The organism is Paractinoplanes ovalisporus, from assembly GCF_016834655.1.
In the GTDB taxonomy this organism is placed as follows: Bacteria; Actinomycetota; Actinomycetes; order Mycobacteriales; family Micromonosporaceae; genus Actinoplanes; species Actinoplanes ovalisporus.
In genome coordinates this window covers 1-225630 of the sequence record NZ_JAENHP010000001.1, presented here as the reverse complement: position 1 = coordinate 225630, position 225630 = coordinate 1, and the positions used below count along the sequence as shown (strand labels likewise).

Here is a 225630-nt window from a genome sequence, read left to right as displayed (position 1 = left end):
GCCACCAGGACATTCGCCACGACGATCATGGCGGGAGCGTACACGGGGGTTGACAGTGGCCCCGGTCACAGCGGATAACTAACGTACCAGTTCGTACATTGAAGGGAATTGAACAATCTCGAAGAAGTCGAACGAGCTTGAAGAGGTTGAAGGAGCTGAACGAGGTTGGGGGAGCGGGCATGCGCTGTGGGCTGATCGGCGCCGGCATCGGGGCCTCGCTGTCCCCGGTGCTGCATGAGGCCGAAGGGCGCAGTCAGGGGCTCGACCTCAGGTACGAGTTGTTCGACACCGGTGACGCCGACGCGATGAAGACGCTGCTCGACGACGCCGAGAGTGCCGGGTTCGCCGGGCTCAACATCACCCACCCCTTCAAGCAGCAAGTGATCGCGCTGCTCGACGACCTGTCCCCACGGGCCGAAGCGATCGGCGCGGTCAACACGGTGGTCTTCCGTGACGGCCGCCGGCACGGGCACAACACCGACGCGTACGGCTTCGCCCGGGCGTACGGAAGCGAGCTCTCCGGCGAAATCGTCCAGCTGGGTGCGGGTGGCGCCGGCGCGGCGACCGCGTACGCGCTCAACGGGCTCGACCGGGTGAAGCACGTGACGGTCATCGACCCGGACGAGGACAAGCTGGCCAAGTTGATCACCAGCGCCAAGGTCACCGGCGCCAAGGTCACCGGCGCCAAGGTCACCGCTGCGGGGCCGGGTGCGCTCGAAGAGAAGATCAGAACTGCCGACGGCCTGGTCAACGCCACCCCGATCGGCATGAAGGAACACCCCGGAATGCCGCTGCCCGCCGAGCTGCTCCACCGTGGCCTGCGGGTCGTCGACATCGTCTACATGCCCGTCGAGACGATGCTGCTGCGCGCGGCCCGTGACCGGGGCCTGTGGGCGGTCGGCGGCACGGCGATGTGCGCCTACCAGGCCGCCGCCGCCTTCGAGCTGCTCACCGGGCACGCCCCCGACACCGCGCGAATGCTGCGCCACCTGGATGCCGTCCTGGCCTGAGAGGGAGCCCCCATGCATCCGTCCCCGCTCACCGAGAAGACCGCCGAACTCCCGGAGCCCCTGTCCCTGCGCCGCATGATCGGCCCCGGCGTCGTCGCCGTGGGCATCGGCATGGCCGCCGGCGAGATCATCCTGTGGCCCTACCTGACCGCGATCGGCGGTCTCGGCCTGCTCTGGCTGGCCTTCTGCACCCTGGCCGTCCAGTTCGTCATCAACATGGAGATCGAGCGCTACACCCTGGCCACCGGCCAGACCGTGGTGGCCGGCTTCTCCCGCTGGTGGAAGGGCTGGGGCATCCTGATCTGCCTGGCCGGCGCCTTCCAGTACGTCTGGCCGGGCTGGGCCACCAGCGGCTCGACCGTGCTCACCTACCTGTTCGGCGGCGGTGACCCGGTCTGGATCACGGTCATCGGCCTGGTGCTGGTCGGCGCGCTGCTCTCGATCTCCAAAGTGGTCTACACGACCGTCGAACGGGTCGAGTGGGTCAAGGTCGGGCTGACCATCTTCTTCCTGGCTGTCGTGGTCGTCTTCGTCATCTCGCTCAGCACGTGGGGCGACGCCGCCAAGGCCACCGTCGCCGAGTTCGGGCAGATCCCGGACGGCATCACGTTCACGCTCATCCTCAGCGCGATCGGGGCGGCCGGGGCCGGGGGCGTACACAATCTGGTCCTCAGCAACTGGATCCGGGACAAGCGCTACGGCATGGGCGCCCACGTGCCCCGCCTGATCTCCCCGATCACCGGGCAGGAGGAGGCGGCCGGCACCGACCGCTACACGTTCGCCACCGACGAGGCGAACATGGCCCGCTGGCGGGTCTGGTGGAAGCGGGCCAACCTCGAGCACCTGGTCACGTTCGTGGCGGTCTGCTTCGTGACCATCAGCATCATGTGCCTGCTCGCGTACGAGACGCTGTTCGGTCGCGACGACCTCAAGAGCGACACCTCGTTCCTGCGCATCGAGGCCGGCATCCTCGGTGATCAGGTCGGCGACTGGCTCAAGCTGCTGTTTCTGGCCGTCGCCGCGGTGTCGCTGTGGGCGGCCGCGATGGGCCTGCTCGACATCATCGGCCGCGTCGCCGCCGACTTCCTGCGCCGCAACTATCTGCAGACCTCGGCCCGCTGGACCGAGCCCCGCCTCTATCTGACCGTGGTCTGGGCCGAGATCGTGCTGGGCTCGATCATCCTGCTGGCCGGCTTCACCCAGCCGCTGGGTCTGCTGATCGTGTCGACGTGTGCGGCCTCGGTGGTCACGCTGCTCTATTCGACCCTGCTGGTGCGGCTCAACACCAGAGACCTTCCTTCCCCCGTACGCATGAGGGGGTGGCGCCTCGGCGGCATGCTGGTGGCGATCGGCTTCTACGGCTTCTTCGCGGTAGCCATGGTGATCACGCAGCTGCAAAGGCTGTGACGGCGGCCGCCGCGCGGTGGGGGAGGCTGTAGCGGGGCCGTAGGTCAGGCCGCCGCCACGGTCTCCGCGGTGACCAGCGACTCCAGGGCGGCCGCGCTCATCGGCCGCCCGAAGAGGTAGCCCTGCGCGAACCGGTACCCCACGTCGTGCAGCCGCGCCGCCTGCTCCGGCGTCTCCACGCCCTCGGCGACGGCCTCGATGCCGAGATCCTCGGTGAAGCCGATCAGGTTGCGGACGATCACCGCCCCGGCCCGCCCGGCCGTGGCGCCGCTGACGAACGACTTGTCCACCTTGAGCACGTCGACCGGGCAGTCCATGAGCAGGCTCAGCGAGGAGTGGCCGGTGCCGAAGTCGTCCAGCGCGATCCGCAGCCCCAGGGCTTTCAACCGGTGCAGCTGCTCGACGGCGGTGTCGGCGGCCAGCACGGCGGTCTCGGTCACCTCGAGCATCAGGGTCTCGGGCGGCAGCCCGGAGTCGCGCAACATGGTCGCCACGAAGTCGACGAAGTGCGGGTCGGTGAGCTGGCGGGCCGAGACGTTGACGCTGATCCGGCGGGGCGCCCGGTCGCCGAGACGGGTCCGCCAGTCCACCGCCTGGCGGACGGCCTCGCGCAGCACCCAGCGTCCGACCGCGACGATCAGTCCGTTGCTCTCGGCGAGCGGGATGAACTGGTCGGGGCCGAGCAGTCCGCGCTCCGGGTGCTGCCAGCGCAGCAGCACCTCGGCCCCGGTCGCCACACCGGACGGCAGGGCCACGATCGGCTGATAGAGGGCGACGAGCTGGTTTTCCGTCACGGCGTCCCGAAGTTCGGCCGACAGGCGGGCGGCATCGTCGGCGGCCCGGTCCATGGCCGGGTCGAACCAGTGCCAGCGGTCGCCGCCGGCGCTCTTGGCCGCGTACATCGCCACGTCGGCGCGCCGCATCAGCTCGGCCGGGTCGTCGCCGGGCCGGCTGGTGGTGACGCCGACACTGGCCGCGGTGAGCACGGTGTGACCGGCCAGCTCGTACGGGGAACCGATCTTGCCGGTCAGCTGCCGCAGCAACTCGTCGATGTCGGCCGTCTCGGGGATGACCAGGGTGAACTCGTCGCCGCCGAGCCGCGCGACGAACCCCTGGTCGCCGACCACCTCGGTCAGCCGGCTGCTGGTGGCGGTGATGAGCAGGTCGCCGACGTGGTGCCCGAGGCGGTCGTTGACGACCTTGAAGTCGTCCAGATCGATCATGGCGACGTGGAAGCTGCCGCCGGCGTTCAGGCGCTGTTCGAGCAGGGTGCGGTTGGCCAGCCCGGTCAGGCTGTCGTGGGTCGCCTGGTGGGTGAGCTTGTCCTGGTAGTGGCGCAGTTCGTCGAGCAGCCGCTGGTTGTCGCGCAGGGCCAGGATCTGCCGCACGACCACCAGGGCGGTCAGCGTCACGGCGACGATCTGCATCATCGTCGTCTCGCTCGCGTCATCGGTGCCGGTCGCGAGCAGCAGCGCGTCGGTGACGGCCACCGCGGCGTACGGGAGCCAGCTGATCCGCCGGGCCGGGCGCCGTGCCGTCAGAACGCGGTCGCCGTGACGCCACTGGCTCGACGCGGCCAGGATGATCGTCAGCGCGGCCACCGGCACTGAGAGCATGCTGGTCGTCAGGTAGGGCCGGTCGACCAGGAACGGCGACGCCGAACCCATTCCCGCCGCGATGCCGCAGCCGCTCGCCAGGATCTGAATGGCGCGCCGGTCGAGGCGCCCGGCGCCGGCGAAGCCGACCTTGATGAACGTCGCCGCGCCCAGGGCGGCCGAGAGCGTGATGGCCAGCATCGGCCCGGCCGCGCCGGCCTGACTCGTCCACTCGTCGTGGTCGCGCAGCAGCAGATGCCACGTCAGGGCCGCGACCGTGACCAGCACCATGCAGGAGTCGAGCCCGAACCGGACCCAGTCGGCCCGGCTGCGCTGCCACGACGGCAGTCGCAGCAGACCCCAGATCACCAGGCCGAGGACCGACAGATAGAGCGAGAGGGTGACGTTGCCGATGCCCTGCGTCGGTTCGGGGCCGCCGACCGCGTCGATCGTGTTGCCGATCGTGCCGGCGGTGAAGAAGACGCCGGCGAGCGTGAAGGTCCGCCAGAAGCGCCGGGTCGCCGGGTCGAGGCGGGAGTCTCGCGCCGTACGGGCGGAGGCCGCGGCTCCCAGCGCGGCGCCCACCGGCAACGGCAGCCAGCCGACGACCGGATGCGACCACTCGTGCGAGAGCCCGATCAGCACCCAGCCGACGCTGAGCGCGGCCAGTGCCGCACCCGTCAGTTCCAGTCCGTGCGCTCGGTACCAACGAGGCATTTCGTCCCTACTCCATTCGTCTCTGATGTCCTTCTTCGGCGAACATCCGTGCGAGTTGAGAAACGTCTGCTTATTGAGGAGCGCTCAGGATCGTGATGCGAGCGCTCAGGACCGGGCGCGGCCTTAGCCCGTACGGGAAACCTGGTTGTGGCCTGTCGAGCGGGGCCGCGCGGCGTCCGGCGGGCACGCGCCGCTAAAGTCGGACCATGGAGCGGGTACGGGATGCCGAGCGCACCCGAGCCGAGATCATCGAGGTGGCGACACACGAGTTCGCCGATCAGGGATACGCGGGCGCCCGCGTCGACGAGATCGCGGCCAAGACGCGCACCACCAAGCGGATGATCTACTACTACTTCGGCGGCAAAGAGGGCCTCTACCTCGCCGTCCTCGAACAGGCCTACCAGCACATCCGCGCGCTGGAGCAGAAGCTCGACGTGGAACACCTGGAACCGGTCGAGGCGCTGCGCAAGCTGGCCGAGCTCACCTTCGACCACCACGAGCAACACCAGGATTTCGTCCGCCTGGTCGCGATCGAGAACATCCACTACGCCCAGCATCTGATGAAGTCGAGCGCCCGCGACGGCCTGGCCGCGCCCGCCCTCGACGTGCTGAGCCGGATCATGAAGCGCGGCGTCGCGGCCGGCCTGTTCCGCGACGACGTCGACGCCCTTGACGTCCACATGATCATCAGCTCGTTCTGCATCTTCCGCGGCGCCAACCGCTACACGTTCCGGGCCATCTTCGACCGCGACCTGCTCGACCCGTCCTCCCGCTCCCACCAGCGCCAGATGATCGGCGACCTGGTCGTGGCGCACGTGACCGCGGGTGCCCGGGCGGCTGACGACGAATAACGGCCGCGGCGACTGATCACGGTCGCGGCATGTCACCTGGCGCTCACCATGATCTGCGATACTTCCGCGCTATGTCTGCGTTCGATGATCTCTTCGGCCGGCACGTGCTCACGGCCATGGCACGGCAAATGGCGCTCGCCGACGTGATCGGCGAGCGGGACTGGGCGGTCGACATGACCGCGGGCGGGGCGACCTTCGGGCCGGACCTGAAGTTCCCGATCCAGCTGCTCGGCAGTGAGAGCCACCTCGACGGCACCTGGCTGTGGGCCTGGGCCAACCACGCGAGCAACCTGCCACCTGCGCTCACGCACCTCTGCGGCTGGATGCGCGGCTACGGGCAGAACGCGGGCATCGCCGAATTGACCGACGCGTCGTTCCCCCTGGACCGCGCCGACGGCCACCGGCTGGCGTTGCTGGCCTCGGGACTCACCGGGCGGCCGTACTACCGGGGCCCGTACGACGGAGGGGCGCTCTTCTTCCACCTCGAGGGCGTGCCGCCGCACGAGATCACGCCGGAGCGGGCCATCACGGTGATCAGCCAGACCATCTCGGCGTTCGCGTTCGACCACCGTACGGGCGTGGCCGCGTTCTTCGAGCACCAGCGCTGGCCGTACGAGGCGGGGATCGCCCACCACCCGTCCGGCGCCACGATCCACGTCGCGTTCGACGACCAGGGCCGGATCGCCCAGCTCAACGGATCGATCCCGCCGCGCGGGTGAGGCCGCCATTCGGATGAGGCCGCGCGGATGAGGCCGCCACGTGGATGAAGTCGTCGCGCGGATGAAGTCGCCACGCAGACAAAGTCGCCACGCAGACAAAGTCGCCACGCAGATAAGTCGCGTGGATGAGGCCGCCGCGCGGATGAAGGATGAGGTCGCCGGCGAGCGGGGGGCCGGCCGGTGTGTTAGGGCGCGATGGCCCGCTGGACCGTCTCGCGCAGCAGTGTGCGGCGCCGGTCGTGGTCGGCGGCGGGCTCGTCGGGGGAGGCGGCGTAGGCGCGGCTCGTGGCCGACCAGGCGTCGGCCATGGCGACGATCAGGGTCAGCAGGTCGGCCGGATCGCCCGCGCGCAACCGGCCCGCCGCCTGCTCGCGGGCGACGGCCGCGAACTTGTCGGCGAGGTCGACGTCGTCGAACAGCAGTCCCACGCGGCGCTGCTCGAGACGCATCCACCCCATCAGGCGGGCGAACAGCGGCCGGCGCAGGCTCTCGTCGTACATCGCGACGGCCCAGCCCGGCAGATCTCCGGCGTCGAACGTGACCGCGTGGGCGCCCTGGGTGCGCAGATCGTCCACGACCGCGTCGAGCAGGCCTTCCTTGCTGCCGAAATACCCGTACAACTGGGCCTTGTTGGTGCGCGCGGCGGCCGTGATCCGGTCGATCCGGGCGCCGGCGATGCCGAACTCGGCGAACTCCTCGGCGGCCGCGTCGAGGATGCGGCGGCTGGTGGCGGCACCCCTGGTCGTGGTCGGTAGCTCGGGCACGGTCCCACTATACAAACAGACGAGTTAGTTTGCTTTTCGCGGAGGGCGCTCCTATCGTGGGTCGCAGACCGAATAGTTTGTCTGCCTTCGGGAGGGCCCCATGACCACCACATTTGCTTGGCAGAGCACCGGAAACTCGACCGCGCTGTCCAAGGTCACGATCGAGCGCCGCGACCTGCGTGACGACGACATCGCCGTCCAGGTCGACTTCTGCGGCGTCTGCCACAGCGACCTGCACGCTCTCCACGGCCTCACCGGCAAGCCCACGAACGGCCTGGTTCCCGGCCACGAGTTCACCGGCACGGTCACCGCCACCGGTCCGGCCGTGACCGGCTTCGCGGTCGGCGACAAGGTCGCGGTCGGCACGGTTGTCGACTCCTGCGGCGAGTGCGCGATGTGCCGCATCGGCCAGGAGAACTTCTGCTACCAGGGTCCGATCACCACGTACGGCGGCACCGACCGCATCGACGGCACGACGACGCTGGGCGCGTACAGCCGCTCGTACGTGGTCCGCTCGAAGTTCGCCTACCCCCTGCCCGCCGGCCTGGATCCAGCCGCCGCGGCCCCGCTGATGTGCGCCGGCATCACCATGTGGGAGCCCATGCGCGCCGCCGGTGTCGGTCCCGGCAGCCGCGTCGCGGTGGCCGGCCTGGGCGGCCTGGGGCACCTCGGCGTCAAGCTGGCCGTCGCCCTCGGCGCCGAAGTGACGGTCCTCAGCCGCACCGCCGACAAGGCCGCCAACGCCCGCGAGCTGGGTGCCGCCGGCCTGGTGCTGACCACCGACGAGTCGCAGATGAAGCAGGGGTTCGGCCGTTTCGACCTGATCCTCGACACGATCGCCGCCCAGCACGACTTCTCCCCGTTGCTGCGCCTGCTGACGCTGCAGGGCACGTTGAGCATCCTCGGCGCGCCGCTGGAGACCTCGGTGCGCATCATGGACCTGACGTTCGGCCGCAAGAACCTGACCTCGTCCGGCACGGGCGGCACCCGGCACACGGCGGAGCTGCTCGCCTTCGCCGCCGAGCACGCCATCACGGCCGACATCGAGCTGCTGCCGTCCGCCCGTGTCGAGGAGGCCCTGACCCGGCTGGAGAAGGGTGACGTCCGCTACCGCTTCGTCCTCGACATGTCCGACCTGGACCCTCGGTAGCGCGGTAGGACGCATTCGGTATGTCCGGAAAGCATCGACGATCATCGCTTGGTAGCTAGGGTCGGGGCCAGGAAATCCCCCCGAATCCCCCGCAGGAGGGCATCGATGCTTCTTCGACGGTTGGCGGCCGCGCTCATCGCGGTCGTCGCTCTGGCCGGCGTGCAGGTGGCCGGCGCATCACCGGCGCAGGCCGCGCCACGCGTGCTGTACTACGACGCCAGCCAGGCGCAGGAGTTCATCGCCGTGGTCAACCAGGGCGCGCAGATCTGGAACAGCCGGGCCACCAACGTGCGGCTCGAGCCGGTCCCGGCCGGGCGGACCCCGAACATCCGGGTGTACGCCGACAACGGCTGGCCCCGCGCGCAGACCACCTCGCTCGGCAACGGCCGGGTGTGGATGGGCCGCCAGGCGGTCGACCAGGGCTACTACCCGCCGCGCATCGCGGCGCACGAGCTCGGGCACATCCTCGGCCTGCCCGACCGGCGGACCGGCCTGTGTGCCGACCTGATGTCGGGCAGCAGCGCGCCCGTCTCGTGCACCAACTCCTACCCGAACGCGCGTGAGCTGGCCACGGTCGAGGCCAACTTCCGCTCGTCGGCCGCCGTGGCCCCGCAGACGTACGTCTGGCAGCCCGCCCTGGCCGGAGCCGCCGGCTAGAAAGGCGGGTCCCGGAGCCACCGGCTGGAAGGGCCGCGACCTCGCAGGAGGGGAAGTCATGCCGGCGGGCCTCGGATGCCCGTCGGCGTGGCGCCCCGCCGTGCGGTTCAGGAGGCTCGCACCAGGTGGGGCTCGAACAGGTGCGACGTGGCGTGGCCGGCGTGAGTCAGCTGACGGAACAGGGTCTCGGCGGCCGTGCGGGCCATCTCGGCCACCGGGATCTCGACGTGGTCGAGCGGAGACTCCAGCTGGCGCGCGATGGCCGACGGGCAGATCGGCACCACAGTGACGTCGTCCCGGTGGTGGCGGCGCAAGAGGCCCAGCAGCGGGGGCAGGGCGGCCTCGTGCTGCACGACCACACCGGTCAACCGGTCGAGATCGTGGGAGACCGAGCTCAGCCAGGCCTCCACCCCGGGCCAGGTGGGCTCGCAGACCCGCACCGTGCGGGGCGGACCGGGGGCGGCGGTGAAACCCGAGACCGCGTGGCGGGCGTACCCCTTGCCGGGCGGGCCGACCAGCTCGGGCGGTGACATGAGGGCCACGCCGGCGCTGCCCTGGGCGGCCAGGTGGCTCACGGCCAGCGCGGCGGCCGCGGCGAAATCGAGGTCGACGCACGGAAGGTCGGTGCCCTCCGGTGTGCCCAGCACCACGGCCGGCACGCCGGACTCCTCCAGGGTCGCGGCGCGCTGGTCGGTCTCGTCGGTGTCCATCAGGATGACGCCGTCGACCAGGTGGGAGTCGATCACCCGGCGCAGGGCGGCGGAACCGGCGGCCGGGTCGATCAGCAGGACGTCGTGGTCGCGGCCGCGCGCCACTTCCATGATGGTGTGGACGAACTGCTGGATGATCGCGGCGGTCAGGTCTTCGCAGTGGGGCGCGACCAGGCCGATCGTGCGGGTGCGGCCGGCGGCCAGGGCGCCCGCGGCCGCGTTGGGGGTGTAACCCAGATCGCGCACCGCCTGGAGCACCCGCTCGCGGGTCTCGGCGGAGATGCGGCGGCGGCCGGACAGCACGTAGGAGACGGTGCTCGCGGAGACCCCCGCGGCCCGCGCGACGTCAGCGATGCGCGCCATGAACGGATGCTAACTGTCCCGGCCGACAGTTACGCACCCTGGAGGGACAGATAGATCTTGATGTGATCGACGTCGATGCCGCACGGTGAGCCGGCGGAAAGGACCGACGAGAGGAAGCACAGTGCGGAAGACCTTCAAGCGGATGGCCGCGGCGGCCGTGGTGGGCATCGCGGCCTCGGTGGCGATCGCCGCGCCGGCCTGGGCCGTGCGGCCGGGCTGGTTCGATCTGGGCGACCCCAAGGGCATCTACGTGGTGAACGACGCCCGCACGATCACGATCGGCGAGGTCACCCTGACCTACCTCAGCGACACCCAGCAGCAGATCAAGGTGTGTGACTACAACAGCGACGGTTACTACGTGATCGGGCAGGTCAAGTCGGCCGGCGGCAGCCTGATCAGCTACCAGAGCCTCGGCGTGGGCACGGCGAACTGCTTCACCCGCACCCTCGGCTACGGGATCGCCGACTTCCGGTTCATCTGGAAGGACTACACCTCGCCCTGGTTCTCGCAGCTGCGCAACAGCTAGCCGCTCAGCGCACGCCGGATGCTGCCGATGGGGGAGTATGCGCGGCCTCCGGGAATGGTGGCGTCCGGCAGCGATGCCCCTCGTGGTGTGGCTGCTGCTGGTCATCGTGGGCACCGGCGTGCTCCTGTGGCAGCAGGACGGCAGCCGCGAGGACGTCGGCGAGCGTTTCGACGCCGGCGTGAGCACCCTGGGCGACTTCATGACGGGTGTCGCCACCGAGGCGCTCACCCGGGAACGCGTGCAGGCCGAGGCCTCTCTCGCCGACCCGGTCGTCTCGACCCGTGACTTCGAGCGCGCGGTCGCCGGATTCGGCTATCCGGCGGCCGTGCTCATCGACTCCGACGGTCGCGTGTTGCACTCGACCCCGGAGGACCCCGAAGTCATCGGCACCATCATCGGCGGCCGCTACCAGCATCTGCGGGAAGCCCTGCGCGGACGTCCCGCGGTCTCCGGCGTGGTCGACTCGGCGGCCGAGAAGATCCCGGTCGTCGCGTTCGCCGTGCCGTTCGACACCAGCGCGGGCCGCCGCGTGTTCTCCGGGGCCGTGCCGGTGCGGGCGAGCCCCCTGGCCTCGTACTTCACCAGCGCCCTGTCCCTGACCGGCGCCCGCGTGCAGCTGGTCGACACGGCCGGCAACATCGTCGCCGGAACCGAGGAGTTCACCACCAGCGCCCCCACCCTGGCCGACGAGGACGGCCCGCTCGCCGAGGCGCTGACCCGGGACGCGGACGGCCGCTATCAGGCCGACGGCCAGTGGTGGCGGTTCTCCTCGGTCGCCGTGAAGGGCACCCCGTGGCGGCTGTCCGCGACCGTGCCCGAGGACGAGCTCTTCGGCTCGCTGCGCAACACCGAGATCGCCGGCCGGGCCGCGCTGGCCGGTGCCGCCCTGGTCGGGTTCGCCGTGGTGGTGGCGGCCGGGCGGGCCCGGCGCAGCCGCCGGGACCTGCTGCTCAGCGAGCGCCGCTTCCGCAAGGTCTTCGACGGTTCCCGGATCGGCATGGTGGTGGCCGACACCGACGCCCGCTGCCTCCGGGTCAACCCGGCGGCCTGTCAGATCTTCGGCCTGCCCGAGGAGGACCTGATCGGCCGGCGGCTGTCCGACTACACCCACCCCGACGATGCCGGGCTCACCGAGGGGCCGATGCGGGACTGCCTGGCCGGCCGGATCGACGGCTTCGACCTGGACAAACGCTATCTTCGGGCGGACGGCGAGGTGATCGAAGCCAAGATCACGGCGGCGGTTCTGCGGGACGACGACAACCGGCCGCTGTACTTCGCCACCCAGATCATCGACGTCACCGAGCGCAACGCTCTCGAGCGGGACCGCGAGCGCGACCAGGCCGAACTGGCCCACCGGGCCGAGGAGCTGCAGGACGCCAACACCCACCTGGCCGACGTGATGGCGATGCTCAGCCACGACGTCCGGCAGCCCCTGGCGAAGATCGTCGGGCTGGGCGGGCTGGTCGTCGAGGAGTGGGGCGGCCTCCCCGAACACACCAAGGTCAACTATGTGCAGCGGATGACGGCGGCCGGTCACCGGGCCAACGATCTGGTCACCGACATCCTCATGCTGGCCCAGTTCGACGCCGGGGCGATGATGGCCCGGCCCGTACGCCTCGACATCTCCCACGCCGTCCGGGAGGCGGTCTCGGCCCACCACGTCGCTTCGGGCACCCCGGTCACGGTCATCGCCCCCGACGAGACGACCGGGCTGGCCGACCCCGGGCAGCTGCAGCTCATCCTGGGCAACCTGATGACCAACGCCACCAAGTACGGCCGTCCGCCGATCGAGGTGACCGTGGCCAACGCGGGGGAACAGGTCACGATCCGGGTCGCCGACCGCGGTGAGGGCGTGCCGGCCAAGTTCGTGCCGCACCTGTTCGACCGGTTCGCCCGCGCCGACTCCGGGGTGGCGACGACCACGGCGGGCACGGGTCTGGGTCTCTATCTGGTGCGTCAGCTGGCCCAGGCCGGTGGGCTCGACGTCTCGTACGAGCCCAACCAGCCCCAGGGCGCGGTCTTCACCGTGACCGTTCCGCGCATCCTGCCCGCACCCCGCATCTGGGACCCCGAGACCCAGATGGCCCGCTGATCAGAGGTTGGTCAGCCGCTCCAGCTGTTCCGGATAGCGTGCACCCTGAATGTCGATCTTCGCCGCGGCCGTGTCGAGCTCGTGCAAGTCGTCCGCGGTCAGCGTGACCTCGGCCGCTCCGATGTTCTCCTCGAGGCGCTCGATCCGGCGGGTTCCGGGGATCGGCACGATGTACGGCCGCTGGGCGAGCAGCCAGGCCAGGGCGATCTGAGCGATGGTGGCCCCCCGGTCCGCGGCGGTGCGCTGCAGCAGGTCGACCACGGCCTGGTTGGCCTCCCGCGCGTCGGCCGCGAAACGGGGGATGGTCGTCCGGATGTCACCCTCGGTGAACTGGGTGTCGGCGCTGATCGTGCCGGTCAGGAAACCCTTGCCGAGCGGGCTGTACGGCACCAGGCCGATCCCCAGCTCGTCGCACATCGGCAGGATCTCCGCCTCGGGCCGGTGCCACCACAGCGAGTACTCGTTCTGCAGCGCGGTCACCGGTTGCACGGCGTGTGCCCGGCGTACGGTCGTGGCCGCCGCCTCCGACATCCCGAAGTGGCGCACCTTGCCCGCCTCGATGAGCTCCTTGACCGCGCCCGCCACGTCTTCGATCGGCACCTCGGGGTCGACCCGGTGCTGGTAGAACAGGTCGAGCCGGTCGGTGCGCAGCCGCCGGAGCGACGCCTCGGCGACCTGCTTGATGTGTTCGGGCCGGCTGTTCAGCCCCGCCTGCCTGCCGTCGGCGTCGATCGCGAACCCGAACTTGGTGGCGATGACGACCCGGTCACGCAGCGGTTCCAGGGCCTCGCCGACCAGTTCCTCGTTCACGAACGGCCCGTACACCTCGGCGGTGTCGAAGAACGTGACGCCGAGCTCGACCGCCTGCCGCAGCAGCGCGATGTTGGCCGCGCGGTCGGGGCCGGGCCCGTAGCTCTGGCTCATGCCCATCGCCCCGAACCCCAGGGCCGAGACCTCGAGACCGTTGCCCAGAGTGCGCATCCGCATGATTCAGGTTCCTCTCAGATCCGGTTTCCCGTACGACGCTAGGCCGTTCCCGGAGCAGATGAGAGGGCCTGTCATAACCCCTAAGCGGTCGCGGCCGCCGACTGGCCGCCGCGACCACTGACGGGTCAGAGCTGGGCGAACTCCTCGTCGCTCAGCTCGATTACTGGTTGTCGGCCGCGACCACTGACGGTCAGAGCTGGGCGAACTCCTCGTCGCTCAGCTCGATTACTGATTGTCGGCCGCGACCACTGACGGTCAGAGCTGGGCGAACTCCTCGTCGCTGAGCTCGATGGCGGCGGCCGCCAGGTTCTCTTCGAGGTGGGCTGTCGAGGAGGTGCCCGGGATGGGCAGCATCACCGGGGAGCGACGCAGCAGCCAGGCCAGGGCGAGCTGGTTGAGCGACACCCCATGACGGGCGGCGGTGGCGGCGAACGCGCCGTCGGGGTCGGCCATCCCCGTGCCGGCCAGCGGATACCAGGGCAGGAAGGCGATCTTCTCCTGTTCCGCGTAGTCGACCACGTCGCCCGCCGTGCGGTTGGTGAGGTTGTAGAGGTTCTGCACCGAGGCGATCGGGGTCACGGCCTGGGCGGCCCGGATCTGGTCGACGGTGACCTCGGACAGCCCGATGTGCCGCACCTTGCCCTCGCGACGCAGCTCGGCCAGGGTGCCGACCGACTCCTCGATCGGCACCTGCGGGTCGACGCGGTGCAGCTGGAGCAGGTCGATGCGCTCCAGCCCGAGGGTGCGCAGGCTCAGTTCGGTCTGCTGGCGCAGATATTCGGGGCGGCCCACCGGGGCCCACTCGCCGGGCCGGGGACGGGTGACGCCGACCTTGGTGGCGATCACCACGTTCTCGGGGTAGGGGTGCAGGGCGCGGCGGATGAGGTCGTCGGTGACGAGCGGCCCGTACGCGTCGGCGGTGTCGATCAGCGTGACGCCCAGCTCGACCGCGCGGCGCAGCACCGCGATCGCGTTGTCCTGGTCGGCCGGCCAGCCGAAGTAGCCGGGACCGGTGAGCTGCATGACGCCGTAGCCGAGACGGCCGACGGTGAGGTCGCCGCCGATGGAGAAGGTGTTTGACATGCGTCCCACCCTGCGGCCGGGACCGGCGGCCGCCCAGACCCGGTGTTTGGTACCCCTGGCAGGGTCAGGAAACCGGCCCGGCCGCGACGCATACTTGGCCCATGACGACGCCGAAGATCGCCGGCACGCTCGGCGAGTTCCTGCAGTGGCACCGCGCCCGGGTCACCCCCGAGAAGGCCGGTCTGAGCCTCTACGGGGACCGGCGTCGCGTCGACGGCCTGCGTCGCGAGGAGCTGGCGATGCTGGCCGGGGTCAGTTCGTCGTACTACACCCGTCTCGAACAGGGGCAGTCCCGCAACGCCTCCCCGCAGGTGCTCGACGCCCTGGCCGCGGCCCTGCGGCTCGACGAGACCAGCCGTCTGCACCTGCACGCGCTCGGCGCCGACGGCACCGGCCCCCGGCGCATCCGGCGGCCCGCGGTCGAGAAGCCCGAACCGGGCCTGCTCGAGCTGCTGAACGCGCTGGGCACGGTGCCCGCGATCATCGTCGGCGCCCGCAAGGACGTGCTGGCCTGGAACCCGCTCGGCCACGCGCTGTTCGCCGGTCACCTGCCCGCCGAGGCGCCGGCCACCCCGGCCACCCGCCCCAACATCGCCAAGCTGGTCTTCCTCGACCCCGAGGTGCGGGCGCTGTTCGCCGACTGGGAGACGAAGGCCCGCGCCGACGTCGGCTGCCTGCGCCTGTTCGCGGGCCGATATCCGGACGACCCCGCCCTGGCCGAGCTGGTCGGTTCCCTGGCCGTGGCCAGCTCGGAGTTCGCCGCGATGTGGGCCGACCACCGCGTGACGGCCTGCGCGTCGTCGAGTCACGAGATGCGCCACCCGCTGGTCGGCCGGATCACGGTCACCGAGCAGGCCCTGAGCACCTCCGACACGATCGGCCAGCGCCTGGTCACGTACACGGCTCCGGCCGGTTCCCCGTCGGCCGAGGCCCTCGCCCTGCTGGCCCAGCTGGTGGGCGAGACTAAGGCGCCTGCAACCCCGGCCGTCCGTCGGGGATGACGAACGACCGGATCGTACGGATCGGGACATCGCGCCGCGTGACGGCGTCGAGGCCACGGAAGTCGGCGCGGATCCGGTCGCGGCCGATGGTCGTACGGACGTAACCCCGCCGGTCGGAATAGAACTTCAGATGCGGGTTCGTGGCACCGTTGGGGATCGCGGTCGTCGCCGTGCCGTCGGCCCGTGACGTGATCGACGTGCAGACCAGTTCGGTGCCGATCGTGCGCGACCGCGGGTTGTCGTAGTCGGCCTTCAGGTCGTTGGCCCACGCCGAATGGATGTCGCCGGTCAGCACCACCGGGTTGCGCACCTTCCGGTCGGCCCAGCCCTTCTGCAGCCGTTCCCGCGAGGCGGTATAGCCGTCCCAGTAGTCCATGGCGCCCGCGCCGCGTTTGTCCTGCCGCTGGGCGAAGAACACCTGCTGGCCGATCACGTCCCAGGTGCCCTCGTGCTTCGCCAGCCCGTCGAGCAGCCACTTCTCCTGCGCCGAGCCGGTGATGCTGCGCCCGGGCCGGTCGGCGCCGGGGCAGGCCTTCCAGACGCCGCCGCACACCTGCGGGTCGCGGAACTGCCGGGTGTCGAGCATGTGGAACGTGGCCAGCCGCCCCCACCGGATCCGCCGGTAGATCGGCAGGCTGGTGCCGGTCGGCGCCGCGCTCGGCCGCAGCGGCAGGTGCTCGTAGTAGGCGCGGTAGGCGGCGGCGTGCCGGGCGGTCCACTGGGCCGGGCTCAGCGGGGGAACGTTGTCGAGCCGGTGCGTGCCGGCGTAGTCGTTCTCGACGTCGTGGTCGTCCGGCACGACCAGCCAGGGCGCGACGGCGTGGGCGGCCTGCAGCTCGGCCTCCAGCTTGTACTGCCCGTAACGGCGCCGGTAGTCGGCCAGCGTCAGGACCTCGGGTCCCAGATGCTGCCGCGGCCGGTCGGGGCTGGGCGCGCCCTCATAGATGTAGTCGCCCAGGTGCAGGATGAGTCCCGGGTTCTCCTCGGCCATCCGCCGATAGGCCGTGAAGAAGCCGTGCTCGAAGTTCGCGCACGAGGCGAACAGCATGCTCAGGTCGGGCCCGAAGGACGTGAAGGCGGGCGCGGTGCGGGTGCGGCCGACCGGGGAGGTGTGACCCTGCGTGCGGAACCGGTAGAAGTATTCGGCGCCGGGGGCCAGCCCACCCGCGACGACGTGCACCGAGTGCGCGTCGGCCTGACGAGCGACCACATTCCCGTACGCGATGGGCCTGGCGAACGATTCTGACGTGCTGACCTGCCAGTCGACGGTGACATCGGCGCGTGACATGCCGCCCTGGCCGTCCTCGTCGAGCGGCTTCGGGGCGAGCCGGGTCCACAGCACCACGCTGTCGGGGGCCGGCTCACCCGAGGCGACACCGAGCGTGAACGGGTAGGCGGGGGCGGGCCTGGGCGCGACGACGGCGCCGAGACTGCCCAGGACGAACGTGCGGCGGCTCAGCCTCATGCCCCGAATGTGCTACGGCTCGCCCTCGACCGGGACCGGGATGCGGGCCTCTACCTCGAACGAGGCACGGTCGGCGCGGTAGACGTCGCGCGCGAACTCGATGCAGCGCCCCGCATCGTCGTACGTGTAGCGGGTCAGCAGGATGCCGGCCGAGGCGCTGCGCACCCGCAGGCGCGCGCAGGACGCGTCGTCGATGACGATCGACTGGATGGTCGCGTTCGCGCTGACCGGCACGATCCGGTATCGCAGGCGCAGCAGCTCCCAGAGCGACCCGGTCAGCGGCTGGTCGAGCAGCCCGGGCGTGAGGGCGACCGGGAAGTACGTGGTCTCCAGGGCGATCGGCTCGTCGTCGGCGAACCGCAGCCGGTGCAGCGCGTGCACCTTCTCGCCCTCGGCCAGGTCGAACGCGGCCTTGGCCGAGGTGGTGGGATCGCGGAGTTCGGCCCAGAGCAGCTGCGCGGCCGGGCGGCGACCGGCCCGGATGATCTCGTCGGAGAAGCTGCCGATGTGGAACGGCACCCGCGGCTCGGCCACGAACGTGCCCCGCGGGGGCTTGCGATAGACGTATCCCTCGCTCTCGAGCAGGGACAACGCGTGCCGGGCGGTCATGCGACTGACCCCGTACGTCTCGCTCAGCTCGCGCTCGGACGGCATCAGCGTGTGCGGCGCCAGCTTCTCACCCGTGATGCGGTCACGCAGCTCACCGGCGATCGCCACGTATCTCGGGGATGTTGCGCCACGGGAAATTTCAGTCGCCACCGTTGACAGGCTACCTCGTACGGACGATACCGTGTGGCCTCGACCACATGGTCTATACCATGCAGATAAGAGGGGAGGCGCGCATGACCGGGAGTTCTGACCGCGACGAGCTGGCGAAGTTCGGCTATCAGCCGTCGTTCGAGCGGCGGACCAGCAAGTTCGCGTCGTTCGCGGTGGCGTTCGCGTTCGTGTCGATCGCGACCGGCATCTTCACCACCTACGGCTCCGTGCTCAACTCGTCCGGCCCGCTGGGCATCTGGACGTGGCCCATCGCGGTGGTCGGTCAGCTGGCCGTGGCCTTCGTGATCGGCTCCCTGGCGTCGCGCATCCCGGTCACCGGGTACGCCTACCAGTGGACCTCCCGCCTGGCCAACCCGGTGCTGGGCTGGATCATCGGGTGGATCTCGTTCATGTTCCTGGCCGTCGTGGTGGTCGCCGTCGACTACACGGTCGCCTCCACCGTCCTGCCGGTGCTGCTCAGCTACGAGGCCACCACCGGCATCACCTGGGCCATCACCGCCGTCATCCTGATCGGCCAGGCGCTGTTGATCGGCATCTCGCAGCGCTGGACCGAGAAGGTCAACAACACCGCCGTCACCGCCGAGCTGGTCGGCATGGTGCTGCTGACCGTGCTGCTGCTGGTCGTGGCCGCGTTCCGCAGCCAGATGGACTTCGGCAACCTGTGGAGCCGGGGCGCGATCCCGGCCGAGGGCTACTGGAGCTTCGGCGACTGGACCAGCGCCGGCCCCTGGATGCTGGGCTTCCTGCTCGGCGCGTTCACCATCGTCGGCTTCGAGTCGGCGGCCAACCTGGCCGAGGAGACCAACGACCCCGAACGTGTCGTGCCGCGCGCCATGTGGCAGGCGGTCCTCGCCTCGGGCGTGCTCGGCTTCCTCTTCCTCATCGCGGTCACCCTGGCCGCCGGCGATCCGATCGCCCTGGCCGAGTCGGGCACCCCGATCGCCGACGTCATCGAGAACACCCTGGGCTCGGTCGTCAGCACCCTGCTGCTCCTGCTGGTGGTGCTGGCCATCTTCGCCTGCGGCCTGGTCATCATGCTGACCGGCACCCGCCTGACCTGGGCCATGTCCCGCGACGAGCGGTTCCCCGGCTGGAAGCAGCTCAAGCAGGTCTCGCCCCGCTACGGCACCCCGCTCAAGGCGACCATCATGTACGTGGTCCTGGCCGAGGTCATCCTGGGCCTGTTCTCCCTGTTCAGCGAGGACGCGCTGTTCACCCTGTTCGGCGCCGCGACCCTGCTGCCGGCCGTCATCTACGCGGCCACGGTCGCGCTCTATCTCGCCAAGCGCAGATCGCTGCCCGCGAACGGCAAGTTCGAGCTCGGCAAGTGGGAGGCCCCGACCCTGGTCGTGGCCGTGATCTGGCTCGTCTTCGAGCTGGCCCTGTTCCGCGACACCAGCTTCCGGGACGCCTGGCTCTACGTGCTGGCCCTGCTCGTGATCGGCGCGGTCTATCTGGTCGGGTTGCTCGCCACCCGCGGCCGTTCCGCCCTGGACATGCCCGACATGCACTCGATCGACGCCGAGCTCGACCACAAGTCTCCGACCCCCACCGACTCTTCGGCCCCCACCAACCAGAAGGCGCAGGCCTAGGAATGCACATCCTCGCTATCGACCAGGGCACGTCCGGGACCAAGGCCGTCGTCACCGACGAGACCGGCCGTGTGCTGGCGACGGCCGAGGAACCGCTGCACCCGGAATACCTCGACGGCGGCGGGGTCGAGCAGGACCCCCGGGAACTGCTCGGCTCGGTGCTCACCGCCGGTCGCCGGGCCGCCGCCGAGGCTGGGGTGCCGCTGGCCGGGGTCGCCCTGGCCAACCAGGGCGAGACCGTGCTGGCTTGGGACCGCCGGACCGGGGAACCGCTCGGGCCGGCGATCGTCTGGCAGGACCGCCGGGCGGAATCCGTCACCGCGGCCCGGTCCGGGTCGTCCGCCCGCGTTGCCGAGCTGACCGGGCTCGTCCTCGACCCGTACTTCTCGGCCCCGAAGATGCGCTGGCTGCGCGACCACCGCACCACCGGGGGCGTCGTCACCACGACCGACACCTGGCTCGTCCACCAGCTCTGCGGCGCGTTCGTCACCGACGCGTCCACCGCGAGCCGGTCCCTGCTGCTCGACCTCGACGCGGTCAGCTGGAACGCCGAACTGCTCGACCTGTTCGGGCTGGGCGGGGAGGAACTGCCCGAGATCGTCGCCAGCGACGCGGTCGTCGGGACGACCACCGCGTTCAGCGGGGAACTGCCGGTCACCGGGCTGATCGTCGACCAGCAGGCCGCCCTGCTCGCCGAGAACTGCCTCGATGCCGGGACGGCCAAATGCACGTACGGGACCGGGGCTTTTCTCCTCGCCCAGCTCGGGGATGTCGCCGCCCGCTCGAAGACCGGGCTGGCCACCTCGGTCGCGTGGCGGCTGCGCGGCGAGACCCGCTACTGCGTGGACGGTCAGGTCTACACAGCGGCCTCGGCCGTGCGCTGGCTGTGCGACCTCGGCCTGATCACCGGCGCCGACCAGCTCGACACCGTGGCCGCCGCCGACCCGGGCGGGGTGCTGTGCGTGCCCGCGCTGGCCGGCCTGGCCGCACCCTGGTGGGACGCGTCGGCCGCGGCCAGCCTGACCGGGATGACGCTGAGCACCGGCCGCGGCCACCTCGTGCGGGCCGTCCTCGACGGGATCGCGGCCCAGGTCGCGGCCCTGATCACGGTGACCGGGGACGACCTCGGCACCCCGCTGACCCGGCTGCGGGCCGACGGCGGCCTTACCCGTTCCCGGGTGCTGATGCAGGCCCAGGCCGACCTCGCGCAGCTGCCGGTCGACGTCTACCCCTCCCCGCACGCGACCGCGCTCGGCGCCGCCGCGTGCGCCCGTCTGGCCCTCGACCCCACCGTGTCGATCGCCGACGTCGTGGGTGGCTGGTCACCCGCCGCCACCTACGAGCCGGTCTGGTCGGCTGACCGGGCCGCCGAACACCTCGGACGGTGGCACACCGCCGCCCGGGCCACCCTCACCAAGGAGTCCGTGTGAACCCGCCCCCCACCTACGACGTCGCCGTGATCGGCGGCGGCATCGTCGGTGCTGCCATCGCCCGCCTGCTCGGCGGCACCTCGCTGTCCACCGTCCTCATCGAGGGCCGCGACGACGTGGGCGACGGCACCAGCAAGGCCAACACCGCCATCCTGCACACCGGATTCGACGCCACCCCGGGGACCCTCGAATCCGAGCTGGTCGCCCGGGGCTACCGGTTGCTCGGCGACTACGCGGCCGCGACCGGCATTCCGGTCGAGCGCACCGGAGCGCTGCTCGTGGCCTGGGACGACGAACAGCTGGCGGCGCTGCCGGGGTTGCGGGCCAAGGCCGAGAAGAACGGTTACCGCGAGTGCGAGCTGGTCGGGGCGGACGAGGTCTACCGCCGGGTGCCGGATCTGGGGGAGGGGGCCCTGGGCGGGCTCACCGTGCCCGGCGAGTCGATCATCTGCACGTGGACCACCAACCTCGCGCTGGCCACCGACGCGGTCACCCGCGGGGTCACGCTGCTGCGGGGGCACAGGCTTTCCGCCGTACGGGAAACCGGGTCTTTGACTCTGTTGTCTTTTGAGAACGGCGCCGAGGTCGGTGCGCGGTGGGTGGTGAATGCGGCCGGGCTTGGGGCCGACACCATCGACAAGCTTTACGGGTACGACCGGTTCACCGTCACGCCCCGGCGCGGCGAGCTGCTGGTGTTCGACAAGCTGGCCCGGCCCATGGTGCCGCTGATCGTGCTGCCGGTGCCGTCCAAGGTGGGCAAAGGGGTGCTGGTCAGCCCCACCATCTATGGCAACGTGATGCTCGGGCCCACCGCCGAGGACCTGCGTGACCGGACGGCCACCGGCACCTCGGCCGAGGGATTCGCCTTCCTGCGGTCCAAGGGTGAGGCGTTGATGCCGGCCCTGCTCCAGGAGGAGGTGACCGCGTCCTACGCCGGGTTGCGGGCCGCCATCGACCGCAACGACTACCTGATCGATCTCGACGTGCACCGCCGCTATCTGCTCGTGGGCGGGATCCGTTCGACCGGGCTGACCGCCGGGATGGCGATCGCCGAACACGTCGCCGAGCTGCTGAAAGAGGTGCTGGACCTGTCGGCCCGGCCCGACCTGCCTCCGCCGCCGCGCATGCCCAACCTGGGGGAGGCGTTCACCCGGCCCTATCAGGACGCGGCCGCCATCGAGGCCGACCCCGCGTACGGGCAGATCGTGTGCTTCTGCGAGCGGGTCACCCGGGGCGAGATCCGGGACGCGCTCGCCTCGCCGATCCCGCCGGTCGACGTCGACGGGCTGCGCCGCCGCACCCGGGCCATGAACGGCCGCTGCCAGGGCTTCTATTGCGGCGCCGAGGTGTGCGCCCTGCTCGAGAACGGTGTCGCCTGATGAATGAGCACGTCCAGGTTCTGGTCATCGGCGGCGGTCCGGCCGGGCTGTCCGCGGCGGCCGCGCTGGCGCCCCACGCCGAGGTGCTCGTGCTCGACCGGGAACGCGCGATGGGTGGCATCCCGAGGCACAGCGACCACCCCGGATACGGGATGCGCGACCTGCACCGGTTCCTGTCCGGGCCCGCGTACGCCCGTCGCCTCACCGGCCTCGCGGCGACCGCCGGTGCCCGGCTGGAGACCGAGGCGATGGTCACCGGATGGGCCGGCGACCGGGCCGCCGAAGTGACGTCGCCGCGCGGCCGCCGCACGATCACGGCCGACGCGGTGGTGCTGGCCACCGGTGCTCGCGAACGCCCCCGTCCCGCGCGGCTGATCCCCGGCGACCGTCCCGACGGCGTCTATACGACCGGCCAGCTGCAGAACCTGGTGCACCTGCACCACAAGCCGGTCGGCAAGCGCGCGGTCGTGATCGGGTCGGAGCTGGTGAGCTGGTCGGCGGTGCTGACACTGCGGGAGGCGGGCTGCCGGACGGTGCTGATGACCAGCTCGTACGACCGGCCGGAGGCGTACGCGGCGTTCCACGGGCCGGGTCGGGTGGCGTTGCGGGTGCCGGTGCGTACGGGAACCCGGGTCGTCGCGATCCACGGCAAGGGACGGGTCACCGGGGTCGACATCGAGGACATGGCCACGGGCCGCCGTCGCCGCGTCGCCTGCGACACCGTGATCACAACCGGGGACTGGATTCCCGACCATGAGCTGGCGCGGTTGGCCGGCCTGACCATCGACCCCGGAACCCTGGGCCCCCGGGTCGATGCCGCGCTCCGGACCAGCCACCCGGGTGTGTTCGCGGCCGGGAACCTGCTGCACCCGGTCGACACGGCCGACGTGGCCGCCCTCGACGGCCGGCACGTGACCCGGGCCGTGCTGGACCATCTCGCCGGGTCGACTGACGCCCGGTTGCCGGGCGTGACAGTGGTGGCCGATGCGCCACTGAGCTGGGTCGCGCCGCAGGTGGTCGCGCCGGGTGGCGCCGGCCCTTCACGGGGCCGCTTCCTGGCGTGGAGCTCGGCCTATCAGCGGTTGCCCACCGTCATCGCGGTGCAGGACGGTCGCATGGTCGGCTCGGTGCGGGTCGCGTGGCCGGCCGCACCCGGGCGGGTGTTCCGCATCCCCTTCACCGTGGTGCGAGGCGCCGACCCGGCGGGCGGCCCGGTGCACCTGCGTCTGGCCGGTGCCGAGAAGTCATCGCCCGGCCTCCGATAGCCCGGCCAGGTTCCGGCGGGCAGTCGCGGTCTCCGGGTGCTCGGGACCGAGCACCCGCAACATGTCGGGGAGAAGCTGTTCATAAGCGGCGACGGCACCGGTCACGTCGCCGCCGCGTCCTGTCCAGTAGGCCAGGGTGCTGCGGGTCGCAAGGGTGTGGGGGTGGTCCGGGCCAAGGATCCGGAGCTGGTCGGGCAGCAGCTGCCGGAACCTCGCCACGGCCGCCGTCGCATCACCGATCACGCCCCGCGATCGCGCGACCTCGTGCCGGACCGCGAGCGTCTCCGGATGGTCGGGGCCGAGGACCCGCAGGAAGTCGGGCAGCAGCGCGTCGAACGTGGCTGCCGACCGCGCCGGCTCGCCCACACGGCCCTGCCAGTAGGCCAGGTTGCTGCGGGTCGCAAGCGTGTGGGGATGGTCGGGGCCGAGTACGCGGAGCTGGTCGGGAAGCAGTTGCTCGAACCCCCGGGCGGCGGCGTACGGATCGCCGGTCGCACCTCGCCATCGGGCCAGCTCGTGCCGAGCGGCCAGAGTCTCCGGGTAGTCGGGACCGAGGACCCGTTCGAGATCGGGGAGCAGCTGGTCGAAGGCGCTGACCGCCTTGCCGAACTGACCGGCTTTGCCGTGCCAGTAGGCCAGGTTGCTGCGGGTCGCAAGTGTCTGCGGATGGTCGGGGCCGAGCACCCGCAGCTGGTCGGGCAGTAGCCGTTCGAACTCGGCGGTGGCTCCGGCCGGGTCGCCCATCGCCCCGCGCCAGCGGGCGATCTCGTGCCGGGCCGTCAGCGTCTCGGGGTGGTCGGTGCCGAGTATCCGCAGGAGGTCCGGCATGAGCTCGGTGAACAGTTCCGCGGCCAGTGCGGGGTCGCCGGCCTGCCCGCGCCATCTAGCCAGGTTGCTCCGCGTTCCCAGGGTATGCGGGTGGTCGGGGCCGAGCACCCGCAGCCGGTCGGCGAGCAGTTCGTGGAACGCCGCCGCGGCCGAACCGGGGTCGCCGGCTTCCCCACGCCAGTAGGCGAAGTTGCCGCGTGTCGCGAGCGTGTGCGGATGGTCGGGCCCCAGCACGCGTAACTGGTCGGCCAGCAGCTGGGCGAACCCGGCCGCCGCACCGCTCGGATCGCCCGCGGTGCCCCGCCAGCGGGCGATCTCGTGGCGGGCGGCAAGGGTCTCCGGGTGGTCGGCGCCCAGCACGCGTACCAGGTCGGGGAGGAGAGTTTCGAACGCCGCAACGGCCCCGCGGTAGGCGCCGGCCTTGCCCTGCCAGTAGGCAAGATTGCTGCGGGTGGTGAGAGTGTCGGGGTGGTCCGGGCCTTGGATGCGGCTACGGTCGCCGAGCAGCCGCTGGAAAGCCGCGGCAGCTCCGTTGGGGTTGCCGGCGGCACCCTGCCATCGAGCGACGTTGTGCTTCGCGGCGAGAGTCTCCGGATGGTCGGCGCCGAGCACCCGGAGGAAGTCGGGCACAAGGTGTTCGAATGCGGCGGCGGCGCCTCCGGGGTCGCCGGCGTGCCCGCTCCAGCGGGCCAGATTGCTGCGGGCGGAAAGGGTGGCGGGGTCGTCGGGTCCGAGAATCCGGAGGCGGTCACGGAGCAGTTGCTCGAAGGCCAGAGCGGCGCCCCGCGGATCTCCGGCCTTGCCTTGCCAGAAGGCCAGATGGTGCCGCACGGCCAGGGTGTCAGGATGATCAGCGCCCAGCTGTGCCGTCGACGCGGTGACGAGTTGGGCGAAGTGCCGCCGGGCGGTGATGACGAGTCCCAGCTCACCGAGGCTGGCTCCGGCCCGGAACAGCACGCGGTGAGCCTGGCTCCGCCCGTCGGGTGCCCGCCACAGAGCTGGACCGGCGACGGTGTTCAGGACAGCGGTGTTCGCCCGCAGCAGCTGGCCCAGACGCGCCTTGTCCGGGGAGCTCTCGATGGCGGGCCACAACTCGACCAGAGCGTCGGCCGCGGTGATCGCGGCGGTCTGCCGGTGCTGTTCGGGGGTGCTCTCCCGGATGGTCCTCTGCACGAGGGCATGCACCCGCAGCAGCCCGTCGTCAGCGTCGGCGAGGCCGAGACGGTGGAGGGTCCGGACGGCATCGTGCACGTCGTCGGTGTCGGTGCTCCGGTGCCGGTGCGGCCGGTAGAGCGCGAATGCCGCGCGGGTGGTGAACAGACCGGCCGGAATGCCGTTCGGGTCGAGCACGGCGGCTATCTGCAACAGCCGGTCGGCCAGGCCGTCCGTATCGGCGTTCGCGAGTTCGACCGACACCGTCCACGTGGCCGTGACCGGACGCCGCTGTCCGTCCGGCCGCACCCGGGGGCTCATCTCCAGGAGCCGGCGCCGGGCCAGGCGGGTGCGATAGTCCGCGCAGGTGAGATCCTGATCGCGGATGTACGTCGCCGCCTGGGCCAGCGCGAGCGGCAGATAGCCGAGATCGGCCGCCAACTGCCCGGCTTCCTCGACCCGGTGCGGAGAGGCGCCGAGCTGCCGGTTCAGATAGGAGACGGCCTCCTCGGCGGCGAACACGCCCACGTCCACGAGAGACCGGCCGGACAGCAGGGCGGCGTCGCGGCGGCGGGTGGTCACGACCGTACGGCCGTACGGGGTGTCGGGTGGCCACAGCTCGGACAGGTCCATGGGATCGGTGACGTCATCCAGGACGATCAGCCATGGTCGATCGGTGCCGGCCAACCATGCCAGCAGACGACCTGCGGCCAATCCGAGGTCGGGGTCTTCCACGCCGGTGATGTCGGCGCCGGTGCGGGCGAACGTGGTCAGGATTCCGGCGCGGGTGCCCGCTGTCACCCACATGAGCAGGTCGATCCGCCGGGCCAGCCACATCTGCTCGGCCAGGTGGGCCGCGAGCTGTGTCTTCCCGACGCCACCCAGCCCCGCCAGCACCTGACACACCACGGCCGTGCCGCCGGCGTCGACCGCCTCGGCCAGCTCGTCGTCGACCGGGCGCGGCTGGCGGCCGGCCGCCAGCCTGGGCACCACGCCGACGCGGTAGGGCCAGCGGACGGGACTGCGGCCGCCGATCGTGACCGGAGCGTAGAAAGTCCCGACCGCGCCGGACACTTCCTGGACGGTCAGGGCGGGCGTGGGTGAACGACCGCCGGCAGTCGTCGCCTCTACTCGGCTGCCGGTGCTGTCGGGGGGAGTTGGGTGCGCTGATCAAAGGTTATGGGCCCGCTGAACTCGCCGACGGCGCCGTGATTGGTGTCGACGTTGATGGTCGTCCGGGATGCCCGGGAGGCTCGGGCCGCCGTGAGCAGCTCCTGCGCCGTGGTGAGCACCTGGCTGTCGGCGGCAGCACCGGACTCGTTGAGGTCGTCGCCGATGCGGGCCCGCCAGACGCCGGGTTCGGTCTCTTCGGCGTCGAGTTCGCGGCGGGCCGCATCGCGCCCGGTGAACCGGCGTCGCAGAAGGGCCTTGAGCAGATCGTAGGCATCCTTCACGGCGTCGGACGCCGTACCCGAGACACCGGCGGCGGCGCCGGCCGCGAGTGCGGTCACGATCGTGGTGATCTCGTCCACCGGCGGGCTACCTCCAGCGACCAGGTTGCCCGGATCCCACGGGCCTCCGCTCCACATTAGGGCCACATCGGTGACGCCGGAGCTGCGGACCGTGCCGAGTTCGGATTCACCCGAGAGGGTGGGTCAGCGGGACAGCGGGGTCTCGGTCCCGATGCGGGAGAGCTTGTCCGGGTTGCGGACGTAGTACAGGGCAACGATCCGGCCGCCCTCGACGCGGGCGGTCATGACGCCGTCGAGGGCGCCGTCCAGGTACGTCGTCATGGCGAAGCCGCCGTTGATCGTGGCCGGCTCCATTGTCATGCGGTCGGCGACACGGGAGAAGCCGCCCTGCATGAGCCGGGCTACCTTGTCCGCGCCGGCGATCGGGCGCTGGACGGCCTGTTTCACGCCGCCGCCGTCGGCTATCAGCACCACGTCGGGGGCCAGCACGTCGAGCATGCCCTGGAGGTCGCCGGTTTCGAGCGCGCGCCGGAACGACTCCAGGGCGGCGCGCGTCTCGGCGACGGTGACGGCCTCGCGCGGCCGCCGGGCGTCGACGTGTTTGCGGGCGCGGTGCGCGATCTGCCGTACGGCGGCCGGGGTCTTGCCGACCGCAGCGGCGATCTCGTCGTAGCCGAACGCGAACGCCTCCCGCAGCACGAACACCGCACGTTCGGTCGGCGACAGCGTCTCCAGCACCAGCATGAGGGCGATCGACACGCTCTCGGCGAGCTCCGCGTCCTCGGCCACGTCGGGCGCGGTGAGCAACGGCTCGGGGAGCCACGAACCGACGTACGACTCCTTGCGCCGCCGCATCGTGCGCAGCCGGTTCAGCGCCTGGCGGGTGGTCACCCGGACCAGGAACGCGCGGGGATCCCGTACGGACGGGAACTCGATTTTGATCCACTGCAGCCACGTCTCCTGGAGCACGTCCTCGGCGTCGGCGGCCGAGCCCAGCATCTCGTAGGCCACCGTGAAGAGCAGGTTCCGGTGCGCGACGAAGGCTTCGGTGTGCTGCTCGCTCATGCCGGCAGCCGTCCCCAGGCGACGAACGCGGCGATCGTCAGATAGATCACGTTGAGCAGGACGAACCGGTCGAGGCCACCGCGTCGGTAGTGGGTGATCATGGCGCCGATCATCAGCAGCACCCAGCAGCCGGCCGTCACCGCGACCATCCCGGGCGCGATGCCGGTGAGCGCGGGCAGGATCAGGCCGGCCGCGGCCAGGAGTTCGAGCACACCCAGAGTCTTCACGAAACCGGGGCTCACGTCCGCGGTCCATTCCCCGCCGTGCTGCGCGGCCAGGCGTTCCCGGCGTACGAACGTCTTCGTCACACCGCCGGTCAGCGCCACCGCCGCCAGCAGTCCCGCGGCGATCCACAGCGCGACATTCATCGAGATCCTCCTCCGTTTGTACGGGGTACGACCTCAAGTCACCGCGCGGGCCGGAATTGTGACGGGGGCGGTCAGGAGGGCATCAGGGCGTCCACGATGGCCCGCAGGGGACCGGTCAGATCGTCGGCGGTGGCCTCGCTCAGGGGTTCGACGCCGACCGCGGAGCGCAGCACGGCCACGCCGACGCCGAGGGCGACCAGCAGCTCGGCGCGCAGCAGGGCGTCCGGGGCCGGGCCGAGGGCGTCGACGATGCGCTGGGCGGCGCCCTCCAGGGCCTCGCGCCGCCGGGCCGTCACCGATTCGTCGCCGGAGGCCCGCAGCAGCATGAGGACGGGATGTTCGCCGAACTCGGGCCACGTGTCGGCCGACAGTTGCCGGCTCAGGGCCTCGGCGAACGCGGCCCGGTCGGACGGGACGTCGGTGAGCAGGCGCGGCGAGGCGGCCAGCGCGGCCTTGAACAGGCCCTCCTTCGAGCCGAAGTAGCGCTTGATCAGGGCCAGGTTGACGCCCGCGTCGGCGGCCACGTCGCGCAGGGTGGTGCCCTCGTAGCCGGCCCGGGTGAACCTGTCCCGGGCGGCTTCGAGCAGGGCCTGGCGGGTGGCGGCGGCGTTCCGGGGGCGCATGCGGGCAGTCTAAGTCATCAGCTGTTGACACGCCCCGGGGCATAAGTAATCATGTGATGACTCTTGATGCTGCAGGTGCGGCCGGCTCGGGCTTCGTGGCACGTGCGGCCGGCTCGGGCTTCGCGGCGCGCGTGGTTGGCTTCAGGGAGGTGGGCGATGACGAGGGCCCTGCTGGTGATGGATGTGCAGGAAGCGGTGGTGGCCCGCTATCCGGACCCGGAGTATCTGCCGCGGCTGGCCGAGGCGATCGCGGCGGCGCGGGCCGGGGGCGTTCCGGTGGTCTACGTGACGGTCGGCTTCCGCGACGGGGCGCCCGAGGTCAGCGGAGACAACCGGATGTTCGGGCGGCTGCGTGGCATGCCGGCCCGCCCGAACCCGATCCACCCCGACGTGGCACCGCTCGACGGGGATGTCGTGGTCGTCAAGCGGCGGGTCAGCGCGTTCACCGGGAGCGATCTCGAGGTGGTGTTGCGGGCTCAGGGCGTACGGGAGCTGGTGTTGACCGGAATCGCGACCAGCGGCGTCGTCCTGTCGACCCTGCGCGAGGCCGCCGACCGCGATTTTGTCGTGACCGTCCTGGCCGACGGCTGCCTGGACAACGACCCCGAGGTGCACCGGGTGCTCACCGAGAAGGTCTTCCCGGCCCAGGCCACCGTCACGACCGTCGCCGCCTGGGCCGCCTCGCTCACTTCCGCCGAGGGCAGTCCGCTTACTTGAGGAACCCCGTCACGACGCCGATGACCAGCATCGCCAGCGCCACCAGGGCGTACACGATCAGGAGCCTCCGGCCCTGTTCCTTGTCCTTGATGCGGTCCCGCCCGTGATCCCAGTTGTCCATTCCGGCCCCCGTCTCTCAGATCGAAGCCAGTGGATTGTAGGGCGGGCCGCGTCGGGGCCGTCGAGGGGCCAAGGCTGCGGACGGCTCAGACCCCACTCCGGCGGAGGCCCGGTTCCAACACGCGCCGGTCGACGCGGATGTGCCCGGCCCTGTGCATGGTGGCGCCGGGCGAGCCGGACCTCCGCAGCAGCTATAAGAACGGCCTCAGGGCGTGACGACCCGGCCGCCGAGTGAGACGACCAGCTTGCCGTCGCTCGCGAACGACCAAGTGAGCGAACCGCTCATGGTCGAGCAGCGCGAACCGTTCGTTCCGCTCCAGAACTGGTTCGAACTGTCGCTGTTGCCGACAATCTTGTCGTTCGAACCGCTCGCGAAACGACACGACGTGTTGCTGCGGAACACCGACGTGCCGCCGTCGAACGAGAAGTTGCGCTCGGTGTTGTCGATGCTCACGTTGTTCGAAACGCTCATCGTGCCCAGGTTCCGGTTGTACGTGAACCCGTGCTTGCCGTTCTTGTACGCGATGTTGCGCCGGATCGTGTGGTTGACGCCGATGTCCTCGCCGCCCAGCTTGTAGCCGTTGCGGTCGCCCGCGCCGGCCTGGCCGCCGTTCGACAGGGTCCCGTTGTTGTAGGCGAGCGAGTCCTCGATGGTGACCGGTCCGATCGGGCCGGTGTCCGTCTTGGTGTAGAGGTCCCACCCGTCGTCGATGTTGTTGTGAGACACCGCGTACCGGAATGTGTTGCCGCTGCCGACCGTCAGCTTGGCCGCGAACCCGTCCGCGTCCTCACCGTCCGAGTCGGCGTTGTCGTGCGATTCCGCGCTCAGCACGAGGTTGTTCGCCGGCCACTGGCTGTTCGGCGTGTCCGAGGCGATGCGCGAGATCTGCAACCCGCTGTCCCGGTTGAAACGCGTGACCGTACGCTCGAAGATGTTGTTGCTGCCGCCCACGAAGATGCCGTTGTCGCCGGCGCGTTCGACCACGATCCCGTACACGTGCCAATAGTTGCCGTTCACCGCGAGCCCACGGTTGGCCGGGTCTTCGGCCTGGGCCGCGAAATTCAGGATCGGCACTTCCCCCGCGTACGCGGTGAGCTTCTTCCGCGCGCTCGACGTGCCGTTGTTTCCGGCCGCGATCGTGACCGTCTGCGCGAACGAATAGGTGCCGCCGCGCAGATAGATGGTCCCGCCGGCCGCGACCCGCGTGATCGCACTGGCCAGGGTGGTCGGGTTGGACAGCGAGCCGTCGGCCGAGGCGCTGCCGTTGGGCGCCACGTAGAGGGCGCCGCTGGTGGGCGGAGGAGTGGTCGTGGGTGGCGTCGTGGGTGGTGTGGTCGGCGGCGTCGTGGGTGGCGTGGTCGGGGGAGTCGTCGGGGTGGTGGTGCCCCCGTCGTCCACGACCACGTCGTCGAAGCGCCCGGCGGCCGACTCGGTGAGCAGGCCGATCCGTCCGGCCGCGATCGACGTGTCGGTGGCCGAGCCCACGCTGGTCCCGTTCACCGTGCCGCTGATCGTGCTGCCGCTGACGGTGAGCCGCAGCGTGTACCAGGTGCTGGTCGAGATGGTCTGGCTGAGGCCGCCCAGCACGGCGATCGCGCTGCCGTTCATGGCCTCCAGCTGGACCCGGTTGGCCCCGGTCAGCGACAGCCGGTACATCTTGGTGGCCCCCGCGGCCCGGGCCGTCAACGCGACCACGCCGGCGGTGGAACCGAACGCGGTCGCCTTGACCCGGGCCTGCACGGAATAGTTGGTCCAGCCGGTGTCGCCGGCGAACTGGCGGGCCCGTTCACTGCCGGTGTCCGACTGTTGCAAGGCCTGCGACCCGTCGGAGACGACCGACCAGGTGCCGCCCGACTTGGACCAGCCGCTCGACCCGGACTCGAAATCGGCGGAGAACACGGTGGCCGCCTCGGCGGTGGCGACCGAGACGATCAGCCCGGCCGTGACCAGGCCGGCGACACCGCCGGCGAGCAGCCCACGGCGGGCGTGCGGGGAGGGTGACATGGACAATTCTCCTTGACGCAAATGGACGACCGGCGCCGCGCGAGGAGAATGACCTCTGCAAATATTGACGGCGAATTTGCAGTCGTCCGGGACGGTGATACCGAACTGCAGAATTGCACCGTGAATATACGGCGGTCAATAAATTCCATTTGCAGGTTTGTTGCAGCGCCGCCCGCGAGCAGACCGGTGTCCGCTTGCGCGTTTCGACGCGCGAGCAGGCCGGTGTCCGTTCGTGCATGCCGGTGCTTCGGCGAGCGAGCAGGCTGGTGTTCGTTGCGTGCAAGGTGGCGCTTCAGTGCGCGAGGGCCCGGGCGGGTTGGTGTTCGTTGCGTGCAAACCGGCGCTTCGGCGCGCGAGAGCCGGGCGGGCTGGTGTTCGTTGCGTGCAAAGCCGCGCTTCGGTGCGCGAGAGTGGGGCGTGCCGGTGTTCGTTGCGCTCAGAGCGGCGCTCGGCACGCGCGCGAACGGGGGCGGTGTTCGTTGCGCGCAAACCGACGCTGGCTTCGGTGGACGTGCGGGCCTAGTCTCGGCCCGTGCAGGTAGCGGTCCTGGGCCCCACCCGCGTCACGCGCGCGGGTGAACTGGTCACGCTCGGAGCACCCAAACATCGCGCACTTCTGGCCGCCCTCGCGCTGCACGGTCAGCGGGAAGCGCGCGCCGAAACGCTCATCGGCCTGCTCTGGGGTGACAACGCCCCGCCCGCCGCCGCGGCCGCGCTGCAGACCTACGTCGCTCACCTGCGCCGCGCCCTGGAACCCGGGCGCCCGGCCCGCGCCCCGGCCACCGTCCTGCTCACCACCGGTCAGGGCTACCGCTTGACCATCCCGGGCGACGCCGAGCAGTTCACCCGCCTGATCGAACAGTCACATCGCTCACTCGGCACCGCCGAACCGCCCGACGAACGCGCGACGACCGAACTGCGGCAGATGCGCGAAATGCTCGACCGTGCGCTCGCGTTGTGGGCCGGAACCCCGTACGCGGACCTGCCCGACAGCGACCCGGTCACCGCCGAGCGGGCCCGCCTGAGCGAACTGCGCGTCGTCGCCGTCGAGGACCGCGCACTCGTCCGTCTGGCGCTCGGCGAACATTCCGCCGTCGCCGCCGAACTGGCCGCGCTCGCCGCCGAACATCCGCTGCGTGAGTCGATCTGCGCGCTACGCGTCCGGGCCCACACCCGCGCCGGTCATCAGGGCCGCGCGCTCGAGTTGCTGCGCGAGATGCGCCGCCGTCTCGACGACGAGCTGGGCATCGAACCCGGCCCGGCCCTGCAGGCCCTGGAGACGGCCGTCCTGAGGCAACAGGCTTTCCCCGTACGCCCGAAGCCCGCCCCCACCCGCGAAACGCCCCTGATCGGTCGCGAGGCCGAACTGTCCGAACTGGACCAGATCCTCGCGCACGCCGCCACCGGCGCCCTGTCCGCCGCCCTGCTCACCGGCGAACCCGGCATCGGCAAGACCCGTCTGGCCCGGGCCGTCACCGACCACGCCACCACCCGCGGATTCGCCGTCGGGGTCGGCCGATGCTCCCAGGACGAGGGCGCCCCGCCGCTCTGGCCGTGGGCCGCGATCCTCCGCGACCTCGACGAGCCGGGCCTGTCCGCGCAACTGCTCACCGGCACCTGGGACAACCAGTTCGCGCTCTGGCACAAGGTGACCGAGACCCTGATCGAGGCCGCCACCCGGCGCCCGTTGCTGATCGTCCTCGACGACCTGCACTGGGCCGACCCGTCGAGCCTCAAACTGCTCCGCCACCTGATCGCCGGCGCCGCGGGCCGCATGGCCGTCCTCGGCACCCGCCGCTCCCGCCCCGAACCGGCCGGCGCCCTGGCCGACGTGCTCGAAGCCCTGGCCCGCCACGGCACCACCCGCATCGACCTCGCGGGCCTGGCCGAGCCCGAGGTCCGCGCCCTCGTCCGGGCCGTCGCCGGCCGGGAGACGCGCGACGGCGAGGCCGCGGCCCTGCGCGACCGCACCGGCGGCAACGCCTTCCTGCTCACCGAACTGGCCCGGCTGGACACCGCCGGAGCCGTGCCGGCCGCGGTCACCGACGTCGTCGCCGCCCGCTCGGCCCAGCTGCCCGACCCCACCCGCGAGCTGCTGCGTCTCGCCTCGGTGATCGGCCGCGACTTCGACCTGGCCCTGCTGGCCGCGGTCACCGGCGAGCATCCCGAAGACGTCCTCGACCAGCTCGACCCCGCCCTCGCCGAGGGGTTGGTGGCCGAGACCGCCCCCGAGGAGTTCCGCTTCTCCCACGCCCTGGTCCGCGACGCCGTGCACGACGGCATTCCGCTCACCCGGCGGGCCCGCCGGCACGCGGCGGTGGCGGCGAAAGTCACCGACCCGGCCCGGGCCGCCCGGCACTGGCTCGAAGCGGGACCCCGGCACGCCCGCGACGCCTGGCTGGCCTGCGCGGCGGCGGCCCGCCGGGCCACGGCCGTGCACGCCTGGGAGGAGGCGGCCGGGCTGCTCGCGGCCGCGATCGCCGTCCAGGCCGACGATCCCGCGGTGACCGGCCCGGAGCGGTACGCCGTCCTGATGGACCGGGCCACCGCCTGCGGGCAGGGCGGCGACCTCGATGGCCTCGACGCCGCTCAGGTGGCCGCGGTGGCCGTGGCCGCCGGACTGGGCGACGTCAACGCCGAGGCCCGGGCCGCGATCGCCGCCGTCGGGGCCGCGGTCTGGCTGCCCCGGCCGCATCTCACCGTGCACCCGACCATGCCGGCCGCGCTGCGCGGGGTGCTGCGCCGCCTGCCCGCGGCCGACACCGAGCTGCGCTGCCAGGTGATGCTCGCGCTCGCCGTCGAGCTGTATTTCGCCGACGCCCCCGAGGAGCGCCGGGCCCTCGTCGAGCAGGGCCTCGCACTGGCCCGGCGCCTCGGCGACCCGGCGTTGCTCGACTGGGCGTGCACGGTGGCGTGGCAGGCGATCTGGCGACCGTCCACTGCGGAGCAACGATGGGCGCTCGCGCAGGAGGCCCTGGACGCGGCCACCCGCAGCGGCGACCGGATGCGCGAGGTGACCGTTCGCACGCTGGTCGCGATCAGCGCGCAGGAGACCGGGCGCATCGACGAGATGGACGAGGCGATCACCCGCGCCCGGGCCGATGCCGAGCGCTACCGGCTCGCCGCCCCGCTGGTCGCGCTCGGGTGGCTGGAGATGCCGTGGCTGGCTCTGCGCGGACGGTTCGCCGAGGCCGAGAAGCTGTTCGCCGAGACCGACGACCTGATGTCGCGCACCTCGATGCCCCAGGCCCGGGAGAGCGCGGCCGGTTCGGCCCTGCTGCTGCGGATGCTCCGCGGCGAGGGCGGAGCCGAGATGGCCGGGCAGTTGCAGGCCCTGGCCCCGCACAGTCGCCTGCCCCTGGACTCGAGCATCGTGATGCTGTTGCTGCGGGCGGGGCAGGTGGACGAGGCCCGGGCCTGGCGAGCCGACCACGGGCTCGGGCTCGACCACCCGGAGGACTGGTACACGCTGGTCAACCTGTGCCAGGCGGCGGAGGCGACGGCCGGGTTGGGTGATCCGGCGCTGGCGGCCGAGGTCTATCAGAGGCTTTCCCCGTACGCCGGGAGACCGTGCTCGGCGGGCGGCGCGGTCGGGCAGCCGCCCGTCGACGCGTACCTGGCCATGGCGGCCGCCGCGGCGGGGGAACGTGAGGTGGCGGCCCGGCATGCGCGCGACGCCCTCGAGTTGTGTGAGCGGTGGCGCATCCCGCTGGTGGCCGAGTGGATCCGGCGTACGGGAATGCAGTCTTCTTCTGCTTGAGGAGCCGCTGCGGTCATGCGTACGGGAATGCAGTCTTCTCCTGCCTGGGGGAGCCGCTGCGGTCATGCGTACGGGAATGCAGTCTTCTCCCGCCTGAGGAAGCCGCCGCGGGTCAGGCGCCACAGCACGGCCAGCACCGGACCGGCCAGAGTGAGCAGCCGCTTCTGTGCGTCGGCGGGCAACTCGTGCATCACCCACGGCACCGCGGTCATCGATTCGCGGAACGTGTACTCGCCCTTCGCGCTCTTCTTCTCGACGACCTCCCACTCGGCCGTCGTCAGATGCTGCTGCACCAGCACGAGCGCCTCGGTCTCCTCGTGCGCGAGATGCCGGCTGAGCCGTTCCGCCGCCGCCACGACGCGGATCTCGAGCGACCGCCGTACGTCCTCGTCCGGTCCCGCCGCCAGCTTCGCGAACCCGGCGCCGCACGCCTCGAGCAGCGGGTCGATCTCGCCGTGCTCGGCCTCCATCGCCTCCAGGGTCGCGCGGCCGGCGGCGTCCACCCGGTCGAGCAGAACCGGCCAGATCGAGGCGTCCTCAATGGTGTGATGGTGGTGCAGGAACGTGCCGAACAGTTTCCACCGTTCATCGAGTGCGCGCCAGGTGTTCGTTTCGTGCGCGGGTGTGTTCGCCACCGCCGCCGCGAACGCGCGCAGATCCCGGCGGAACGCGTGGTGGATGAGGAACATGCCGGTGAGGTCATTGGGCCCGTCCGGCGCCGCGGCCTGACCGGGAAGCATCAACTGCTGTGTCATCGTCATGTCCCGCAGCGTGCGCGCGCCCGCTTGAGAGCCACTGAAGACCGGCCTTCAGCCGTTTGCAAGCGCCCCGGCCGACCCTGCGAGCATGGATTCACTCATCGACGCGTACCGCACCTGCGAACTGCTGACCGTCAGCCGCGACGGCACACCCATCGCCTGGCCCACGATCGGCATCCGCCGCCCCGACGGCACCTTCCTCATCAGCACTTCGATCGGCTTGCCGCAGAAGGCTTTCAACGTACGGCGGGACGGGCGCGTCGCCGTGCTCTTCTCCGACCCCACGGCCAGCGGCCTCGACGCGCCGGAGCAGGTGCTCATGCAGGGCACCGCCACCTGCCCCGACGAACTCGTCACGACACCGGGCCCGTGGGCCGACCTGTGGCTGCGCATCCGCCGTCTCCAGCCGTCGTCGACCTATCACCGGGTGCCCGGCCTGCGCCGGTTCATGGACTGGTACTACATGCGCCTGCTCATCACGGTCACCCCGGCGCGGACCGCGCTTCTACCGCCCTACCGGCCTTCCCGGGCGCCCGAGCCGATCGGCGACACGGCCTTTCCCGCCGTACAGCGGATGTCCGGCTTCGGCGGCGCGGTGCTGAGCGCGTACGACGCGGACGGGTTGCCGACCATGCGGCGCGTGCACCCGGCGGCCGTGGACGGCATGTTCGTCTTCGAGGCCGGCGAGGAGACGGCTCCGGGCCGGGCGAGCCTGCTCTGGCACAGCCATGACGACAAGGTCGACTCGTTGAAGGCCTTCGTGGTCGCCGGCGATCTGACCAGGTCGGGCTCGACGTGGAAGCTGACCCCGTCCCGGTACGTGTCCACCGCCGACCGGATGGGCCCGGTCACCATGGTCCGCACGATCCGGGGCCTGCGCCGGACCGCGGCCCGCTATCTGACCCGGCGCGACCTGACCCGGCCGGCGATCGCGTGGGACGCCTTCATCAGGACCGAGCGGGCCGCGGCGGAACGGGGCGATCGCGTGCCTCGATGAGGTCAGCTTCGTGGTCTTCGCGTCGGTCGTGGTCTTCACGGAACTCGAAGCGCCGGCGCTGCCGCCCCGCGTCGCGCGCAGTGCGGCCCGATTAGCCCTGGCTCGACCCGATCAGCCCGGGCTCGACCCGATCAGCCCGGCTCGACCCGATCAGCCCGGGCTCGACCCGATCAGCCCTGGCGGCGTCGAAGCGACCCAGAAAGTCCAGATCCGATTCCCGTACGGCCGGTGCGGTCGACCGCGACCGCAACCACCGCCGCGCCCCGCTTGTTGAACGTCACCGGCATGCGCCGTACGTCTTGTCGCCGGTCCTATGGTGACGGGATGAGGTTCGATCAGCACACGCTGGTTCTGCTGGTGCGCCCGCCGGACGCGCCCGACCTGAGCGACGCCGAGGCCGACGCGCTGCAGGACGCGCACCTCGCGTTCCGGGCCGGCCTGCGCGACCAGGGTTACCTGCTCGGCGGGGGACCGCTCACCGACCAGGACGACGAACGCCTGCGCGGCATCTCGGTGATGGCCACCGACCCCGCCACGGCGCGCGAGCTGTGCAGTGCCGACCCCGCGGTGCGGGCGGGTCGCCTGGCCGTACAGGTGATGACCTGGATGGTGCCGGCCGGCAACCTCCGCTTCGAGAACGTGCCCGCGCCCCGCTCGATGGCCGAGGCCCAGGCCGACGATTAGCGCCGGTCGCGCAGCCCCGGCCTGGCCGCGCCGCATTGTCGGGCGGTTGCTCGTTGCTGGAGCCGGCCGACGCCGATTCGCGGGTGACGGCCGTAAACCGCGCTTCAGCATCGGGAGCCGGGCCTCCACGCGCCCGTTGCTCGGTTTGTGCAGCTGCCAGGACAGGTGGCGTCGAGCCCGGTGCTCGCGACTGCGTGTGTGTCCTCCACGGCCCCGCCGCGCTCCCACCCCCGGCTACCAGTCTTTGCAGCTGCCGGGACAGGTGGCGTCGGGCCCGGGGTTCGCGACCGCGTGTGTGTCGTTGGCCGGGTGAGGTCCGCTAGGAGTTGTGGTGGCGGGGGCGGTCGGAGAGACGGTGTTCGGCCATGTGGAGCGCCTCGGTGACCAGACGCTGGACGTGCTCGTCGGGCAGCGCGTAGACAGCCCGGCGGCCGTCGCGGCGCATCGCCACCAGGCCGGCCAGGCGGAGCTTGGCGAGGTGTTGCGAAACGGCCGGGCGGGCCGCACCCACGGCGGAGGTGAGCGTCGTGACGTCGTGCTCGCCATCGAGCAGAACCGCCGCCAGCCGGAGCCGGGTCGGGTCGCCGAGCAACGACAGGGCCGTGGCAGCTGCCTCGATCACGTTGTCGCGTAGCGCGCGTTTCTGCAGGTCATTGGCATCTGCAACGTTGTCGCGTGCGTACATGAGCACATAATATGGCCGGTGATCGGAATCCGACCACCCTGAGGAACGCTCCGATGACCGAGCACCACCACACCGCCCATCACAGCCACGCCCACACCCACGACCGCAGCCCCGAGCACGATCAAGGCCACGAACACGATCACGGGCGCGGGCTGTGGCATCGGGTGGGGCATCTGGTTCGGCCGCACTCCCATGACAGCGCGGACAAGGTGGACTCCGCGCTCGAGGCGTCCCGGGAAGGGCTGCGCGCGCTCTGGATCTCGCTGGCCGGGCTGGGCGTGACCGCGCTGCTGCAGGCGTTCATCGTGGTCTTCTCGGGCTCGGTCGCGCTGCTCGGCGACACGCTGCACAACGTGGCGGACGCGCTGACGGCCGTTCCGCTGGGCATCGCTTTCCTGCTCGGGCGGCGAGCGGCAACCCGGGCCTACACGTACGGGTTCGGGCGGGCCGAGGATCTGGCCGGTGTCATCATCGTGCTGGTCATCGCCGGGTCGGCGGTCGCGGCCGGCTGGTTCGCGGTCGACCGTCTGGTGAACCCCCGGGCCATGACCCACCTGCCCTGGGTGTTCGCGGCCGGGGTCGTCGGGTTCATCGGCAACGAGATCGTCGCCCGCTACCGGATCACCGTGGGCCGGCGGATCGGCTCGGCTGCCCTGGTCGCCGACGGCCTGCACGCGCGGACCGACGGCTTCACCTCTCTGGCCGTCGTGCTGGCGGCGGGCGGCGCCGGGCTCGGCTGGGGCTGGGCCGACCCGGTCGTCGGCCTGGCCATCACGGTGGCGATCGCCTTCGTCCTCAAGGACGCGGCCCGCGAGGTCTACCACCGCCTGATGGACCGAGTCGACCCCGACCTGGTCGACCGGGCCGAGGAGGCGCTGCGCGGCGTGACCGGCGTACGCGACGTCTCGAACCTGAAGCTCCGCTGGATCGGCCACCGCATGCACGCCGAGGCCGCCATCACCGTCGCCGCCGACCTGACCCTGCTGGCCGCCCACGAAATCGCCGCCGACGCCGAGCATCAGCTGACCCACCAGGTGCCCAAGCTGGCCGGCGCCACCGTGCACGTCGACCCCGAGAGCCATCCGGGCGACCACTGCCACTCCGAGCTCTCCCACGAACGCCGCGACCGCTTGGCCGCCGCCACGCCCTGACGGGCTGCCCGCAAAGTTCGGCTGTTCGTGGTTGTTCGCAGTGCCCAGCCGTACCTGGTGTTCGGTTGCTCGTCGCGCTCAGCTGTTTCTGGTGTTCGGTTGTTCGCGGCGCTCAGTTGTTCGCAGCGGCCGGTTTGTTCGCGGTGTTCGGTTGTTCGCGCCGCTCAGTTGTTCGCGGTGCTCGGTTGCGCGCGGTGTTCGGTTGTTCGTGCCGCTCAGTTGTTCGCGGTGCTCGGTTGCGCGCGGTGTTCGGTTGTTCGTGCCGCTCAGTTGTTCGCGGTGCTCGGTTGCGCGCGGTGTTCGGTTGTTCGCGGCGCTCAGTCGTTCGCAGCGGCCGGTTTGTTCGCGGTGTTCGGTTGTTCGCGGCGCTCAGTTGATCGCGCAGGCTGATTGTTCGCGGTGTTCGGTTGCGCGCGGCGCTCGTCTGTGCGCGGCGGGCGGTCGTTTGTGGCGCTCGCTTGATCGCGGCGGGCGGTCGCATCGCGCCGACGACGAGCATGATCCGGGCCGGTCGGGGCTGGGCCGCGCTGTCTGTTGCGCGCGAGCGACGACGCCGGCGTGGCGGATTCGGTGGCCAAGGGTGGGGGCCACCGCACGCCGGCGTCGTCGCGGCGTGGAAATGCCGGCCGGCGCCCGGCGGGGACGACCCCGGCAAGCCGGGCCTTTCCGGGGGCCCGGACCAACGGATTTTCAGGCCCGTCGATGGCCTCCATACTGTGTCGAGCACCGTCCGATGTCAACAACTTCCGGAAAGTTAGCGGTAGTTGGATGGTCGCGCTGCGTACAGATTCGCAGCTCGAAGACGTTGCTTGCCATGTGCGTCCGAGTTGCGGCCGGACCACCGTACGAGGGAATTCGGAAGTTTCGGAGTTTGGTCGGACGTTTGGAGGTGGCCGTCTGATCTTGCCGAAGCCCCGATAGGATCGCGTCACCATGTTCGGAATGCCGCTGCTGGAACAGCATGTTCGTCCCGACTTCCGCAAGACGGTGGTGTTCGGGCTGATCGCGCTTGTCGCGCTGATCGTCGGAAGCCAGATCGGGAACGTCAATTCGATCGAACTGCGCGATCGTCTGGTGGCGTACGGATGCGCGTTGGTGGTCGCGGTGGGCGGCGTGCTCGCCAGTCGCACCGCCGCGCGCGAAGTGCACCGGGTCACGCAGGCGCGGGCCGGAGATGCCGCCGCGACTCCGCTACGCCTGGTGGTGCTGCTCGGCGGCTATCTGATCGCCGTGTTCGCGGTGTGCGACCTGCTGGGCGTCGGCCTCGAACATCTGCTCGTGGGCGGCGCGGTCACCGGCGTCATCCTTGGTCTGGCCGCGCAGCCGGTGCTGAGCAATCTGTTCGCGGGCCTGGTGCTCATGTTCGCCCGGCCGTACATCCCGGGTCAGCAGGTGCGCGTCCTGTCCGGCGCGATCGGCGGCCCGCACTACGGAACGATCATCTCGGCCGGGCTGCTCTACACGGTGCTCGAGACGTCCGAGGGGCCGCTGAACATCCCCAACTCGGCGCTGCTGGCCTCGGCGGTCGGCCCGTCCGACGGCGAACCCGACGACCGTCCGGCCGACCCGGGCGACCCGGTCACGCCCGACCACGACGCGGCCGCCCTGGCCGCCGCCACCGCGATCGCCGAGACCGCTGACGACGCCAACCGCAAACAGAACGACGACGCCTGACAACAGAACGACGACGCCTGACAACAAAGCGACGACGCCTGAGAACAGAACGACGACGCCGGACACTGGCGCGCACCAGGCATGCTTGATCTGTGCGACTGATCCTGAACATCCTCTGGTTCATCTTCGGCAGCGGCTTCGTGCTCGCGATCGGCTACGGGTTGGCCGCCCTCATCTGCTTCGTGCTGATCGTGACGATCCCGTTCGGCATCGCCTCGTTGCGGCTCGCCGTGTATTCGTTGTGGCCGTTCGGGCGCACCGTGGTCAGCCGCCCCGGCGTCGGCGTGGCGTCCGGCATCGGCAACATCATCTGGGTCGTCGTGGCCGGCTGGTGGCTGGCCCTGACGCACATCCTGGCCGGTATCGCCCTGTGCGTGACCATCATCGGCATCCCGTTCGGCATCGCGAACTTCAAGCTGGTCCCGGTGGCCTTCTGGCCCCTCGGCCGAGAAATCGTCGAACTCGACGATTAGTTCCCGGCCACGGGCCGGTCTGACCGGCATGCGCAACGTTGTGCTCTACACCCTCATGTCCCTGGACGGCGTGGCCGAAAGCCCCGACAACTTCGTGTCCGAGTTCGACGAGGAAATGCACGCCAACCTCGGCGAGGTCATCGGATCGCAGGACGCCGTGCTGCTCGGCCGCGCCCAGTACGACGAATGGGCGCCCTACTGGCCGACATCGGATATGCAGCCGTTCGCCGATTTCATCAACAGCGTTCCCAAATACGTCTTCACGTCGTCACCGCTCACCGGAGCGTGGGCGGAATCGGCCGTGCTGACGTCGCTCGACGCCGTACGGGAGCTCAAAGCGCAGCCCGGCGGCGACATCGGCGTCCACGGAAGCATCACCCTCGCCCGGGCGATGCTGGCGGCCGGGCTGATCGACCGGATCAGCCTGGTCGTCTACCCGGTGGTCGCCGGCCGCGGACGCAAGTTGTTCGATGAGGACGGTCGAACGCGCAAACTTGGCCTGATTCGCTCACAGTCGACCTCCTCGGGCGGGCTCCTGCTCGACTACGAGGTGACCCGGTAACGGGCGTCACGCGTGACCCCGGACACCGGAACGCGGCGCTCGCGCCCCGGCCGGGGCCCTGTTCATCGCCGGGTTCGGCGCCGCCGGTTACGCGACGCGCCGCGACCTGTCCGTTCTTGCGCGTTACGCGTTCTGGGCGCTCGTTGCGCTCATCGGCTTCAACATCGTGCTCATTTTCGTGAACATCCCGGACGGCGCGCTCATCTACGCGATCCTCGGCCTGGTCATCTTCGCGGTGCTGACCATGGTCGACTTCCAACGCCTGCGCCGCAACACCGACGTGACCTCGGCGCCGCTGCTGGCCGCGTCCATCTTCCTCGACATCCTGAACGTCTTCCTGTCCGTCTTCAGCGGCCGCTCCGACAACCGCTGACGTGTCCGCGGGGGTCGGCAGCTGCCTCTCAGCCGGCCCGGCCCAAGGTCACAGTACGGGATCCGGGCGCGAAGTCACGGAAGGACTGGTGCCAGGACTCGCCGGGCCAGTAGTACGTCACACGGCCCTCGATGGGCTGGTAGCGGGCGGTGTAGAGCGTTCTTGACCCCTGCTCGTCGACGGATCGGTAAAGCGGCGGCTTCAGCATCGCCGCCACATCATCGGCGCCCGCGGCGCGGATGGCTCGCAGCCGCTCCTGCGTCCGCATGGCCCGTTCCTGTTCGTCGGTCACCGGCAGGTGCTGGTGATTGGCGGCGCAGTCGTCCGGTGCCACCGTCGGCGAGATGTCCGGCCCCACGAACACCGTCATCGCCTTGGTGGGATCGACCAGGGTGAGGTTCTGGGGGACGGCGACCGGCAGGGACCGCAGCCGGTCGACCGCCTCATCGACGGTGTCGCACGTCTCCAGCAGGTAGCGCACGAGGATGAGAATGGCGAAGCCGCGTCCGTAGACGGAACGTCCGCCCCAGGTGAGCGAGACCGCGAGACCGGCGTCGTTCATCCCGTCCAGCAGCCCCCACAGCATGTCCTGCATCCCGATCACGGGCCGCAGGAAGCAGGAGGAGGCGATGGTCCCTTCGCACTGGTCGGGCCGTAGGTCGTAGTTGCGCAGCAGAGTGCCGTTCCGGCCGATCTGGGTGCAGCCCGCCGAGAACGGCCGCAGTGCCGCGTGGGTGAGGAAGGTTTCCGCCTCGGACCGGTCGAGTTGGGCGGCCAGGCGGTCCAGAACCGGGACCAGTTCCGGCATGTGCGCACGGAACAGCGCCCCAACCCGATCTGCGCCCTCCGGAGTCCGGCCCTCCTCGGTCAGCAGGCCCTCCATCTCGTGCCAGAGGCCCCGGGCGTAGGCGGCCCACCGCCCGTCGAGGCCGTCGCCGACCTCGATCGCCCGGAAGGTCTTGCGCGGTTGCCGCACGACTGCCACTCCCTGCGAGGATCGGATGGGGTAACCGCAACCTAGCCAATGGGGCAGGGATTCACCAGGCGGCCTCCGTCGGCGACGCCGGATGGCCAGGATCAAAACGTTCCCGTGTACGGCGTTGTCGGGTCACCGGGCAGCCGACGCGTTGAGCGGGGTCGTGCGCGTGCGACGTGGCGCACCGGTTGGCGGCGGTCTGTGCGTGTTGTGCGCGTGTGTTGTCGTGTCGCCGGGCGGCTGTCGGTCTGAAAAGGCGGCCCGCTACTGCGGTTGCAAGGCGGGCGACGGGGTGTGGCCGGGAGCGATCGATGCCTGCACGACCAGGGCCGCCGCGCCGATGGCGGCTGCGTCTCGGGGCTGGGCCGAGAGCTCGACGACGATCTCGTGACGGTGCCGGGCGTGGGCCCGCGCGGACAGGTGCTCGCGGAGGCGGCGGGCGTAGATGGAACCGGCCACGGCCATTCCGGGGCCGGTCAGCACCAGGCGGCCCAGGTCGAGCAGGTTCACCATCGACGTCACGGCCACGGCCAGGTGGGCGGCGGCCTGGTCGACCAGCTCGAACGCCTCGGGATCACCGTTCACGGCGGCGCGCGCCACCGCGTCGTACGCGCTGGACAGGGAACCCGCCAAGCGCAAGCGGGACGACAGCGCGGGATGCTCGCGCGCGGCCGCGACGGTGGCGGCCATGGAGGCGTACCGCTCGACACAGCCGACGTTGCCGCAGGGGCACGGCCTACCGTCGTACGCGATGGAAAGGTGTCCCAGCTCCCCGGCGTCGAAGCTGGCGCCGCGGAACAGCGCGCCCCCGAAGACCAGGCCGGCGCCTATGCCGGTGGACAGGTAGACGCTGCCGAACGACTGGTCGCGGGAGACCCGGCGGCTCCAGAACTCGCCCAGCGCCGCGGCGGCCGCGTCGTTCTCGACCAGGACGGGGATGCCCAGCCGTTCGGCCAGCACCGCGCCCAGGTCGGGGGCGACCCGGTCGGCCGGGGCGACGACGGCCAGCCCCTCGATGCGGCCGCGGGGAAGGTCCAGCCCGGACGTGAAGTCTTCGAAACGCGACTGCAGCCGGTCGTCCCCGCGCGGAACGACCTCGCGGCCCACCACCCCGCCGGTGAGGTCGATCGCCACGCACGTCACGGATTCGGCGCCGATCTGGAAACCGATGCCGAACCGGTTGGCCGGGTTGATGGACAGCAGTTTGCGCGGGGCGCCCCGCACCGAGTCGGCCGAACCGGTCTCGTGGATGACCCCGTCGGCGATCAGGTCGCGCACGATGCCGGAGATGGACGGCTGGGTGAGCCCCGTCAGTTCGGCCAGTTCGACCCGGCTGATCGCAGTGGCCGACCGGACCACGTCGACGACGAGGGCGCGGCTGCCCGGCCCGGCCGCGGGCGCTTCACGTCGTGCCATGGAGTGTCGTCCTTGTCTTGTCCGGCTGCTCAGGCGCTACCGTACCTGGGTGACACAGCCTCAGCGGCGGGTCGGCCTGGTTCTCGCGCGTGCGTCGCGGGTGCTGGGCGAGGAGCCGTACTACCACGAGTTTCTCGAAGGTCTCGAACGTGTGCTCACCCCGGCCGGCGTGTCGGTGCTGGTGCAGGTGGTGACCGACCGCGAGGCCGAGAGCGCCGTCTATGAACGCTGGGCCGCCGAGGGCCGCGTCGACGGGGTCGTGCTGGTCGACCTGGCCCCCGACGACGAACGGGTCGCCCTGGTCGGCCGGCTCGAGCTGCCCGCGGTGGTGCTGGGCGCGCCGTCGACCGCGTCCGGGTTGCCGACGGTGTGGACGGACGACGCCGGATTCGCGCAGGAGGCCGTCCGTTTCCTGGCCGACCGCGGTCACGTGGTGATCGGGCACATCAGCGGCCCGCTCACCTTCGCTCACACCCAGTTGCGTCAGATGGGTGCGGAGACCGAGGCCGACGTACGCGGGGTGACCCTGCTGCGCGCCGAGGGCGATTACTCGTACGAGTCGGGCCGCGCCGCCCTCGCGGGACTGCTGCCGCAGCATCCCACCGCCATCATGTGCGACAACGACCTGATGGCGCTCGCTGTGCTGGACGAGCTGCGCGACCGTGGCATGGCGGTCCCCGGTGACGTATCGGTGGTCGCCTGGGACGACTCGGCTCTGTGCCAGCTGGCGACACCCCCGCTGTCGGCGATGAGTCACGACGTGGGCCGGATCGGCGAGCTGGCCGGGGGAGCGCTGCTCGACGCCATGGCCGGAAAGCCGCCCGAGGTGTACGAGGCCCCGGCCGCTCACATCGTGGCCCGAGCCAGCACGAACTGACCGGCCCGCACCGGCCGGCAGGGGGCCGGGGCCAACCCTGCCGACCGCATCCCAGTTGGGTGTGGGCGTATCACGGTTGGGTGAGCGTGTGGCGGGTCGGCTGAGCGTTCTGGCGGTTGGGTGAGCGTGTGGCGGGTCGGCTGAGCGCTCTGGCGGCGGGGCGGGCGTGTGGCGGGTTGGCTGAGCGTTCTGGCGGTTGGGTGAGCGTTCGGCGGGTCGGCTGAGCGCTCTGACGGTTGGGCGAGCGTGCGGCGGGTCGGCCGGCGGTCCGACGACCGAGCGGGCGAGGGTGGCTCTCGAAGGGGCGCGCGTCGTCGTCGAGGCCGCGGCGATCATGGATCTGAACTGGGCTTTTGACCCCGGGGGCGCCCCCCGATTCCAGTCTGGCAGGGAGAGGCGATCTCTGCTGTCCTGGCTGTGGACAGAGCGGAACTGTGGATATCGCTGACCTCCGATGCGCGGCTCAGATGGCCACGGCGCGCGATTCCGACGAGACGTATCGCGGATCCGATGACCACTTAAATTATTAATCTAAGCTTGACATGGCCGCAACGACGCACGCATGCTGGGCGCTCGACGGGCGAGGAAGCATCCGCCCGCCTCGATACCAAACTGAGCGAACGGACAGCGACATGGTCGATAGACGGCACTTCCTGGGGCTGGGCCTGGCCACGGCGCTCGCCCTCACGGCCGGGTGCACGGGCGGCGCGGGCAGCGACGACGCCGGCGCGGGTGGCGAGATCACCGGCGAGATCACGGTGCTGACCAACCGCACCGACCTGGCCGAGACGGCCCTCCCCGCGTACGGGAAGGAATTTGAATCGAAGTATCCGGGGACGAAGGTCAGCTTCGAGGCCGTCACCAACTACGAGGGCGACGTCACCACCCAGCTCAGCTCGGGTGACTACGGCGATGTGCTGCTCATTCCCAACACCGTCGCCGTCGATCAACTGGGGCAGTTCTTCGAGCCGCTGGGCGGGGTCGAGCAGCTCAAGTCGAAGTACCGGTTCGTCGACGAGAAGGCGTACGACGGGCAGGTCTACGGTCTGTCGATCGGTGGCGTGGCCAACGGGCTCGTCGTCAACAAGCGGATCTGGCAGCAGGCCGGCGTGACCGTCCCACCCAAGACGCCCGACGAGTTCCTGGCCGGGCTGGCCGCCGTGAAGAAGACCGGGGCGGTGCCGTTCTACACGAACTACAAGGACGGCTGGCCGCTCAGTTTCTTCAACAGCCAGCGCGCGATTCTGGCCGATCCGGCCGTCAACGACAAGTTCCCGACCGATCCCGCACCCTGGCAGCCCGGCAAGCTCGAGTACGTCACCGACGGTCTCCTGTTCGACATCGTGCACGGCGGTCTGAACGAGAAGGACCCGCTCACGACGAACTGGGAAGGCTCCAAGCCGATGATTGCCACCGGCAAGGTCGCCACCATGCTGCTCGGTTCGTGGGCGGTGCCGCAGATGAAGGACGCGGCCAGGGCGGCCGGCGCGAACCCGGACGACATCGCGTTCTGGCCGTTCCCCTACCAGACCGGCGGCAAGTTCCATTCGCGCATCGAGGGCGACTACAAAGCGGCGGTTTCGCGCAGTTCGAACAACAAAGCGACAGCCCGCGCATGGCTGGACTGGTTCGTGAACGAGTCCGGGTTCGCGAACGATCAGGAGGCCATCCCGCCCGCGATCGGTCAGCCGCTGCCCGCGTCGCTCAAGGCCTTCCAGGACACCGGGGTCGAGCTCGTCGAACTGCCCGCGGCCACCACGTACGCGGGTAAGGAGGACGAGATCATCAAGGAGTCCGAGATCGACCTGACCGGCAACATCTACCGGCAGAAGCTGGTCGACATCGCGCGCGGGGCGGCCAAGGGCAGCAAGGAGTCGTACTTCGCCGAGCTGAACAAGCGCTGGGGTGAGGCGCAGTCCCGGGTCATGGGATGACGGCGCTGCTCGACCGGCGTCCCACGACGGTCAAAGGCCCGGTTCCCGTACGACGTACGCGCCGCATACCGAAACACTGGCTGTATCTGGCGCCCGCGCTCATTCTGCTCATCACGTTCACGTACGTGCCGGTCGGCAACATGGTCTGGTACAGCTTCCACAAGTGGGACGGCCTCGACCCGGTGATGGACCCGGTCGGCTGGGACAACTACGTACGCGTGTTCACCGACGAACGGTACTGGCACGTCTTCCTGATCAGCCTGTACTACTTCGTCGCGTCGTTCGCGCAGATCGCGATCGCCCTGTACTTCGCGGTCGTCCTGTCGTTCAGCACCCGGTTCCGCAACCTGTTCAAGGGCATCCTGTTCTTCCCGTACCTGCTCAACGGTGTCGCCGTCGGGTTCGTCTTCCTCTACCTGTTCCAGCCCGGCGGCACCCTCGACAGCGTGCTGAGCGCGGTCGGCCTGGGTGATCAGGCCCGGTTGTGGCTGGGCGACCCGGACATCGCGAACATCTCGCTGGCCGGCACGTCGGTGTGGCGTTTCACCGGCTTGAGTTTCGTGCTGTTCCTCGGTGCGATCCAGTCGATCCCGAACGAGATCTACGAGGCGGCCGACCTGGACGGCGCCAACCGCTGGCACCAGTTCCGTTACATCATCGCCCCCGGCATCCGCCGCATCATCAGCCTGAGCTTCATCCTGGCCATCTCGGGCAGCCTGGCCGTCTTCGAGATCCCGTTCATCATGACCGGCGGCGCGAACGGCACCCGCACGTTCGTGATCCAGGCCTACGAGACGGCGTTCCAGTTCCGCCAGATCGGCCTGGCCTCCGCCATGGCCGTGGTGCTGCTGCTGATCGTCCTGCTGATCACGTGGATCCAGCGCCGACTGATCCCCGACGACGAGGTGAGCCTGTCATGACCGTGGAAGCCGGCAGACCCGACGACGAGGTGAGCCTGTCGTGACCGTACGAGCCGGCAAACCCAGCCCTGTCGTAGCCCGCCGACTTGGCGCGGCCGGAAAGTACGCGAGTCTGATCGTCGCGTCGGCGATAGTGCTCGTACCGCTCATCGTCGTGTTGTTCGCCGCGTTCAAAACGCGCACCGAATACAGCACGACCGGACCGCTCACCCCACCGCGCGACTGGTTCAACCTCGACAACTTCGCGACCGCCTGGTCCAAGGGGCACATGCTCCGCGGCTTCTGGAACACCACCGTCATCCTGGTGATCTCCCTGACCGGCACGGTGTTCGTCGGCACGCTTGCGGCGTACGCGATCAGCCGCTTCTCGTTCGCTCTCAAGCGCGTGGTGCTCGGCCTGTTCCTGGTCGCCGCGCTCGTGCCCGGCGTGACCACCCAGGTCGCGACCTACCAGATCGTCAAGTCGATGGACCTGGTCAACACCCCGTGGGCCGCGATCGTGCTGTTCCTCGGCACGGACATCGTCTCGATCTACATCTTCATCCAGTTCATGGCGTCCATCCCGCGCAGCCTGGACGAGGCCGCCGTGATCGACGGCGCCGGCCGGTTCACCGTCTACCGCCGGATCATCCTGCCGCTGATGCGCCCCGCGATCGCCACCGTCGTGATCATCAAGGGCATCGCGATCTACAACGAGTTCTACATCCCGTTCCTCTATCTGCGCTCGCCCGACCTCAACGTCATCTCGACCGCGCTGTTCCGCTTCAAGGGCCCGTACGGCGCGCAGTGGGAGACGATCGCCGCCTGCACGATGATCGTCATCCTCCCCACGGTCGTCGTCTTCCTGCTGCTGCAGCGCTTCATCTACAACGGCGTGACCGCCGGAGCCACGAAATGAGCACTCACACCGACCGCGCTCCCGCTGGAGCCTCGAAATGAGCATTCGCACTGACCGCGCTCCCGCTGGAGCCTCGAGCGGAATGAGCAATCGCATGAGCAGAATCGAGCAGTCGCTGGCCGGCCCGTGGACACTCGGCGGGCCACCGGGGGAGATCCCGGCGACCGTGCCCGGATGTGTGCACACCGACCTGCTCGCGGCCGGCAAGATCGTCGACCCGTTCCTGGGCGAGAACGAGAAGGCGGTCGACTGGGTCGGCCGCGCGAACTGGGTCTACTCGCGCGACATCAGCTGGGACGGGCCGCGCGCCGACCGCCTCGAGCTGGTCTTCGACGGCCTCGACACGGTGGCCGACATCGAACTCGACGGGGTGGTGCTCGGCTCGACCCGCAACATGCACCGCGGCTACCGGTTCGACGTGACCGGGCTGCTGAGCGACGGGCCCAAACCCTTGCGCGTACGGTTCACCTCCGCCTACACCGAGGCTGAGCGACTGCAGGCGCAACTCGGGGCACGGCCGAACGCGTATCCGGAGCCGTTCAACTTCGTGCGCAAGATGGCGTGCAGCTTCGGCTGGGACTGGGGACCGACCCTGGTCACGGCGGGCATCTGGCGCGGTGTGCGTCTGGAGGGCTGGAGCACAGCGCGGCTCAGCGAGGTCAAAACCCTTCCCACGTACGCCGGAGGGCGCGGCCACCTCGACCTGAACGTCTCGATCGAACGCGCACAAACGCGCGAGGAGTGTGCACAAACGCGCGAGGAGGCGGGTGCGCAAACACGCGAACTGCGGATGCGGGTTCTGCTCGACGGGCGGCCGCTCTACGACGGCCCGTACGCGGAAACGCTCGGTCTCGACGCCGGAAACGTGCAGCCGTGGAACCCGCGGGGCTATGGAAACGCTCACCTGTACGCGTTGACCGTTCTGCTGCTCGACGGCGACACCGAACTGGACCGCTGGGAACGTCGCACCGGGTTCCGCGGCGTGCGCATCGACCAGACCGACGGACAGTTCGTCTTCCATGTGAACGGCGAACCGGTGCTCGTGAAGGGCGTCAACTGGATCCCCGACGACATCTTCCCGTCCCGGATGACGCGCGAACGGTACGCGCTGCGGCTGGGCCAGGCCGCGGCCGCCGGCGTCAACCTGGTGCGCGTCTGGGGTGGCGGCATCTATGAGAACCGCGACTTCTACGAGGTGTGCGACGAGCTCGGCCTGATGGTGTGGCAGGACTTCCTGTTCGCCTGCGCGTGCTATCCCGAGGAGGAACCGCTGCACTCCGAGGTGGTGGCCGAGGCGCGCGAGAACGTCGTCCGGCTGTCCCCGCACCCGAGCCTGGTCGCCTGGAACGGCAACAACGAGAACCTCTGGCTGCACGGCGCTGACAACTGGGCCGAGCGACCGGGCGGCGACCTGAGCTGGGGCGAGACGTACTACCTGAAGACGCTGCCCGACATCGTGGCCACGCTCGACCCGACCCGGCCCTACATGGCCGGCAGCCCCTGGTCGGGCTCGTGGGAGATCGAACCCAACTCGGCCGAGGCCGGCACGTTCCACTCGTGGGACGTCTGGAACCGTGAGGACTACACGCACTACCGCGATTCCACGCCGCGGTTCGTGGCCGAGTTCGGCTGGCAGGCGCCGCCGGCCTGGCGCACTCTGCGCGAGGCGGTCACCGACGAACCGCTGCGGCCCGACTCGCCGGGTGTTCTGCACCACCAGAAGGCCATCGACGGCAACGACAAACTCGCGCGCGGCCTGGACGCTCACTTTCCCGCACCGACGAGCACCGAGGCGTGGCACTTCCTGACGCAGCTCAATCAGGTTCGCGCGGTACGGACCGGGATCGCGCACTGGCGGTCGTACTGGCCGCACACCGCCGGGACCATTCTGTGGCAGCTCAACGATCTGTGGCCGGTCATCTCGTGGGCGGCGATCGACGGCGCCGGCCGGTACAAGCCGCTCTGGTTCGAAACGCGCAACCTGTACGCGGAACGCGCACTGACCGTGCAGCCCCGGGACGGCGGACTGGTCGTTGTGCTCCTGAACGACCACGCAAAACCGTGGACGGAAACTGTTCGGATTGCGCGAATGGACAACCGCGGCGTGGAACTGGCCGTGTTCGAAACGGTCGTCGAGGTGGCGGCGCGGTCGAATGCGCTCATCCCGGTCCCGGACGACCTGACGACGGACGGCGCGAACACCTCGGATGTGCTTGTCGCGCGGGCTTCCGCCGTACGGGACCTGTGGTTCTTCACTGATTTTGATCTGGACGATCCGGGGCTGGACGTGACCGTCGACGTGGTGGCGGACGGCCTCGATGTGCACGTGCGGGTGGGCGGCCTGGCCCGGGACGTGCTGCTGCAACCCGACCGCCTGCATCCCGGCGCCACCGTCGACCAGGGGTTCGTCACGTTGCTTCCGGGTGAGACAACCACTTTCCGCGTACGTGGTGTGGCCGCGCTCGACCCTGATCTGATCCGCGCGCCGTGGGTCCTCACCGACCTCGCCACGGTCCTGCGGAGATAGGCCCTGATCCGTCCGCGTGGCGGTTCCTCACCGGCCTCGCCACGGTCCTGCGGAGATAGGCCCTGATCCGTCCGCGCGGCGGTTCCTCACCGACCTTGCCACGGTCCTGCGGACATAGACCCCGATCCGTCCGCGCGGCGGTTCCTCACCGGCCTCGCGACAGTTCTGCAGACGTAAACCCCGATCCGTCCGCGCGGCGGTTCCTCACCGGCCTCGCGACAGTCCTGCGGAGATAGACCCCCGATCCGTCCGCGCGGCGGCTCCTCACGAGTCCCGCGGATGCAGACCCCCCGTCCCCCAACGGAAGGAACATCCCCATGAAGATCCCCCGACCGGCTCTCGCCGTCGGCGCCGTCACGGTGCTGCTCGGCGTGGGCATGGTCCACCAGGCCACGGACGCCTCGGCGTTCGCGGCCACCCCGAAGAGCACGGTCATCAACTATCTGCGGACGATCAGCGGCACCTCGATCGTCTCCGGCCAGCACAACAAGGAACCAGCCAGCGCGCCCGGCGCCTACACCCAGCAGGTGCACGACGTGACCGGGCAGTGGCCGGGTCTGTGGGGCGGCGACATGATGTTCCGCTCCGACGATGTGAACAACCGGCAGCGCGTGATCGATCAGGCCAAGACGGAATGGCGCAACGGATCGCTCGTCGCGCTCACCTGGCATGCGTGTTCGCCCACGGTCGGACGCACATGTGAGTTCGAAGGCGGCGTCAAGACGCGCATCTCGGACAGCCAGTTCCAGCAGGTGGTCACCGGCGGCACCGCGCTCAACCAGACGTGGCGCAGCCGGATGGCCGAGGTCGTGCCCTACCTGCGGCAGCTCAAGGACGCGGGCGTGCCGGTGCTGTGGCGCCCGTTCCACGAGATGAACGAGACCTGGAACTGGTGGGGCGGCCGCCCCGGCGCCAACGGCGGTTCGAAGATCTTCCAGCAGATGAAGGACTACTTCGACAGCCAGGGCCTGGACAACCTGATCTGGGTCTGGAACGTGCAGGACAACCCGGCCGGCGGCTGGTCGCAGTACTACCCGGGCAGCAACTACGTCGACGTGGTGTCGCTCGACGTCTGGTACAAGGGGCTGCCGTCCACGTCGGACTATCAACAGATCCAGTCGATCGCGGCCGGCAAGCCGATCGCCATCGCCGAGATGGGCAAGATGCCGACCGGCGCGCTGCTCACCTCGCAGACGCGCTGGGCGTACTTCATGCTCTGGTCCGAACAGCTGCGCGGCCAGAACTCGAACGCCGAGATCCAGGCCGCCTACTTCCACCCGAGGGTCCTGAACCAGGGCGAGGTCCGTTTCTGACCTCCTGACCGTGCGTGGGCGCGCCCGATATTGGGGAGCGCCCACGCACACGGGATCGTTACGGTCGGCGGATGTTCGAGCAGATGGTGGCGGAAGCCGTAGAGGTGCCTTTGACGGGCTGGGATTTCCGATGGCTCGAGGGGCGTGCGTCGGGGTCGGCTCCGAGCTGGTCCTATCCCGAGCTGGCGGCCGAGCTGGTGGGTGACTGCGCGAGTCTGATCGATGTCGACACCGGCGGTGGCGAGTTGTTGTCGTCACTGGCGCCCCTGCCCGCGCGGACGGTGGCCGTCGAGGGCTGGGCGCCGAACGTACCGGTTGCGCGGGAACGTCTGGCGCCGTTGCGCGTTGATGTGCGTTTCCGGGAAAACACGCACCTGCCCGTCGACGACGGGTCGGCCGATCTGATGCTCAACCGGCACGGACACCTGGAACCGGCCGAGGCCGCCCGGGTCCTCGCGGCGGGCGGCGTGCTGCTGACCCAGCAGGTCGGCAGCGACGACTGCTCCGAGATCAACGAGGCCCTCGGGGCGCCACCGGCCTACGACGAGGCGTGGAACGCCGACGTGGCGGTGCGGAGGCTGACCGCCGCCGGCCTGACGATCCTGGACGTGCGGGAGGAACGGCCGGCGTTCACGTTCTACGACATCGGCGCCCTCGTCTTCCAGCTGCGGGCGGTGCCGTGGCAGGTTCGCGACTTCACGGTTGCCCGTTACGAACAGGCGCTGCGCCGGATCGACTCGCGGATCCGTGCTGACGGCGAGTTCCGCGTGCATTCACACCGCTTTCTCGTGCGGGCGCGCAAACGGTGAACGGCCTTTCATGCGCGCGCAGTCGATGAACGACCTTTCAGGCGCGGGCGCGCAAGCGGTGAACGGCCTTTCACGCGCGCGCAGGCGACGAACGACCTTTCAGGCGCGGGCGCGCAAGCGGTGAACGGCCTTCCACGCGCGCGCAGGCGACGAACGGCCTTTCAGGTGCGGGTGCGCAGGCGGTGAACGGCCTTTCCGGTGCAGGTGCGCAGGTCGGGAACGATAGGCTCGGCCGATGTTCTCGGCTCACGGTCCCTCCCTGCGCGAACTGACCGTTCAGGCGCTGTCCTCGGTCGAGCGCGGCTACGACCTGCTGGCGCCCAAGTTCGACCACACCCCGTTCCGTACGCCGGAAGGGATCCTCGAAGCCACGGCCGAGGCGCTGGACGAATACGGGCCGTTCGGGGACGGGCTCGACGTCTGCTGCGGCACCGGAGCGGGACTGTTGGTGGCCCGGGCCATGTGCACCGGGTCGATCACGGGGGTCGATTTCAGCAGCGGGATGATCGGGCAAGCCCGGCGCGCGTATCCGGACGCCAATTTCGTGCGGGCCGACGTACGGGCGATGCCGTTCCGGGAAGGGTTCGACCTCGCGGTGTCGTTCGGCGCCTTCGGGCACTTCCTGCCGGAGGAACGGCCGGCGCTGTTCGAGGGGGTCTATCGCGCGCTGCGGCCCGGTGGGCTGTTCGCGTTCGCGATCAGTGACCCACCGCCGGTCACCACGCTCGCGCACTGGGTCCTGCTCGGCTTCGACGGGGTCATGCGGGTGCGTAACGCCGTGTGGAAGCCGCCGTTCGTCATGTACTACCGCACCACCCCGATCGCCGCCATGACCAAGGACCTGCAGGCGGCCGGCTTCACCGTGACGACCGAACCCCTCGATGCCATGGGACACCGCCGCGACGGCACCCCGCACTTCTGGCTGGCCCTGGCCCGCAAATAGCAGCTCCGAAAGATCGCGGGCAGGGCTCAGGCTGCGCGCGCGGCGGGTGGGGGCTCAGGCTGCCAGCTTGCCCGCGGCGTGACGGGCCGCCGCGTACCCGAAACTCAGGCCCTGACCGATGGTGGCGCCGGGACCGGGATAGACGCGGCCGAAGGCGTTGCCGGCCGCGTTCCCGGTGGCGTAGAGGCCCTCGATGACGCTGCCGTCGGACCGCAACGCCCGCGCGAAACCGTCGGCCCGGATGCCGCCGCACGTCCCCAGGTCGCCTGGGACCACCTTCACGGCATAGAACGGGCCCTGGTCGAGTGGGCCCAGACACGGGTTCGGGGTGATGGTCGGGTCGCCGTAGTAGCGGTCGTACACGCTGTCGCCGCGGTGGAAGTCGTCGTCGCGGCCGGCGCCGGCCTGCACGTTGAAGCGTGCGACCGTGGCCGCCAACTCGGTCAGGCCCACCTGCTTGGCCAGATCGTCCAGCGAGCCGGCCTTGACCGCGATCCCGGCGTCGTACCAAGCCGCGGGCAACGGCTGACGCGGGAAGACGCTGCCGGCGAAGACGTAGCGGTTGCGGTAGCGCTGGTCGAACACCATCCACACCGGCAACTGCTGCTTGATCAGGATCTGGCCGGCCGTCATGTAGTTGACGGCCTCGTTCATGAAGCGGCGGCCCTGCTGATCGACGATGATCTGACCGGGCAGGCTGCGCTCGGCCAGCAGCGGGCCGGGCATGGGACCGGGCACCGGCACGGCCGGGAACCACCAGGCCTCGTTCATGAACGCGAGATCGGCCCCGGCCGCGCGGGCGATCGGCAGGACGTCACCGGTGTTGTCGGGGTTGCCGAGACACCAGTCGGTGTCGAGCTGGTCGGACTGGTGTTCGTGGCGCAGGGCGGCGTTCCGGTCGAAGCCACCGGCCGAAAGCAGCACACCGCGCTCCGCCCGTACGGGAACGTCTTTGCCGTCTCTTGTCACCACGACACCGGTGACCCGGCCGTCCTCGATCACCAGATCCTTGAGTGACGTGTCGAACCAGACCGGGATGTTCGCCGCGCGCACTCCCGCGAACAATCCGGCGGCCAGAGCGCCACCACCGGCGACATATTCGCGCTTGATGGCCAGGCCGCCCAGACCCAGACCGAGCAGGCGGGCTCCGGTGACGATGCCGCGCGGGTGGCGGGCGACCAGATTCAGCCACTTGTACGTTAGTCCCGACACCGGCATGGGGAAGGGTGCGGCCAGAGCGGGCGGGCGCAGACGTTCCCGGTCGGGGCCCAGACGCCGTACGTCGAAAGGTTTGGGCTCCATCGCGCGGCCGGCCGCCGAACCGCCGGGCAGCTCGGGGAAGTAGTCGGCGTAACCGGTCATCCACTGGAACTTCAGCGGGGTGCGGCGGCGCAGCACGTCGACCGCGGCCGGACCGTGCGCGAGGTGGGTGCGCCAGCGGTCCTCGGGGGTCTCGCCGGCGGTGACATGGCTCAAATATTCGTTCGCGCGCTCGGGGGAGTCGGAGACGCCGGCCTCGCGCAGCAGGCTGTTGCCCGGCATCCAGAAACCGCCACCGGACAGCGCGGTCGAACCGCCGAAGTAGCGCGACTTCTCGACGATCAGAACGGACAGGCCGGCCTCGGCGGCGGTGAGCGCCGCGAGCATTCCGGTGCCCGAACCGATCACGACGAAGTCGAAGTTGTGCTCGCTCATGTGCGCACCCGCTCTCGTCGGCCCGGATCTCACGCTAAGCCCGCCTACCGGGCGAAGGCAACAGTGTGTTGCCATTAGGGGATGAGCGGTACGACGGCACGCCGGACCCGGGGGCTTCAAACCGGGCCCCGCAGCACCCAGGTGATCGAGAACGTGCGCGCGGCGACGCTGGCCGAACTGGCCCGGGCCGGGTTCGGGGGCCTGACCATCGAGGGGGTCGCCCGGGCGGCCGGTGTCAACCGCACGACCATCTATCGGCGCTGGCCGACCAAGGCGGCGTTGCTGGCGGCGGTGGTCGAGCCGTTGCTCGAGCAGTACGACCACGATCCCCGTACGGGCTCGGTCCGCGGCGACGTGCTCGCGATCATGTTAATGATCCGGGACAACGCTGCCCGGCCCGAGGGACGAGCGCTCGTGGAGGCGGTACGGGCCGGTGGTACGGGGGAGTTGGGTGATCTGCTGGCGGTGGTGACCTCGCGGGCGATGGCCCCGTTCCGGCGGGCCGGGGTGTCCGACCTGATCGCGCACCTGGCGTTCGCCGGCGTTGTCATGTGGGACCAGACCCATGACGGGCCGCCCGGTGACTCCGACTGCGCCGGGATGCTCGACGCGTTGATGCCCGTTTCGGGTGGCGTTTAGCGTTCGTTTCGTGTGGCGCGCGTTCGTGATGCGCGTTGGCTGTCCGCGTTCGTGTTGCGCGTTGGCTGTTCGGGTTCGTGTTGCGCGTTGGCTGTTCGGGTTCGTGTTGCGCGTTTGCTGTCCGGGTTCGTGTTGCGCGTTTGCTGTCCGCGTCCGTGTTGCGCGTTTGCTGTTCGCGTGGTGGCGGTTTAGGGCTGTTTCTGCGCGGCTGGGAACAGGCGCTCGACCGCGGCGACGATGGCGGCCCGCCGGTCGGTCAGTTCGCCTCGCGCCTCGGGGACCTTGGCCGGCTGGGCCGCCCACGACATGGCGATCTGGTTGACGAAGACGAGGATGTCGAGCGGATCCCAGGCCGGGTCGAGGGTGCCGTCCTTCTGGGCCTGGCGCAGCTTGTCGACCTTGTAGGTGGTGGCCTCGCGGATCGGGTCGTCGTCCGGGACGGCGTCCATCTGGCCCCACATCATCAGGCGGTAGCGCCCGGGATGAGTCGTGAAGTAGTCGTGGATGCGTCCCGCGTATTCCGGGAGGTCGGTCGGGTCCATCCGCGTCGCCTCGGCCACCGCGGTCAGTTCCTGGCGCAGCACGTGCCGGTAGAGGGCTTCCTTGCTGCGGAAATAGGCGTAGACGCGTTCCTTGCTGGTGCGCGCGGACCGGGCGATGCGGTCGATGCGCGCGCCGGCCACGCCGTGTTCGGAGAACTCGGCGGTCGCGGCCGCGACGATCCGGTCACCGGTCGAGTCCATGTCAGCGAGATTACCTTTCGTGGCGCCGCCTCCGTCCGCGCGGTACGGTCGAACCGAACCGTTTGGTTTGACGACCGCTAGGGAGATTGTCGTGCAGCAGAGGACACTTGGACAGCAGGGCCTGACCGCCTCCGCACTCGGGTACGGCGCGATGGGCCTGCACCTGGCCTACGGGCCCAGCGACGAGCAGCAGGGCATCGCCGCCATCCAGCGCGCCCACGAGCTCGGCGTCACGTTCTTCGACACCGCCGAGCTGTACGGCTGGGGCGAGAACGAGAAGGCCGTCGGCCGGGCCGTCGCCGGTTTCCGCGACGAGATCGTCATCGCCACGAAGTTCGGCTTCACCCGCGACTTCGGCTTCGACAGCCGCCCCTCGCACATCCGCGAGGTCGTCGACAACAGCCTGCGCTACCTCGGCGTCGACACCATCGACGTGCTCTACCAGCACCGCGTCGACCCCACCGTCCCGATCGAGGACGTGGCCGGCACGGTCAAGGAGTTCATCGACGCCGGCAAGGTCAAGTATTTCGGCCTGAGCGAGGCCGGCCCCGCGACCATCCGGGCCGCCCACGCCGTGCAGCCGGTCTCGGTGCTGCAGACCGAGTACTCACTGTTCGAGCGCGACGTCGAGCAGCTGTTCCCCACGCTCGACGAGCTCGGCATCGGCTTCGTCGCCTACTCACCGCTGGGCCGGGGCTTCCTGACCGGCGCCGCCCAGCCCGCCGACCAGTACGACGAGACCGACATGCGGCGCACCGACCCGCGCTGGCAGCCCGGCAACTACGAGAAGAACGTTGACGCCGTACGCCGTCTGACCGAACTTGCCACCACGAAGGGCGCGACGGTCTCCCAGTTGGCCCTGGCGTGGCTGCTCACCCGCGGCGACCACATCGTGCCGATCCCCGGCACCCGCAGCATCGCCCGTGTCGACGAGAACTTCGCCGCCGCCGACCTCGAGCTCAGCAAGGAGGACCTGGCCGCCATCGACGAGATCCTGCCCGACGGCGGTTTCGGCGAGCGTTACGCCGGCGGCCGCACGCCCACCTGGATCTGAGCCCGCTCGAGCGCGGCCGGGCTCGTCCCCAGCCGCGCCCGGGCTGGGCCGCGCGGCGTTGCCGTCCCGTCGCTCTCTTCGTGGCGGCCCGGGCGAACGGTTCGCAAGTGCGTACGGCTTCCGGGCCCGGCCAGGCGTCAGCATGGACGACTCCGCCGGAGTCCCAGGAGGCCGACCCGTCATGCCCCAGCCCTCGCGAGCCGTGCTCGTCATCCCCCGCGACGGCAAGCTCCACGCCGACGCCCGCCTGACCCGCGCCCTCGACCACATTGCCCGTACGGGCTGGGAGCTGGTCGCCGTCATCGACCCGCAGAACCACGTGGACGCCCTGCGCATGGTCCTGGACGGCCTCGCCGACATCGTCGTCGTCACCCGCTCGGAGCACTTCCCGCTCGTCTGCCACGCCAGCGCCTGACTCCCGTCACGCCCTCGTACTCTGCGACTCACCGATCGTCGCCGGTGCGCGCCCAGGAGCCGGCCCAGCTATGCCTGGTCGAGCAGGTGCCGCGAGGGGGAGTAGTCGATTTTGGTCTCGGCGTAGACCCCCAGCGCACCGTCCTTCAGGCAACGCAACCCCACGCTGACCCAGCGCACCTCCCCGTCGTCGAAGAGGGCAAACCCGACCGCGACGGCGAACTCCTCGCCACCACACGGGCACGCACACGAGTCGGCCGACTCCTCGTCCCAGTAGTCGGCGCTGTCACCGATGAAGGCCGCCGCGCCACATCCCAGACAGACCCGCCGGCAGTTCTCGTCCTCATCGACCTCAACCCGAAAGCCCACCCCGTCACAGGCCCCACAGCGCGACTCGGCCACGGTATCGACGCGGTAGCCACCGGCCTCGAACGCGCGAACCAGCTCGGCCAGGTCGTCAAACGTCTCCCCGCGCCACAGCGGCCCGGACTTGTCGATCGCCACGACAGCATCCTTCCACTCCACCCAGGCAGGGGAGAGCGTTTGCACCGGCGCGCTAGCGGGCTCACCACTCCCAGCGGTCTGGGCCACTCGTTCGGCTCCGGGCAGGGTATGCGCGGCCCCGGGGCGAGCCCCCAGGTTGACACAGTCGCGATAGCGTCGAAGGTGGCGGCCGGTTCTTGCGGACCGGTCCGCCACCCTGACCGCAAGCAGGGATGTGCCGATGACGAACTCCCCGTCGCCGTTCGCCGACGAACTGCGCCGACTGCGCGCTGCGCGTGGCCTGTCTTACCGGGTGCTCGCCGAACTCGCCCACCACGGCAAGAGCTATGTCGAGGACCTCGAGAAGGGCCGCAAACCACCCAACCCGGTGGTGGCCGCGCGCCTCGACAACGTCCTGCCGGCCGGTGGCAGGCTCGCCGCGACGCTGCGGCAACCAGCCGCTGACGGCGGTGCCGACGTTGAGCTCGAGGCGATCGAGCTGGCACGCCGGGTCACCGCGTCGGATGTCAGCGCCGAAACCCTCGAACGGCTGGAACATGCGGCGGACACGATGGCCATGGCGTACGCGACCACCCCGCCCGAGCAACTGCTGCCCCGGGTTCGCCGCCACCTCGACTACGTCGGCACGCTCGTCGACGCGCGCAAAACCCTCGCCCAGCACCAGCGGCTCCTGGTCATCGGAGGCTGGTTCTCGCTGTTGCGCGCCACCCTGCATATAGATCTGCAGCAGGGCGCCGCCTCCGACGCCTACCTCGCCACCGCCGCCGCGCTGGCCGAGCAGACCGGGCACGCCGAAATCGCCGCGTGGTGCCTCGAAACCCGCGCGTGGGACAGGCTGACCGCCGGAGACTTCCGGCAGGCGCTTGAGCTGTCGCAGCGTGCCCAGGGCAATCGGACCCGCGGACGAGTCGGCCGTCGTGCAGGCGACCGCCCAGGAAGGGTGGGCGTGGGCTCGTCTCGGCGACCGCCGGCAGACCGGCCGTGCTCTCGATCGTGTCGAGCGGCTAGCCGGGCGGCGCACACCGCCGGAGCAGCCAGAGCACCACTACCGGTACGACCCGGGTAAGGCGCAATCGTATGCCGCCACGACGCTGGCGTGGGCCCGAGATCCGGCGGCCGAGGTAGTGGCGCGGGAGGTGATTGCCGAGCTGCAGGCCGAGGGGGCGTGGCCGCGTCGGGTCGCTTCGGCCCACCTTGACCTTGGCTTGGCGCTGCTGGCTGCGGGAAAGTCTGACGAGGCGGCCGACGCGTTCGGACTCGCGATCGCCTCTGGCCGGATCGTTGCGTCGAACTGGTGGCGGGCGGCCGAGGTTGTCGCCGGCGTGCACAGCTCGGGGATTGTCGAGGCGCGCGACCTGCGCGAGATCGCCGAGCTTCACCGTCCCGCTCTGTCCGCGTGGCTGTCCGCTGATCGGCGGACAGGCGGACAGCGTCAGCGGACGTCAACCTGCTCCACACCGGGCGATCGGGCAGCGCACGATCAGGGCTGGTGACGGCGGGTGCCGGTTCCCCAGAACGACGCCCGTCGCCACCCATAGCCGCGGCGGCGGCCACCTGCCGGGCAGGCGAGGCGGTGGCCGCCGCCACTCGACCCGGAGGCGGACATGGTGGACCGGGAGAAATGGCCCCTCACGCGCGAGGCGATCGGTCCGCTGGCCGACGACCTGCGGATGCCGGCCCGGGGTGACCAGATCAAGGTCGAGTGGCCGAACGGCCCGCGCGACTACGACATGGAGTTCCTGTAAGTGGAGAAGGATACGAAGCCGTACATCGACGGCTGGTTCTTCCTGCGCGGGATCATCGGCGAGCGGCCCGGCCTACTCGGCCCGGCCCCCGACGTCCGCACGGTCTACGCCCGCTGCGTCGGCCCGGGCCACTACGAGATGCTGCGAAGCAGGTATGACCACGGCGCCGTTATGGGGCGGGCCGAGATTCCGGCGATCCACAGCACCTGTGGCCTGATGACGAGGACCGTTCTCGCGAGGCCGTCGGCGCGGTCCTGTTGCCCACCCTGCGCCCGAGGCCGGAGGCGTGAGCGATGGACGGCCAGGCCGACGGGCTCGCGAGAGGGCGCCGGCTATTTGCGGTTGTAGAGGCGCATGGTCAGCGTGCCGAAGACGGCCACCAAGGCGGCGCTGGCGATGAGGGTCCACATGATCTCGGGCATGTCGGGGGTGCCGGCCATGATGGAGCGGATGGCTGAGACCAAGTGGGTCACCGGGTTCACCTCGACGAACGCCTGCAACCAACCGGGCATGGTGGAGGGCTCGACGAAGACGTTGCTCAGGAATGTCAGCGGGAACAGCACCAGCATGCTCACGCCCATCACGGACTTCTCGGAGCGCAGGAACAGGCCGAACATGGTCCAGATCCAGGAGAACGCGAACGAGAAGACCACAAGCAGGGCCACGCCGCCGATCACGCCCAGGACGCCGCCGGCCGGGCGGAAACCCAGGGCCAGGCCGATCACCATGATGGTGGTGGCGGCCAGGATGTAGCGGAGCACGTCGCCGAAGATCATGCCGACCAGGGCGGCCGGGCGCCACACCGGCAGCGTGCGGAAGCGGTCGAACACGCCCTTCTCGATGTCGGTGTTCAGGCCCACGCCGGTGTACATGGTGATCATCACGACGCTGGTGACCATGATGCCGGGCAGGAAGAACTGCAGGTATTCGCCGGTGGAGCCGGCCAGCGCGCCGCCGAACAGGTACGTGAACATCAGCGTCATGATGATCGGGAACGCGGTCACGTCGAACAGCTGCTCGGGCACGTGCTTGATCTTCAGCACGGCCCGCCAGCCGAACGTCAGCGACGCCGACAGGGCGCTCGGACGCTTCGGCCGGTCGGCCCGCGCCAGCACGGCCCCCAGCGTCTCGCTCGACGGCGCGTATGCGGTGACGGCCTCGGCCGGCTCGGTCGTCGTGCTCATGCGACAGCCCCCTCGGCGGCGGCGACCGACGGCTTGGCGCCGGCCGGACGGTCGGTCAGGGCCAGGAAAACCTCGTCGAGGCTGGGCTGCCCCAGCGAGAAGTTGTCCACGGCGATGTCGGCCTCGGTGAGCCGGGCCAGTGCCCGTGCGGCCGGCTCGGCCTCGGCCCGGGCGGTCAGCGCCACCGGATCGGACTCCTGCTGCACGGCCGAACCCAGCACCTCGGCCAGGATCCGTTCCGCCGCCGGCCGTTGCGCCGCGTCGCGCAGCCGGACGTGAACCGTGCCGGCCCCGATCGACGACTTGAGCTGGCCCGGCGTCCCCTCGGCGATCACCTTGCCGTGATCGATCACCGCGATCCGCCCGGCGAGCTGGTCTGCCTCGTCGAGATATTGCGTGGTCAGCAGCACCGTCGTGCCGTTGGCGACCACGATCCGGACGATGTCCCACACCTGGTTGCGGCTGCGCGGGTCGAGCCCCGTGGTCGGCTCGTCGAGAAACAGCAGATCGGGCGTGTTGAGAATGCTGGCGCCGATGTCGATGCGCCGCCGCATGCCGCCGGAGTATTTCTTCACCTGCCGGTCGGCCGCCTCGGTGAGCCCGAACGCGGCCAGCAACTGCGCCGCCCGCTCGCGCGCCTGCGCCTTGGAATGACCCAGCAGTCGCGCCAGCAGCACCAGATTTTCGGCGCCCGTCAGGTCTTCGTCGACCGACGCGTATTGCCCGGTCAGGCTGACCCGGCTGCGGACGGCGTCGGCCTCGCGCACCACGTCACGCCCGAACACCCGGGCCTGGCCGCCGTCGGGCCGCAACAGCGTGGCCAGCATGCGGACGACGGTGGTCTTGCCCGCGCCGTTGGGGCCGAGCAGGCCGTAGACCGTTCCCGGCGGAACCGTCAGGTCCACCCCGTCGACGGCCCGGTTGTCTCCGAACGTCTTGATCAGCCCGGCTGTCTCGATGGCCGGTGCGTCCATGGGAAATCCCTCCGTTGGGCTTCGACGAACATCCTGGTGGAGGGGTATGACAGTTTTCTGTGAGCCGCTAAATTGCGACCATGTGTGTCGACAGAGTCACCCGCCGTTCACTGATCTTCGGCGCGGCGGCCACGGCCGCCGCGGTTGCCACGCCGGCTCCCGCCCAGGCGACACCACGCCGGTCCGGCCTCCAGGACCTCACCCACGTCGTCAGCCCGTCGTTCCCCGCCTTCGAGCCGGGCGAGGAGCCATCGCGCCGCACGGCCACGACGGTGGCCGAAGACGGGTATTACATGCAGGAATGGACGATCCTCGAGCACTTCGGCACCCATGTGGACGCGCCTGCCCACTTCACGGCCGGGGGACGTACGTCGGAGGAACTGGCTCTCGAGGAACTCATCACGCCGGCCGTGGTCATCGACATCGCGCGCCGGGCGGCCCGGGAGCCGGACACCACGGTCACCGTGGCCGATCTGGTGGCGTACGAGCGAAGGTACGACCGGATTCCGCGCAACGCCTCCGTTCTGCTCTTCAGTGGCTGGGCCGCCAAGGCCGGTGACGTCGCGGCCTATCGGGGAACCGACAGTGCGGGCACCCTGCACTTCCCGGGGTTCAGTGTGGACGCCTGTGAGTGGCTGCTCGCCAAGCGGCACATCCGCTGCCTCGGGGTCGACACGCTCAGCATCGACCCGGGTGTCTCGACCGGTTTCGAGACGCATCTGGCCCTGACCGGCGCCGACCGGTACGGCGTGGAGAACCTGGCCGGCCTCGACCGGGTTCCGCCGCGGGGCGCCACCCTGACCGTCGGGCTGATTCCTTATCTGGATGGCTCGGGTGGGCAGGCCCGAGTGTTCGCCAAGTGGTAGGGGAGCGCCGGTTGAAAACGCGTCCCGAGGGGAAGACATTGGTGCCGCCGGGAACTTTCGTGAAGATCTTTCGAACCCGGGGACAGCTCTTCGACGTACAGTGCGATCGGAAGCACAGTGCTCGACTAGGAGGTCGATCCGGATGAGCACCGAGGACAAGCGCAGGGAGTTCGACGACATCGTCGCCCGGCTGACCACGGACTATCCCACGCTGAGCCGCGCCCCCTGGCCCCGCTGGCCCCGGCCGGTGCTCGTGACCGTGTTGGTGACAGCGGGGATCGTCTGGGGTTTCCTCTCGGTGGCGATGGTCGCCTGGGGGATGCGCGGCGTGCTGCTGACCTGCGCGGTCGTCACGGTCGCGGCGGTGGCCGCGATCCTCGACGCCCGAAAATCCTAGCGGAACGGCCCGGTCACGCAGTAGGTGATGCCTCCGGAGGACGCTCCGGAGGTGCCGCGCTGTGACGAGAAGTAGAGCCGGTTCCCGGCCGGGGTGAAGGCCGGGCCGGTGATCTCTGATGCGCTCTGCCCAATGATCCGCAGGAACACCGACACGGTGGCGGCCGACGGGGTGATCAGGCAGATCTCCATGGTGCCGCCGTCCTCGGCCACGTAGAGGTCGCCCGACGGTGTTCCGGTCACGTTGTCGACCCCGGTCAGCGGCGCCGTGCCCGAGGTGACCAGGTTGTCGTCGTACGCGAGCTCGTACGTGCCGGCGGCCAGGTCGACCTGCCACACCCGGTTGTCGCCCTTGGTGGTGAACCAGACCTTGTTGTCGGCGTAGTGGCAGCCCTCGCCGCCGTTGAACGACTTGGCGCCCGACACCTGGTAGCGGGTCTGGGTGGGGGAGCCGTCCGGGTCGGGGACGTCGGCCCACGTGAACGTGCCCGAGGTGCCGCTGCCGGCCCGGAACACCTGCAGCGTGCCGGCGGTGAGGTTGCCCCAGGCGGCCGGGATGTACCGGTAGAACTTGCCGTCGGTCTCGTCCTCGGTCAGGTAGATGACCTGCCGTACGGGATCGGCGGCTGCGGCCTCGTGCTTGAACCGGCCCATGGCGGGCCGCACCACCGCCGAGCCGCCGAGCGGGTAGGTCTCCCACACCCGGCCGAGGCTGATCTCCTCGCATGAGAGCCAGGTGTTCCAGGGCGTCTTGCCGCCGGCGCAGTTCTGGTTGGTGCCGCTGAGGATCCGCGACGCCCCGGTGACCTGCCCGGCCGAGTTGAACACGAGGCGGGACGCGCCGCCGCCGGCCGAGGACGACACCTCCGAGTTCGAGACGTAGACCCACCCGCTCCCGTTCGGGATCACCGCGCCACCGTCGGGGGCGTCGTGCCAGACGTACGAGGTGCCGGGCACCGTCTGCCGGGAGCGGGCCACGACCTGGCTGGTGAACCCGGCCGGGAGCCGGATGCCGTTGGCGTCGGCGGCCTGCAGGGGCCCGTACGGCCCGGTGGCGTTCTGTGCGGGCGCCGCGTACGCCGCCGGCCAGGCGGTGAAGGGCAGCGCGAGCCCTCCGGCTCCGGCGACGGTGGCGCGCAGCAGGGTGCGACGGTCCATGGATGGGTCCTCCTCGTGGGGGTGGTCCCGTCAGGCTGCTGGCCGTCGCTGGCCGCCGGGTGAACACCGCGCGGCCATCTATCGACGGATGTCGAAGTCCTGGAGTCGCGCGACGGGCTCAGTCGTCGTCCCCGCCGTGGTTGGCGTGCTCGACGGCGTGCGGCTCCCCGCCCGAGCAGGTGATCTTCAGCTCGACGTGCCGGTCGGCGCCCTCGAAGCGGACCTCGACCTCGTCGTCCGGGCCCTCGTCGACGTCGCGTACCTCGTAGCCGGGATTGGGTGACCAGCCCCGCAGGAACGCCTGGCCGCCGGCGCAGCCCGCGATCGCCGACCCGCCCGAACTGGGGAAACGGGTCAGGGCGGGGGGACGCGACGTGGGGGCGGACGACGGCGCGGCGGAGGAGGGCGCGGCGGAAGAGGGCGTGGGGGACGGCGTCGCGGCGGCCAGGGCCCGCGACACGTCCTCCTCGCTGAGCACGCCTCCCGCCGTACCGGTCAGGCTCTCGCCGACCAGACGGATGCCGCCCAGGCCGGCCACGGTCGCGACCAGGGCGGTGGCCAGCCAGCCGGCGCCGGCCACGAGGGAACGAGGAGGCTGCATGAACAGCAACTATGCCCGACTGATCACTAAGACTGTCCCCGGCCCGCGCTAAGGGACGGTTAAGAGCGCAGGTCAGCGCGGCGGGGCCGACTACCCTCGGGCCAATGGCCCGGCTGCTGCTGATCGAGGATGACGCGACCATCCGTACGCCCCTGATGCGTGCCCTCAAGGAGCGCGGTCACGCCGTCGCCTCCGTCGCGACCGCCATGGAGGGCGTGCAGGCCGCCCTCACCGACCGGCCTGATCTGGTCGTGCTCGACCTCGGGCTGCCCGACCTCGACGGCCGCGAGGTGCTGCGCATGCTGCGCGCGGTCAGCCAGGTGCCGGTGATCGTGGCGACCGCCCGCGACGACGAGACCGAGATCGTGCGGGTGCTCGACGCCGGCGCCGACGACTACGTGGTCAAGCCGTTCACCGCCGCCCAGATGGAGTCGCGGATCCGGGCCGTGCTGCGGCGCGGCGCCACCCCGCACGCCGACCCCACGATCACCGTCGGCGAGCTGGTCATCGACCCGGCCGGCCGGCAGGTTCGTCTGGCCGGCGAGAACGTCGAGCTGACCCCGCGCGAGTTCGACCTGCTGCACCACCTGGCCACGCGCGCCGGGCAGGTGGTGACCAAGCGTGAGCTGCTGACCGAGGTGTGGCAGATCCCCTACGGCGGCGCCGACAAGACGGTCGACGTGCACCTGTCGTGGCTGCGCCGCAAGCTGGGCGAGAGCGCGACGGCGCCGCGTTACCTGCACACCGTACGGGGGGTCGGGGTCCGCCTGGGAACGTCGGAGCCGCAGCCGTGAGGAATCAGCTCCGGCTGCTCGTGCTCGCCACGACCAGCCTCATGATGATCGCGTTCCTGGTTCCGCTGGCCTTCCTCGTACGTCAGGTCGCGCAGGACCGGGCCACCGTACGCGCGACGGCCGACATCCAGGGCATCGTGAGCGACGTCGGCACGAAGAGCCCCGAGGAGATCCGGCTGACCGTCGAGCAGCTGGCCGTCACGTCCGGCCGCCCCGTCACCGTCTATCTGGGCGGGCAGGTGCTGGGCACACAGCAGGCCGCCACCCCGGCCGTGCAGCTGGCGATGCGGGGGCGCAGCCTCACCGTCGAGTCGGGTGGCGGCCGTGAGATCGTCGTCGCGGTCACCGGACGGGACGGCACGGCGGTCATCCGTACGGTGGTCTCCCCGGCCGAGGGCAGCGCCGGCGTCACCCGTTCCTGGATCGTGCTGTTCGGCCTGGGGGCGCTGCTCGTCGCGCTCGGGGTGCTCGTGGCCGACCGTCTCGCCCGTACGATCACCCGCCCGATCACCGACCTCTCGGACGTCTCGCACCGACTGGCCAACGCCGAGCTGACCGCCCGCGCCGCACCCGAGGGCCCGGCCGAGGTGCGGGAGGTGGCCGGCGCCCTCAACCACCTGGCCGGCCGCATCCAGGAGCTGCTACGGGCCGAACGTGAGCAGGTCGCCGACCTGTCCCACCGCCTGCGCACCCCGCTGACCGCGCTGCGCCTGGAGGCCGAGGGCCTGCGGGACGAGGAGGAGAGCGCCCGCCTGAGCGCCGCCGCCGACGCCCTGGAACGCGCGGTGAGCGGCCTGATCCAGCAGGCCCGCCGCCGCACCGACCCCGAGACGGCCGAGCCCGCCCGGTGCGACGCGGCCGAGGTGGTGGCCGACCGGGCGGCGTTCTGGGCGGTGCTGGCCGAGGACACCGGCCGCGAGATGTCGGTCGACCTCGTCGGAGGCCCGCAACCGGCCGCGGTCTCGGCCGACGAGCTGGCCGCGGCGGTCGACGCCCTGCTGGGCAACGTCTTCGCGCATACGCCGGACGAGACCCCGTTTTCCGTACGGCTGGAAGCCGTCCCCACCGGCGTCCTGCTCACGATCGCCGACCGTGGCCCCGGCATGCCGGCCGGTGTGGCCCGTCGCGGGGTCAGCGGCGGCGACTCGACCGGGCTGGGCCTCGACATCGCCCGCCGGGCCGCTCAGGCCGCCGGCGGGCAGTTCGAGATCAAGGGTGACGAGGGCGGGTCGGTGGTCACGATGCTCTTAACCCGCCCTTAGCGATCATGCAGCGCGCCGCTATCCAAGTTCGCGGCAATCTTCCTCCTGTCAGCACCGAACAACCGGGAGGAAACATCATGAAACGCTCGTACGCCATCGCCGCCGCCGTCGGTGCGGCCGCCGTCCTCGGGGTGACCGGTACGGCCCTGGCCGCCGGCGGGGACGACGCCGGCCCGTCGGCGTCGCCGTCCTCTTCACCCTCTTCGCCGTCCTCTTCGCCCTCGGAGACGTTCCGCGGCGACGGCAGCCTCGACGACAACAGTTCGCCGTCGCCGTCGGCCTCCACCGACCCGGCGCCGTTCGAGACGGTCGAACCCGGCACGGTCACCCCGGCCCCGCGCAGCAGTAGCAGCAGCCCGTCGGCCACGTCGGGCCTGGGCAGCGCGGTGACTTCCATCTCGATCGCCCAGGCCAAGGCGAAGGCGCTGTCGGTCGTCGGCGGCGGCCGGGTGACCAAGGTGGAGGCCGAGACCGAGCACGGGCGGGCCGTATGGGAGGTCGAGGTCTACCACAACGGGGTCGAGCACGACCTGGACATCGACCGCAGGACCGGCGCCGTCACCGACCACGACCGTGACCGCGACGACGACCGTGGCGGAGACGACCGGGACGACAAGGGCCGTCACGGTGGCGACGACGACCACGACGACCGGGGTGGCCGCCACGGTGGCGACGACCGTGACGACGACTGACCGCAACTGATCCAGCCGGTCCGGTCGGAGGGGGTCGGATCGGCTGACGGGAGGACGACCACGGCGTCGACGCCGGTGGGGGTGGCCGGGTCCAGGCGGACCCGGCCACCGCTTTTCTCGGCCAGCGTGCTGCCCTCCGAAAAAGAACCGTTCGTGATCTTGCAATTGGTCATGGGATTAGGTGAGGCTAACCGAACCGGGCCGTGCTCGGCGCGGGGCTGCTCCATGTTCAGGCTTGTCCGTCGCCGTCGTATCCGAAAGGTTGTGTCGTCATGACCGAGTTCGCCGCCCGGATCCGCCGAGCCACCATGGCCGAGCACCGCGAGGCCGAGACCCGCAGTTTCATCTCGCGGCTGATGGCGGGGGAGGTTCCCTACGACGGGTACGCGGCCCTGACCGCGCAATACCTGTACATCTACCGTGAGCTCGAGTCGGCCGCCGCGCGGATGCGCACCGACGAGGTCGCCGCCGGTTTCGCCGATCCGCTGCTCGACCGGGTGCCCTCGCTCGAGGCCGACGTCGAGTTCCTGGACGCGGCCGGCGTACGCCCCCTGGACGCCACCCGCCGCTACGTCGAGCGGCTGCGCGAGCAGTGCCACCACTCGGCCGTCCACTTCATCGCCCACCACTACGTCCGCTACCTGGGCGACCTCAGCGGTGGCCTGATGGTCGGCCGCAAGGTGGCCCAGACCTACGGGCTCGGGCCGGGCGGGATCGCGTTCTATTCGTTCCTCGACATCCCCGACGCCAAGGCCTACAAGAGCGCTTACCGTACGCGGCTCGACGCCCTGCCCAGCGTCTTCGCCCCGGCCGAGCTCGACGTTCTCGTGGCCGAGTCGCAGCTGGCGTTCAAGCTCAACGCCGCGCTGTTCGTCGAGATGGGGACGCACCATTCCTCGCCGGCCGCCGCCTAGGACAGATCAGGAATGGCCGTGAACATCGCCTCCGGGTCGTAGCGCCGCTTCAACGTCAGCAGGCGACCGAGATTTTCCCCGTACGAATCCCGGGCGCGCGGCCCGTCGTCGGGTCCGAGCAGGTTGGGGTAGCCGCCGGGCGGTGCGACCGGGTCGAGGGCCGCGACCACGGAGTCGGCCCAGGCCCGGTGCCGTTCCGGGGAGTCGTCCGGCGCCCACGAGGCGATCACCTCGACCGGGTGGTGCGGCGTGCGCTGCGCGAAGGCCGTCGCCGCCGGGTCGACCCGGGCCGCCGTGCCGTGGAAGTGGTTCAGGATCAGGGCCGAGTACGGCGAGGTCAGGCGGGCCGCGGCGTCGACCAGCGCCTCGGCCGCGGGCGGAGTGACGGCGGCCAGGGAACGGCTGCGCAGCAGGTAGTGGTTGCCCTCGACGATGCTCGCGTCGAACATGCGCAGCGCCGCCGCGTACGGCATGGGCATGATCTGGTCGACCACCGGGTTGCCAAGCGTGCGCATCCGGGCGATCACCCGAGCCCCGGCGCCCTGGTCGGGGCCGCTCCAGAACGGGCAGAGGAACGCCAGCGGCCCCTGTGGCCCCGGCAGGAACCCGGTCATCACGGTCAGGTCGTCGGGCCCGTCGGCGACGATCTCGGCGTACCCGTCGAGCACGGCCGCCCCCTGGTCGAGCGGGAACATCAGGATGCCGGCCAGCACGGTCCGCATCTCGTGCACCCGGAACCGCAGCGAGGTCACCACGCCGAAGTTGCCGCCACCCCCGCGCAGCGCCCACCACAGGTCCTCGTCACCCTCCGGGCCCGCGACCACGAGGGATCCGTCGGCCAGCACGACGTCGGCGCCGATCAGATTGTCGGCGGACAGACCGTGGCGCCCGATGAGAGCGCCGTAGCCACCCACCGTGCTCAGCCCCACCAGCCCGACTCCGCCCACCACACCGGTCGGGGCGACCATCCCGTACGGCTCCAGCGCCGTCACCAGATCGACCGTGAGCGCGCCACCCCGCACCGCCGCCGTGCGCCCGGCCGCGTCCACGGTGACATCCCGCATCCCGGTCAGATCGAGGACAACACCGCCCTCACGCAGCGCCCGCCCTGCCCAGTCGTGCCCGCCGGCCCGTACGGACAAAGCCACCCCGCAGTCCCCGGCGATGCGGACGACCTCGCTCACCTCGCCGACGTCCCGGCACTTCGCGATCATGGCCGGTTGCCTGGTCACGGCCGCGTTCCAGACCCGCCGGGCGTCTTCGAACTCACCCTGGCCGGCCGCCACGAGACGGTCGTCGAGCCGGGCGCGGAGCGCCTTCTCGGCACTTTCCACACTCATCGGAGCCTCCCGGCTGTCGCAGTGACGGGGTGCCCCGGACCCTAGCCACCGTTCACCCGGAGCGCCGTCACGAACACGACTGGTGCCGACCCGGAGGAATCAAACTAGCCTCCTAGGATGCCTTAGGCGTTGTGCCGGGCGTGCCGACTCGCGCGTGCGGCACAGGGCGTTGTGCCGGGCGTGCCGACTCGCGCGTGCTGTGAACGGTCAAGCGCCGGCGGCGTGGGAGCGGGCCGGTGCGGGGAAAGCAGGCGCAGACCCGCATCCTGGCCCGGACCCTGTACCGCCGGCCAGCAGGGCGAGGCCGTCGGCGGAGGGTGTGCCGGGCTCGGCGTGATACATGACCAGCTGCAAGGTCTCGGCGCCGACGATGGCGAGCTTCTCGCGCCGGAGGTGCAGGGGGCCGGCCTCGGGGTGGTGGATCACGGCGGTGTTGCTGCCGCCGCGGCTGATGTCGTGTCGGGACCACAACGCGCGGAACTCCGGGCTCCGGGCCGACAGGTCGGCGATCAGGGACTGGAAGCGCGGGTCGTCGGTGTCGGGCCCTACCTCGGCTCGGAGCTGGGCCACCACCGCGGCGGCGTTCTCCGCCAGGTCAGGGTGGTAGGCGGCGGCCACCGGATCGGTGAAGGCGGCCACCAGACGGTTCACGCCGGGGGCCATCAGCGGCGACAGAGCCACCGCGAGCGGGTTGGCGGCCAGGACGTCGCGGTAGCGGTTCACCACGAAGGCGGGGACGTTCAGAGTGGTCAGGAGCATCGTGATGCCGGCCGGGACCGGCTCGTCGAGACGTGACGGCCGGGCCGGCGCGGGGCGGGAAAGGGCCATCAGGTGGGCCTCGGCCTCGGGCTGGAGGCGCAGCACCCGGGCCAGCGCCGTGACGACCTGGGCCGACGGGGTGCGGTCGCGGCCCTGCTCGAGGCGAAGGTAGTACTCGGCGCTGATGCCGGCCAGCATCGCCACCTCTTCGCGGCGCAGGCCGCGGACCCGGCGGCGGGTGCTGGGCGGCAGGCCGACCTCGGCGGGCTGGACCAGCTCACGCCGCGCCCGCAGGAAGTCGCCCAGTTCGCTCCGCACGGTTCCCACGGTAGGCCCTGCCGCGCGCCCCAACCTGGTCCTGGCTCTACCAGGATGAATCGGGACTCCCCGGGCCGTCGCCGGTGGGCGCACAGTCGCTGGGTGACTTCGAGGAGGACAACGATGGCGACGTGGTTCATCACCGGCGTGAACAGCGGTCTGGGGCGTGCGATGACCGAGCGGCTGCTCGAGCGGGGCGACCGGGTGGCGGGCACCGTGCGGCGGGAGGGGTCGGTCGACGACCTGCGCGCGAAGTACGGCGACCAGTTCTGGGTCGCTCATCTCGACGTGCGCGACCTTCCCCGCGTACGGGAAGTGGTTGATCTCGCCTGGGACGAGCTGGGCCGGCTGGACGTGGTGGTGAACAACGCCGGCTACGGATTGTTCGGCGCCGCCGAGGAGCTGACCGACGCGCAGGTGGTCGATCAGATCGGCACGAATCTGCTCGGCTCGATCGCGGTGGTCCGCGCGGCCCTGCCCCACCTGCGAGTTCAGGGCGGTGGTCGATTGATGCAGATTTCCACGTACGGGGGACTGGCCACCAACCCGGGCGCCTCGCTTTACCACGCCGGCAAGTGGGGGATCGAGGGCTTCATGGAGAGCGTCGCCAAGGAGGTGGCTCCGTTCGGCATCGGTGTGACGATCGTCGAGCCGGGTGGCGCGCGCACCGAGTTCCGGTTCGGCAGCCTGCAGCTCGCGACACCGATGACCGCGTACGACGACACGCCGGCGGCCATGGTGCGTGGTGCCCAGGACCGTAGCCGTCCCTCGCTCGGTGACCCGGTGAAGATGGCCGAGCGGATCGTCGCCGCCGCCGACGAGGAGCCGGCCCCGCTTCGGCTCGTGCTGGGCAGCGACGCGTACCGGTTCATCACCACCGCCCTGCGGGAGCGGCTGGCGCAGGTGGAACCGCAGGAGCGGACGGCCGCTGCCACCGACTGGGTGGGTCCGCAGTAGCGTGAGCTGGTGACATCGCCCTACCGTTCTGAGATCCGGCTCCGCCTTGACGACCCCGCCGCGCAGCGTGACGTGATCGCGCTCGGCTACCGGCGTGAGGGGATAGCTCGCGGCGCCGGTCCCGACCGGGAAGACATGGTCGTCTGGGCGCGGCTGGAGGACGACCCCGAGGGGCCCTCGCCGCGGGTGCTGCCCGACCTGCCGGGCGGGGAACTCACCGACGGGGTGATCCGGATCCGGGCGCTGCACCCGGACGACCTCGACGGCTGGTACGAGCTGCGCAGCCTGCCCGAGTCGGTCGCGGCCTCGGTGCCGCCGGTGGTGCCGCCCCGCGAGGAGGTCGAGCGGTTCTTCTCGTACGCGGAGGGTCGCTGGCTGGCCGGCGAGGTGGCGGCGATGACCATCCTCGACGCGCGCAGCGGCAAGTTCGCCGGGCAGATCGCGCTCTACTACTTCCAGCCGCACCACCGCGAGGGCATGCTCGGTTACGGCGTGCTGCCCGCGTTCCGGGGGCGCGGTTATGCGCGGCGGGCCGTCCAGCTGGTCACGAAGTGGGCGTTCAACGAGGCCCGGCTGCAGCGCGTGGTGGCCGGCACCGCGGTCGACAACATCGCCTCGCAGAAGACGCTGCAGGCGGCCGGGTTCGAGATCGAGGCCAAGCAGGTCGGCATCCTGCCCGCCCCGAACGGCGGCCGCCTCGACGCGGTCCTTTATGTCAGACGCCGCCTCTAGTGTTGGGCCATGATTGCTCACCCGGGTGTCCGCTTCACTGACCACGCTGTCTCCGTGCCGCTCGACCACCGGGATCCGGGTGGCGAGACGATCGAGGTGTTCGCGCGCGAGGTGGTGGCGTCCGACCGGGTGGGTGACGACCTGCCCTGGCTGGTGTTCCTGCAGGGTGGGCCGGGTGGCAAGTCGCCGCGTCCGGCGCGGGCCGAGAGCTGGGTCGGCAAGGCCGTGCGCACCCACCGGGTGCTGCTGCTCGACCAGCGGGGCACGGGGCGCAGCACCCCGTTGAACGCGAACACCGTCGGCGGGCGCCCCGCCAAGGAGCTGGCCGACTATCTCAAGCTGTTCCGCGCCGACAGCATCGTGGCCGACGCCGAGATCCTGCGGGAGCGGGTGGCGGGCGGCGCGAAGTGGGACACGCTCGGGCAGAGCTACGGCGGGTTCGTCACCATGGCCTATCTGTCGGCCGCGCCGCAGGGGCTGCGCACCTGCTACGTCACGGGCGGGCTGCCGGGGCTGACCGCGACGGCCGACGACGTCTATGCGCGGACCTACCCGCGGGTGGCCGCGAAGAACGCCGAGTTCTACCGCGACTTCCCGCAGGACCGGGCCGCCGTGCGCCGCATCGCCGACCACCTGCGCGACCACGACGTGCGGCTGCCCGACGGTGACCGGCTCACCGCCGAGCGGTTCCGCCTGATGGGGGACAGCTTCGGGATGAGCTACGGCTACGCGCACATCCACTGGCTTCTCGACGAGGCCTGGCACGGCGATCAGCTGTCGGCGACCTTCCTCTACGAGGTGATGGCCCACACCGGTTACATCGACAAGCCGCTGTTCGCGTTGCAGGAATACTGCTACGGCCAGGGCAACGGCCCGACCGGCTGGGCCGCCGCCCGTGCGCTGGAGCAGCGGCCCGAGTTCGCCGCCGGCGCCGACCCGTTGCTGTTCACCGGCGAGATGATGTTCCCCTGGATGTTCGAGCAGATCGCGGCGCTGCGCCCGTTCGCCGGGGCGGCCGACATCCTGGCCGAGACGGACGACTGGACCGCCCTCTACGACCTGGACCGTCTGGCCGCCAACGACGTTCCGGTGGTGGCCGCCGTCTACGCCGACGACATGTACGTCGACATGGGCCTGTCGCTGGAGACCGCGGCCGCCGTCGGCAACGTGCGCACCTGGGTCACCAACGAGCACGAGCACGACGGCCTGCGGACGTCGGGTGACGCCGTGCTCGGCCACCTGATGGAGATGGCGTCGGGCGTGCGCTGAGACCCGGGCGGCGTCGGGCGTGCGCTGAAACCCGGGCGGCGTCGGGCGTGCGCTGAAACCCGGGCGGCGTCGGGCCTGCGCTGTAAGGCGGGCGACGTCAGGTCTGGGCTGAGGGCATGACGGCCAGGCCGGAGCGGGCCACGATCTCCTGCAGCGCGGCGACGTGGCCCGCGAACGCCTGCTGCCCGTGCGCGCTCAGCCGCACCGAGGTGCGCGGCCGTTTGCCGATGAACGACTTGCGGATCTCCACGTAGCCCGCCTCCTCGAGGGTGGTGAGCTGCTTGGACAGGGCCGAGTCGGTGAGGCCGACCTGGTCGCGCAGGAACTTGAACTCGGCCCACTCGGTGGCGGTCAGCAGGCTCACGATCGACAGCCGGGTCGGTGCGTGGATCAGCTCGTCGAACCGCGCCTCGACCGTCACCGGGAGCCCGCCAGGGGGCGCGACATCATGACCCGGCGCAGGTACGCCATGAGGGCCGGACCGCCGAACGCGAGCCCGGCGGCGACCGGGGCGCAGGCGATCGTCGCCGGGGCCGGAACCGCGAGCGCCTCGAGGGTGAGGCCGAGCCCGACCCCGATGCCGGCCAGCACCACCGCGAACGCGGCGATCGCAAGTCCGCCGCGGAGCCCGATGAGCTCGTTGCGGACCTGCACGCGGGTGTGGCGCACCACGGCGACGATCAGTGTGGCCAGGCCGATCGCGTAGAAGACGCTGCCGGTGGCGACCGCCCACGGCCGTCCGCTCTCGACGGCGGCCACGAACATCAGCATGAGCACCCCGACCGACGGCCAGAACCAGCGCGGGACCAGGTTGGCATCGACGACCTCGGCGCGGCGGGCCCGCACCTCGGCCAGGGCGAGTTCGGCGTCGATCGCGGGTATGTGCGGTGTCTCCATCACTTCCCCCTCGGGCATGTACTTGCCTGCCAGGAAAGTATGCAGGTCACTTTCCTGGCAGGCAAGTATTTTCCTCAGTGGGGGCTCGTCTTGATTTCGGCGTCGGCCCAGGCCGCCTCGCGCAGTGTGGCCAGGATGCGTTCCTGTCCGGCCTGGTCCTGCCGGTCGATGAACAGCACGCCGTCGAGATGGTCGGTCTCGTGCTGCACACACCGCGCGAGCAGTCCGGCCCCGACGATCTGCACCGGGTCGCCGTGCTTGGTCAGGCCGGTGGCCACGACGTTCATGCGGCGCTTGGTGTCCAGATAGATGCCCGGGATCGACAGGCAGCCCTCGGGGCCGTCCTGCTCCTCGTCGTTGGGGAACTCGAGGCCCGGATTGATCAGGTGGTCGAGGCGGGCCTCGTTGCCCGGCAGGTCGGGGTTGATGGCGAACAACCGCAGGCTGACCCCGATCTGCGGGGCGGCCAGGCCGGCGCCGCGCGACTTCTCGAGGGTCTGATTGAGGTCGTCGACCAGCTTGTGGAGCTCGGCGTCGAAGACGGTCACCGGCTCGGCGACGAGGCGCAGAACGGGGTCGCCGACCTTCCGGATGTCCAGCACAGTCATGGTGACGACGGTACTCAGTCCAGCCAGTGAGATCCGGCTCCGTGGCGGGCCTGTTTCCGATGAAATGGCGCCCGGTCCTACCCGCGGATGACAGGTGCCCGTATGCAGCCCCGCAACACCCACGGTTGGTCGCACCGATCCGGCCGCCGGGCGATCGCCGGTGGGCGCTGCCCGGTCACGCTCCGCCGCCGCCACGGCACCTCGCTGGCCGCCCGTCGCTCCCCGAAGTGCCGGGACGCCGCCCTGAGACTGTTCCCCCGCGCGGTCTAGTGGGCAACTGTATGCGATTCGCATACAGTTGCGTCATGGAAGCAGCGATCAACGAGTGGCACGCGAGTGTGAACGCCGGTGACACCGGCCGGGCCGCCCGCGCGGTCGGCGACCCGATCGTGGTGCTGGGGCCCAGGGGCGCCGGGCCGATCACGCCCGCGCAGTTCGGGGAGTGGGTCGAGCGGTCGGGCATCCGGCTGGTCCCGCGTTCGTGGCATCCGGTCAGCGACCGGCTGATGGTGGTGGAGGAGGACGCCACCTGGCCCGGCGGCGCGGCCCCGACCCGGGTCGCGACCGTGTTCCGGGTGGCCGGCGACAAGGTGACGGCGGCGCTGCGGCTGCCCGACCTGAAGGCCGCGCTGGAACTCGCCTACCTGTGCCGCGAGATGGCGGCCACCGAGTGAGCGGGCCGGGGCAGGTGCTGTTCGGGTTCGTCCGCCACTGGTCACGCAAGTCCGACCGGGGTCGCGAAGTTCTGGTCGTCGAGGCCGTGCACGCGCTGGAGCAGCGCGGTGTCGCGGCCACGGTCAACGCGGTGGCCGACGAGATCGGCATCGACCAGAGCGGCGCGTCCCGCCTGATCAAGGGTGCGGCCGAGGCCGGTCACCTCGTGGTCGGTGGCGCGGCCGGGGACGGGCGTCGACGGGCGGCGAGCGTCACCGAGGCCGGGCACGTGATGCTGGGCCACGCCCACGAGTGGCAGGAGCAGGTGTTCGACCGGCTCACCGAGGGCTGGAGCGACCAGCGGCGGCGCGACTTCCAGCAGGCGATGACGGAGCTGATGGACCGGTCGTTTCAAGCGCCTGTTTCGTAGCTGGGCCGCGCCGCAGCCCCGCCCCAGCTACGAAACAGGCGCTGGATCACTGAGGAAGGTCTCCATGCACCACGACCGGCGGCCGCGGCACGGACCCGGTGTTCCGGCCGGCTCGCGAGGAACCCACGGGCCGGCCGTGGTGTGGTTGTGCGAGGCGTGGTCCCGTACGGGAAAAGGGTCTCAAAGCCCGATCGCTGTCGTGGCGCGGTCGTAACGCCACGCCCAGTCGTCGACGACGTCGGTCGCCATCCGGAACAGCAGGGCGCGCGCCACCGCGGGAACGCTCACCCCGGTCTCGGCGGCCAGCGAGCCGGGCGCGTCGTGCCAGGTCAGGGCGTCGGCGATGACCACCCCGTCGGCGTACGCGGGAGGCCGCCAGTAGGGCGACACGTCGATCACGGCGGGCGGCTGACCGGGCGCCACGAGCACGTTCTGGGTCAGGTCACAGTGGACGATCTGCGCGGGACCGAGCGGTTGCAGCGCCGAGTCGAGCCGGCGCGCGATGTCGGCGAACCCGGGCCGCCAGGCGGCTTCCCGCTCACCCCACGCGATCCGGTCGGCCACCGCCCACCGGTCGTCGCGGTCGTCGAGCCCGGCCGGCCGCCCGAGATGCGCGACGGCCCGGTGGAAGGCCCGGCCGGCAGCGATGACGGTGCGGAAGTCCCAGGCCTCGACGCCGTCGACCCAGTGCGTGGCCGACCAGCCGTCGTGACTCCAGGCGCCGTCGCGGGTGCGGGCGGGCCGGGCGAGCCGGAACCCGTCCTCGGCGACGTCGGCCAGCCACTCGTGAGCCGCACCCACCTCGGGCTTGAGCACCAGGTGACCGGCCCGCCACGACGTGCCCTGCCCTCCGGCCAGCAGAGTGGCCGGCCCGGCCACCCCGAACGCGTCCAGAACTTGGGCGGGTGGCATCGGCACGCCGCGATGATCGCAGGAGTTTCGGGCGGGGTCTCCCCATTTTTTGCGCCTGCCCCGCACAATCGTGGTCATGGACAAGGACGAGGAGAAGCGGGCGCGCCAGGAGCGGTTCGGCCGGCTCCCCGCGCGCGTGTTGCCGCAGGAGTCCGTCGACGTGCGCACCGTGCCGGAACGCCCGGCGAGCGCCATGAGCGCGGCGCAGACCGAGGCCCTGCTGGGTGGCGGATGACGCTCTGGCACAACCGGTTCGAAGGGGCGGGCGGCCCGGGTCGCGGCAAGCTGAGTGGCAAATGTGTCGGCTATTCCAAGGCGTCGCGGCCTGACACGGTCGCCAACCTGGTCGACAGCACGGTCAGCACCCGGGCGCTGTTCGGCAACTACAAGCACCGCCCGCCGTTCCCCGCCCTGCGGCCGTTCACCCCGTCGCCCGGCGCCGAACTCGACCCGGCCGTGCACGGCGCCGACCACCTCACCACGTGCAGCGTCTGCGACGGCCCGTTCACCGACGGCCTGCACCAGGTCTGGCTCACCCGCGGCGTCGGCACCGACGCGCTCCCGCTGCTGGTCAACGCCTGTTCGCAGGCCTGCGTCGAGGCCCTGCCGCCGGGCCGCCAGAACTATGTCGCCACCCCGCACCACGGCGGGCCGGAAGTGGTGCAGCCCGCAACTGGGCGGTGACGGTGTCGGCCGCGGCCCGATGGGACGATCATTGGGGGCATGCAGAGTTTCGACGTGGTGGTGGTGGGAGCCGGGCCCGGTGGCGAGGTCGCGGCGGGCCGGCTGGCCGAGGCGGGCCTGAGCGTGGCGATCGTGGAGGGGGACCATGTCGGCGGGGAGTGCTCGTTCTATGCGTGCATCCCGTCGAAGGCCCTGCTGCGGCCCGGTGAACTGCTCGAGGAGGCGCGGCACGTGCCCGGCGCGGCCGAGGCGGTCAGCGGCCGGCTCGACGTGGCCGCGGTGCTGCGCCGGCGCGACGAGCTGATCAACAACGAGGACGACAGCTCGCAGGTGCCGTGGCTGACCGACCGGGGTGTCACCCTGGTGCGCGGCTGGGGACGGCTGGCGGGGGAGAAGCGGGTCGCGGTCGGCGACGAGATCCTGGAAGTGCGGCAGGCCGTCATCCTGGCCGGCGGCACCCGGGCCACCATCCCCGCGATCGACGGCCTGGCCGAGGCCGACCCGTGGACCAACCGCGAGGCGACCACGGCCAAGGAGATCCCGGCGTCGCTGGTCATCGTGGGGGCGGGCGTGGTCGGCTCCGAGATGGCCCAGGCCTACGCCTCGCTCGGCGCGCGGGTCACGCTGGTGGCCGGGCGCGGGCTGCTGACCCGCGAGGAGGACTTCGCCGGCGAGCAGGTGGCCGCGCGGCTCGCCGAGCAGGGCGTCGACGTACGCCAGGGCCAGCGCCCGACGGCCGTGCGGCGTGACACCGACGGGGTCACGGTGACGCTGGCCGACGGCAGCGCCGTGAACGCCGAGGAGATCCTGGTCGCCACCGGCCGTACGCCGCAATCGGTTGATCTCGGTCTGGACTCCGTGGGGGTCAAGGCGGACGGCTATGTCGAGGTCGACGAGCACATGCGGGTGCCCGGGCAGGAGTGGCTCTATGTGATCGGCGACCTCAACGGGCGGGCGCTGTTCACGCACATGGCCAAATACCAGGCCGCGATCGCCTCGGGCGAGATCCTGGGCAAGCCGATGGCCGCACAGCACCTGGCCGACGGTCCGGGCGCGCCGCGGGTCATCTTCACGTCGCCGCAGGTCGCCGCGGTCGGGCACACCACCGCGACGGCGCGGGCGGCCGGCCTGAACGTGCGGGTGGTCGACGTGCCCACCGACGGCAACGCGGGCGGTTCCTATTCGGGCGGCGTGGTCGGCACGACCCGGTTCCTGGTCGACGAGGACCGCGGGGTGCTGGTCGGCGTCACGATCACCGGCACCCAGGTGGCCGACTTCCTGCAGGCCGCGACCATCGCGATCGTGGGCGAGGTGCCGGTGACCCGCCTGCGCCACGCCATCCCGTCGTTCCCCACCCGAAGCGAGGTATGGCTCTACTTCTTCAACGAGTACGGGCTTTAACTTCACAGGATTTCGTACGGGAATACGACTCCCACCAACACACCACGGCCGGCACCCGCCGTTCCTCGCGAGCCGGGCGGAACACCGGGCACGTAACGCGGGCGCCGGCCGTGGTGGGTGGAGACGTTTCTCAGTAATGCCCGGACGGCCCGCGATACAGGTCGCCGTCCGGGTAGGGCCAGGCGTTCTTCTTACAACCGTGCAGGCCGAGCGTCTGCTGGAGCATGACCGGCGCGAGCTCGCCCTTGCCGGGGCACAGCTCGTGGCCGTTGCCCAGGCGGTGGCCGACCTCGTGGTTCACCATGTACTGCCGGTAGATCTTGAGGTCGCCCTTGTATCCGGGCACCCCACCGACCCAGCGGGCCACGTTGAGGACCACTTTGGCGCCGTTGCGGCACGACGTGTAGTCGTCGGAGGCATCGCCGCACAGCTTGCCGCGGGTGGCCGGCGTGGCCAGGTAGAGCGTGAAGTCGTACCTCTGACCCGGCCCGACCCGCCGGAAACGCCACTGCCCGCCACCGGTCCAGCCGCGGGGGTCTTCCAGCGTCGCGCCCGCGGCGGCGGCGAAACCGGCGGGCGACACGCCTTTGATGCCGCCCTCGACCACCACCCGGTAGCGCATCAGCCGCCCCCCGGTGCCCGCCGTCTCACTCGCGGCCGGCGCGACGATCCAGCGCCCGGTGCCCTCGCGCGGATACGTGATCTTGACAGGGGCACGGGCCGGCCTGGTGGTGGTCCTCGGCGCCGTGGCCTGGGTGACCGGTGGGTCCTCCGGCGGCGGCGGGGACGGGGACGCGGCCGTGCTGCAACCGGTCACGAGACCGGCCGCCAGCAACGCCGCGGCCCATCGGCTCATTCGCATCGTCATGCCATCCCTCCGATCGACATGACGTTTCCAGCGGTTAGTCCGCGTTGCGCTTTGACGACTTCGTCACATCCGCAACCGGGGCCACCCGTCGAGATCGTCCAGCATCTGCCGGTCGTGGGTGGCGATGATCACCGCCGCCGGGGCCGTCGCCAGGGCCGCCGTCAGCTCGTCCACCAGCGTTGCCGACAGGTGGTTGGTCGGCTCGTCGAGCAACAGCACGTCGGGCCGCCCGGCCAGGATCTCCTCCAGGTGGCGCCGCCGGTGCTGACCCGGCGACATCCGGGCCGCCGCCGTGAACACCTCCTGCGCCACATAACCGACGGTCGCCCCCGACAGCCGGCGCACATCACCGGTCGACGGTTCGAGCACGCCCGCCAGCACGGCCAGCAATGTGGACTTGCCGGCGCCGTTCGGGCCGGTCACGAGCAGCCGGTCGCCGCCGCTGAGACGCAGACCTACCGCCGTACGGAGGCGGCCGTTGACTGTCAGGTTCTCGGCGTCGAGCAGCGGAACACCGGCCCGGGTCGCGCCCGGCGGCCACCGCAGCGGCTTGGGCGGCGACGGCAGCGTGATCCGATGCGCCTCCAGGGTCTCCTGCCGCCGTCTGATCGTCTGCACGATGCCCGGCGCCCGGCTCTGCCGCTTGTGCCGGCCGGTGCCCTTGTCGGGCCGCCAGCCCGTGCTCAGCCGCCCCCGGGCCTCCTCGACAGCGCCGGCCAGCCGCTGATGCTCGGCGACCTGGGCGTCGTACTCCTGCTGCCAGCTCTCCCGCTCGCGCCGGCGCCCCTCCTGCCAGGCTGCGTAGCCGCCCGCATAGAGCCGCGGACGGCCGTCCGGTGTCGGGTCGAGGTCGAGAAACTCCGAAGCCACGTCGCGCAGCAACGCCCGGTCGTGGGTGACGACCAGGACGCCGCCCGGATGCTGCCGCAGCCGCTCGGTGAGGAACGCCAGCCCGCCCGCGTCGAGGTGGTTGGTCGGCTCGTCCAGCATCAGCAGGTCGTGGTGCGCGCCGAGCACGCAGGCCAGCCGCACCCGATAGCGTTGCCCCACCGAGAGCGTGTCGAGCCGGCGTTCCCGGTCGGTGCACGCTTCGAGGGCTTCCAGGGCCACGTCGACGCGTCGCTCGGCGTCCCAGGCGTCCAGCCGGACGGCGCTTTCCAGGGCTTTCCCGTACGCGTCGGGGTCGTCCTCGACGGTCAGCAGCGCGGCGTCCAGCGCGGCCAGGGCGTTCCGGGCCGGGCGGATCGCTTCGTCGACCAGGGATCCGACGGTGTCGGCGTCGAGGGCCTGCTCGACGACACCGATCGTGCCCGACCGGTGCACGCTGCCCTGATCGGGTTCGGTCAGCCCGGCCAGCACATGGAGCAGGGTCGTCTTGCCGCTGCCGTTCTGCCCGACGACCGCGAGGCGGGAGCGGGTGGAGACGGTGACGTCGACGCCGTCGAGGACAACACGGTCACTCCGCACGAGTCGGAGGGCTTCCGCCCGTACGTGGGAATGGGTCTTTTCTACGATGTTCAAGGTTCTGCTCTCGGCTCGTCTGGGAGCCGGGCAGCGCTGAGGCACCGCCCGGACAGGAACGCCAGGACGGCGGTGCAGAGGGGTTCTCGTCTCCAGCCGCCGTCAGCGGCCGGTACGCAACCTCATGAAGGCGACACCTTTGAACATGCGGGCCAGGTTAGCCGACGTTCTCCGGTGCCGCCCCCGATTATTCGTCAGCGCAGATCGAACCAGATCTGGCGCCCATCGTTCTGGAGCGTGTACGGCCGGCCGTCCGCCATCCGGATCCGGACCTGGACGTCGCCGCAGGTGCTCTTCTGGACGCCGATCGCCTTGGTCACGGTGAGGGCGCCGGGCGACGTGACAAGCGGACCGGCCGCGCGTACGCCTCCGGGTTCTCCCGGCTCAGGCGGCGCCAGCGCAGAGTCCCGACACTGGCCCGGAGACGATACGGTCCGGCCGTGGAACTGGCCCGGCGGTGGTTGCCGCCCCTGCTCGCGCTGCTCGCCGTCGTCACCGGGGGAGTTCTGCTGGCCCGTGTGGACGACGGCATCGTGACCGATCACGTGGTGGTCGACGGCGTGCCGCTCGACGTGATGCGGCCGGCCTCCGCCGCCCGCGCTCCCGGCGTGGTGGTGGCACACGGCTACGCCGGCTCGGCCCGGCTGATGGCCCAGTTCGGCGACACCCTGGTGGCGCGCGGCTACACCGTGGTGCTGCCCGACCTCGACGGCCACGGCGCCAGCACCCGCAAGCCGGTCGACCTGCAGCACGACCTCGACGTGGCGGTGGCCCACCTGCGCCGCCTGCCCACGGTCGACCCCGCGCGGATCGCGCTGGTCGGGCACTCGATGGGAGCCGGGGCGGTCACCCGTTACGCGGCCACCCACCCCGACATCACGGCCACCGTGGCGATCTCACTGCCCGGCGCCGACGACGTCACCCCCAACCGGCCCGCCCATCTGCTGTTGCTGGTCGGCCAGTTGGAGTTCGCCAGTTTCCACGAGACGGCCACCGCGGTGGGCGGCGCCGAAGAGGTCCCCGGGGTGGAGCACATTTCCATCCTGTACGCCTCCCGGACGCACCGCCTGACCGCCGACTGGATCGATGACGCGTTCGCCCGCACACCTGTCGACACCACGCTCCCGTCCCCGGTGCGGCGTCTCGTTCCCGCCGGAATTCTGCTGCTGGGACTGCTCCTCGGGTTCGTCCCGCTCGTCCGTCTCACCGTGGGTGCCGGCGGACGTCCGGCCCCGCCGTCCGCCCAGCTCGTCCGGGTCGTCGTGGTGACAGCCGGCGCGGCTGCCCTGGCCGTGGTCGTGGTCCCGTTCCTGCCGACCACGCGTTGGGAGCTCGGCGGCTACACGGCCGGGTTCACCGCAGTGGCGGGCGTCGCGATCCTCGCCTACCTGCGCGCGTTCTCGTCACCCCTCGGCGGTCCGCGTCCCCTCCTGGCGGCGCTGTTGCTCATCCCGTACGCGGCGGCCGCAATCGCCGTACCCCTGCACCTGGGATTCACCCATGCCGTGCCGGTCGGCCCGCGCTGGTGGCTGCTGCTCGCGGTGTGGGCCGGCCTGGCCGTGCTCGCCTACGCCGCCGGACGCCTGGCCGGGGGCACCTTCCGCGGCGACCTGATCGTGTCGGCGATCGTGGTGGTCGCCCTCACCGCCGCGGCCGTCGTCGGCTTGGCGTCCGGTTTCCTGCTGCTGGTCGTGCCCCTGCTGGCTGTCCTCATGCTGATCCAGGCCGCCCTGGCCGTCGTGCTGCGAGCCGCCAACGCGCCGCCGTGGTTGACTGCCCTGACCGGCGCGATCCTGGTCGCCTGGCCGATCGCCACCACCCTGCCGATTGTGTCTCCCTAGACCGATGAGTTCAGGTGGCCCGGAGAGTCTGACCTCTGAGTGACCCTGAACCGAAGGAGATGTCGATCATGGCAATGCCGCCCGTCGTCGACCAGGCCACCTGGCGCAAGGAACTGGACGCGCTGCGCGCCCGCGAGAAGGCCGCCACCCGTGAACTCGACGCGATCGCCGCTCAGCGGCGCCGCCTGCCCATGGTGCGCATGCCCGACTACACCCTGGTCGGCGCCGAGGGCCCGGTGCGCCTGGCCGACATCTTCGACGGCCGCTCCCAGCTGATCGTCTACAACCACATGTGGAACCCCGGCGCCGAGTGGCAGTGTGGCGGCTGCACCAGCTTCACCTCGGTCTTCACCCGGCTGGGCTTCCTCGCCAACTACGACGCCCGCTTTGTGATCGTCACCCAGGGCCCGATCAAGGAGGCCATCGCCTACGCCGACCGGGTCGGCAACAAGATGGACTGGTACTCCACCGCCGACAGCCCCTTCGGCGCCGATGTCGACGCCGGCCCCAACGGCGGTTTCGCCCTGAACGTCTTCCTCCGCGACGGCGACACGGTCTACCGCACATGGCACACCTCCGGCCGCGGCGTCGAACAGCTGACACACACGTTCGCCCTGGTCGACACCCTGCCGTACGGCCGCCAGGAGGACTGGCAGGATTCCCCAGCAGGGTGGCCGCAGTCCCCGGCCTACAGCGGTTGGCTGGATTCCCCCGATGTGGCCCGCCTCTACGGCCCTGATGCCTGACTCGCGTTGTGGAGTAGCGGTTGATGCGACTGGTCGACACCCGACCGCAGCGGCTGGTGACGGTTCCGTACCGCGCGGCTGGGCCCGGTGGCGTACCGCAGAATGTGCTGCTCGGGGTTGAGCGGCTGCGGGTCGACCGGCTACCGGCCGGCTGTGACGCGGTGCTGGCCGCTGGGGATCTTCAGGGGGTGGCGCCGTCGCCGCTTGGTGGGGAAGCGGGGCTGCTCGGGGTGGCGCTCGCCGACTACCTGGGTGTCTGGGCTGATAGTGGACTGCTCCCGCCGCCCGAGCGGGTCGGGGTCCTGCTCACCGGCGACCTGTATTCGGCTCCCGGCGCCGACCGCCGTGGGGCTTCAGGGGCCGTGCTCGACGTGTGGCTGGCTTTCGCCGCCGCGGGCTGCCCGATGGTGTTCGGTGTGGCCGGCAACCACGACGAGGTGACCGCCGCGCAGGTGGCCGAGCTCGGCCCCGGCGTCGCACTGCTGGACGGCGACCGCCGCGGGTTCGGTGGCCTGACGGTCGCTGGGATCTCCGGCATCGTGGGTGATCCGGCGCGCGCCCTCCGGCGTACGGAAAAGGAATTTCTGCATCTGGCCGAGAAGCTGACGACGCCGCCCCCGGACGTGCTGCTCCTGCATGAGGGGCCGGACGGGGTCGGGGCCGGTCAGCTCGGGCGATCCACGATGCGCGGCATGCTGGAGGCACGGCCGCCGGCGCTGACCCTGTGCGGACACGTCCACTGGGAGGCGCCGGTGGCCACTCTCGGCGACGGCCACATCGTCAACGTCGATTCCCGGGCCGTCATCTTCGGAACGTGAGTCTGAGGGCACGGGCGGTGGGCGGTCGGTCCCGCCGCGAACCGTTGTGTTTCCGGCGGCACGCAGCGGGAAGCCAATACATGTAACTCCCCGTGAGAAGGAGCATGTGATGGGCTTCATGGACAAGGCCAAGGACTTCGCCGACCAGCACGACGAGCAGGTCGACCAGGGCATCGAGAAGGCCGGTGACCAGGTGGACCAGCGCACCGGTGACAAGTACACGTCGCAGGTGGACCGGGCCCAGGACGAGGCTCAGAAGCGCACCGGCGAGGGCGACAGCCAGCAGTGACGGAACGGCCGCGGTGGGGGTTAGCCCCCACCGCGGGTTCCGGGTAGCACCACTGCTGAGCTGGGCAAACGCGGTGACGGGGAAGTGTGAGGAGCGGCGCGAACGGGTTCGGTGGCGGGGGAGTGCGGGCAATCGGGTCGGCGTCCGCAAGTCTCGTCCTTGACGCGAAAGAAGAACCCTGATGCCGTACATCACCACCCCCGACGGAGTCGAGATCTACTACACCGAGCAGGGCCAGGGGCAGCCGATTGTGCTCAGCCACGGCTGGCCGCTCAGCTCGGACGCCTGGCAGGTCGAGTTGAAGAGGTTCGCCGACGCCGGCTACCGGACGATCGCGCACGACCGTCGCGGCCACGGGCGGTCGCAGAAGACCTACTACGGCAACGACATGGACACGTACGCGAAGGATCTGGCCGCCGTCATCGAGGCGCTCGACCTGCGTGATGTCGTCCTGGTCGGCCACTCGACGGGTGGCGGGGAAGTCGTCCGGTACGCCGCCCAGCACGGACAGGCGCAGGGCCGGGTCGCGAAGGTCGTCACCGCCGGGGCCGTGCCGCCCGTGATGGTCAGGTCGGAGAGCAACCCGGACGGCCTGCCGATCGAGGTGTTCGACGACATCCGGGCCAACGTGCTCAAGGACCGGTCGCAGTTCTGGAAAGACCTGTCCGAGAGCTTCTTCGGCGCCAACCACGGCCGGGCCGTCTCGCAGGGCGACAAGGACGACTTCTGGCGGCAGGGCATGCTGGTGAACCTGGCCGCCGCGTACGACTGCGTGAAGGCGTTCTCCGAGACCGACTTCACCGAGGACCTGAAGGCGCTGACCGTGCCGATCCTGATCGCGCAGGGCGACGACGACCAGATCGTGCCGATCGGCGACGCCGCGCTCAAATCCATCAAGCTGGTCAAGGACGGCACGCTCAAGGTCTACGAGGGCGCCCCGCACGGCATTCAGGGCGACTACCAGGACAAGCTCGACGCCGACATCCTGGCCTGGCTGAAGGCCTGACCCGGCGCATCTCCCGCCCCCGGTCCAGGGGGCGGGAGCGCCGTCGAACGGCCGGTCGGAAATCGGTGACTGTCCCGTCCTCGACAGCGCGCGCTCACCGGCACGACGCAGCGTGGGTCGGGTCGGAATGCCCCATGTGGTGCGGAGCGTGCCTTGAATCTGTTCCTGAAGCTGCCCGACCCGGCCGGGATCACCTGCCTCGACGAGCTGTCCGAGATGTTGCGCCGGTTGAAGGTGTGGGCCGGTGACCCGTCGTACGAGACGATCCGGCGCCGGGTGAACGCGACTTGGAGTGCGCGGGGACGGCCGCCCGGCGAGCTGACCGTCCGGCCCACCGTGGCGAACTGCTTCCGGCCGGGGCGGCGCCGGGTGAACAACGACCTGGTGCTGGCGATCGTCGAGGTGCTCCATCCGGACGGCGGCTATGTGACGCAGTGGCGGCAGGCCCTCCGGATCCTCGGTGGGGAGGCCGAGGCGGTGTCGCAGGTCCGGGTCCAGGCCGCGCTGCCACCTGATCCGGCCGGGTTCGCCGGGCGCACCGGGGAACTGGCCCGGCTCCGCGCCGCGGTCCGGAGTGGTTCACCGGTGCTGGTCGAGGGAATGGCCGGGGTCGGCAAGACCCACCTCGTGGTCCACGTCGGTCACGACCTGGCCCGGGACGACGCGTACGACCAGGTGTTGTTCGTCAACCTGCGCGGCTTCCACCCCGACCCGGCCCAGCCGCCGGCCGACCCCGGAGCCGTTCTCGACGGATTCCTCCGCCTGCTCGGAGTGCCCGGCCACCGGATCCCGCACGACGTCACCGCGTGCGTCGCCGCCTATCGTTCCCGGCTGGCCGGCCGCCGGGTTCTGGTCGTGCTGGACGACGCGGCCACCGTGGACCAGATCCGCCCGCTCCTGCCGCGGACGCCGGGCTGCGTCACCCTGATCACCAGTCGGCGACACCTGGCCGGTCTGCGCCGGGTCACCCGTGTGCCCGTCGGGGTCTTCACGCCGGCCGAGGCCACGGCCTATGTGACGAGCGCCGTCCCCGGCATGCCGGTCGGCTCCGATCCGCTGGCTGCGGACCATGTCGCCCAGCGCTGCGGATACCTGCCGCTGGCCCTGAGCCTCGTCGTGGGGCACATGCGTGGGGCGGCGGGCTGGACGCTGACCGACCACGCCGAACGCCTCGACGACCGGCACCGCGACCGGCGGCTCGACTCGGCCGTCGAGAACGCGCTCGCCATGTCCTACCACCATCTCGCGGCCGGGACGCGCCGGCTGCTGCGCCTGTCGGCCCTGCATCCGGGTCAGGACTTCGATGCGTACGCCGCCGCCGCCCTCGCCGGCTCGGAACTCGCCACCGCCGTGGCCGCACTCGACCTTCTGCACCGCGACAGCCTGGTTCAGCGGATCGCCGCGGACCGGTACGCCTTCCACGACCTGATCCGCGCCTACGCCGCCGGCCGCGCCCACGACGAGGACCCGCCGGCCGTACGCCGGGACGCCCTCACCCGGCTCTTCGACCAGTACCTGGCCACCTCGGTGTCGGCGATGGCCGTGCTGCACCCGGCCGAGGCGTGTCGCCGGCCCGCCGGCTCCGTCGCCGGGCGGACCGGGCCCGAGCTGACGGATGCCGCCGCGGCCATGCGGTGGCTGGACGCCGAGCGGACCAACCTGGTCGCGGCCGCCATCCACACCGCACACCACGGCTGGCCCGACCACACCACGCGCCTGGCCCACGTTCTCTACCGCTACTTCCAGGGCGGGCACCACACCGACGCGCTGATCCTGCACGAGCAGGCCCTGCAAGCCGCGCGCCGCAACGACGACCTGGCCGGCCAGGCCCATGCGCTGATCGACCTCGGCGTCGCCCACACCCGGCAGGCCCGCCGCGCCCGGGCCACCGGCCATCTGCGGCATGCCCTGAAGCTGTTCCGGCTGGCCCGTGACCGGAAAGGCGAGGCCCGGGCGTTGAACCACCTCGGGTTCATCGCCGAACAGACCGGCCGGCTGCCCGAGGCCACCCGCTACTACCGCAAAGCTCTCGACCTGGCCCGGCGGGCCGGTCACCAGGGAGCCGAGGCCTTCGCGCGGAACGGCCTCGGAGTGGTGGACACCCGCCAGGGTGCCTACGCGGGCGCCGCCGAGAACCTGCACCGGGCGCTCACCCTCTGCCGGCAGCGGGGAAACCGGGTCGGTGAGGCCGCCGCGCTGGACAGTCTCGGGCTTCTCCACTCCCGCACCGGGCGGGCCGGTCCCGCCATCAGCCTGCATGAGCAGGCTCTCGTCATCACCCGGGAGATCGGCGACCAGGACGCCGAGACCTACGTGCTGAACGGCCTCGGCGAGGCCGCCCTGGTCGCGGGCCGGCCGGTCGAATCCGCCGGCCACCACGCCGCCGCCCGCGCACTGGCCACCAGGATCGGCGCGCCGACCCAGCGGGCGCGGGCCTACGCCGGCCTCGGGCGGGCCTACCAGGCACTGGGCCGCATCGAGCTGGCGCGGGACCACTACCGGCACGCCGTTGCCGTCCACGCCGAGCTGGGCACCCCGGAGGCGGGGGAGACCCGCGCCCGCCTGGCCGAACTCGACGGCCCGCGACCGGCCCCGCCTACGAGGCGCGGGGCATGGTCGAGTCGGTGCGGGCGGTGAAGCCGAGCCGCTCGAAGAACGGCGCCGTGGTGTCGCCGGCGTGCAGGTAGGCCGTGTGGGCCCCGGCCAGTGCGCCCCGCCGCAGGATCGTCTCGGTCAGCACCCGCGCGTAGCCCTGGCGGCGGAACGCGGGCACCGTCCCGACGTTGGCGATTCCCAAGTGCCCGTCCTGCACGATGCCGACCCCGGCCGCGACCGGGGTGCCGTTCCCCGTCTCGGCGACGTACGCACCGATCAGCGGGTTGGCCAGCACCTCGGCCGTGTAGACGCGTGCCACCTCTTCGGCCGGCACGTCGAAGGCGCGCCCGATGACGTCGGCGAACGTCTCGTACTCGTCGCTGGCCAGGCGGCGGACCAGGGCCAGGCCGTCGGGGACGGACCCGGTCGACCGGCGGCCCTGGTTCGCGGCGACCATGAAGATCTGCGCCTCGCCGAGCCCGAGCGCGGGGGCGGCCGCCGGGCGCTGCCGGGGGCGGCTGCGCAGGTGGGAGCGCCGGCGGGACGAGGCGAGCAGGTCGAGGGCGGCCCGGAACGCGCGTAGGGATGATGCGGTTGATGTGTCGTGCATGGTGACCTTCTGGTGTTTCGTCCGGCGAGGGCGTGCGGTCAGCCGCCGTCCTACATGCCGGGAAGGCTATCTCGCGCCGGAGATTCTGTACGGCCCGTGTTACCGCGAGACACCCGGCGGCCGTGATCATCACCACGTCGAACTCTACCCTCACGTGAGGGTAGAGTACCCCTGTTGCCGGGAAGTGGCGCGATTCGCCCCTCGGCGGCGGCACGCTCAGAGGGTTGCCGCCGGAAGAACGTTCTGCGCAAACCGAATGGAAACACATGCCTTCATCAGCCGAAGTGCCCGCACCCGCGCGTCTGCGCAAGCCCGCATGGCTGGCCTCCCCGCGTGTCCTGCGCACCGAGGTGCTCGCCGGTCTGGTCGTGGCGCTCGCGCTCATCCCCGAGGCCATCTCCTTCTCGATCCTGGCCGGCGTCGACCCCAAGATCGGTCTGTTCGCGTCGTTCACCATGGCCGTCACGATCGCCTTCACCGGCGGTCGCCCGGCCATGATCTCGGCCGCGACCGGCGCGATCGCCCTGGTCGTGGCGCCGCTCGCCCAGGATCACGGGCTCGGCTATCTGGTCGCCGCGGTCGTGCTCGGCGGCATCTTCCAGGTCGTGCTGGCCGTGGCCGGCGTCGCCAAGCTCATGCGTTTCATCCCGCGCAGCGTCATGGTCGGCTTCGTCAACGCGCTCGCCATCCTCATCTTCACCGCGCAACTTCCGCACCTGATCGGTGTGCCATGGCTGGTCTATCCGCTCGTCGCCGTCGCGCTGGCCATCATCTGGTTCCTGCCCCGGGTCACCACCGCCGTCCCGGCCCCGCTGGTCGCGATCGTGCTGCTCACCGCGTTCACCGCGATCGCCCACGTCACGGTGCCCACGGTCGGTGACGAGGGCACGCTGCCGAGCAGTCTGCCCGTGCCCGGACTGCCCGACGTGCCGTTCACGCTCGACACTCTGACGGTCATTGCGCCGTACGCGCTGGGAATCGCTCTGGTCGGCCTGATGGAATCGCTCATGACGGCCAAGCTCGTCGACGACATCACCGACACCCGCTCGGACAAGACGCGCGAGTCGTGGGGCCAGGGCGTCGCCAACATCGTCACCGGGTTCTTCGGCGGCATGGGCGGCTGCGCGATGATCGGTCAAACGATGATCAACGTGAAGGCGTCCGGAGCCCGTACGCGGCTCTCCACGTTCCTGGCCGGAGTGTTCCTGCTCATCCTGGTCGTGGCCCTGGGCGACGTGGTCGCGACGATCCCGATGGCCGCGCTGGTGGCCGTGATGGTGATCGTGTCGGTGAGCACGTTCGACTGGCACAGCATCGCGCCGTCCACGCTCAGGCGGATGCCCGCCGGCGAGATCATCGTGATGGTCGTGACCGTCGCCGGAACGCTCGTCACGCACAACCTGGCCGTCGGCGTCGTGCTCGGAGTGCTCACCGCGATGGTCGTTTTCGCGCGCCGGGTCGCACACTTCGCCGAAGTGACAAGTTCGCTCACGCCCGACGGCGAAACGCGCATCTACCGCGTGCACGGCGAGTTGTTCTTCGCGTCCAGCAACGACATCGTCCACCAGTTCGACTACGCGCACGACCCGGCGCAGGTGGTCATCGACATGAGCGCCGCGCACATCTGGGATGCGTCCTCGGTCGCCGCGCTCGACGCGATCACGACCAAGTACGAGGCGCGCGGCAAACACGTCGAGATCACCGGCCTGAACGAGGCGAGCGCCCGTTTCCACGAGAACCTGGCGGGCCGTCTGGGCGCCGGACACTGATCAGGCAGACTGGTCCGATGACGGCAGGGCTCATGCAGATCGGCGAGGCGGCCGAACGCGTCGGACTGAGCATCCGCACCATCCGCCACTACGAGGAGGCCGGCCTGGTCGTCCCCTCGGCCCGCAGCGAGGGCGGCTTCCGCCTCTACACCGAGCCCGACCTCGACCGTCTGCGCGTCATCAAGCGGATGAAACCGCTCGGCTTCACCCTCGAGGAGATGCGCGACCTGTTGCAGATCCTCGACGCGCTGGCCACCGCCACCGGGCCTGAGCGCGTCCGGCTGCAGGACAGGCTCGCCATGTTCCACACCGCCGCGCAGAACCGCGTCCAGGCCCTGCGCGAACAACTCGACATGGCCGAAGGATTCGCCAGCCAGATCCAGGACCACATCAACCACCATCGCTGACCGCGGCCGAGTCGTCAGTAGCCGCAGAAGACCAAGATCAAGAGCCGGATGTCCCAGCTGGGTGGTGGGTGACGGACCGTCGCTCCCGCGGGGACCGCGGCGGGTTCCGCTGGCCGCTGACGCGTCCAGAACGCGGAACCCACCACGGCGACGTGAGTGAGTGGTTGCGCCCGAAAACCCGAGCGGGTCAGGCCGGCTGGTAGCCGGCGGCCTGGATGCGGAACAGGCCCGCGTAACGGCCGTCGGCCGCCATCAGGTCGGCGTGGTTGCCGCGTTCGACCAGCACCCCCTCGTGCAGCACGAAGATCTGGTCGGCGTGGATGACGTTGGCCAGGCGATGGGTGATCAGGATGGTGGTGCGGTGGCCCTGACGGCCGCGGATGGCCTGGAACAGCGCGTCCTCGGCGCGCGGGTCCAGGGCCGACGACGGCTCGTCCATGATGAGCAGGTCGGCGTCGCGATAGAAGCCGCGCGCGGCGGTGATGCGCTGCCACTGGCCGCCGGACAGGTCGTGGCCCTCCTTGAACGTACGGTCCAGCAGGGTGCGGTAGCCGCGCGGCAGCGCCAGGATCGTCTCGTGCGCGGCCGCCTTCACCGCCGCCGACTCGATGCGTTCCTGGTCGGCGTCGGTGTCCAGGTCGCCCATGGCGATGTTCGTGGCCGCGGTGTAGGGCCAGTTGTGATGCTCCTGCAGCACCACCGCGATACGCGATCGCAGCGCGGAACGGTCCCATTCGGACAGGGGCCGCCCGTTCCACTCGATCGCACCCTCGCTGGGTGACCGCAGCGCGGCGATCATCGCGGCCAGCGTCGACTTCCCCGAACCGTTCTCGCCCACGAACGCCACCGTCTGCCCGGCCTCGATGCTGATCGAGACGTCGTCGACGGCCGGCGTGTCCCGGTCGGGGTAGCGCAGGCTCACATTGCGGATGGCCAGGCGCCGCAACGGGTCGGGCTCGGGCTGATCGGACGTGGAGTCGGGCGGCATGTACTGTCCGGCGCGCTCGAGAAAACCCACGTACTCCTTGAAGAACTGCCCGTCGGTGAACATGTGGTCGAGTTGCATGGTGACCGTGGTGAGCGCTCGTTGCGCGGCCTGCACGGCGACGACACACGTCACGGCGGCCGACAGCGGGATGTGCCCACCGGCCAGCAACAGTCCGAGCAGCACCCACACCCCGCCGAGCCCGACCCCGCTGATCACCGCCCCGACGCTCATGGTCGTGGTGACGCGCCGGGCCAGCGTCAACTCCTCCCGGGTCTGCGCGCCCATGACCATGTCGTACTGACCGAGCAGAAACCGCCGGAGCCCGTACGAACGCAGCTCCGGCGCCGATTCCCGTTCGGCCATCTGCCGTCCGAGCACGAACAGCCGGCGCCGGCGTACGGAACCGGCCAGGAAGTTCGCGTAGCGCAGATGCCCCGCGCGCAGGGCCGCGTACCCGTTGGGCAGGGTGGCGACGAGCAGGGCGAGCAGCAGCAGCGGGTTGATGACGACGACGGCCACCGCGACGGCGGCCAAACCTACCGCGCCGGCGAGCAGGTTGGTGGTGTCGGAGACGAGACCGTTCGCCGCGTCGCTGCCGCGTGTCGCCCGCTCCATGTCATCGGAGAAGGCGTCGGCGTCGAAGGCGTCCAGCCGTACGGCGGTAGTGGTCTCGAAAAGCCGGCGCTCGGCCGCCTGGTTGACCCGCGGTGTGAGGCCGTTCTGCGCGTAGCCGACCGCGATGCCCAGCGCGCCGCGCGCGGCCGTGACCGCGGCCAGGACGGCGAGCGCGGGCAGGGCCGCCTCCACCCGTTCCGGCGTGGGACCGGCGCCGAACAGCTCGACCAGCACCCGCTGGGTCGACAGCAGACCGAACGTGGCCATCGTGCCCGCCGCGATCGTGGCCAGGCCGACCAGCGCCGTACGCACCTTGTCGGCCTGCCAGGCGACGGCCACCGCCTGCCGCACGAACTGAGGCAACTCCGCGAACACCCCGAACACGCCCGTCTCGGCTCGCCGCCGCACCCCGTGCTCCCACCAGGCGTTGCGCAGTTCGGGCAGGACGGTCTCCTCCGTGACGCTCACAGCCACCTCACTCCACGTAGCCACCGGGTCACCCTCCACACTCCCGGCTGGGCGGCGTTCTGTCGCCTACCCGAAGGAGTTAGGCACGTCGATCCGGCCGCCACCGCGGTCGCCGACACACAAGGCGTCCGACCGGCCTCACGCTGGCCGGAACCTGCCCTGCCCGGAGGCGGCCGGCGCCATCGACGAGGCCGGTGAGTGAGCGAGAGTGATTGGTTCGTCCGTGGCGAACGCTCCGCCCGCCCACAAGGCGAGCACAATCAGAACGCCGGAAACGAACACGCCCGCGCATCGGCGACGACGAAGCGCGCGCCGGCCACGTTCGAGGTCGGCGAGCACCACAGTTGCAAGTTCAGTCACGCCCCGATGACGGATCGCACACGGCCGGCGGTTGCGCGCCCCGAGCGGTTGCGCGCCCCGAGCGGTTGCGCGTTCCGAGCGATTGCGCGTTCCGGGCGGTTACGCGCCCCGGGCGATTGCGCGCCCCGAGCGATTGCGCGTTCCGAGCGATTGCGCGCCCCGGGCGATGCGCGTTCTGAGCGATTGCGCGTTCCGAGCGATTGCGCGTTCTGAGCGATTGCGCGTTCCGAGCGATTGCGCGCCCCGGGCGATGCGCGTTCTGGGCGTTTGCGCGTTCCGGGCGATGCGCGTTCTGAGCGAATGCGCGTTCCGGGCCGTCGCGCGTCACGGGAGGTTGCGTGCCCAACCGCTGGCGGTTGCGCGTTTCGAGTGGTGATCGCATACCGGGGGCCGATCGTCAGTCCCACCTGAAGGACCAGATCGGCGCGTCGATCAGCCGCTCGGCGTAGCCCGCCAGGTCCGACGGGGAGCCGCCCTGCCAGACGTTGTCCGGGCAGAACGCGAAATGCTCAGCGGCGACGTAGAGCGCCTCTTCCAGCGTGCCGGGCGGCGCCGCGACGCTGACGTAGAGATCGGCGAATCCGGCCCCGATGACGGCCGCCCCGAAACGGCTCTTCCAGGAGCGCAGAACGGCCGACAGTTCGGCGGTGTCATTGGTGTAGTTGACCGCGCCCTGCCAACCGGCGACCGTGATCGCGTCGCTGGGCCGGTCGGCGGCGACCAGGCCCAACCGCAGCGACGGCTTGTCCGCCAGCAGGGCCGTCGCACACCGATCCGCATGCGCGCCCTGATCCTGAGTGACCGGAACGGCGTCCGCCAGTCCGGGCCACGGATCGTCGCCGTCGGCGTAGGCGTCCCACCAGTCGGCCAGCAACTCCTCGGGGTCGAACTCCGAGGGCCGTCCCATGGAGGCCGGCCACAGCTCACCGTCGTCCCACGGACGCCGAGTCTCGCCGCGCAACGTGTCCAGCAGCAGCGGCCAGAGCCCGGAGAACCGGTGGGCCTGCCGAAGAGCGGCCCACACCTCGGCGCTGACCGGGCTCTCGCTGACCCACATCGCGGGCTGCTCGTCGGAGCCCTCGTCCCCGTGAACCAGCCGCCCCCGGGGAAGCTCAACCGGCAAGGTCGACAGTGCGGCCAGGCCCCGGACACCCTCTGAAGATCCACCCACGCGACGCAGCATAGAGCCAGGGCCCGCACGCCGGTCCGAACGATCCGCTGGGACACCGGAACGGCCGTACTCCGTTTCGGAGGCCGTCCGCTTGGGTCTGGTCAGGCCAGGTCAGTCGGCGTCCAGAGAGGTCGCAGGGTGGGGTACCCCGCAAAGTCGGGTCCGCTTTGGGCCGTCCGGGTCGATTGGTACCCCTCACTGGCTGAGCCATTGACCAAAACGGTGATGGCGCCGACACGTGGAGTAGCTAACGTCAGATCAACAAGCATGATCGTCTTGGCTTGTCGCTCAGGAGGCAGCGTGTCGATCGACCAGCTCAGGTCCTATTTCCGAGAGCAGTCAGGGCTGGCCGGCGCCTGGTTCGACCGGCTCGGTGCCTATGTCGATCGAGATCCCGCGCATGCGCAACACGTCGACAAGTCCCGGCTGGCCGAGATCCGGGCGATGTTGTCCCGGGCCCGCAGCGGCGCGGAGTCCAGCCTGTTGAACGTCGCCTTTCTTGGAGAGTTCTCGTCCGGCAAGAGCTTCCTGATCAGCGGGTTGTACGGCCGCCTGTCAGCGACGGAGGACACCTCGGGGCGACGTACGACGTTCTCGTACGAGGGGTTGCTTCCGTCCGGTCCCGAGGCCGTGAGCGCGTGCCCGGTGCGGGTGGTCTCCGTGCCGGAACCGGGTGAGGATCAGGGCGGTCGAGGTCGCCACCAGCGCCGCGAGTCGCGAGACAAGCCGGCGCCGCGGCTGCGGGTGAGGTTCGCCGGAGAGACCGAGTGGACGGACATCGGTCCCGTGCAGTCGCTGGATCAGGTCGACAGCTACGTGACCGTCGGCAGCGAACATCTCCATCTGCGGGAACATCGTGACCGCCCGGTGAGCGAAGCCGAGGTGGCTGTCCAGGGAGCGCCCTTTCCTGCCGTTCTCTGGGATCTGCCCGGGCACAGCAGTCCCGTCCCGGACCACGCCGACATCATCAACCGGGAGCTGGCCGAGGCGGACTGCTACGTGTATGTCACCCGGGCCGTGCGGGCTCTCGGGCAAGCGGATGCGGACATGATCCGGCGCCTCTTCCGGGAGCATTCGGCTCACCGCCGGAAGGTCATATGGGTGCTGACAGCCATCGACGAGGGCGAAGCTCCGGATCGGCGTAGCGGCCTGCTCAACTGGCAGAAGATCCAGCAGGTCAACAACGAGTATCTGCGCGAGAAGTTCGGCGGGGCCGGCAAGCTGGGCGAGTCGTTCATAGGTGACGGATTCATCCCCGTCTCGCCCGCGTGGGAGGCCGAGGCCGAGCTACGCCCGCCCCGGGAATCTCTCTCGTTGCGCCTCGACAGCCGGATGAACGGGCTGCGCGGCGCGCTGAACGCGATGATCGAGTCCGCGACCGGCGCGTCGTATCTGAAGGACTATGCGGACGACCTGTCGGACGCCATGTTCGAAGCATTGCGTGGGCTGGAAGGGGCAGCCCACGCCCGTAAGCAGTCAGACGCCGAACGGGGTCACCGGCTCAGGGCCGTCGATACGGAACTGGAGTTGCTGGAGACCGGCACCGAGAGCCTCCTGCGGTCGTTGCAGAGCGCCGGATCGGCCACCGTACGAAGTCTGGTGTCTCAGAACCTGACCGGGCAGTTGGCCAACCGCCTGCATGCGCGGCTCGACAAACGGATCGCCGGCGCCGACCTGCTCAAACCCGACGCGTTCGACCGTCTCGAGACCGAACAGGCGGGTGTGATCGCGGATTGGCTGGAGGAACCGGATGGCCCGGCCGAGCGTTGGGATCGAAGCTATTCCGAATTGACGGACATCGTGAACAAGGCCATGGGTGATCTCGTCACCCGGATGAGCGCCACCGACAGCCGGCGTATAAAGATTCCGTCGGCGTGGATCGACGTTCAGGAACTCGCCCGTAAGGCGGATCGGGAGCAGCCGGCCACGGAACGGCCGCCTCTTTTGGAGCGGGCCGCCGGAATCCTGAAGAACCTGCCCGGTGTGGGTGCCGCGACGGCGGTGATCGCCACCGGCGCGGCTCAGGCCGCCGCGGCGGTCGGTCTTCCCGCGGCGGCCGTTGCCGTCCTGACCCCGGTCGGCGCCGGTCTGGTGCTGGCGTCGGCGGGCTACGTCGCCTGGCGCGCCACCAAGGGCCGCCTCGCGCTCAGGGAGAAGCGGGACGACTTCAAGCGGACGCTCGACAAGACCGCGGCCGAGGTCATTCAGGGCTTCGAGCTGCAGATGAACAGTCAGGTGCAGGAGCTGGTGAGCGGCGTCGATCTGTTCCGGATCAGACTCCGGACGGATCTCCATGGTGAGCGGCGGACGGTTTCGCGGGCGCTGGAAACAGGTGAGGTTGTGTCGGAAAGCGAGTCTCGGGAGCTCACCTCGATGCTGGAGGACGGCCAACGCATCCGGTCCGCCCTGCAGCAGATCGTGGCCGAGTGCGACGCCGTCATCCGCTAGCGCGAGCACCGCGTCCGATACGAGCTCAGGGTGCGATGCCTATGCCCGGGATGCGGCTCCACGCCCTTTCCTGGGCGGCGGTCATGGCCGGCCAGGTCTGGCCGCCCGGGCGTGGGTTGATGCGTGTGGCGAAGGGCGCCGGCCGGAAGGACGGGTCGTAGAAGCAGTTGCCGGTGCATGAGCGGGCTATGGAACGGGGTGTCGGTTTGTGGCCGGTGCGCGCCCAGCGGTCCAAGGCGTTGATCGAAGCCGCGTACTCGTCCTTGCTCAGGCCGTCGTGGTCGGATTCGCGCGTGAACGTCTGCACGAGGTTGCTCGTTCGGAGCGTCGCGCGGTAGGCCGACTCGTGTTCGACGAACACCGACGGGTCGTCGATGGCGTGCAAAGTGAGCACGGGGACGGACACCCGGCCGGTGAGGTCGCTGTCGTAGGACAGGTTCCGCCGTGCGGTCGGGTCGGCCTGGAAACGTGCGACGCCGGCGTTGAGGGCTTTGTCGTCGTGGGAGCCGGAGTAATGCACGCCGCGGTTGCTGAACGGGTTCCGGCCGCCCAGGCGGTTGGCGACGATGTCCTGGAACAGGAACGTCGCGTACTGCAGGTGGGTCTCGAGGGAACGTTCCGGGATGCGCGTCACGGCCAGAATGTCGTCGAGGTTGCGTTGCTGTTGTTCGGTGCGCGCGGTGGACGTTCCTGTGCATTCGTGCAGCCGTTCGCTCACGTCGTCGGGGGTGAGCGGGGAATCGGCCGGCAGGCCCTGCCACAGCGGGTACTGCGGTTCGGACGGGCGCGGCAGGTTCCGGCAGTAGTACTGATAGACCACGCGCAGATCCACGCGATGGTCGTAGCCGCGCGAGCCGCCCGCAAGCAGGCCGCTCGTCAGCAGGACCCCGTCGTAGCCGTCGTAGGTCTCGGCGACCTTGGCGGCCACGTTGCCGCCGAAAGACTGGCCGTGCAGGTATGTGCGTCGGGGCGGGCCGAAACGCGCAATGAACAAGCGGCGCGCGTTGTCGGTGTCGGCGGCGGCCATGCGTACGCCGTAGCCGCCGCGACGGTACGACGAGGCGACCCACGCGTAGCCCTGTTCGACCATCACCGCCCATTCGGCCAGGTCCTCGTCGGTGCTCGACTGGTCGTACGAACGGGCCGGACCGCCGTGGGCGTGCACCACGAGCGAACCGTTCCAATGGTCGGGCACGGCCATCGTGTAGTACGCGCCGTTGGCGTCGCGCCCGGTCACACACGTGGCCGCCGGCAAGCACGACGACCCAGCCTTGGGTCGCGCGGGCAGGGAGCCAGCCGCGGGCCGTGCGGACAACGCTCCAGCCGAGGGCCGCGCGGTCAAGGAGCCAGCCGCGGGCGCGGCGAGCAGGGCGGCAGTGGTGGCGGCGACCAGGGAAGCCGCGACCAGGCGGGCGGCGACGAGGGGAACAGCGCCCGGCGCTTTCATCCGGCGGCCGGGGCCGAAGCGGGCAGGGGATAGAGGGCCAGCGGCACGTGGTGCTGACCCGCGTGGATGTCCCGATCGCGCAGGCTGCCCTGGGAGACCGGGCGCGGGAACGAGATCTTGACGACGTTCAGGGCGGGCAGCCGGAAGATCTGGATCGTGTCGGCGGGCACGCCGTAGAGGCGCGCGACCATCGAGGCGTCCAGGTAGGCGGGGTCGGCCACCAGCGCGTAGCCCGCGGCGTCACGCATGAACAACTCCATCGTCACCCAGAACGGGCCCGCGTTCTTGGAGCGGACCTCCACGGCCAGGTCGGCGATCGTACGGGCGTCAGTCATCCTGGGCCTCCGGCAAGGTGATGCGGAACAGGCTGGTGGGGGAGTCCACGTCGACGACGTGGTTCAGCGCGAACTCGTAGACCGCCCCGCGCTCGGTCTCGGCCGGGGAGGTCGCGAAGGCCAGGCTGGGCAGGTAGCTCATGTCCGGCGTGGGCAGGTGCAGCATCAGCGGGTTGGCGACCTTGGCCACGGCGGTGGCGGTCGCCTGGTCGGCCGCGTGGACGAGCAGCATCGCGCCCACCTCGCGGGGCGGACTGCGGTCAGGTTCGATCTCGTCGAGGATCGCGTTGTAGCCGTAGAGCCGCAGGTCGATCTCGTAGTCGCCGTCGCCCAGCCCCAGCGTGCGGCTGACCCACTCGCCGATCATCTTGCGCATCAGGGCGGCCCAGGTGTCGATCTGGCCGAGGATGTGCGGGTCGCGGATCGCGGTGAACGACATCGTCTCGTAGCCGGTGATGCGCGAACCCTCCAGCTTGATCGTGTGCTGCGCGGCCGGTTCGAAACGGGAACCCTCCACCCGTACGCGCCGGTCGTCCAGCGCCTGGTAGGTCGCGTCGGACACCACGATCGTCCCGGCCGGTTCGCGCATCGAGAACGGGTTGACCGTCTCGTACAGCATGTGCGCGGCCACGGACGTCGGCGTGCAGGAGTTGTCCGGGTCGAGCGGTTCGATCGTGAAGCCGTACGCGTCGATCGTCGCCAGCACCCCGCCCGCGCGCGGATTGGTCGTGCACTGCCCGCCGCACTCGACAATCTTCGCCGCGTGCCAGACCGGGCCGGCCGGCATCCCCTTCATGAGCGGGTAGGCCGCCGCGACCGCCGTGTCGGTGGCCCGCCCGGCCAGCACCACGTCGGCGCCGGCTTCCAGGGCGGCCACGATCGGCTCGTGTCCCATCATGCCGACGATGTGCGTGCAGCTCTCCAGCGTCGCCGGGTCGATCTCGCCGGCGGGCGGCAACGGGTGGATCCGGTCCAGGGATTCCACCAGGTCGGCGGCCCGCTGTTCGCTGTAGACGGTGGCGACGCGCAGGTTCAGCCCCTCGGATTCCAGGATCTCGCGGGCGATCCCGGCGACCCAGTCGACGCCGGAGTCGGTGCCGCTGGTGCCGCACGACCCGATGATCAGCGGAATGCCCGCCGAGGCGGCCGCCCGCAGCAGCAGCCGCAGGTCCTGGGCGACGGCCCCGGCGGCGGTCTTGGCCGTGCCCGTGCCCAGGTAGTACGGGCCGGAGTCGGTCGATCCACCGTCCACGGCGATGACGTCGGCGCCCAGTTCGAGGCCGCGCGTGACCGTCTCGGGCGGGAACCCGGCACCGAGCATCCCGACCGGCGTGAGAACGCGTACAGAGTCAGTCATGGTGTCCTTTCGAAAAGTGCGCAGGAAACGCCGAAACGCTCAGAAGCGCGCAGGCAACGCCGAACGCTGAGAAGTGCGCAGGCAACGCCGAACGCTCAGAAGTGCGCAGGCAACGCCCGACGCTCAAGAGCGCGCCGACGCCGATGCGACAACGGAGGCTCACGAGACGGCGGACGCGGCGGCGCGCCCGGCTTGGCGGCCGGAGAACAGGCACCCGCCGAGGAAGGTGCCTTCCAAAGCCCGATAACCGTGCATGCCACCGCCACCGAACCCGGCGGCCTCGCCCGCGGCGTACAGCCCGGGGACGGGATCACCGGAAGCGTTCAGTACGCGAGCGTCCAGATCGGTGTGCAGACCACCGAGCGATTTGCGCGTCAGAACGTGCAAACGAACAGCGATGAGCGGTCCGGCTGAGCGATCGAGCAGCCGGTGTGGGGGAGCGGTACGCATCAGGCGGTCACCCCGGTAGTTGCGGAACCCTCGGATGGCGGCGATCTGCATGTCCTTGCCGAAGTTGTTCATCAGCTCCCGGTCGCGCGATTCGACCGTGCGCCGCACGCCGGCCGCGTCCAGCAACGGCGTGTCGGTGAGCGCGTTCATGCCTTTGACGAGTTCCTCCAGACCGTCCGCGACCACGAAGTCGACGCCCTTGTTCTTGAACGCCTCGACCGGCGCCGGCGCGCCCCCGCGGACACGTCCGAGCACCTTGCGCACGTCACGGCCGGTCAGGTCGGGGTTCTGCTCGGATCCCGAGAGCGCGAACTCCTTCTCGATGATCTTCTGGGTGAGGATGAACCAGCTGTGGTCATGTCCGGTCGTGCGCAGATGAGCGAGCGTGCCCAGGGTGTCGAAACCGGGATAGAGCGGTACCGGCAACCGGCGTCCGCGCGCGTCGAGCCACAGCGACGACGGGCCGGGCAGGATCCGGATGCCGTGCCGTTCCCAGATCGGGTCCCAGTTCTGGATGCCCTCGACGTAGTGCCACATCCGGTCCGGGTTGATGATCGCCGCGCCCGCATCCGACGCGATGCCGAGCATCCGGCCGTCCACGTGCGCGGGCACGCCGCTGATCATGTGCGCCGGAGGTTCGCCGAGGCGGGACGGCCAATTTTTCCGTACGAGGGAATGGTTGCCCCCGATGCCGCCCGACGTGACCACCACCGCCTGGGCCGTGAACTCGAACTCCCCGACCTCCTCGCGGGAGCTGGCCTGACCGCGCGCGACATCGCTCGGTGCCAGCACCCGCCCGGACACGCCAGTGACCACGCCGCCGGTCGTGATGAGCGAATCGACACGATGGCGGTGAGCGATCGTCACCCGGCTGGACGAGACCGCCGCCGCGATGAACGGTTCGAGCACCCCCGGCCCGGTGCCCCAGGTGATGTGGAAGCGCGGAACCGAATTGTTCGCGCGCTCGGCCCAGCCCACGATCGGGAACAACTTGATGCCCCGGTCGCGCAACCATGCGCGTTTTTCGCCGGCCGCCCAGCCCACATACGCCTCGGCCCACCGGCGCGGCCACTCGTCCTCGGCCCGGTCGAACCCGGCGTTGGTCAGCCAGTCCTGCCAGGCCAGGTCGCACGAGTCGCGGATGCCCATGCGGCGCTGCTCGGGCGAGCCGACCAGGAACAGCCCGCCGAACGACCAGTGCGCCTGACCGCCCAGGCTCTGCTCGGGCTCCTGGTCGACCAGGATGACCGACTTGCCGGCGGCGGCCAGTTCGGCGGTGGCGACGAGCCCGGACAGCCCGGCCCCGACCACAATGACGTCGGCGTTCATGCGCCCTCCACTCGATCGGCGACGGCGTGCTGCGGGTTTACGGCGAGGGCGGCGGCCTGCTGCGGCTTTCCGGCCAGGTCGGCTACGGCGTGCTGCGGCTTTCCGGCCAGGTCGGCTACGGCATGCTGCGGGTTTCCGGCCGGGGCAGCGACGGCGTGCTGCGGGTTTCCGGCCAGGGCGGCGACCAGCTCGCGGGCGCCGAGCAGACCGGCGTCGCGGCGGGCCTCGGCCGTCTGCCCGGCCATGTGCGAATAGACCGTGATGCCGGCGACACCGCGCAGGATGCTGTCGGCGGGCAACGGTTCGACGTCGACCACGTCCAGGGCGGCGCCGGCGATCCGGCCGGAACGAACAGCCTCGACCAGCGCCACCTCGTCCACGATCGGACCGCGCGCGGTGTTGATGAGATGCGCGGTCGGTTTCATCTTGGCCAGAGCGTCCGCATCGATCAGGTGTCGTGTGCGTTCGCTCAATGCCGTGTGAACGGACACGAAGTCGGATTCGCGCAACACCTTGTCCAGGTCGCCGTCCAGAACGGTCATCCCGAACGCCGACGCCAGCGGACGCACCTGCTGCGCGACCGCACCGCGCCCGATGATGCCCAATGTCCGTCCGCGCAGTTCGAAACCGTCACGGCGCGGCCACCCACCGGCGGCGACACCCGTGGCCATGCCGACCAGATTGCGCGCTTGAGCGAGCATGAGCGCGATCGTGTACTCGGCGACCGCGTTGGCGTTGATGCCGGGCAGGTTGCTCACGCTGATGTTCATTCGTGCAGCCGCGGCCACGTCGACCGAGTCATATCCGACGCCCGTACGGACGATCGCGCGCAACGACGGCGCCTGCGTGAGCACTTCGGCCGTCATCGGCTCGTTCGCGATCAACGCGCCCTCGACCCCGTCCAGCGCGGCGATCAGATCGTCGGCCGAGCGCTTCCCGCGCAACGGCGAATGTCGTGTCGTGAAGCCGAGCCCGGTCAGGTAGGTGTCCACTTCGTCGCCCGGAACCAGGTAGTCCGTGGTGATCAGAATGGTCGACATCGCTTCCTTCACTTGAGAAATCACTGGAGGCACTTGAGAAATCACTGGAGGCAACTGAGAAATCAGAGGCACTGAGAAATCACTGGAGGGTCACTTGAGGATCGGGGAGTTCGCGCGGCGCTGCAGCCGGCCCAGACGGGCGACGACGAGGATGGCGAGCACGGCCAGGACAGCGATGTCCAGCAGCATCCCGTCCCACCCGGTCAGGTCGACGACCCCGCCGATCAGGGCCGGGCCGCCGAAGCCGCCCAGGTACCACGTGACCGCGTACAGGCCGGTGTAGGTCCCGAGGACCCGGCTCGAGGGCGCCAGATTCCACAGCGCGACCGCCGCGTTGATCAGGAACCCGGCCGCGCCCACCGCCGCCACGCAGAAGACGATCACGGTCGCCGTCGGGGTTCGCACCACGGCACCGGCGGCCATCGCGGCCGCGAACAACGCCATGCCCACGCCCATGGTCTTGAGCCGCCCGAACCGTTCGGCCAGCAGCGCCGCCGGATAGGCCGCGACGACATAGGCGATCCCGCTCGGCAGCGTCAGGCCACCGGCCTCACCCCGCGTGAGATCAAGAGCTTCCATCCCGTACGGGGTGATGAGTGACCGGGAGGCGAACCACGCCCCGCCGAACAGCATGACCGTGAGCAACAGCAGAACCCGTCGGCGGTCGCGGTCGGTGACCAGGTCGGTCACCACCTCGCGGAACGGGACCCGCGCCGTCTCCGACTCGGCGTCCGACGCCAGCGCCTGCTGGTAGCCGGTCGAACGGCTGTCGCGCACCTTTACCACGACGACGGCCGTGACGGCCAACAGGATCGCAGCCGGGATGGCGAACGAGGCCTTCGGATGGTCGTCGACCACGAGCAGGCTGATCAGCGACGCCACGATGATGGTCAGCGCGGCCGCGATCTTCACGATGGCGTTGGCCCGGCTGCGCCGCTCGGGCGGGATGAAGTCGGGCACCAGCGACTCGGCCAGGGGCCGCATGGTGTTGGCGACCAGCGCGTAGCCGACCATGACCGCGATCAGCATGGCGGCCGAGGTGGTCCAGGGCAGGAACACGAAGAGGACGGCGGCCAGCGGCATGCCGACCGCGAGGTAGGGGACGCGCCGGCCCCACCGCGTACGGGTGTTGTCCGAGCGGTTGCCGATCCACGGCTGGATGAAGATCCCCAGCAGGTTGTCCATGCCCATCAGCGCGCCGACCAGGGCCGCGCTGGCCACGTGTTCGCGCAGCAGGACCGGCACCTGGTTGTCGTAGAAGTTCCAGGTCGACTCCTGCGCGAACAGCGTCAGGGCGATGAAGAACGTGATTGTGCGGTGGGAGGGGGATGCCGCGACGTCGCGGGTTTTCATTTCGGCCATGTCGCCTCCATGTGTCCGCGGTCACGTTAATTTGCTGTAGCAAAAGCGTCAACAGTTGCATCGTCTTTAAAAACATCATGAGCTAGAGTGCCGTCATGACAGCCACCGAGACGCTCGCCGACCAGGCGTATCGTCATGTCCGCACCGCGATCGCCACCGGCGAACTGGCGCCGGGAGAGAAGGTGACCGAGCGCGGCATGGCCGAGCGGCTCGCGATCAGTCCCACCCCCGTGCGGGAAGCTCTGCGGCGCCTCGAACTCGACGGGCTCATCGAACGGATCGGCCCGCGTACGGTCCTGGTCGCCGCCATCCGCGACGCCGCCATCGATGACCTGGCCGAGGTGGAGGTCGGCCTGCGCGGCCTGGTCGCCCGGTTCGCCGCCCGGCACGCCGCCCCCGACCAGCTCGACGCCCTCGACGCTATCCTCGACCGGGCCGACGACCTGCTGATTCTGCTCAAGGAGCGGCGCCGCCAGGAGCAGCCGACCGGCCGTCACCTGAACGACCTGTTCGACACGATGCAGGAGTTCAACGACACCGTCAGCGCCTGCGCGCACAACCCGGTGCTCGTCCGCATGCTCGAACAGAGCCGTGTGTTCAGCCGCCCCCGCCGCCGCGAGCTCCTGCTGCGCAAGGTGGCCGAGGACGATACGTTCGGCCTGGAGAGGTACACCAGCCACCGCGCCCTGGTCCGTGCCCTGCGCGCCGGCGACTCGGCCGCCGCCGAGCGTCTGGCCCTCGAGGACGCGCAGGGCGGGCTCGCCGCGTTGAGGGAGGCGCCGTGACCACCCACCGCATCGCCGTGATTCCGGGCGACGGCATCGGCCGTGAGGTCGTGCCGGCCGGGCTCGAGGCGCTCCGAGCGACCGCCGGCCGGTTCGGCATCACGCTCGCGTTCGACCACTTCGACTTCGCCAGCGCCGAATACTGGCAGAAACACGGCACGATGCTCCCGCCCGATTGGGAGCCGACCCTGCGGCAGTACGACGCCATCTTCTTCGGCGCGGTCGGCTGGCCCGAGGTCGTGCCCGACCACATCTCGCTGTGGGGGAGCCTGCTGCAGTTCCGGCGCACCTTCGACCAGTACGTGAACCTGCGCCCGTGCCGCCTGATGCCCGGTGTCCGCAGCCCCCTCGCGGGCCGTGAACCCGGCGACATCGACTTCGTCGTCGTGCGCGAGAACACCGAGGGGGAGTACTCGAGCATCGGCGGCCGCATCTTCGAGGGCACCGAGCGCGAGACCGTGATGCAGGAGACGGTCATGACGCGTGTCGGCGTCGACCGGGTGCTGCGGTTCGCGTTCGAGCAGGCCGCCCGCCGCCCGGAACAGCACCTGACCTCGGCCACGAAGAGCAACGGCATCTCCATCTCGATGCCCTACTGGGACGAGCGTGTGGCCGCGATGGCGTCGGAGTTCGCGGCCGTACGGGTCGACAAGTTCCACATCGACGCCCTGGCGGCCCAATTCGTGCTGCACCCCGAGTGGTTCGACGTCGTGGTGGCGAGCAACCTGTTCGGCGACATCCTGTCCGACCTCGGGCCGGCCTGCACCGGCACGCTCGGGATCGCCCCCAGCGCGAACATCAACCCCGACCGCGCCCACCCGAGCCTGTTCGAGCCGGTGCACGGTTCCGCCCCCGACATCGCCGGGCGCGGCATCGCCAACCCGGTGGGCCAGATCTGGTGCGGTTCGATGATGCTCGACCACCTGGGCCACCCCGAGGCGGCGGCCCACCTGCTCGGCGCGATCGAGGACGTACTGGCGCTGGGCCCGTCCGAGGCGCCGCTGACCCCCGACCTGCACGGCAAAGGCACGACGGTGGAGTTGGGCGAGGCCATCGCGACCCGAGTCCGCGAACGCTAGCTCTGGCGGCCGGCCACCGTCCGCCGGCGGTTGCGCGTTGCGCGTTCGCTCAGTGTTGTCCGGGTTGGTGCGCGTCACTGTTCGGATTGCGCGGGTTGGTTGTGGCGCGTTGTGCGTTCGCTCATTGTCGCCCGGGTTGGTGTGCGTCAGCATTCGGCCACCGCCGGGCGGCGGCGAGCGCGCACGTAACGGAACAACTCGCCCAAGACCGTGATCGCCAGGGCCAGGCCGAGGCCGACGGCGAGGCCCAGGGCCGGGTTGGACTCGAACGCGGCGCCACCGACAAAGCCGATCAGGCCCGAGTACGCGGCCCACAGCACCGCGGCCAGGGCGGCGAACAACGAGAAGCGGGCCAGGGGATAGCCGGTCGCGCCGCTGGTGGTGACGATCGCGGTGCGGCCGCCGGGAATGAAGCGGCCGGCCAGGATCAGGGCCCCGCCGCGGCGATGCAGGTGCGGCGCGATGCGGTCGACGGCCTGGGCCAGGCGGCGCGGGCGGCCGTGCCGTCGCAGAAGCCGGCCCAGGCCGTAGCCGATGTGGTCGCCCACGAACGCGCCCACCGCGGCCATCACGATGATGAGCGGTAGCGACGGCACGCCCGACACCGCGAACACGGCGGCTGCGATGACCACCGTTTCCGACGGCACGATCGGCAGGAACGCGTCGAGCAGGGCCAGCACGAGAATCACGGGATAGATCAGGGGCGACGCCATCGCGCCCTCGATGAGGTGCATCAAGTCCATCAGGTGCGCTCCTGATCGGCGATGACCCAAGCGCACAGCCCGGCGACCACGATCACGAGCGCCATCAGGATGCGTTCGAACAGGCCCGCATATGGGAGGACGCCCGTCCCCGCCAGCACGGCCGGCCCGTGCAGCGCCCCGAACGCGACGCAAACAGCCAAGCTGGTCAGCCCCGCAGCTCGCAGCAGCCGCACACGACCCGGCTCGCCAGGGGTGCGGCGGCCGGCGAGGTCGGCCACCAGCAGCGCGATCAACGGTGGCAGGGCCGCCATCAGGCCCGCGCCGACCCGGTGCACCACAGCGGCCACGCCCGGTTCGGCGCCGGGCAGGTTGGTGGGGAAGAAAGCGACCGCCACCAGAGAGGCGCACCACACCGCCAGCATCGTGGTCAGCAGCGGCGAGCGGGGGAGCGTGCGGCGGGCCCCGGCCAGGAGCCAGAGCCCGGCCGACGCCAGGCCGCACGCCGCCACCATCAGCAGCAACGCGCCGGGCACGGTTTGGACCGCGTCGCTGATCATCTCGTTGACCGGGTCGACGTCGCCGACCAGGAGCAGGCCCGTGCCGGCGACGGTGGCCGTTCCGAGGCTCAGCTGGGCGTTGCGGAACCAGCGGGACGTGCCCGTCGTCGCGGCGGTCGCCGTCACGCGGCGACCTCGGTGGTCTCGCGGGCGGGACGGATCGCGTACAGCTGCTCGAACGCCGCCACCGTACGGACCTCGTCGTGCTGTTCGGCGACGAGCCGGGCCCGGTGACCCATCTCGGCCACCAGCTTCGGGTCGCACAGCAGCTTCACCAAGCGGTCGGCCAGGATCTCGCTGTCGCCGGGCGGGAACAGGTAGCCGGTCTCGTCGTCCAGCACCAGGTGGGGCAGGGCCGCGGCGTCGGCGCCGACCACCGGGCGCCCGCTGGCCATCGCCTCCAGCGTGACCAGGCTCTGCAGCTCGGCGGTGCCCGCGTTGACGAAGACGGTCGTGGCCGCGTACGCGGAAGGAAGGTCGGAATCGGCCACGAAACCGGTGAACGTCACATGCTCGGAGAGGCCCAGCTCGGCGGCGAGCGCGGTCAGGATGTGCCGCTCGGCGCCGGCCCCGACGATCAGCAGCTGGGCGTCGAGGCTGCGGCGCACCGCGGCGAACGCGCGGACCACGACGTCGAGGTTCTTCTCGGCGTCGAGCCGTCCCACGTATGTGATGGTGGGCTTGTCCGGAACCCCGTAGCGCAGCCGGAACTCGGCCGCCGTGCCCTGCTGCTCGCGGAACCGGGTCAGGTCGATGCCGTTGGACAGCGGAAGCACCGGACCGGGCACGCCGGCCACGGTCGCCAGCGCGGCCGCGTACGGGGTCGGGGCCGTCACGACGTCGGCCCTGGCATAGACCCGGGCCGCGTCGCGCCACGCCCACTCGTGCACCGTCGCCCGGCCGGACGAGCCGATCGGCAGGTAGTGCACCAGGTTCTCGGGCATGAAGTGGTTGGTCGCCACAACCAGGATGCCGCGCTCGTTGGCGGCGTCGATCAGCGCCCGGCACAGCGGGAAGTGGCTCTGCACGTGCACGACGTCCGGACGAACCTCGTCGAGGATCCGGCGGGCCTCCGACCGCAGCCCGAACGGCGGGCAGAACCGGAAACCGGGGTGGCCGGGGACCGGCAGCGACCGGACCCGGTGCTCGACGATGCCCTCGCGGGTCATGCCGGTGAAGCTGCGCGACCGCGTCGACGGCGCGGCGACGTGCACCTCGTGCCGCGCGCTCAGCGCCACGGCCAGGCGCTGGGCAAAGTAGGAGGCGCCGTTGACGTGGGGGGCGTAGGTGTCGGCTCCGATGAGGATGCGCATTCCGCAGTGGCCTTTCTCTGGTGGTATCGCTTCATGGCGAGATGGAAGAGCGCGACCGGCACGGCGACGGCCGCGGTGAGCAGGAAGATGCCGCCGGGCCGTTCGAGCAGCCCGGTGAGGCGGCTGCCGAGCAGCGCGCCGAGACCGATCAGGACCAGACCGCGTACGGCGGCCGTGGCCCCGACCCAGGCGGCGAACCGGCGGTACGGGATCCGGGACAGCCCGGCCCAGACGAAGGCGGGCAGCGCCACGACGTCAACGATCTTCGCGGTGATGACCAGCCGGGGCAGCGGGACCGCGGCCAGCCGGTCCACCTTGAGTTTTCGCAGCCACCGGGCCACCCAGGGCCGTCGCGCCGACCGGCCGGCCAGGTAGAGCAGGCTGTCGCCCACCACCTCGGCCACCACGACGATCAGCCAGATCGGCCAGAACACGGCCAGCCCGGCGCCGACGAGCGTGCCCGCGGTGATGGTGGCGGCCGGTCCCTCCAGGAGCACGAGGGGTCCGAGCAACGTGTAAGGGTGCTCGAGCACGGCCTGTGTCGGATCCATGCCGAGAAGATTCGGGCCACGGTTGTGCCCCCGGCGTCCGTCCGCGGAGCCGTTCGATGTAGCTCCGTGGTAGGGGGTCGGATGGCTCCCGGGCGGGACGCGCCCGCCTGATCAGGCCGGTAACGTCGCTCGCGTGGGTGGGGAGAACGTGACCGTAGGCAGCGCGAGCGCGGGCGGCATGAGCGTGGGCGGCATGAGCGCACGCGGTGCGAACAGCGAACCGGTGCGCCGCGTATGGGTGCTGGTGGTCGGAGCCGTGTCCGGTTTCCTGCTGGTCGTCACGTCGCTGCTGATGACGTCGACGTACGAGGTTCCGCTGCTGGTGTCGTACGCCGCCGCCACCGCCCAGTGCGCGGCCCTGCCCCTGGCGTTACGGCGGCCGTGGGCGGCCCTGGCGCTGCAACTGGCCGGAGTCGGCACGTTCGCGTGGATGCAGCCGACCGGCGAGGGCATGTGGCCGCTGCCGATCCCGGTGCTGATCCTGCTCGTCGCGCACATCGGCCTGATCGGGGCGACCCGGCCGTGGCGCGACGCCGTCATCGCCTGGTGGGCCAGCGCCCTGGTCTGCATCGTGCTGGTGCTGGCCGACCCGCGCGGCCGCCCGCTCGACGACGGCGACTTCTCGCTGGTCCTGTACGCCACGGTGTCGGTGCTGGTGCTGTTCGGCATGATCGCGTGGAACCAGCGCGAGACCGCCCGCCGGCAGCTGGCCGAGGTGCGCCGCGACGTCGAGCTGGAACAGGCGCAGCGGGCCCTGGTCGAGGAGCGCAACCGCATCGCCCGGGAGCTGCACGACGTCGTGGCCCACAGCATGTCGGTCATCCACATGCAGGCCACCTCGGCCGCGTACCGGATCAAGGATCTCGACCCGGAGGCGCGCGCCGAGTTCGGCCGGATCGCCGCCGGCACCCGCGGGGCCCTGCGCGAGATGCGGCAGCTGCTGGCGCTGCTGCGCGACGAGGACGCCGAGAGCGAGCTGCGCCCGATGCCCGACCTGGAACACCTCGAGGAGCTGGCCGGTTCGGCCCGCCGCGGCGGCATCCCGGTCGAGCTGGAGGTCGGCGGCGAGCTGCGCGGCGTCGAGCTGCCCGACACGGTGGGCCTGGCCGCCTACCGGATCGTGCAGGAGTCGCTGAGCAACGTGGTGCGGCACGCCCCCGGCGCCCCGACCCGGGTCAGCGTCACCGACGGCGACGGCGACCTGCTCGTCGTGGTCGAGAACGACCTCCCCACCCAGGTGCCGCGCCCGATCGAGGACGGTCACGGGGCGAGCCACGGCCTGGTCGGCATGCGCGAGCGGGCCCGGCTGGCCGGCGGCTCGGTCGAGACCGGCCCCCGCCCCGAGGGCGGCTACCGTGTCACAGCGCGCTTCCCGTTGAGCCAGGATGAGGACGGCCCGTTGAACCAGGGACAGAAAGAGGACGGCCCCGAATGATCCGCGTTCTTGTCGTCGACGATCAGCCGATGATCCGGGCGGGGATCCACGCGATCCTGGACTCGCAGCCCGACCTGACCGTGGTCGGCGAGGCCGAGAACGGACGGGTGGCCGTCGACCGGTCGCGCAGCCTGCGCCCCGACGTCGTACTGATGGACGTCCGCATGCCCGAACTCGACGGGCTGGCCGCGACCCGCGAGATCCTAAGCGCCTCCGGAGCGACGCCGAAGGTGCTGATGCTGACGACCTTCGACATCGACGACTACGTCTACGAGGCGCTGCGAGCCGGCGCCAGCGGTTTCCTGCTCAAGGACAGCGAGCCCGAAGAGCTGATGCGGGCCGTACGGGTCGTGGCCGGCAGCGAGTCCCTGCTGTCCCCGCGGATCACCCGCCGCCTGATCGAGAACTTCGTCGAGACCCAGCCGGCCCGGCCGTCGACGGCGCTGAACGCGCTGACCGACCGCGAACGCGAGGTGCTGCGGCACGTGGCGATGGGGATGTCGAACGCCGAGATCGCCAAGGAGCTGTTCATCGCCGAGCAGACCATCAAGACCCACGTGAGCCGGATCCTGCACAAGCTGAGCCTGCGCGACCGGGTGCACGCGGTGGTCTTCGGCTATGAGAACGGGCTGGTCACCCCGGGCCGCCGCTGACCGGCTCGGCCGTGCAGTGCGCGTCGGCCCGGTCGACCACCATGTCTTCCGGTGACGGGTAGCGCCGGTGCAGGGCGTGCAGGGCGTGCTCGTAGGCGAGCGGGCTGAACGGGGTGTCCCGCATCCGGGTCACCGAGGCCCGGACGGCCGCGGCGAACTCCTCGGGCCAGCGCACCCGGTGCAAGGCCTTGACGATGTTGGTGTCGCGGTCGACCAGCACGATCTGCACCAGCGCGTCGTCGTCGATGCTGGGCAGGCCCTCGTCCGGCTCGAACAGGTGCGGTGTGTAGGTCGCCTCCGACCACGACAGCACCGGTCCGAGCCGGTAGAGCAGGACGCCCGCGTGCTCGCTGTCGACCCACGCGAACTGGGTGGGGGCCGCCGCGACCGCCCGCACCTCGAGCTCGTGCGGATGGCTCAGGAAGAGCATCAGCTGCACCGGCTCACCGGCGAACATGGTCAGCGCCGCGCCCTCCGGCCAGCTCACGGAGGGATCGAGTTGGCTGCCCACCTCGACGATCAAGTGCACGAGGTCAGACTATCCACGAACCGGCCCCCGGCGACGCGCTTCAGTCGAACCTGAGTTCCCCCGTACGGGTTCTCTTCAGCTCGAAGAAGTCCGGGTAACCGGCCAGCGCCACGGCGCCGTCGAAGACCTTCACGGCCTGCTCCCCGCGGGGGATGCTGTTGAGCACCGGCCCGAAGAACGCCACCCCGTCGATGTGAATGGTCGGGGTGCCGACGTCGTCACCGACCGGGTCCATGCCCTCGTGGTGGCTCTTGCGCAGCGCCTCGTCGTAGTCGTCGCTGGTGGCGGCCGAGGCCAGGTCGGCCGGCAGCCCCACCTCGGCCAGGGCCTCGCGGATGACGATCTCGAAGTCCTTGTTGCCCTGGTTGTGGATGCGGGTGCCGAGCGCGGTGTAGAGGTCGCGCAGAACCTCCTCGCCGTGCTGCTGGGCGGCGGCGGTGACCACCCGGACCGTGCCGAGCGAGCGGTTGATCAGGTCGCGGTACCAGTCGTCGAGGTCGCGGTTCTCGTTCAGCACGTACAGGCTCATGACCCGGAAGCGCAGGTCGAGCTCGCGGTGCTTCTCGACCTCGAGAATCCAGCGGGAGCTGATCCAGGCGAACGGGCAGGCCGGATCGAAGTAGAAGTCAACTTTTGTCACCACTCCACGGTACGGATCATGCGGCCCGGTCAGAAAGCCAATCCGGGGTGAATCACCAGGACCAATGACCATCGATCTTTAAGTTTTCCTCAGAAAGAGTGCGTTACGCACCGTTGCGGCGGAGAGTACCTGCGGCGCTCCCACCGGCGCGCTGTTCGCCGATCGATGAGGTTTGTCCCCTTGCGTACGCGTCACCGCAGGCCCACCCGCACCCGCACGCTCGTCCTGGCCACCGTTGTCGTCGGTGTGCTGGGCGCGGGCGGCGCCGGGGTCGCCTTCGCCCAGACCGGCGGGTTCCACCGCCAGGCGGCCCCCACCCGCCCGGCGGCTTCCTCCCCGGCCCCGGCTGTTGCGAAGGCGACCCGGCTGGCCGACACCTATGAGGCCCAGCGGCGGAAGAAGCCGCGCCCGACAACCACCCCCACATCAGCCCCCACGACTGCGCCCACAACGGCGCCGACGACGACGGCCCCCACAACCACGCCGCCGACGACGGTTCCGCCGACCACCGCTCCGACGACGACCCCACCGTCGACCGGCAGCGTGATCGAGCAGGCCCTGGCGCACATCAACGCCGCCCGTACGGCCGGGAACCTGGCCCCTCTCACGCTGGACGCCAACCTGACCAAGGCGGCCGAGGCCCACACGGCGCTGATGGTGGGCGGTTGCGGCCTGTCCCACCAGTGCCCCGGCGAGCTGGGCCTGGGCGAGCGCTTCACCGCGGCCGGCGTGAAGTGGAACTCGGCCGGCGAGAACATCGGGCAGGGCAACGCCCAGAACAACGACGCGTCGATCCTGGCCGCCGCCAACGGCCTGACCGACCTGATGCTGGCCGAGACGCCGCCGAACGACGGCCACCGGAAGAACCTGCTCAACACCGGCTTCAAGCGGATCGGCCTGGCCGTCAGCCGCGGCACCGACGGCCGGGTCTGGCTGACGCAGGACTTCGCCAACTGAGCGCTCAGCGAGCCGGCTGAGACAAGGAGGCGGCCGAGGTGGCGGGCGCGGGGCGGCCGATGTGGTAGCCCTGCGCCTGGTCACAGCCCCACTCGCGCAGCGCGTCCAGGGTCGCGGCGTCCTCCACCCCCTCGGCCACGACCGTGATGCCCAGGTCGTGGGCCAGGTCGATGGTCGATCGCACGATCGCGGCCGACCGGGGCGCGGTCAGCATGTCCGCGATGAACGAGCGGTCCAGCTTGAGCTCGCGGGCGGTGTGCAGCCGGCGCAGATACGACAGCGTCGAGTGGTGGGTGCCGTAGTCGTCGATCGACACCGCCACGCCCATCGAGGTGAGCCGGTCGAGCACCCGGTCGGTGGTGGCCCAGTCGCTGAGCATCATCGTCTCGGTGATCTCGACGGTGAGCGCCCCGGCGGGCAGGCTGTGCCGGTCGAGCAGTTCCGAGATGTGCTGCGGGAAGTTCTCGTGGCGCAGGTCGGTGGCCGAGGCGTTGACGGCGACCGACACCGGGCTGCCCTCGGCGTGCCAGCGGGCGCACTGGCGCACCGCCTTGGTCATCACGTTGCAGGTGAGGGCCGACATCAGCCCGGTCTGCTCGGCGATCGGCAGGAACTGGTCGGGGCTCAGCAGCCCCAGCTCGGGATGCTGCCAGCGGACCAGGGCCTCGAAACCCCGGATGCTTCCCGTACGAAGGTCGAGCTTCGGCTGGTAGTGCAGGACCATCGCCTCGGTGCTGACGTCGCGGCGCAACGCGGTGGTCAGTTCGAGGCGCCGGCGTGACTCCTGGTCGTCGTCGCGCTGATAGACGACGTGCCCGCCGCCGGCCCGTTTGGCGTTGTACATGGCGATGTCGGCGTGCTGGAACAGCGAGTCGGCGTCCTGGCCGCCGTCGTGGGCGATGCCGATGCTGACGTCGATGGTGATCTGCACGCCGTCGATCGGGAACGGCTTGGTCAGCTCGGCCCGGATGCGGCCGGCCAGCCGGTTGGCCTCGCTCACGGTCAGGTTCTCACCGGCCATGACCAGCACGAACTCGTCGCCGCCGAGCCGGCCGAGCAGGTCGGACTGCCGGGTGACCTGCTGCAGCCGCCGGGTGACGAGCTGGAGCAGGAGGTCGCCCGCCGGGTGCCCGTACGAGTCGTTGACCTCCTTGAAGCGGTCGAGGTCGAGCAGCAGCATCGCGATCGGCGGCCGCCGGACGCGGTCGAGCAGCGCGTCGATGTGCTCGTGGACGGCCCGGCGGTTGGCCAGCCCGGTCAGCGGATCGCGGCGGGCCTCGCTGTGACGTTCCTGCCCGATCGACTCGAGCTCGCGCAGCGCGACCACCACGCGGGCCACGACCAGCACGAGGGTGGCGCCGGCCAGGGCCACCGTGACGCTCGACAGGTGCACACGGGTCGCCACCGTCAGCAGCACGAGCGCGCCGATCGCGAGCGAGATCGGCACCCCCATCCGGGCCGGTCTCGCCCGTACGGTGGCCGTTTTGTCCCGGTGGTACCAGGCGGCCAGGCCGATGAGGGTGAGCCCGGCCAGATAGAGCACGTTGACGCCGTCGCCGGAGTGGTAGAGGCCCTTGGCCGACAGCACCACGTAGGCGGTGTCGGCGACCACGAAGGTGCCGAGCCCGGCCATCAGCATCGGATTGCGGCGGGCCGCCGCTTCACCCGCGGTCACCTGACCCACCAGCGTGCCCAGCAGCAGCGAATCGCCCAGCGGGTAGCAGAGGGTCACCAGCCGGGTGAAACCCTCGCCGGCGTCGTTGCCGAGCAGGACGTCGACCACCAGGACCGAGAACAGGGCGGCCCCGCCCAGCCCGGCGATCGCACCGTCGAGCACCAGCCGGCGTGACGGTCGCCGCCGGCCGAAGAAGCCGAGGATCCCGCAGTAGGCGAGCGGATAGAAGCTGAGCCAGGCGGAGTCGGCCAGCGACGGATACGGCAGGACTTCACCGCGCCACTGCACGGTCCACGTGTAGGCGGTGCCGGCCGTGTAGCAGCAGAGCCCGGCCCCGATCAGGGCCCAGACGACGCGATAGGCGCGCACCCGCGCCGCCCGCAGCAGAACCAGGGCGGTGGCGCACAGGTAGACACTGTTCAGCGTCACCGCGGAAACCCAGAACGGCGCCGACCCGATCAGCTGGGTCAGGGCGAACAGCACCGTGAGCGCTGTCGCGCCCACGCGGAGGGCCGACACCACCCGAGATGCAGCACCCGTCCACATACTCGCCCAGTCGGCGGGTGCGGCCGGATTCTGAGCGCTACGAAACCACGCCCTCGGCGCGCAACTGGGCCTGGGCCTCGCGCAGCACCTCGGCCGTGGCCCCGGGAAGGTCGGCCGTGCCCGCGGCCCACCCGGCCGACTCGCTCAGCCCGGGACGCAGCGACTCGTGGGACAGGAAGCGGCGTACGGCCGGATCGTCCGACAGCTCCCCGGCGCGCTGGGCCACGGCCCGGAACCGGCCGGGCACGACGACGACCGCGTCACCCGCGGGGAAGGTGACCTGGTCGAACTCCATGCCGTCGAACTCGGCGTAGCGGAAGGCGCCGGACTTGAACGTCACCCGGCGCAGCGCCGCCGCCGGGTCGGCGCCGCGGCCCAGGAACCGCACCTCGTCGAGGCCACCGGTGAACCGGCACTCCTCGAACACGCAGGCGGTGAAGTCGACCTTGCGCAGGGCCGGGAACGTGCACTGCCGGAACGTGGTGCGCTCGGCCTTGAAGTGGTTCATCTTGGCGCCGGTCAGGTCGACCGACTCCCACACGGTGCCGGCGATCAGCGTGTCGCGCAGGATCGTGCGGACCATGGTGGAGCCGGTGACCGCGCCGCCGGTGAGGACGGCGTCGGCCAGGTCGGCGCCGTCGAACCGGCACTTTTCCCAGCGGACGCCCTCGATGCGGGCCTCGGCCAGGGTCGCCCATTGCAGGTCGGCCCCGCTGAACTCGGCGTTCTGCGACTCGAGGCCGGCCGCGGGCAGGCCCCGCAGGTCAAGGGTGGGCAGGGAACCGCCTTCCGCGAGCCGGGCGAGAACGGCCGAGCGGGCCTCACCCGTACGCCAGCGGTCGATCAGTTCCCTGCGCGCCACAAGGATTCCCCTATCGGGTCGGGAGATGGATGCCGCGACCGAACGGCTTGGTGTAGTCCTTGCCGTGCTGACCCCAGTCGCCCTCGGTGGTGATGTCCCACCATACGTTCCGGCCCGGTTCGTGGAAGTCCGGGCAGGCCTCGTACCGGCGGCAGATCTTGAGGATCTTGTTGAGCTTCGGATCCTGCTTGACCCGGTTCTTGACCAGCTCGTCGATGACGTCGCCGCGGAACATCTCGTACATCGAAGCCCCGGTCTCCCGGCTCTTCTCCTCGGCCCGCTTCCAGACCGCCGCCTGCTGGGCCCGGCTCAGGCCGATCCTTCCCATCTCGAAGTCCTCCACGACCGCGTTCACGTGGTCCTGGAGGCGTTCCGTGATGGCCTGAGTGGACATGCAGTTGTGCACGAGCGCCTTCGAGGTGCCCGACACCACGTAGTAGGTGTGGGCGCCGTCGACGGTCAGGTTGTAGACCGTGGTGCGGGCATCCCAGGAGCGGGTCGCCGTGACCGTGGTGCCGCGCAGCTGGTCGCCGGCCTTCAGGTCGGCCGCCGACACCCAGCCCTGGCCCGGCCGGTAGAACTTGTGGCCCGCGGTCGCGGTGACACCCTCGCCGTTCTTGAACCCGACCGACACCAGGTTCTTGTCGCCGGTGCCGACGATGGTCGCGGTGACCTGTCGCGGCTCGGTGACCCCGGTTTCCGCGTCGGTGGCCTGGACGGTGTCGCCCGGCTGCACCTTCTCGATGGGCCGGCTGGTGCCGTCGGCCATCAGCACGAGCGTCCCGGCGACGAACGAGTTCGACAGCCGCTTGCTCGCGCCCTTGACGACCTTGCAGCTCTCCTCGGTCGCCGATTTGACCGCGTTGCGGGCCCGGGTCGTCGCCTTCTTCGCGGTCGCTTTCGCTTTGCCGCCGATGTCCTTGGCGGCCTTGACCGTGTTCTCGACCTGTCGGGCCGCGCCCGACTTCACCGCCGTGACCGGTTTGTCGATCACCTTCTTGATGCGCTGCGGGATCGCCGACAGCGCCTTGCGGGCGGTCTTGAGGTTGCTGTACGCGTCGATCAGCCGCCGCCCGACGCCGACGGCCTTGATGGCTACCTTCGCCGCCTTGAACATCTTGCCCCACGGCACCGCCTGCAGCGCCGTCGAGATGCAGGCGACGATGTCGCCCTCGGTGATGCAGGCCTTGGCGTCGTTGAACCCGACCAGGTCGAGGATCAGGTTGACGATCTCGTCGCCGATCTGCTTGACGAAGCCCTCGGCCTCGTCGACCAGCTTCTTGGCGTTGAGGAACTCCGGGTTGTCGACCTCGACCGTGCCGCCGTCGGGCACGTTGGCGTCGGTGGTGGCGGCGGCCGCGTCGGGGTTGTTCATCCGGTACTCGGCCGCGGTGGCGCTGCCGTAGAAGACGCCGCCGTTGTCCGGGTCCTCGCCGGTCGGGTCGGTCAGCACGGTCGGCCGGGCGTTGGTGTAGGAGTAGGTCGACACCGAGGGGTCGGTGTTCGGCTGCGCCTGCGGGTCGGTCGAGTCGAACCGCCCGGTGTCCGGGTCGTAGTTGCGGGCGCCCATCGAGTTACGTCAATCAATGGTGCGAACGGTCGCGGCCCTCCGGCTGAACGATCTATGTAGTAAAGATTCATACCAATCAATGCCTGGGGTGGGCGGGCCGGAACCCGATTAGCGTTCGAGGGGCCAGGATCTTGTCCCGCGGGGAAACGCCATGCGTGGTCAGCTGTTGAGAACTGCCGCCGCCGCGGTGCTCGCCAGGCGTGGTCTGCTGCCGAGAGCTGTCGCGGTCGGGGTGCTTGCCGTGCGTGGTCTGCTGTCGAAAACTGTCGCGGCTGTGGTGCTCGCCTTGGCGCTTGCTTCCGCCTGTGCTCCGGTCGCCTCCCCGGTCGCGCCCGCTGATCCTCCCGTGCCCGGGACCGTCTTCTACGTCGCTGACACGACCGGAATCGTGCGTATCGGGCCGGACGGAACCCGGACGGTCGCCGAGGGGTTGGGCGCGCGTCTGCTCGCGTTGGGCGACGACGGCAGCCTGTACGCGGTCGTGTCGGACGACCTGGTCGTCCGGGCGCGGCCGGACGGCACTCGCGTCCCGCTGCCGTTCAACGGTCTCAGCCAGATCACCGGGCTCGCGGTCGATCAGGCGGGCACGGTCTACGTCGCGATGCGGTCCGGCGGGATCCGGACCATGACGGCCGGCGGGGTGGAGGGCAAGGTGGCCGTGGCCGGGCTTCACTACATCAGCGCGCTCGCTGTCGACGACTCCGGAAACCTGCACGCCGCGAGCGTGGACATGGGCCGGGTCGTGACCCGGACCGCCGCCGGTGCGCAGACGACGAGCTATCTGCCGGGGTTGGACAGCCGGGTGGTCGCCCTGGCGGTCGACGCCAACAAGTACTTCTACGCCGTCGACCGGGACACCGACGAGGTGATCCGGTTCGGTCAGGGCATCGTCCGTAAACCGTTGCTCAAGCCGGGCACCTTCGCGCCGGAGAGTCTGGCCGTCGCGGCCGACGGGGTCTACGTCACCGACATCGACAACGACCGGGTGGTCCGGCTGGGGGTGGACGGGGCATACACGCCGGTCGTCACCGGGCTGGCCGGCGTTTCCGCGCTGGTGGCGCGAACGGTTCCGTCGCCGCCGACCAAGGTCAAGGTTGCGGCCGGAGACGGGAAGGTCGCGGTTTCGTGGTCCGGTGCGAAGGATTCGGGTGGGCGGCCGATCAACCACTACATCGTCACGGCCGACCCGGGCGGCCTCGGCTGCACCACCAAGGGGGAAAGCGAGTGCAGCGTGGCCGGGCTGACCAACGGGGTGGACTACAGCTTCACGGTGCGGGCCTCGAACACCGGTAACGTGGTCGGGGCTTCGGTTCCGAGCGTGGTCTCGGAGATCGTGCGCCCCGTGGGTCCCGTCAAGACCCCTGTCACCACGGCGCCTTCCGACCTCGCCAGCGGGTCCTCGCCCAGCATCGGCGGGCCCGCCACTGCTGCTTCCGTCAGTGGGGCTCCCATCCCCACTGTGCCCGTCACTGCTGGGCCTGTCCCCACTGAGCCGGTCACTACTGCTCCCGTCCCCACTGCTCCCGTCCCCACTGCTCCCGTCCCCACTGCTCCCGTCCCCACCGCGCCAGTCACCTCCAGGCCGGTCACTACTGCTCCTGTCCCCACTACTCCTATCCCCACCGCTCCCGTCCCCACTGTGCCGGTCACCTCGGGGCCGGTTACTGGTGCTCCGGTCACCTTGCCTCCGACCACGACCCCGCCCACGACGCCGGCCACTGGTGCTCCAGTCCCCACTGTTCCCGTCCCCACTGTTCCCGTCCCCACTGTTCCCGTCCCTGCTGTTCCCGTCCCTACTGCGTCGGTCACCAGTGCTCCTGTCCCCACTGAGCCGGTCACCAGTGCTCCTGTCCCCACTGCGCCTGTCACTGGTGCGCCGTCGGCTTCTCCCGGCGTTCCTGCTACGACGCCGACTACAGTTCCGCCGACGCGGCGGGTGCCGTCCGCGCCGAGCGGCGTCAGTGCGCGGGCCGGCTACTCGTCGATCACGGTGTCGTGGAACTCCGCGTCGGGCGCGACCCGCTACCGGGCCGTCGCCGAGCCAGGGCCGGCCTCCTGCGAGACGACGGCGACGAGTTGTGTGCTCGGCGGTGCGGCCGGGAAGCCGTACACAGTAAGCGTTTTTGCCTTCGATGAGACCGGCGCCTGGGCCGAATCGGACACCACGGCCGCCGTGACGCCGATCGCGCCCCCGGTCGCGGACGAGCCGCCCAACAGCGCGCCGAAGCTCGGGACCGACGGCAGCGCGACTACGAGGCCGGGCCGCAGCATCGTCCTCTCCGGGAACGGTTATGCGGCACACTCCACCGTACGGATAAGCGTCTATTCCGAACCGGTCGCGCTCGGCGAGGTGGTCGCGGATGCGAGCGGCGCCTTCCGGGTGCGGGTGAGCGTGCCGGATGGCCTGCCCGCGGGCTCGCACGCGCTCGTCGCGGCCGGGATCGATCCGAGCGGTGTCGCCCGCGCGATGCGGCTCGACGTCACGGTGGTCGCGGCCGGCGAACCGTTGCCCGTTACGGGCTCGTCGGTGCTGTTCACGTTCGTGGCGGGGCTGGTGTTTGTGCTCAGCGGCGTCCTGTTGCGCCGGGTCAGCAGAAGCGGGGGAGATGCTTCGTGAGCTGGGCCCGCCAGGAGGGCCAGTCGTGCGGGGTGTCGGGGCCCCACATGTCGAGCTCGTGCCGGATGCCCTTGTCCGAGAGCAAGGCGTCCATGTGAGGGGTCGAGGCGAGGGCGCCGGTTGTGTCCTCCCACTGGCCCTGACCGCAGACGAGCAGGATCGACAAGCGTTTGCGCAACCAGTCCAGGTGGTCGCCGTGCAGGTTGGGGATGTAGTCGGTGGGGTTGTGGAAATAGACGGCGTCGCCGCGGTCGCCCCATGCGTTCCAGGTTCCGGGGTCGTAGTTGCCCGAGAAGCACAGCGCCAAGGGGAACAGGTCGGCGCGGCGGAACGCGAAGTTCAGGGCGTGGTAGGCGCCGAGCGAACACCCCGCAGTCGTGATCTCGGCGTCGTCACCGCTGTCGGTGCGGATGTGCGGGACCACGGTGTCGAGGATCCAGGATTCGTACGTGCCGTGCTGTCTCGCCCTCTCCTCGAGCGGCAGATGGTGGGCCGACCAGGTTCCGGCGTCGAACGAGTCGACGCAGTAGAGCTTGACCCGGCCGGCCTCGATCAGGTCTTCGGCCGCGGCCACCATGCCGTTGTCCGGCCACTCCCAGGCGCCGCCCTTCTCGGTGGGGAACACCAGCACCGGCCGTCCCCAGTGACCGTAGACGGCGACGGTTCCTTGACCGAGGTGAACCGAGTAGTGGCGCATGGATCACCAGTCTGCCGTCACCCGCGCCGGCGCACCACCGGCACGGCAGGTCCTCTTCCGGGGGCCGGAGGACCTGCCGTGCTGGTCGTCAGAAGTCGTCGGCGGTGCGGATCCGGTCACGGACCCAGACGCCGGCCTCCTTCAGTCGTGAGGTGCCGGAGTAGGCCCCGGCGTTGCAGGTGCCCTGGGTGAAGACCGCGCCGGTGCGCATGTCGTCCGAGTAGTTCCAGTTCACCCAGCTCACCTTGTTCTGGGCCATCAGGTCGAGGTAGCGCTGCGCCATGGCGAAGTTGTTGCCGCCGTCGCCGGACGCCTGCTGGGTGCCGAACTCGGTGACGAACATGGGCAGCTTGGCGATCGCGTCCCGGAAAGTGTTCAGGTAGTAGTCGTCGTGCGAGGCCGCGTAGAAGTGGAACGTGTACATGATGTTCGACGCGTTCACCGGGTTGGCGAGGATGCGCGACACGCCCTGACCGTCACCCGAGGCGCCCAGCGACGACCAGTCCTCGGTGCCGACCAGCACCACACCGTCCGCGTCCTGGGCCCGGATGACCGGGATGATCTGATCGGCGTACGACTTGATCGACGACCAGTTGACCTCGCTCGGCTCGTTCGCGATCTCGTACAGGATGTTGGTCTTGTTCTTGTGCCGCGCGGCGATGGTGGTGAAGAACGTCTTGGCCCGCGCCAGGTTGAAGTTGGGGTCGCCGGGCGAGAGCATGTGCCAGTCGACGATCGCGTACATGCCGCGGGCGGTGGCCTTCTCGATCAGGTCGTTGACCTTGGCGGTGAAGCCGGCCGGGTCGGTCTCGTAGCCGCCCTCCTGGATGTACATCGAGATCCGCAGGACGTCGGCGTTCCACTCCTTGGCCAGCACGTCCAGCGAGGAGTCGTTGACGCAGTTCGCATACCACTGCAGGCCGTGCGTGCTCATGCCCCGCAGTTGGATCGCCTTGCCCTGGGCGTTGCACAACTGACGACCGCAGACCTTGAGCTGGCCGTTCTTCGCGACCGGGGTGGTGCCGGACGGCGGGTTCGTCGTCGGGGGAGTGGTCGGTGGTGTGGTCGGTGGTGTGGTCGGGGGCGTCACGGTTCCATTGCACGACACTCCGTTGAGCAGGCATCCGGTGGGGCTGCCGGAGCCGCTGCCGACGAAACCGAACGTGACCGACTGGCCCGGCGCGACCCGGCCGTTGTACTCGCGGTTGGTGAATGTGTAGCGCTGCCCCGAGGTGGTGAGGAGCGCATCCCAGTACGAGCCCACGCTCGTACCGGAGGGAAGGGCGAATTCGACCCGCCACGAGGTCATGTCGGACGAGCCGCCGTTGGTGATCGTGAACTGGCCCTGCCAGCCCGACCCCCAATCGGAGGTCTTGGCGAACGTGGCGGTGGTGGCGGCGGCGCTGGCCGGGGTGACGGCATAGAGAGCCATGCCCGCGGCGACGACAGCGGCGGCGACGGACAGTAACAGCGAACGGGAGCGGCGCATTGACGTCCTCCACTGGGGATATCGGGGGAGGACGATTATTAGTCAGTTTTACTATCAGTGTCTAGTGCTGACGGTTGTCAATGCGTTCGCTCGGTTGCGGTCGCCGTCGCCGTTGTCGTCGCCGCCGCCGTCGCCGACCGCGGCCGGATGTCCATCACGACGGCCACGCCCTGTCGTGCGGTCAGTCCGCCTCGGGCCACAGCTCCGGGTCGGCCCACGCCCCCGTGATCGCCGTGTCCGCGTTCTGCCCCCGCAGGCGCGCGAACCGGAGGGCGAGCTTCTGCAGCCGTACGGTCATCGGAATCTGATCGAGAAGCGGCGAGCCCGTCCGTACGTCGCTGGTCAGCGTCGCCACCGGCATCCGTTCGAGCCGCGCGGCGTGGGCGAGGCCGCGGGTCAGCTCATCCGGTTGCAGCACGAGCAGGGTGTCGGCCGGCGTGTACGGAACGGCGCCGCCGTGCAGCAACCGATCGGGGTCGAACCCCTCGCACAGGATGCGCGCGCCCTCCCGGATCTTCAGGGCGCCCTCACGGGCTGTCACCGACCAGAGTCCCGGCCCGACAATCGCCATGGCGCGGGCCGGCAGGGGCACGTCGTCGTCCTCATCCTGGATGGCTCGGGCGACGGCTCGTACGGCATCCGGCCCGCCGCCCGGCGTGCCGAGGTGGTGGGCGACCTGGGCGAGCACCGCCAGCGCGGCCGTGTAACTGACCGTGTAGGTCTCGGAGGCCTCGGCGAGCGGCGTCCGAACCGCTTCGGGCCACGCGGCGTCCGGCCCGGTCACGGAGACGAACGGCGTGCCGGTCTCGAGAAGCAGAGAGCGACTACGTCTTGCGTACGCGGTGTGACCGGTGTGGCTGATGACCACGCCCGCGTCACCGTCGCGCAGCAGCTCCGGCCCGAACGCGTTGGACGCGATCGCGCGAGCATCCAGACCGCCGCGGATCATCTCGGCCGCGCCCAGTTCGGCCGCATGCAGGCTGGTGCCGGTCCCGATGAGCCAGATCCGTCGCGCCCCGGCCAGCTGCTCCGCGGCCGCCGCCGTCAGGGCCGGGTCGGCGAGCCCCGCGATGACCTCAGGTTGCGCGGCGATCATCCGTTCCAGCTGCATCGTCATGCGCACAACCTAGAGCTTTACGTCGTGCTTCCGTCGATCGAAGTTCCGGCGGCCGCGGTCACGTCGCCTGCTCGGTTTTCGCCGGTCGTGCGCCGGTTCTCCTGACTGCTCCTGCAGTTCTCCGGCCTGTTGCGGCGGGTTTTACGGCGTGCTGTGGCAGTTCCTCGGCCTGCTGTGGCGGTTCTCCCGGGCGCTCCACCAGCAGGGACAGCAGGGTCGTCAGTTGCTCGCGTTGCCGTTGGTCGAGCGGCGCGAAGATCTCGTCGTCGACGCGGGCGAGGATCTCGTCGAGCCGGTGCAGCTGCCGGTGACCGGCGGCGGTGATCGTGACGAGGTTCCGGCGCCGGTCGCTCGGGTCGGGCTCGCGTGACACCTGCCCGCGCTCGGTCAGCTCGTTGAGCACGGCGACCAGGTCGCTGCGGTAGATGCGGGTGTGGTCGCTGAGCTGCGCCTGGCTGGCCGGTCCGAACTCGTCCAGAGTGGCCAGAACCGCGTAGTGCCACTTGCGGGCGTCGGCCCCGGCCAGTTCCTCGTTGACGCGCCGATCGGAGTGCACGGCCGCCAGGGACAACAGCCGCGTACGCAGCGTCCGCAGTCTTTCCGCTCCCACGGGAGGCACCTTACCTCCTTGCGTTAGTCACACTAACTATCTAGCGTTAGTGTGACTAACAATAGGAGCGTAGCCATGACGACGATCCCGTTCGGTCCGCAGCTGATCGGCCGCACCGAGAAGGCCCTGAACGCCCTGCTCAACCGCGAACTGTCCGGCACCGGCCTGACCGAACCGCAGTGGGTGGTCCTGACGCTGACCGTCCTCTCCAAGGGTGAGCCCGGCTTGCCCGCCCGCATAGCCGAGGCCTTGCGAGTCCCCGAACCTGACGCGCACGACCACCTGGCGGCCCTGACCGCCGCGGGTCTGGTCGAGGCCGGCAGCACTGGTGCGACGCCCACCGCCTACGGCCTCGACGTGTGGAACTCCGTGCGGGCCGCCACGGTCCGCATCACCGACTCCCTCTGGTCCGACCTCCCCGAGTCCGACCGCACCGCGGCCGCGCATGTCCTGAACACCGTCTTGGCCCGCGCCGGCGCTGCTCTGGCGGCCGCCTGAGGCCCCGCCCCGCTGGCTGCCCGCAAACCGCCCCGCTGGCCGCTTGGCCGCGCGCCCCCGCTGGCTGCCCCCTGCTGGCCGCCCTACTGGTCGCTCCGCTGGCCGCCCCGCTGGCCGCTTCGCTGCGTGATCAACGCCGTCGCGAGGCGGCGTGCCGGCGAGAACGACCCCGTTACGCCAAGATTGCGCCCTTGTGAACCTGCCATCCGTGCCCGAGGAGGTCAGGTTCATGCGGTCGCACGTCAGATCGGCGCGGAACCGGCACGCCCCGTAGGGGTCCGATCGGGAACCGCCACCGGCGTACGAGGGCAGCCGCGCCGCTGATGTCCCCGCCGCTGTGGACAACTGCCGAAGGCGGTCACCCGCCGCTGTGGACAACCAGCCACCTGTGGCTTGACAAGGTGTAGCGTCCAGCCCAACTCCCCTGGGGTGGGCGGGGGAGGCGGTGGCTGCTCCATTGCTGTCTCACTGTGTGGAACCCGGCGGATTCGACAAGTGGCGACGCTCCGTTACGATGCGCCGATGACGACGACGGTGGCTACGCGTGGCAGCGCGCCGACCTCGGACCGCGCCGGGGCGTGGACCCTGGTTGGTGTGCAGTACGGCTTTTCCGCCCTGTATGCCCTCTGCGGCTACCTCGCTATGGCGCGGGCCGCCGATCTGGCCGGTCACTGGTACATCCCGGCCCAGGGTGACGCGGTCACTGCCGATCTCGACATCAGTTCGGGCTGGGTGTGGACGCTGCCGGTTGGTGTCGTTCTGTCGTTGGGGCCGGTTCTGGCTGGGCTCGGCCTGTTCGTCTCGGTGATGGCGTTCCTGCTCGGCTACACCCACGGCCGCCGCCACGTGTACGCCCTGATCGGCAGCACCGTCGCGATGCTGCTGGTGCTGGTTGTGTCGCTGACTCCGGCGGCCCAGTCCGTGAGCGGCTGGTTGCTCGACTGACGGCCTCGCGCGGCTCGGCCACCACATCACCCGGCACGACGGCTGGCGGCAGCCGCGCACCGAGCGTGCGCTGTTAACGCTAACAAGGCGAAAGATCGTACGAGCCTCGATTCCTTTACGCAAGACTTACGAACGAATTCTGGGAGCGCTCCCACCATCTGAACGCATCGATTGACGTCCATCGAAAAGCATCGTTAACCTGCGCCGAACCTGTTACGTGTGTGTTTCCCCGAGGCGGATCGAGGGGCCGATGGCTCATCCTCCCAGGCGACGCCGCGCGGTCGGCACGGTCGCGCTGACGGCGGAGGTCGACGACGGCGCCAAGATGACCCGACGCGAAGCGCGGTCACTGGTGCGCGCGCATAAGGGCGGCCCGGGGGCGGCTGCGGGAAACGGCCACACCGGCCAGGCACAACGCCCCGCCGGCGAGGGCGAGCAGGCCGGGAACCTCGTCGAGGATCAGCCACGACAGGAGGATCACGACGACCGGAACCGCGTACGTCGTGGAGCCCATCTTGCCCGCGGTAGTGCGCGCGAGCGCGTACGCCCAGGTCGTGAACGCCACCGCCGTCGGGAAGACGCCCAGGTAGACCACGTTGAGCGTGGCCGACAGCGGCGCCCGGGCGACGTCGGAGATCAGCTGACCGGCGAACGGGAGGCAGGCCACCGCCCCGATCAGGCAGCCGAACGTGGTGGCCTGCAGGGCCGACGCGTGCCGCAGGGCCGGCTTCTGGGCCACCACCCCGGACGCGTACGTGACCGCGGCGACCAGGCACAGCAGCACGCCCAGCACCGACGCCCGGCCGCCGCCCGACATCGACACGCCGACCACGACCGCGCCGGCGAACGACACCCCGATGCCGGCCAGCAGGCGCGGCGGGAAACCCTCGTGCAGCAGCCAACCGGCGAGCAGGGCCATCAGGGCCGGGCCGACGTTGACCACCATCGCGGCGGTGCCGGCGTCGACGAGTTCCTCGCCCCAGTTCAGCGCCACCATGTACAGCCCGAACCAGAGCACGCCGCTGATCGCGATGCCGGGCCACGCGGCGCGCGGCGGGAGGCCCTGACGCCGTACGGCCAGAAACAGCAACAGCACCACGGAACCGGACAGAAGGCGGCCGAGCGCGAGCGCGCCGGGGGAGAAGTGGGGGGCCGCGGCCCGGATCCCGACGAACGCCGAGGCCCAGAAAACGACCGTGACGGACGCGGCGGCAACGGCCGCACCCGGCACGCGGGGAGAAGTCATGGGCCCATCCCACCCTGGCGATCGTTCGGTCGCTAGCGAAAAACGGACCACGCAATCGGAGGAGCGATGAAACGACGGGTCGTCTGGCTGGCCGCCTGCCTCATGGCGGCGTTCTCGGTCATCGCGGTGCTGCGTCCCGCGTACGCGGCGGTGGGGTGCCGCGTCACGTACGCGGTGACCAACCAGTGGTCGGGCGGGTTCGGGGCTTCGGTGACGATCGCGAACCTGGGCGACGCCCTCAACGGGTGGACGCTCACGTTCGCGTTCCCCGATGCGGGGCAGAAAGTCGTGCAGGGCTGGAACGGGACGTTCGCGCAGAGCGGTTCGACCGTGAGCGTCGCGAACGCGAGCTGGAACGGCTCGGTACCCGCCGGCGGCACGGTGTCGCTCGGTTTCAACGGTTCGTTCACGAGCGCGAACCCGGTGCCGGCGTCGTTCGCCGTGAACGGAACCGCCTGCACCGGAACGACGCCACCGACAACACCCCCGACGACGCCACCAACAACGCCCCCGACAACACCGCCCACGACGCCACCGACGACTCCGCCGACCGGTGATCCGTGGAACCCGCCGTCGAGCCTCGTGCAACCGCTCGCCGCGGTCTGGTCACATCAGGAACAGACCTACAGCAACCTGTACGGCTTCAGGAACTACGGCTGGGACCAACTCGTCGCGGGCGGCGGCGCCATCAACTACTGCGTGCGCTGGGACTCGACCGCGCACGTCACGGCCACCCAGCGGGACGCCATCGCGGCGGCGCTGCAACGGCAGTACCAGAAGTGGATGGACGTCATGCTCGACAACGGGCAGGGCTGGAACAACTGGCCGTACAAGCAGGTGCCGGTGAAGGTCGTCGGCTGGGCGGTGCGCGATCGTGCACAGTTGGAGTGGACCGACAACTCCGTGGACATCTACGTCAACAACATCAACGAGAACGCGCCACAATGCGCACCCGCGTGCGGCCGGTTCTTCCATCAGGACGGCAACTACAACGGTTGCCCGGGCGGCGCGTCCCGTCACTACGACCACTCGCTGTGGCTGACCGCCGGCTTCCAGGGCGGCGCGGGCGGGGACTGGGGTCAGCGGGTCGGATCCGAATACTTCCTGAGCAACGTGAACGCCTCGAACATCCACATCTATCTGCACGAGCTCGGGCACACGTACGGCCTGGACGACTTCTACGACTGGGACCCCACGCCCGGGCAGGGCTTCATCATGAAGGCCGGTTCCGCCACCCAGATCACCGACTTCGACAAGTGGATGCTGCGCGACTGGTGGCGCCATCTGAAGAGCCGGTACGGCCGCTGATTTGTCGGATCAGGGGCGAATCCACTGACCGGGTTCGCCCTGTGACGCACAGTTAGGGAATGACGCGCGCGAGCAGGAAGCCCCTCCTAGCGGCCCTGCTCGCGTGCGTTGCCATCGTCGTCCTGTTCTTCGCCGGGGTCGCCGCGCAGCAATACGGCGTCCGCGGCGAGCCGGCCGCCGCCACCGCGTCCCGCCCGGCCGTGTCGAAGTCGCCGAAACCACCGCCGGGCGTGGGTGACCGGGTGCGTGACGGGAAATTCGAGTTCGTGGTCTCCAAGGTCGACTGCACGCGGACGCGGGTGGGTCTCGAACACCTCGCCCGCACGGCGAAGGGCCGTTTCTGCGTGGTGAGCCTGTCAGTACGAAACATCGCCGGCGAGCCGAAGTACTTCGTGGGCCGCGCCCAGAAGGCGTTCGACAAGACCGGCGCGTCGTACGACAACGACGACCTGGCCGGCGTCTACGCGAACCGCAACACGAAGACGTTCCTGGAGAGGCTCGACCCCGGCGAGCGTGTCACCGGCAAGCTGGTCTTCGACGTCCCCCGCAAAACGGCATTGACCCGCCTGGAGCTGCACGACTCGCTGCTCTCCGGCGGCGTGACCGTGGCCCTCCGCTGAACGAACGAGCAGCCGGCAAACGTGCACCCTGAACGAACGAGCGGTCGTCAAACGAACGAGCAGCTGGCAAACGCGCAGGCTGAACGAACGAATGGGCAGTCAAACGCCGCACGCTGAGAACGAGCGGGAGCTCAACGCGCATGGCCGTGAAACGCGCATGGCCGTGAAACGCGCATGATCGGCCGTCAAACACGTACGCGCACGCGGGCCGACTTGGCGGCGTACATGGCGGTGTCGGCCTCGTGCAACAGGTCGTCCAGCGGACGGTTCCCGGTCGTGGTGGCGGCGCCGACGCTCGCACCCACGGACACCGTCTCGCCGCGGATCGACATGGGTGCGGTCAACGCCGTACGGATACGCGCGGCCGCGTCGTCGCCGGGCGGGCCGGGCAGCACCAGCGCGAACTCGTCGCCTCCGATGCGTGCGATCAGGTCCTCCGGCCGTACGGCGCCAAGAAGTCGCCGGGCCACGACCGTCAGCGCCTCGTCGCCGGCGGCGTGCCCCAACCGGTCGTTGATCGGTTTGAACCGGTCGAGGTCGATCAGCAGGACCGTCGCCTCGGCGCGGACCAGCGCGGCGCCCAGCTTGTGGAAGGCTGCGCGATTGTGCAGACCGGTCAGCGCGTCGTGGTGCGCCTGATGCGCGAGTTCCGTGCGTTGTTGCTCGAGTTTGACCGCGAGTCCGCCGACGATCGCGACGGTCAGGAACTGGCGTACGAGCACGAGCGTGAACGTGGCGAGCAGAACCCAGACGAGCACCGGGCTGAGCGATCCGTCGCGCAGTTGCTCGGCCGCGCTCGCGGCGACGGCGAGCAGGAACGGGACGTACGGGAGGAAAGCCCACACGCCCGAGAAGTGTCGTGACGCGCCGGCCGGTGCCTCGCGGGGCGTCTCGAGGCGGCTGGCGACCAGGGCGAGCCCGGCCGCGAGCAGGTAACCGCCGCCGACACCGTGCGCGTACCACGGATGCCCCTCGATGCTGTTGTGCAGACCGGTCATGGCGATCGCGGCCAGGGTCACCGAGGCCGCGCCGAGCGTGCGCGGGGCATATCCCGTGCGGCCGGGAAGGTTCTGCGACATGGTGACCACCGCGACCGCCGCCGCCAGCACCTCGAAGGCCGTGAGGGCGGACGCGAAGGTGTAGCCCGTGTTGCCGGCGGCCTGGGCCAGCACATGCACCCAGGCCAGCGCGAACACGGCGCCGGAGACCGCGGCCACGTCGAGCAGGGCCCGGTAACGGTTGGCGCCGCGCGTCGGCGGCGCGTGCAGATAGACCCCGACCGGCAGCAGCACGGCGGCGACGAGCGCGGACAGGTTGCCGGCGAGGTAGATCGGCGGCTCGTGGAAGATGTCGTCGGCCAGGAACATCAGGTTGGCCAGCGACCAGAAGCCGCCCGCGACCGCGCCGACCAGAACCGACGCCCGGGCCCGGCCGGTCTCGTGACGGATGCGACGCCAGTAGAAGTACGAGGCGAAACCGGCCGGGACGGCGATGAGCACGTCGGCCAGGGCGCGCCCGAAACCGACGGGCAGCCACGGCAGCAGCACCTGGACGGCGACGGCGAAGACCGCCACCGCCGCCAGCTGAGCGCGCAGTGGCTTTGTCACGCCGTTAGCGTCGGCCGGTAGGCCCGTCTTCTGAGTGGTTGAGGTCGTATCGCTCGTAAACGGCCGCCCGCGCGCGTTCCGGATCGAGCCGGTGCAGGATCGCGTCGGCGATGCCGGCCAGCTGCGTGACCTGTTCGGGCGTCAGGGCATCAATGACGTTTTCCCGTACGGTCGCCACGTGTCCCGGTGCGGCTTCGCGCACTTTCGCCCACCCGTCGTCGGTGAGGCGCGCATTGGTTGCGCGTTTGTCCTCGGGGCACGGGAAACGCTCGAGCAGTCCGCGCGTTTCCAGCCGCTGCACAACATGGGACAGGCGGGCCAGGGTCGCCGTCGTGTGTTCGGCCAGGGCCGTCATGCGCAATGTCCGGCCGGGCGCCTCGGAGAGCATGGCGAGCACGAAGTAGTCGAAGTGCGTCAGCTGGGCGTCGCGTCTGAGTTGCGAGTCCAGGGCGGCCGGCAGGAGTTCGAGCACGGCCGCCAGTCGTACCCAGGCCGCCTTCTGCTTGCTGTCGAGCCATCGCGTGTCCACGGTCACCAGTTTCGCACGACATTAGTTGTTGCTACAACCTCCCGTACGTGCAATGGTTGTCGCAACAACCAATGACGGCTCGGGAGGGCATCATGGCGAACATCAGCATCCTCGGCACCGGCAACATGGGTCAGGCCATCGGCGGGCTCGTCGCCAAGGGCGGCCACACCGTCCAGCAGCTCAACACGTCGAGCGCCGACCAGGCCGTGACCGGCGACATCGTCATCCTCGCGGTCCCGCACGCCGCGCTGGCCGACATCGTCGCCACCCGCGGCGCCCAGCTCGCCGGCAAGGTCGTCGTCGACATCACCAACCCGGTCGACTTCGCCACCTTCGACAACCTGACCGTCCCCGCCGACGGTTCGGCCGCGGCCGAGCTGGCCCGGGCGCTGCCGCAGTCCCAGGTCGTGAAGGCGTTCAACACCAACTTCGCCGGCACCCTGGCCACCGGCTCGGTCGGCACCGAGACCACCGCCGTGCTGATCGCCGGCGACGACACCGACGCCAAGGCCGCCGTGGCCGACGTGGTCAGCGCGGCCGGCCTGCGCGCGGTCGACGCCGGTTCGCTCAAGCGGGCGCGCGAGCTCGAGTCGCTCGCCTTCCTGCAGATCACCCTGGCCGCCGGCGAGAAGCTCTCGTGGAACGGCGGGTTCGCGGCCGTAGCCTGACCCGGCATCGCCGGCCGGGAATCACATCCCGGCCGGCGCCCGCGGGGTCATCCGGTGTGATGCGACTCCTGCAACCGGTAAACGGGAGTGGGCACACCCTCGTACCGGGCCTTGAGCTGCAACGCCAGATAGAGCGAGTAGTGCCGCGACTGGTGCAGGTTGCCGCCGTGGAACCACAGGTTCTCCTGCTGGGTGGGCTTCCACATGTTGCGCTGCTCGCCCTCCCACGGCCCCGGGTCCTTCGGTGTGTCCGAGCCGAGGCCCCACACCTTCCCGACCCGCTCGGCCGTCCGAGCGTCGACGATGTCGGCCACCCAGCCGTTCATCGAGCCGTACCCGGTCGCGTAGACCACCAGGTCGGCCGGCAGCGTGGTGCCGTCCTCCAGCACCACCGCGTCCTCGGTGAGATGGTCCACCTGGCCGTGCGCGAGCTTGACCCGCCCGTCGGCGACCAGGTCGGCCGCGCCCACGTCGATGTAGTAGCCGGAACCGCGTCGCAGGTACTTCATGAACAGCCCGGAACCGTCGGCGCCCCAGTCGTGCCGGAACCCGGCCTTCTCGAGGCGGGCGTAGAACTCGGCGTCGCGCTCGGCCATCTGCTCGTACAGCGGGATCTGGAACTCATGCATGATCCGGTACGGGATCGATGCGAAGATCATGTCGGCCTTGTCGGTGGTCACCCCGTTCGCGACCGCCCGCTCCGAGTAGAGGTCGCCGAGCCCGATGTCCATGAGCGAAGCCGACTTCACGATGTGCGTCGACGAACGCTGCACCATGGTCACGTCGGCGTCGTGCTCCCACAGTGCACCGCAGATGTCGAACGCTGAGTTGTTCGACCCGACAACCACAACCCGCTTTCCCTCGTACGCCTCCGGGCCCGGATGCCGGCTCGAGTGGTGTTGCTCGCCGCGGAAGACGTCCTGACCCGGCAGCTCCGGATAGTTGGGCTTGCCGGACATCCCGGTCGCGAACACCACGTGGGCCGGCGTCAGCTGCACGGTGTCGCCGCCCGCGCGCTCGACGACCACGTTCCAGCGCTTCGTCTCCGGATCAAAGGCCGCCGTCCGTACGGTGGAAGAGGTCCAGTACGGCACCTCCATGACCCGTGTGTACATCTCCAGCCAGTCACCGATCTTGTCCTTGGGCGAGAAGACCGGCCAGTTGGCGGGGAACGGCAGGTAGGGCAGGTGGTCGTACCAGACCGGGTCGTGCAGGCAGAGACTCTTGTACCGGCCGCGCCACTGGTCACCGGGCCGCGCGTTCTTGTCGATCACCAGCGCCGGCACGCCCAGCTGCCGCAGACGGGCCCCGAGCGCGATCCCGCCCTGCCCGCCGCCGATCACGACGACGTACGGCTGATCGCTGACCCCCAGTGTGGCCGCCTCGGCCTCGCGCCGTTCCTTCCACGACGGCCGCCCCTTGCTGAGCTCATGCTCCACACCCTGCGGCCGCCGCTCACCCTTCGACTCCTCGAAGCCCTTGAGCTCACGCAGGGTCGTCAGCAGCGTCCACGCGCCCTCCGAGGTCAGGCGCAGGTGCCCGGTGCCGCGGCCGGTCGCGGTCTCGAACCGGATCCACGCGTCGATCACCCCGTCGGCCTCGGTGGGGTCCTCGGTGAGCTCGAAGCCGGACGGGTCGGCGGCGTCGAGCGTGCTGGTCAGCAGATCGGTCACCCCGTCGCGGCCCTCGACCGTGGTGATGTTCCAGGTGAAGGCGACCAGGTCACGCCAGAAACAGCCGGGGGCGAACAGCGCGGCCGCGGCCGGCACGTCCCGGGCCCGCAGCGCGGCTTCGAAGGACGCGAGCCAGTCGTCCACGCGCTGCCGTACGGAGAGCTCGGTTGTCTGCGTCATGCGACCACGAGACCGCGACGACTTCGTTCCGCAACAGGGTTGCAACACATTGCACGCGGGGGCCATGCTCAGTCGTGGGCGATTTCAGCGCCGTACGGCCGGGCACCGACCTGACCCGGCACGCCCGTGAGCTGCGCCGGGTCCACGACGCCGTGCTGACCGGCGCCCGCCCGCCGCACCGTCCCCGCGCGCTGGTCGAGCGGTCCTGGTCCCGCGTGCTCGGGCTGGGCCTCGACCCCGGCCGGGCCAACGCCCGCGACCCCGTGCCGTTCGACGAGGTCGAGCGTCTGCGCCGCGAGTCACCCCTGTCGGTGGTGATCGACGACCTTTTGCGCCTGGCCGACGGCTTCCTGCTGGTCGTCACCGACGCCGAGGGCGTGATTCTCTGGCGGGCCGGCCCTCCCGCGCTGCTGCGCCGGGCCGATGTGCTCGGCTTCGGCGAGGGCGCCCAGTGGACGGAGTCGGTGGTCGGCACCAACGCGATCGGGACGGCCCTGGTCGAGGCGGCACCCGTGCAGCTGTTCTCGGCCGAACACTTCGAACAGGCCCAGCACGCCTGGTACTGCACCGCGCATCCGGTGCACGACCCGCGTACGGGGGAAATGCTCGGCATCGTCGACGTCAGCGGTCCCGCGCTCACCCTGCACCCGGCGATCGAAGCCCTGGTGGCCACGGGTGTGCGCCTGGCCGAGGCGCAACTGTGGCGGCATCACGCCGACCGGCTCGAACGCCTGCGCCGCACGGCCGCCCACGTGGTGGCGGCGACCCCCGGCCCGGTGCTGATCGTGGACGAGCAGGGCTGGGTGGCGGCGGCGAGCGGGGTGGCGGCCCGCGACCGGATCGGCGCGCCGCGGGAGGGGGCGGCCCTCGGCGTACCGGGAATGGGTCTGTGTCTTCCCGAACGGCTGCCCGAGGGCTGGTTGGTGCGCCCGGCCGGCCCGCAGGTCACCATCCAGGCCACGCTTGATGTGCGTGCGGCTCCGGTTCTGGAGGTACGGGGGGAGTCCGAGCCGTGGCGCACCCCGCTGACCCGCCGTCACGCCGAGATCCTCGGCCTGCTCGCGGCGTGCGGTCCCGGCGGGCTGACGGCGGCGCAGATGAGCCGTTTCCTGTACGGGGATGCCGACCACGTGATCACCGTCCGGGCCGAGGTGTCGCGTCTGCGCCGGGCGATAGGTGCACTGGTTGCCACGAACCCGTACCGCCTGGCGGCCGGGGTCGTGCTGACCATCCTGCGCCCTTGATCGTCCCGCTACGCTTAGTCCCTGGCCGTCACCTTCGCGGTCGTCGTTGCGCCCCTTGACCGTCACGCTTTGAGGTCATCGCTGTGGCCCTGATAGTCACGCCTCGAGGTCGTCGCTGTGGCCGCAGCGACGGCAGCTGAACGAGTCGGGGACGTGCTCCGCGTGCCAGGTCCGTCGCCGGTCGTCACAGTCGAAGCAGACCTCGACCACCTCGCACGGCTCGATCGTCGTGTCGCCCAGATCGGCGGCTGTTCTCCGGACCGTGCGGTGCCGGTAGCCCGCGCGTTTCAGCCCGCACTGCCGGCACCGCTGGGTGATCGCGCAGGTGGCGTCCTTGTCGCCGCCCTCGTCCCAGTCGTGCATCACGCCCGACTCCAGGAGCGCGTCGCAGTTGGTGCAGCGCCTTTCGTACTGGCACGTCTGCGGGCGGGTCGTCACCGGGGAGTGGCGCCCGAGGCGGCACGCCCATCGCGTCCGTACGGAATTCACGCCGTCCAGTGTGGCCTCTCGGGCTGGCCTGTCATAGGTGGTCTTTCATGCCGGCTCGCTGCGGCCGGCTTGTCGTGCGTGGCTCGCTCGTTGTGGCTGGGTTGTCGTGCGTGGTCCGCTCGTTGTGGCTGGGTTGTCGTGCGTGGCCCGTCGTCGCGGATTCGTCAGGGCTGGTTCTTCGTCGGCTGGCTTTCATCGTGGGGGAAGAGTAGACGCTCGAGACGCGGAACCCGTCCAGCCAGGCGGTGAGCCGCGCGGCCTCGGCGTCGAGGAGTTCACGCCCGGCCGCCGGCACGTCTTCGAGCAGCCGGAGTTCGACCATGCCGGCCGGATCCTGCACCCAGCTGCCCACCGCGCGCCCGTTGAACCAGGCGGTCGCGCCCGCGTTGCCCCGCCGGTCGAAGAGCAGGTCGCGATGTGGCCCGAGATAGAAGTCGCGCCCCTTCCAGCCCATGACGGTCGGATCGAGCACCGGCAGCAACGCCGCCCACGGCTCGTCGAAGACAACCTCGTCGAGGTCGTCGGCCAGCAGCCAGCCGGTGGAGCCGTCTTCCAGCGTCACCGCCGCCGCACCGAGCTCCCGCAACGCCCCCCGGACGACCGCCTTGGTCGAGCCCAGCCACCACACGAGGTCGTCCTCGGTGCCCGGCCCGAACGAGTACAGCCAACGGCGTACGAGTTCCCGATAGCCCTCCGCCATCGACAGCGACTCCGGAACGTCCCCGAGCCAGTGCCGCATGAGTGTCCACCGAGGCCGCGACACGTGCCAGCCCCCGGTATTGACCCCGCGTACCAGATCACCGGTCAGTCCGAGATGGGTCAGCACCCGCCCCGCCGTCCACATCTCGCCTGGCCGCACCGACACCCGTACGTCAATGATCGGCACCGCCTGCCGCAGTTCGAGCGCAATCCGCCCCTCCGGCTGCGACTCCAGAAACTCAATCACGCCCGCCCGCGCCCGTTCGAGCCACGCGTGCCCGTCCTCGGCAAATCCCGCGGTCACCGCGTCCTGAGTCATGCGCGCCCGTTCGGTAGCCGCCACCCGTGCCGAGGCGCTGGCCCAAGCGGCCGCCAGCAGCTCACGCGGAAACACGAACAGCGTGCGCCGCATAGCAAGCTGCTTGACCAAGGAGCGATCCGTGTAGAGCGCCCGGTCGACGTCTTTCACGGTCAGCCCCGCCACCCGAGCCCAGCACGAGAGATAGACCGTGGCCGGCTCAGTCGAGTGCAGCACCGTCATGGCTTGCGTGGCCGCTTCCGGCGTCGCGACCCTGGTGCCCGGCGCCACCGCGTGCCGAACCGCTATCCGAGCCCGCCGTTCCCGATCACTGACCAGCCGCACCACGTCAAAATCCACCCTGCCGTACTCCAAGATCCGCCCGGCCGCTTCTCAAGGGCCACTCTGCCGCGTCCCAAGATCGCCTGTACGCCTGTACGCCTGTACGCCTGTACGCCTGTACGCCGCCGCCTCCCCCGCCCTCCCAGGGCTTTTGATCCTAGGGCAGCGCGAGGCCGGGCTGGAGTTATCCACATTCCCGCGTTGTCCACAGGCCCGCCGCCGCCCGGAGCCCAGTTGCGGCATGCTCATCCCCGGACGACGAGCGATTTCGGGAGGACCTGTTGGCCGGGTGTGCGCATTCAGGGTGGGCCGGCGTGGGCCTCGCGGGCGCGTCTTCTCGACAGGCCGTCACGTCCGGGGCGGAAGTGCCGGCTGTGCACCTGAATCGCCGGCCCGGTTGAGGCATCGTGCACGAACCGTTTCCCTGGAGGTGGGGCATGGCAGCTCGATTGTCGACACGGCCAGACCGATCGGGGGTTGCGGCAAGATCGTCGCGATGGTCGGCTGGGCGTATGAGTGGGGGATCTCGTCCGCGCGTTCGGTGGGTGCTGGTTGGTCCGGGCATCGCGGTGTTCCTGGCCGGCCTGGGGATCGTGCAGTACTCGATCTTCTCGACCGCCGACTTCTACCTCGTGGGGTTTGCGATGAGCGTGGCCGGAGGATCGATCGCGGCCCGGGGAATTCCTGGCCTTCCGCGGTGGTCGCCGACGCGTCAGGCCCGCGAAAAACGGCCCGGAGACTGAGCAGCCCCTTGCGTCAGGGCCCAGCTTTGTTTCCTCGGTGGGTTCACGGGTGACGGTGTCGTGGAAGACGGGCCGAGCGGCCTTGCGCGTCAGGCCCGCGCAGAGCGGCCCGGAGGTCGAGCGGCCCCGCGCATCAGACCCGCGCAAACCGGCCCGGCGACTGAGCGGTCGCTGACGCATCAGCGGACATGGGTCAGTGAGCACAGGACGGCGAGCGCCGGTCCGTGGGTGCGGATCCGTGGGCACGGATCAGCGAGCACTAGTCAGCACGGATCAGCGGGCGCGGGTCAGCGGGCGCGGGTCAGTGGGCGCGGGTCAGGGACTTCAGGTCGACGGGGATGCCGTTGAGGACGCTGTTGCCCGAGAGCGGGTCGATGGTGGTCTCGTCGGTGAGCAGGTTCGAGTTCACGCCGGGGTGATCGGCGGCGACTGTCATTCGGGTGCCGGGCAGGCCGTGGCCCCAGCCGTGGGGAAGGCTCACCACGCCGGGCATGACGGTGTCGGTCAGCTCTACGTGGGCTGTCAGGGTGCCGGCCCGGGATGTCACCTGGGCGTCGTCGCCGTCTTGCAGATCGAGGCGGGCGGCGTCGGACGGGTGGATGAGCAGGGTGCAGCGGTCGCGGCCCTTCACCAGGGCGGGGACGTTGTGCATCCAGCTGTTGTTGGAGCGCAGATGGCGTCGGCCGATGAGGACCAGGCCGTCGCGGGGGCGGTCCATGGCCGCGAGCAGGCGGGGGACATCGGCGGCGATCGGGGCGGGGCACAGCTCGACCTTGGCGCTTGGTGTGCGCAGCACCTCGGGGATGCGCGGCTGCAGCGGGCCCAAGTCGATGCCGTGCGGGTTCGCGATCAGGCGGTCGAGTGACAGGCCGCCGGGGTTCTGGCCGAAGTGGTCCCCGTACGCGCCGGAGCGCAACGCCACATCGAGCAGCCGCTCGGCCGGCGAGGACCCCGAAACCGAGGGTGATGCGGGCGACGACCCCGAAGCCGAGGGTGATGCGGGCGTCGACGCGGAAAGTGCGGGCGATGCGGGTGATGATCCGGGAACCCCAGGCGAAATAGGCGCTGAGGCGGAAGTAGCGGGCGCTGAGGGTGTCGACGCGGAAGTAGCGGGCGATACGCACGACGACCCGGGAACCGCGGGCGATGCGGACGACGACCCCGGAACCGCGGGCGAAGCGGGCGTCGACACAGATGTTGCCGGAGACGCAAGCGACGATTCTGGCACCGTGGGTGAAGTTGGCGTCGACGCGGGAGCAGCGGGAGAAGCGGGTGACGACCCCGGGACGGCGCGGGCGAGGGCCTGCGACAACATCTGGGCGTGCAAGTCGTCGACTGTGCCGGGATGGCCGGCGGCGATCAGCGTCAGGCGGGCCAGGATGTCGCACTCGTCCATGGCGTCGGGCAGCGGTGGCAGCACCGGCGGGGAATAGGCGGCGAAGTTGCGCACCGCAAGGGCCAGGAACGAGAAGTCGTAGTGGCCCTTGCGTAAGGCGTCCGGCGGCGGCAGCACGACGTCGGCGTGGCGGGTGGTCTCGTTGAGGTATGGGTCGACGCTCACCATGAACTGCAAGCTGGCCAGGGCGCGGTCGAGGCGGGCGCTGTTCGGTGTGGACAGCACGGGATTGCCGGCCACCGTGATGAATGCCCGGACCTGGTCGTCGCCGGGGGTTTCGATCTCGTCGGCCAGCGTGGCCACCGGCAGTTCGCCCTTGACCTCGGGCAGGTTCCGCACCCGGCTGCGCCACCGGCCGGTCTGGAAACCGCGGCCGCCGGGGCGGGAAGACTTTCGCAGGTGGGGTGCCAGCGGGAACATCACGCCGCCGGGGCGGTCGAGGTTGCCGGTCAGCACGTTGATCACGTCGACCAGCCAGCTGGTCAGGGTTCCGAACTCGACCGTGCACGTGCCGATCCGCCCGTAGACGGCGGCGCGCGGGGCGGCCGCCAGCTCGTGGGCCAGGGAGCGGATTCGTTCGGCGGGTACGCCGCAGACGGGGCTCACGGCCGCGGGGGTGAACGGGGACGCCAGGTCGGCGACCGCCGACACGCCGGTCACGTGATTTGCGACGTCGCCGAGCGATACCAGGTTGTCGGCGAACAGGGTGTGCACGATGCCGAACAGGAGGTAGGCGTCGGTGCCGGGGCGGATGAACAGGTGCTCGTCGGCGTGCGCGGCCGTACGGGTGTGCCGCGGGTCGACGACGATGAAGCGGCCGCCGCGCTCCTGGACCGCCTTGAGCCGGCCGGGGAAGTCGGCCGCCGTGGCCAGGCTGCCGTTCGACTCCCACGGGTTGGCGCCGAGCAGCAGCAACAGGTCGGTGCGGTCGAGGTCGGGTACGGCGATGGTCAGCGGGTTGCCGAACAGATAGCCGCTGGACACGTGTTTGGGCATCTGGTCGACCGTGCTGGCCGAGAACACGTTGCGCGTGCCCAGAGCCTTGACCAGCGGCGACACGTAGAGGCCGCCGGCCATCGTGTGCACGTTCGGGTTGCCGAGATAGAGGGCGACGGCGTGCGGCCCGTACGTCTCCAGGACCGGTCGCAGCCCGGCCGCCACCGCCTCGAAGGCCTCTTCCCAGGTGACCTCGACGTGCTCACCGCCGCGCTTGACCAGCGGGCGCCGCAACCGGTCGGGGTCGTCGTTCAACGACCCGAACGTCGCCCCCTTGGGACACACGAAACCGTGGCTGAAGACGTGCTCCTTGTCGCCGCGGGCGGCGGTCACCCGTTCGTCGTGGAGGGTCAGTTCGAGACCGCAGGCGGCCTCGCAGAGCGGACAGGTCCGGTACGCCGTGCGGGAGTCGGCCATCACGACATCGTGACACGCCGGCGCGTCATCCGCGCAGCCACAGACCCGCGGCTATCACGTCATCGCGACGCGCCGAAGCGTCATCCGCGCAGCCACAGACCCGCGGCCATCACGTCGTAGTGACACGCCGAAGCGTCATCTGCGCAGCCGCAGACCCTGCATCCCGCCGTCGACCGCGAGCGCCGTCCCGGTTGTCGCCGCCGCGTCCGGACCGGCCAGGTAGGCGATCGCGTGGGCGATCTCCTCGGCCGTGACCAGGCGGCCCGAGGGCTGCCGGGCCTCCAGCGCGTCCCGCTCGGCCTCGGGGTCGTCGGCCGCCGCGAGCAGGCGCTGCACCCAGGGTGTGTCCGCGGTTCCGGGGTTGACGCAGTTCACCCGGATGCCCTCGGGCAGGTGGTCGGCCGCCATCGACAGGGTGAGCGACAGCACCGCCCCCTTGGTCGCGCCGTAGAGGGCCCGGCGGGGCAGCCCGGCGGTGGCGGCGATCGAGCACGTGTTGACGATCGAAGCGTGGGCCGATTCGCGCAGGTGCGGCAGCGCGGCCCGGCTGACCCGCACCATGCCCTGCACGTTCACGTCGAAGACCCGCGCCCACTCGGCGTCGTCGTTCTCCTCGACCGTGCCCTGGGCGCCGATGCCGGCGTTGTTGACCACGACGTCGAGCCCGCCGAACGCGGACGCGGCTTCGGCCACCGCCGCCCGTACGGAAGCGTCGTCGGTCACGTCGCAGCGCAGGCCGAGCAGCGGCGCGGGCACGTCGGTGTTGAGGTCGAGCGTCGCCACCCGGTAGCCGCGCTCGGCGAGCAGGCATGCGGTGGCCAGGCCGATGCCGGACGCGCCGCCGGTGACGATCGCGCGCAGGCCGGTCATCGGGGGCCCACGACCTGCTGGCGGGCGCTGCCGAGCAGTTCGATGCCGAGCGTCATGACGTCACCGGGCTGCAGATAGGCCGGGGGCTTGAGGCCGAGGCCGACGCCGGGCGGGGTGCCGGTGTTGATCAGGTCGCCGGGTTCGAGCACCAGGAACTGGCTCAGGTAGTGCACCACGAAGTACGGGTCGAAGATCATGGTCTTGGTGTTGCCGGTCTGCCGGCGGACGCCGTTCACGTCGAGCCACATCGCCAGGTCACGCACGTCGGGGATCTCGTCGGGGGTGGCCAGCCACGGCCCGGCCGGGTTGAACGTCTCGGCCGACTTGCCCTTCACCCACTGCCCGCCCCGCTCCATCTGGAACGCGCGTTCGCTCACGTCGTTGACCAGCACGTACCCGGCGATCGAGGCCGCCGCCTCCTCGACCGAGCCCAGGTAGGACGTGCGTTTGCCGATCACGATGCCCAGCTCCACCTCCCAGTCGGTCTTGGTGGAGCCGCGCGGGATGCGGACGTCGTCGTTCGGGCCGACCAGCGTGTTCGGCGACTTGGTGAACAGGATCGGCTCGTCGGGCACGGCCTGCCCGGTCTCGGCGGCGTGGTCGCTGTAGTTGAGCCCGATGCAGAGGATCTGGTGCGGCCGCGCGATGGGGGCGCCGATCCGCTGGTCACCGATGAGGCGCACGTCGCCCGCGGCGATCCGGTCGGCCACCGGGCCGGCGATCCGGGCCGGGCCGTCGGTGCCGAAGAACTCCTCGTCGAAATCGGTCACCAGGTCGGACACGTCGACGTAGTCGGTCTCACCGGCCCGGACGGCGGGCTTTTCGGCGCCGGGGGCACCGATGCGCATGAGGAACACGGGGGTGACTCTCCTCTTCCTTACGGGATCCAGTACGGCGTACGCAGGCCTTTCACCCCGACGCCGGCGGTGAACAGGCGTCCCGAGGCCGGGTGCCGGGTCAGGTCGGCGGGGGAGAGGTCCTGCGTGGCGGTCGTGATGACCAGGGTGCCGAGGTCGTCGCCGGCGAACGCGCAGCTGGTCGTGTGCGGCGCGTCGACCTCGACCACGGCCAGCAGGTCACCCGAGGGCGTGCGGCACTCGACGCGTCCCTCGCCCCAGACGGCGATCCAGAGGTTGCCGATCGCGTCGACGCACAGCCCATCGGGCAGGCCCTCCGAGAGGCGAAAGAGTTCCCGCCGTACGCCGTGAGGGCCGCCCGAGGCTATGTCGGAGGAAATGCCCGAGATCGTGTCGGAGGGGTCGCTCGAAGGGTGGCTGGAGGCGACGCCGGAGGTCGTGTCAGAGGCGGCGCTCGAAGGGTGGCTGGAGGCGACGCCCGAGGTTGTGTCGGAGGCGGCGCTCGAAAGGACACCGGCGGCCGCATCCGAAGGGTAGTCGCGCCCGTAGACGACGCCCGGGATCGAGTCGATGCTGTAGAGCGTCCCCCCGTCCGGGCTCCAGGCCAGCCCGTTGGACAAGGTCAGGTCGTCGTCGAGCACGGTCACCGCATCGCCGTCCAGTCGCACGAGCCGCTGGTTGCCGCGCGCGGAGTCCAGGGCCATGCTCCCGATCAGGAAGTGTCCCTGGGGATCGACCCCGCCGTCGTTCAGGCGGGAGTCCGCTCGTCCGAGGCGGGCTACCACCGTACGGGAAACGTCGTCTTTGATCTTGATGATCTCGCCCCGCGTGGCCACCAGCAGCTCGCCGCCCGCGGAGACCGCCACCGCGCACGCCAGATCGTCGAACTCCCAGGTGGCGGTCACGGTGATCGCGTCCGCCGACAACTCCCCGGCGTGCACCGTGCCGCCCAGGATGTCGACCCAGAGCAGCCGCCGCCGGTCCGCGTCCCAGACCGGACCCTCGCCCAGCGCGTACGCCTGCGCCCCGGCGGGCCGGGCAACAAAGCGCGCAGTCATGTTCCGGATGGTAGGCGGAAGTTCCGGTCAGATGAAGGATCTTCCCGTTCAATGACCTTCGGCGTTACGGTCAGGACATGTCTGATCGGCGCAGCGCACAGTGGTACGGCGGCGACGACCGGAACAGCTACATCCATCGCGCCTGGATGCGGCGGGGGCTGCCGGCCGACGCGTTCGACGGTCGCCCGCACATCGCCATCGCGAACACCGCCAGCGACCTGACCCCGTGCAACGCGCACCTGAACGAGGTCGGGCGCAGTGTCGCCGACGGCATCCACCGCGCGGGCGGCATCGCGCTCGACCTGCCCGTGGTGTCCATCGGCGAGACGCAGGTGCGCCCGACGGCCATGCTGTGGCGCAACATGGCCGCGATGGCGATCGAGGAGATGATCCGGGCCAACCCGATCGACGGCGTGGTGCTGCTCGGCGGCTGCGACAAGACGATCCCGGCCCTGCTCATGGCCGCCTCCTCGGTCGACCTGCCGGCGGTGGTGGTGCCGGGTGGGCCGATGCTCACCGGAACGTTCAGCGGGGTGCCGCTGGGCTGCGGGACCGACGTCTGGAAGCTGAGCGAGGAGGTGCGGGCGGGCACGTTGAGCGCCGGCGAGTTCCAACGTTCGGAGTCGTCGATGATCCGTAGCCGGGGCCACTGCAACACCATGGGCACCGCCTCCACCATGGGCCTACTGGCCGAGGTGCTGGGCATGACGCTGCCGGGCATCGCGGGCACGCCGGCGCCGGACAGCCGCCTGCTCGAGGCCGCCCACGCCACCGGGATGCTCGCGGTCGACCTGGTCGAGCGTGACCTGCGACCCAGCGCGATCATGACCCGCGAGTCGTTCCACAACGCCATCGTCGCCCTGGCCGCGATGGGCGGGTCGACCAACGCGGTCGTGCACCTGCTCGCCATCGCCGGGCGGCTCGGTGTCGACCTCAGCCAGGACGACTTCGACCGGGTCGGGGCGGGCGTTCCGCTGCTGGTCGACCTGCAACCGGCCGGGCGTTTCCTCATGGAGGACCTGTTCCGCGCGGGCGGGCTGCACGCCGTGCTGGCCGAGGTCCAGGATCTGCTCGATCCCTCGGCGATCACGGTGCTCGGAGACCCGCTCGTGTCGGCGCTGAACGCCGCGCGGGTCTACGACCGCGAGGTGATCCGTCCCCGCGCCGACCCGCTGCAGATGGAAGCGGGCATCGCGGTGCTCTACGGCAACCTGGCCCCCGACGGCGCGCTGGTCAAACCGGCCGCGGCCACGCCCGAGCTGCTGCAGCACCGCGGCCCGGCCGTCGTCTTCGACTCGGTGGAGGATCTGAAGGCCCGGCTCGACGACCCCGCGCTCGAAGTGACCGCCGACTCGGTGCTGATCCTGCGCGGCTGCGGGCCGAAGGGCTATCCCGGCATGCCCGAGGTGTCGAACATGCCCCTGCCGGCGAAACTGCTGGCCGACGGCGTCCGTGACATGGTGCGTGTCTGCGACGGGCGGATGAGCGGGACCGCGTACGGCACGGTGGTCCTGCACGTCGCCCCCGAGGCCGCTGCCGGAGGCCCCCTGGCCAAGGTTCGCACCGGCGACATGATCATCCTCGACCTGGAGAACCGCCGCCTCGACGTCGACCTGCCCGCCGACGAGTGGGCCGCCCGCGAGCCGTCGGCCGAGGCCGCCCGGGCCTACGCCGCGCCGAAACGGGGCTGGGAGAAGCTCTACGTCGACACCGTCGGCCAGGCAAACACCGGCGCTGACCTAGACTTCCTGCTCGGCGCGAGCGGCGACAGGGTCTCCCGCGAGTCACACTGAGCCGGTCACGTCTCGGAGATTGCTGCCTCTGCCCGCCCGCTCGCGCAGGTGACCGTCATCGTGGTGACGGCCTTGCCGTGCTTGAACGTGACCTCGGGGGCGGCCGACGGCCCGGAATCGGCCGACTCCACCTTGTACGGCTTCTGGGCCGTGTAGCGCAGGATCTCCGCCATGCCGGCGCTCGGGCAGGTCGCCACCACCGTGCCGGCGTCCGACGACAGGGTCCGGGGAGCGGCGGTTGTCGGCGCGGCCGTAGCGCTGGGAGCCGCGGTGAGAGTGGGTGCGGTTGTCGCGGTGACGCCGGGCCTTGCCGCCGGGATGGACGGCGGTGGGGTGGCGGCGGGGCGGGTGCCGGACGACTGCCTGGTCGCAGGTGTGGTCATCCGGGTCGCTGCCGACGCCGTCGTGGCCGGTGCCGCGGGGCTGCTCCCGATCGCCGACCCGATCGCCGGCGCGGCGCCCGGGTCGGGGCTGCTCGGATCGGGGTCGTCCGGCACCAGCATCCAGCCGGCCGCGCCGACCACGGCAACCAGGAGCGCGCCGGCCGCCGCCCACCGGGTGCGGCTGCGCGAGGCCACCGCCGCGGCGGGCAACGGCGGAGCGGGATCGACGGCGACCGCACCCTGTCCGAGCAGCGCGGCCACCTCGCGGGCGCTCGGCCGCCGCGCCGGGTCCTTGATCAGGCAGCGCTCGCACAGCTCGGCGACATAACCCGGAACCCCGGCTACCGGCGGCAAGGGCGCCGGTTCGAGATAGACGTGCGCGGTCAGCATCTGCGTCGTGTCCTCGCTGGTCCACGGCGAATGCCCGGACAACAGGCGGTAGAGCACCACCCCCAGCGCATAGACGTCCGAGGCCGGCACCACCGCGTCGTCGATCAACCGCTCCGGCGCGAGGTAGGCCGGGGTGCCCAGCACCTCGGCCGTGAGTTCCCCGGTTCCGCTGGGCGAGGTGGCGGCGGCGATGCCGAAGTCGACAACCTTGGCGCCGGTGGGCCCGAGCATGACGTTGGCCGGTTTGATGTCGCGGTGCACCAGGCCCGCGGCGTGGGCGGCGGCGAGCGCAGCGGCGATCTCGGAGCAGATCCGCATCGCCAGGCGGGGCGTCACCGGCCCGGACGACAGCCGTTCGCCCAGCGTGCCACCCTCGACCAGCTCCATCACCACGTACGGGAAACTGCGCCCGCCAACCGTCAGCTCGCCGTAGTCGTGCACCTGGGCGATGTTCGGGTGCGACAGCGCGGCCGCCGCCCGGGCCTCCCGCCGGATGCGATGTTCCTCGCCCGGCTCCGGGGCCACGATCTTGACGGCCACGGTGCGGGCGAGCACATGGTCGTACGCCCGCCACACCACGGCCATGCCGCCGGCACCGATCGGTTCCCTCAGCTCGTAGCGTTCGCCGAGAACCGCACCGGCGAGATCGCTGTTCACGTCCATTCGGGGCAGTCTGCCGTGATCGACGGTTGTTCGCATCCTCCGGCCCGGTTCGTCACGCTGTGCATCCGGACTTGTCATCCGGGCCCGCAGAGGGCAAGGCTGGAGATTGTGCCGCCGTTTGGCGACCGCCTGTCTTTCTCAGGAGGCGGACATGATCAAAACGCGGATTGTGGTCGGGGTCGACGGCTCGCCCCAGGCCACCGCGGCCGTCGGCTGGGCCGCGGCCGAGGCCGTGCGCCGAGGGGCCGAGCTCAGGGTGCTGACGGCGTTCTACCGGCACCGGTCCACCCCCGGTCGCTCCGGCAGCCACTCGGCCGAGGAACACGCGTCGGCGATCCTGCAGCGCGCGGTCGCCCAGGCCCGCTCGGCCGCCCCCGAGGTCGAGGTCAAATGCCAGGCCCTTCCCGGGTACGCGGTTCCGGTCCTGCTGCACGCGGCCGAGGAAGCCGCGCTGCTGGTCGTCGGCAGCCGGCACGAGGGCGGCCTGCCTGTGCTGCCGACCGGCTCGGTGAGCAGCCAGGTGGCGACGCGGGCGCGCAGCTCGGTGGTGGTCGTGCGCGGCCGTTACGGCCCGGACGCAGGCCCGGTCGTGGCCGGCCTGGACGACGGCCGGGCCGCCGAGACGGTGGCCGGTCACGCCTTCGAGGAGGCCGCCCTGCAAGACGCGGCGGTCGAAGCCGTCACCGTCGGCCCGGGCTCGCCCGACGCCGACCTGGACGGCCGGCTCGACCCCTGGCGCCGGAAATACCCCGGCGTGCCGGCCAACATCGAGTACGTCTCCGGCCGCACCGACCGGGTCCTGGTCCAGCGTTCCCGCTCGGCCCGCCTGATGGTCGTCGGCCCCCGCACCCACGGCTACCAGGGCCTGATGCTCGGCTCGATCGGCAGCCGTCTGCTACAGCGCTCCGGCTGCCCGGTCCTGATCGCCCGCTGACCCGTCCAGGATCAGCCGGGTCGTCCGCTCCTGACGGCGCTGGGTGACGCCCGCCCGGGCCAGGCGGGCGTCGAAGCCGCGCCACACCACCTCGGCCCCGGCGACCTCGACGCGCAGGGTCAGCTCCAGCACCGGCGGCGTGCCCGGCGGGAACCACCAGGCCGCCTCGACGTCGTAGCCGGCCCACACCCGCCGGCCGTGCGACCGCACCCGCACCGGGCCGAGCACGACCAGCTCGTCCAGCGGGCCCGGCAGCTCGCCGCAGTCGGCCAGGAACGCCCGCTGGTCGGCCGTGAACGCGGCCCCGAGCGGGAGCGCCCCGCGGTGGACGCCGGCGATCGTCTCCGGTCTCAGCCGGGCGTCGAGCGAGGCGGCGAGCACCCGGTCGTCCGACCAGTCCTCCTCGATCCGGACCCGCTGATCGCGCAGCCACCGGCCGGTCAGCCGGGAGCGCCGGCACGGGCGCAGCTTCACGGTGGAACCGCCGGCGGCCGGGCGTTGCCGTAGCCGCAGGATCACCCCCCGGTCGTACAGGGAAAGCCCGGCCCCCGCCCGCTCGCAGAACAGCACCGACCACGGCTCGCCCGGCCCGGACAGGCCGAGCAGCCCGGCCGCCCCGGCCGCGCCGGCACCGGTCAGCGTCACCTTGATCTGCACCGCGTCGAGGCGGGTCATGCCCATCAGCCAAAGCGCCGACCCGGCCCGCCCGCATCGGTGAATTCCCGGTCCTGTCCGGTCGGCATCCCGACAAACGCGCATCACCGTCATCGCGGGGCGCTCAACAATGGGGACGCGAGGGAGCCGGGATGACCGTCGATCTGGAACAGACCCCCGTCGGGCGCGGCCGGGAATGCCGGGTGCTCGACGCGCTGCTCGACGCCGTGACCGCCCGCGGCGCCGCCCTGATGCTGTGGGGCGACCCCGGCGTCGACAAGACCACGCTGCTCGACTACACGGCGGCCCGCGCCGGAGGGCCCGTGCTGCGCGCCCGCGGGGTCGAGTCCGAGGCGGTCCTGCCGTACGCCACACTGGCCGACCTTCTCGTCCCGCTTCGACGCCATTTCAGGGACATCCCCGCGGTGCAGCGGGAAGCCCTCGAGGGATGCCTCGCGCTGGCCGACAACGACGCCCCCAACCCGTACGCGGTCTGCGCCGCCGCCCTCAACGTGCTGGCCGCCGCGGCCGAGACCGGCCCGGTCGTGCTGCTCGTGGACGACCTGCACTGGGTCGACCAGTCCTCGCAGCGGGTGCTGCTGTTCATCGCCCGCCGGCTCGGCTCGGAACGGGTCGCGCTCGTGCTCAGCGCCCGCGACGACGCCGAGCTGCGCGGCCGCTGCGACGTGCCCGCGCTCGACGTCGCGGGCCTGTCCGCCGCCGACTGCGCGCTGCTGCTGGGCCGCCACGGCCTGACCGCGGGCCCGCACGTCGCCGAGATGCTGGCCGAGCACACCGGCGGCAACCCCCTCGCACTGCTGGAATGGGCCGGCTCGCTGCGGCCGGCCCAGCTCGCCGGGGACGAGCCGATCGCGGCCGAACCGGTGCCGGGCTCGCCGGTCGAGGACGCCTGGCTGGCCGGCATCGGCCGGTTGCCCGAACGCACCCGGGCCGCGCTGGCCGTGCTGGGCTCCAGCCGGCCGTCGGCCGTGGCGCTGCTCGAATCCGCGCTGGCCGGTCTCGGGCTCGGCCTGGCCGACCTGGCCCCGGCCGAGGCGGCCGCGATCGTGCTGACCGACGGCGCCTCCTACGAGTTCCGGCACCCGCTGCTGCGGTCGGCCGTGCTGCGCCAGACCTCGCTGGCCGACCGCCGGGCCGCCTACGCCGCCCTCGCCGCGGTCAGCGACGGCGCCACCCGGGCCTGGTACCGCGCGTCCGGTGCGACCGGCCCGGACGACGAGATCGCGGCCGAGCTGGCCGCCGCCGCCCGCGAGGCCCGGCGCCGCAGCGGTTATGACGCGGCCAGCCAGGCCTGGCACCGCGCCGCCGAGCTCACCGCGGCCCCGGCCGCCCGGGCCGAACTGCTCTATCAGGCCGCGTCCGACGCGCTGCTCGGCGGGGCCGCGGCCCGGTGCGTCGCGTGGTGCGACGAGGCCCTGGCGGTGGTCACTGAACCGCTCATGCGCGCCGACGTCGAACAACTGCGCGGGCGGGTGCGCACCTGGCTCGGGCAGACCGCAGCCGCCCACGACGACCTGGTCGCCGCGGCCGCGGCGGTGCGCCCGCACGACCCCGGCCGGGCCTGCGCGCTGCTCAGCGAAGCGGCGCTGCCGGCCGCGATGGACGGCGACGTCGCCACCTCGGTGCGCCGGGGCGAGGAGAGCGTTGCCCTGGCCGCGCAGGAGGGGCTGACCACCGTCCGCCCGCTCATCACCCACGGGCAGGCGCTCATCGTCGCGGGCCGGGTCGCCCAGGGCCGGGCCGGGCTCGACCGCGCGGCCGAACTGATCGCCGCCGCCGACCCGGTCGCCGATCAGCAGATGGTCGCCATGGTCGGCCAGTCCTACGGCTACTGCGAACAACCCGCCCTGGGCCGCCGCATGATCACGCTGGTGGTGGACGCGGCCCGCCGCCACTCGGTGCCCTCGGTGCTGCCGATCGCGCTCGGCGCGCGCAGCGAGATCGACCGCTGGGCCGGGCGGTGGGCGGCGGCCGAGGCCGACGCCACGGAATCGCTGCGCTGGGCCGAGGAGCTGGGGCAGACCAGCGCGATCGGGTTCAGCCTGGCCTGTCTGTCCCATCTGGACGCGCTGCGCGGTGAGCGGGCCCGCTGCGAGGACCGGATCGCCCGGGCCCGGCGCGACATCGGCCCGTACGGGGTGGGCTGCCTCGACACCTACTTCACCCAGATCCTCGGGCTGTCGGCGCTGGCCTACGGGGACTACGACGGCGCGACGGCCCAGCTCGAGCAGACCCTTTCCCTCGTACGCAAACAGGGCCTGGGCAATCCCCGGATCATCCCGTTCGCGGCCGACCTGGTCGAGGCCCACGTTCGGGCCGGGCGCCCCGAGCTGGCGGCCGAGCCCCTCGAGTGGCTCACCACCGCGGCCGAGCTCACCGGGATGACCTGGCCGGCGGCGGCGCTGGCCCGCTGCCGGGGCCTGCTCGCCACCGGGGCCGAGGAGGCCGGACGCTGGTTCGCCGAGGCCGGGGCGCTGCACCGCCGGGGCGAGGAGCCGTTCGAACAGGCCCGGACGCTGCTGTGCTACGGCGAGGCGGTCCGCCGCTTCCGCCGGCCCGCCGCGGCCCGGGCCGCCCTGATGGCCGCGCACGCCACGTTCGAGTCGCTGGGCGCTGTGCCCTGGACCCGCCGCGCCGCCGCCGAGCTGGCCGCCGCCGGCCAGCGCGGCCTGCCCGACGTGGTCCCCAGCGCGCTCGCCCTGCTCTCGCCGCAGGAGGTGCAGGTCGCCCGGGCGATCGCGCGGGGCATGAACAACGCCGAGGCGGCGGGCGCGCTGTTCGTCTCGCGCAAGACGGTCGAGGCCCACCTGACCCGCGTCTACCGCAAGCTGGGCGTCCGTTCCCGCACCGACCTGACCCGGGCCCTGGTCGCGGCCGGCCTGGCCGACTGAAGGAGGCCCGGATGAGCAGCATGCCGCTCCACGTGCCGCAGCCCGCCCCGGCGGCGGCGACCGCCCCGCCGGTGACGCGGGCCCCGAAGCCGGCCGAGGTCGACCAGGCGATGACGGCGCTGGTCGCGGCGCGCTACCGGAAGCCCGAGCAGTTTCTGCGGCGGCTGCGGGAACGGGAGGCCGACGTGCTGCCCCTGCTGCGCCGCTACGGGTTCACCGGCGGGGCCGGAGCCTTGAGCGACGAGGCCTATCTCGCCCGGTTCGACGCGGCGGTGCAGGCATGGATGCTCGAGTCGGCGATGCGGCGGCTGGCCGAGCCGATCGGCCCCGAGGAGATGGCCCGCATGGAGGTGCGGGCCAACGAGGTGATCCTGGACGCGCTGCCCGACGGCACCGGCTACATCGGGACGCGGCGGAACTTCGAGCGGGCGTACGCCTATCAGCGTCAGCAGCGGTCGTTACGGACGCTCGGCAACATCACCGGCGGCATCTTCGGCACGATCGGCTACATCGCCGGGGGCGACCAGGGGTCCGACCTCGGGGCGATCGCCGACCAGGTCGGGGGCGCGTTCGCGCAGATGCGCCAGACCCGTCAGGCGTTCCGCGACATGCCGTCCGCGGTATCCCCCCGCGATGTCCCCGCGCAGTACGGGCCGGCGGTGCCCGGGCGTACGACGACGCCCCCGAAGACCCCGGCGGCCCCGGTCGCGCCCGCCGTCGTCACGCCTGCTCCGACCGCGCCCGTCGCTGCCGCACCCGTTCCCGTCCCCGCGGCTCCGGCACTGGTTGCGGCCAAGCCCGTGCCACCGCCGGTTCCCGTGCGGCCCTTCTCGGAACGGGTCCACTACGGCGACCTGGAGAACGGCCGCCCGACCGGCGTGATCGGCGAGCTCCACCCGCGGGATCTGCGCACCGGCACCCGCACCGGCGACGTCTACCCACCCGGCCTGCAACGTGGCGAACTCGACCCGCTCGGCGCCCGCCGCGGACACCTGCTGGGCAACCTGTTCGGCGGCTCCGGCCGCGACGTGCGCAACCTGGCCTGGATGCACAAGACCGTCAACAACTCACACTTCAAGACCGAATTCGAGAACCCGGTCCGGGCCGCCCTGGAACGCGGCGAGACCGTCCGGTTCGGCGTACGCCCGCTCTACCGCCCCGGCGAGGCCGCGCCCTTCGCCGTCGAGGTCTGGGCCGAGAGCGCCACCATGAAGATCGCCCCCAAGTCGGTGCCCACGCCCGGCCTCAGCGACGTGCCGATGCCGGAGTGATGACATGGACGGACCGAAGGCGGTCGCCCGATCCGGCGACGTCACCGCCACCGCGGGCACCACGTTCTTCACCGGCGCCACCTCCGGAAGCTGGACGGCGGGCTCGGTCAGCGAGACGACCCATACGAAGCTCAGCAAGGCGCTCGTCTCCGCGTCGTGCGTCTTCAGCTTCACCGGCAAGAACGACGCGGGGGCGGTGGTGACCGGAACCGAGACGGTCACCCTGAAAGCGGGCTCGACCAAGCTCCGCGCGGCGGTGCTGCGCAACGGCGACGAGGCCACCGGCACGTTCGGCAACAAGCTCAGCGCCTCGGCGGCGTGGAAGCTGCACACCGGCCCGGGCCAGTGACCTCCGCCTGACGCGTGTCACCCGGCGAACGCCGGGGTCCGGGTCTTGGCCTCCTCGACGATCAGCGGTTCGACATCGGCGCGGACGGCCTTGACCTCCCAGCAGAAGCGCTGGGCGGGGTTGTGGGGGTCGGCCGCGCGTACGGAGAAACCGCCGTCGCACACCGGGGTCGCGGCCAGCATGCTGACCGGCTCGTCGAGTTCGGAGACGGCGGTCAGTTGTACCGTGCGGCCGCCGCCGCTGGTCAGGGCCTCGAAGTAGCTGGGCAGCCGGATGTGGGCGACCCCATCCGCCAGTTGTGCCTCGCCCCGGTAGTAGACGGCGAGCTCGGGCCCTTCCAGACAGCCGTGGACGAGGTCGCGGTTCTCCGGGTCGAGCGGGTGGTCGATGACGAAGCTCTTCCTCGGCGCGCTGATCCGGCCGGCCGCGATGCTCCCGCCTTCGGCCAGCATCTGGATGGAGGCGCCGGCCGGGTTCCCGACGTAGATCGCGAGGCCGGCGAAGAGATCCGGCGCGGCGACACCACCGGCCGACCAGTCCGGCACCCGGCGGTCGAACACGTTGAGCTGCTTGCCCTCGACGGTCAGGTTGCCGTTGCCGCCCCACGCGCTGCTGACGATGACGCCGCTCCGGTTGAGGAGGTAGAGCAACTCCTCGCCGGCGATGTGCATGCGGCCGCCGCTGGCGATGGTGCCGCCGTTGTTGATGGCCAGGCCGTTGGGGGCGCGTAGCTGGCCCTGCACCTGCAGGTCGGTGTCGACGGTGGCCGGGCCGTGCACGAACAGGCCGGCCGGGTTGCCGCCGCCCACGTGCACGCCGCGGCCGGTCGACCAGTTCAGATAGAGGTCGTCCTTGGTGTCGTTGGCCTGGTTCTTGCCGTCGACGTGCCGGACGGTCAGCACGCCGTTGCCGGTCGAGCCGACGATCGCGTCGCCGTGCACGCGCAGCGGGGACCGGCTGTCGCCACCGAGGTCGACCGAGCCGTCCGGCCGTACGGACAGCAGGTCGCGTCCCGACCACAGGCTGGCCGTGCCGCCGTGCGAGTACCAGACCCACCGTTCCCCGGCGCCGGGGATGTCGACGAACGTGTCCTGGCCGCGGTCGGCGAACGAGAAACCGGCCCCGCCGCCCCCGCTGTGGATCTCCGAGCCCTCCACGTGCAGGGTGCGCGCGAGCGGGCCGTCGGCGCCGATGCCGACGTTGCCGGCCTGGTCGACGACGAGACGGTCCACGTTGTCGTCCACGTCGGCGAAGTGCCAGCGGCCGTCCGACCCCGCGTACGTGCCGTACGTGCGGCCGCCTCCGGAGTGGTTGGCCAGCTGCAACCCCGAACCCCAGGCGGCGCCGGACGAGCTGACCCGCAGCCCGGCCGCGTCGGGGGTGTCCTGCTCGACGTGCAGCCGCGCGCGTGGCGCCGGAACGCCGACGCCCACGTTGCCGGTGGCCGGCTGCACCGAGAGCGCCGGGCTGCCGCCCACGATCACGTCGAGGCGCCCGTCGGGGGCGTTCACCGCGAGCTCGGCCGCGACCGTCTGGCCGACGGTCAGGCCCGAGGCCCGGGGCCGGGTCAGCGTGAGCCGCCCGGCCCGGTCGACGGCCACCCGGCGGGGTCCAGCGGTCAGCGCGGTCACCTGTCCCGCGGCCAGCGTGGCCCGGGCCAGCGGAACGGTCGTGCCGTCGGCCGGATAGGCGCCCGGCACCAGCGTCAGCTGGGGAGCGTGCAGCAGCACGGGGGCGTCGGGCTGGGTGTCGTCCTGCACCTCGCGCCAGCCCAGGGCCACCACCACGTCGCCGGTCAGGCCGGCGGTGTCGAGGGTGACGCCGTTCGCGGTCACGGCCACCGTCGGCACGTTGAGGACCCCGGTCGGGGCGTTCGGGTCGACGATCGCGCGGCTCTTGTCGGCCAGCACGATCAGGTTCCCGGCGCCGTCCAGGGCGGAGCCGGCGGCGACGGTCAGGCCGGGCTGGCCCTGGACGGCGGTGACCTCGAGCCCGGTGCCGACACCCCACTCGTGGAACGAGCTCGCGGAGGCGCGGGTGATCGGCTGGTCGTAGCTCTCGGCGTCGACCCAGCTCTCGCCGTCGGCGGTGGGCGCGCCCCGGACCGTGCCGAAGGAGTAGTCCCAATATTGGGTGCGGCGGATCGGCTCGACGGGTCTGGTCATGACGGCTCCCTCAGTCGTCTCATGGCGTCACCGTGCCGGGCGTACGCCATCCCGCGGTCCTCGGCCTGCCGGTGCACCTCGGGATGCAGATAGAAGTCACGCTCGCCGTCGGGCTTGTCCTCCTCGACGGTCAGCGGGTTGGCCTCGGCCCACGCGTCGCGCCGCGCGCCGAGGACGAGCCACGACACGGTCACGCCGGGCCGGTCCGTGCGGACGGTGAAGGTGTTGTCCCCGGCCCCGCCCACCGAGGCCAGGGCGGGTTCGCCGACCACGGTCAGCTGGCAGGTGACGTCGCGGTTGAGCGCGGCGAAGTAGCCGGGCAGCGTCACCGTCGCCGTGCCCGAGCCGTCGGTGGTCACCGTGCCGCGATACAGGTTGAGCCGTTCCGGGGCCTCGACGAACGAGTGGGTCAGATAGCGGCCGCCGGGGTCGTCGGGGTGGTCGATCCGGAAGCCGCCGCCACCCTTGTTGAGGTTGCCGGTGATGCTCACGTTGCCGAAGAACTGGCCGGCCGTGCCGCTGCTGATGCCCAGGACGGCGGTGTTGCGGCCGACGGCCATGATGCCGACCTGATCGGCGTTGGACCACATGCCCATGCGGCCGGTGGCATAGACGCCCGCGGCGAAGGGCTTGTCGGCGCCGTGGCCATGGATGGCCGTGCCGGCGCCCCGCACGTCGAGCGGGAACTGGGGAGACGCAGTGCCGATGCCGACGTTGTCGTCGCCGTCGAACGCGACCACGGCGCCGCCGCTGCGGATGAACAGGGTGCCGTTGCCGACGTCGCCGATCCGGGAGCCCCACAGCGACAGCGAGGCCGGCCCCCACGGCGTCCCGTAGTCGCCGCGGAACGTCAGCGCCCCGGTGCCGGAGTCCATCAGCAGGCCCCAGCCCGAGCCGGTGTTGCCCCAGAACCCGATCCGGCCCTCGTCGTCCAGCCCCACGAACGCCTCGTCGCGGGCCGGTGCGGAGCGGTGGAACCAGATGCCGGCTGACGGTCCGCCCGTCTCCTGGCTGACCCGCATGCGCCGGACCACGTCGAGCCCGACCTGATCGCTCGCGACGGCGCTGACCGAAAGGCGTTCGGATCCGTTCGCCAGCAGGCGGGCCTTGTGGTCCGAGCCGTACAGCGTCCAGCCGAAGGCGGACTCGTTGCGGTCGTGGAACTCAAGACCGGGACCGAGCGCGACCGTCCCGTCCTTACCGGCGCTGACCGTGGCGGCCTCGGTCTGGTCCACGGCGAGCGGCGGGCCGGCGGCGGTGGCCCGGCGCAGCGAGAGCGACGCTCCGGTGACGCGCCGGCGGTCGGCGCTGAGCGCGGTCACCCCGCCGTTCGCGTCGAGGGTCACCGTGGCCAGCACGACCTGGCTGCTGCCGGTCGGCACGTCGGCCGGGGCGAGCAGCCGCAACCACGGGGCGTGCACGAGCATCGGGGCGTTGCCGAGCAGCGTGTCGTCGAACACCTCGCGCCAGGTGAGCGTGAGCAACCGCTCGCCGCTGAGCCCGGCCGTGGACAGACCCACGCCCTGCTCGCTGACGAGGACCGTGGGGACGTTGGCGACCTGGTTGGGGTCGACGTCGGGGTCCACCACCGCGCTCCCGCCCGCACCCAGCGAGACGAGATGGCCGTTGCGGTCGAAGGCCGTGCCGGTCGAGACGGTGACCGTGGTCGCGCCCGGCTGCGCGCGCACGGCCAGGCCGTCGGCGACACCCCACGAGGCGAGCGCGTTGAGCGTCATGCGGGCCGAGGGCAGCACGAAGGACTCGAGGTCGACGTGCGACTCGCCGTGGCCGGTCGGGCCGCCGCGCAGGGTTCCGGTCGCGGGGTCCAGATAGGCCGTCCGGGCCAGGGCCAGCGCGCTCATGGCACGCGCAGGGTCGCGGGGGAGTCCGCGTCCGAGGGGGCCAGGAACTCTTCGAGCACCTGGATCGCGCCGCTGATGCGCAGCAGGGTCTCGCGCAGCATCTCCTCCTGCCGGCCGAGCTGCTGCAGCTGTCCCTGGCCGAGCTGGTAGTCGCGGCGCAGATCGGCCAGCCGGCTGGTCATGCGCTCGTCATCTTCCGTGGTCATCGGTGTGCCCCCTAGATCGCTGAGACGAGGTTCCACAGGGTGTGTGCGGGTTTCTGCTGGTCGACGGTGGTGCGGATGTGGGCCGCGACCCGGCGGCGCACGGCCGTACGGGCCTTGGCCTCGGCGGGCAGACGGCCGTCGGTGAAGTGCAGGACGACCCCGAAGCGGGACGGCTGCAGGCGGCTCCAGACGGGCGCGATGCCGGGGACCTCGGGCTGGCCCGGATCGCAGACGACGAGCCGCCCGCCGGCCGCCACCATCGCCGTCGGGAACACCAGATGGCCGGGTTCGGTCACCGCCCGTACGCGAACAGGTGTGGTTGTCAGATCGACGGCGCGCACCACGGCGGGCTCGGCCACGGTCAGCACGAACGGATCCGCACCGGGTGGCGTGAAGGGGCGCAGGCCGGCGTCGAGCACGTAGAACAGGGTGTCGGTGGACCGGACCACGGCGGTGGGTGCGATCAGGGTGTTTCCCGGCGGCAGCAGGGCGGTCTCGGTCCAGTCGGCGCCCGACCGGTCGACCCGCACGAGGGTGCCGGTGCCGTCGCCGATCACGAGCCGGCGGTCGGGCAGCACGAGCAGCGAGAGCGGTTCGGTGACCGTCTTGAGCGGCTTGCGGGTCACGGTCGAGCCGGCGACCGTGACGATCTGCGGCGGGTTCGGGGTGCCGGCCCCGCCCGCGCGGTCGAGCACCAGCACGTCGCCGTTGGTGTCCACGGTCATCGCGATCGGCCGGAACGGGATGTTGCCGTTGGTCAGGTTGGCCACCGTGACCGGAGCGGAGGTCAGGTAGGGCGCGGCGAGCGAGGAGAGCCGGCCGGGCCGGTCGAGGATGAACAGGGTCTCGGCGGCGCCGCCCGCGGCCGGCCGCAGGGCCACGCCGGCCACCTGGGTCAGGGCGAGGGTGTCGCGGGCCAGCGGCAGCGGCCGGACGGGCGGTTCGGTCAGGTCGTAGGCGCCGGACGGGCCGAGCCGCCAGACCCGGCTCTTCAGCGGCAGCGGGATCGACGCCGACACTCCGGCGTCGCCGACGAACAGGGTGCCGTCGGGAGCGGCCGCAACCGCCCACGGCCGGATCAGCCCCTCGGCCGAGACCGTGCTGCCGTTGATGACCGGGCCCTGGCTCTGCAGCGAGAACGGCACCACCCGTTCGCCCGGCCGGGGCACGACCGCGAGCAGGCGGCTGCCGTCGTCGATGGCGACGCGCGGCCGCACCGCTCCGGCCGCGGTCAGGTCGAGATAGCGGTTGAGCCCGGCCCGCAACCCGCGCTGCCGGTGGATGGCCGCGATCTCGGCCGTGGCCTTGCGCCGCTGGTACTCGTCCCACAGCCCGGTGCCCTGCAGGGCCGGGAACTCCAGTGACAGCCACGAGGCCAGCCAGGGCAGGAACGGTTCCGGCGTACGCCAGGGGTCGGCCAGCTCGGGCAGCCGGTCCACCGCGGCCGTGATCGCCGGGTGGTCGTGGTCGCCGTGCGGCAGACGCACCCCGTCGTCGATCCCGGTCAGCACCTTCTCGAAGATGCGCAGCGCCGCGCCCAGCGAGAACTCGGGCGGGGCCGGATCGTCCCGCCACAGCACGGGTGGCAGGTATCGCAGGTAGCTGCTGGGCTCGGTCATGGCACCTCACATCGGCGGGACGACGGCCGTCACATCGTGGGCGCCGTCGGCGGCGGCGCAGGCCAGTTCGTAGTCGGCCAGCCGCACCGAGGCGCCGGGCGGCGACAGCGGGAACGGCCGCTCGTTCTGCCAGGCGAAGGTGGACGGGTCGCCGGGGTGGTAGGCGGGCACGTCGGCCCGGATCTGCAGGCGCGCGATCGTGCCCACGTCGTCGGCCGGCATGAGCGCGCGGAACAGGTCACTGACGAGCACGGGCTGCCCGACCTCCCAGCCCGTTCCGGCCGGGCCGCCCCGGGTCGGATGCAGGAACTGCTTGATCCGGCGCCGGGTCTCGGTCTCCACCGCCTTGAGCTCGACGCCCGCCTTGAACGCCGCGTCCCACACGAAGATCTGCGTCTCGACCACCACCGGCAGATAGAGCGGCCCGACCACCCGCAACTGGGCGCTCAGGTCGCGGCGCTGGTCGAGGTATTCCTGCACCTCGCGCAGCAGTTCCGGCGGCGGCACCGGACGGTCGACGGTGTCGCCCTGGTCGGGCACCACGACGACGAACACCGACCCGGGCGAGCGGGTCAGGCCGGCGTACGGCCAAGGGTCGCCCGCCTTGAACGGCCCGACCGCGGCGTCGAGCAGCCGGGGCGGCAGCGCCCGCGCCACCCGGACGTCGGTGGTGGCCTCCTTGGCCAGGAACTCGTAGTCCTCGGCGGTGATGGCCCGGTTGCGGGTCTTCAGCTGCAGCGGCGCCCGCCGCAGCGCGTCCTCGAGCGCTTCCTCGTCGGAGCCGTCGCGGGCCGCGCCGAGGTTGGTGACCGCGGTGATCCCGGCCGGCAGGTCGCCGGAGGGGGTGGTGCCGACGTCGGTGAGCCGCTGCGGCCCCACGTTGCCGTCCGCGCCACCCGCGACGTAGCGGTAGCGGGCGGCCCGCACCTGCGCCCCGGCCACGGGAATGCTGCCGTGACCCTGGCCGGTGCGCTCGTCGTGGTCGCCGAACAGGATCTCACCGGTCACCGGGTCGGCGCGGTAGACCTTGCCCGGCCCGGCGGGCAGGTCGTCGGCGCGCGTCCACGTCTCCCACACCGGTGGGGTGCCGGTGCCGACGTCGACGACCAGATGCCCGTACGGCTCGTCGGAGGCCGGGATGCGATAGAGCGGCCGGTGGGCCAGCGGGAAGATCTGGAACCTGCCGCCGGTGCTCACGCCCAGGACCTCGGGCGTGCGGATCGTGCGGGCGTGATGCGCCGAGGCGCTGTTGAACAGGATCCGGTCGACGCCGACGGTTCGCGCGGCGTCGGTGGTGCCGGTCAGGCGGATGCCCACCCAGAAGGCGGGATCGGTGCCGGCGGGCCCGGTCCGGGGCTTGGGCGTGGTCCAGGCATCGGGCCGCTGGGCGCCCCACGTGGCCGGCAGCGTCAGGCGGGCGACACCGTCGTGGGTCAGGCCGCCGGTGCCGTCGGCCACGCCCGGGATCTCGGGCCAGGCCAGCGGGTCGGTCGCCGCGGCCGAGCCCACCCACGTCACCTTCACGTCGGCGGCCGGGCGGCCCAGCCGGACGCGCAGGTCGATCCGCTCGGCGGTGGCACGGTCGAAGCCGAGGCAGATCTGCGCCGTGACTTTGCCGTTGAGGCTTATCTCGTACGGGCTCGCCGACACCGGCCCGTATTTGGTGTCGGCGGCGATGAGCAGAGAGTCGCGCAGGTTCACGGGCAGGACCGTGACGTCCTCGTCGGTCTCGAAGACGATCGGTTCCTCGGCCTCGGCGGCCGCGGTGCGTGCCTCGGTGCCGGCCGGAACCACCACCTTGCCCGCCCCGGCCGCGAAGGTCAGCGGCGCGTAGGCCGGGGTGGCCGGGTCCCGCGTGATGCCGAGCAGTTCGAGGAAGGCCAGGTACGTCTTCTCGGGCGTGCGGTTGAGGCGGTAGATCACCGTCTCGCCCAGCCACGCGAACAGCTCGATCAGCGTGATACCGAGGTCGCTCGGGTTGTGGTCGGTCCACTGCGGCGCGTACGCCGGGATGAGCGCGCGCATCTCGTCGACGAGGTCCTGCCACGTACGGTCGTCGAGGTCGGGCGGCACGATCCGGCCCCGGTCGGCGCTCATGACTGCGGCTCCAGCCCGAACGGCACCGACAGGGTGTGCACGTCGCGGGTGGCGCGCAGCCGATAGGTGATGTCGATGTGCAGCCGCCCGCGGTCCCGGTCGTTGGTCACCGCCACGTCGACCACTTCGATCCGCGGTTCGTGCCGGGCCAGCGCGTCCTCGACGTGATAGCGGGCGAGGTTGGCGGTGGCCGTGTTGTTGGGCGCGAAGACGAGCGTGCCCAGGTCGGATCCGAAGCCGGGGCGCATGACCCGTTCGCCGTGCCGGGTGCCGAGGATGATCCGGATCGACTCCTCGACCTTGGCCACGCCGCCCGACTCCTGCACACCGGCCGCGCCGAGCCGCATCGGGTGCCGCAGCCCGCGCCCGAAGAAGTCCGTGTTCTGCTCAGGTGACATCGACACCGTCCCCGGTCATGATGATCTTGGTCTTGCTCTGGGCCGCTTCGATGCTGACCTTGCCCGCGGCTTTCAGCGTGAGGTCGCCCTTGGCGTTGATGGTGATCGAGCCGTCGGCGGCGTCGAGCGTGACCGAGCTGCCGCCCTTGGCCTCGACGGTCAGCTTGCCGGTGCCGCCGGTGTCGTCGAACGTGATCATGTGCCCGGCCCGGCTGCGCAGCGCCCGCTTGTTGTTGCCGCCGTCCACATTGGTCAGCGGAGGCCGGGAACCCGCGTGCCACAGGCTGCCCAGCACCACCGGCCGGTCCAGGTCGCCCTGCTCGAACGCGACCAGCACCTGCTCGTCGCGTTCCGGCAGCGCGTAGAAGCCCATGCCCGACCCGGCCATCGGCCGCGCGCACGGCGCCCAGCGGCTGATCAGCTTGTCGCCGGTGAGGCCGGGGTAGCGCACCTTGACCCGGCCCAGCGGGATCACGGTCGGGCCGGCCTTGGTCTCGTCGTTGTCGACCACCGTGCCGACCACGACGCCGTCGATGCGCCGCGACCCGTCCGGTGGCGGCTCGTCGATGAGCTGCCCGCGCAGCACGCCCATCAGGCTGGAGTGGCCGCTCTGCCCGACGGTGAAGTCGGTGCGGAACCCCGAGTCGTCGATCCGGTGGCTGACCTTGCGCAGCCGGTAGGTGCCGCCGAACCGCTTGCCCACACCCTGGATGACGACGTGCTGCCCGGCGGCCAGGGTGGGCACGCCGATGCAGGAGCCGGTGCCCTCGTACATGCCGTCGAGCAGGTCGTCGAGCAGCGCCTTGGCGAACTCGGCGGCCTTGAGCGGGTTGCTGACCGGCTCGTCGGCGATGCCCTTGCGCACCATCGTGCCGAGCAGGTCGAGGGCGGCGCCGCCCAGCTTCTCCTCGAGGTTGTCGACGTCGAAGTCGAGCGCGGCCGCGACCCCGTAGACGGTCTGCGCGAGCTCCTGGTTGTAGCCGCGCACGACCTGCACCCCGGCCAGCCCGGCGCTGGAGATGCGCGGCTCGAAGCTGGACAGGTTGCGCCCCCACTCCAGCACGTGGGCGGCGGTCTGCGGGCGGGGGAACTGGAAGTGCAGCCGGTCCCACTCCACGAAGACGTCGAAGTGGTACTGCCGGGCGCGCCGCTTGAGGAAGGCCATGTCGCTCTCCGACTGCGACACCGTCTCCTCGAACCCGGCCGTCGGGTCGACCACCGGGATCAGCCCGTGCTCGACGGCGATCCGGGCGGCCAGCAGGCTGTCGTTGGCGTACGTGTAGCTGACCGGCTCGGGATAGGAGCGGCGCAGCCGGTACGACCGGTCGTAGCCGGAAACCTGCAGCACCGGCGGCCCGTCGGACGGGAACGAAGGCTCGATCCCGGCCACCTCGCCCAGGAACGCCGGAACCAGCTCGTCGCCGTACCCCAGGTGGATCTCGACGGTCTTGCCCAGGTCGAACAGGGCCGAGTCGAGCACGTTGTTGTCCGGGTTGCGCATGGTCAGGCTGAACGTGCCGGCCAGGTCGAGGTCGGTCTCGACGCTGAGCCGCAGCACCTGGTCGGTCACGTCGGCCGCCATGGTCAGCCCGGAGACGCGGATCGCGAAGCGCGGCGCGTAGAACGGCTCGCTCATCGGCCCTCCCGTGCCGGGATCACCAGCGCCTGCCCCGGCGGCAGGTTCAACGGGTCGTCGATGCCGTTGGCCCGGGCGATGTCGCGCCACAGCGCCGGGTCGCCGAGATACTGCCCGGCCAGCGCCGAGAGCGTGTCGCCGGCCCGGGTGACATGCACCCCCTCCGAGCCGCGCACGAGCGCGACCGCCGCGCCGACCAGGTTCGAGACGGTGGGGGAGCCGAAGAACAGGCCGCGCTGCACGGTCATGTCGACCCGCACGTCGTCGCCGTGTACTTGGTCGGCCAGGCCCGGAAGAAGTTCCAGCGCGCCACCTCGGTGCGGTTGGCCAGGTCGAACACGACCACCGAGCCGTTCTTGAGCACGACCTGCCCGGTCACGATCTGCTGCCGCCAGTCCCACAACTCCATCGAGCCGGTCATCCCCCACTTGAGCGTGATGTCGCTGAACGTGGTCTTGCCGGGCAGCTTGCGGACGTGCGTGTTCTCGCCGCCCTGCCGGAACTCGGTGACCTCGGTCGTCGACTCCAGCCCGCTGCACTCGGTGAACCCGGCCTGCGCGATGCCGTCGAGCTCGACCAGGAAGTTGAAGCTGCGGAACGGGTCGACCAGCTGTCCTGTCTGTGGCATCTCCGGCGCCCCCTAACCTTGGTTCCCGTCGCCACCGGCCCAGATGCCGATGCGCACCACGACGTGCTCGGCCGTGCCGGCCGGGTTCATGCCGATCTCGATGACGACGCGGCCCAGCGCGCGCGTGGCGGGCGGGTTGAGCTCCTCGTCGATCTTGACGTAGAACGCCTCGGCCGCCGTCGTGCCGAACAGCGCCCCCGACTGCCAGACCCGGGTCAGGAACTCGCTGATCGTGCGTTCCAGCCCCTTCCACAGTGCCGTGTTGTTCGGCTCGAACACCGCCCACCGCACGCCCTGCAGGATCGAGTCCTCGACGTAGGAGAAGAGGCGCCGGACGTTCACGAAACGCCACGGGGTGTCGCTGGTGAGCGTGCGCGCGCCCCAGACGGTGGCCGGGCCGCCGCCCGGGAACGAGCGGATCGCGTTGATGTTGGCCTTGTTCAGTGCGCCCTGTTCGGTGTCGTTGAGCGCGTAGCCGAGGTCGAGCGCGCCGCGGACCGGTTCGTTGGCCGGGGCCTTGTGCACACCCCGGGTGGCGTCGCTGCGGGCCATCACGCCGGCGATGTGCCCGGACGGCGGCATCGGCAGCGTGAACGGCTCCTTGGTCGCGGCCGGGTTGGCGACGACCAGCCACGGCCAGTAGAGCGCGGCGTAACCCCGTACGGAAACCAGGCCTTTTCGCTGTGTCTGCAACGCGCCGTCGCCCTTGAGCGGGGTCGCGTCGGGCACGCCGTCGAGGATCGCGAACCGGTCACCCATCGCCTCGCAGTGCCCGATGAGCGCCTTCTGGGCGGCCGCGTCGGTGACTCCGGGCGCGGCGACCAGGCTGATCTCGGCGTTGCGGCTGAGCTTGTCGATGGCGCCGTCGAGTTTCTTGTCGTCCTTGACCGGCACGACGTAGGCCAGCGAGCCGCCGTTCTCGAAGAAGCCGCGGACCGCGTACGGGAGGATCTTCGTGGAGTCGTAGCCACCGAACGCCCGGGTGTAGTCGCTCCAGCTGGTCACCGCGACGGGCACGTCCAGCGTCTGGCTGCCGAGGTCGGCCACGGTGCCGATCAGCGCGGCGGTGCTGGTCCCGGCGCCCGCGATGGGCCCGGCCGGGGTCACCTCCTCGATGTGCACACCCGGGGCGGCGCCCTCGTAGATGTCGGTCATGGGCCGTCCTTTCTCAGCAGCTCCTCGTGGATCTCGAAGGTCTTGACCACCCCGAACTCGCCGTCGGGGTCGAGCGACCGCAGGGCGACGGTGACGGTGAGGTCGAACGCCGCGCGCGGCACGATGCCCAGCGCGCTCCAGAACTGGCCCATGCTGCGGTCCTCGGGGGCCCGGGCCACCTCGGCCGGCAGCTGGGCCGGGCCGATCAGCGGGAAATGGCCGAGCCACCACAGGCACAGGCCGAGCAGCCGGTGCTCCTCGGCGACGCGTAGCCCGCCCGACTTGGGCGACCAGGCGGTGACCAGATAGGTGCAGTCGACCCGGGCCGGCGGGGGAGTGGACTTGTACGTGGTGTCGTTCGTCCGCTGATACACCGGCGTGGTGGCGCGCAGCTCCCGGTTCTCGCGCAACGCGTACAGGAAGAGGTTGACCGTGGGCTGGGCCGGTTTGAAGTCCTTGTCGGGTCCGGCGAAACTCACGTCGGCCGCCCGCAGCTCGGCCGGCGCCTCCGCGTCGTCGAGCAGGGCGGCGATCGTGGTGTCGAGCTCGTCGATCATCAGCCCGCCTCCGCCTCGTCGATCATCAGTCCGCCTCCGCCTCGGGAAAGACCCGCCCGGCCTTGCTCAGCTCGCGCCGGGTCGCCGCCAGCACCTGCGTCTCGCTGATCCGCTCACCCGCCCCGGCCGCCGCGTAGGCCGCGGCCAGCACGATGTTGTGGATCTCGGCGCCGGACAACCGGAACCGGGCCGCCAGCCGGTCGAGGTCGAGCGCCGGGTCGCGGGGCGTCTCGGGCGGGAAGCAGACCTGCCAGATGCGGCGGCGTTCGGCCTTCTCGGGCTGGGGGAAGTCGACGACGAAGTGCAGCCGTCGCACGAACGCGTCGTCCAGGTGGGTGCGCAGGTTGGTGGCCAGGATCGCCAGCCCGTCGAGCCGTTCGATGCGCTGCAGCAGATAGGCGACCTCGATGTTCGCGTAGCGGTCATGCGCGTCCCGCACGTCCGAGCGCTTGCCGAACAGGGCGTCCGCCTCGTCGAAGAACAGGATCGCGTCGGCCCCGGCGGCCGCGGTGAAGATGCGCTCCAGGTTCTTCTCGGTCTCGCCGATGTACTTGCTGACCACCGCGGCCAGATCGATCCGGTAGAGGTCGAGGCCGAGGTCGCGGGCCACCACCTCGGCCGCCATGGTCTTGCCGGTGCCCGGCGGCCCGGCGAACAGGGCGCTGACCCCGCGGCCCTGCGACATCCGGCGGCCGAAACCCCAGTCCTCCAGCACATGGCGGCGGTGCACGACCCGGTCGCAGATGTCCCGCAGCTGGTCGCCGGCCTCGACCGGGAGAATCAGGTCGTCCCAGCCGTGCACCGGGCTGATCCGGTGGGCCAGGGCGGCCAGCTGGTGGCCACCCCGGGCGCGGGCGGCGGCGAACCAGGTCTCGCGGCCGGGCGGGCGGCCACTGGCGGTCGCGGCGCGGGCCGCGTCCCGGATCTGGCCGGCGCGCAACCGGAACCGGTCGGCCAGGTCGTCGAGGTCGTTCTCGTCCGGGTCGTGGCCCTCGTCCTTCAGCGCCTCCTGCCAGATCCGCCGTCGTACGGCCTCGGCCGGCGGCCGGATCTCGACGGTGATCTCGGTGTGCCGTTCGCTGCCGACGATCAGTTGCCGGTCGGTGTAGAGCAGGGCGCCGTGGAGGGCGGCCTCGCGCAGCAGCAGTTTCTCGGGCTCGCCGCCGCCGGCGGTCAGCAGCGGCACCCCGAGCGCGCCGGCGACGGCCTCGGCTGTCTCCTGCCCGCCGTCGTCATCGCTGACGGTGAACCGGATTCGCAGGGGCCGTCCGCTCCGGCACATCCGCACCAGGTCCTCGTCGGCCGGCGCGGCCGGTGGCAGGGAGAGGGTGCAGGTGGCGGCCAGGCGGCGGTCGAGCCCGACCTGGCCCAGTAGGACGTCGGCGATCTGCGGGTCGACCATGACGGCGTGAGCCAGGAGTGGTGGGTTGGCCCGGTCCGGGCCGGGGGAGAGGGTCACGATGCTGTGGACGGACAGGGGTGCGGCCGTGCCGAAGAGGGCCCGCGCCTGCTGTCGTCCGGCCGGTGCCACGACGGTCAGGGCGAGGTCGACTGTAGGGCGGCGGTGGACCGGGTCGTCCTGCAGGTAGGCGTAGATGCGTTCGTAGCGCAGGTCGAGTTCGGGGGCCAGGGCCAGCAGCACGACGTCGCATTCGCGGTCGGTCAGGGCGTATGTGTCCCGCAACCAGCGCCATCCAGGTTCGTCGCGGGCGATCTCGGGCCAGGTCGGCGCCTCGTCCTCTTCGTTGGTTCTGTTGTCCTGGTCGCCGGGCCCGCGCGGGTTTTTGTCCTGGTGGTCGGGCCTGCTGGCGTCTTTGTTCTCGGCGTCGGGCCCGCTCGTGTCTTTGTTCTCGGCGTCGGGCCCGCTTGTGGCTTTGTTCTCGGCGTCGGGCCCGCTTGTGTCTCTGTTCTCGGCGTCGGGCCCGCGGAAGGAGCCGGGTTCCGGTCCGGACCGGCGCCGGGCGGCGTCGAGCGCCGGGCCGAGCAAACGGTCCAGCCGGCGCAAGGCCTGCGACATAGGTGTCCCCTTCCCCCTGGCTGACAGCGTCGACCCCGGGCGCGGTCCGGCGCTTCGGGGAACTTCCTAACGCCCGGGACGGGCGCGCCGACCGCCGTCCGAGGGAGTTCCCGCTGGCGTCACGCGGAGGGCGGCCGGAAGCGTCGGGAACTCCCGCTACCGGTGCGGCGGTCCGGCGCGGATGCTGAAGGCATGGAGCGCGTCGCGGTGCACCTGGACGACCCCACGGTGGCGCCGCTGCACGCTTTCACACGGGGAACCGACGTGCATGTGGCGCCGGGCAAGCTGACATCGCCGTTGCTCGCCCACGAGCTGGCACACGTGGCCCAGCAGCGGTCGGAGACCGGTCCGGTGCTGCCGCCCGGGCGTCTGGAGGCGCTCGCCAACGTGTCGGCGCTGACCGGCGCTCCGGCGCTCGGGCGGGCCGCGCCGGAAAGTGTGCTGTGCTCGCCGTCCGCCCCTCGCAAGATCCTCACCATCGCCGAGTTCATCGTCTTCGTCGAGGAGGTCGAGCGGGCCCATCCGCACGCGACGCCGGCCGAGGTGGCGTCCGAGGTGCGGCAACTCTGGTACCACGACGCGAACTGGCAGCTGCTCGCGGCCGGGCAGGGCATGCGTGCGGGCGGCGCGCAGGTGGACATCCGCGACGCCGGGACTCTGGCCCAGACGTACGACATGAACCAGGTCGCGCCGAGACCCGCGGGAAGCCTGTCCGTGATGACACCGGGCGGGCCCGTCGACGTGGGACACGTCATGGCCGGGATCGACACCGCGATCAGCGGCAGCCCAGCGGCGTACCCGGAGAAGTTCCTGGAGGAGACGGGCAGCGACACCTTCAAGAACGAGGCCAAGTACGACGCCCTGCAGAAGGCCACGGGCGGCGACAGCCGGGACTTCGCGACCTGGGCCGGCGACCTCGGGCAGGCGTACGCCGACTTTCTGATCGACCGTTACGTGAAGAAGGGGACCGCGACGCTGGCGGACCTCGTGGCGGCGAAGGCGCCACCCGACGAGTTGCTGGGCGATGTCCAGGGATACATCGCCGTTCCCGCATCGCCGGGTCCGGCCGGCTCCGTTCCGGTCTCCCGGATCCTGCGCGGCCTCTATGGCGGGGCGGTTCCGTCGACGGCCGTGGGCGCAATGTTCGACCGGGCCACCGGGCGCCCAGCGGCGACACGCAAGGCCTTCGTCAAGGAGCGGGTGCTCGCCTTCGCCCGCATGTGGTTCGCGAAGGACGCCTACGCCCGCAAGGGCCTGTTCGGCTCCAAGGGAACGACCCCCTCCGAGATGCTGGAGAACCACGCGGCGGAGTTCGACCGCCTCCACGCCGCCCACGACACGGCTACCCTCGGTCCCGACAAGCTGGACAAACTGCTCGACGATTTCCTGACGAGCCTGGAGCCGCCGCCGCTCTACGGCCCGCCGGCTCCACCCCCGATCTATGGGCCGCCGGCCCCGCCCGCCACGCTTCCCGTTCCGAAGCCCTCGGCTCCGCCGCCGAAGAAGGCGCCGGCGCCCGCACCCAAGCGAAGCACCCCGGCGCCCCCACCGAAGTCGCCAGCCGCCGCACCCGCCGTCGAGCCCGCGTCGAAGTCGCCGGCCGCGCCCGCATCGAACGTGCCGGCCGCCGCGCCTTCATCAAAGACCTCGGCGGCCGCGCCCACCGGATGGCGGATCGAGATCCCTGACCCCGAGGGCCGCCCACAGCACGTCGGCGCACTGCTGACCACGCAGGAAGCCGCCTATGCGAACGTGGACGCCCGCGGCAAGCCGATCCCGGTGTTCAAGCCTGCCCTGTGGCGCGACGCCGCCGGGCAGTTCTTCTACCACCGCGACGGCGCGAAGGTCACCCTGCCCGATCTGCTCACCAGATACCCCAAGGCGGCGGGTGATCCCTGAGGCCCGTTTCGCGGTCCTGGCGGCGTCGGCCGCGCGCTGGACGCCACGATCGGCTGGACGCCGGTGTTCGCCGGTCTACGAGACAGGACTCAGCTGTTGCGGGGGCGGCGGGCCACGATGACCGCGTGGGTGGTGGGCCAGTCGAGGGGCTTCCCGTCCTCGTCGAACAGGGATGCCACCGGGGCGATGCGGTTGTCGATCACCCAGTCGTTGCGCAGCGGGTGGGAGGCCGGGTCGAGGTCGAAGCCGGCCTCGGCCAGCAGTTCGACCCAGTCGGAGAAGTCGAGGCCGCAGAACTGCTCGTGGGTCTCGGACAGCCAGTTGTCGGTGTAATCCTTGCGCGTCAGGAAGTCCATGGCCTGGCCCAGCGGGAGGCGGACGTCGCCGTCGGGGGTCGCGGCGTATTCGAACGGGAACGCGAAGTCGACCGCGAACTGGTCAAGACGAGCGCGCGTGGACAGCGAACCGACATAGGCGGCGACCTCGGCCGAGGCGAGCGAGGCGAGATCCGTGCGCGGGGAACTCGGGTTTGCTCCGTCGTCGCTCGTCAAGCGCAGAAGCACCGGGCGGGAGCGGTCGCCGGGGCCGCAGACGTCGCTGTTGATCCAGACGCCGCCGGGGACGGTGTGGTCGTGAATGCGTTGCGCGAACTGCACGAGAGATGCGCGTTGTTGTCCGTACGACCAGATTTCGTGCGTGAGCGCGAATGTGAGCGTGGTGTCCACCGAGCGGTCGGGCAGCACCGCCCCGCCGAGCACGTTGCGCTGATAGAAGTAGACGTTGGCGTTGCGGAAGACGCCCTGCGCCTTCTTGTGCACGCATTCCTGGTAGAGGTGACGGGCGACCTCGACCCCGATCAGGTCGCTCTCGTGCAGGGCGTCGTCGCGGTCGGCCAGTTCGAGCACAGCGCCCGCGCCGCAGCCGATGTCCACGATCCGGCCGGGTTGCACGTATTGGCGCACGGCTGTCCATTTGCGCGCGGCGGCGTCGGCGAAAGCCTCCACATATGTGCGGTAATCGCGCGTCGCGGTCAGTCCGCCCTCGTCGCCGACGACCGGGTCGTTGACGACCGTCCGCACCACATGTGACAGCCCGTAACGATCGATGACGTCGACCGACGCCGGGTGAGCGAGCTTGCGCCACGAATCGTCACCGGCGGCCAGGCGCAGCAACACGTCCCATGGGCGCTCGGGCACGGCCGGCAGCGACGGCTCGGCCTCGACCAGCGCGATGGTGAAGCCCAGCTTCTCGTAGAGGGCCGCCACCTGCGGCGTCGAGCACGCGACGACGGTGTCGGCCGGGGTCAGGTCGAGCCCGGTCGACACGGTGACCGTCTTGAGGGTGACCTCGGCGAACTGGTCGGTCGGGGCGGTGTCGAAGATCGGCACCACCACCGACCGCAGCCCGGTCACCACGCTGAACCGCTCGATCGCGGCCTCGCGCCGGTGGTACGGAATGGGGTTACGCTTCGTGTTCTCGTGGTTGGCCGAGGTGACCGCCCAGACGATCGTCTCGGCCCCTTCGTCCGCGAGTCTCTGCAGGTAGTCGGCCTGGAACTGGGTCAGCAGGTGGTGGCGGCCGGGGAACAGGACATAACGCGGCGTCGAGGTCACGGCTGTTGATCCTAGTCCGGCCACCCCGGCCGGTCAGAGGGTCGTACGGTCGATCCGCCCATCCCTCCGGCCGCCCCGGCCGGTCAGAGGGTCGTTCGGTGGATCCGCCCGTCCACCCCGCGCAGCACGATCACGGCGGAACCGTCCGCTCCGGCCTCGGCGCCGACCGTGCCCTGGATCTCGTCGGTGGCGAACTCCGGCCGCTGGAACCAGCCCTCCCACGCCCCGTCGACGAAGTTGCGCTGCCAGAGCCGGTTGTCGGCGGCGACCGCGAACGCGTAGACCCGGCCGGCCGCGGCCAGCAGCGTCGGGCTGCCGCTCAAGGTGCCGCCCAGGTTCTGCCAGTCCGACCAGACGCCGTTCGCCCGGACCCGCTCCCACACCTCGTCGGTGCGGTGCCGCACGGCCACGTGCACCGCGCCGGTGCCGTCGACCGCCACGCCGGGACGGCCCCGCACGCCGCGCCCGCCGGGACCGCCGATGCTGGTCCAGCCGCCGGTCACACCGCGTGAGCGAATCAGGCCGTCGCTACCGCGAGCGAACACGGTCCACGACGACGGTCCGGTGAACGCCACGGACGGCGAGTCGGCGACGGGACCGCCCAGGTCGATCCACGCACCCCACCGTCCGTTTGTGCGCGCGCGGTGCAACACCTTGCCCTCGGATGAGCGAACGAACAAGTCGATGCGGCCACCCGAGGAGGCGTACGCGGCGGGCTGTCCGGTGATGCGCCGCCCGAGCAGCGTGCCGTCCATGCCGCGCGCGAAGACCTCGCCGCCCGCGATCGCCGGGCTGTCCGAGGCCGGTCCGAGGTCGGCGCCGAGCACGTCGTCGTGACCGGTCAGTCCCAGCATGGCGACGCCGTGTGCCGGAACGGTCGTCGTAAACGAGTCGGCGAAACGTCCGGCATCCCGGCGTGTCCACAGATCGCGCACCGCGGCCGGGCCCCTCAGGGTGACATCCGCGAATGTCACGGTGACCGGCTGGGCGGTGTCACCGCGGTTGAGCAGCGCGACCGCCCGGCGCCCGCTCCCGGCGAGCAGCTTGCTCCACACCTGCGTCGAGTTCGGCCCGTCGGCCACCTTCACACCCTGCCGCACGAGCGGATCCTGGTCGACGGCCAGGATCTCCGGGTTGCGCAGCGCCGCGATCATCGGCGCCGGCAGTGTGCGCGGATCCGATCCGATGACGAGCGGCGCGGCCATCATCGCCCACATCCCCAGCTGCGTCTTCGACTCGTCGAAGGTGAGCTCGGTGCCGCCGCCGGGCAGCGGCCGCATCGGCACGAGATAGTCCGGATCGTTGAAGTGCCCGGGGCTTGTCGCGGCCGGGTGGTAGGCGTTGACGTCCATGTTGCGCAGCACCCACTGCCACTGCCACTGCGGTTGCGGGTCGACCAGCCCGACGTCGGTGTAGGTGCGCCACGAGTCCGCGATCTCCGGCGCGTACGTGTGACTCCACGTCGACAGCGCCGCCGGCGGATACGGCCCGCCACCCCAGTCGCTGCTCACCGGGTTGCACAGGTTGAACACCATGGGTCGCGGCGACCGGTCCACCTCGGCCGCCAGCTCGCGGAACGTCGCCTCCGGATCCAGCCCGGCCGCCCGCCCGCACAACCAGTCGGCCTTGAGCGCGTCAAAACCCCACCGGGCGAATTGCCGTACGTCGTCCCGGTAGTGCCCGTGACTTCCGAGCCCGCACTGTCCCGGGATGTAGGGGCCGGCGTCGGTGTAGATGCCGGCCCGGAACCCGCGCTGGTGCAGCCATCGGGTCAGCGACGCCAGGCCCGACGGGAACCGGGCCGGATCGGCCACGAGTTCACCCTCGGCGTTGCGCGGGGTGGGTGCGGCCCAGTTCCCGTCGATCCAGATGATGCGGTAGCCGGCGTCGCGCAGCCCGTTCGAGGCCATGAAGCCCGCGATCGACTTCACCTCGGCCTCGGTCGGGTCACCGCCCAGCCCGAAGTAGGTGTTCCAGCCCATGTACGGCGTCCGCCCGGCCGCCGGCGCGCCGACCGCGCTGGGAGGTGGCGTGGCGGCTTCGGCGGGAGTCGCGAAGAGGGAGATGAGGAGGAGGAGGGAGAGAGCAGCGGCACGGAGAATTCGCACGGTCACTCCTTATTGGGTGGGGTCAGGGGGTGAGGAGCCGGCCGATCTGGTCGCGTTGCTCGGGGTCGGCCATCGCGGCGCCGAGCGCGACCACCCGCGCGCCTGCGTCGAGCAAGCCGGGGGCGGAGGCGACGGACAGGCCGCCGGTGGCGACGAAACGCACGTCGGGGAACGGTCCGAGCAGCCCGGAGATCCAGGCCGGACCCAGGGCGGCGGCGGGGAAGGCCTTGAGCCAACGGCAACCGGCCAGCCACGCCCGCTGCACCTCGGTGGCCGAACCGACGCCCGGCAGATGCGGCATGCCCGCGGCCTGGCTGGCGGCGAGCACGCTCAGGTCGAGCCCGGGCGCGACGGTGTATTGCGCGTTCGCGTCGGCGGCCGCGCGAACCTGCTCGGCCGTGATGACCGTGCCCGCACCGACGCGCAGTCCGCGCTCAGTGGCGGCACCGACGGCCGCGCGCAACGAGGCGACCGCCTCGGGCGTGGCGATGGGCACTTCGAGCACGGTCACGCCCGCGTCCCAGAGTGCGCCGGCCACCTGGACCGTCTCGTCCGGTGGCAGCCCGCGCAGGATCGCCATCACCCGGCGGCCGTCGAAGATGTCGTCGAATGTCACAGGTCCCCCTCCAGAACGGCCACGTCGCCGGTCACGCGCAGCGTGGCTCCGGCGACCCGATGACCCAGCTTCAAACGCTCATGTTCGTCCCACCCGCGCAGCATCCCGGCGAGATAACCGGCCGCGTACGCGTCCCCGGCCCCGACCGGTTCCACCACGTCCACCTCCGGTGCGGGCGCGAAGGCCAAACCGTGCGGTCCGTACGAGGTCACGCCGACGTCGCCGTCCTTGACCACCAGCAGCTCGGGTTCGGGCAGGAGTGCTCGCACGTCGTCCGGACCGCTCACGTCCCACAGCGTCCGCGCTTCGTCCAGGCCCACGAACACGATCGCCGCCCGTGCGGCCAGCGCGCGCAACACCGGCGCGGCCACGTCGGGCGACCAGAGCCGAGCCCGGTAGTTGACGTCGAAGCTGCACGTTCGTGTCGCCAGCAACCGTTCGACGAGCGCCGCGCACGAAACGGACAGCGCCGGCGTGATCCCGCTCAGATGAACGAAACGCGCATCCGGCACGACCGTTTCCGGCCCGAGCCGCGAGGCCGCCGACCCGTCCCGGTAGTAGTAGACCCGAGTGTCCGGACCGGGATCCTTGAAGAACACGCCGGTCGGAGCGGCCGGGTCGACCTCCACCCCCGACACGTCGACCCCGAAACCGCCGACGCGCGAACGCACCAGCTCACCCTGGGGATCGTCGCCGACCCGGCTGACCCAGGCCGAACGCACGCCGAGCTGCGCGAGACAGCAGGCCACGGTCGACTCCGCGCCCGCGACGTCGATCTCGGCGGCCCCGCCGCGCGCGAGCGGACCGGCCGGCGTGACCAGCACCATCGTCTCGCCCAGACAGGCCACGTCGGCCGTCATCCCGCCACCACCGACAGCGTCCACTCGTAGACTCCACCGGCCGGCACCACCGCGGCGTCGTCCGGTCCCGCCTCCGCGAGGTCGAAGACGCGGCCGAGCATGGGTTCGACGCCGACGCTGCGATACGGGTTGCCCTCGGGCCATCCGCGCAGGTTGCGCCATAACGCGGTCGAAACCGGCTGTCCCGGCGCGTCGAGCGCGAACATGAGCGTTTCGCCGTCGTCGACATGCACGATCGGACAGTCGACCAGGATCGCGCCGACGGCCGTTCCGTCATCCGGCCCGAGCCGTTCCAACCCGCACGGCCACTTGTCGACCGCGCCGCCATCGATGCGCGTTTCGGTTCCGGCCGGCGCACGCAGCCACGCGTCGGCCGACAGGTCGAGCAGCGCGTGCGCCGCCCAGAGAAACCGCCATCCGGGCGTCGCTTCGAGACGATAGGCCGCAACCAGCGCGTCTCCTACCGAACCGAATTCGCGTCGCAGTGTGAAGTCCCGACCCGCCACCATCGCGACATCCGGCGACAGGACAGTCCACGGCCGCGACCAGGCATCACCGTGGTCGGGCACACCCCGGATCGTCGGGATGCACTCCTCGAGCCCGCCCGCGTCGACAAACGCATCACCGAGTCTCACAGCCGCGCGCCCCGGAGCCGCCCGATGCCAGAGCCATTCGCGGCGTCCCGGCCTCGAAGCCGCGGCCGGCATGAAGCTGTCGCGCGCGTCGATAGCGGCGTGCAGGTGAGAGTCGTGGCGCGGATGGGAAGCGGCGTGCAGGTGAGAGTCGTGGCGCGGATGGGAAGCGGCGTACCGGTGAGAGTCGTGGCGCGGGTCGACAGCGGCGTGCGGGTGAGGGCTGCAGCGCGGGTCGGAAACTGCGCGCGGAACAAGAGCCGACTGCAACGACGTCCAGCGGCCACCCAGCGACGGATCCGCGGTCACGGTCACCATTCGGCGAACGAGCCGTCTTCGTGGCGCCACACCGGGTTGCGCCACGCATGCCCCGAGGCGTCGGCCCGCCGTACGGCCGCTTCGTCGATCTGGATCCCCAGGCCCGGCCGGTCCCAGCGCGCGATATGCCCGTCGACGATCCGCAGGGGTGCCGGATCGGCCACGTACGAGAGCAGGTCGGCCGACTCCGAGTGGTAGTGGATACCCATGCTCTGCTCCTGGATCAGGAAGTTGGGCGTGGCCAAAGCGACCTGCAGACTGGCCGCCAGCGCGATCGGCCCGAGGGGGCAGTGCGGTGCGAGCAGAGCACCGTACGTCTCGGCCAGCGCGGCGATCCGGCGTACCTCGGAAATGCCCCCGGCGTGCGAGAGGTCGGGCTGCACCACGGAAACGCCCGCCTGCACGGCCGGCAGGAAGCCCGCGCGGTCGTACAGACGCTCACCGGTCGCGACCGGAACCGGCGAGCAGCGCACGAGATCGCCCAGCAGGTGTGTCTGTTCGGGGACGAGCGGTTCTTCGACCAGCAACGGCCGCAACGGCGCCACCGCCGGCAGGATCATGCGCGCGGCGGGCAGGCTCGCGCGCCCGTGCAGATCGATCGCCACGTCCCGGTCGTCGCCGAGGGCGTCGCGCGCGGCCGCCACCCTTTGCACGATGTCGTCCACTTCGCGCACGGTCGGGATGAGCGAAAGACGTCCGCTCGCGTTCATCTTGACCGCGGTCATCCCGGCCGACACGTGCGCGGCCACGGCGTCGGCGACCTCGGACGGCTCGTCACCGCCGACCCAGGCGTAGACCCGCGCACGATCGCGCAGCGGGCCGCCGAGCAGAGCGTGCACCGGAGCGCCGTACGCCTGGCCGGCGATGTCCCAGAGCGCCTGATCGAGCCCGGCCACGGCGCTGGAGAGCACCGGCCCGCCCCGATAGAACCCGCCCTTGGTGAGGATCTGCCAGTGGTGCTCGATGCGGAGCGGGTCCTCGCCGACCAGGTATTCGGCGAGGACGTCGATTGCGGCCCGGACCACCTCGGCGCGGCCCTCGACCACCGGCTCGCCCCAGCCGACGATCCCGTCGTCGGTGGCGACCCGGCAGAACAACCAGCGTGGGGGAACGAGGAAGGTCTCAATCCTGTCGATCTTCATGCTGCGTCCTTTCCAGCCGGGCCACGTCCTCGATGGCCTGGTCGAGCAGCTTGCCCATGGCCCGCGCGGCCTGGGCCGGGTTGTGGCGCCGGATCGCGTCCACCACGGCTTTGTGGCTGGGCACCGGGTCGTCGGCGCCGGCCGTGCCGTGCACCATCCGGTCGCGTTCGGCCAGGCCGGTCTCGATCACCACCTCCATGCGCTGGATGAGCTCGTTGTGTGTGGCCGCCAGCAGGGCGCGGTGGAACGCCAGGTCGGCCGCGACCGCGGCCGACGGGTCGTCGCCGGCGGCGGCCATGTCGGCCAGGGCGGCGTCGAGGGCCTCGATGTCGGTGTCGGTCGCGCGGGCCGCGGCCAGGCTGGCGGCGCCCGGCTCGACGATCGCGCGCAGTTCGTGCAGGTCGTCGAAGAGCCCTGGCCGGTGCGGTGACCGCGCGAACTGCCACCGCAGGACGTCGGCATCGAGCAGGCTCCAGTTCGCGCGGGGACGCACGAACGTGCCGCGTTTGGGACGCGCGTCGACCATGCCCTTGGCGGCCAGAACGCGCAACGCCTCGCGCAGCACGGTCAGGCTCACGTCGAACTCGGACTGCAGCGCGGTCAGGTCGAGGGTCGACCCCTCGGGCATCCGGCCGTCGAGAATGCGCTGAGCGAGCACTTCCACCGTCTGTCCGTGCACGCCACGCGCGTTGTACTGCTGCATCCGGGCTGTCTCTTTTCTATGAGGAGGACTTGGTCGCGGTCCAGCCGCCGTCGACCACCAGGCTGGTGCCGGTGATGAAGGCGGCCTCGGCGGAGGCCAGGAAGGCGACGGCGGCGGCGACCTCGCCGGGTGTGCCGAAGCGTCCGGCGACCGTCTCGGCCACGCTGGCGGCACGGTCCTCTTCGGACACCCAGTCCCAGGCGGCGGTCAGGATCGGCCCGGGCAGCACGGCGTTCACCCGCAGGGCCGGACCGTACTCGACCGCGAGCTGCCGGGCCAGCGCGACCAGTCCACCCTTGGCGGCGGCGTAGGCGGGGCGGCCGGGCAGCCCGACGAGGGCGTGCACCGACGAGACAACGACCACGCTTCCCTCGTACGCGGAAAGGTCGGTCAGCAGAGCCCGGAAGCCGAGGAACGTGCCCGTCAGGTTGACCGCCATCTGCCGCTCCCACGAGGCGAGCGTGGTCTGACCGGCTGGGGCGACGTCGACCGTGTACGCATTGCTCACGAACACGCCGACCGGGCCGAACTCGTCACGCGCGGTAGCGGCCACCCGGGCCCAGTCGTACTCGCTCGACACGTCCGCCTTCATCGCGCGGCAGCGGCCCCCGGCGGCGGTGATCCGGTCGGCCACGTCGCCCGCCGGGCGGATGTCGGCGAGCACCACGGCGGCGCCCTCGGAGGCCAGCCGGACCGCGCAGGCGGCGCCGATGCCGGAGGCAGCACCGGTCACCACGGCGGTTCGACCAGCGAAGCGACCTGTCATGCACGCACCTCCGACGGCGACTCTTCATTAATTACGAAGATATGTTGACAGGCCATCCACAGTGATGCAACCTTCTGGAAACACACCCCAGGAGGCTCAGCATGATCTCTGCTCCTCTCAGTCGCCGCGGGTTCCTGGCCGGTCTCGGCGGTGTCGGCGCGGCCGCGCTCCTCGGTGCGTGCGCTACCGGCAGTGACGACAGCTCCGGCACGGCCGCCTCCTCGACGCTGACCCTGCAGTCCTCGCTCTCCGACCCCGACCCCAAGGCCGCGCTGACGAAGGTGGTCGAGGGATATACGAAGAACAAGACGACGCTCAACACGATCGCCATCGAGACGTTCCGCGCGCAGCTGCCGACGTATCTCAACTCGGGCAACCCGCCGGACGTGCTGACCTGGTACGCGGGTTCGGTCGCCCGTGACTACGCGAGCAAGGGCTTCCTGCTCGACGTGAGCGACCTGTGGGCCGGCGACGGCCCGTGCGCGAACTTCTCGCCCGCGCTCAAGGAGCTGTCCACCGCGGACGGCAAGCAGATCTTCATCCCGACCAACTACTACTGGTGGGGCGTGTTCTATCGGAAGTCCGCGTTCCAGGAGTGGGGCGTCGAGGTCCCGGCCACATGGGACGAGTTCATCGCCGTCTGCAAGACCATCAAGGGCAAGGGCGTGCCCCCGCTCAGCATGGGCACCGGCTCCACCCCGTGGGTCGCCTCGGGATGGTTCGACTATCTGAACCTGCGCGTCAACGGCGCCGAGTTCCACCGCGACCTGCTGGCCGGCAAACACTCCTTCGACGGGCCCGAGGTCAAGGCCGTCATGGAGCACTACCGCCAGCTCGTCGAATACATCGACCCCAAGGGCCGCTCCTACTCGTGGCAGGACGCGGTGACCCCGCTCGCCTCGAAGAAGGCCGGCATGTACCTGATCGGCGCGTTCATCACCTCGGCGGTGCCGCAGGACTCGGTGGACGACCTCGACTTCTTCCGGGTGCCGATCATCGACCCGAGCGTGCCGGTGGCCGAGGAGGCCCCGACCGACGGCTACTTCGCCAGCGCCAAGTCGCGCAACGTGGCCGGCGCCAAGGATCTGCTGGCCTATCTCGCCTCGGCCCCGGCCCAGCAGCAGTTCATCGAGCTGGCCAAGTCGTCCAACCTGCCGACCTCGCCGACCGTGGACACCAGCAAGTTCTCGCCGCTGGTGCAGAAGGGCATCACGCTGCTCAACGAGAGCAAGGCGATCACCCAGTTCTTCAACCGGGACTCCAGCGACGAGTTGCAGACCACCGCCGACACCGCGCTGACCAAGTTCCTCGACGCCCCCGGTGACGTCGGCAAGATCCTCACCGAGTGGCAGGCGTCCGCGAAGAAGGTCCTCGGCTCGTGACCGCCGTCGCGGCTCCGGACCGGCCGCGCCGCCGGACGCGGGTGCCGGCGGTGGTCTGGGCCTTCCTCGCCGTCCCGGCCCTGGTCGAGCTCGCGATGGTGTTCTGGCCGGCGCTCAACAGCTTCTACCTGTCGTTCACCGAGTGGAACGGGCTGGGCGCGGCCAAGCCGATCGGGCTGGACAACTTCCGCAACCTCGCGTCGGACGACGTCTTCCGCGGCGCGTTCGAGAACAACGTGATCTGGGCGGTCGGCTTCGGCGGGCTGTCCGTGCTCGGCGGCCTGGCCCTGGCGGTGGCGCTCAACCGTCCCCGCCGGGGAGTCGGCCTCTACCGCAGCGCGATCTATCTGCCGATGGTGTTCTCCCTGGCCGTCACCGGCCTGTTCTGGCGGGTGCAGTATCAGCCGGACGGCACGATCAACACCTTCCTCGGCGCGATCGGTCTGGAGAGCCTCGAGAAGCAGTGGCTGGCCAACCCCGATACGGCCCTGTACGCCGTTCTGATCGCGGCCGTGTGGCGCCAGGTCGGCTATGTGATGGTGCTCTATCTGGCCGGTCTGAAGAGCACCGACCCGACCCTCGACGACGCCTCGGCGGTGGACGGCGCCTCGGCCTGGCAACGGTTCCGGTTCGTCACCTGGCCCCAGCTGCGCGGCGTGAACACCGTCGTCTTCGCCGTGACCGTCATCGACTCGCTGCGCACCTTCGACATCGTGTGGGCGATGACGCAGGGCGGGCCGTACCACTCGTCCGAACTGCTCAGCACCTACATGTTCCAGCAGGGCTTCACGTTCCTGAACCTCGGCTACGCCTCGGCGATCGCCGTGGTCATCTTCGCGCTCGCCCTGATCTTCATCATCACCTATCTGGTGCGGGCCACGAAGGAGGAGGCGGCCTGATGACCTCGGCGACCCTCACCCCGGTCGACTCCGCGCGGGCCGGCGAACCGGCACCGCTCAACCGCCGTAAGCGGGGCTGGGGCTTCCACGCCGTCATGGTGCCGCTCACCCTGCTCTGGGTGGCGCCCATGGTGTTCGTGCTCGTGCTGGCGTTCCGCTCGTTCGACGACATCGCCGCCCGCGGCACGGCCGCCTGGCCGGATTCCTTCAGCCTCGAAGGCTTCCAGGAGGCACTGGGCCGCGGCACGATGGGCCGGGCGTTGTGGACGAGCATCCAGGTGACCGTGCCGGCCGTGCTGCTCAGCCTGCTGCTGGCCTCGTGGGCGGCGTACGCGCTGAGCCGTTTCCGCATCCCCGGCCGCCGCGCGATCCTGCTCACGATGCTCGCCGGCAACCTGCTGCCGCCGCAGATCCTGCTCATCCCGGTCTCGCGCGTGATGGAGTCGCTCGGCATCTACGACACCCTGGTCGCGCTGGTGGCCATTCATGTCGGTTTCGGGCTCGGCTTCTACACGTTCGTGCTGCACGGTTTCATGCGCTCGATCCCGGGTGAGCTGACCGAGGCCGCGCGCATCGACGGCGCCGGCCCGGTGCAGATCTACGCGCGCATCATCATGCCCCTGTGCCGGCCCTCGCTCGCCGCGCTGGGCGCCCTGGCCACCACCTGGATCTTCAACGACCTGATCTGGGCCATCACCGTGCTGCGCACCGAGGCCAAGCTGCCGGTGACGGCCGCGCTGCTCAACCTGCAGGGCGGCTATGTGAGCAACTGGAACGTGGTCGCGGCGGCGTCGGTCATCGCCGCCGTGCCGACCGCGATCGTCTTCTTCGCCTTCCAGCGTCACTTCGTGTCCGGCCTGCTGATGGGATCGACCAAATGACCACGCCGATGACCATCACGCTGTGGGACTTCACCTGGTACACCCGGCCCGCGTTGTTCCACGACCTGGATGCGGCGTTCCGGGAGGCGGTCGACCGCGGGTACGACACCGTACGGATCTGCGCGATGCCGTTTCTGCTTTTCCGCTCGGGCCTCGACACGTCGGCGTTGCGTTTCGACGGGCTCGGTGGCGAGTTCGGGCAGCGGACCCGGTGGTACGACGTGCCGCCGTCCCCGCCGGTCGACGGCCGCGCGCGCCTGCTCGACCTGTTCCGGGCCGCGCGGGCGCACGGGTGCCGCATCATCGTGTCGAGCTGGGAAATCCAGCAGTCACCGTCGTTCGGCGTGGACGACGCGTGGTTCCGGGCCCTGCAGGCTGTTCCGCCCGAGCAGCGGGCGCTCGCTCTGGCCGAAGCGCACGCCGACCTGATCGATTGTGTGCGCGCCGAAGGTCTGGACGACGTCGTCGCGTTTGTGGAACTGCACAACGAGGTGCAGTTCAGCGGCGTCCCGAACGATCGCGATCAGCTCGAGGCCGGCATCGCGCGTTTCAAACAACGCCAGCCGGACGTGCTCGCAACGGTCAACTACGCGCACGTTCCGATCGCGTCCATGCGAACACTTCCGCGCAACATGGAGGTCGCGGTCTTCCATCCGTACGTCTACGGGGTGCTGCGCCAGCTGGTGGACGAGTTCGCGCTGCGCGACACCACCCGGCCCTACCCGCAGGAGCGCGCGTTCGCCGAACTGCTGCGCGACGACGCGCCCAAGCTGGAGGACTGGCGGCCGCCCGACTCGTGGAAGACGGCGGCGACGGTCGTGCCGCACCGCGAGATCTACACCCACGACTGGTGCGACCCCGGCAAGTGGGACCGGTGGCTCTACGACCGCTACGGCGAACACCGGCGGGCGATGCGCGAAACCCTCGACGCGTGGCTCGATGTGGCGGCCGATTTCGCGTACGGGCGCGGGATCCCGCTCGTCTTCGGTGAGGGCTGGGTCGGTTACACGCCGCTGCACGCCTCGTTCGAGGAAGGGCCGGTCGGGGCCGAGATCTGCGAACACGCCGTACGCCGGTCCCGCGAGATCGGCGCCTGGGGAACGATCGTCTGCTCCAACGCCGCCCCGCACCACCCGATGTGGGCCGACGTGGCCTTGCAGACGCGATTGAACGCCGCATTCCGGGAGCCGCGCTGACCATGTGGACGATCACGGGCGCCACCACCGAATACACCGTCGGCGACGACCTCGGCCTGATCGCCTGGGGACCGATCGGCGTCTCGGACGGGCCTTCCCCGTACGCCTTCCACGGTCGCGTCCAATACATGCTCGAAGGGGATGTGGCGGCGGTCGAGTACGCCCCGACCGGCCTGCGCCCGTTCCTGGGCGCCGATCTGGCCGTGGCGGGGGAGTCGCTCACCTGGCGGCTGGTCTCGGTCGACCACGCGGACGGGCTCCGCGCCTCGCTCGCGGACGACGTGACCGGCCTCGTCGTCGACCTGTTCTGGCGGTTCGCGCCCGGCACCGACGTCATCGAGCGCTGGGTGTCCGTGCGCAACGGAGGGCCGGCGCCGGTGACGATCACGCGGCTCGGGTCGGCCGCCTTCACCGTCTTCGGCCACGACATCTCCTACCTGTCTGGGCAGTGGTCGCAGGAGTTCACCCCGTCGTCGGTGCGGCTCCCGCGGGGGCGGTTCGAGATCGGGAGCGGGCAGGGCGTCACCGGGCACCAGTTCTCGCCGGTCGTCGCGATTTCCCACGGCCGGGCCGCGTACGGGATAGGCCTCGCCTGGAGCGGGTCGTGGCAGATCACCGTGGACGTGGACACCGCCGGGCTCACCCGGGTGCGGGCCGGCCGGGCCCTGGACGGGGCGCCGATCACGCTCGCGCCGGGCGAAAGCGTCACGACACCGGTCGCGTCCGGCGTCTACAGCGCTGACGGGCTCGACGGCCTGGCCCGCCAATGGCACGCGTACGAGCGTGGCCGGTCCCGCGACCTGACACCGCGCAAGGTCATCTACAACTCGTGGGAGGCGACCACGTTCGACGTGACCGCGGACGGGCAGCTGGCCCTCGCCACGGCCGCGGCCGCCCTGGGCGTCGAGACGTTCGTGGTCGACGACGGATGGTTCGTGGGCCGCCACGACGACCACGGCGGGCTCGGCGACTGGACCCCCGATCCGGCCAAGTTCCCCGGTGGCTTCGGGGCGTTCGTCTCCGCCGTACGGGACCGGGGTCTGGAATTCGGCCTGTGGGTCGAGCCGGAGATGGTGAACCCGAAGTCGGCGCTCTACGCGGCCCATCCCGACTGGGTCTATCGGGCCGGCGGGCGGCCGATGTCCACGATCCGCAACCAGTACCTGCTGAACCTCGGCCGCGAGGACGTGTTCGAGTTCGTCCGCGACACCCTCGACGGACTGCTGAGTTCCTATCCCATCGCGTACCTGAAATGGGATTTCAACCGCCCCCGCACCGAGTCCGCCCCCGCCGCCGACCTGGACGGCGCGCACATCCGCAACCTCTATCGGGTGCTCGACCACCTGCGGAACGCGCACCCGTCGGTCACGGTCGAGGGCTGCGCGGCCGGCGGCGCGCGCGTCGACCTGGCCATGGCCGCGCGCACGGACGTGCTGTGGCCGAGCGACAACACGGCGCCGCTCGACCGTCTGCGCATCCAGTGGGGTTTCCTCAGCGCGTACGCACCCCACCTGATGAGCTCGTGGGTGACCGACGCGCAGGGCATGTTCGATTCCCGTGAGCGTTCGCTCAACTTCCGTTTCGTGCTCGCTTGCGCGGGCGTGCTCGGCATCGGCGCCGACATCACCCGCTGGAACGAGCACGAACGCGCAACCGCAACCGACTGGATCGCTCGTTACAAGCGGGTCCGCGACGTCATCATGCGCGGAACGGTCACCCGGATCGGCTCACCCACGTCCTCCCGGTGCGCGATCCAGTACACGCTGGACGACCGCGTGGTCGTGGCGGCCTGGAACGCCGGCGGCCTCGACGGCCGCGACGGCGTCCCCGGCCGCGACATCCGCCTGCCGTTGCACAGCCTCGACCCGGCCGCCCGCTACGGCGACTACTCCGGAGCCCACCTGATGGCGGTCGGCCTGCCGGTCCGCTGGACCCCTACCTACGACGCCGACCTCTTCGAGCTGCGGCGCCGGTGACCGGTCGTCCCGGTCAGGGGCGGCCGCCGCCGGTCTGGGTGCCGGCCGTCACGGTGGTGACCTGGGTGCCCGAGAGGGTGCCGCCGGTGTAGAGGCCGCCCCCGACAGCGGTGCCCGAGACCGTGCCGCCGGTGCGGATCGCGTACGTGGTGCCCCGCGTGATCTGGCTCGACGAGAACACGACGCCGCGGAAGGCCTTCGACGGCTGGAACGCGGCGATCTGCGTGCCCGACGTGGTCGCCAGGTGCACGACCGTGCCCGCGGCCTGGTTGGCGCTGAACGTCACCGACACCCAGCCCTGGCCCGACGACGGCAGCGTGCTCGTGCTGGCGCTGATGCCGGTCGACAGCACCGTGCCGCCGGTGATGGTGAGCGCGCCGTTCGAGTCCAGGCCGCCCTCGCCGCCGCCGCGGGTGGCCGAGCCGCTCACTACGACCGTGCCGCCGCCGATGCTGAGCGCGCCGTTCGAGTCGAGGGCGTCCGTGCCACCGCTCGCCACCACCGTGCCCCCGGTGACCGAGATGAGGGCGTTCGGGGAGTTCTGCATCTCGCCCATGGTCGGGTCGGCGGCGTTGACCGCGTCGTCGGTGGCCGTCGCGTTCACGGCGGCCCCGGTCAGCAGGACCTTCAGACCCTCGATTCCCTCGTACGACTTCGTCACGTTCACGGTTCCCGCGGCGAGCGTCACGGTCGTCTCGCCGTGCACGCCGTCGTCCCCGGTGGCGACCGTCGTGGTGCCGCCGTCGATGGTCACCGCGCCGTTGGAGTGCACCCCGTCGTCCGAGGCGTCCACCGTCACCCGGCCGTCGCTGATGACGGCGAGCACCCCGGCCTTGAGCCCCTTGGCCGAGGCCGTCCCGGGCGTGACGGTGCTGCCACCCCCGGATTTCGCGGTGATCGTGCCGCCGGAGACGATGACGTCGGTCTCGGCCGACACCGCGTCCCCGGTGGCCGTGGAGCTGACCGTCCCGCCGGTGACCGAGACGTAGCCGCGGGTCGCGTCCTCGTCGTTGGTCGCCTTCAGGCCGTCCCCGCCGGCGGTGGCCGTGACCGTGCCGCCGTCCACGACCACGTAGTCCCGGCCGCGGACGGCGTCGTCCTTGGCGGTCACCGTGATCGAGCCGGCCGTGATCACCAGGCCGTCCTTGCTCGCGATGCCGTCGTACGCGTTGCCGGTCACGACGAGCGACCCGGTGCCGTCGACGGTCAGGTCGGCCGCCGAGAACAGCGCGGCGTCGGGCTCGTCGGCCCCGCTCGGGTACTGGTAGGTGGCGGCGTCGGTGAGCCGGTTGGTGGTGCCGGCCTGCAGATGCACCAGCACCTCGTCGGCGGCGACCACGTTGACCGCGGCCGAGGTGGTGCTGGTGACGGTGACACCGTTGAGGATCAGCCGGACGATCCCGGTGCCGGGGCTGTTGACCACGATCTGGCCGTTGGTGAGCGAACCGCTCAGCCGGTAGGTCCCGGCCGCGTTCACGGTGACCGTGCTGCCGCTGACCGATACGTTCGGGCTGGTCGTCGTCGCGCCGCTGCCGGTGAGGGTCACGGCCGCGACGTCCGACTCGTTCCAGGTGTGGTCGGCCGCGCTGTCGTGGTCGGCCTGGTTGGCCGCGAGCGCCGCGGCGGCGGCGGGACCGGCCGCGTAGGCGGGCGACGCTCCGACGGCCCAGGCGGCGATCGCGGCCGTGGTGAGCAGAGCGGGGGCGACTCTTCTGCGGGACATGGTGGAAGTCCTGTCTGTCGGGTCCTCGTCACACGGTGAAGTGGCGGCGCAGGGTGCGGCGCCACGGTGCGGAGGGCAGGTCGGGCCGCAGCGCTGCGAGCCCGGTGGCGTACTTCGAGAGGGCCGTGGGGCGGTACCCGCCGGCCCACAGCAGACGGTCCGCCGGGGACGCGGCCGCGCTGGTCTTGGTCTCGACCACGGCCAGGTGCGGCAGGTGCAGGGTGCGGCCCTCCGCGTCGGTCCAGCTCAGGTCGATGTCGATGGTGACCCGCGAGTTGCCCGCGGGCTGGTGGACGGTGGTGCGCCGATAGCTGGTGACGAGGGTCGGCGCGAGATCCGGCGCGGAGCGGTCACCGAGCACGTTGTCCAGGAACGGGCGGCCGGGTTCGACGGTCCGGTGGTCGCTCTCGGCGTACGGGAGGCGGTCCTTGACCGTGCCGCCGCGCTGTCCCTCCGTCTTCACCTCGAGCCAGCAGAGCGCCGAATCGACGTACGTGCGGGTTCTGACCTTGAATCGGCGCCGCCGCCGGTGCACGGTCTGCCGGAAGCTGATCAGATCGGCCGTGTCGAAGTAGACCGAGCGGTAGCGGAACGTGCGCCGCCCGTCGATCTCGAGCACGCGGCTGCGCGGGTCCAGGCGGGTGATCAGCCCGTCCAGCGCGGTCAGCGGGAGCACGTACTTGCGGTCGACGCGGGTCTGCAGCTCGGCCGTGGCCATCAGTTCGGCGAGCGTGATGGCGTCCAGATGCCCGATCATCCGACCAGTTCCCGGTCCCGCAGGGCGGCGCGGTCGTACGAGTAACGCGCCTCCACCACCGTCGTCTCGTTGACCAGGTCGACCCGTTCGACGTGGGCCACGTGGACCCGGGCGCCCAAAATCTGTTCCAGCTGCGCCACGAGCTGGGCCTGATCGGTGATGGCGGAGTCGAGCACGAGCGTCTGCCGCCGGTACGACCGCAGCAGGCGGGGATGGTCGCCCAGGTACATCACGACCAGGATGAGCGCCATCAACGCCGGGCACAGCCAGAGCGGCCCGCTGCTGAGCGGCCCGAGGATGCCCAGCGCGAGCGCCGAGAAGTAGTAGGCGACCTCGTGCTGGTCGAGTTCGGTCGACCGGAGCCGGATGATCGACAGCACGCCGAACAGGCCCAGCCCGAGCCCGGCCCCGACCGTGCCGCTGCTCAGCGACCCGGCGACGGCGAGCACGCCCACGTTCACGCCCAGGTAGGCGACGACCAGGTCGCGCCGCCGGTGCCGGGGAAAATAGAGGCCGAACACCAGCAGGCACACCGCCGCCAGATCGAGAGCGAAGAGCGCGAGCCGCTGCATGGCCGGAACCTCCTGAACAGGGACTTGCCGCATGGTTACTAATCGATGAACTTCGATGTAGACGGTAAGCGCTCCCGCCGCCCGGCGAACCTCAAAGGTTGCTGGGAAACCGCTGTGGAGGATCTTTCGCCCGGCTTGCCGTCGTACGGCGTAGGGGCGGGGGACCGCCCACTATGATGGGCAAATCGCACAGAACGGACCTTTTCGCCTGCTGGGGACCGGGCCGCGTGCGGCGGCCCGGCAGGCCGGGGTGCTTCTGATCCTGGCGGGACTGCTGGCGCTGCTGGGGATCGGGAACGACCCGGCCCACGCGAGCCGCCTGCTGATGGTCGCCGTCTGCGACTTCGTGCTCGGGGCGGTGGCGCTGCTGCCCCAGTGGGCCCGGGCCGAGCCGAACACGCCGGCCTGGCTCGGGCTGCCGTCGTTCCTGGTGCTCGGACTTTCGACCTGGTCGTTCGGCGGGTCGGCGAGCGGCACCGGCCCTTTCCTGGTGCTGCTCTACGCGTGGGCAGCGCTGCACTTCCCACGCTGGATCCTGCTCGCCTACGCCGTGCCGGCCACCCTCGCGTACCTGGTGCCGCTCATCCTCACCGATCAGCCGCCGCTCATTCTGGGCAGCGCGTTCATCCTGATGCCGATCGCGGTCGCGGTCGCCCTGCTCATCGAGGCGCAGGCGCGTCACCTGCGGGAGGACCGCGAGCGGCTGGCACGCATCGAGCAGTGGCGCGGCGCCATGATGAGCACGCTCGCCCATGATGTGCGCACACCGCTCAGCACCGTACGGATGGTGCTCGAGGAACTGAGGACCGAGGCGCCCCCGCCGGTCGTGCGCATGCTCGACGCCGCCCTGCGGCAGACCACGCGCATCACCCGGCTCGCCGAAGGGCTGCTCGACGTGCAGCGGATCGACAGCGAGGGGCATCTCCAGCTCGACCGGCGTGAACACCCGGCGAGCGCGCTGGTCAAGGAGGCGCTGTCGCACATCCGCGCCTCGGACGGTGACGTGACGGTCGACGTCGCCGACGAGCAGACCCTGTACGTGGACAAGCAGCGCTTCGAGCAGATCCTGGTCAACCTGCTCACCAACGCGATGCGGTACGGGGCGCCGCCGGTGGTCGTGCGCGTGGTGCGGGAGAACGGCCACGACCGTCTCGAGGTGCGCGACCACGGGCCGGGCATCCCGGCCGGGCTGCGCGAGCGGATGTTCGGCCAGTTCGCGGCCGGTGGTTCCGAGGGGATCGGGCTCGGCCTGTGGATCGTGCGGCAGCTGGCGGCGGCCCACGGCGGGCGGGCGTTCGCCGAGGAGCGCGAGCCCGGGGTGGCCATGGTGGTGACGTTTCCTTCGCTATCGTCCAAGGGGTGACGATCGAGATCCGTGAGTACGACCCCGGGTGGCCCGCGCTCGCGGAGCGGGCGCTGACGGAGGCGTTCGAGGTGCTGGGCGACACGATCACGGTCGCCGAGCACGTGGGGAGCACCGCGGTGCCCGGCCTGCCCGCCAAACCGATCATCGACCTGATGGCGGCGGCGCCCGACCTCGACGCCGTACGGGATCGGGAGCCGGCCCTGCGCGCCCGCGGCTACGGCTACATCGACACGGGCATGCCGCGGCGCCTGCTCTACCGCCGTCCCGGCTACCACCTGCACATCGTCACGGCCGACACGTGGGACACGCGGAACCAGCGGATCCTGCGCGATCACCTGCGCGCCAACGCCGGGGACCGGGAGGCGTACGCCGCCCTGAAGCGCGAGCTGGCCGCGGCGGGCGACGATCCCGATGCGTACACGCGCGGAAAGACGGCCCTGATCCAGCGGATGATGGACGACGCCCGGGCCGAGCGTGGCCTGCCGCCGGTCGACGTCTGGGAGGCCGGATAACGTCCCGCGCTCGACCGCTGGCTCTTCCGCCCGTCGTAACCGCGTCATACGAGCGGTTTGCTCAGGCGCACGTCCTCCTCGACGTAGCCGAGCCGGTCGTAGAAGGCGCGGGCCCGCCGGTTCGCGGCGCCCGTCTCGAGCACCAACCGGCCCAGCCCCCGCCGGCGGCCCCAGTCCTCGGCCGCGCGCATCAGCAGTGAGCCCACGCCCTGGCCCTCGTGGCCGGCGTCCACCACGAGCTCGCCCACATAGGCGTCCAGCTCGCCCGCGAAGTGCCGCCGTTCGGCCACGCTCACCAGCCCCACGACCAAGTCGCCGCGGACGGCCACCAGGAGTGTGTGATCGATCGCGGCCTCGACCCAGCCCAGAACGGCCAGCCGCACCGCCGCCGGATCCCGCCACGGGGCGACACCGGCGGTGAGGCGCGGTGCGAGTGCCATGACCGCGGGCCGGTCGGCTTCCCGGTAGTCGCGGACGCAGATGTCAGTCATGGGCTGATGGTGGCAAAGCCGCCCCCGGTCAATAAAGAGCCCCGCGTACGGTGGGGTAGTGGATCATGTTGGGGACGACGGTCTGCTGGCTCTGCCGGCGACGGGGCCGGAACCTGGTTACTTCCCGGATCTCCAGCTCGATCAGCTGGTCGGGGCCGTGGTGGGGGAGCGGGACGCGTACAACCTGAAGCCGGCCTTCCACGCGCGCCTCGAGGATGTCGCCGCCGTCGAGCGGCGGCAAGCTGTGTTTGCCGCGCTTGAAGACGAAACGCTGCGCTCGGCGGTGCGGGCGTTCTGCGACGGCCTGGCCCGCAGCGAACAGCTGTTCCAGGCCGCGAAGCAGGTGCGGCACCCGGCGATGGCGCAACGGTGGCGGCTGAACGCCGTCGCCGCGTACGTGCGGGTCGTGGAGTCGATGGAAGCAGCCGGGTTGCCGGAGTGGCAGACGTGGCTGCGCCACTACCGGGCGAGCGCGAGTTTCGACGCCATGGCCAAGGGCGCGCGGGCCCTGCTGGCCGAGCTCGGCGAGCTGCGCTACACGCTGTCGATCAGCGGCGACGCGATCACCGTCAGCCCTTTCGACGGCCAGGAGGATCTGGTGGCCGGCACGCTCGCGATGTTCGAACGGTTCCATGCCGGCGAGGTCCCGCCGCACGACTTCGACCTGCGGCCCGGGGCCGAGATGAACCAGCTGCAGGGGGCCGTCCTCGACCTGGTCGTGCAGCTCTTCCCCGAGGTCTTCGACCGGGTCGCTCGCTTCCTGGACGAGCACTCCACGTTCCGGGCCCCGATGGTCGACGTCGTCGAACGCGAATTCCGGTTCGCCCTGAGCTGGCTCGACTTCATCGCCCCCGTACGGCAGGCCGGTCTGCCCTTCTGCGTCCCGGCGATGTCGGAGGCGGCCCGGTTCGACGTCGTGGACACCTTCGACGTGCTGCTGGCCCGCACTCTCGTCGCGGCCGGGCAGTCGCCGGTCACCAACAGCGTCGCGCTGCGCGGCGAGGAGCGGATGCTCGTGGTCACCGGGCCGAATCAGGGCGGCAAGACAACCTTTGCCCGTACGGCCGGTCAGCTGTACCACCTGGCCGCACTGGGTCTGCCGGTTCCGGGTCGCGCGGCGGCGCTGCACCCGCCCGACGCGATCCTGACCCACTTCGACCGTGGCGACCGCGCCGGTGAGCAGCAGAGCCGGCTCGAGGAGGAGGTCACCCGGATGACCGGCCTGCTGGCGCGGGCAACGCCCCGCTCGGTGGTCATCCTCAACGAGATGTTCAGCTCCACCACGTTCGTCGACGCGCGCACGATGAGCGTCGACGTCCTGCGGGAGGTTCTGGCCGCGGACGCGGTCGGCGTCTGCGTCACGTTCATCGACGAGCTGTCCACGCTCGACCCGCGGATCGTCTCGCTGGTCACCGGCATCGAGACTTTCACGGTCACCCGCGGCCCGGCCGACGGTGATGCTCGATCGCTCGCCCTCGCCGCCCGGTACGGGCTGACCCACGACCAGCTGCGCGCCCGCATCGAGGCTCACGCGTGAGGCCGGGACTCCTGGACGGCGACACCGGGCCGGAACCGCGTCCCCAGGCCGAGTCGGTGGCGGCCGACCTCGGGCTCGCGGCCGTGATCGAGGCCATGGCCGGCGGTGACCCGGTCATCGCCGAGACCGCGCGGGTCGTGCTGCTCGCGATGCCGCCGTCAGCGGAGCACATCGCCTACCGGCAGCAGGTTCTGACCGACTGCGTGCGGGAGCCCGGCCTGGCCCGCGAGCTGTACGACCTGGCCGGCCGGGCGGTCGAGGTTCATGAGAACGCGTCCCGGGCGGTCTTCTTCGCGACGCCGGAAACGCTGCTGAACCAGTCGATCGGGACCCTGACCGCCTTCCTGCAGCTCCTGCGCGAGCTGCGGGCCCTGGCCGAGCGGTACCGGACGCGCGTCTCGTCGGCCGGCTTCCAGCAGTTCTTCACGATGGTCGAGACGCAGTTCGGCGAGGAGTACGTGAGCTCGGCTGCGGCGTGGCTGGGCGGGCTGGGCCCCGGCGGAACCCTGCTCGTCTCGGCCCGCCTCGGCGCCGGCCACCAGAGCGAGGCCCTGGTGATGCGTCGTCCCCACCGGTCGGCGCGGAGCCTCTTCCGCCGGGCCGGCCGGGCCAGTGGGCCCAGCGCGACCTACAAGATTCCGTACGGGGACGAGGCCGCCCACCGGGCGTTGAGCTCCCTGCAGGACATGTCGCTGGCCGGGCTGGCCGACGCCGTTCACCGATCCGCTCAGCACGTGCTCGCCTTCTTCACCGCGCTGCGCACCGAGACCGCGTTCCACCTCGGCTCGCTCAACCTGCGTCAGGCCCTGCAGGAGCGCGGCGCACCGGTCGGTCTGCCGGACGTGCGGGACGCGGAATCACGCGTGCTCCACGCCCGGGGACTCTACGACCCGGGCCTGCAACTCCGCCTCGACGAACCGGTTGTGGCGAACGACCTCGACGCCGACGGCAAGTCACTGATCATGGTGACCGGCGCCAACCGAGGCGGGAAGTCCACCTTCCTGCGCAGCCTCGGCCTGGCCCAGCTGATGGCGGACGCCGGGACGTTCGTCGGGGCGACCGCGTTCACCACGTCCGCCCGCAGCGGGGTGTTCACGCATTTCACCCGGGACGAGGACGACTCCCGCACCAGCGGCAAGTTCGACGAGGAGCTGCGGCGCATATCGCAGGTGGCTGACGGCATTTCCCCGTACGGGCTCCTGCTGTGCAACGAATCGTTCCAGTCCACCAACGAGCGCGAGGGCTCCGGCATCGCCCGCCGCATCGTCGACGCGATGACCGATGCCGGTGTCACCGTCGTGTTCGTCACCCACCTGCACGAGCTGGCGCAGGGCTGTTACGAGGACGCCCTCCCCGCCCGGTTCCTGCGCGCTGACCGTGACCGTTCGTTCCGCCTGCACGAGGCCGCGCCGGAGGCCTCAAGCCACGGCGCCGACCTGTGGAGCCGGAGGCACGGCCTTCGGGAAGACTGAGGCGCATGTCGATCGAGGTTGTGTACGAGACGCACGCTCTCACCGAGGACAACGAGCGCGGTTTCGCCACGGGGTGGCTTCCAGGGCGGCTCAGCGAGCAGGGCCGGGCCAACGCCGCCGCCATGGGACAGCGGCGCCGGGCCGACGGAATCGCGGCGGTCTTCGTGTCGGACCTGCGGCGGTCGGTGGAGACAGCCGAGATCGCGTTCGGCGGCCGCGACATTCCGGTCCTGTACGACTGGAGGCTGCGCGAGACGGATTTCGGCGCCCGCAACGGGTCGCCCTCGCCCGAGGTGGCGGCCGACCGTCTCGACTTCGTCGACGTGCCCTACCCGGGCGGCGAGAGCCACCGCCAGTCGGTCGCCCGGAACGCCCGCTGCCTGGCCGACCTGTCCACCCGCTGGGCCGGCGCGCGGGTCATGCTCATCGGTCACCTCGCCACCTGGCGCGCCCTCGAACACGTCACGACCGGCCGTCCTGTGCACGACCTGGTCGCCGGGACCTTCGAGTGGCAGCCGGAGGGCTGGGAGTACCGCCTGGACTGAGCCGGTGGCCGGTTTCACACGCGGCTCAACTGGCGGCTCTCGCGGGACTGCAACTCCTCGACCTGGTCGTCGGTGAGGATGTCGCAGATCCAGTGCCAATGCAGGGCGACCCGGTCGCCGGCGGATGGGACCGGCAGCAGGGACTGGCCGTTGGCCGACCACGTGACCTGTTCGGAGAGGGGCGGGCCGGCCCGCAACGCGCTGCCGTCCCAGATCAGCGGCCGGCACACCACCGTCGCGGTCTCCCCGGCGACCGAGGTCACCGTGCCCGTGCGGATGCGGCAGCGGTCCAGCACGGTCACCGCCGCCGGGTTGCCGGTGCGGCGCAGCAACGCCGCCCACGGGTACACCTCGAACACGTGGAAACTGTGGTGCACCACGGCCCGGTCGCCCGCCGACACCCACGTCCCGCCGACCTGCCCGGCGAACCGGTCGCGCAGGAAGTCGTGCAGGTCGGCCGGGGAGGGCTTGCCCACGAGCTCGTTGCCCACCCAGTAGGCCTCGACCACGCGCTCGTCCAGCGGGTCGTGCAGGCCGGTGCGGGCGGCCAGGAACTCCAGGTAGGGCCATGCTCCCTCGAAACCGCGGGCCCGGCGGGCGATCTCGTCGGCCGGCGAGGACAGCAACGAGTGCGCGTCCGGCGGGCCGCAGTAGCCCAGCAGGTTGGGCGGGTATGCGTAGCGGGCGAAGAGCAACGCCCCGGCTTCCGACATCAGCAGATCCGGGGGAGCTGTTCACCGATCGGCATGGTCACCACGCGCGTTCCGCCCAGGGCTGTGCGCGCCACGACCATGCCCGGATGCTCGTTCACGCACGTTCCGATCTGCCGCGCGCCACGACCGTACGGATGAGCGCGCATCGCCTCCAGCACCGTCGGCGCGTCCGCGGCGGGCACAAAAGCGAGCAGCTTGCCCTCGTTGGCCACCTGCAACGGATCCAGCCCGAGCAGACTGCACGCATCGGACACCCCGGCCGGGACCGGCAGATCACGTTCGATCAGGGACACGCCGACCTGAGCGGCACGCGCAATCTCGTTGAGCGATGCGGACACCCCACCGCGCGTCGGATCGCGCAGAACGTGCACGTCCGTGTTCGTTTCCAGAATGTCCGAGACGAGCCCGTGCAACGGGGCCGTATCCGAGGTGACGGCCGTGGAGAACTCCAGCCCCGACCGCACACTCATGACGGCCACACCGTGCACCCCGATGTCCCCGCTGATCAGAATGGCGTCCCCGGCGGCGGCCCGGGCGGGCCGGATGTCCACCCCGGCGGGCACCACCCCTACTCCGGCCGTGTTGACGAACACCCCGTCCCCGCTGCCGCTGTCGACCACTTTGGTGTCCCCGGTGACCACCTGAACGCCCGCCGCCGAAGCCGCCGCCCCGATCGCCGTCGCGATCCGCCCCACCTCGGCCAGCGGCGTCCCCTCCTGCAGGATGAAGGCCACCGACAGATAGAGCGGCCGCGCCCCCGACATGGCCAGGTCGTTGACGGTCCCGTTGACGGCCAGATCCCCGATCGAACCGCCGGGGAAGAACATCGGCTTCACCACGTACGAGTCGGTCGAGAACGCCAGCCGCCCGCCCGGGAAAGGCATGACCGCGCTGTCGGTGAGTTCGGCCGATTTCCCGTACGCGGGGAGGAACAGGTGTTCCACGAGCTCGCCCGACATCGCCCCACCACCGCCGTGGCCCATCACCACGGTCGGCGTGTCGCGCAGCGGCAGCGGGCAGGTCCAGTTCTCGAAGTCGAGCATCAGATGTGCACCACGTCGAGCCGGCGGTACGCGTAGTAGGCCGCGCACGCCCCTTCCGAGGACACCATCGTCGCCCCGAGCGGGTTGCGCGGCGTGCACTCCTTGCCGAACGCCGCGCACTCGTGCGGTTTCAGCAACCCCTGCAACACCTCACCCGACCGGCACAGCGGCGATTCCGAGGTCCGTACGTCGCCGACCTGGAAGCGTTCCTCGGCGTCGAACTCCCGATAGCGCGACGACAACCGCCACCCGCTGTCCGGGATCATCCCGATGCCCCGCCACGCCCGGTCGGTCACCTCGAAGACGTCCCGCAGCATCGCCTTGGCGGCCGGGTTCCCCTCGTCGCGGACGGCCCGCGGATAGGCGTTCTGCAGCTCGTGCCGTCCCGCCTCGAGCTGCACGACCGTCTGCCGGATCCCTTCGAGGATGTCCAGCGGCTCGAACCCGGTCACCACGATCGGCACCCCGTATTTGGAGGCCAGCGCGGGATATTCACCGGTGCCCATCACGCTGCACACGTGCCCGGCGGCCAGGAACGCCTGCACCCGGCAGCGCGGCGACTCCATGATGGCGGCGATCGCGGGCGGCACCAGCACGTGCGACACGAGCAGCGAGAAGTTGCGCACGCCGAGCCGTCGCGCCTGATACACGGTCATCGCGTTGGCCGGGGCCGTGGTCTCGAACCCGATCCCGAAGAACACCACCGGCCGGTCCGGGTTCTCGCGGGCCAGGTTCAGCGCGTCCAGCGGCGAATACACGACCCGTACGTCGGCGCCCGCGCTCTTCACCGAGAACAGGTCACGTCCGCTGCCCGGCACCCGCAGCATGTCGCCGAACGAGCAGAAGATGACGTCGGGCCGGGACGCGATCGCCAGCGCCTTGTCGATGGTCTCGAGCGGGGTCACGCAGACCGGGCAACCCGGCCCGTGGATCATCTCGACCCCGTCCGGCAGCAGCTGGTCGATGCCGTGCCGGATGATCGAGTGGGTCTGCCCGCCGCAGACCTCCATCATCGCCCAGGGCCGGGTGGTCACCGCGTGGATCTGCTCGACCAGGCGCAGCGCCAGTTCGGGGTTGCTGAACTCGTCCAGATATTTCATCGCGCGCCGAACTCCTCCTCGAGATAGCCCATCCGCTCGAACTCGGCCAGCGTGCGCTGGGCCGACTGCTCGTCGAGCCTCTGGATCGCGAAACCGACGTGCACCACCACGTACTCGCCCACCGCGGCGTCCGGCACGTACTGCAGGCAGACGCTCTTGCGGACGCCGCCGAAGTCGACCTCGGCCGTCGGCACCCCGTCGACCTCGGTGACGGCGAGCACGCGCCCCGGAACCGCCAGACACATGAGCCGGCCCTCCTATACCGATCCGATGGCGATCTGACCGAGCGCGATGCCGCCGTCGTTGGGCGGCAGCAACCTCGGCCGGAGCACCGTGAAGCCACGCTCGCCAAGCAACGGCTCGACGAGCCCGAGAAGCAGCGCGTTCTGGAACACCCCGCCGCCGAGCGCGACCACGTCGATCCCGTTGCGGGCGCGGCAATACTCGGCCAGCTCGGCGATGAGCGTGGCCACCGCCGCATGGAAGCGCGCCCCGATCACGGCCGCCGGCACTCCGCCCAGTACGTCGGACGCGATCCGGCGGATCATCGGGCCGGGTGAGGCGACGAGCGGTCCGTCGGCTTTCAGTTCCCATCCGTACGCACCCGCGCCCGCGTCCGGAGCGGTGCGTGAACCTCTTCCGTACGAATCCCCGAGCGCGCTCAACGCGGTACGCGACCGCCCTTCGAGGACCATGGCCGCCTCCGCCTCGTACTCGGCGATCTGACGCACCCCGGTCAGCGAGGCCACCGCGTCGAACAGGCGGCCCATGCTCGACGTCGGCACGCACCCGGCCCCGCTCGCGAACTGCCGCCCCAGCAGATCCCGTTCGTCGTCCGGGCAGGCCGCGACCGGCGGCAGCGCCGGATCCCACGGCACCCCGGCCGCGTGCAGGTGGGCCAGCGCCATCCGATAGGGCCGCCGCACACTGGCGTCCCCGCCGGCCAGCGGCACGTAGGCCAGGTGCGCCGCCCGCTCGTACGCCTTGTAGTCGCAGACCAGCACCTCACCGCCCCACACCGCGCCGTCCGGCCCGAATCCGGTGCCGTCGAACGCGATCCCGATGACCCGCTCGTCCGGGCCCAGGCCGTGTTCGGCCATCACCGAGGCGATGTGCGCGTGGTGGTGCTGCACCAGCCGCACCTCCGGATGCCGGCGCCGCGCCCACTGCGCCGACCGGTAGTCCGGATGCAGGTCGGCCACGACGACCCCGGGTTCCACCCCGGTCAGCGCCGACAGATGCTCGGCGGTGGCGCTCAGCGCGTTGATGGTGGCCAGGTCGTCCATGTCCCCGACGTGCTGGCTGATCCACGCGTACCGGCCGGCCGCCACCGCGCACGTGTTCTTGAGGTCGGCGCCGGCGGCCAGGATCGGCGCGACCTCGAACGGCAGCGCGACCGGCAGGGGCGCGTAACCCCGGGAGCGCCGGATCGGCAGACCGGGCCGGCTCACCGAGTCGTCGCAGGGCACCCGGATCGGCCGGTCGTGCGCCAGCCACGCGTCCGCGAGCGCCCCGAGCCGCTGCCGCGCCTCGGCATCGTCGTAGACGATCGGTTCGCCCGAGAGGTTGCCCGACGTCATCACGAGCACGTCCGGCCCCGGCGGGTCCCCGGGCAGCCCGAACAGCAGCAGGTGCACCGGGGTGTAGGGCAGCATCACGCCGAGGTCGGGGTTGTCCGGCGCGACCTCGTCGGCCAATCCCGCGCCAGGAAGGCGGGGCAGCAACACGATCGGACGGTGTACGCCACTGAGGAGCCGTTCCGCCGGGGTGTCGACCTCGACCAGTTTCCGCGCCACGGCCAGGTCGGCCGCCATCACCGCGAACGGTTTGCCGCCGCGCTGCTTGCGACGCCGCAGCCGGGCCACGGCGGCCGGGTTGCGGGCGTCACAGGCCAGGTGATAGCCGCCGAGCCCTTTCACGGCAACGATCCGCCCGGCCGCGAGGAGCTCGCGGGCCGCCCCGATCGGATCGCCGTCCAGCGTCGCGCCCGCGGCATCCACGAGCGAGAGCCGTGGCCCGCACGCGGGGCAGGCGATCGGCTGGGCGTGGAAGCGGCGGTCGGCCGGATCCGAGTATTCGGCCCGGCATGCGGCGCACATCGGGAATCCGGCCATGGTGGTGCGGTCCCGGTCGTACGGGAGGGAACTGATGATCGTGAATCGGGGCCCGCAGTTGGTGCAGGTGATGAACGGGTGCCGGTAGCGACGATCGGCCGGGTCGCGCAGTTCGCGGCGGCAGTCCTCGCAGATCGCCACGTCCGGCGAGGCGAGTGTGCGCGCCGGGACGCTGCCGCCGTGCGACTCCGAGATGGTGAAACCGGTGCCGCCCTGCACGGCCAGATCCGTGGCGGTCACCGCGACGACCATCGCGAGCGGGGGAGCGTCCGCGCGCAGCCGGCGCCCGTACTCGTCCACCGCCTCCGGGTCGCCCTCCACCTCGGCCACCACGCCCTCGCCGGTGTTGGCGACCGACCCGGTGAGCCCCAGCTCGGCCGCGGTCGCGTAGGCGAAGGGCCGGAACCCGACCCCCTGCACGAGCCCGGAAACGGTGTAGCGGCGGCGGATCCGGCGACCCCGACCGACCAGTTCGAGCCCGGCCATCGCGGTCCGGGCCCCCTCGGCGTCGATGACCTCGACCGCGAACCCGAGGTGGATCAGCACCCACGTGCCCGGGGCCGGCGGGGCGTCCAGCATGCCGATGTTGACCCGGCGGTTCGCCCCGGCCACGTCGACCGTCGCGAGCTGCCCGGCGAACCCGTCGAGAACCTCCACCACCTGACCGGGGATGCCGAGGCACATCAGGGCCTCCCCGCGCCGGCGTAGAGCGAGCGGACCGCTTCCATGGCCGCCGGGACCGCCGCCGACACCCGGGGCGACAGCCCGATGCCCTGGGCCGTCGAGGCGACCCCGCAGCCCACCACGTACGTCGGGGGCAGCGTCCCGCCGAGCCGCGTCACCGAGGCCAGCACCGCGACCGGGTTCATGCCGTGCGCGTCGAAGTCGCCCTCTCCGAGGTCGTCCGGCCCGACCGAGAGCACGACCACCTCGCCCGGCGCATGGGCGGGGCCGGGCAGCGCGTCCACGAGAACGAGCCGGTCGTAGCCGTCGAGCAGGTCGTAGGCCAGGTGCATGCCGCGGATGCCGTAGTCGGCCACCCGCACCCCCGGCGGCTGTTCCGAGGCGCCGAGCTGCCGGACGACCTCGGGCCCGAAGCCGTCGTCGCCCAGGAAGATGTTGCCGATTCCGGCCACCAGCACGTTCACATCGAACGGATCCTCAGGTAGCGCTGGATGTCGGGAATCGAGGCCAGCAGCAGGTTCGCCAGCCACACGAACACCAGGCCGGTCACCACGAGCGTCACGAAACCGATGAACTTCAGCATTCAGGTCCCCTCTCCGAGCGGTTCCAGCTCGCCGGGCGCGAAATAGAGGTAGCGGCCGTACCAGTCGTGCAGGTCGGCCGCCGGGTCGTCGACGAGCACGACGGCCACGTGTGTGTTGTCGTCCACATCGGACACCACGGCGGTGACCCGGGCGACCTGGCCGGCGAAGAAGATGTCCTGCGCGTCGGCCCGCCGCGACGGCCGGAGCCGGACCAGGCTGCCCTCGGCCACCGGGACCCCGTCGATCAGCAGCGAACTGTCGGCCGGGGCGTCGAGCCAGGCGCCGTGCAGCCGTTCCAGGTCACCGGGTTCGAGGTTGTCGCAGCGGTCGACGATCGCCCGGGCCCGCTCGTCGGTCGCGCGGGCCTCGGCCTTCTCGGCGTCCGTCATCGTCATCACCCGCAGCGTCAGGATCTCGTCGATCTCGGTGAGGTCGAACAGGTCACCGGGGCTCTGCGCGGCCACCGCGGGGTGGTCGTAGAGGATGATGGGCGCGCCCAGCAACAGGTCGTCCGGCCCGGCGAGCACGGGCCAGCAGCGGTCCTGGCGGCAGCGGGCGGCGGCGGCCGCGGCCCCGGGCGGCGGGTCGATCAGTGAGACGAACGTGCCGTCGCGCGCGGCCAGCAGCAGGTGGGCGCCGACCAGCGAGCGGCGGGCGGCCTCCTCCTTGCCGGTCACCACGCGCGGTTCGGTGTTGGCGACCGTGACCGTGAGGCGCAGCAGGTCGCCGTCCGGCTCGGCCGTCGTGCGCACCAGGGCGGTCAGTGGTTCGCGGCGGCGCACGATCCAGCCACCGTCGACCCGCTCCTCGTCCTCGCCGCCTGGCACGTCGACGTCGAAGGTCGCGGCCCACGGCGACAGCGTGATCTCGTGCTCGACCGCCTCGTCCCAGCTGACCAGCGTCCGCGACCCGGGTGCGAGCGACGGCACCGGATTGCGGGCCGCGTCCAGCAGTTGCCGGGCCTGCACCTGGAGGAAGCGCAGATGCAGGGTCACGGCCGGGGGCCGTACGGGGGAAGCAAGCAGGCATTGCAGCGAGAGTGAGGGAGGCTCGGCGCAGGCCGATGGCGCCGCCGCCGGCGGGCCGAGGACGCCGAACTGCCAGCGGGACCGGTTCTTGACGGCGCTCGCGCGGTAGGGATAGAGCAGGTAGCCCTCGTAGAGGACGGCGTCGGCGACCGCCCGGGCGGCGGCGAGCGCGCTCACGGCTCGGTCCCCAGCAGACGCCGCAGGGTCTCGTCCCAGCTGATCAGGTCGTGCCGCGCGCGGTAGGCGGCGAGGTCGTCGAGCACGTCGGCGCTCACCCGCAGCCAGCCGCTGTCGGGGAAGTACAGCGCCATCATGTCGCGCCACACCTGCGCCGGCATCGCGTGGCGGGCCTCGCAGGCCCAGGGCACCTGCTCGACCTCAAAACCGGTGCGGCCGCGCAGAAAGATGGTGCCGGAGAACAGGAAGTCCAGCGGCACGTCCCCGGCGTCGAGCGCGTGCAGGAAACGGGTGCCGATGACGTCCAGGTCGTAGGTGCACGGCAGCGCCAGGTCGACCTCGGTCCCGCCGGTGAAACCCTGCACGGTGGTGTTCGTCTGCATCCACTGGAACGGTTTGAGCGTTTCGGCCCACCGGCTGCGCTCACCGAACAATCCGCGCAGCGCGTCCTGTTCGTTCTCGTCGTATCGGCGGCGCTGGGGCTCGATGCGCACCTGGCAGCGCAGCGCGATTGCGTGCACGCGCTCCCCGGTGGTCTCCGCGATGCGCAAACGCGCAGTAAGTTGCGGGGCGACGGCGTAGGGCTCGGCGGACACGTCGAGCACCTCGAAGACGTACGCGGTCATTTTCCGCGCCCGACTTTTCCGGCCAGCCGCGTGAAGAACTCGTCGACCGCGTCGCGCGCCTCCTGGCCGCCGTCGAAACCGCGCCACACCGTACGCAGCCGCCCGGTCAGCTCGTAGCAGGCGTCGATCGGGGCAAGGTAGGCGTCCCGGCCCTGCCGCACGAGTAACGCCTCGACGTCGGGGCGCAGCTGGGCGAAGGCCGGGTCGTCGGCCGCGATGTCCAGTTCGGACTCGGTGGCGCCGGCCGGGCCGGGATAGAGGGCGACGATGCGGTCGCGGGCCGAGTTGCGGAACAGGAACACCAGCCCGACCGGGATCTGCTGGTCGTCCAGCGCCGGCGGGTCGACGGCCAGCACACGGTCGGGGACGGCCCGGTAACGCTGGTGCGCGTTGTCGTCGGCGAACAGCAGCCAGCACGGCCGGCAGGCGCACATGAGCTGCCGCGACTGCAGGTCGACCAGGTGCTGATGGTCCGGGGCGACCCGCTCCGCGCACATGTCGCAGCGCTCTTCGGCCGGGCTTTTCTCGGCGCGGACGATGCGGCGCAACGTGTTCAGGGGTGAGGTCACGACGAGCCGCCTACGCGGGAGAACAGCGACGACACGGGGATGACCGGCGGCGGCTGCTCGGTCTCGATGCGGGTCACCTCGGGGGCGACCGCTTCCACGGTCTGTTGCAGGCCGTGCGGCGGGTGCCCGGCCGGAAGCCGCAACCGGCACACCCCGTCGGCCGTCACCTCGACCACCTCCACGCCCGTGCCCTCGAGGGCGGCCGTGATGCGGGTCTTCGCGTCGTACGGGTGCAGGCCGTGCACCAGCAGCAGCCCGGTCACCAGGTCGTCGCCGGCCAGCGCGGCCGCCACCTCGTCGGTCAGCGCGCCCTGCTCGTGCAGCACCTCCAGGATCCGTTCCAGCCCGGCGCCGTAGAGGTCGGCCACGACCCGGACCAGTTCCTCGGCCGAGTCGCCGACGGCGAGCGCGTCGATGCGCCGGGCGGCGGACCGCCAGTCGTACGGGCCCACGGATCACTCGATCCCGGCGGACTGGGTGGGCGAGTGCAGCAGGTCGAGTTTCTTCCCGCCGCCCAGATACATGTGCACGCCGCACGGCAGGCAGGGGTCGAAGCTGCGGACCGTACGCATGATGTCGATGCCCTTGAAGTGCTCCCGGTCGTTCTCCTCGAAGATGGGCTGGCCCTGGACGGCGTCCTCGTACGGGCCCGGGGTTCCGTAGCTGTCGCGCGGGTTCGCGTTCCAGGGCGTCGGCGGGTACGGGTGGTAGTTGGCGATCTTCCCGTCGCGGATCACCATGTGGTGCGACAGGACACCCCGGACGGCCTCGGTGAACCCGCACCCGATGCCCTCGTCCGGCACCTCGAACGACTCCCACGTCCTGGTGCGGCCGGCCCGGATCTCGGCCAGGGCCTTCTCGGCGAAGTGGAGCGCGCAGGCCGCCGCGTACGCCTGGAAGTAGGTCCGCGCCCGGTTGCGCTCGATCGTGTTGCTCCAGCGCGGGATCTTCCACTCGAACTCGACCGGGCCCTTGAGCGCGGTCTTGGGCAGATTGATCTTCACGCTGCTCCCGGTCGACTTCACGTAGCCGATGTCGACCAGCCCCGCCAGAGCGGTCGACCAGAGCCGGGCCAGCGGGCCGCCGCCGGTGTCCAGGGCCAGGTAGTTCTTCCCGTCGTACCAGCGCGGCGACATGACCCAGCTGTAGTTGCCGTCCAGGTCGCGTTTCTGTGGTTTCGGGTTGGTGTGCTGGTTCCACGGATGGCGCCGGTCGACCTCGTTGCCGAGCGGGTCGCGGGTCACGAACATCTCCTGCTCGGTCCAGTCGTCGTAGTAGGACGAGCCGAGCAGGATCCGGATGCCCAGGTTGATCTCGACCAGGTCGGTGGTGACGAGCTTGCCGTCGACGACGATGCCCGGGGTCACGTACATCCGGCGGCCCCAGTCGGTCATGTCGGCGTACTTGAAGTTGCACACCTCCGGGTCCTGGAACGACCCCCAGCAGCCGAGCAGCACGCGCCGGTTACCGACCTCCTCGTAGCCGGGCAGTGCCTCGTAGAAGAAGTCGAACAGGTCGTCGTGCATGGGCACGACCTTCTTCATGAACTCGACGTAGCGCATGAGCCGGGTCAGGTAGTCGGTCATCAGCTGGATCGTCGCGACCGTGCCGACCCCGCCCGGATAGAGCGTGGAGGGGTGCACATGGCGGCCCTCCATGAGGCAGAACATCTCGCGGGTCATCCGGCTCACCTGCAGCGCCTCGCGGTAGAACTCGCCGGTGAACGGGTTGAGCGAGCGCATGATGTCGCCGATGCTCTTGTAGCCGTGCTCGCCGGCGTGCGGCGCTTCGGTGCGGTTGGCCCGTTCGAGCACCCCGGGGTTGGTCTCGGCGACCATCTTCTCGCAGTAGTCCACCCCGACCAGGTTCTCCTGGAAGATGTTGTGGTCGAACATGTACTCGGCCGCCTCGCCGAGGTTGACGATCCACTCACCCAGGTGCGGCGGCTTCACCCCGTACGCCATGTTCTGCGCGTAACAGGAGCAGGTGGCGTGGTTGTCGCCGCAGATGCCGCAGATCCGGCTCGTGATGAAGTGCGCGTCGCGCGGGTCCTTGCCCTTCATGAAGATCGAGTAGCCGCGGAAGATCGAGCTGGTGCTCTTGCACTCGGCCACGACCTTGCCGGCGAAATCGATCTTGGTGTAGATGCCGAGGCTGCCGACGATCCGGGTGATCGGGTCCCAGGCCATGTCGACGAGTTCGGTGGTGCCGGTCATGGTCGTCCTCCCTCACCAGGTCCGGGTCGCGCCGGTGGTCAGTTCCTTGCCCGGCCGCCGCCACTTCGGCTCCCGGTCCAGGGTGTGCGTGGTGATCCCGCGCAGCCGCTTCACCGTGGTGCCGTACCAGCCGACCGCGGTCGTGGAGAGCTTCCCGCCCGGCGGCTCGTCCATGAACGGCATGAACTTGTCGGGGAAGCCCGGCATGGTGCAGCCGATGCAGATGCCGCCCACGTTGGGACAGCCGCCCACACCGTTGAGCCAGCCCCGCTTGGGTACGTTGCACATCACGACCGGACCCCAGCAGCCCAGCTTGACGATGCACTTCGGCGAGCCGTACTCGTCGGCGAAGTCGGCCTGCTCGTAATAGCCGGCCCGGTCGCAGCCCTCGTGCACCGTCGAGCCGAACAGCCACCGCGGCCGCAACTGGTCGTCCAGCGGGATCATCGGGGCCTGACCGGTGGCCTGGTAGAGCAGGTAGGTCAGCGTCTCGGACAGGTTGTCGGGCTGGATCGGGCACCCCGGCACGCACACGATCGGGATCCCCGCGTGCGACTTCCACTCCCACCCCAGATAGTCGGGCACTCCCATGGCGCCGGTCGGGTTCCCGGCCATCGCGTGGATTCCCCCGTACGTCGCACAGGTCCCCACCGCGACCACAGCGAGCGCCTTGCGGGCCAGCCGGTCCACCCAGTCACTGGTCGTGCGCGGCTGCCCGGTCACCGGGTCGTTGCCGAACCCGCTCCAGTAGCCGTCGTCGTGCAGCAGCTCGTTCGGGATCGACCCCTCGACGATCAGCACGAACGGCTCCAGCTCACCCCGCTCGGCCTTGAAGAACCACTCGAGGAAGTCGTCGGCGCCGCCGGTCGGCCCGCACTCGAAGTCGATCAGCGGCCAGTGCACGGCGATCCGGGGCAGGCCGGGCAACGCCCCCAGCGCGATCTCTTCGATGCTGGGCTGGGTGGCCGCGGTCAGCGCGACCGAGTCGCCGTCACAGCTCAGCCCCGCGTTGATCCAGAGAACGTGGATCAGGGGGTCGCCGGCATCGGACATGACAGACCCGCTTTCCGGGGCCAGGGACCCCTTGCGCAGTCAGGGTCAAGGCTCGGCCCGGAGTGTGAGACAGCTAACAGATTGGACCTCGGTGTGTAATGATGTCAATCCGTTCCGTGCCTTCGTACCCACATGTGTCTCATGGGGACATACCGTGCATGAGCTGGCAATTGCCCAGAGCGTCGTCGAGGCCGTGTGCACCCGCGCCGGCGACCGGCGGGTACACCGCGTGACTCTCCGGATCGGCGCCCTGACCGCGGTCGTCCCCGAGGCGATGAGCTTCAGCTTCGACCTCGCCACCGAGGGGACCCTGGCCGCCGGAGCCCGGCTCGAGATGGTCGCGGTGCCGGCGGCCGGGCAGTGCCGCACGTGCGGACACCACGGTCCGATCCACGGACTGCTGTGCCCCTGCGGCAGCGCCGACGTCGACGTGACCGCCGGACGGGAACTCCAGATCGTCTCGATGGAGGTGAGCTGACCCGATGTGTGCGACCTGCGGATGCGGGCATCCCCACGAAGAGATCACCCTCGAGCAGAAAGTGCTCGCGCGCAACGACCACCTGGCCGCGCACAACCGGGACTGGTTCGCGTCACGTTCGCTGCGCGTGATCAACCTGATGAGCTCGCCCGGGTCGGGCAAGACCACCCTGCTCGAACGCACCCTGCGGACCTTCCCCGGGCCGGCCGCCGTGATCGAGGGCGATCAGGAGACGGCCCTGGACGCCGACCGGATCCGCGCCACCGGCGTCCCCGCCGTGCAGGTCAACACCGGCGCCGGCTGTCACCTCGACGCCGCGATGGTGCGCGACGCCGTGGAACGCCTCGACCCGGTCCCCGGCTCCTGGCTGTTCGTCGAGAACGTGGGCAACCTGGTCTGCCCGGCCCTGTTCGACCTGGGGGAGGCGGCCCGGGTCGTGGTCGTCTCGGTCACCGAGGGCACCGACAAGCCGCTGAAGTATCCGGCCATGTTCGCCGCCGCGGATCTGGTCGTGGTGAACAAGCTGGACCTGTTGCCGTACGTCGACTTCGACCTCGACCTCTGCCGGAAATACCTGGGCCCGCGGGAGGTGCTGGCGCTCTCGGCGACCCGGGGCGACGGGGTGGACGCCTGGCTGGACTGGTTGCTCACGAAGTGACACTCACTCTCCGGCGTTCCCACGCCGTGTGGACGGTCCGCAGCACCCGGTCGGCGCGCAGATAACTGGCGATGGCCGCGGTGACCTCGAACAGGTTTTCCGCGCCGGTGACGACAACCGGCAGGCTGCCGTGGTCGAGCAGGCATTCGACGGTGGCCGCGTCCCGCAGCAGGTTGCCGGGGCGGGTGGTCAGCCCGACCACGTCGTGCCGGGGCAGGCGGAGGCGCAGGTGTCGGACCACGGTGTCCCGCACCTCCGGCCTGCCCGTTCCGAGGACAACCAGCAACTCGTCCTCGGCGGCCAGCGGCGCAAGGCGGTCCGCCGCTGCTGTGAGGCACTCGTCCTCGTGGAGGGCGGCGACGGTCATCGTCGACCGGGCCGGTTCCGCCCACCACTGCGCCTCGGGTTCGCGGACGACCAGGGTGGTTCCGGCGCGGCCGCCCTTCACCCCCGCGCTGCCGGCCTTCGCACCCGCGCTGCCTTCCCGCTTGCTGCCGCCACAGCTGACGGGAATCTCGGTGAGCGTCCGTCGCGCCCACAGTTTTCGCCAGATCACGGGATCCACCTCGTCGGTTCGCTGGTTGTTCCGGCCCACACGTTGCTACCGGCGGCCACCACCGCACCAGACCCACTGTTGTCGGACACATCTGTCCACCCCGTCCGGGCGATGTCGGACGTCAACCCCCGGCGATCCGCAGCGTGAACCCGCGCAGCGTCCGCACCAGCGGCGCGTACTCCGGTTCGACGGCCGGCGCCTCCATGAACGGCATGAACTTGTCCGGGAACCCCGGCATCGTGCAGCCGATACAGATGCCGCCCACGTTCGGGCAGCCACCCACCCCGTTGATCCACCCTCGTTTGGCCACGTTGCACCGCACCACCTGACCCCAGCAACCGACCTTGACCAGGCAGTTCGAGGTGCCGTACGACGAAGCGAAGTCACTCGAGTCGTAATAGGAGGCGCGGTCACACCCCTCGTGCACGGTGTGCCCGAACAGCCAGGTCGGCCGCAGCGCCTCGTCCAGTTCCATCGCGGGCGCCTGCCCGCCGACCTGGTAGAGCAGCTGAAGAATGGTCTCGGCCAGATTGTCCGGGTGGGTCGGGCAGCCCGGCACACAGACAATCGGAAGCCCCGCCTTCGACCGCCACCGCGCGCCGAGAAAATCGGGCACGCCCATGGCGCCGGTCGGGTTCCCGGCCATCGCGTGGATTCCCCCGTACGCGGCACAGGTGCCGACCGCCATGACCGCGGTGGCCTTGGGAGCGAGCCGGCCCAGCCACTCGGTAGCCGTGATCGGCTGCCCCGTCCGCGGATCGTTGCCGAACCCGCTCCAATACCCGGCGTCCTTGTTGCCCTCATCCGGCACGGAACCTTCGACGATCAGGATGAACGGGTCGAGCTCCCCCCGGTCGGCCCGGTGGAACCACTGGATGAACCCGTCCCGCGCGTGCTCGGGCCCACTGTCGAAGTCGAAATAGGGCCAGTGCAAAGCCACCGGCGGTAATCCCGGCAGCGCCCCCGCCACGATCTCCTCGATGCTGGGCTGGGTGGCCGCGGTCAACGCCACCGACTCGCCGTCGCAGCTGAGCCCGCCGTTCATCCAGAGAATGTGGAGAACGTCCGGTTCTTCTGCAGGCGACATCGGCCGATGGTAGCGCCGTACAGTGACTGTCCCGTCACCCGATAGGCTGCCGGACGTGCCCGAGCACGTGGAGATACGTCCTCTGGAGATCGTGACGCGAGCCTTCCCGGCCCGCCCGTCCGCCCTGCCCGACGTCCGGGACTTCGTACGCCGCCACCTGAGCGACCGTCCCGTGTCGGACGATGATGTGCGGGTGCTGGGGGAGAGGGTGGCGGGGGTGCTGCTCTCGGGCGCCGGCTCGGCCGGGGTCATCGAGGTCTCGCTGCGCATCTTGCCGTCCTCGGCCGAGGTGGACGTGGTGTTCGTACCGGCTACGGCGCCGGCGCCGCCGCCGTTGGTGTCGGGGCAGACGTTTGCGGCTTGGCTTACTGATCGGTTGCGGGCTGAAGGTCTGACCATTGAGGCTGCTGCTCGGCGGTTGGAGGTTTCCACCAAGACGATCAGTCGGTGGATGGCGGGGGTTACTGAGCCTCGGTTGCGGGATCTTGTTCGGATTCGGGCTTCGTTTGGGGAGCCGCCATTTCATTAGGATCGGTTTGTTGCCGCGGCTTGCCAGGCGTGCGGCGTCGTGGTCCTGCTGACTGCCGCCCCTTGCGGTGAGTGCATGGCTGGGCGGCTTGCCAGGCGTGCGGCGTCGTAGTCCCGCTGTCTGCCGCCCCTTCAGCTGGGTGCGTGGTTGCGCGGCTCGCCAGGCGCGCGGCGTCGTGGCTGGGCTTGTTGCCGCCGCTTGCGCTCGGTTTGTGGTTGCGCGCTTGCCAGGCGGCCGCCGTCGTGGTCGGGCTTGCTGCGGCCGCTCGCGCTTTGCTGGTGGTTGCGTGGCTTGCCAGGCGTGCGGCGTCGTGGTCCGGGTTGCTGCGGCCGCTTGCGGTGAGGAGTCCATTCTCTTTCTGAAAACAGTTTATCAATGACCCGGTGGTGATGGGTTGATCGACATATTTTGGCATGATCGAACGGTGCTTGAGTGGCGGTCGTGCGGGATAATTAAGCATGCGCCAGCTTCAATTGTTCACCTCATCCGAACTCGCCAAAATGCGCGACCGGACGAAGCGTCGCAACTATTCTGAGGCGGGTGAGGAGTTTCGCCGCGAGCACGAACGGCACCGCGCCTGGGGTCTTGCTCAGCGCCACGCCGCGCGCCTGCGTTACCTGCGCAACCTCGACCGCGATCGCCCCAGTGACCGGCCGACGGCAAGTGGTGCGCCCGCGAGCCCGCGCGAGGCGTCGCCGGAACTGCCCGCTGACCAGCAACGGCGCGCGGAGGCGGCAGACCCGATCGTGAACCGGGACGCTGACCCGGCGAGTCGTGAAGTCTCGGCGTAGCCTTCCGCGAACGCAGAGCAAACCGCAGCGGGGCCAGGCGCAGCCGCAGCCGCGCCCGTCAGCCAGTTGCCGAGCCCCACTCAATCAAGCATTCCCCGCGACGGTTCCAGGAGTTCCGAAACCGTCACCGACCCAAGCGGCGAAGCCAACAGAAAGGAACCTCGCAGGCACCCGGAGGCTGGTTATGTTCCGCGCCGCTCCCGTCTGACGGAATGGCCGTGCGCCCCGCGAAACAATAGCGGCAAGAAACGGCAGCATGAAATCTCCCGCAATCCAAGAGACGGCATCGGCCCGCCCCCAACAAAGCGTGCGCGGCGGCACCCACCTTGACCACGACGACGGCCGCCTGGGACGCCGCGCAACCATGCACGCAGCCGAAGGGGCGGCAGTCAGCGGGACCACGACGCCGCGCGCCCGGCAAGCCACGACCGAAGCAGGCCGACCGACTATCACTCCGGAAAGAGGTAGTCATTGGCATGACCGAATAGATTGCCATCAATGCAGCGCAATGGTGGGGTGGTGGACATCTTCCCCCACCTGGAGGTCGTTCATGAGACGACGACGTACCGCTGTGGCCGCCCTGACCGTCGCCATGCTGGGCGCGTTGATCGCCGGGGTCCCGGCCGATGCGGCGCCGACCGTGAGCACCGAACCGGCGCAGTACGAGATCTACGACGTACGGAATCAGGGGCAGCGCAACCAGATTGCCCGCACCGGCGTTGCCATCGACAGTGTTGAGCATGCCGTGGTGACCGTGACTGCCACGCCGCAAGAGGTGCGGGCCCTTCAGCGGCAGGGCTTCACCGTGCAGCCCGTGCTCTCCACCTTCGACTTTCCGCCGTCGGACGCTCCTTACCACAACTACAGCGAGCTGATCACCGAGGTCAACCGGGTCGTGGCCGCCTATCCGGCTATCGCCAGCAAGCGGGTGCTCGGGAAGACGTACGAGGGACGCGACATCGTCGCTGTGAAGATCTCGGACAATGTCGGCACCGATGAGAACGAGCCGGAAGTGCTCTACGACGCCAACCACCACGCTCGGGAGCACCTGACCGTCGAGATGGCGGTCTACCTGCTCAACCTGTACACCGGCAACTATGCGGGGGACAGCCGGATCCGCTCCATCGTGAACAGCCGCGAGATCTGGATCATCCCGTCGGTCAACCCGGACGGCTCCGAATACGACGTTGCTACCGGCAGCTACCGGTCATGGCGTAAGAACCGGCAGCCCAACAGCGGATCGTCGAACGTCGGCACCGACCTGAACCGCAACTACGGCTACCGCTGGGGCTGCTGCGGTGGCTCGTCGGGCAGCACGTCCTCGGCGACGTACCGTGGGCCCTCGGCCTTCTCGGCGCCGGAGACGCGTGCGGTGCGGGACTTCGTGAACAGCCGGGTGGTGGGTGGCAAGCAGCAGATCCGGGCCGCGATGGACTTCCACACGTACTCGGAACTGGTTCTCTGGCCGTTCGGGCACACCACCGCGAACACCACCACCGGCATGACGACCGACGACTACAACACGTTCTCGACGTTCGGCCGGCAGATGGCCGCCACCAACAACTACACGCCGGAGCAGTCGTCCGACCTGTACATCACCGACGGTGACCTGCTGGACTGGCTGTGGGGCACGCACAAGATCTTCGCCTACACGTTCGAGATGTACCCGCGGTCGGCGTCGGGTGGTGGCTTCTATCCGCCGGCCAGCGTCATCACCCGTGAGACGACCCGCAACCGGGAGGCCGCGCTGCTTCTGGCCGAGGTGGCAGACTGCCCGTACAAAGTGATCGGCAAGCAGACCACGTACTGTTCCTGACCGTTCTTGTTGCTGCCGCCCGGTGCCTGGCACACCGGGCGGCCGCGCGTGTCCGACAGAGGTATACGTGCAGTTCTTTGTGTACGGCCGGGACAAGCCCGGCTCGCTCGGTCTCAAGATGAAGCTCACCGAGGAGCACTGGGGGTTCCTCGACGAGTACGCGGACCGTCTCATCGCCCGCGGGCCGACGCTCGACGAGCACGGCGACCCCACCGGCAGCCTGCACATCGCCGACCTGCCCGACGTGGAGGCGGCGCGCGTGTTCGCCTATGAGGAGCCGTACTACCGGGGCGGCGTCTTCGAGTCGGTGATGCTGTGCCGCTACGTCAACCTGCTGCGTCGCACGGTCACCCCGAGCGGCACCGGCTTCCTGGTCATCGCCGGCGGCAACACTCCGATAACCTCCAAACACCTCATTGCGTACGGGGAACTCTTCGCCCTGGACGGCGCCGCCCACCTGGGCCGGGCCGCCCTGCTGGAAGCCCCGTCGCTCGAAGCCGCCACCCATTCAGCCCCGGCGGGCGCGTCGGTCTACCCGTGGCGGGTCGGCGGCCGCCGCTAGTCCTCGCCTCGCTGCCCCAGGCGCAGCACGGTGAGGTAGCGGCGGGTGACCCGGTCGCCCAGGCGGGTGCGGATGCGTTCGGCCACCGCGTCGAGCAGCGGCTCCCGGACGTCGGCGGGCAGGCTGCGGTACGGCGACAGGGTGCGCAGATGATCGGCAAAGCCCGCGCCGTCGAACTCCTGGGCCGTCGGATACCAGCGGACGATCGCCGGCCCGAAACGGGGGTCGAGCGACTGGTCGGAGCCGCGGGCCTCCTCCTCCAGCGGCGGGTGCCCCCAGACCGGGTTGCCGGGGGAGTAGCGCTCGTGCAGGTCGGCCGTCTCGGCGTAGTTCTCGGGCTCGCCCTCCCGGCGGACCACCACGTGACCCAGCAGGGCCAGCCAGCCGCCGGGGCGCAACACGTCGTACGCCTTGCGCCAGCCGACGGCCGGGTCGACCCAGTGCCACGAGGAGGCGGCCACCACCGCGTCGAAGCCCCCGGCGCCGGCCTGCCACTCCTCGAAGGTCGTGTTCAGCACGTCAACGTCGGGCAGCTGCTTGCGGGCCAGCGCGGCGGCCAGGTCGGGGCCGGGTTCCAGCGCCGTCACCGCGCAGCCGAGCCTCGCCAGCGACCGCGTCGCCTGGCCGGTGCCCGCCCCGACCTCGACCACCTTCGCGCCGGCGCCCAGACCGGTGATCGCCGACAGGTCGTCGAACAGGGCGTCGGGGTAGCCGGGGCGGGCCCGCTCGTACAGTTCCGGAACGTCGTTGAACACCAGACCGAGATTCGCCATGGCCCCATCGTGCCGAACGGTCAGTCCAGGCAGAACTCATTTCCCTCGGGGTCGTTCATCACGATGAACCCGAAACTCATCGGGGGAGCGGGCTCGGACCGGCTGATCCGCTTGGCGCCGAGGCCCACCAGGCGGTCGCACTCCTTCTCGAGGGCGGCCATCCGGTCGTCGCCGTCGAGACCGGGCGCCGCCCGGACGTCCAGATGCAGCCGGTTCTTGGCGACCTTGTCCTCCGGCACCTGCTGGAAGAAGATGCGCGGGCCCGTACCGTCCGGGTCTTCCAGGGCCGACGCGGCGTTGCGGCGCTCCATCGGCACGTTGTTGCGTTCGAGAAACTCGTCCCACGCGTCCAGGGGGTCGGTGCCCGGTTCCACCGTGACCCCGGGCGGGCCGGGATGCACGTAGCCGAGGGCGTCGCGCCAAAAGGTGGACAGCATCTTCGGGTCGTGCGCGTCAAAAGTGACCTGGATCGTACGGCTCATCGGGTGGCTCCCCTCAGGTAGAGGTCGCGCAGCAGGGCGACCTCGGACAGGTGGTGGATCAGTTCACGGTGGATGTGCAGAACGAGCGTCGCCATCGGCGCGTCCGGGTAGGGTTCGGCGGGCCCGCACGGGCGGCGCAGCCCATCCTCGCCGAGGGCGCGCACCCCCGCCATCCACAGGTCGAGCTGTTCTTCGAGCTGTTTGCGGGCGAGGGCGGCGTTTCCCGCGTACGGCCAATCCTCGTACGACGCCGGCGCCGCGCCGAAGTGGGCGGCGTTGCGCACGGCCAGCACGCCCACGATGACGTGCCCGAGCCGCCACGCGATCGTCGTCACGGGCGCCGGATCGGGCTGCGGGAAAGCGAAGTCGATCGTCCAGTCCGCGCCCCGCGGCCGTACGTTCCACGCGCCGGGCACGGGCTCCCAGAAGTACTCGTCGTCGGTCAGCCCCTCCAACCGCTCCCGCACCTGGTTGTCCCAGTGCCATTCCCACTGCTCACGCAGCGTCCGGTTCCAGTCGAATCGGTCCATGACCCCACCCTCGCACGGAAGGAGGACAGGATCGGTCCGCAATGTCTGGAAGAGTGATCCGCATGGAGGACATGGGGACCACCGAGCGGGTGCTCGCCCTGCTCGGGCTGCTCCAGCAGCGCCGCGTCTGGACCGGACCCGAGCTCGCTGAGCGGCTCGGGGTCACCACCCGGACGGTCCGGCGCGACGTCGAACGCCTGCGTGTCCTCGGCTATCCCGTGCACGCCGGCCAGGGTGTCGGCGGCGGCTACCAGCTCGGCCCCGGCCAGGATCTGCCGCCGCTGCTGTTCGACGACGAGGAGGCCATCGCGACCGCGGTCGCCCTGCTGGCCGGGGCCGAGTCGGGTGACGCCGCGCTGCGGGCGCTGACCAAGCTCGACCGGGTGCTGCCCACTCGGTTGCGGCACGAGATGCGGGCGCTGGCCGGTTCGGTCTCGTCCTTAGGCGCGGCCGGGCGGCCACCCGTGGAGTCCGAGGCGTTGATGACGCTGGCGCGGGCCTGCCGCGACGAGGTTGAGGTCGGTTTCGTCTACAAGGGGCAGGAGCGGCGGATCGAGCCGTACCGCCTGGTCGCCTCGGACCGGCGGTGGTACCTGCTGGCGTACGACCTGGGGCGCGACGATTGGCGGACGTTCCGGCTCGACCGCATGTCAGATATTTCCGTACGGACGTGGCGGTTCCGTCCGCGGGAGGCGCCGGACGCGGCCTCGTACGTGCAGGAGAGCGTGTCCAGCCGCGTCTACCGCTACCAGGCCCGGTTCGTCGTGCACGCGCCTTTCGACACGGTCCGCGCCCAGATTCCGGCGACCGCGGCCGTCGTACGTCCCCTGGCCGGCGACACGTGCGAGGTGACCAGTGGGGCGGGCAGTCTCGACTTCATCCTCATGCACATCGTGCTGCTCGGTCACGACTTCGAGGTGGTGGAGCCGCCCGAGCTGCGCGACCGCTGCGATGTGCTGGCGCGTCGGCTCGGTCGGGCGGCACTTTCCCCCGTACGGGAATGAGCTTCGCTTCACCCCGTACGGAATGAGCCTCGCGCTCTGCCGCCCCGGCCGGCGCATGATGGGACGCATGACCGATGACGTTCAGTGGCAGCCGCTCGACGAAGACTGGAAGCGTGCCCTCGCGATCGTGGCGCACCCCGACGACCTGGAGTTCGGCGCCGCCGCGGCGATCGCCCGCTGGACCGCCCAGGGCAAAGAAGTGATCTACGTGCTGCTCACCAGCGGCGAGGCCGGCATCGACGGCATCGACCCCGCCGAGGCCGGCCCCCTGCGCGAACAGGAGCAACGCGCCTCGGCCGCGATCGTCGGCGTGTCCCAGGTCGAGTTCCTGGGCCAGCCCGACGGCGTGCTCGAGGGCGGGGTGCCGTTGCGGGAGATCCTGGCCCGCTCGATCCGTACGCACCGTCCCGAGATCGTCATCACGAACAACTTCCGCGACAGCTGGGACCGCGAGGGCACGGCCCTCAACATGGCCGACCACATCGTGACCGGCCGCTCGGTGCTGGACGCGGTCCGCGACGCCGCCAACCGCTGGGTGTTCCGCGACCAGGGCCTGGAGAAGTGGGGCGGCGTCCGTCAGGTGTGGGCCGCCGGTTCGCCGCTGTCCCGCCACGGCGTGGACGTCACCGACACGTTCGCGCTCGGGGTGCGTTCGCTGGAGGCTCATGACGCCTATTTGCGCGGCCTGAACTGGGGTGGCCCCGACGGCTCCGGTTTCGATGCCGAGGAGTTCCTGGAGGGCTTCTCCCGCCAGGCCGGCAGTCGGCTGGGCGTCAAGTATGCGGCCGGTTTCGAGGTGTTCACCGTCGGCTAGCGTCGGCCTGTTCCGCTTCCGCTTCGGCCTGTTCCGCTCCCGCTTCGGCCTGTTCCGCTCCCGCTTCGGCCTGTTCCGCTCCCGCTTCGGCCCGTTCCGCTCCCGCTTTCGCTAGTAGCTCAGCTCCAGCACGAACCACTCACCGGGCCCGGTCAGCGTGACCGGCCCACCCGGGTGGAACGCGACGCCCCCGTCCCGCTCGAGCTCGGCGATGACGTGCGGCCGGTCTCCAAGGTCGAGCTTGCGGGCGTCCCCCTCCTCAACAGCGACCGTCCACACCGACGCGTGCGGGTGCAGAATCACCGGAAGCCGCCCGTCAGCGGTAGCCGGCCCCGGACGCTCCCCTTCGACGCTACGATCCCCGACCCCGATGTCGACCGGTTCTGGAAGGTTCTCCCCCAGGTCTTTGAGCTCAACCAGCCGGTTCTGATAAAACCGCTCTCCGATGTTGGTAAGCCGGTGCACAGGCGACAGCGGCCGATAGACGGACCCGCCGCGATACTCGTTCAAGAACCGCGGTTCGCTGCCGTCGAGCCAGTCCATGCGAGCTTCCGACCCCGAGATCGACAACACCACGTACGGGTTGTGGTGCAGATGCCAGGGGTGGTTCTCGCCGGCTCGAAGCGCGACGTCCCAGACCCGTACGACATCGTTGTCGAGAAGCACCGTCTGCCCGACGTCATCCAGCACAACCGCGTCACCGGCCGGGGAGTGCACAACTTGACCCTTCACGCCCCAACCCCACCATCCGCCCAGATCAATGTCAAAACCCCAGCTCCACCCGGCCGCCACCCTCCGCACGGTTATCCACAGCCGGCGGTCTGTCCACAGGCCACCCCTCGATCACCCGCAAAGATCGCCTTTCCCCGCCATAATTGGCCGTGGGCGGAGGCCCCCTGGTAGGGCGGGTAGTGGGATAGGAGTCGCTACCCGGACCGTTCACCTCGACCGCCTCCTACGGCCCGACGAGCTCGCGTGCCCAGTTCGTCGGGGGGCTTACGTGGGGCTCGACCACGGTGCCATGGAGCCGGGCTGGGGCCCGTAAACGGGGAGAGCGCGTGGCTCGAGTGCGGTGCGGGGCTGGGCTTGCAGTCGAGAGGGTGCGTGTCTACCTGAATGCCGTGTCGCGTGCTGGGGGTCTCCGGGCGCGTGTTGCCTGAGTGCCGTGTCGCGTCCTGGGGGCCTCCGGGCGTGCGTTGCCTGAATGCCGTGTCGCGTGCTGGGGGTCCCCGGGCGCGTGTTGCCTGAGTGCCGTGTCGCGCCGCGCGGCCGCCCCGACATCTTCCCCAGCTGCCCCTGTGCCGGGGGGTGGATCTTCAAGGGGTGCGTTGACTGAGTGCCAGGTCTCGGTGTCGGGGGCTGGAGCGTTCAGTCGAATGGGGAGCGTGCGTGGGGCGATGGCTGGGGCCTGCGGGTGTTTCAGGCGGCGAGGACTCGGGACAGGGTTCGCAGGCCCAGCTGGGCCATCGGTGGGTTGGTGCGGGCGTAGTACCAGGGGAGGCCCATCGCCTGGGCGAAGGCCCACGCCCGGCCGCGTTGCCACTCCGCGTTGCTGTGCGGCAGGGCGTCGCGCAAGGCCTGGCGTGGGGCGGCGTCCAGCAGGTGCCAGGCGCTCACCAGGTCGAGCGCGGGGTCGGCGGGGGCCAGGCCGCCCACGTCGAGGACACCGGTCAGGCGGCCGTTGGTGACCAGGACGTTGCCGGGGATCAGGTCTCCGTGGGTCATGGTGTCTGGTGTGTCGCCGCGGGGGAGGGTGCGTAGCTCGGACCAGAGGCTGCGCAGGGCGGGGACGTCCAGCATGGACTCGCTCTCGCGGAAACACGTCTCCAGCCACTCGTCCTGGGACTTCAGGTCGCCGCCGCGGCCGGGGCCGGTGAACGTGCGGCCGTGGGTGGGCATGGCGCGTACGGAGGAAATGAACTCGGCCAGGTCGCCGGCGAAAGCGTCACCCAGGGGCTCGTCGGTGACGGTCGCGCCGGGTAGCCAGGTCTGGACCGACCACGGCGAAGGGTAACCGGCGCCGGGATCACCGAGGGCTATCGGCTCGGGCGTGGCGAAGCGGGTCCGTCCGAAGAGTTCGGCGGCGGCTGCGGCCTCGCGTTCCAGCCAGGCGCGGGCGTCGGCACGGAGTTGGAGCGGGAAGCGGGCGGTGTACGCGTCGCCCAGGCGGAAGATGGCGTTGACGGTGCCCTGGGTCGCCAGCTCGCGGACGGGCAGGTCGCGCCACTCGGGAAACTGGGCGTCGACCAGCGCGCGAACCATGTCCGGCGTGATCACCAGCTGATCCGCGTGCACTACACGGTCTCCCGTCCGAAGCCTGATGTTCCGTCCAGCCGGTCGGCGTGCATCAAGACGGTCTCCCGTCCGAAGCCTGATGTTTCGTCCAGCCGGTCGACGTGCATCACAACGGCCTCCCGTACGACGTCGGTTGCTTCCACCGGTTGGTGTGCACTACCGAGCTTCCCGTACGGCGGTGAACGCCTCCTCGAGCAGGTCGGCCAAGGGGATGGCGCCTCGGGCCCGGGTCCACTGCTCGCCCGCGGCGTCGAGGCAGGCCACGGCGCTGGCGATGATCGCGATGGCGGGGAGGTCGGCTTCGGTGGCGAGGCGGCGCTTGACCTCGGGCAGCAGGTCGGACTGCCACTGCAGGTGTTTTTCGAGGCTGCGGGCGCGCAACGACGGGGTCCCGTACATCATCTCGGAGATCTTGAGGAGCCGCGCGGGGTCGCCGGTCTCGTTCTCGATCTGCTTCAGGATGGCCAGCAGCGCGGTCCATACGGGCTCGTCGTCGGGGCGGGCGGCCAGCGCGGCGGCCGCTCGAGGGCCCTCGTCGGCCATGTGGAACAGGACGATGTCTTCCTTCGTCCCGAAATAGCGGAACAGGGACCGCCGGGAGATGCCGGCCGCCGCGGCGATGTCGTCGAACGTCGTCGCCTCGAAGCCCTTGTCGAGGAACAGGTCCATGGCCACCGCGATGACCTCGGTGATGGCGGCCTGCCGGGATCGGCTCCACAGAGTGCTCACCCGTGCAGTATGCCATGAGGTGCCTGATTGACACTTAGTGCCAGACAGGCCTACCGTGACAGCATGAAGCCGATCGACTATCGCACCCAGACCGTTCTCGTCACCGGCGCCAGTTCGGGCATCGGTGCCGAGTTCGCCCGACGGCTCGCTGCCCGCGGCGCCAACCTCGTTCTTGTCGCGCGGCGCCTCGACCGCCTGAACGCTCTGGCCGAGGAACTGACCAGCACGTACGGCGTGAGGGCGCACACGATCGCCGCCGACCTCACCACGCCGGAGGTCGGCGCCGTGCTCGACAAGGAGCTGGCCGACCGCGGCGTGAAGATCACGAGCATCGTCAACAACGCCGGATTCGCGACCCACGGTCCGTTCCGTGAGGAGGACCCGGCGCGGCTGCGGGCCGAGATCGCGGTCGACGTGACGAGCGTGGTCGACATCAGCCGTACGTTCATCGACCGTCTTGACGGCTTCCTCATCAACGTGGCCAGCGTCGCCGCGTATCAGGCCAACCCCACGATGGCCGTCTACGGCGCGACCAAGGCGTTCGTGCTGAGTTTCACCGAGGCCCTCTGGTACGAATCGCGTGGCACCGGGCTGCGCGTGTTCGCCCTGTCGCCCGGCGCCACCCAGACCGAGTTCTTCGACGTGGCCGGCAGCAGCGCCGACGGTGGTTCCCGCCGCATGACTCCCGCGCAGGTGGTCGACACGGCGTTCAGCGCGCTGTCACGACGTAACCCGCCACCCAGCGTGGTCGTCGGACGCGCCAACCGCTTCGCCGTGGCCGCGAGCCGGGTCCTGCTCAGCCGCCGCCGGTCCACCACCCTGATCGGTTCGATGATGCGCCGCTCGACCGCGGCGGCCTGACCGGCGTCCGGTGGTTGCGGAGCGACGGACCGGGGTGGGCCAGACCGACGTCCGGTGGCCGCGGAGCGACGGTCCCGGGTGGGCCTGACCGGCGTCTGGTGGCCGCGGAGTGACGGTCCCGGGTGGGCCTGACCGGCGTCTGGTGGCCGCGGAGTGACGGTCCGGGGTGTGGGCCTGACCGACGTCCGGTGGTTGCGGAGCGACGGTCCCGGGTGGGCCTGACCGGCGTCCGGTGGCCGCGGAGCGACGGTCCCGGGTGGGCCTGACCGGCGTTTGGTGGTTGCGGAGTCACGGTCCGGGTCGACATGGCCGGCGTCTACCGGGTATGCGCCCGCGTCGACGGCGCGGGTGGGCCTGACTGGCGTCCGGTGGCTGCGGAACGGCCGCCCGCGCGGGCAGGATGACAAGCATGGGTGAGGTCACGGACTACATCGCCGGAGTCGGCGAGCCGTCGCGGGCGATGCTCGAACGGCTCCGGGAACGCGTTGTCTCTCTGGTGCCCGACGCCGAAGAGGGGCGGAGCTACGGCATGGCCGCCCACCGGTACCGCGGCAAGCCACTGATCAGCGTCGTGGCGGCCAAGCACGGCAACTCGGTGTTCCCGTTCAGCGCCGACGTCGTCGCGGCGGTGGTGGCGGGACTCGACGGGTACGAGTCGACCAAGGGCGGAATCAAGTTCAGCGACGCCCAGCCGCTGCCCGACGACGCGTTCGACGGTCTCGTGACTGGCCGCCGCGACGAGATCGACGCCGGTCCGAAGAAGCGTTAGGTCTACAGCTCGTTGCAGGTGTTGCGGACGTCGTTGATGAGCTGGGCCACCCGGTCGACGTTGAACGTGACGTAGGCCTGCTGCACCTGTTGTGCCTGGGCCGCCAGCACCCGGTACTTCGCGTCACCCTGGCCTGCCGCCTGCGCGAGCGCGATGGCGCCGCCGACCTGGTAGGTGGTGAGCTCGGTGACGGTCTCGGGCTGCCACGAGTCGGGCACCCGCTCGAACACGCCGCACGCGGCCGCGGCGTCGTCGGAGGCGTCGCTGCCGCTGCTTCCGACGAACGAACTGGCCGCCCAGAAAATGCCGACGACCAGGGCTCCGACGAGAGCCCCGGCGCCACCGGCGAGCAGGATCGTCCGCGAGCCGCCCGTGGCCGGTGGCGGTGTTTCGGCTTGCGCGGCCTCCGGAGCGGGAACCGTGACCTGCTCCTGCCACGGCGTCTCGTCAGCGGGCTGTGCCGGTGGACCCCAGACCTCCCGAGCGGGCTCGACGACGTTCGGCGGTGGGACATGAGCGGGCTCAACGGCGTTCGACGGCGCACCCGCGCCCGGTGTGTCGGCCTGGAGCGGCGCACCCGCGCCCGGCGTGTCGGCGTGGGGCGATGCACCCGCGCCCGGCGTGTCGGCCCGGAGCGGCGCACCCGCTCCCGGCGTGTCGAGCTGGGGCGACGCACCCGCGCCCGGCGTGTCCAGCGCAGACGGCCGGTCGGAGCTCGGCGTGCCGGAACCCGGCGTGTCCTGATGAGGCGGCGGGACCGGAGCGGGCTGAGACTGCTCGGGCGGCTGCGGCGTCGTCATAGCCCGCAAGAATTCCATATCGCGCCGAACCAGGTCACTCCGCCACCGGAATCCGTTTCGTGTTCACTGGTCCCGGCGTGGCGCGGGTCCACGCGAGGGGGAGGCAAAGTGGCCGCGGTTCTGCTGCCGGCGGTGGCGCTCGGGTTCTTCGCCTTCCTGGCCGACCTGATCGACGGCCCCGCCGGCCAGGTCATGATCGCGCTGACCAGCAGTGGCTTCGCGTGGGGCCTGGCTGCGTTCCTGACGGGCCGAGCGACCAGCCGTGCGACCAGCCGTGCGGTCGGGCAAGCGGCCGGTGGAGTGACCGGGCAAGGGGCCGGTGGAGCGACTGGGCAAGGGGCCGGTGGAGCGACTGGGCAAGGGGCCGGTGGAGCGACTGGGCAAGGGGCCGGTGGAGCGACTGGGCAAGGGGCCGGTGGAGCGACTGGGCAAGCGGCCGGAGGAGCGACTAGGCAAGCGACCGAGCGAGCGACTGACGTGCGGTCCGAAGAGAGAGGCGCGCGGCCGGCGATGCTGCGGGCCACCGCGGTGCTGGCGGTCGCGACCCTCGTCTACTACGGGTTGGTGCTGGTCGGGACGAAGCGCTGGCTTGCGGGCGGCGCCGCCGACGGCCTGCGCGACGTCGCGTTCATGACCGGGGTGTGGCTGGTCGCTTCGCTCGTCGCCGGTCCGGTGTTCGGATACTTGGGACACCTCGTCCGGACGGCTCCCGCCATGAGCGCGGCCGTGGCGCTGGGCCTGGCCTGTGGCCTGCTCGCCAGCGAGGGCTGGTCTTCCGTCCAGGTTCCGCCGTGGCGGCTGCTCGCGCTGACCGACCCGTTCGCCAACGGTTACGTCGCCGCCCAGGCCGTACGGATCCAGCTCCCGCTCTTGGTCCTGGTCTGGCTGGCCACCGCCCACCGTCTTTGGCGTGCCTGGCCCTGCCTTCTGGGCGCCGCCGTCGTCGCGGGCTCGGTGGGCGTCCTGGCCTGGCGCCTGCTCGGCCGCGTCGCCCTGATGGCGGGATGAGATCGGGTGGTTGTGGTGGCGGGGCGACGGGTGGCTGTGGTGGCGCGCTGAGGCCGGGCGGTCGTGGTGGCGAGACGACGGCCGGCCGTGATGGCGCGACGAGGTCGGGTGGTTGTGGTGGCGGGGCGACGGCCGGCCGTGATGGCGCGACGAGGTCGGGTGGTTGTGGTGGCGCGACGAGGTGGGGTGGTTGTGGTGGCGGGGCGACGGGTGGCTGTGGTGGCGCGCTGAGGCCGGGCGGTCGTGGTGGCGAGACGACGGCTGGCCGTGGTGGCGCGACGAGGTCGGGTGGTTGTGGTGGCGGGGCGACGGCCGGCCGTGATGGCGCGACGAGGTCGGGTGGTTGTGGTGGCGCGACGAGGTGGGGTGGTTGTGGTGGCGGGGCGACGGGTGGCTGT

General features: G+C 70.8%; 213 protein-coding genes and 1 pseudogene (1 of these 214 only partly in view). 99 read left to right on the top strand and 115 right to left on the bottom strand.

The window, feature by feature from the left end:
* On the bottom strand, window positions 1–29 hold the 5' end (the start) of the coding sequence (locus tag JIG36_RS01055; protein ID WP_203374061.1) for a DUF1304 domain-containing protein. 322 nt of this gene lie to the left of the window's left edge; only the first 29 of its 351 coding nucleotides appear in the window; it begins with the start codon at window positions 27–29; the stop codon falls past the left edge of the window.
* A gap of 150 nt (window positions 30–179) precedes the next feature.
* Between JIG36_RS01055 and JIG36_RS01050 the strand changes: the two genes are divergently transcribed.
* The gene (locus tag JIG36_RS01050; RefSeq protein ID WP_203374060.1) at window positions 180–1010 is read left to right on the top strand and encodes a shikimate dehydrogenase; all 831 of its coding nucleotides are present in this window, start codon (window positions 180–182) and stop codon (window positions 1008–1010) included.
* A gap of 12 nt (window positions 1011–1022) precedes the next feature.
* Window positions 1023–2417 carry an Nramp family divalent metal transporter gene (locus tag JIG36_RS01045; protein ID WP_203374059.1) on the top strand — a complete coding sequence of 465 codons (1395 nt, stop codon included), beginning with the start codon at window positions 1023–1025 and terminating at the stop codon, window positions 2415–2417.
* Window positions 2418–2461: 44 nt separating this feature from the next.
* On the opposite strand, the gene JIG36_RS01040 is transcribed toward JIG36_RS01045, so the two are convergent.
* Window positions 2462–4729, bottom strand: coding sequence for a putative bifunctional diguanylate cyclase/phosphodiesterase (locus JIG36_RS01040; RefSeq protein ID WP_203374058.1), 2268 nt, complete (start codon window positions 4727–4729; stop codon window positions 2462–2464).
* A gap of 206 nt (window positions 4730–4935) precedes the next feature.
* Between JIG36_RS01040 and JIG36_RS01035 the strand changes: the two genes are divergently transcribed.
* A complete protein-coding gene (locus tag JIG36_RS01035; RefSeq protein WP_203374057.1) occupies window positions 4936–5580 on the top strand; it encodes a TetR/AcrR family transcriptional regulator in 645 nt (214 codons plus the stop codon).
* A 71-nt stretch (window positions 5581–5651) separates the two neighbouring features.
* The gene (locus JIG36_RS01030; protein ID WP_236045473.1) at window positions 5652–6299 is read left to right on the top strand and encodes a DUF6882 domain-containing protein; all 648 of its coding nucleotides are present in this window, start codon (window positions 5652–5654) and stop codon (window positions 6297–6299) included.
* 185 nt (window positions 6300–6484) lie between these two features.
* Here the strand turns inward: JIG36_RS01030 and JIG36_RS53830 are convergent, their stop codons facing one another.
* Window positions 6485–7063, bottom strand: a complete 579-nt coding sequence (locus JIG36_RS53830; protein ID WP_203374055.1) for a TetR/AcrR family transcriptional regulator — start codon at window positions 7061–7063, stop codon at window positions 6485–6487.
* 100 nt (window positions 7064–7163) lie between these two features.
* Between JIG36_RS53830 and JIG36_RS01020 the strand changes: the two genes are divergently transcribed.
* Both JIG36_RS01020 and JIG36_RS01015 read left to right on the top strand, forming a co-directional pair.
* On the top strand, window positions 7164–8213 hold the full coding sequence (locus JIG36_RS01020; RefSeq protein WP_203374054.1) for an NAD(P)-dependent alcohol dehydrogenase: 1050 nt from the start codon (window positions 7164–7166) through the stop codon (window positions 8211–8213).
* Window positions 8214–8318: 105 nt separating this feature from the next.
* On the top strand, window positions 8319–8870 hold the full coding sequence (locus JIG36_RS01015; protein WP_236045472.1) for a snapalysin family zinc-dependent metalloprotease: 552 nt from the start codon (window positions 8319–8321) through the stop codon (window positions 8868–8870).
* A gap of 107 nt (window positions 8871–8977) precedes the next feature.
* Here the strand turns inward: JIG36_RS01015 and JIG36_RS01010 are convergent, their stop codons facing one another.
* The gene (locus JIG36_RS01010; protein ID WP_203374053.1) at window positions 8978–9943 is read right to left on the bottom strand and encodes a LacI family DNA-binding transcriptional regulator; all 966 of its coding nucleotides are present in this window, start codon (window positions 9941–9943) and stop codon (window positions 8978–8980) included.
* Between the two features lie 121 nt (window positions 9944–10064).
* Between JIG36_RS01010 and JIG36_RS01005 the strand changes: the two genes are divergently transcribed.
* Both JIG36_RS01005 and JIG36_RS01000 read left to right on the top strand, forming a co-directional pair.
* Window positions 10065–10469: a hypothetical protein gene (locus JIG36_RS01005; RefSeq protein ID WP_203374052.1), complete on the top strand. Its 405-nt coding sequence runs from the start codon at window positions 10065–10067 to the stop codon at window positions 10467–10469.
* 73 nt (window positions 10470–10542) lie between these two features.
* Complete coding sequence (locus JIG36_RS01000; protein WP_203374051.1) at window positions 10543–12561, top strand: sensor histidine kinase; 2019 nt, start codon at window positions 10543–10545, stop codon at window positions 12559–12561.
* Here JIG36_RS01000 and JIG36_RS00995 read toward each other — a convergent pair whose 3' ends face one another.
* Complete coding sequence (locus JIG36_RS00995; RefSeq protein ID WP_203374050.1) at window positions 12562–13548, bottom strand: aldo/keto reductase; 987 nt, start codon at window positions 13546–13548, stop codon at window positions 12562–12564.
* A gap of 255 nt (window positions 13549–13803) precedes the next feature.
* Entirely contained in the window at window positions 13804–14631 is an 828-nt protein-coding gene (locus tag JIG36_RS00990; protein WP_203374049.1) for an aldo/keto reductase, read from the bottom strand.
* A 101-nt stretch (window positions 14632–14732) separates the two neighbouring features.
* Here JIG36_RS00990 and JIG36_RS00985 point away from each other — a divergent pair, with 101 nt between their 5' ends.
* Window positions 14733–15632 (top strand): helix-turn-helix domain-containing protein, encoded by a 900-nt coding sequence (locus tag JIG36_RS00985; protein WP_203374048.1) that lies wholly within the window; start codon window positions 14733–14735, stop codon window positions 15630–15632.
* Here the strand turns inward: JIG36_RS00985 and JIG36_RS00980 are convergent.
* On the bottom strand, window positions 15595–17097 hold the full coding sequence (locus JIG36_RS00980; protein ID WP_203374047.1) for an alkaline phosphatase D family protein: 1503 nt from the start codon (window positions 17095–17097) through the stop codon (window positions 15595–15597). The genes JIG36_RS00985 and JIG36_RS00980 overlap by 38 nt on opposite strands.
* Before the next feature lie 12 nt (window positions 17098–17109).
* Window positions 17110–17856: a GntR family transcriptional regulator gene (locus JIG36_RS00975; protein WP_203374046.1), complete on the bottom strand. Its 747-nt coding sequence runs from the start codon at window positions 17854–17856 to the stop codon at window positions 17110–17112.
* 83 nt (window positions 17857–17939) lie between these two features.
* Here JIG36_RS00975 and JIG36_RS00970 point away from each other — a divergent pair, with 83 nt between their 5' ends.
* From JIG36_RS00970 to JIG36_RS00955, 4 genes are read left to right on the top strand one after another with little or no spacing between them, the layout of a single operon-like run.
* Window positions 17940–19469, top strand: a complete 1530-nt coding sequence (locus JIG36_RS00970) for an amino acid permease (protein ID WP_203374045.1) — start codon at window positions 17940–17942, stop codon at window positions 19467–19469.
* 2 nt (window positions 19470–19471) lie between these two features.
* The gene (locus JIG36_RS00965; protein ID WP_203374044.1) at window positions 19472–20899 is read left to right on the top strand and encodes an FGGY family carbohydrate kinase; all 1428 of its coding nucleotides are present in this window, start codon (window positions 19472–19474) and stop codon (window positions 20897–20899) included.
* The gene (locus tag JIG36_RS00960) at window positions 20896–22278 is read left to right on the top strand and encodes an NAD(P)/FAD-dependent oxidoreductase (RefSeq protein WP_203374043.1); all 1383 of its coding nucleotides are present in this window, start codon (window positions 20896–20898) and stop codon (window positions 22276–22278) included. The genes JIG36_RS00965 and JIG36_RS00960 overlap by 4 nt, the downstream gene beginning before the upstream one ends.
* Window positions 22278–23543: an NAD(P)/FAD-dependent oxidoreductase gene (locus JIG36_RS00955; protein ID WP_203374042.1), complete on the top strand. Its 1266-nt coding sequence runs from the start codon at window positions 22278–22280 to the stop codon at window positions 23541–23543. Before JIG36_RS00960 ends, JIG36_RS00955 begins: the two co-directional genes overlap by 1 nt.
* Here the strand turns inward: JIG36_RS00955 and JIG36_RS00950 are convergent.
* The 5 genes from JIG36_RS00950 to JIG36_RS00930 all read right to left on the bottom strand — a co-directional run bounded on the left by JIG36_RS00950 (window position 23523) and on the right by JIG36_RS00930 (window position 29051).
* A complete protein-coding gene (locus JIG36_RS00950; protein ID WP_203374041.1) occupies window positions 23523–26597 on the bottom strand; it encodes a tetratricopeptide repeat protein in 3075 nt (1024 codons plus the stop codon). The two genes, JIG36_RS00955 and JIG36_RS00950, sit on opposite strands and share 21 nt — an antisense overlap.
* A 53-nt stretch (window positions 26598–26650) precedes the next feature.
* Entirely contained in the window at window positions 26651–27055 is a 405-nt protein-coding gene (locus JIG36_RS00945; RefSeq protein ID WP_203374040.1) for a Het-E N-terminal domain-containing protein, read from the bottom strand.
* Between the two features lie 123 nt (window positions 27056–27178).
* Entirely contained in the window at window positions 27179–28060 is an 882-nt protein-coding gene (locus tag JIG36_RS00940; protein ID WP_203374039.1) for an RNA polymerase sigma-70 factor, read from the bottom strand.
* The gene (locus JIG36_RS00935) at window positions 28057–28428 is read right to left on the bottom strand and encodes a DoxX family protein (protein WP_203374038.1); all 372 of its coding nucleotides are present in this window, start codon (window positions 28426–28428) and stop codon (window positions 28057–28059) included. The genes JIG36_RS00940 and JIG36_RS00935 overlap by 4 nt, the downstream gene beginning before the upstream one ends.
* 71 nt (window positions 28429–28499) lie before the next feature.
* Window positions 28500–29051 carry a TetR/AcrR family transcriptional regulator gene (locus JIG36_RS00930; RefSeq protein ID WP_203374037.1) on the bottom strand — a complete coding sequence of 184 codons (552 nt, stop codon included), beginning with the start codon at window positions 29049–29051 and terminating at the stop codon, window positions 28500–28502.
* A 156-nt stretch (window positions 29052–29207) separates the two neighbouring features.
* Between JIG36_RS00930 and JIG36_RS00925 the strand changes: the two genes are divergently transcribed.
* The gene (locus tag JIG36_RS00925; RefSeq protein ID WP_203374036.1) at window positions 29208–29768 is read left to right on the top strand and encodes a cysteine hydrolase family protein; all 561 of its coding nucleotides are present in this window, start codon (window positions 29208–29210) and stop codon (window positions 29766–29768) included.
* Here JIG36_RS00925 and JIG36_RS53070 read toward each other — a convergent pair.
* Window positions 29761–29889 (bottom strand): hypothetical protein, encoded by a 129-nt coding sequence (locus JIG36_RS53070; RefSeq protein WP_268919483.1) that lies wholly within the window; start codon window positions 29887–29889, stop codon window positions 29761–29763. The genes JIG36_RS00925 and JIG36_RS53070 overlap by 8 nt on opposite strands.
* A 204-nt stretch (window positions 29890–30093) precedes the next feature.
* Window positions 30094–31893, bottom strand: coding sequence for a right-handed parallel beta-helix repeat-containing protein (locus tag JIG36_RS00920; protein WP_203374035.1), 1800 nt, complete (start codon window positions 31891–31893; stop codon window positions 30094–30096).
* 532 nt (window positions 31894–32425) lie between these two features.
* Between JIG36_RS00920 and JIG36_RS00915 the strand changes: the two genes are divergently transcribed.
* On the top strand, window positions 32426–35653 hold the full coding sequence (locus JIG36_RS00915; RefSeq protein WP_203374034.1) for an ATP-binding protein: 3228 nt from the start codon (window positions 32426–32428) through the stop codon (window positions 35651–35653).
* Between the two features lie 62 nt (window positions 35654–35715).
* Here JIG36_RS00915 and JIG36_RS00910 read toward each other — a convergent pair whose 3' ends face one another.
* Complete coding sequence (locus JIG36_RS00910) at window positions 35716–36414, bottom strand: hemerythrin domain-containing protein (protein ID WP_203374033.1); 699 nt, start codon at window positions 36412–36414, stop codon at window positions 35716–35718.
* An 85-nt stretch (window positions 36415–36499) separates the two neighbouring features.
* Here JIG36_RS00910 and JIG36_RS00905 point away from each other — a divergent pair, with 85 nt between their 5' ends.
* Together JIG36_RS00905 and JIG36_RS00900 are read left to right on the top strand one after the other, a co-directional pair.
* Window positions 36500–37408, top strand: coding sequence for a pyridoxamine 5'-phosphate oxidase family protein (locus JIG36_RS00905; RefSeq protein ID WP_203374032.1), 909 nt, complete (start codon window positions 36500–36502; stop codon window positions 37406–37408).
* Between the two features lie 324 nt (window positions 37409–37732).
* Window positions 37733–38092, top strand: coding sequence for a YciI family protein (locus JIG36_RS00900; protein ID WP_203374031.1), 360 nt, complete (start codon window positions 37733–37735; stop codon window positions 38090–38092).
* A 319-nt stretch (window positions 38093–38411) separates the two neighbouring features.
* Here the strand turns inward: JIG36_RS00900 and JIG36_RS00895 are convergent, their stop codons facing one another.
* Window positions 38412–38777 (bottom strand): ArsR/SmtB family transcription factor, encoded by a 366-nt coding sequence (locus tag JIG36_RS00895; protein WP_203374030.1) that lies wholly within the window; start codon window positions 38775–38777, stop codon window positions 38412–38414.
* A gap of 53 nt (window positions 38778–38830) precedes the next feature.
* Here JIG36_RS00895 and JIG36_RS00890 point away from each other — a divergent pair, with 53 nt between their 5' ends.
* The 5 genes from JIG36_RS00890 to JIG36_RS00870 all read left to right on the top strand — a co-directional run bounded on the left by JIG36_RS00890 (window position 38831) and on the right by JIG36_RS00870 (window position 43010).
* Complete coding sequence (locus JIG36_RS00890; protein ID WP_203374029.1) at window positions 38831–39928, top strand: cation diffusion facilitator family transporter; 1098 nt, start codon at window positions 38831–38833, stop codon at window positions 39926–39928.
* Between the two features lie 933 nt (window positions 39929–40861).
* Complete coding sequence (locus JIG36_RS00885) at window positions 40862–41602, top strand: mechanosensitive ion channel family protein (RefSeq protein ID WP_203374028.1); 741 nt, start codon at window positions 40862–40864, stop codon at window positions 41600–41602.
* Window positions 41603–41694: 92 nt separating this feature from the next.
* Window positions 41695–42075 (top strand): YccF domain-containing protein, encoded by a 381-nt coding sequence (locus JIG36_RS00880; protein ID WP_203374027.1) that lies wholly within the window; start codon window positions 41695–41697, stop codon window positions 42073–42075.
* 28 nt (window positions 42076–42103) lie between these two features.
* A complete protein-coding gene (locus JIG36_RS00875; RefSeq protein WP_203374026.1) occupies window positions 42104–42637 on the top strand; it encodes a dihydrofolate reductase family protein in 534 nt (177 codons plus the stop codon).
* A gap of 58 nt (window positions 42638–42695) precedes the next feature.
* Window positions 42696–43010 (top strand): Bax inhibitor-1 family protein, encoded by a 315-nt coding sequence (locus JIG36_RS00870; RefSeq protein WP_268919498.1) that lies wholly within the window; start codon window positions 42696–42698, stop codon window positions 43008–43010.
* A 28-nt stretch (window positions 43011–43038) separates the two neighbouring features.
* Here the strand turns inward: JIG36_RS00870 and JIG36_RS00865 are convergent, their stop codons facing one another.
* Both JIG36_RS00865 and JIG36_RS00860 read right to left on the bottom strand, forming a co-directional pair.
* Window positions 43039–43986, bottom strand: a complete 948-nt coding sequence (locus tag JIG36_RS00865; protein ID WP_203374025.1) for a C45 family autoproteolytic acyltransferase/hydrolase — start codon at window positions 43984–43986, stop codon at window positions 43039–43041.
* Between the two features lie 264 nt (window positions 43987–44250).
* Window positions 44251–45402: an ROK family transcriptional regulator gene (locus JIG36_RS00860; RefSeq protein WP_203374024.1), complete on the bottom strand. Its 1152-nt coding sequence runs from the start codon at window positions 45400–45402 to the stop codon at window positions 44251–44253.
* A 49-nt stretch (window positions 45403–45451) separates the two neighbouring features.
* Here JIG36_RS00860 and JIG36_RS00855 point away from each other — a divergent pair, with 49 nt between their 5' ends.
* The 8 genes from JIG36_RS00855 to JIG36_RS00820 all read left to right on the top strand — a co-directional run bounded on the left by JIG36_RS00855 (window position 45452) and on the right by JIG36_RS00820 (window position 55623).
* On the top strand, window positions 45452–46279 hold the full coding sequence (locus tag JIG36_RS00855) for a LacI family DNA-binding transcriptional regulator (protein WP_307872508.1): 828 nt from the start codon (window positions 45452–45454) through the stop codon (window positions 46277–46279).
* A 632-nt stretch (window positions 46280–46911) separates the two neighbouring features.
* Complete coding sequence (locus tag JIG36_RS00850) at window positions 46912–48213, top strand: ABC transporter substrate-binding protein (RefSeq protein ID WP_203374022.1); 1302 nt, start codon at window positions 46912–46914, stop codon at window positions 48211–48213.
* Window positions 48210–49133, top strand: coding sequence for a carbohydrate ABC transporter permease (locus JIG36_RS00845; protein WP_203374021.1), 924 nt, complete (start codon window positions 48210–48212; stop codon window positions 49131–49133). Before JIG36_RS00850 ends, JIG36_RS00845 begins: the two co-directional genes overlap by 4 nt.
* A gap of 40 nt (window positions 49134–49173) precedes the next feature.
* Entirely contained in the window at window positions 49174–50031 is an 858-nt protein-coding gene (locus JIG36_RS00840; RefSeq protein ID WP_203374020.1) for a carbohydrate ABC transporter permease, read from the top strand.
* A 94-nt stretch (window positions 50032–50125) separates the two neighbouring features.
* A complete protein-coding gene (locus tag JIG36_RS00835) occupies window positions 50126–52558 on the top strand; it encodes a glycoside hydrolase family 2 protein (protein WP_203374019.1) in 2433 nt (810 codons plus the stop codon).
* Window positions 52559–52875: 317 nt separating this feature from the next.
* On the top strand, window positions 52876–53871 hold the full coding sequence (locus tag JIG36_RS00830; RefSeq protein ID WP_203374018.1) for a glycoside hydrolase family 26 protein: 996 nt from the start codon (window positions 52876–52878) through the stop codon (window positions 53869–53871).
* 71 nt (window positions 53872–53942) lie between these two features.
* Window positions 53943–54680: a class I SAM-dependent methyltransferase gene (locus tag JIG36_RS00825; protein WP_203374017.1), complete on the top strand. Its 738-nt coding sequence runs from the start codon at window positions 53943–53945 to the stop codon at window positions 54678–54680.
* A 235-nt stretch (window positions 54681–54915) separates the two neighbouring features.
* The gene (locus JIG36_RS00820) at window positions 54916–55623 is read left to right on the top strand and encodes a class I SAM-dependent methyltransferase (RefSeq protein ID WP_203374016.1); all 708 of its coding nucleotides are present in this window, start codon (window positions 54916–54918) and stop codon (window positions 55621–55623) included.
* 54 nt (window positions 55624–55677) lie between these two features.
* On the opposite strand, the gene JIG36_RS00815 is transcribed toward JIG36_RS00820, so the two are convergent.
* Window positions 55678–57318, bottom strand: a complete 1641-nt coding sequence (locus tag JIG36_RS00815; protein ID WP_203374015.1) for an FAD-dependent oxidoreductase — start codon at window positions 57316–57318, stop codon at window positions 55678–55680.
* A gap of 81 nt (window positions 57319–57399) precedes the next feature.
* On the opposite strand from JIG36_RS00815, the gene JIG36_RS00810 reads away from it, so the two are divergent.
* Window positions 57400–57957, top strand: coding sequence for a TetR/AcrR family transcriptional regulator (locus JIG36_RS00810; protein WP_203374014.1), 558 nt, complete (start codon window positions 57400–57402; stop codon window positions 57955–57957).
* A 188-nt stretch (window positions 57958–58145) separates the two neighbouring features.
* On the opposite strand, the gene JIG36_RS00805 is transcribed toward JIG36_RS00810, so the two are convergent.
* On the bottom strand, window positions 58146–58700 hold the full coding sequence (locus tag JIG36_RS00805; RefSeq protein ID WP_203374013.1) for a TetR/AcrR family transcriptional regulator: 555 nt from the start codon (window positions 58698–58700) through the stop codon (window positions 58146–58148).
* A 91-nt stretch (window positions 58701–58791) separates the two neighbouring features.
* Here JIG36_RS00805 and JIG36_RS00800 point away from each other — a divergent pair, with 91 nt between their 5' ends.
* Both JIG36_RS00800 and JIG36_RS00795 read left to right on the top strand, forming a co-directional pair.
* A complete protein-coding gene (locus tag JIG36_RS00800) occupies window positions 58792–59754 on the top strand; it encodes an aldo/keto reductase (protein WP_307872507.1) in 963 nt (320 codons plus the stop codon).
* Window positions 59755–59935: 181 nt separating this feature from the next.
* A complete protein-coding gene (locus JIG36_RS00795; protein WP_203374012.1) occupies window positions 59936–60169 on the top strand; it encodes a hypothetical protein in 234 nt (77 codons plus the stop codon).
* 68 nt (window positions 60170–60237) lie between these two features.
* Here JIG36_RS00795 and JIG36_RS00790 read toward each other — a convergent pair whose 3' ends face one another.
* Window positions 60238–60672 carry a hypothetical protein gene (locus JIG36_RS00790; RefSeq protein WP_203374011.1) on the bottom strand — a complete coding sequence of 145 codons (435 nt, stop codon included), beginning with the start codon at window positions 60670–60672 and terminating at the stop codon, window positions 60238–60240.
* A 220-nt stretch (window positions 60673–60892) separates the two neighbouring features.
* Between JIG36_RS00790 and JIG36_RS00785 the strand changes: the two are divergent.
* Window positions 60893–62096, top strand: a pseudogene (locus JIG36_RS00785) (helix-turn-helix domain-containing protein); the annotation flags it as partial.
* Between the two features lie 180 nt (window positions 62097–62276).
* On the top strand, window positions 62277–62417 hold the full coding sequence (locus JIG36_RS00780) for a hypothetical protein (RefSeq protein WP_203374010.1): 141 nt from the start codon (window positions 62277–62279) through the stop codon (window positions 62415–62417).
* A gap of 332 nt (window positions 62418–62749) precedes the next feature.
* Here JIG36_RS00780 and JIG36_RS00775 read toward each other — a convergent pair whose 3' ends face one another.
* Window positions 62750–63601, bottom strand: a complete 852-nt coding sequence (locus tag JIG36_RS00775) for an ABC transporter permease (RefSeq protein WP_203374009.1) — start codon at window positions 63599–63601, stop codon at window positions 62750–62752.
* Window positions 63598–64575, bottom strand: coding sequence for an ATP-binding cassette domain-containing protein (locus tag JIG36_RS00770; RefSeq protein ID WP_203374008.1), 978 nt, complete (start codon window positions 64573–64575; stop codon window positions 63598–63600). Before JIG36_RS00770 ends, JIG36_RS00775 begins: the two co-directional genes overlap by 4 nt.
* A gap of 80 nt (window positions 64576–64655) precedes the next feature.
* Between JIG36_RS00770 and JIG36_RS00765 the strand changes: the two genes are divergently transcribed.
* Window positions 64656–65441 (top strand): cyclase family protein, encoded by a 786-nt coding sequence (locus JIG36_RS00765; RefSeq protein ID WP_236045471.1) that lies wholly within the window; start codon window positions 64656–64658, stop codon window positions 65439–65441.
* Window positions 65442–65583: 142 nt separating this feature from the next.
* On the top strand, window positions 65584–65838 hold the full coding sequence (locus JIG36_RS00760; protein ID WP_203374007.1) for a hypothetical protein: 255 nt from the start codon (window positions 65584–65586) through the stop codon (window positions 65836–65838).
* Here JIG36_RS00760 and JIG36_RS00755 read toward each other — a convergent pair.
* Window positions 65835–66995: an alkaline phosphatase PhoX gene (locus JIG36_RS00755; protein WP_203374006.1), complete on the bottom strand. Its 1161-nt coding sequence runs from the start codon at window positions 66993–66995 to the stop codon at window positions 65835–65837. The genes JIG36_RS00760 and JIG36_RS00755 overlap by 4 nt on opposite strands.
* 118 nt (window positions 66996–67113) lie before the next feature.
* Window positions 67114–67596, bottom strand: a complete 483-nt coding sequence (locus tag JIG36_RS00750) for a septum formation initiator (RefSeq protein ID WP_203374005.1) — start codon at window positions 67594–67596, stop codon at window positions 67114–67116.
* Window positions 67597–67700: 104 nt separating this feature from the next.
* Between JIG36_RS00750 and JIG36_RS00745 the strand changes: the two genes are divergently transcribed.
* The 4 genes from JIG36_RS00745 to JIG36_RS00730 all read left to right on the top strand — a co-directional run bounded on the left by JIG36_RS00745 (window position 67701) and on the right by JIG36_RS00730 (window position 71258).
* On the top strand, window positions 67701–68390 hold the full coding sequence (locus JIG36_RS00745) for a response regulator transcription factor (protein WP_203374004.1): 690 nt from the start codon (window positions 67701–67703) through the stop codon (window positions 68388–68390).
* Entirely contained in the window at window positions 68387–69652 is a 1266-nt protein-coding gene (locus tag JIG36_RS00740; RefSeq protein ID WP_203374003.1) for a sensor histidine kinase, read from the top strand. The genes JIG36_RS00745 and JIG36_RS00740 overlap by 4 nt, the downstream gene beginning before the upstream one ends.
* A gap of 77 nt (window positions 69653–69729) precedes the next feature.
* Window positions 69730–70344 (top strand): PepSY domain-containing protein, encoded by a 615-nt coding sequence (locus tag JIG36_RS00735; protein WP_203374002.1) that lies wholly within the window; start codon window positions 69730–69732, stop codon window positions 70342–70344.
* 272 nt (window positions 70345–70616) lie between these two features.
* A complete protein-coding gene (locus JIG36_RS00730; RefSeq protein ID WP_203374001.1) occupies window positions 70617–71258 on the top strand; it encodes a biliverdin-producing heme oxygenase in 642 nt (213 codons plus the stop codon).
* On the opposite strand, the gene JIG36_RS00725 is transcribed toward JIG36_RS00730, so the two are convergent.
* Together JIG36_RS00725 and JIG36_RS00720 are read right to left on the bottom strand one after the other, a co-directional pair.
* On the bottom strand, window positions 71255–72598 hold the full coding sequence (locus JIG36_RS00725) for an FAD-binding oxidoreductase (protein ID WP_203374000.1): 1344 nt from the start codon (window positions 72596–72598) through the stop codon (window positions 71255–71257). The two genes, JIG36_RS00730 and JIG36_RS00725, sit on opposite strands and share 4 nt — an antisense overlap.
* Window positions 72599–72805: 207 nt before the next feature.
* Window positions 72806–73675 carry a helix-turn-helix transcriptional regulator gene (locus JIG36_RS00720; protein ID WP_203373999.1) on the bottom strand — a complete coding sequence of 290 codons (870 nt, stop codon included), beginning with the start codon at window positions 73673–73675 and terminating at the stop codon, window positions 72806–72808.
* Between the two features lie 123 nt (window positions 73676–73798).
* Between JIG36_RS00720 and JIG36_RS00715 the strand changes: the two genes are divergently transcribed.
* Genes JIG36_RS00715 through JIG36_RS00705 form a run of 3 tightly spaced genes read left to right on the top strand, consistent with a single transcriptional unit; the run spans window position 73799 to window position 76633 of the window.
* Window positions 73799–74632, top strand: a complete 834-nt coding sequence (locus JIG36_RS00715; protein ID WP_203373998.1) for an SDR family oxidoreductase — start codon at window positions 73799–73801, stop codon at window positions 74630–74632.
* A 9-nt stretch (window positions 74633–74641) separates the two neighbouring features.
* Window positions 74642–75364 (top strand): GNAT family N-acetyltransferase, encoded by a 723-nt coding sequence (locus JIG36_RS00710; RefSeq protein WP_203373997.1) that lies wholly within the window; start codon window positions 74642–74644, stop codon window positions 75362–75364.
* Window positions 75365–75373: 9 nt separating this feature from the next.
* Window positions 75374–76633, top strand: coding sequence for an alpha/beta fold hydrolase (locus JIG36_RS00705; protein ID WP_203373996.1), 1260 nt, complete (start codon window positions 75374–75376; stop codon window positions 76631–76633).
* Window positions 76634–76730: 97 nt separating this feature from the next.
* On the opposite strand, the gene JIG36_RS00700 is transcribed toward JIG36_RS00705, so the two are convergent.
* The 3 genes from JIG36_RS00700 to def form a co-directional block, all read right to left on the bottom strand.
* Window positions 76731–77054, bottom strand: a complete 324-nt coding sequence (locus JIG36_RS00700) for a winged helix-turn-helix domain-containing protein (RefSeq protein WP_203373995.1) — start codon at window positions 77052–77054, stop codon at window positions 76731–76733.
* A complete protein-coding gene (locus JIG36_RS00695) occupies window positions 77051–77530 on the bottom strand; it encodes a hypothetical protein (RefSeq protein ID WP_236045470.1) in 480 nt (159 codons plus the stop codon). The genes JIG36_RS00700 and JIG36_RS00695 overlap by 4 nt, the downstream gene beginning before the upstream one ends.
* A gap of 74 nt (window positions 77531–77604) precedes the next feature.
* On the bottom strand, window positions 77605–78138 hold the full coding sequence (def, locus tag JIG36_RS00690) for a peptide deformylase (protein WP_203373993.1): 534 nt from the start codon (window positions 78136–78138) through the stop codon (window positions 77605–77607).
* A gap of 102 nt (window positions 78139–78240) precedes the next feature.
* Between def and JIG36_RS00685 the strand changes: the two genes are divergently transcribed.
* The 3 genes from JIG36_RS00685 to JIG36_RS00675 are packed head-to-tail and all read left to right on the top strand — an operon-like array spanning window position 78241 to window position 79222.
* A complete protein-coding gene (locus JIG36_RS00685; RefSeq protein WP_203373992.1) occupies window positions 78241–78408 on the top strand; it encodes a hypothetical protein in 168 nt (55 codons plus the stop codon).
* Between the two features lie 35 nt (window positions 78409–78443).
* Complete coding sequence (locus tag JIG36_RS00680) at window positions 78444–78812, top strand: hypothetical protein (RefSeq protein ID WP_203373991.1); 369 nt, start codon at window positions 78444–78446, stop codon at window positions 78810–78812.
* Window positions 78809–79222, top strand: a complete 414-nt coding sequence (locus tag JIG36_RS00675) for a MarR family winged helix-turn-helix transcriptional regulator (RefSeq protein WP_203373990.1) — start codon at window positions 78809–78811, stop codon at window positions 79220–79222. Before JIG36_RS00680 ends, JIG36_RS00675 begins: the two co-directional genes overlap by 4 nt.
* A 180-nt stretch (window positions 79223–79402) precedes the next feature.
* Here JIG36_RS00675 and JIG36_RS00670 read toward each other — a convergent pair whose 3' ends face one another.
* Window positions 79403–80140: a hypothetical protein gene (locus JIG36_RS00670; protein WP_236045469.1), complete on the bottom strand. Its 738-nt coding sequence runs from the start codon at window positions 80138–80140 to the stop codon at window positions 79403–79405.
* A gap of 70 nt (window positions 80141–80210) precedes the next feature.
* Between JIG36_RS00670 and JIG36_RS00665 the strand changes: the two genes are divergently transcribed.
* Genes JIG36_RS00665 through JIG36_RS00655 form a run of 3 tightly spaced genes read left to right on the top strand, consistent with a single transcriptional unit; the run spans window position 80211 to window position 82219 of the window.
* On the top strand, window positions 80211–80369 hold the full coding sequence (locus JIG36_RS00665) for a hypothetical protein (RefSeq protein WP_203373989.1): 159 nt from the start codon (window positions 80211–80213) through the stop codon (window positions 80367–80369).
* On the top strand, window positions 80366–80818 hold the full coding sequence (locus JIG36_RS00660; protein WP_203373988.1) for a hypothetical protein: 453 nt from the start codon (window positions 80366–80368) through the stop codon (window positions 80816–80818). The genes JIG36_RS00665 and JIG36_RS00660 overlap by 4 nt, the downstream gene beginning before the upstream one ends.
* Window positions 80819–80857: 39 nt before the next feature.
* Window positions 80858–82219, top strand: a complete 1362-nt coding sequence (locus tag JIG36_RS00655) for a dihydrolipoyl dehydrogenase family protein (RefSeq protein ID WP_203373987.1) — start codon at window positions 80858–80860, stop codon at window positions 82217–82219.
* Window positions 82220–82349: 130 nt separating this feature from the next.
* Here the strand turns inward: JIG36_RS00655 and JIG36_RS00650 are convergent, their stop codons facing one another.
* From JIG36_RS00650 to JIG36_RS53065, 3 genes are all read right to left on the bottom strand, one after another.
* Window positions 82350–83087 (bottom strand): DUF3152 domain-containing protein, encoded by a 738-nt coding sequence (locus JIG36_RS00650; protein ID WP_203373986.1) that lies wholly within the window; start codon window positions 83085–83087, stop codon window positions 82350–82352.
* Between the two features lie 63 nt (window positions 83088–83150).
* Complete coding sequence (locus JIG36_RS00645; protein ID WP_307872506.1) at window positions 83151–84554, bottom strand: ATP-binding cassette domain-containing protein; 1404 nt, start codon at window positions 84552–84554, stop codon at window positions 83151–83153.
* A gap of 248 nt (window positions 84555–84802) precedes the next feature.
* Window positions 84803–84928, bottom strand: coding sequence for a hypothetical protein (locus JIG36_RS53065; RefSeq protein ID WP_268919481.1), 126 nt, complete (start codon window positions 84926–84928; stop codon window positions 84803–84805).
* Between the two features lie 120 nt (window positions 84929–85048).
* Here JIG36_RS53065 and JIG36_RS00640 point away from each other — a divergent pair, with 120 nt between their 5' ends.
* The 6 genes from JIG36_RS00640 (at window position 85049) to JIG36_RS00615 (ending at window position 91945) form a co-directional block, all read left to right on the top strand.
* Window positions 85049–86449: a dienelactone hydrolase family protein gene (locus JIG36_RS00640; RefSeq protein WP_307872505.1), complete on the top strand. Its 1401-nt coding sequence runs from the start codon at window positions 85049–85051 to the stop codon at window positions 86447–86449.
* A 68-nt stretch (window positions 86450–86517) separates the two neighbouring features.
* Window positions 86518–87195, top strand: coding sequence for a DUF899 domain-containing protein (locus JIG36_RS00635; RefSeq protein WP_203373985.1), 678 nt, complete (start codon window positions 86518–86520; stop codon window positions 87193–87195).
* A gap of 23 nt (window positions 87196–87218) precedes the next feature.
* The gene (locus JIG36_RS00630; protein WP_203373984.1) at window positions 87219–88013 is read left to right on the top strand and encodes a metallophosphoesterase family protein; all 795 of its coding nucleotides are present in this window, start codon (window positions 87219–87221) and stop codon (window positions 88011–88013) included.
* 109 nt (window positions 88014–88122) lie between these two features.
* Window positions 88123–88302: an antitoxin gene (locus JIG36_RS00625; RefSeq protein ID WP_236045467.1), complete on the top strand. Its 180-nt coding sequence runs from the start codon at window positions 88123–88125 to the stop codon at window positions 88300–88302.
* Between the two features lie 181 nt (window positions 88303–88483).
* Entirely contained in the window at window positions 88484–89308 is an 825-nt protein-coding gene (locus JIG36_RS00620) for an alpha/beta fold hydrolase (protein ID WP_203373982.1), read from the top strand.
* A gap of 153 nt (window positions 89309–89461) precedes the next feature.
* A complete protein-coding gene (locus tag JIG36_RS00615; RefSeq protein WP_236045466.1) occupies window positions 89462–91945 on the top strand; it encodes a tetratricopeptide repeat protein in 2484 nt (827 codons plus the stop codon).
* Here the strand turns inward: JIG36_RS00615 and JIG36_RS00610 are convergent.
* On the bottom strand, window positions 91905–92513 hold the full coding sequence (locus JIG36_RS00610; protein ID WP_203373981.1) for a GNAT family N-acetyltransferase: 609 nt from the start codon (window positions 92511–92513) through the stop codon (window positions 91905–91907). The two genes, JIG36_RS00615 and JIG36_RS00610, sit on opposite strands and share 41 nt — an antisense overlap.
* Before the next feature lie 266 nt (window positions 92514–92779).
* On the opposite strand from JIG36_RS00610, the gene JIG36_RS00605 reads away from it, so the two are divergent.
* Complete coding sequence (locus JIG36_RS00605) at window positions 92780–94282, top strand: SulP family inorganic anion transporter (protein ID WP_203373980.1); 1503 nt, start codon at window positions 92780–92782, stop codon at window positions 94280–94282.
* A gap of 17 nt (window positions 94283–94299) precedes the next feature.
* On the top strand, window positions 94300–94689 hold the full coding sequence (locus tag JIG36_RS00600; RefSeq protein WP_203373979.1) for a MerR family transcriptional regulator: 390 nt from the start codon (window positions 94300–94302) through the stop codon (window positions 94687–94689).
* 187 nt (window positions 94690–94876) lie between these two features.
* On the opposite strand, the gene JIG36_RS00595 is transcribed toward JIG36_RS00600, so the two are convergent.
* Both JIG36_RS00595 and JIG36_RS00590 read right to left on the bottom strand, forming a co-directional pair.
* A complete protein-coding gene (locus tag JIG36_RS00595; RefSeq protein WP_307872504.1) occupies window positions 94877–96784 on the bottom strand; it encodes an ABC transporter ATP-binding protein in 1908 nt (635 codons plus the stop codon).
* A gap of 733 nt (window positions 96785–97517) precedes the next feature.
* Complete coding sequence (locus tag JIG36_RS00590; protein ID WP_203373977.1) at window positions 97518–98291, bottom strand: DUF4253 domain-containing protein; 774 nt, start codon at window positions 98289–98291, stop codon at window positions 97518–97520.
* 300 nt (window positions 98292–98591) lie between these two features.
* Between JIG36_RS00590 and JIG36_RS00585 the strand changes: the two genes are divergently transcribed.
* Entirely contained in the window at window positions 98592–100739 is a 2148-nt protein-coding gene (locus JIG36_RS00585) for a hypothetical protein (RefSeq protein ID WP_203373976.1), read from the top strand.
* A gap of 25 nt (window positions 100740–100764) precedes the next feature.
* Here the strand turns inward: JIG36_RS00585 and JIG36_RS00580 are convergent, their stop codons facing one another.
* From JIG36_RS00580 to JIG36_RS00555, 6 genes are all read right to left on the bottom strand, one after another.
* Entirely contained in the window at window positions 100765–101976 is a 1212-nt protein-coding gene (locus JIG36_RS00580) for an alpha/beta hydrolase family protein (RefSeq protein WP_203373975.1), read from the bottom strand.
* A gap of 206 nt (window positions 101977–102182) precedes the next feature.
* Window positions 102183–102521 (bottom strand): DUF4387 domain-containing protein, encoded by a 339-nt coding sequence (locus tag JIG36_RS00575; protein WP_203373974.1) that lies wholly within the window; start codon window positions 102519–102521, stop codon window positions 102183–102185.
* Window positions 102514–103878, bottom strand: a complete 1365-nt coding sequence (locus tag JIG36_RS00570) for an acyclic terpene utilization AtuA family protein (protein ID WP_203373973.1) — start codon at window positions 103876–103878, stop codon at window positions 102514–102516. Before JIG36_RS00570 ends, JIG36_RS00575 begins: the two co-directional genes overlap by 8 nt.
* Before the next feature lie 159 nt (window positions 103879–104037).
* Window positions 104038–105657, bottom strand: a complete 1620-nt coding sequence (locus tag JIG36_RS00565; protein ID WP_203373972.1) for an FAD-binding dehydrogenase — start codon at window positions 105655–105657, stop codon at window positions 104038–104040.
* Window positions 105654–106697, bottom strand: a complete 1044-nt coding sequence (locus JIG36_RS00560; RefSeq protein WP_203373971.1) for an NAD(P)-dependent oxidoreductase — start codon at window positions 106695–106697, stop codon at window positions 105654–105656. Before JIG36_RS00560 ends, JIG36_RS00565 begins: the two co-directional genes overlap by 4 nt.
* A 90-nt stretch (window positions 106698–106787) precedes the next feature.
* Window positions 106788–108059, bottom strand: coding sequence for an MFS transporter (locus JIG36_RS00555; protein WP_203373970.1), 1272 nt, complete (start codon window positions 108057–108059; stop codon window positions 106788–106790).
* 95 nt (window positions 108060–108154) lie between these two features.
* Between JIG36_RS00555 and JIG36_RS00550 the strand changes: the two genes are divergently transcribed.
* Together JIG36_RS00550 and JIG36_RS00545 are read left to right on the top strand one after the other, a co-directional pair.
* Window positions 108155–108844, top strand: a complete 690-nt coding sequence (locus JIG36_RS00550; RefSeq protein WP_203373969.1) for a GntR family transcriptional regulator — start codon at window positions 108155–108157, stop codon at window positions 108842–108844.
* On the top strand, window positions 108841–109923 hold the full coding sequence (locus tag JIG36_RS00545) for a tartrate dehydrogenase (protein ID WP_203373968.1): 1083 nt from the start codon (window positions 108841–108843) through the stop codon (window positions 109921–109923). The genes JIG36_RS00550 and JIG36_RS00545 overlap by 4 nt, the downstream gene beginning before the upstream one ends.
* 146 nt (window positions 109924–110069) lie before the next feature.
* Here JIG36_RS00545 and JIG36_RS00540 read toward each other — a convergent pair whose 3' ends face one another.
* From JIG36_RS00540 to JIG36_RS00525, 4 genes are read right to left on the bottom strand one after another with little or no spacing between them, the layout of a single operon-like run.
* The gene (locus JIG36_RS00540) at window positions 110070–110666 is read right to left on the bottom strand and encodes a DedA family protein (RefSeq protein WP_203373967.1); all 597 of its coding nucleotides are present in this window, start codon (window positions 110664–110666) and stop codon (window positions 110070–110072) included.
* Window positions 110666–111310: a DUF998 domain-containing protein gene (locus tag JIG36_RS00535; protein WP_203373966.1), complete on the bottom strand. Its 645-nt coding sequence runs from the start codon at window positions 111308–111310 to the stop codon at window positions 110666–110668. The genes JIG36_RS00540 and JIG36_RS00535 overlap by 1 nt, the downstream gene beginning before the upstream one ends.
* Window positions 111307–112497: a glycosyltransferase gene (locus tag JIG36_RS00530; RefSeq protein ID WP_203373965.1), complete on the bottom strand. Its 1191-nt coding sequence runs from the start codon at window positions 112495–112497 to the stop codon at window positions 111307–111309. Before JIG36_RS00530 ends, JIG36_RS00535 begins: the two co-directional genes overlap by 4 nt.
* Window positions 112413–113048: a DedA family protein gene (locus JIG36_RS00525; protein WP_203373964.1), complete on the bottom strand. Its 636-nt coding sequence runs from the start codon at window positions 113046–113048 to the stop codon at window positions 112413–112415. The genes JIG36_RS00530 and JIG36_RS00525 overlap by 85 nt, the downstream gene beginning before the upstream one ends.
* Before the next feature lie 193 nt (window positions 113049–113241).
* Here JIG36_RS00525 and JIG36_RS00520 point away from each other — a divergent pair, with 193 nt between their 5' ends.
* Together JIG36_RS00520 and JIG36_RS00515 are read left to right on the top strand one after the other, a co-directional pair.
* Complete coding sequence (locus tag JIG36_RS00520) at window positions 113242–114483, top strand: sensor histidine kinase (RefSeq protein ID WP_203373963.1); 1242 nt, start codon at window positions 113242–113244, stop codon at window positions 114481–114483.
* Window positions 114480–115136 carry a response regulator gene (locus JIG36_RS00515; protein ID WP_203373962.1) on the top strand — a complete coding sequence of 219 codons (657 nt, stop codon included), beginning with the start codon at window positions 114480–114482 and terminating at the stop codon, window positions 115134–115136. Before JIG36_RS00520 ends, JIG36_RS00515 begins: the two co-directional genes overlap by 4 nt.
* On the opposite strand, the gene JIG36_RS00510 is transcribed toward JIG36_RS00515, so the two are convergent.
* Together JIG36_RS00510 and JIG36_RS00505 are read right to left on the bottom strand one after the other, a co-directional pair.
* The gene (locus JIG36_RS00510; RefSeq protein ID WP_307872503.1) at window positions 115117–115665 is read right to left on the bottom strand and encodes a hypothetical protein; all 549 of its coding nucleotides are present in this window, start codon (window positions 115663–115665) and stop codon (window positions 115117–115119) included. The two genes, JIG36_RS00515 and JIG36_RS00510, sit on opposite strands and share 20 nt — an antisense overlap.
* A 40-nt stretch (window positions 115666–115705) precedes the next feature.
* Entirely contained in the window at window positions 115706–116305 is a 600-nt protein-coding gene (locus JIG36_RS00505; RefSeq protein ID WP_307872502.1) for a mycothiol-dependent nitroreductase Rv2466c family protein, read from the bottom strand.
* A gap of 180 nt (window positions 116306–116485) precedes the next feature.
* On the opposite strand from JIG36_RS00505, the gene JIG36_RS00500 reads away from it, so the two are divergent.
* Entirely contained in the window at window positions 116486–117262 is a 777-nt protein-coding gene (locus JIG36_RS00500) for a CAP domain-containing protein (protein ID WP_236045465.1), read from the top strand.
* 4 nt (window positions 117263–117266) lie between these two features.
* Here the strand turns inward: JIG36_RS00500 and JIG36_RS00495 are convergent, their stop codons facing one another.
* From JIG36_RS00495 to JIG36_RS00485, 3 genes are all read right to left on the bottom strand, one after another.
* The gene (locus JIG36_RS00495; protein WP_307872501.1) at window positions 117267–119441 is read right to left on the bottom strand and encodes a putative bifunctional diguanylate cyclase/phosphodiesterase; all 2175 of its coding nucleotides are present in this window, start codon (window positions 119439–119441) and stop codon (window positions 117267–117269) included.
* A 79-nt stretch (window positions 119442–119520) separates the two neighbouring features.
* A complete protein-coding gene (locus JIG36_RS00490; RefSeq protein WP_203373958.1) occupies window positions 119521–120345 on the bottom strand; it encodes a pentapeptide repeat-containing protein in 825 nt (274 codons plus the stop codon).
* Window positions 120346–120355: 10 nt separating this feature from the next.
* Entirely contained in the window at window positions 120356–121915 is a 1560-nt protein-coding gene (locus tag JIG36_RS00485) for a polymorphic toxin-type HINT domain-containing protein (protein ID WP_203373957.1), read from the bottom strand.
* 151 nt (window positions 121916–122066) lie between these two features.
* Here JIG36_RS00485 and JIG36_RS00480 point away from each other — a divergent pair, with 151 nt between their 5' ends.
* A complete protein-coding gene (locus JIG36_RS00480) occupies window positions 122067–124532 on the top strand; it encodes a fibronectin type III domain-containing protein (protein ID WP_203373956.1) in 2466 nt (821 codons plus the stop codon).
* Here the strand turns inward: JIG36_RS00480 and JIG36_RS00475 are convergent.
* The 4 genes from JIG36_RS00475 to JIG36_RS00460 form a co-directional block, all read right to left on the bottom strand.
* Window positions 124504–125229, bottom strand: coding sequence for an esterase family protein (locus JIG36_RS00475; RefSeq protein WP_203373955.1), 726 nt, complete (start codon window positions 125227–125229; stop codon window positions 124504–124506). The two genes, JIG36_RS00480 and JIG36_RS00475, sit on opposite strands and share 29 nt — an antisense overlap.
* Window positions 125230–125317: 88 nt before the next feature.
* Window positions 125318–126718, bottom strand: coding sequence for a cellulase family glycosylhydrolase (locus JIG36_RS00470; protein ID WP_203373954.1), 1401 nt, complete (start codon window positions 126716–126718; stop codon window positions 125318–125320).
* 181 nt (window positions 126719–126899) lie between these two features.
* Window positions 126900–127835 (bottom strand): SIS domain-containing protein, encoded by a 936-nt coding sequence (locus JIG36_RS00465; RefSeq protein ID WP_203373953.1) that lies wholly within the window; start codon window positions 127833–127835, stop codon window positions 126900–126902.
* Window positions 127836–127893: 58 nt separating this feature from the next.
* Complete coding sequence (locus tag JIG36_RS00460; RefSeq protein WP_307872500.1) at window positions 127894–128445, bottom strand: MarR family winged helix-turn-helix transcriptional regulator; 552 nt, start codon at window positions 128443–128445, stop codon at window positions 127894–127896.
* 75 nt (window positions 128446–128520) lie between these two features.
* Here JIG36_RS00460 and JIG36_RS00455 point away from each other — a divergent pair, with 75 nt between their 5' ends.
* Both JIG36_RS00455 and JIG36_RS00450 read left to right on the top strand, forming a co-directional pair.
* Window positions 128521–128943, top strand: a complete 423-nt coding sequence (locus JIG36_RS00455; RefSeq protein WP_203373951.1) for a MarR family winged helix-turn-helix transcriptional regulator — start codon at window positions 128521–128523, stop codon at window positions 128941–128943.
* Window positions 128944–129465: 522 nt separating this feature from the next.
* A complete protein-coding gene (locus JIG36_RS00450; RefSeq protein ID WP_203373950.1) occupies window positions 129466–129888 on the top strand; it encodes a hypothetical protein in 423 nt (140 codons plus the stop codon).
* 346 nt (window positions 129889–130234) lie between these two features.
* Here the strand turns inward: JIG36_RS00450 and JIG36_RS00445 are convergent, their stop codons facing one another.
* On the bottom strand, window positions 130235–131134 hold the full coding sequence (locus JIG36_RS00445) for a DMT family transporter (RefSeq protein ID WP_203373949.1): 900 nt from the start codon (window positions 131132–131134) through the stop codon (window positions 130235–130237).
* Window positions 131135–131200: 66 nt separating this feature from the next.
* Between JIG36_RS00445 and JIG36_RS00440 the strand changes: the two genes are divergently transcribed.
* The gene (locus tag JIG36_RS00440; RefSeq protein ID WP_203373948.1) at window positions 131201–132442 is read left to right on the top strand and encodes a cellulose-binding domain-containing protein; all 1242 of its coding nucleotides are present in this window, start codon (window positions 131201–131203) and stop codon (window positions 132440–132442) included.
* A 59-nt stretch (window positions 132443–132501) separates the two neighbouring features.
* On the top strand, window positions 132502–133062 hold the full coding sequence (locus tag JIG36_RS00435; RefSeq protein ID WP_203373947.1) for a DUF4352 domain-containing protein: 561 nt from the start codon (window positions 132502–132504) through the stop codon (window positions 133060–133062).
* Window positions 133063–133247: 185 nt separating this feature from the next.
* On the opposite strand, the gene JIG36_RS53825 is transcribed toward JIG36_RS00435, so the two are convergent.
* Together JIG36_RS53825 and JIG36_RS00425 are read right to left on the bottom strand one after the other, a co-directional pair.
* Window positions 133248–134669 carry a GGDEF domain-containing protein gene (locus tag JIG36_RS53825; protein WP_203373946.1) on the bottom strand — a complete coding sequence of 474 codons (1422 nt, stop codon included), beginning with the start codon at window positions 134667–134669 and terminating at the stop codon, window positions 133248–133250.
* Between the two features lie 4 nt (window positions 134670–134673).
* Entirely contained in the window at window positions 134674–135204 is a 531-nt protein-coding gene (locus tag JIG36_RS00425) for a MarR family winged helix-turn-helix transcriptional regulator (RefSeq protein WP_203373945.1), read from the bottom strand.
* Between the two features lie 86 nt (window positions 135205–135290).
* On the opposite strand from JIG36_RS00425, the gene JIG36_RS00420 reads away from it, so the two are divergent.
* Window positions 135291–135866, top strand: coding sequence for an NADPH-dependent F420 reductase (locus tag JIG36_RS00420; RefSeq protein ID WP_203373944.1), 576 nt, complete (start codon window positions 135291–135293; stop codon window positions 135864–135866).
* Window positions 135867–135913: 47 nt separating this feature from the next.
* Here JIG36_RS00420 and JIG36_RS00415 read toward each other — a convergent pair whose 3' ends face one another.
* Complete coding sequence (locus JIG36_RS00415) at window positions 135914–137719, bottom strand: NAD(P)/FAD-dependent oxidoreductase (RefSeq protein WP_203373943.1); 1806 nt, start codon at window positions 137717–137719, stop codon at window positions 135914–135916.
* Window positions 137720–137793: 74 nt separating this feature from the next.
* Between JIG36_RS00415 and JIG36_RS00410 the strand changes: the two genes are divergently transcribed.
* Entirely contained in the window at window positions 137794–138963 is a 1170-nt protein-coding gene (locus tag JIG36_RS00410) for a sigma-54-dependent transcriptional regulator family protein (protein ID WP_203373942.1), read from the top strand.
* Window positions 138964–139059: 96 nt separating this feature from the next.
* Here JIG36_RS00410 and JIG36_RS00405 read toward each other — a convergent pair whose 3' ends face one another.
* Together JIG36_RS00405 and JIG36_RS00400 are read right to left on the bottom strand one after the other, a co-directional pair.
* Window positions 139060–139452, bottom strand: coding sequence for a hypothetical protein (locus JIG36_RS00405; RefSeq protein ID WP_203373941.1), 393 nt, complete (start codon window positions 139450–139452; stop codon window positions 139060–139062).
* Window positions 139453–139483: 31 nt separating this feature from the next.
* Window positions 139484–140740 carry a winged helix DNA-binding domain-containing protein gene (locus JIG36_RS00400; RefSeq protein WP_307872499.1) on the bottom strand — a complete coding sequence of 419 codons (1257 nt, stop codon included), beginning with the start codon at window positions 140738–140740 and terminating at the stop codon, window positions 139484–139486.
* A gap of 596 nt (window positions 140741–141336) precedes the next feature.
* Between JIG36_RS00400 and JIG36_RS00395 the strand changes: the two genes are divergently transcribed.
* Window positions 141337–141534, top strand: a complete 198-nt coding sequence (locus JIG36_RS00395) for a hypothetical protein (protein ID WP_203373940.1) — start codon at window positions 141337–141339, stop codon at window positions 141532–141534.
* Window positions 141535–141835: 301 nt separating this feature from the next.
* On the opposite strand, the gene JIG36_RS51420 is transcribed toward JIG36_RS00395, so the two are convergent.
* The 4 genes from JIG36_RS51420 to JIG36_RS51415 form a co-directional block, all read right to left on the bottom strand.
* Entirely contained in the window at window positions 141836–144343 is a 2508-nt protein-coding gene (locus JIG36_RS51420) for a molybdopterin oxidoreductase family protein (protein WP_236045464.1), read from the bottom strand.
* Window positions 144344–144478: 135 nt separating this feature from the next.
* Window positions 144479–145213, bottom strand: coding sequence for an SDR family NAD(P)-dependent oxidoreductase (locus tag JIG36_RS00385; protein ID WP_203373939.1), 735 nt, complete (start codon window positions 145211–145213; stop codon window positions 144479–144481).
* Window positions 145210–146061 (bottom strand): fumarylacetoacetate hydrolase family protein, encoded by an 852-nt coding sequence (locus JIG36_RS00380; protein WP_236045557.1) that lies wholly within the window; start codon window positions 146059–146061, stop codon window positions 145210–145212. The genes JIG36_RS00385 and JIG36_RS00380 overlap by 4 nt, the downstream gene beginning before the upstream one ends.
* 29 nt (window positions 146062–146090) lie before the next feature.
* Complete coding sequence (locus JIG36_RS51415; RefSeq protein ID WP_236045463.1) at window positions 146091–147128, bottom strand: SMP-30/gluconolactonase/LRE family protein; 1038 nt, start codon at window positions 147126–147128, stop codon at window positions 146091–146093.
* A gap of 77 nt (window positions 147129–147205) precedes the next feature.
* Between JIG36_RS51415 and JIG36_RS00370 the strand changes: the two genes are divergently transcribed.
* Entirely contained in the window at window positions 147206–148921 is a 1716-nt protein-coding gene (locus JIG36_RS00370; RefSeq protein WP_203373937.1) for a dihydroxy-acid dehydratase, read from the top strand.
* 5 nt (window positions 148922–148926) lie between these two features.
* On the opposite strand, the gene JIG36_RS00365 is transcribed toward JIG36_RS00370, so the two are convergent.
* Window positions 148927–150357 carry a serine/threonine-protein kinase gene (locus JIG36_RS00365; RefSeq protein ID WP_203373936.1) on the bottom strand — a complete coding sequence of 477 codons (1431 nt, stop codon included), beginning with the start codon at window positions 150355–150357 and terminating at the stop codon, window positions 148927–148929.
* Window positions 150358–150508: 151 nt separating this feature from the next.
* Between JIG36_RS00365 and JIG36_RS00360 the strand changes: the two genes are divergently transcribed.
* Window positions 150509–151291 (top strand): universal stress protein, encoded by a 783-nt coding sequence (locus JIG36_RS00360; protein WP_203373935.1) that lies wholly within the window; start codon window positions 150509–150511, stop codon window positions 151289–151291.
* Here JIG36_RS00360 and JIG36_RS00355 read toward each other — a convergent pair.
* Window positions 151253–151966 carry a hypothetical protein gene (locus JIG36_RS00355; protein ID WP_203373934.1) on the bottom strand — a complete coding sequence of 238 codons (714 nt, stop codon included), beginning with the start codon at window positions 151964–151966 and terminating at the stop codon, window positions 151253–151255. The two genes, JIG36_RS00360 and JIG36_RS00355, sit on opposite strands and share 39 nt — an antisense overlap.
* A gap of 131 nt (window positions 151967–152097) precedes the next feature.
* Between JIG36_RS00355 and JIG36_RS00350 the strand changes: the two genes are divergently transcribed.
* The 3 genes from JIG36_RS00350 to JIG36_RS00340 are packed head-to-tail and all read left to right on the top strand — an operon-like array spanning window position 152098 to window position 156477.
* Window positions 152098–154857 carry a helix-turn-helix transcriptional regulator gene (locus JIG36_RS00350; protein WP_203373933.1) on the top strand — a complete coding sequence of 920 codons (2760 nt, stop codon included), beginning with the start codon at window positions 152098–152100 and terminating at the stop codon, window positions 154855–154857.
* Window positions 154858–154868: 11 nt separating this feature from the next.
* Complete coding sequence (locus tag JIG36_RS00345) at window positions 154869–156128, top strand: DNA/RNA non-specific endonuclease (RefSeq protein WP_203373932.1); 1260 nt, start codon at window positions 154869–154871, stop codon at window positions 156126–156128.
* Between the two features lie 4 nt (window positions 156129–156132).
* Window positions 156133–156477 carry a hypothetical protein gene (locus JIG36_RS00340; RefSeq protein WP_203373931.1) on the top strand — a complete coding sequence of 115 codons (345 nt, stop codon included), beginning with the start codon at window positions 156133–156135 and terminating at the stop codon, window positions 156475–156477.
* Window positions 156478–156494: 17 nt separating this feature from the next.
* On the opposite strand, the gene JIG36_RS00335 is transcribed toward JIG36_RS00340, so the two are convergent.
* The 12 genes from JIG36_RS00335 to JIG36_RS00280 are packed head-to-tail and all read right to left on the bottom strand — an operon-like array spanning window position 156495 to window position 170817.
* Window positions 156495–158642, bottom strand: coding sequence for a hypothetical protein (locus JIG36_RS00335; RefSeq protein WP_203373930.1), 2148 nt, complete (start codon window positions 158640–158642; stop codon window positions 156495–156497).
* The gene (locus JIG36_RS00330) at window positions 158639–160504 is read right to left on the bottom strand and encodes a hypothetical protein (RefSeq protein WP_203373929.1); all 1866 of its coding nucleotides are present in this window, start codon (window positions 160502–160504) and stop codon (window positions 158639–158641) included. Before JIG36_RS00330 ends, JIG36_RS00335 begins: the two co-directional genes overlap by 4 nt.
* Complete coding sequence (locus tag JIG36_RS00325; protein WP_203373928.1) at window positions 160501–160710, bottom strand: hypothetical protein; 210 nt, start codon at window positions 160708–160710, stop codon at window positions 160501–160503. Before JIG36_RS00325 ends, JIG36_RS00330 begins: the two co-directional genes overlap by 4 nt.
* A gap of 11 nt (window positions 160711–160721) precedes the next feature.
* The gene (locus JIG36_RS00320; RefSeq protein ID WP_203373927.1) at window positions 160722–162329 is read right to left on the bottom strand and encodes a phage tail protein; all 1608 of its coding nucleotides are present in this window, start codon (window positions 162327–162329) and stop codon (window positions 160722–160724) included.
* 6 nt (window positions 162330–162335) lie between these two features.
* Complete coding sequence (locus JIG36_RS00315) at window positions 162336–164426, bottom strand: baseplate J/gp47 family protein (protein ID WP_203373926.1); 2091 nt, start codon at window positions 164424–164426, stop codon at window positions 162336–162338.
* The gene (locus JIG36_RS00310; RefSeq protein WP_203373925.1) at window positions 164423–164824 is read right to left on the bottom strand and encodes a GPW/gp25 family protein; all 402 of its coding nucleotides are present in this window, start codon (window positions 164822–164824) and stop codon (window positions 164423–164425) included. Before JIG36_RS00310 ends, JIG36_RS00315 begins: the two co-directional genes overlap by 4 nt.
* Window positions 164814–166460, bottom strand: a complete 1647-nt coding sequence (locus JIG36_RS00305; protein ID WP_203373924.1) for a phage baseplate assembly protein V — start codon at window positions 166458–166460, stop codon at window positions 164814–164816. The genes JIG36_RS00310 and JIG36_RS00305 overlap by 11 nt, the downstream gene beginning before the upstream one ends.
* Complete coding sequence (locus JIG36_RS00300; RefSeq protein WP_236045462.1) at window positions 166457–166708, bottom strand: LysM peptidoglycan-binding domain-containing protein; 252 nt, start codon at window positions 166706–166708, stop codon at window positions 166457–166459. Before JIG36_RS00300 ends, JIG36_RS00305 begins: the two co-directional genes overlap by 4 nt.
* On the bottom strand, window positions 166705–167088 hold the full coding sequence (locus JIG36_RS00295) for a phage tail protein (protein WP_203373922.1): 384 nt from the start codon (window positions 167086–167088) through the stop codon (window positions 166705–166707). The genes JIG36_RS00300 and JIG36_RS00295 overlap by 4 nt, the downstream gene beginning before the upstream one ends.
* A gap of 12 nt (window positions 167089–167100) precedes the next feature.
* A complete protein-coding gene (locus tag JIG36_RS00290; RefSeq protein WP_203373921.1) occupies window positions 167101–168243 on the bottom strand; it encodes a phage tail sheath family protein in 1143 nt (380 codons plus the stop codon).
* Complete coding sequence (locus tag JIG36_RS00285) at window positions 168240–168800, bottom strand: Pvc16 family protein (protein WP_203373920.1); 561 nt, start codon at window positions 168798–168800, stop codon at window positions 168240–168242. The genes JIG36_RS00290 and JIG36_RS00285 overlap by 4 nt, the downstream gene beginning before the upstream one ends.
* A 25-nt stretch (window positions 168801–168825) precedes the next feature.
* A complete protein-coding gene (locus tag JIG36_RS00280) occupies window positions 168826–170817 on the bottom strand; it encodes an ATP-binding protein (protein ID WP_203373919.1) in 1992 nt (663 codons plus the stop codon).
* Between the two features lie 192 nt (window positions 170818–171009).
* On the opposite strand from JIG36_RS00280, the gene JIG36_RS53060 reads away from it, so the two are divergent.
* On the top strand, window positions 171010–172716 hold the full coding sequence (locus tag JIG36_RS53060; protein ID WP_203373918.1) for an eCIS core domain-containing protein: 1707 nt from the start codon (window positions 171010–171012) through the stop codon (window positions 172714–172716).
* An 89-nt stretch (window positions 172717–172805) separates the two neighbouring features.
* On the opposite strand, the gene JIG36_RS00270 is transcribed toward JIG36_RS53060, so the two are convergent.
* From JIG36_RS00270 to JIG36_RS00235, 8 genes are all read right to left on the bottom strand, one after another.
* On the bottom strand, window positions 172806–174329 hold the full coding sequence (locus tag JIG36_RS00270; RefSeq protein WP_203373917.1) for a class I SAM-dependent methyltransferase: 1524 nt from the start codon (window positions 174327–174329) through the stop codon (window positions 172806–172808).
* An 83-nt stretch (window positions 174330–174412) separates the two neighbouring features.
* Window positions 174413–176437, bottom strand: coding sequence for a DUF8189 domain-containing protein (locus tag JIG36_RS00265; protein ID WP_307872498.1), 2025 nt, complete (start codon window positions 176435–176437; stop codon window positions 174413–174415).
* 22 nt (window positions 176438–176459) lie between these two features.
* A complete protein-coding gene (locus tag JIG36_RS00260) occupies window positions 176460–177053 on the bottom strand; it encodes a bifunctional 4-hydroxy-2-oxoglutarate aldolase/2-dehydro-3-deoxy-phosphogluconate aldolase (protein WP_203373915.1) in 594 nt (197 codons plus the stop codon).
* Window positions 177050–177913 carry a sugar kinase gene (locus JIG36_RS00255; RefSeq protein ID WP_203374948.1) on the bottom strand — a complete coding sequence of 288 codons (864 nt, stop codon included), beginning with the start codon at window positions 177911–177913 and terminating at the stop codon, window positions 177050–177052. Before JIG36_RS00255 ends, JIG36_RS00260 begins: the two co-directional genes overlap by 4 nt.
* Complete coding sequence (locus JIG36_RS00250) at window positions 177910–178863, bottom strand: hypothetical protein (protein WP_236045461.1); 954 nt, start codon at window positions 178861–178863, stop codon at window positions 177910–177912. The genes JIG36_RS00255 and JIG36_RS00250 overlap by 4 nt, the downstream gene beginning before the upstream one ends.
* A complete protein-coding gene (gene dgoD, locus JIG36_RS00245; RefSeq protein WP_203373913.1) occupies window positions 178857–180005 on the bottom strand; it encodes a galactonate dehydratase in 1149 nt (382 codons plus the stop codon). The genes JIG36_RS00250 and dgoD overlap by 7 nt, the downstream gene beginning before the upstream one ends.
* A complete protein-coding gene (locus tag JIG36_RS00240) occupies window positions 179986–180708 on the bottom strand; it encodes a FadR/GntR family transcriptional regulator (protein ID WP_203373912.1) in 723 nt (240 codons plus the stop codon). The genes dgoD and JIG36_RS00240 overlap by 20 nt, the downstream gene beginning before the upstream one ends.
* Before the next feature lie 16 nt (window positions 180709–180724).
* Window positions 180725–181474 (bottom strand): SDR family NAD(P)-dependent oxidoreductase, encoded by a 750-nt coding sequence (locus JIG36_RS00235; RefSeq protein WP_203373911.1) that lies wholly within the window; start codon window positions 181472–181474, stop codon window positions 180725–180727.
* 101 nt (window positions 181475–181575) lie between these two features.
* On the opposite strand from JIG36_RS00235, the gene JIG36_RS00230 reads away from it, so the two are divergent.
* The 5 genes from JIG36_RS00230 to JIG36_RS00210 are packed head-to-tail and all read left to right on the top strand — an operon-like array spanning window position 181576 to window position 187808.
* On the top strand, window positions 181576–182856 hold the full coding sequence (locus tag JIG36_RS00230) for an ABC transporter substrate-binding protein (RefSeq protein WP_203373910.1): 1281 nt from the start codon (window positions 181576–181578) through the stop codon (window positions 182854–182856).
* On the top strand, window positions 182853–183755 hold the full coding sequence (locus JIG36_RS00225; protein WP_203373909.1) for a carbohydrate ABC transporter permease: 903 nt from the start codon (window positions 182853–182855) through the stop codon (window positions 183753–183755). Before JIG36_RS00230 ends, JIG36_RS00225 begins: the two co-directional genes overlap by 4 nt.
* Window positions 183755–184636, top strand: a complete 882-nt coding sequence (locus tag JIG36_RS00220; RefSeq protein ID WP_203373908.1) for a carbohydrate ABC transporter permease — start codon at window positions 183755–183757, stop codon at window positions 184634–184636. Before JIG36_RS00225 ends, JIG36_RS00220 begins: the two co-directional genes overlap by 1 nt.
* Entirely contained in the window at window positions 184633–185832 is a 1200-nt protein-coding gene (locus JIG36_RS00215) for a cellulase-like family protein (RefSeq protein ID WP_203373907.1), read from the top strand. The genes JIG36_RS00220 and JIG36_RS00215 overlap by 4 nt, the downstream gene beginning before the upstream one ends.
* Window positions 185833–185834: 2 nt before the next feature.
* Entirely contained in the window at window positions 185835–187808 is a 1974-nt protein-coding gene (locus JIG36_RS00210; RefSeq protein ID WP_203373906.1) for an alpha-galactosidase, read from the top strand.
* 13 nt (window positions 187809–187821) lie between these two features.
* Here the strand turns inward: JIG36_RS00210 and JIG36_RS00205 are convergent, their stop codons facing one another.
* The 3 genes from JIG36_RS00205 to JIG36_RS00195 are packed head-to-tail and all read right to left on the bottom strand — an operon-like array spanning window position 187822 to window position 190893.
* Window positions 187822–189531: a carbohydrate-binding domain-containing protein gene (locus tag JIG36_RS00205; RefSeq protein WP_203373905.1), complete on the bottom strand. Its 1710-nt coding sequence runs from the start codon at window positions 189529–189531 to the stop codon at window positions 187822–187824.
* Window positions 189532–189559: 28 nt separating this feature from the next.
* Entirely contained in the window at window positions 189560–190288 is a 729-nt protein-coding gene (locus JIG36_RS00200) for a polyphosphate polymerase domain-containing protein (protein WP_203373904.1), read from the bottom strand.
* Complete coding sequence (locus JIG36_RS00195) at window positions 190285–190893, bottom strand: DUF4956 domain-containing protein (protein ID WP_236045460.1); 609 nt, start codon at window positions 190891–190893, stop codon at window positions 190285–190287. The genes JIG36_RS00200 and JIG36_RS00195 overlap by 4 nt, the downstream gene beginning before the upstream one ends.
* Window positions 190894–191110: 217 nt before the next feature.
* Here JIG36_RS00195 and JIG36_RS00190 point away from each other — a divergent pair, with 217 nt between their 5' ends.
* Window positions 191111–192223, top strand: coding sequence for a sensor histidine kinase (locus JIG36_RS00190; protein WP_307872497.1), 1113 nt, complete (start codon window positions 191111–191113; stop codon window positions 192221–192223).
* On the top strand, window positions 192220–192738 hold the full coding sequence (locus tag JIG36_RS00185; RefSeq protein ID WP_203373902.1) for a GrpB family protein: 519 nt from the start codon (window positions 192220–192222) through the stop codon (window positions 192736–192738). Before JIG36_RS00190 ends, JIG36_RS00185 begins: the two co-directional genes overlap by 4 nt.
* 44 nt (window positions 192739–192782) lie before the next feature.
* Here JIG36_RS00185 and JIG36_RS00180 read toward each other — a convergent pair whose 3' ends face one another.
* The gene (locus JIG36_RS00180) at window positions 192783–193229 is read right to left on the bottom strand and encodes a GNAT family N-acetyltransferase (RefSeq protein ID WP_203373901.1); all 447 of its coding nucleotides are present in this window, start codon (window positions 193227–193229) and stop codon (window positions 192783–192785) included.
* 58 nt (window positions 193230–193287) lie between these two features.
* Between JIG36_RS00180 and JIG36_RS53820 the strand changes: the two genes are divergently transcribed.
* From JIG36_RS53820 to JIG36_RS00165, 3 genes are read left to right on the top strand one after another with little or no spacing between them, the layout of a single operon-like run.
* Window positions 193288–194766 carry a MutS-related protein gene (locus tag JIG36_RS53820; protein ID WP_203373900.1) on the top strand — a complete coding sequence of 493 codons (1479 nt, stop codon included), beginning with the start codon at window positions 193288–193290 and terminating at the stop codon, window positions 194764–194766.
* Window positions 194763–196238 (top strand): MutS-related protein, encoded by a 1476-nt coding sequence (locus tag JIG36_RS53815; RefSeq protein ID WP_203373899.1) that lies wholly within the window; start codon window positions 194763–194765, stop codon window positions 196236–196238. Before JIG36_RS53820 ends, JIG36_RS53815 begins: the two co-directional genes overlap by 4 nt.
* A gap of 5 nt (window positions 196239–196243) precedes the next feature.
* Window positions 196244–196783, top strand: a complete 540-nt coding sequence (locus JIG36_RS00165; RefSeq protein ID WP_203373898.1) for a histidine phosphatase family protein — start codon at window positions 196244–196246, stop codon at window positions 196781–196783.
* Between the two features lie 14 nt (window positions 196784–196797).
* Here JIG36_RS00165 and JIG36_RS00160 read toward each other — a convergent pair whose 3' ends face one another.
* From JIG36_RS00160 to JIG36_RS00105, 13 genes are read right to left on the bottom strand one after another with little or no spacing between them, the layout of a single operon-like run.
* A complete protein-coding gene (locus tag JIG36_RS00160; RefSeq protein WP_203373897.1) occupies window positions 196798–197496 on the bottom strand; it encodes a DUF6390 family protein in 699 nt (232 codons plus the stop codon).
* Entirely contained in the window at window positions 197496–198539 is a 1044-nt protein-coding gene (gene hypE, locus JIG36_RS00155) for a hydrogenase expression/formation protein HypE (RefSeq protein ID WP_203373896.1), read from the bottom strand. Before hypE ends, JIG36_RS00160 begins: the two co-directional genes overlap by 1 nt.
* Complete coding sequence (gene hypD / locus JIG36_RS00150; protein WP_203373895.1) at window positions 198539–199639, bottom strand: hydrogenase formation protein HypD; 1101 nt, start codon at window positions 199637–199639, stop codon at window positions 198539–198541. Before hypD ends, hypE begins: the two co-directional genes overlap by 1 nt.
* Window positions 199636–199884, bottom strand: coding sequence for a HypC/HybG/HupF family hydrogenase formation chaperone (locus JIG36_RS00145; protein ID WP_203373894.1), 249 nt, complete (start codon window positions 199882–199884; stop codon window positions 199636–199638). The genes hypD and JIG36_RS00145 overlap by 4 nt, the downstream gene beginning before the upstream one ends.
* Before the next feature lie 12 nt (window positions 199885–199896).
* A complete protein-coding gene (hypF, locus tag JIG36_RS00140; protein WP_203373893.1) occupies window positions 199897–202437 on the bottom strand; it encodes a carbamoyltransferase HypF in 2541 nt (846 codons plus the stop codon).
* Window positions 202437–202901, bottom strand: coding sequence for a hydrogenase maturation protease (locus JIG36_RS00135; RefSeq protein ID WP_203373892.1), 465 nt, complete (start codon window positions 202899–202901; stop codon window positions 202437–202439). Before JIG36_RS00135 ends, hypF begins: the two co-directional genes overlap by 1 nt.
* Window positions 202898–203020: a DUF6893 family small protein gene (locus tag JIG36_RS53055; RefSeq protein WP_268919480.1), complete on the bottom strand. Its 123-nt coding sequence runs from the start codon at window positions 203018–203020 to the stop codon at window positions 202898–202900. The genes JIG36_RS00135 and JIG36_RS53055 overlap by 4 nt, the downstream gene beginning before the upstream one ends.
* Window positions 203021–204226, bottom strand: a complete 1206-nt coding sequence (locus JIG36_RS00130; protein ID WP_203373891.1) for a hypothetical protein — start codon at window positions 204224–204226, stop codon at window positions 203021–203023. It abuts the gene before it with no gap.
* Entirely contained in the window at window positions 204223–204852 is a 630-nt protein-coding gene (locus JIG36_RS00125; protein WP_203373890.1) for a DUF6084 family protein, read from the bottom strand. The genes JIG36_RS00130 and JIG36_RS00125 overlap by 4 nt, the downstream gene beginning before the upstream one ends.
* Entirely contained in the window at window positions 204849–205421 is a 573-nt protein-coding gene (locus tag JIG36_RS00120) for a DUF5947 family protein (protein WP_203373889.1), read from the bottom strand. Before JIG36_RS00120 ends, JIG36_RS00125 begins: the two co-directional genes overlap by 4 nt.
* On the bottom strand, window positions 205418–205873 hold the full coding sequence (locus tag JIG36_RS00115) for a NifU-related iron-sulfur-binding protein (RefSeq protein ID WP_203373888.1): 456 nt from the start codon (window positions 205871–205873) through the stop codon (window positions 205418–205420). Before JIG36_RS00115 ends, JIG36_RS00120 begins: the two co-directional genes overlap by 4 nt.
* 3 nt (window positions 205874–205876) lie before the next feature.
* Window positions 205877–207637, bottom strand: coding sequence for a nickel-dependent hydrogenase large subunit (locus JIG36_RS00110; protein WP_203373887.1), 1761 nt, complete (start codon window positions 207635–207637; stop codon window positions 205877–205879).
* 12 nt (window positions 207638–207649) lie between these two features.
* Window positions 207650–208690, bottom strand: coding sequence for an NADH-quinone oxidoreductase subunit B family protein (locus tag JIG36_RS00105; protein WP_203373886.1), 1041 nt, complete (start codon window positions 208688–208690; stop codon window positions 207650–207652).
* Window positions 208691–208844: 154 nt separating this feature from the next.
* Between JIG36_RS00105 and JIG36_RS00100 the strand changes: the two genes are divergently transcribed.
* Together JIG36_RS00100 and hypB are read left to right on the top strand one after the other, a co-directional pair.
* Window positions 208845–209168: a hydrogenase maturation nickel metallochaperone HypA/HybF gene (locus JIG36_RS00100; protein WP_203373885.1), complete on the top strand. Its 324-nt coding sequence runs from the start codon at window positions 208845–208847 to the stop codon at window positions 209166–209168.
* A gap of 4 nt (window positions 209169–209172) precedes the next feature.
* Window positions 209173–209826: a hydrogenase nickel incorporation protein HypB gene (gene hypB / locus JIG36_RS00095; RefSeq protein ID WP_203373884.1), complete on the top strand. Its 654-nt coding sequence runs from the start codon at window positions 209173–209175 to the stop codon at window positions 209824–209826.
* On the opposite strand, the gene JIG36_RS00090 is transcribed toward hypB, so the two are convergent.
* Together JIG36_RS00090 and JIG36_RS00085 are read right to left on the bottom strand one after the other, a co-directional pair.
* Window positions 209816–210382 carry a hypothetical protein gene (locus JIG36_RS00090; protein WP_203373883.1) on the bottom strand — a complete coding sequence of 189 codons (567 nt, stop codon included), beginning with the start codon at window positions 210380–210382 and terminating at the stop codon, window positions 209816–209818. The genes hypB and JIG36_RS00090 overlap by 11 nt on opposite strands.
* A 121-nt stretch (window positions 210383–210503) precedes the next feature.
* Entirely contained in the window at window positions 210504–211469 is a 966-nt protein-coding gene (locus tag JIG36_RS00085; protein WP_203373882.1) for an NADH-quinone oxidoreductase subunit B family protein, read from the bottom strand.
* A gap of 55 nt (window positions 211470–211524) precedes the next feature.
* On the opposite strand from JIG36_RS00085, the gene JIG36_RS53810 reads away from it, so the two are divergent.
* From JIG36_RS53810 to JIG36_RS00065, 4 genes are all read left to right on the top strand, one after another.
* On the top strand, window positions 211525–211998 hold the full coding sequence (locus JIG36_RS53810) for a helix-turn-helix domain-containing protein (RefSeq protein ID WP_203373881.1): 474 nt from the start codon (window positions 211525–211527) through the stop codon (window positions 211996–211998).
* 458 nt (window positions 211999–212456) lie between these two features.
* Window positions 212457–212789, top strand: a complete 333-nt coding sequence (locus JIG36_RS00075; protein WP_203373880.1) for a hypothetical protein — start codon at window positions 212457–212459, stop codon at window positions 212787–212789.
* 550 nt (window positions 212790–213339) lie between these two features.
* Window positions 213340–214605 (top strand): M14 family metallopeptidase, encoded by a 1266-nt coding sequence (locus tag JIG36_RS00070; RefSeq protein WP_203373879.1) that lies wholly within the window; start codon window positions 213340–213342, stop codon window positions 214603–214605.
* A gap of 67 nt (window positions 214606–214672) precedes the next feature.
* Window positions 214673–215167, top strand: a complete 495-nt coding sequence (locus tag JIG36_RS00065) for a YciI family protein (protein WP_203373878.1) — start codon at window positions 214673–214675, stop codon at window positions 215165–215167.
* Here JIG36_RS00065 and JIG36_RS00060 read toward each other — a convergent pair.
* Genes JIG36_RS00060 through JIG36_RS00050 form a run of 3 tightly spaced genes read right to left on the bottom strand, consistent with a single transcriptional unit; the run spans window position 215164 to window position 216952 of the window.
* Entirely contained in the window at window positions 215164–215940 is a 777-nt protein-coding gene (locus tag JIG36_RS00060) for a class I SAM-dependent methyltransferase (RefSeq protein WP_203373877.1), read from the bottom strand. The genes JIG36_RS00065 and JIG36_RS00060 overlap by 4 nt on opposite strands.
* Window positions 215941–215960: 20 nt before the next feature.
* Entirely contained in the window at window positions 215961–216422 is a 462-nt protein-coding gene (locus tag JIG36_RS00055; RefSeq protein WP_203373876.1) for a VOC family protein, read from the bottom strand.
* Complete coding sequence (locus JIG36_RS00050; protein WP_203373875.1) at window positions 216419–216952, bottom strand: DinB family protein; 534 nt, start codon at window positions 216950–216952, stop codon at window positions 216419–216421. The genes JIG36_RS00055 and JIG36_RS00050 overlap by 4 nt, the downstream gene beginning before the upstream one ends.
* A 62-nt stretch (window positions 216953–217014) precedes the next feature.
* Here JIG36_RS00050 and JIG36_RS00045 point away from each other — a divergent pair, with 62 nt between their 5' ends.
* Window positions 217015–217956, top strand: a complete 942-nt coding sequence (locus tag JIG36_RS00045; RefSeq protein WP_203373874.1) for a helix-turn-helix transcriptional regulator — start codon at window positions 217015–217017, stop codon at window positions 217954–217956.
* Window positions 217957–218023: 67 nt separating this feature from the next.
* Window positions 218024–218770, top strand: a complete 747-nt coding sequence (locus JIG36_RS00040) for a PIG-L deacetylase family protein (protein WP_203373873.1) — start codon at window positions 218024–218026, stop codon at window positions 218768–218770.
* Between the two features lie 111 nt (window positions 218771–218881).
* On the opposite strand, the gene JIG36_RS00035 is transcribed toward JIG36_RS00040, so the two are convergent.
* The 3 genes from JIG36_RS00035 to JIG36_RS00025 all read right to left on the bottom strand — a co-directional run bounded on the left by JIG36_RS00035 (window position 218882) and on the right by JIG36_RS00025 (window position 221794).
* Window positions 218882–219502 carry a cupin domain-containing protein gene (locus JIG36_RS00035; protein ID WP_203373872.1) on the bottom strand — a complete coding sequence of 207 codons (621 nt, stop codon included), beginning with the start codon at window positions 219500–219502 and terminating at the stop codon, window positions 218882–218884.
* 687 nt (window positions 219503–220189) lie between these two features.
* Window positions 220190–221065 (bottom strand): aminoglycoside phosphotransferase family protein, encoded by an 876-nt coding sequence (locus tag JIG36_RS00030; RefSeq protein WP_307872496.1) that lies wholly within the window; start codon window positions 221063–221065, stop codon window positions 220190–220192.
* Between the two features lie 156 nt (window positions 221066–221221).
* A complete protein-coding gene (locus tag JIG36_RS00025; RefSeq protein WP_307872495.1) occupies window positions 221222–221794 on the bottom strand; it encodes a TetR/AcrR family transcriptional regulator in 573 nt (190 codons plus the stop codon).
* Between the two features lie 63 nt (window positions 221795–221857).
* On the opposite strand from JIG36_RS00025, the gene JIG36_RS00020 reads away from it, so the two are divergent.
* Entirely contained in the window at window positions 221858–222655 is a 798-nt protein-coding gene (locus JIG36_RS00020) for an SDR family NAD(P)-dependent oxidoreductase (RefSeq protein ID WP_203373871.1), read from the top strand.
* A 409-nt stretch (window positions 222656–223064) separates the two neighbouring features.
* Window positions 223065–223424 (top strand): iron chaperone, encoded by a 360-nt coding sequence (locus JIG36_RS00015; protein WP_203373870.1) that lies wholly within the window; start codon window positions 223065–223067, stop codon window positions 223422–223424.
* A gap of 2 nt (window positions 223425–223426) precedes the next feature.
* Here JIG36_RS00015 and JIG36_RS00010 read toward each other — a convergent pair whose 3' ends face one another.
* Window positions 223427–224224 (bottom strand): hypothetical protein, encoded by a 798-nt coding sequence (locus JIG36_RS00010; RefSeq protein ID WP_203373869.1) that lies wholly within the window; start codon window positions 224222–224224, stop codon window positions 223427–223429.
* A 477-nt stretch (window positions 224225–224701) separates the two neighbouring features.
* On the opposite strand from JIG36_RS00010, the gene JIG36_RS00005 reads away from it, so the two are divergent.
* Window positions 224702–225232: a DUF6518 family protein gene (locus JIG36_RS00005; protein ID WP_236045459.1), complete on the top strand. Its 531-nt coding sequence runs from the start codon at window positions 224702–224704 to the stop codon at window positions 225230–225232.
* Window positions 225233–225630 lie beyond the last annotated feature (398 nt).

Excerpts from the sequence above, each read along its gene's own strand:
- JIG36_RS01050 (WP_203374060.1), top strand. The coding sequence starts at position 180 with ATGCGCTGTGGGCTGATCGGCGCCGGCATCGGGGCCTCGCTGTCCCCG.
- JIG36_RS01045 (WP_203374059.1), top strand. The coding sequence starts at position 1,023 with ATGCATCCGTCCCCGCTCACCGAGAAGACCGCCGAACTCCCGGAGCCC.
- JIG36_RS01040 (WP_203374058.1), bottom strand. The coding sequence starts at position 4,729 with ATGCCTCGTTGGTACCGAGCGCACGGACTGGAACTGACGGGTGCGGCA.
- JIG36_RS01035 (WP_203374057.1), top strand. The coding sequence starts at position 4,936 with ATGGAGCGGGTACGGGATGCCGAGCGCACCCGAGCCGAGATCATCGAG.
- JIG36_RS01030 (WP_236045473.1), top strand. The coding sequence starts at position 5,652 with ATGTCTGCGTTCGATGATCTCTTCGGCCGGCACGTGCTCACGGCCATG.
- JIG36_RS01020 (WP_203374054.1), top strand. The coding sequence starts at position 7,164 with ATGACCACCACATTTGCTTGGCAGAGCACCGGAAACTCGACCGCGCTG.
- JIG36_RS01015 (WP_236045472.1), top strand. The coding sequence starts at position 8,319 with ATGCTTCTTCGACGGTTGGCGGCCGCGCTCATCGCGGTCGTCGCTCTG.
- JIG36_RS01010 (WP_203374053.1), bottom strand. The coding sequence starts at position 9,943 with ATGGCGCGCATCGCTGACGTCGCGCGGGCCGCGGGGGTCTCCGCGAGC.
- JIG36_RS01000 (WP_203374051.1), top strand. The coding sequence starts at position 10,543 with ATGCCCCTCGTGGTGTGGCTGCTGCTGGTCATCGTGGGCACCGGCGTG.
- JIG36_RS00995 (WP_203374050.1), bottom strand. The coding sequence starts at position 13,548 with ATGCGGATGCGCACTCTGGGCAACGGTCTCGAGGTCTCGGCCCTGGGG.
- JIG36_RS00990 (WP_203374049.1), bottom strand. The coding sequence starts at position 14,631 with ATGTCAAACACCTTCTCCATCGGCGGCGACCTCACCGTCGGCCGTCTC.
- JIG36_RS00985 (WP_203374048.1), top strand. The coding sequence starts at position 14,733 with ATGACGACGCCGAAGATCGCCGGCACGCTCGGCGAGTTCCTGCAGTGG.
- JIG36_RS00980 (WP_203374047.1), bottom strand. The coding sequence starts at position 17,097 with ATGAGGCTGAGCCGCCGCACGTTCGTCCTGGGCAGTCTCGGCGCCGTC.
- JIG36_RS00970 (WP_203374045.1), top strand. The coding sequence starts at position 17,940 with ATGACCGGGAGTTCTGACCGCGACGAGCTGGCGAAGTTCGGCTATCAG.
- JIG36_RS00965 (WP_203374044.1), top strand. The coding sequence starts at position 19,472 with ATGCACATCCTCGCTATCGACCAGGGCACGTCCGGGACCAAGGCCGTC.
- JIG36_RS00955 (WP_203374042.1), top strand. The coding sequence starts at position 22,278 with ATGAATGAGCACGTCCAGGTTCTGGTCATCGGCGGCGGTCCGGCCGGG.
- JIG36_RS00940 (WP_203374039.1), bottom strand. The coding sequence starts at position 28,060 with ATGAGCGAGCAGCACACCGAAGCCTTCGTCGCGCACCGGAACCTGCTC.
- JIG36_RS00935 (WP_203374038.1), bottom strand. The coding sequence starts at position 28,428 with ATGAATGTCGCGCTGTGGATCGCCGCGGGACTGCTGGCGGCGGTGGCG.
- JIG36_RS00930 (WP_203374037.1), bottom strand. The coding sequence starts at position 29,051 with ATGCGCCCCCGGAACGCCGCCGCCACCCGCCAGGCCCTGCTCGAAGCC.
- JIG36_RS00925 (WP_203374036.1), top strand. The coding sequence starts at position 29,208 with ATGACGAGGGCCCTGCTGGTGATGGATGTGCAGGAAGCGGTGGTGGCC.
- JIG36_RS53070 (WP_268919483.1), bottom strand. The coding sequence starts at position 29,889 with ATGGACAACTGGGATCACGGGCGGGACCGCATCAAGGACAAGGAACAG.
- JIG36_RS00920 (WP_203374035.1), bottom strand. The coding sequence starts at position 31,893 with ATGTCACCCTCCCCGCACGCCCGCCGTGGGCTGCTCGCCGGCGGTGTC.
- JIG36_RS00910 (WP_203374033.1), bottom strand. The coding sequence starts at position 36,414 with ATGACGATGACACAGCAGTTGATGCTTCCCGGTCAGGCCGCGGCGCCG.
- JIG36_RS00905 (WP_203374032.1), top strand. The coding sequence starts at position 36,500 with ATGGATTCACTCATCGACGCGTACCGCACCTGCGAACTGCTGACCGTC.
- JIG36_RS00900 (WP_203374031.1), top strand. The coding sequence starts at position 37,733 with ATGAGGTTCGATCAGCACACGCTGGTTCTGCTGGTGCGCCCGCCGGAC.
- JIG36_RS00895 (WP_203374030.1), bottom strand. The coding sequence starts at position 38,777 with ATGTACGCACGCGACAACGTTGCAGATGCCAATGACCTGCAGAAACGC.
- JIG36_RS00890 (WP_203374029.1), top strand. The coding sequence starts at position 38,831 with ATGACCGAGCACCACCACACCGCCCATCACAGCCACGCCCACACCCAC.
- JIG36_RS00885 (WP_203374028.1), top strand. The coding sequence starts at position 40,862 with ATGTTCGGAATGCCGCTGCTGGAACAGCATGTTCGTCCCGACTTCCGC.
- JIG36_RS00875 (WP_203374026.1), top strand. The coding sequence starts at position 42,104 with ATGCGCAACGTTGTGCTCTACACCCTCATGTCCCTGGACGGCGTGGCC.
- JIG36_RS00860 (WP_203374024.1), bottom strand. The coding sequence starts at position 45,402 with ATGGCACGACGTGAAGCGCCCGCGGCCGGGCCGGGCAGCCGCGCCCTC.
- JIG36_RS00850 (WP_203374022.1), top strand. The coding sequence starts at position 46,912 with ATGGTCGATAGACGGCACTTCCTGGGGCTGGGCCTGGCCACGGCGCTC.
- JIG36_RS00845 (WP_203374021.1), top strand. The coding sequence starts at position 48,210 with ATGACGGCGCTGCTCGACCGGCGTCCCACGACGGTCAAAGGCCCGGTT.
- JIG36_RS00835 (WP_203374019.1), top strand. The coding sequence starts at position 50,126 with ATGAGCAGAATCGAGCAGTCGCTGGCCGGCCCGTGGACACTCGGCGGG.
- JIG36_RS00830 (WP_203374018.1), top strand. The coding sequence starts at position 52,876 with ATGAAGATCCCCCGACCGGCTCTCGCCGTCGGCGCCGTCACGGTGCTG.
- JIG36_RS00825 (WP_203374017.1), top strand. The coding sequence starts at position 53,943 with ATGTTCGAGCAGATGGTGGCGGAAGCCGTAGAGGTGCCTTTGACGGGC.
- JIG36_RS00820 (WP_203374016.1), top strand. The coding sequence starts at position 54,916 with ATGTTCTCGGCTCACGGTCCCTCCCTGCGCGAACTGACCGTTCAGGCG.
- JIG36_RS00815 (WP_203374015.1), bottom strand. The coding sequence starts at position 57,318 with ATGAGCGAGCACAACTTCGACTTCGTCGTGATCGGTTCGGGCACCGGA.
- JIG36_RS00810 (WP_203374014.1), top strand. The coding sequence starts at position 57,400 with ATGAGCGGTACGACGGCACGCCGGACCCGGGGGCTTCAAACCGGGCCC.
- JIG36_RS00805 (WP_203374013.1), bottom strand. The coding sequence starts at position 58,700 with ATGGACTCGACCGGTGACCGGATCGTCGCGGCCGCGACCGCCGAGTTC.
- JIG36_RS00795 (WP_203374012.1), top strand. The coding sequence starts at position 59,936 with ATGCCCCAGCCCTCGCGAGCCGTGCTCGTCATCCCCCGCGACGGCAAG.
- JIG36_RS00780 (WP_203374010.1), top strand. The coding sequence starts at position 62,277 with ATGGTGGACCGGGAGAAATGGCCCCTCACGCGCGAGGCGATCGGTCCG.
- JIG36_RS00775 (WP_203374009.1), bottom strand. The coding sequence starts at position 63,601 with ATGAGCACGACGACCGAGCCGGCCGAGGCCGTCACCGCATACGCGCCG.
- JIG36_RS00770 (WP_203374008.1), bottom strand. The coding sequence starts at position 64,575 with ATGGACGCACCGGCCATCGAGACAGCCGGGCTGATCAAGACGTTCGGA.
- JIG36_RS00765 (WP_236045471.1), top strand. The coding sequence starts at position 64,656 with ATGTGTGTCGACAGAGTCACCCGCCGTTCACTGATCTTCGGCGCGGCG.
- JIG36_RS00760 (WP_203374007.1), top strand. The coding sequence starts at position 65,584 with ATGAGCACCGAGGACAAGCGCAGGGAGTTCGACGACATCGTCGCCCGG.
- JIG36_RS00755 (WP_203374006.1), bottom strand. The coding sequence starts at position 66,995 with ATGGACCGTCGCACCCTGCTGCGCGCCACCGTCGCCGGAGCCGGAGGG.
- JIG36_RS00750 (WP_203374005.1), bottom strand. The coding sequence starts at position 67,596 with ATGCAGCCTCCTCGTTCCCTCGTGGCCGGCGCCGGCTGGCTGGCCACC.
- JIG36_RS00745 (WP_203374004.1), top strand. The coding sequence starts at position 67,701 with ATGGCCCGGCTGCTGCTGATCGAGGATGACGCGACCATCCGTACGCCC.
- JIG36_RS00735 (WP_203374002.1), top strand. The coding sequence starts at position 69,730 with ATGAAACGCTCGTACGCCATCGCCGCCGCCGTCGGTGCGGCCGCCGTC.
- JIG36_RS00730 (WP_203374001.1), top strand. The coding sequence starts at position 70,617 with ATGACCGAGTTCGCCGCCCGGATCCGCCGAGCCACCATGGCCGAGCAC.
- JIG36_RS00725 (WP_203374000.1), bottom strand. The coding sequence starts at position 72,598 with ATGAGTGTGGAAAGTGCCGAGAAGGCGCTCCGCGCCCGGCTCGACGAC.
- JIG36_RS00715 (WP_203373998.1), top strand. The coding sequence starts at position 73,799 with ATGGCGACGTGGTTCATCACCGGCGTGAACAGCGGTCTGGGGCGTGCG.
- JIG36_RS00705 (WP_203373996.1), top strand. The coding sequence starts at position 75,374 with ATGATTGCTCACCCGGGTGTCCGCTTCACTGACCACGCTGTCTCCGTG.
- JIG36_RS00695 (WP_236045470.1), bottom strand. The coding sequence starts at position 77,530 with ATGGAGACACCGCACATACCCGCGATCGACGCCGAACTCGCCCTGGCC.
- def (WP_203373993.1), bottom strand. The coding sequence starts at position 78,138 with ATGACTGTGCTGGACATCCGGAAGGTCGGCGACCCCGTTCTGCGCCTC.
- JIG36_RS00685 (WP_203373992.1), top strand. The coding sequence starts at position 78,241 with ATGCAGCCCCGCAACACCCACGGTTGGTCGCACCGATCCGGCCGCCGG.
- JIG36_RS00680 (WP_203373991.1), top strand. The coding sequence starts at position 78,444 with ATGGAAGCAGCGATCAACGAGTGGCACGCGAGTGTGAACGCCGGTGAC.
- JIG36_RS00665 (WP_203373989.1), top strand. The coding sequence starts at position 80,211 with ATGGACAAGGACGAGGAGAAGCGGGCGCGCCAGGAGCGGTTCGGCCGG.
- JIG36_RS00660 (WP_203373988.1), top strand. The coding sequence starts at position 80,366 with ATGACGCTCTGGCACAACCGGTTCGAAGGGGCGGGCGGCCCGGGTCGC.
- JIG36_RS00655 (WP_203373987.1), top strand. The coding sequence starts at position 80,858 with ATGCAGAGTTTCGACGTGGTGGTGGTGGGAGCCGGGCCCGGTGGCGAG.
- JIG36_RS00650 (WP_203373986.1), bottom strand. The coding sequence starts at position 83,087 with ATGACGATGCGAATGAGCCGATGGGCCGCGGCGTTGCTGGCGGCCGGT.
- JIG36_RS00635 (WP_203373985.1), top strand. The coding sequence starts at position 86,518 with ATGGCAATGCCGCCCGTCGTCGACCAGGCCACCTGGCGCAAGGAACTG.
- JIG36_RS00630 (WP_203373984.1), top strand. The coding sequence starts at position 87,219 with ATGCGACTGGTCGACACCCGACCGCAGCGGCTGGTGACGGTTCCGTAC.
- JIG36_RS00625 (WP_236045467.1), top strand. The coding sequence starts at position 88,123 with ATGGGCTTCATGGACAAGGCCAAGGACTTCGCCGACCAGCACGACGAG.
- JIG36_RS00620 (WP_203373982.1), top strand. The coding sequence starts at position 88,484 with ATGCCGTACATCACCACCCCCGACGGAGTCGAGATCTACTACACCGAG.
- JIG36_RS00610 (WP_203373981.1), bottom strand. The coding sequence starts at position 92,513 with ATGCACGACACATCAACCGCATCATCCCTACGCGCGTTCCGGGCCGCC.
- JIG36_RS00605 (WP_203373980.1), top strand. The coding sequence starts at position 92,780 with ATGCCTTCATCAGCCGAAGTGCCCGCACCCGCGCGTCTGCGCAAGCCC.
- JIG36_RS00600 (WP_203373979.1), top strand. The coding sequence starts at position 94,300 with ATGACGGCAGGGCTCATGCAGATCGGCGAGGCGGCCGAACGCGTCGGA.
- JIG36_RS00575 (WP_203373974.1), bottom strand. The coding sequence starts at position 102,521 with ATGACTGACGCCCGTACGATCGCCGACCTGGCCGTGGAGGTCCGCTCC.
- JIG36_RS00570 (WP_203373973.1), bottom strand. The coding sequence starts at position 103,878 with ATGACTGACTCTGTACGCGTTCTCACGCCGGTCGGGATGCTCGGTGCC.
- JIG36_RS00565 (WP_203373972.1), bottom strand. The coding sequence starts at position 105,657 with ATGAACGCCGACGTCATTGTGGTCGGGGCCGGGCTGTCCGGGCTCGTC.
- JIG36_RS00560 (WP_203373971.1), bottom strand. The coding sequence starts at position 106,697 with ATGTCGACCATTCTGATCACCACGGACTACCTGGTTCCGGGCGACGAA.
- JIG36_RS00555 (WP_203373970.1), bottom strand. The coding sequence starts at position 108,059 with ATGGCCGAAATGAAAACCCGCGACGTCGCGGCATCCCCCTCCCACCGC.
- JIG36_RS00550 (WP_203373969.1), top strand. The coding sequence starts at position 108,155 with ATGACAGCCACCGAGACGCTCGCCGACCAGGCGTATCGTCATGTCCGC.
- JIG36_RS00540 (WP_203373967.1), bottom strand. The coding sequence starts at position 110,666 with ATGGACTTGATGCACCTCATCGAGGGCGCGATGGCGTCGCCCCTGATC.
- JIG36_RS00530 (WP_203373965.1), bottom strand. The coding sequence starts at position 112,497 with ATGCGCATCCTCATCGGAGCCGACACCTACGCCCCCCACGTCAACGGC.
- JIG36_RS00525 (WP_203373964.1), bottom strand. The coding sequence starts at position 113,048 with ATGGATCCGACACAGGCCGTGCTCGAGCACCCTTACACGTTGCTCGGA.
- JIG36_RS00520 (WP_203373963.1), top strand. The coding sequence starts at position 113,242 with ATGAGCGCACGCGGTGCGAACAGCGAACCGGTGCGCCGCGTATGGGTG.
- JIG36_RS00515 (WP_203373962.1), top strand. The coding sequence starts at position 114,480 with ATGATCCGCGTTCTTGTCGTCGACGATCAGCCGATGATCCGGGCGGGG.
- JIG36_RS00485 (WP_203373957.1), bottom strand. The coding sequence starts at position 121,915 with ATGGGCGCCCGCAACTACGACCCGGACACCGGGCGGTTCGACTCGACC.
- JIG36_RS00480 (WP_203373956.1), top strand. The coding sequence starts at position 122,067 with ATGCGTGGTCAGCTGTTGAGAACTGCCGCCGCCGCGGTGCTCGCCAGG.
- JIG36_RS00475 (WP_203373955.1), bottom strand. The coding sequence starts at position 125,229 with ATGCGCCACTACTCGGTTCACCTCGGTCAAGGAACCGTCGCCGTCTAC.
- JIG36_RS00470 (WP_203373954.1), bottom strand. The coding sequence starts at position 126,718 with ATGCGCCGCTCCCGTTCGCTGTTACTGTCCGTCGCCGCCGCTGTCGTC.
- JIG36_RS00465 (WP_203373953.1), bottom strand. The coding sequence starts at position 127,835 with ATGACGATGCAGCTGGAACGGATGATCGCCGCGCAACCTGAGGTCATC.
- JIG36_RS00455 (WP_203373951.1), top strand. The coding sequence starts at position 128,521 with ATGACGACGATCCCGTTCGGTCCGCAGCTGATCGGCCGCACCGAGAAG.
- JIG36_RS00450 (WP_203373950.1), top strand. The coding sequence starts at position 129,466 with ATGACGACGACGGTGGCTACGCGTGGCAGCGCGCCGACCTCGGACCGC.
- JIG36_RS00445 (WP_203373949.1), bottom strand. The coding sequence starts at position 131,134 with ATGACTTCTCCCCGCGTGCCGGGTGCGGCCGTTGCCGCCGCGTCCGTC.
- JIG36_RS00440 (WP_203373948.1), top strand. The coding sequence starts at position 131,201 with ATGAAACGACGGGTCGTCTGGCTGGCCGCCTGCCTCATGGCGGCGTTC.
- JIG36_RS00435 (WP_203373947.1), top strand. The coding sequence starts at position 132,502 with ATGACGCGCGCGAGCAGGAAGCCCCTCCTAGCGGCCCTGCTCGCGTGC.
- JIG36_RS00420 (WP_203373944.1), top strand. The coding sequence starts at position 135,291 with ATGGCGAACATCAGCATCCTCGGCACCGGCAACATGGGTCAGGCCATC.
- JIG36_RS00415 (WP_203373943.1), bottom strand. The coding sequence starts at position 137,719 with ATGACGCAGACAACCGAGCTCTCCGTACGGCAGCGCGTGGACGACTGG.
- JIG36_RS51420 (WP_236045464.1), bottom strand. The coding sequence starts at position 144,343 with ATGGCCGACTCCCGCACGGCGTACCGGACCTGTCCGCTCTGCGAGGCC.
- JIG36_RS00385 (WP_203373939.1), bottom strand. The coding sequence starts at position 145,213 with ATGACCGGCCTGCGCGCGATCGTCACCGGCGGCGCGTCCGGCATCGGC.
- JIG36_RS00380 (WP_236045557.1), bottom strand. The coding sequence starts at position 146,061 with ATGCGCATCGGTGCCCCCGGCGCCGAAAAGCCCGCCGTCCGGGCCGGT.
- JIG36_RS51415 (WP_236045463.1), bottom strand. The coding sequence starts at position 147,128 with ATGACTGCGCGCTTTGTTGCCCGGCCCGCCGGGGCGCAGGCGTACGCG.
- JIG36_RS00370 (WP_203373937.1), top strand. The coding sequence starts at position 147,206 with ATGTCTGATCGGCGCAGCGCACAGTGGTACGGCGGCGACGACCGGAAC.
- JIG36_RS00365 (WP_203373936.1), bottom strand. The coding sequence starts at position 150,357 with ATGGACGTGAACAGCGATCTCGCCGGTGCGGTTCTCGGCGAACGCTAC.
- JIG36_RS00360 (WP_203373935.1), top strand. The coding sequence starts at position 150,509 with ATGATCAAAACGCGGATTGTGGTCGGGGTCGACGGCTCGCCCCAGGCC.
- JIG36_RS00355 (WP_203373934.1), bottom strand. The coding sequence starts at position 151,966 with ATGACCCGCCTCGACGCGGTGCAGATCAAGGTGACGCTGACCGGTGCC.
- JIG36_RS00350 (WP_203373933.1), top strand. The coding sequence starts at position 152,098 with ATGACCGTCGATCTGGAACAGACCCCCGTCGGGCGCGGCCGGGAATGC.
- JIG36_RS00345 (WP_203373932.1), top strand. The coding sequence starts at position 154,869 with ATGAGCAGCATGCCGCTCCACGTGCCGCAGCCCGCCCCGGCGGCGGCG.
- JIG36_RS00340 (WP_203373931.1), top strand. The coding sequence starts at position 156,133 with ATGGACGGACCGAAGGCGGTCGCCCGATCCGGCGACGTCACCGCCACC.
- JIG36_RS00335 (WP_203373930.1), bottom strand. The coding sequence starts at position 158,642 with ATGACCAGACCCGTCGAGCCGATCCGCCGCACCCAATATTGGGACTAC.
- JIG36_RS00330 (WP_203373929.1), bottom strand. The coding sequence starts at position 160,504 with ATGAGCGCGCTGGCCCTGGCCCGGACGGCCTATCTGGACCCCGCGACC.
- JIG36_RS00325 (WP_203373928.1), bottom strand. The coding sequence starts at position 160,710 with ATGACCACGGAAGATGACGAGCGCATGACCAGCCGGCTGGCCGATCTG.
- JIG36_RS00320 (WP_203373927.1), bottom strand. The coding sequence starts at position 162,329 with ATGACCGAGCCCAGCAGCTACCTGCGATACCTGCCACCCGTGCTGTGG.
- JIG36_RS00315 (WP_203373926.1), bottom strand. The coding sequence starts at position 164,426 with ATGAGCGCCGACCGGGGCCGGATCGTGCCGCCCGACCTCGACGACCGT.
- JIG36_RS00310 (WP_203373925.1), bottom strand. The coding sequence starts at position 164,824 with ATGTCACCTGAGCAGAACACGGACTTCTTCGGGCGCGGGCTGCGGCAC.
- JIG36_RS00305 (WP_203373924.1), bottom strand. The coding sequence starts at position 166,460 with ATGAGCGAGCCGTTCTACGCGCCGCGCTTCGCGATCCGCGTCTCCGGG.
- JIG36_RS00300 (WP_236045462.1), bottom strand. The coding sequence starts at position 166,708 with ATGACCGTGCAGCGCGGCCTGTTCTTCGGCTCCCCCACCGTCTCGAAC.
- JIG36_RS00295 (WP_203373922.1), bottom strand. The coding sequence starts at position 167,088 with ATGCCACAGACAGGACAGCTGGTCGACCCGTTCCGCAGCTTCAACTTC.
- JIG36_RS00290 (WP_203373921.1), bottom strand. The coding sequence starts at position 168,243 with ATGACCGACATCTACGAGGGCGCCGCCCCGGGTGTGCACATCGAGGAG.
- JIG36_RS00285 (WP_203373920.1), bottom strand. The coding sequence starts at position 168,800 with ATGATCGACGAGCTCGACACCACGATCGCCGCCCTGCTCGACGACGCG.
- JIG36_RS00280 (WP_203373919.1), bottom strand. The coding sequence starts at position 170,817 with ATGTCGCAGGCCTTGCGCCGGCTGGACCGTTTGCTCGGCCCGGCGCTC.
- JIG36_RS53060 (WP_203373918.1), top strand. The coding sequence starts at position 171,010 with ATGGAGCGCGTCGCGGTGCACCTGGACGACCCCACGGTGGCGCCGCTG.
- JIG36_RS00255 (WP_203374948.1), bottom strand. The coding sequence starts at position 177,913 with ATGACGGCCGACGTGGCCTGTCTGGGCGAGACGATGGTGCTGGTCACG.
- JIG36_RS00250 (WP_236045461.1), bottom strand. The coding sequence starts at position 178,863 with ATGGTGACCGTGACCGCGGATCCGTCGCTGGGTGGCCGCTGGACGTCG.
- dgoD (WP_203373913.1), bottom strand. The coding sequence starts at position 180,005 with ATGAAGATCGACAGGATTGAGACCTTCCTCGTTCCCCCACGCTGGTTG.
- JIG36_RS00240 (WP_203373912.1), bottom strand. The coding sequence starts at position 180,708 with ATGCAGCAGTACAACGCGCGTGGCGTGCACGGACAGACGGTGGAAGTG.
- JIG36_RS00235 (WP_203373911.1), bottom strand. The coding sequence starts at position 181,474 with ATGACAGGTCGCTTCGCTGGTCGAACCGCCGTGGTGACCGGTGCTGCC.
- JIG36_RS00230 (WP_203373910.1), top strand. The coding sequence starts at position 181,576 with ATGATCTCTGCTCCTCTCAGTCGCCGCGGGTTCCTGGCCGGTCTCGGC.
- JIG36_RS00220 (WP_203373908.1), top strand. The coding sequence starts at position 183,755 with ATGACCTCGGCGACCCTCACCCCGGTCGACTCCGCGCGGGCCGGCGAA.
- JIG36_RS00215 (WP_203373907.1), top strand. The coding sequence starts at position 184,633 with ATGACCACGCCGATGACCATCACGCTGTGGGACTTCACCTGGTACACC.
- JIG36_RS00210 (WP_203373906.1), top strand. The coding sequence starts at position 185,835 with ATGTGGACGATCACGGGCGCCACCACCGAATACACCGTCGGCGACGAC.
- JIG36_RS00205 (WP_203373905.1), bottom strand. The coding sequence starts at position 189,531 with ATGTCCCGCAGAAGAGTCGCCCCCGCTCTGCTCACCACGGCCGCGATC.
- JIG36_RS00200 (WP_203373904.1), bottom strand. The coding sequence starts at position 190,288 with ATGATCGGGCATCTGGACGCCATCACGCTCGCCGAACTGATGGCCACG.
- JIG36_RS00195 (WP_236045460.1), bottom strand. The coding sequence starts at position 190,893 with ATGCGGCAAGTCCCTGTTCAGGAGGTTCCGGCCATGCAGCGGCTCGCG.
- JIG36_RS00180 (WP_203373901.1), bottom strand. The coding sequence starts at position 193,229 with ATGACTGACATCTGCGTCCGCGACTACCGGGAAGCCGACCGGCCCGCG.
- JIG36_RS00165 (WP_203373898.1), top strand. The coding sequence starts at position 196,244 with ATGTCGATCGAGGTTGTGTACGAGACGCACGCTCTCACCGAGGACAAC.
- JIG36_RS00160 (WP_203373897.1), bottom strand. The coding sequence starts at position 197,496 with ATGTCGGAAGCCGGGGCGTTGCTCTTCGCCCGCTACGCATACCCGCCC.
- hypE (WP_203373896.1), bottom strand. The coding sequence starts at position 198,539 with ATGCTCGACTTCGAGAACTGGACCTGCCCGCTGCCGCTGCGCGACACG.
- hypD (WP_203373895.1), bottom strand. The coding sequence starts at position 199,639 with ATGAAATATCTGGACGAGTTCAGCAACCCCGAACTGGCGCTGCGCCTG.
- JIG36_RS00145 (WP_203373894.1), bottom strand. The coding sequence starts at position 199,884 with ATGTGTCTGGCGGTTCCGGGGCGCGTGCTCGCCGTCACCGAGGTCGAC.
- hypF (WP_203373893.1), bottom strand. The coding sequence starts at position 202,437 with ATGTGCCTCGGCATCCCCGGTCAGGTGGTGGAGGTTCTCGACGGGTTC.
- JIG36_RS53055 (WP_268919480.1), bottom strand. The coding sequence starts at position 203,020 with ATGCTGAAGTTCATCGGTTTCGTGACGCTCGTGGTGACCGGCCTGGTG.
- JIG36_RS00125 (WP_203373890.1), bottom strand. The coding sequence starts at position 204,852 with ATGACCGCGTACGTCTTCGAGGTGCTCGACGTGTCCGCCGAGCCCTAC.
- JIG36_RS00110 (WP_203373887.1), bottom strand. The coding sequence starts at position 207,637 with ATGACCGGCACCACCGAACTCGTCGACATGGCCTGGGACCCGATCACC.
- JIG36_RS00105 (WP_203373886.1), bottom strand. The coding sequence starts at position 208,690 with ATGTCCGATGCCGGCGACCCCCTGATCCACGTTCTCTGGATCAACGCG.
- hypB (WP_203373884.1), top strand. The coding sequence starts at position 209,173 with ATGTGTGCGACCTGCGGATGCGGGCATCCCCACGAAGAGATCACCCTC.
- JIG36_RS00085 (WP_203373882.1), bottom strand. The coding sequence starts at position 211,469 with ATGTCGCCTGCAGAAGAACCGGACGTTCTCCACATTCTCTGGATGAAC.
- JIG36_RS00075 (WP_203373880.1), top strand. The coding sequence starts at position 212,457 with ATGCGCCAGCTTCAATTGTTCACCTCATCCGAACTCGCCAAAATGCGC.
- JIG36_RS00070 (WP_203373879.1), top strand. The coding sequence starts at position 213,340 with ATGAGACGACGACGTACCGCTGTGGCCGCCCTGACCGTCGCCATGCTG.
- JIG36_RS00060 (WP_203373877.1), bottom strand. The coding sequence starts at position 215,940 with ATGGCGAATCTCGGTCTGGTGTTCAACGACGTTCCGGAACTGTACGAG.
- JIG36_RS00055 (WP_203373876.1), bottom strand. The coding sequence starts at position 216,422 with ATGAGCCGTACGATCCAGGTCACTTTTGACGCGCACGACCCGAAGATG.
- JIG36_RS00050 (WP_203373875.1), bottom strand. The coding sequence starts at position 216,952 with ATGGACCGATTCGACTGGAACCGGACGCTGCGTGAGCAGTGGGAATGG.
- JIG36_RS00045 (WP_203373874.1), top strand. The coding sequence starts at position 217,015 with ATGGAGGACATGGGGACCACCGAGCGGGTGCTCGCCCTGCTCGGGCTG.
- JIG36_RS00040 (WP_203373873.1), top strand. The coding sequence starts at position 218,024 with ATGACCGATGACGTTCAGTGGCAGCCGCTCGACGAAGACTGGAAGCGT.
- JIG36_RS00020 (WP_203373871.1), top strand. The coding sequence starts at position 221,858 with ATGAAGCCGATCGACTATCGCACCCAGACCGTTCTCGTCACCGGCGCC.
- JIG36_RS00015 (WP_203373870.1), top strand. The coding sequence starts at position 223,065 with ATGGGTGAGGTCACGGACTACATCGCCGGAGTCGGCGAGCCGTCGCGG.
- JIG36_RS00010 (WP_203373869.1), bottom strand. The coding sequence starts at position 224,224 with ATGACGACGCCGCAGCCGCCCGAGCAGTCTCAGCCCGCTCCGGTCCCG.